The 176,842-nt window shown below is 62.5% G+C and carries 178 protein-coding genes, 1 tRNA gene, 1 other RNA gene and 1 pseudogene; 74 read left to right on the top strand and 107 right to left on the bottom strand.

All coding sequences use genetic code 11. The features are described 5' to 3' along the window. Nucleotides 1-65 precede the first annotated feature (65 nt). Entirely contained in the window at nt 66-833 is a 768-nt protein-coding gene (locus DCO48_RS07015; protein ID WP_116549873.1) for a GntR family transcriptional regulator, read from the bottom strand. A gap of 253 nt (nt 834-1,086) precedes the next feature. On the opposite strand from DCO48_RS07015, the gene DCO48_RS07010 reads away from it, so the two are divergent. The 10 genes from DCO48_RS07010 to DCO48_RS06965 all read left to right on the top strand — a co-directional run bounded on the left by DCO48_RS07010 (nt 1,087) and on the right by DCO48_RS06965 (nt 13,647). Beyond that, the gene (locus tag DCO48_RS07010; RefSeq protein ID WP_116549872.1) at nt 1,087-2,772 is read left to right on the top strand and encodes a lactate permease LctP family transporter; all 1,686 of its coding nucleotides are present in this window, start codon (nt 1,087-1,089) and stop codon (nt 2,770-2,772) included. Between the two features lie 152 nt (nt 2,773-2,924). Next, nucleotides 2,925-3,749, top strand: a complete 825-nt coding sequence (locus tag DCO48_RS07005) for a (Fe-S)-binding protein (RefSeq protein WP_116549871.1) — start codon at nt 2,925-2,927, stop codon at nt 3,747-3,749. After that, entirely contained in the window at nt 3,746-5,203 is a 1,458-nt protein-coding gene (locus DCO48_RS07000) for a LutB/LldF family L-lactate oxidation iron-sulfur protein (protein WP_116549870.1), read from the top strand. Before DCO48_RS07005 ends, DCO48_RS07000 begins: the two co-directional genes overlap by 4 nt. Further along, the gene (locus DCO48_RS06995; RefSeq protein ID WP_116549869.1) at nt 5,200-5,871 is read left to right on the top strand and encodes a lactate utilization protein; all 672 of its coding nucleotides are present in this window, start codon (nt 5,200-5,202) and stop codon (nt 5,869-5,871) included. The genes DCO48_RS07000 and DCO48_RS06995 overlap by 4 nt, the downstream gene beginning before the upstream one ends. Continuing rightward, the gene (locus DCO48_RS06990; RefSeq protein ID WP_116549868.1) at nt 5,868-8,678 is read left to right on the top strand and encodes an FAD-binding and (Fe-S)-binding domain-containing protein; all 2,811 of its coding nucleotides are present in this window, start codon (nt 5,868-5,870) and stop codon (nt 8,676-8,678) included. The genes DCO48_RS06995 and DCO48_RS06990 overlap by 4 nt, the downstream gene beginning before the upstream one ends. Nucleotides 8,679-8,728: 50 nt before the next feature. Then, complete coding sequence (locus DCO48_RS06985; RefSeq protein ID WP_116549876.1) at nt 8,729-8,962, top strand: hypothetical protein; 234 nt, start codon at nt 8,729-8,731, stop codon at nt 8,960-8,962. A gap of 102 nt (nt 8,963-9,064) precedes the next feature. Continuing rightward, nucleotides 9,065-9,456, top strand: a transfer-messenger RNA (tmRNA) gene (gene ssrA / locus DCO48_RS06980). A gap of 136 nt (nt 9,457-9,592) precedes the next feature. Next, nucleotides 9,593-10,105, top strand: a complete 513-nt coding sequence (locus DCO48_RS06975) for a sigma-70 family RNA polymerase sigma factor (protein WP_116549867.1) — start codon at nt 9,593-9,595, stop codon at nt 10,103-10,105. Next, complete coding sequence (locus DCO48_RS06970) at nt 10,081-11,049, top strand: FecR domain-containing protein (RefSeq protein WP_116549866.1); 969 nt, start codon at nt 10,081-10,083, stop codon at nt 11,047-11,049. The genes DCO48_RS06975 and DCO48_RS06970 overlap by 25 nt, the downstream gene beginning before the upstream one ends. A gap of 111 nt (nt 11,050-11,160) precedes the next feature. Continuing rightward, nucleotides 11,161-13,647, top strand: coding sequence for a TonB-dependent receptor (locus DCO48_RS06965; protein WP_116549865.1), 2,487 nt, complete (start codon nt 11,161-11,163; stop codon nt 13,645-13,647). Nucleotides 13,648-13,702: 55 nt separating this feature from the next. Here DCO48_RS06965 and DCO48_RS06960 read toward each other — a convergent pair whose 3' ends face one another. Next, nucleotides 13,703-16,723: an FAD-binding and (Fe-S)-binding domain-containing protein gene (locus tag DCO48_RS06960; RefSeq protein ID WP_116549864.1), complete on the bottom strand. Its 3,021-nt coding sequence runs from the start codon at nt 16,721-16,723 to the stop codon at nt 13,703-13,705. Between the two features lie 153 nt (nt 16,724-16,876). Between DCO48_RS06960 and DCO48_RS06955 the strand changes: the two genes are divergently transcribed. Then, nucleotides 16,877-17,761 (top strand): LysR substrate-binding domain-containing protein, encoded by an 885-nt coding sequence (locus DCO48_RS06955; RefSeq protein WP_116549863.1) that lies wholly within the window; start codon nt 16,877-16,879, stop codon nt 17,759-17,761. 22 nt (nt 17,762-17,783) lie between these two features. Here the strand turns inward: DCO48_RS06955 and DCO48_RS06950 are convergent, their stop codons facing one another. The 5 genes from DCO48_RS06950 to DCO48_RS06930 all read right to left on the bottom strand — a co-directional run bounded on the left by DCO48_RS06950 (nt 17,784) and on the right by DCO48_RS06930 (nt 23,230). Beyond that, nucleotides 17,784-18,794, bottom strand: a complete 1,011-nt coding sequence (locus tag DCO48_RS06950; RefSeq protein WP_116549862.1) for an NAD(P)-dependent alcohol dehydrogenase — start codon at nt 18,792-18,794, stop codon at nt 17,784-17,786. 80 nt (nt 18,795-18,874) lie between these two features. Beyond that, complete coding sequence (locus tag DCO48_RS06945; protein ID WP_116549861.1) at nt 18,875-19,468, bottom strand: HAD family hydrolase; 594 nt, start codon at nt 19,466-19,468, stop codon at nt 18,875-18,877. Further along, on the bottom strand, nt 19,465-20,334 hold the full coding sequence (gene tesB, locus DCO48_RS06940) for an acyl-CoA thioesterase II (RefSeq protein ID WP_116549860.1): 870 nt from the start codon (nt 20,332-20,334) through the stop codon (nt 19,465-19,467). The genes DCO48_RS06945 and tesB overlap by 4 nt, the downstream gene beginning before the upstream one ends. 75 nt (nt 20,335-20,409) lie before the next feature. Further along, nucleotides 20,410-20,979, bottom strand: a complete 570-nt coding sequence (locus DCO48_RS06935; protein ID WP_116549859.1) for a GNAT family N-acetyltransferase — start codon at nt 20,977-20,979, stop codon at nt 20,410-20,412. Nucleotides 20,980-21,046: 67 nt separating this feature from the next. Then, a complete protein-coding gene (locus tag DCO48_RS06930; RefSeq protein WP_116549858.1) occupies nt 21,047-23,230 on the bottom strand; it encodes a TonB-dependent siderophore receptor in 2,184 nt (727 codons plus the stop codon). Nucleotides 23,231-23,672: 442 nt separating this feature from the next. Between DCO48_RS06930 and DCO48_RS06925 the strand changes: the two genes are divergently transcribed. Beyond that, entirely contained in the window at nt 23,673-24,215 is a 543-nt protein-coding gene (locus tag DCO48_RS06925; RefSeq protein ID WP_371919485.1) for a histidine phosphatase family protein, read from the top strand. Beyond that, nucleotides 24,215-25,078, top strand: a complete 864-nt coding sequence (locus DCO48_RS06920; protein ID WP_116549856.1) for a phosphatase PAP2 family protein — start codon at nt 24,215-24,217, stop codon at nt 25,076-25,078. Before DCO48_RS06925 ends, DCO48_RS06920 begins: the two co-directional genes overlap by 1 nt. On the opposite strand, the gene DCO48_RS06915 is transcribed toward DCO48_RS06920, so the two are convergent. After that, nucleotides 24,998-25,423, bottom strand: a complete 426-nt coding sequence (locus DCO48_RS06915) for an EamA family transporter (protein WP_116549855.1) — start codon at nt 25,421-25,423, stop codon at nt 24,998-25,000. The genes DCO48_RS06920 and DCO48_RS06915 overlap by 81 nt on opposite strands. 98 nt (nt 25,424-25,521) lie before the next feature. On the opposite strand from DCO48_RS06915, the gene DCO48_RS06910 reads away from it, so the two are divergent. Both DCO48_RS06910 and DCO48_RS06905 read left to right on the top strand, forming a co-directional pair. Beyond that, entirely contained in the window at nt 25,522-26,436 is a 915-nt protein-coding gene (locus DCO48_RS06910; RefSeq protein ID WP_116549854.1) for a histone deacetylase, read from the top strand. Between the two features lie 150 nt (nt 26,437-26,586). Continuing rightward, entirely contained in the window at nt 26,587-27,822 is a 1,236-nt protein-coding gene (locus DCO48_RS06905) for a TIGR03862 family flavoprotein (RefSeq protein WP_116549853.1), read from the top strand. Between the two features lie 48 nt (nt 27,823-27,870). Here the strand turns inward: DCO48_RS06905 and DCO48_RS06900 are convergent, their stop codons facing one another. Beyond that, on the bottom strand, nt 27,871-29,202 hold the full coding sequence (locus tag DCO48_RS06900) for a DEAD/DEAH box helicase (protein ID WP_116549852.1): 1,332 nt from the start codon (nt 29,200-29,202) through the stop codon (nt 27,871-27,873). Nucleotides 29,203-29,277: 75 nt separating this feature from the next. Further along, a complete protein-coding gene (gene yedA, locus DCO48_RS06895; RefSeq protein WP_116549851.1) occupies nt 29,278-30,213 on the bottom strand; it encodes a drug/metabolite exporter YedA in 936 nt (311 codons plus the stop codon). A gap of 152 nt (nt 30,214-30,365) precedes the next feature. On the opposite strand from yedA, the gene DCO48_RS06890 reads away from it, so the two are divergent. Next, nucleotides 30,366-30,824 carry an Lrp/AsnC family transcriptional regulator gene (locus tag DCO48_RS06890; RefSeq protein ID WP_116549850.1) on the top strand — a complete coding sequence of 153 codons (459 nt, stop codon included), beginning with the start codon at nt 30,366-30,368 and terminating at the stop codon, nt 30,822-30,824. Here the strand turns inward: DCO48_RS06890 and DCO48_RS06885 are convergent. The 3 genes from DCO48_RS06885 to DCO48_RS06875 form a co-directional block, all read right to left on the bottom strand. Further along, nucleotides 30,821-31,426 (bottom strand): PolC-type DNA polymerase III, encoded by a 606-nt coding sequence (locus tag DCO48_RS06885; RefSeq protein WP_116549849.1) that lies wholly within the window; start codon nt 31,424-31,426, stop codon nt 30,821-30,823. The two genes, DCO48_RS06890 and DCO48_RS06885, sit on opposite strands and share 4 nt — an antisense overlap. 20 nt (nt 31,427-31,446) lie before the next feature. Further along, on the bottom strand, nt 31,447-31,926 hold the full coding sequence (locus DCO48_RS06880) for an NYN domain-containing protein (protein WP_116549848.1): 480 nt from the start codon (nt 31,924-31,926) through the stop codon (nt 31,447-31,449). Between the two features lie 107 nt (nt 31,927-32,033). After that, the gene (locus DCO48_RS06875) at nt 32,034-32,792 is read right to left on the bottom strand and encodes a DUF2076 domain-containing protein (protein WP_116549847.1); all 759 of its coding nucleotides are present in this window, start codon (nt 32,790-32,792) and stop codon (nt 32,034-32,036) included. 153 nt (nt 32,793-32,945) lie between these two features. Here DCO48_RS06875 and DCO48_RS06870 point away from each other — a divergent pair, with 153 nt between their 5' ends. Then, complete coding sequence (locus DCO48_RS06870; protein WP_116549846.1) at nt 32,946-33,617, top strand: YciC family protein; 672 nt, start codon at nt 32,946-32,948, stop codon at nt 33,615-33,617. A 205-nt stretch (nt 33,618-33,822) separates the two neighbouring features. After that, nucleotides 33,823-34,926 carry an endonuclease/exonuclease/phosphatase family protein gene (locus tag DCO48_RS06865; RefSeq protein WP_116549845.1) on the top strand — a complete coding sequence of 368 codons (1,104 nt, stop codon included), beginning with the start codon at nt 33,823-33,825 and terminating at the stop codon, nt 34,924-34,926. Between the two features lie 6 nt (nt 34,927-34,932). Here the strand turns inward: DCO48_RS06865 and hrpB are convergent, their stop codons facing one another. Beyond that, nucleotides 34,933-37,455 carry an ATP-dependent helicase HrpB gene (hrpB, locus tag DCO48_RS06860; protein ID WP_116549844.1) on the bottom strand — a complete coding sequence of 841 codons (2,523 nt, stop codon included), beginning with the start codon at nt 37,453-37,455 and terminating at the stop codon, nt 34,933-34,935. Nucleotides 37,456-37,574: 119 nt separating this feature from the next. On the opposite strand from hrpB, the gene DCO48_RS06855 reads away from it, so the two are divergent. After that, nucleotides 37,575-37,994 carry a polyribonucleotide nucleotidyltransferase gene (locus tag DCO48_RS06855; RefSeq protein WP_116549843.1) on the top strand — a complete coding sequence of 140 codons (420 nt, stop codon included), beginning with the start codon at nt 37,575-37,577 and terminating at the stop codon, nt 37,992-37,994. 27 nt (nt 37,995-38,021) lie between these two features. Beyond that, nucleotides 38,022-38,900, top strand: a complete 879-nt coding sequence (locus DCO48_RS06850; RefSeq protein WP_116549842.1) for a cation diffusion facilitator family transporter — start codon at nt 38,022-38,024, stop codon at nt 38,898-38,900. A gap of 29 nt (nt 38,901-38,929) precedes the next feature. Here the strand turns inward: DCO48_RS06850 and DCO48_RS06845 are convergent, their stop codons facing one another. Further along, the gene (locus tag DCO48_RS06845; protein ID WP_116549841.1) at nt 38,930-39,721 is read right to left on the bottom strand and encodes a DUF6515 family protein; all 792 of its coding nucleotides are present in this window, start codon (nt 39,719-39,721) and stop codon (nt 38,930-38,932) included. A gap of 414 nt (nt 39,722-40,135) precedes the next feature. Here DCO48_RS06845 and DCO48_RS06840 point away from each other — a divergent pair, with 414 nt between their 5' ends. Together DCO48_RS06840 and DCO48_RS06835 are read left to right on the top strand one after the other, a co-directional pair. Beyond that, complete coding sequence (locus DCO48_RS06840; protein ID WP_116549840.1) at nt 40,136-40,612, top strand: Lrp/AsnC family transcriptional regulator; 477 nt, start codon at nt 40,136-40,138, stop codon at nt 40,610-40,612. A 55-nt stretch (nt 40,613-40,667) separates the two neighbouring features. Further along, complete coding sequence (locus DCO48_RS06835; RefSeq protein WP_116549839.1) at nt 40,668-40,871, top strand: DUF2788 domain-containing protein; 204 nt, start codon at nt 40,668-40,670, stop codon at nt 40,869-40,871. Here DCO48_RS06835 and DCO48_RS06830 read toward each other — a convergent pair. From DCO48_RS06830 to DCO48_RS06815, 4 genes are all read right to left on the bottom strand, one after another. After that, nucleotides 40,868-41,497 (bottom strand): pseudouridine synthase, encoded by a 630-nt coding sequence (locus DCO48_RS06830; protein ID WP_116549838.1) that lies wholly within the window; start codon nt 41,495-41,497, stop codon nt 40,868-40,870. The two genes, DCO48_RS06835 and DCO48_RS06830, sit on opposite strands and share 4 nt — an antisense overlap. A 6-nt stretch (nt 41,498-41,503) precedes the next feature. Beyond that, nucleotides 41,504-43,009 carry an AMP nucleosidase gene (amn, locus tag DCO48_RS06825; RefSeq protein WP_116549837.1) on the bottom strand — a complete coding sequence of 502 codons (1,506 nt, stop codon included), beginning with the start codon at nt 43,007-43,009 and terminating at the stop codon, nt 41,504-41,506. A 32-nt stretch (nt 43,010-43,041) separates the two neighbouring features. Next, entirely contained in the window at nt 43,042-44,694 is a 1,653-nt protein-coding gene (locus DCO48_RS06820) for an acyl-CoA dehydrogenase family protein (RefSeq protein ID WP_116549836.1), read from the bottom strand. Nucleotides 44,695-44,779: 85 nt separating this feature from the next. After that, nucleotides 44,780-46,765, bottom strand: coding sequence for a sensor histidine kinase (locus tag DCO48_RS06815; protein WP_116549835.1), 1,986 nt, complete (start codon nt 46,763-46,765; stop codon nt 44,780-44,782). Between the two features lie 261 nt (nt 46,766-47,026). Here DCO48_RS06815 and DCO48_RS06810 point away from each other — a divergent pair, with 261 nt between their 5' ends. The 4 genes from DCO48_RS06810 (at nt 47,027) to DCO48_RS06795 (ending at nt 50,614) form a co-directional block, all read left to right on the top strand. Further along, nucleotides 47,027-47,824: a hydroxymethylpyrimidine/phosphomethylpyrimidine kinase gene (locus DCO48_RS06810; protein ID WP_116549834.1), complete on the top strand. Its 798-nt coding sequence runs from the start codon at nt 47,027-47,029 to the stop codon at nt 47,822-47,824. 22 nt (nt 47,825-47,846) lie between these two features. Beyond that, nucleotides 47,847-48,473 (top strand): thiamine phosphate synthase, encoded by a 627-nt coding sequence (gene thiE, locus DCO48_RS06805; RefSeq protein WP_116549833.1) that lies wholly within the window; start codon nt 47,847-47,849, stop codon nt 48,471-48,473. 15 nt (nt 48,474-48,488) lie between these two features. Next, the gene (gene hemL / locus DCO48_RS06800; RefSeq protein WP_116549832.1) at nt 48,489-49,769 is read left to right on the top strand and encodes a glutamate-1-semialdehyde 2,1-aminomutase; all 1,281 of its coding nucleotides are present in this window, start codon (nt 48,489-48,491) and stop codon (nt 49,767-49,769) included. Nucleotides 49,770-50,056: 287 nt separating this feature from the next. Next, the gene (locus DCO48_RS06795) at nt 50,057-50,614 is read left to right on the top strand and encodes a tetratricopeptide repeat protein (RefSeq protein ID WP_116549831.1); all 558 of its coding nucleotides are present in this window, start codon (nt 50,057-50,059) and stop codon (nt 50,612-50,614) included. A 9-nt stretch (nt 50,615-50,623) separates the two neighbouring features. Here DCO48_RS06795 and DCO48_RS06790 read toward each other — a convergent pair whose 3' ends face one another. After that, nucleotides 50,624-50,950 (bottom strand): DUF1820 family protein, encoded by a 327-nt coding sequence (locus tag DCO48_RS06790; protein WP_116549830.1) that lies wholly within the window; start codon nt 50,948-50,950, stop codon nt 50,624-50,626. A 208-nt stretch (nt 50,951-51,158) separates the two neighbouring features. On the opposite strand from DCO48_RS06790, the gene DCO48_RS06785 reads away from it, so the two are divergent. The 4 genes from DCO48_RS06785 to lnt are packed head-to-tail and all read left to right on the top strand — an operon-like array spanning nt 51,159 to nt 55,018. Next, nucleotides 51,159-52,160 carry a PhoH family protein gene (locus DCO48_RS06785; RefSeq protein ID WP_116549829.1) on the top strand — a complete coding sequence of 334 codons (1,002 nt, stop codon included), beginning with the start codon at nt 51,159-51,161 and terminating at the stop codon, nt 52,158-52,160. Then, nucleotides 52,153-52,644 (top strand): rRNA maturation RNase YbeY, encoded by a 492-nt coding sequence (gene ybeY, locus DCO48_RS06780; RefSeq protein ID WP_116549828.1) that lies wholly within the window; start codon nt 52,153-52,155, stop codon nt 52,642-52,644. Before DCO48_RS06785 ends, ybeY begins: the two co-directional genes overlap by 8 nt. 5 nt (nt 52,645-52,649) lie before the next feature. Continuing rightward, nucleotides 52,650-53,489 (top strand): HlyC/CorC family transporter, encoded by an 840-nt coding sequence (locus tag DCO48_RS06775; RefSeq protein WP_116549827.1) that lies wholly within the window; start codon nt 52,650-52,652, stop codon nt 53,487-53,489. An 8-nt stretch (nt 53,490-53,497) separates the two neighbouring features. Continuing rightward, the gene (gene lnt / locus DCO48_RS06770) at nt 53,498-55,018 is read left to right on the top strand and encodes an apolipoprotein N-acyltransferase (protein WP_116549826.1); all 1,521 of its coding nucleotides are present in this window, start codon (nt 53,498-53,500) and stop codon (nt 55,016-55,018) included. Nucleotides 55,019-55,025: 7 nt separating this feature from the next. On the opposite strand, the gene DCO48_RS06765 is transcribed toward lnt, so the two are convergent. Together DCO48_RS06765 and DCO48_RS06760 are read right to left on the bottom strand one after the other, a co-directional pair. After that, nucleotides 55,026-55,787, bottom strand: coding sequence for a YdcF family protein (locus DCO48_RS06765; protein WP_116549825.1), 762 nt, complete (start codon nt 55,785-55,787; stop codon nt 55,026-55,028). A gap of 128 nt (nt 55,788-55,915) precedes the next feature. Then, nucleotides 55,916-56,233: a hypothetical protein gene (locus DCO48_RS06760; RefSeq protein ID WP_116549824.1), complete on the bottom strand. Its 318-nt coding sequence runs from the start codon at nt 56,231-56,233 to the stop codon at nt 55,916-55,918. Nucleotides 56,234-56,472: 239 nt separating this feature from the next. Between DCO48_RS06760 and leuS the strand changes: the two genes are divergently transcribed. The 5 genes from leuS to DCO48_RS06735 all read left to right on the top strand — a co-directional run bounded on the left by leuS (nt 56,473) and on the right by DCO48_RS06735 (nt 62,469). Then, nucleotides 56,473-59,079, top strand: a complete 2,607-nt coding sequence (leuS, locus tag DCO48_RS06755) for a leucine--tRNA ligase (RefSeq protein WP_116549823.1) — start codon at nt 56,473-56,475, stop codon at nt 59,077-59,079. Nucleotides 59,080-59,152: 73 nt separating this feature from the next. After that, complete coding sequence (gene lptE / locus DCO48_RS06750; RefSeq protein ID WP_116549822.1) at nt 59,153-59,758, top strand: LPS assembly lipoprotein LptE; 606 nt, start codon at nt 59,153-59,155, stop codon at nt 59,756-59,758. A gap of 36 nt (nt 59,759-59,794) precedes the next feature. Continuing rightward, nucleotides 59,795-60,832, top strand: a complete 1,038-nt coding sequence (gene holA, locus DCO48_RS06745; RefSeq protein WP_116549821.1) for a DNA polymerase III subunit delta — start codon at nt 59,795-59,797, stop codon at nt 60,830-60,832. A gap of 94 nt (nt 60,833-60,926) precedes the next feature. After that, complete coding sequence (gene arfA, locus DCO48_RS06740; RefSeq protein WP_065760360.1) at nt 60,927-61,091, top strand: alternative ribosome rescue factor ArfA; 165 nt, start codon at nt 60,927-60,929, stop codon at nt 61,089-61,091. Between the two features lie 61 nt (nt 61,092-61,152). Beyond that, a complete protein-coding gene (locus tag DCO48_RS06735; RefSeq protein WP_116549820.1) occupies nt 61,153-62,469 on the top strand; it encodes a lytic murein transglycosylase in 1,317 nt (438 codons plus the stop codon). A 129-nt stretch (nt 62,470-62,598) separates the two neighbouring features. On the opposite strand, the gene lipA is transcribed toward DCO48_RS06735, so the two are convergent. The 12 genes from lipA to DCO48_RS06675 all read right to left on the bottom strand — a co-directional run bounded on the left by lipA (nt 62,599) and on the right by DCO48_RS06675 (nt 73,867). Next, nucleotides 62,599-63,603 (bottom strand): lipoyl synthase, encoded by a 1,005-nt coding sequence (gene lipA, locus DCO48_RS06730; protein WP_116549819.1) that lies wholly within the window; start codon nt 63,601-63,603, stop codon nt 62,599-62,601. A 2-nt stretch (nt 63,604-63,605) separates the two neighbouring features. Continuing rightward, nucleotides 63,606-64,253, bottom strand: coding sequence for a lipoyl(octanoyl) transferase LipB (gene lipB, locus DCO48_RS06725; RefSeq protein ID WP_116549818.1), 648 nt, complete (start codon nt 64,251-64,253; stop codon nt 63,606-63,608). Then, nucleotides 64,253-64,525, bottom strand: a complete 273-nt coding sequence (locus tag DCO48_RS06720; protein WP_165840738.1) for a DUF493 domain-containing protein — start codon at nt 64,523-64,525, stop codon at nt 64,253-64,255. Before DCO48_RS06720 ends, lipB begins: the two co-directional genes overlap by 1 nt. A 73-nt stretch (nt 64,526-64,598) precedes the next feature. Further along, nucleotides 64,599-65,759 carry a D-alanyl-D-alanine carboxypeptidase family protein gene (locus DCO48_RS06715; RefSeq protein ID WP_116549817.1) on the bottom strand — a complete coding sequence of 387 codons (1,161 nt, stop codon included), beginning with the start codon at nt 65,757-65,759 and terminating at the stop codon, nt 64,599-64,601. A 136-nt stretch (nt 65,760-65,895) separates the two neighbouring features. Next, entirely contained in the window at nt 65,896-66,894 is a 999-nt protein-coding gene (locus DCO48_RS06710; RefSeq protein ID WP_116549816.1) for a septal ring lytic transglycosylase RlpA family protein, read from the bottom strand. Beyond that, entirely contained in the window at nt 66,894-67,904 is a 1,011-nt protein-coding gene (gene mltB / locus DCO48_RS06705; protein ID WP_116549874.1) for a lytic murein transglycosylase B, read from the bottom strand. Before mltB ends, DCO48_RS06710 begins: the two co-directional genes overlap by 1 nt. Before the next feature lie 17 nt (nt 67,905-67,921). Then, entirely contained in the window at nt 67,922-69,025 is a 1,104-nt protein-coding gene (gene rodA, locus DCO48_RS06700) for a rod shape-determining protein RodA (RefSeq protein ID WP_165840740.1), read from the bottom strand. Nucleotides 69,026-69,063: 38 nt separating this feature from the next. Next, nucleotides 69,064-70,950: a penicillin-binding protein 2 gene (gene mrdA / locus DCO48_RS06695; RefSeq protein WP_116549814.1), complete on the bottom strand. Its 1,887-nt coding sequence runs from the start codon at nt 70,948-70,950 to the stop codon at nt 69,064-69,066. 15 nt (nt 70,951-70,965) lie between these two features. Beyond that, on the bottom strand, nt 70,966-71,433 hold the full coding sequence (gene rlmH, locus DCO48_RS06690) for a 23S rRNA (pseudouridine(1915)-N(3))-methyltransferase RlmH (RefSeq protein ID WP_116549813.1): 468 nt from the start codon (nt 71,431-71,433) through the stop codon (nt 70,966-70,968). Nucleotides 71,434-71,442: 9 nt separating this feature from the next. Continuing rightward, entirely contained in the window at nt 71,443-71,865 is a 423-nt protein-coding gene (gene rsfS / locus DCO48_RS06685) for a ribosome silencing factor (protein WP_116549812.1), read from the bottom strand. A gap of 42 nt (nt 71,866-71,907) precedes the next feature. Continuing rightward, nucleotides 71,908-72,594 (bottom strand): nicotinate-nucleotide adenylyltransferase, encoded by a 687-nt coding sequence (gene nadD, locus DCO48_RS06680; protein WP_116549811.1) that lies wholly within the window; start codon nt 72,592-72,594, stop codon nt 71,908-71,910. A gap of 1 nt (nt 72,595) precedes the next feature. Beyond that, the gene (locus tag DCO48_RS06675) at nt 72,596-73,867 is read right to left on the bottom strand and encodes a glutamate-5-semialdehyde dehydrogenase (protein WP_116549810.1); all 1,272 of its coding nucleotides are present in this window, start codon (nt 73,865-73,867) and stop codon (nt 72,596-72,598) included. Between the two features lie 265 nt (nt 73,868-74,132). On the opposite strand from DCO48_RS06675, the gene DCO48_RS06670 reads away from it, so the two are divergent. Together DCO48_RS06670 and DCO48_RS06665 are read left to right on the top strand one after the other, a co-directional pair. Continuing rightward, nucleotides 74,133-74,825, top strand: a complete 693-nt coding sequence (locus DCO48_RS06670) for a DNA-3-methyladenine glycosylase (RefSeq protein WP_116549809.1) — start codon at nt 74,133-74,135, stop codon at nt 74,823-74,825. A 4-nt stretch (nt 74,826-74,829) separates the two neighbouring features. Beyond that, on the top strand, nt 74,830-76,146 hold the full coding sequence (locus DCO48_RS06665; RefSeq protein ID WP_116549808.1) for a bifunctional DedA family/phosphatase PAP2 family protein: 1,317 nt from the start codon (nt 74,830-74,832) through the stop codon (nt 76,144-76,146). A gap of 4 nt (nt 76,147-76,150) precedes the next feature. On the opposite strand, the gene DCO48_RS06660 is transcribed toward DCO48_RS06665, so the two are convergent. Genes DCO48_RS06660 through DCO48_RS06650 form a run of 3 tightly spaced genes read right to left on the bottom strand, consistent with a single transcriptional unit; the run spans nt 76,151 to nt 77,826 of the window. After that, a complete protein-coding gene (locus DCO48_RS06660; RefSeq protein ID WP_116549807.1) occupies nt 76,151-76,741 on the bottom strand; it encodes an LON peptidase substrate-binding domain-containing protein in 591 nt (196 codons plus the stop codon). Nucleotides 76,742-76,750: 9 nt separating this feature from the next. Beyond that, entirely contained in the window at nt 76,751-77,467 is a 717-nt protein-coding gene (locus DCO48_RS06655; protein ID WP_116549806.1) for an LrgB family protein, read from the bottom strand. Next, nucleotides 77,464-77,826 carry a CidA/LrgA family protein gene (locus DCO48_RS06650; protein WP_116549805.1) on the bottom strand — a complete coding sequence of 121 codons (363 nt, stop codon included), beginning with the start codon at nt 77,824-77,826 and terminating at the stop codon, nt 77,464-77,466. Before DCO48_RS06650 ends, DCO48_RS06655 begins: the two co-directional genes overlap by 4 nt. A 169-nt stretch (nt 77,827-77,995) precedes the next feature. On the opposite strand from DCO48_RS06650, the gene DCO48_RS06645 reads away from it, so the two are divergent. The 3 genes from DCO48_RS06645 (at nt 77,996) to DCO48_RS06635 (ending at nt 80,932) form a co-directional block, all read left to right on the top strand. After that, nucleotides 77,996-78,451 carry a MaoC family dehydratase gene (locus DCO48_RS06645; RefSeq protein WP_116549804.1) on the top strand — a complete coding sequence of 152 codons (456 nt, stop codon included), beginning with the start codon at nt 77,996-77,998 and terminating at the stop codon, nt 78,449-78,451. Nucleotides 78,452-78,539: 88 nt separating this feature from the next. Continuing rightward, on the top strand, nt 78,540-80,264 hold the full coding sequence (locus DCO48_RS06640; RefSeq protein ID WP_116549803.1) for a C13 family peptidase: 1,725 nt from the start codon (nt 78,540-78,542) through the stop codon (nt 80,262-80,264). 26 nt (nt 80,265-80,290) lie between these two features. Beyond that, nucleotides 80,291-80,932, top strand: coding sequence for an oxidoreductase (locus DCO48_RS06635; RefSeq protein ID WP_116549802.1), 642 nt, complete (start codon nt 80,291-80,293; stop codon nt 80,930-80,932). A gap of 10 nt (nt 80,933-80,942) precedes the next feature. Here DCO48_RS06635 and DCO48_RS06630 read toward each other — a convergent pair whose 3' ends face one another. The 4 genes from DCO48_RS06630 to DCO48_RS06615 form a co-directional block, all read right to left on the bottom strand. Further along, a complete protein-coding gene (locus DCO48_RS06630) occupies nt 80,943-81,209 on the bottom strand; it encodes a YceK/YidQ family lipoprotein (RefSeq protein ID WP_116549801.1) in 267 nt (88 codons plus the stop codon). A gap of 20 nt (nt 81,210-81,229) precedes the next feature. Further along, a complete protein-coding gene (ubiX, locus tag DCO48_RS06625; RefSeq protein WP_116549800.1) occupies nt 81,230-81,859 on the bottom strand; it encodes a flavin prenyltransferase UbiX in 630 nt (209 codons plus the stop codon). Then, a complete protein-coding gene (gene mpl / locus DCO48_RS06620; protein WP_116549799.1) occupies nt 81,856-83,205 on the bottom strand; it encodes a UDP-N-acetylmuramate:L-alanyl-gamma-D-glutamyl-meso-diaminopimelate ligase in 1,350 nt (449 codons plus the stop codon). Before mpl ends, ubiX begins: the two co-directional genes overlap by 4 nt. A 66-nt stretch (nt 83,206-83,271) precedes the next feature. Continuing rightward, nucleotides 83,272-85,191 carry a sigma-54-dependent Fis family transcriptional regulator gene (locus DCO48_RS06615; protein ID WP_116549798.1) on the bottom strand — a complete coding sequence of 640 codons (1,920 nt, stop codon included), beginning with the start codon at nt 85,189-85,191 and terminating at the stop codon, nt 83,272-83,274. A 268-nt stretch (nt 85,192-85,459) separates the two neighbouring features. Between DCO48_RS06615 and DCO48_RS06610 the strand changes: the two genes are divergently transcribed. The 10 genes from DCO48_RS06610 (at nt 85,460) to DCO48_RS06565 (ending at nt 95,160) form a co-directional block, all read left to right on the top strand. Then, a complete protein-coding gene (locus DCO48_RS06610; protein WP_116549797.1) occupies nt 85,460-86,980 on the top strand; it encodes an aldehyde dehydrogenase family protein in 1,521 nt (506 codons plus the stop codon). A 150-nt stretch (nt 86,981-87,130) separates the two neighbouring features. Continuing rightward, nucleotides 87,131-88,579 carry an ethanolamine permease gene (gene eat / locus DCO48_RS06605; RefSeq protein ID WP_116549796.1) on the top strand — a complete coding sequence of 483 codons (1,449 nt, stop codon included), beginning with the start codon at nt 87,131-87,133 and terminating at the stop codon, nt 88,577-88,579. Between the two features lie 51 nt (nt 88,580-88,630). Further along, nucleotides 88,631-90,025: an ethanolamine ammonia-lyase subunit EutB gene (locus DCO48_RS06600; RefSeq protein ID WP_116549795.1), complete on the top strand. Its 1,395-nt coding sequence runs from the start codon at nt 88,631-88,633 to the stop codon at nt 90,023-90,025. A gap of 9 nt (nt 90,026-90,034) precedes the next feature. Continuing rightward, nucleotides 90,035-90,853, top strand: coding sequence for an ethanolamine ammonia-lyase subunit EutC (gene eutC, locus DCO48_RS06595; protein WP_116549794.1), 819 nt, complete (start codon nt 90,035-90,037; stop codon nt 90,851-90,853). A gap of 111 nt (nt 90,854-90,964) precedes the next feature. After that, nucleotides 90,965-91,423, top strand: a complete 459-nt coding sequence (locus tag DCO48_RS06590) for a GNAT family N-acetyltransferase (protein WP_116549793.1) — start codon at nt 90,965-90,967, stop codon at nt 91,421-91,423. A 222-nt stretch (nt 91,424-91,645) separates the two neighbouring features. Further along, on the top strand, nt 91,646-92,293 hold the full coding sequence (locus DCO48_RS06585) for a DedA family protein (RefSeq protein WP_116549792.1): 648 nt from the start codon (nt 91,646-91,648) through the stop codon (nt 92,291-92,293). A gap of 9 nt (nt 92,294-92,302) precedes the next feature. Beyond that, nucleotides 92,303-93,118, top strand: a complete 816-nt coding sequence (locus DCO48_RS06580) for a zinc-dependent peptidase (protein WP_116549791.1) — start codon at nt 92,303-92,305, stop codon at nt 93,116-93,118. 91 nt (nt 93,119-93,209) lie between these two features. Beyond that, nucleotides 93,210-93,737 carry an inorganic diphosphatase gene (gene ppa, locus DCO48_RS06575; protein WP_116549790.1) on the top strand — a complete coding sequence of 176 codons (528 nt, stop codon included), beginning with the start codon at nt 93,210-93,212 and terminating at the stop codon, nt 93,735-93,737. A 242-nt stretch (nt 93,738-93,979) separates the two neighbouring features. After that, complete coding sequence (locus DCO48_RS06570) at nt 93,980-94,690, top strand: XRE family transcriptional regulator (RefSeq protein WP_116549789.1); 711 nt, start codon at nt 93,980-93,982, stop codon at nt 94,688-94,690. A 224-nt stretch (nt 94,691-94,914) separates the two neighbouring features. Beyond that, the gene (locus DCO48_RS06565; RefSeq protein ID WP_116549788.1) at nt 94,915-95,160 is read left to right on the top strand and encodes a hypothetical protein; all 246 of its coding nucleotides are present in this window, start codon (nt 94,915-94,917) and stop codon (nt 95,158-95,160) included. 80 nt (nt 95,161-95,240) lie between these two features. Here DCO48_RS06565 and DCO48_RS06560 read toward each other — a convergent pair whose 3' ends face one another. After that, nucleotides 95,241-95,495 carry a hypothetical protein gene (locus DCO48_RS06560; RefSeq protein ID WP_116549787.1) on the bottom strand — a complete coding sequence of 85 codons (255 nt, stop codon included), beginning with the start codon at nt 95,493-95,495 and terminating at the stop codon, nt 95,241-95,243. A 120-nt stretch (nt 95,496-95,615) separates the two neighbouring features. On the opposite strand from DCO48_RS06560, the gene DCO48_RS06555 reads away from it, so the two are divergent. From DCO48_RS06555 to DCO48_RS23175, 7 genes and pseudogenes are all read left to right on the top strand, one after another. After that, complete coding sequence (locus DCO48_RS06555) at nt 95,616-96,488, top strand: YafY family protein (RefSeq protein ID WP_116549786.1); 873 nt, start codon at nt 95,616-95,618, stop codon at nt 96,486-96,488. Between the two features lie 463 nt (nt 96,489-96,951). Next, the gene (locus tag DCO48_RS06545; protein WP_116549784.1) at nt 96,952-98,658 is read left to right on the top strand and encodes a dynamin family protein; all 1,707 of its coding nucleotides are present in this window, start codon (nt 96,952-96,954) and stop codon (nt 98,656-98,658) included. Nucleotides 98,659-98,671: 13 nt separating this feature from the next. After that, nucleotides 98,672-100,915: a dynamin family protein gene (locus DCO48_RS06540; RefSeq protein ID WP_116549783.1), complete on the top strand. Its 2,244-nt coding sequence runs from the start codon at nt 98,672-98,674 to the stop codon at nt 100,913-100,915. Next, nucleotides 100,912-102,780, top strand: a complete 1,869-nt coding sequence (locus DCO48_RS06535; protein WP_116549782.1) for a dynamin family protein — start codon at nt 100,912-100,914, stop codon at nt 102,778-102,780. Before DCO48_RS06540 ends, DCO48_RS06535 begins: the two co-directional genes overlap by 4 nt. Nucleotides 102,781-103,038: 258 nt before the next feature. After that, a complete protein-coding gene (locus DCO48_RS06530) occupies nt 103,039-104,430 on the top strand; it encodes an APC family permease (protein ID WP_116549781.1) in 1,392 nt (463 codons plus the stop codon). Between the two features lie 73 nt (nt 104,431-104,503). After that, nucleotides 104,504-105,715 (top strand): annotated as a pseudogene (locus tag DCO48_RS23180) (HAMP domain-containing protein); the annotation flags it as partial. A gap of 102 nt (nt 105,716-105,817) precedes the next feature. After that, nucleotides 105,818-106,573 (top strand): methyl-accepting chemotaxis protein, encoded by a 756-nt coding sequence (locus tag DCO48_RS23175; RefSeq protein ID WP_371919486.1) that lies wholly within the window; start codon nt 105,818-105,820, stop codon nt 106,571-106,573. 21 nt (nt 106,574-106,594) lie between these two features. Here the strand turns inward: DCO48_RS23175 and DCO48_RS06520 are convergent, their stop codons facing one another. From DCO48_RS06520 to DCO48_RS06505, 4 genes are all read right to left on the bottom strand, one after another. Next, nucleotides 106,595-107,800: an RtcB family protein gene (locus DCO48_RS06520; protein ID WP_116549779.1), complete on the bottom strand. Its 1,206-nt coding sequence runs from the start codon at nt 107,798-107,800 to the stop codon at nt 106,595-106,597. Between the two features lie 300 nt (nt 107,801-108,100). Then, nucleotides 108,101-109,306, bottom strand: a complete 1,206-nt coding sequence (locus DCO48_RS06515) for an SGNH/GDSL hydrolase family protein (protein WP_116549778.1) — start codon at nt 109,304-109,306, stop codon at nt 108,101-108,103. Nucleotide 109,307: 1 nt separating this feature from the next. Then, nucleotides 109,308-110,417, bottom strand: a complete 1,110-nt coding sequence (locus tag DCO48_RS06510; protein ID WP_116549777.1) for an SGNH family hydrolase — start codon at nt 110,415-110,417, stop codon at nt 109,308-109,310. Then, nucleotides 110,404-111,807 carry an MBOAT family protein gene (locus tag DCO48_RS06505; RefSeq protein WP_256583984.1) on the bottom strand — a complete coding sequence of 468 codons (1,404 nt, stop codon included), beginning with the start codon at nt 111,805-111,807 and terminating at the stop codon, nt 110,404-110,406. Before DCO48_RS06505 ends, DCO48_RS06510 begins: the two co-directional genes overlap by 14 nt. 244 nt (nt 111,808-112,051) lie before the next feature. On the opposite strand from DCO48_RS06505, the gene DCO48_RS06500 reads away from it, so the two are divergent. The 3 genes from DCO48_RS06500 (at nt 112,052) to dxs (ending at nt 115,175) form a co-directional block, all read left to right on the top strand. Further along, nucleotides 112,052-112,294, top strand: a complete 243-nt coding sequence (locus DCO48_RS06500; protein ID WP_116549775.1) for an exodeoxyribonuclease VII small subunit — start codon at nt 112,052-112,054, stop codon at nt 112,292-112,294. After that, the gene (gene ispA / locus DCO48_RS06495; RefSeq protein WP_116549774.1) at nt 112,291-113,178 is read left to right on the top strand and encodes a (2E,6E)-farnesyl diphosphate synthase; all 888 of its coding nucleotides are present in this window, start codon (nt 112,291-112,293) and stop codon (nt 113,176-113,178) included. Before DCO48_RS06500 ends, ispA begins: the two co-directional genes overlap by 4 nt. Before the next feature lie 98 nt (nt 113,179-113,276). Beyond that, on the top strand, nt 113,277-115,175 hold the full coding sequence (gene dxs / locus DCO48_RS06490) for a 1-deoxy-D-xylulose-5-phosphate synthase (protein ID WP_116549773.1): 1,899 nt from the start codon (nt 113,277-113,279) through the stop codon (nt 115,173-115,175). Nucleotides 115,176-115,321: 146 nt separating this feature from the next. Here dxs and DCO48_RS06485 read toward each other — a convergent pair whose 3' ends face one another. From DCO48_RS06485 to nrdR, 11 genes are all read right to left on the bottom strand, one after another. Continuing rightward, a complete protein-coding gene (locus tag DCO48_RS06485; protein ID WP_116549772.1) occupies nt 115,322-115,741 on the bottom strand; it encodes an MFS transporter in 420 nt (139 codons plus the stop codon). After that, entirely contained in the window at nt 115,738-116,355 is a 618-nt protein-coding gene (ribA, locus tag DCO48_RS06480; RefSeq protein WP_116549771.1) for a GTP cyclohydrolase II, read from the bottom strand. The genes DCO48_RS06485 and ribA overlap by 4 nt, the downstream gene beginning before the upstream one ends. A gap of 113 nt (nt 116,356-116,468) precedes the next feature. Then, the gene (locus DCO48_RS06475) at nt 116,469-117,224 is read right to left on the bottom strand and encodes an ABC transporter substrate-binding protein (protein ID WP_116549770.1); all 756 of its coding nucleotides are present in this window, start codon (nt 117,222-117,224) and stop codon (nt 116,469-116,471) included. 12 nt (nt 117,225-117,236) lie between these two features. Then, a complete protein-coding gene (locus DCO48_RS06470; protein ID WP_116549769.1) occupies nt 117,237-117,740 on the bottom strand; it encodes a phosphatidylglycerophosphatase A in 504 nt (167 codons plus the stop codon). Next, nucleotides 117,737-118,702, bottom strand: a complete 966-nt coding sequence (gene thiL, locus DCO48_RS06465; RefSeq protein WP_116549768.1) for a thiamine-phosphate kinase — start codon at nt 118,700-118,702, stop codon at nt 117,737-117,739. The genes DCO48_RS06470 and thiL overlap by 4 nt, the downstream gene beginning before the upstream one ends. An 18-nt stretch (nt 118,703-118,720) precedes the next feature. After that, nucleotides 118,721-119,221, bottom strand: coding sequence for a transcription antitermination factor NusB (nusB, locus tag DCO48_RS06460; protein WP_116549767.1), 501 nt, complete (start codon nt 119,219-119,221; stop codon nt 118,721-118,723). Further along, entirely contained in the window at nt 119,218-119,694 is a 477-nt protein-coding gene (gene ribE, locus DCO48_RS06455) for a 6,7-dimethyl-8-ribityllumazine synthase (protein ID WP_028944446.1), read from the bottom strand. The genes nusB and ribE overlap by 4 nt, the downstream gene beginning before the upstream one ends. Before the next feature lie 89 nt (nt 119,695-119,783). Beyond that, complete coding sequence (gene ribBA / locus DCO48_RS06450) at nt 119,784-120,875, bottom strand: bifunctional 3,4-dihydroxy-2-butanone-4-phosphate synthase/GTP cyclohydrolase II (RefSeq protein WP_116549766.1); 1,092 nt, start codon at nt 120,873-120,875, stop codon at nt 119,784-119,786. Between the two features lie 18 nt (nt 120,876-120,893). Continuing rightward, nucleotides 120,894-121,556: a riboflavin synthase gene (locus tag DCO48_RS06445; protein WP_116549765.1), complete on the bottom strand. Its 663-nt coding sequence runs from the start codon at nt 121,554-121,556 to the stop codon at nt 120,894-120,896. A 46-nt stretch (nt 121,557-121,602) separates the two neighbouring features. Next, the gene (ribD, locus tag DCO48_RS06440) at nt 121,603-122,733 is read right to left on the bottom strand and encodes a bifunctional diaminohydroxyphosphoribosylaminopyrimidine deaminase/5-amino-6-(5-phosphoribosylamino)uracil reductase RibD (RefSeq protein WP_116549764.1); all 1,131 of its coding nucleotides are present in this window, start codon (nt 122,731-122,733) and stop codon (nt 121,603-121,605) included. 2 nt (nt 122,734-122,735) lie between these two features. After that, the gene (nrdR, locus tag DCO48_RS06435; RefSeq protein ID WP_165840737.1) at nt 122,736-123,200 is read right to left on the bottom strand and encodes a transcriptional regulator NrdR; all 465 of its coding nucleotides are present in this window, start codon (nt 123,198-123,200) and stop codon (nt 122,736-122,738) included. A gap of 108 nt (nt 123,201-123,308) precedes the next feature. On the opposite strand from nrdR, the gene DCO48_RS06430 reads away from it, so the two are divergent. The 3 genes from DCO48_RS06430 to trxA are packed head-to-tail and all read left to right on the top strand — an operon-like array spanning nt 123,309 to nt 125,318. Next, nucleotides 123,309-123,755 carry a YbaY family lipoprotein gene (locus DCO48_RS06430; RefSeq protein ID WP_116549762.1) on the top strand — a complete coding sequence of 149 codons (447 nt, stop codon included), beginning with the start codon at nt 123,309-123,311 and terminating at the stop codon, nt 123,753-123,755. After that, nucleotides 123,752-124,405 carry a methyltransferase gene (locus DCO48_RS06425; protein WP_116549761.1) on the top strand — a complete coding sequence of 218 codons (654 nt, stop codon included), beginning with the start codon at nt 123,752-123,754 and terminating at the stop codon, nt 124,403-124,405. Before DCO48_RS06430 ends, DCO48_RS06425 begins: the two co-directional genes overlap by 4 nt. Before the next feature lie 40 nt (nt 124,406-124,445). Then, nucleotides 124,446-125,318, top strand: a complete 873-nt coding sequence (gene trxA, locus DCO48_RS06420) for a thioredoxin (protein ID WP_116549760.1) — start codon at nt 124,446-124,448, stop codon at nt 125,316-125,318. 58 nt (nt 125,319-125,376) lie between these two features. Here the strand turns inward: trxA and DCO48_RS06415 are convergent, their stop codons facing one another. Continuing rightward, nucleotides 125,377-125,724, bottom strand: coding sequence for a hypothetical protein (locus DCO48_RS06415; protein ID WP_116549759.1), 348 nt, complete (start codon nt 125,722-125,724; stop codon nt 125,377-125,379). Nucleotides 125,725-125,855: 131 nt separating this feature from the next. Between DCO48_RS06415 and DCO48_RS06410 the strand changes: the two genes are divergently transcribed. From DCO48_RS06410 to DCO48_RS06390, 5 genes are all read left to right on the top strand, one after another. After that, complete coding sequence (locus DCO48_RS06410) at nt 125,856-126,428, top strand: DUF2796 domain-containing protein (protein ID WP_116549758.1); 573 nt, start codon at nt 125,856-125,858, stop codon at nt 126,426-126,428. Nucleotides 126,429-126,430: 2 nt separating this feature from the next. Beyond that, the gene (locus DCO48_RS06405; RefSeq protein ID WP_116549757.1) at nt 126,431-127,150 is read left to right on the top strand and encodes an ABC transporter ATP-binding protein; all 720 of its coding nucleotides are present in this window, start codon (nt 126,431-126,433) and stop codon (nt 127,148-127,150) included. Further along, the gene (locus DCO48_RS06400; protein ID WP_116549756.1) at nt 127,150-128,415 is read left to right on the top strand and encodes an ABC transporter permease; all 1,266 of its coding nucleotides are present in this window, start codon (nt 127,150-127,152) and stop codon (nt 128,413-128,415) included. The genes DCO48_RS06405 and DCO48_RS06400 overlap by 1 nt, the downstream gene beginning before the upstream one ends. Nucleotides 128,416-128,426: 11 nt before the next feature. Then, nucleotides 128,427-128,942 carry a DUF3299 domain-containing protein gene (locus DCO48_RS06395; RefSeq protein WP_116549755.1) on the top strand — a complete coding sequence of 172 codons (516 nt, stop codon included), beginning with the start codon at nt 128,427-128,429 and terminating at the stop codon, nt 128,940-128,942. Nucleotides 128,943-129,051: 109 nt separating this feature from the next. Further along, entirely contained in the window at nt 129,052-129,735 is a 684-nt protein-coding gene (locus DCO48_RS06390; RefSeq protein ID WP_116549754.1) for an OmpW family protein, read from the top strand. 84 nt (nt 129,736-129,819) lie between these two features. On the opposite strand, the gene DCO48_RS06385 is transcribed toward DCO48_RS06390, so the two are convergent. Together DCO48_RS06385 and DCO48_RS06380 are read right to left on the bottom strand one after the other, a co-directional pair. After that, nucleotides 129,820-130,749 carry an NAD-dependent epimerase/dehydratase family protein gene (locus tag DCO48_RS06385; protein ID WP_116549753.1) on the bottom strand — a complete coding sequence of 310 codons (930 nt, stop codon included), beginning with the start codon at nt 130,747-130,749 and terminating at the stop codon, nt 129,820-129,822. Then, the gene (locus DCO48_RS06380) at nt 130,742-131,626 is read right to left on the bottom strand and encodes a sugar nucleotide-binding protein (RefSeq protein WP_116549752.1); all 885 of its coding nucleotides are present in this window, start codon (nt 131,624-131,626) and stop codon (nt 130,742-130,744) included. The genes DCO48_RS06385 and DCO48_RS06380 overlap by 8 nt, the downstream gene beginning before the upstream one ends. A gap of 295 nt (nt 131,627-131,921) precedes the next feature. Here DCO48_RS06380 and DCO48_RS06375 point away from each other — a divergent pair, with 295 nt between their 5' ends. From DCO48_RS06375 to DCO48_RS06365, 3 genes are read left to right on the top strand one after another with little or no spacing between them, the layout of a single operon-like run. Then, nucleotides 131,922-132,965, top strand: a complete 1,044-nt coding sequence (locus DCO48_RS06375; RefSeq protein WP_116549751.1) for a TauD/TfdA family dioxygenase — start codon at nt 131,922-131,924, stop codon at nt 132,963-132,965. Between the two features lie 18 nt (nt 132,966-132,983). After that, complete coding sequence (locus DCO48_RS06370; RefSeq protein WP_116549750.1) at nt 132,984-133,778, top strand: TSUP family transporter; 795 nt, start codon at nt 132,984-132,986, stop codon at nt 133,776-133,778. A 9-nt stretch (nt 133,779-133,787) separates the two neighbouring features. Beyond that, nucleotides 133,788-134,627: an alpha/beta hydrolase gene (locus DCO48_RS06365; protein ID WP_116549749.1), complete on the top strand. Its 840-nt coding sequence runs from the start codon at nt 133,788-133,790 to the stop codon at nt 134,625-134,627. Nucleotides 134,628-134,633: 6 nt separating this feature from the next. Here DCO48_RS06365 and DCO48_RS06360 read toward each other — a convergent pair whose 3' ends face one another. After that, entirely contained in the window at nt 134,634-135,452 is an 819-nt protein-coding gene (locus DCO48_RS06360) for a helix-turn-helix transcriptional regulator (RefSeq protein WP_116549748.1), read from the bottom strand. Nucleotides 135,453-135,630: 178 nt separating this feature from the next. On the opposite strand from DCO48_RS06360, the gene DCO48_RS06355 reads away from it, so the two are divergent. Together DCO48_RS06355 and DCO48_RS06350 are read left to right on the top strand one after the other, a co-directional pair. Beyond that, nucleotides 135,631-137,073: a sodium:alanine symporter family protein gene (locus tag DCO48_RS06355; RefSeq protein WP_116549747.1), complete on the top strand. Its 1,443-nt coding sequence runs from the start codon at nt 135,631-135,633 to the stop codon at nt 137,071-137,073. A gap of 81 nt (nt 137,074-137,154) precedes the next feature. Next, nucleotides 137,155-138,147 (top strand): asparaginase, encoded by a 993-nt coding sequence (locus DCO48_RS06350; RefSeq protein ID WP_116549746.1) that lies wholly within the window; start codon nt 137,155-137,157, stop codon nt 138,145-138,147. A gap of 78 nt (nt 138,148-138,225) precedes the next feature. Here DCO48_RS06350 and DCO48_RS06345 read toward each other — a convergent pair whose 3' ends face one another. Next, nucleotides 138,226-138,738: a single-stranded DNA-binding protein gene (locus DCO48_RS06345; RefSeq protein WP_116549745.1), complete on the bottom strand. Its 513-nt coding sequence runs from the start codon at nt 138,736-138,738 to the stop codon at nt 138,226-138,228. Nucleotides 138,739-138,747: 9 nt separating this feature from the next. Beyond that, the gene (locus DCO48_RS06340; protein ID WP_116549744.1) at nt 138,748-140,142 is read right to left on the bottom strand and encodes an MFS transporter; all 1,395 of its coding nucleotides are present in this window, start codon (nt 140,140-140,142) and stop codon (nt 138,748-138,750) included. Between the two features lie 130 nt (nt 140,143-140,272). On the opposite strand from DCO48_RS06340, the gene uvrA reads away from it, so the two are divergent. Next, nucleotides 140,273-143,107 carry an excinuclease ABC subunit UvrA gene (gene uvrA, locus DCO48_RS06335; RefSeq protein ID WP_165840736.1) on the top strand — a complete coding sequence of 945 codons (2,835 nt, stop codon included), beginning with the start codon at nt 140,273-140,275 and terminating at the stop codon, nt 143,105-143,107. 59 nt (nt 143,108-143,166) lie between these two features. Here the strand turns inward: uvrA and bfr are convergent, their stop codons facing one another. The 44 genes from bfr to tuf (DCO48_RS06115) form a co-directional block, all read right to left on the bottom strand. After that, the gene (gene bfr, locus DCO48_RS06330; RefSeq protein WP_116549742.1) at nt 143,167-143,631 is read right to left on the bottom strand and encodes a bacterioferritin; all 465 of its coding nucleotides are present in this window, start codon (nt 143,629-143,631) and stop codon (nt 143,167-143,169) included. Nucleotides 143,632-143,796: 165 nt separating this feature from the next. After that, nucleotides 143,797-145,245 (bottom strand): catalase, encoded by a 1,449-nt coding sequence (locus DCO48_RS06325; RefSeq protein WP_116549741.1) that lies wholly within the window; start codon nt 145,243-145,245, stop codon nt 143,797-143,799. Nucleotides 145,246-145,419: 174 nt separating this feature from the next. Next, nucleotides 145,420-145,806, bottom strand: coding sequence for a 50S ribosomal protein L17 (rplQ, locus tag DCO48_RS06320; RefSeq protein WP_116549740.1), 387 nt, complete (start codon nt 145,804-145,806; stop codon nt 145,420-145,422). 43 nt (nt 145,807-145,849) lie between these two features. Further along, a complete protein-coding gene (gene rpoA, locus DCO48_RS06315; RefSeq protein WP_003186012.1) occupies nt 145,850-146,851 on the bottom strand; it encodes a DNA-directed RNA polymerase subunit alpha in 1,002 nt (333 codons plus the stop codon). A 22-nt stretch (nt 146,852-146,873) separates the two neighbouring features. Further along, the gene (rpsD, locus tag DCO48_RS06310) at nt 146,874-147,494 is read right to left on the bottom strand and encodes a 30S ribosomal protein S4 (protein ID WP_116549739.1); all 621 of its coding nucleotides are present in this window, start codon (nt 147,492-147,494) and stop codon (nt 146,874-146,876) included. 15 nt (nt 147,495-147,509) lie between these two features. After that, nucleotides 147,510-147,899: a 30S ribosomal protein S11 gene (gene rpsK, locus DCO48_RS06305; RefSeq protein WP_002555466.1), complete on the bottom strand. Its 390-nt coding sequence runs from the start codon at nt 147,897-147,899 to the stop codon at nt 147,510-147,512. Nucleotides 147,900-147,929: 30 nt separating this feature from the next. Further along, on the bottom strand, nt 147,930-148,286 hold the full coding sequence (gene rpsM / locus DCO48_RS06300) for a 30S ribosomal protein S13 (protein WP_116549738.1): 357 nt from the start codon (nt 148,284-148,286) through the stop codon (nt 147,930-147,932). A gap of 131 nt (nt 148,287-148,417) precedes the next feature. Then, nucleotides 148,418-148,534: a 50S ribosomal protein L36 gene (gene rpmJ / locus DCO48_RS06295; protein WP_002555468.1), complete on the bottom strand. Its 117-nt coding sequence runs from the start codon at nt 148,532-148,534 to the stop codon at nt 148,418-148,420. 28 nt (nt 148,535-148,562) lie between these two features. Beyond that, nucleotides 148,563-149,894, bottom strand: coding sequence for a preprotein translocase subunit SecY (secY, locus tag DCO48_RS06290; protein ID WP_010220319.1), 1,332 nt, complete (start codon nt 149,892-149,894; stop codon nt 148,563-148,565). Then, a complete protein-coding gene (rplO, locus tag DCO48_RS06285) occupies nt 149,895-150,329 on the bottom strand; it encodes a 50S ribosomal protein L15 (RefSeq protein ID WP_010220318.1) in 435 nt (144 codons plus the stop codon). A gap of 3 nt (nt 150,330-150,332) precedes the next feature. After that, nucleotides 150,333-150,509: a 50S ribosomal protein L30 gene (gene rpmD, locus DCO48_RS06280; RefSeq protein WP_116549737.1), complete on the bottom strand. Its 177-nt coding sequence runs from the start codon at nt 150,507-150,509 to the stop codon at nt 150,333-150,335. A gap of 2 nt (nt 150,510-150,511) precedes the next feature. Next, nucleotides 150,512-151,012: a 30S ribosomal protein S5 gene (gene rpsE / locus DCO48_RS06275; protein WP_010220316.1), complete on the bottom strand. Its 501-nt coding sequence runs from the start codon at nt 151,010-151,012 to the stop codon at nt 150,512-150,514. Between the two features lie 3 nt (nt 151,013-151,015). Next, on the bottom strand, nt 151,016-151,366 hold the full coding sequence (gene rplR, locus DCO48_RS06270) for a 50S ribosomal protein L18 (protein ID WP_009397496.1): 351 nt from the start codon (nt 151,364-151,366) through the stop codon (nt 151,016-151,018). A gap of 10 nt (nt 151,367-151,376) precedes the next feature. Next, nucleotides 151,377-151,910 (bottom strand): 50S ribosomal protein L6, encoded by a 534-nt coding sequence (rplF, locus tag DCO48_RS06265; protein WP_116549736.1) that lies wholly within the window; start codon nt 151,908-151,910, stop codon nt 151,377-151,379. Nucleotides 151,911-151,922: 12 nt separating this feature from the next. Next, entirely contained in the window at nt 151,923-152,315 is a 393-nt protein-coding gene (gene rpsH / locus DCO48_RS06260; protein ID WP_010220313.1) for a 30S ribosomal protein S8, read from the bottom strand. A 208-nt stretch (nt 152,316-152,523) separates the two neighbouring features. Next, nucleotides 152,524-152,829 (bottom strand): 30S ribosomal protein S14, encoded by a 306-nt coding sequence (gene rpsN, locus DCO48_RS06255; protein WP_116549735.1) that lies wholly within the window; start codon nt 152,827-152,829, stop codon nt 152,524-152,526. Nucleotides 152,830-152,842: 13 nt separating this feature from the next. Beyond that, nucleotides 152,843-153,382: a 50S ribosomal protein L5 gene (gene rplE / locus DCO48_RS06250; RefSeq protein WP_043861930.1), complete on the bottom strand. Its 540-nt coding sequence runs from the start codon at nt 153,380-153,382 to the stop codon at nt 152,843-152,845. Between the two features lie 20 nt (nt 153,383-153,402). Beyond that, a complete protein-coding gene (gene rplX / locus DCO48_RS06245; RefSeq protein ID WP_008374158.1) occupies nt 153,403-153,717 on the bottom strand; it encodes a 50S ribosomal protein L24 in 315 nt (104 codons plus the stop codon). Between the two features lie 11 nt (nt 153,718-153,728). After that, nucleotides 153,729-154,097 (bottom strand): 50S ribosomal protein L14, encoded by a 369-nt coding sequence (gene rplN / locus DCO48_RS06240; protein WP_002555479.1) that lies wholly within the window; start codon nt 154,095-154,097, stop codon nt 153,729-153,731. Nucleotides 154,098-154,120: 23 nt separating this feature from the next. Continuing rightward, the gene (rpsQ, locus tag DCO48_RS06235) at nt 154,121-154,387 is read right to left on the bottom strand and encodes a 30S ribosomal protein S17 (protein WP_028944481.1); all 267 of its coding nucleotides are present in this window, start codon (nt 154,385-154,387) and stop codon (nt 154,121-154,123) included. A 2-nt stretch (nt 154,388-154,389) separates the two neighbouring features. Continuing rightward, nucleotides 154,390-154,581: a 50S ribosomal protein L29 gene (gene rpmC / locus DCO48_RS06230; protein ID WP_002555481.1), complete on the bottom strand. Its 192-nt coding sequence runs from the start codon at nt 154,579-154,581 to the stop codon at nt 154,390-154,392. Further along, complete coding sequence (rplP, locus tag DCO48_RS06225) at nt 154,581-154,994, bottom strand: 50S ribosomal protein L16 (RefSeq protein WP_003255479.1); 414 nt, start codon at nt 154,992-154,994, stop codon at nt 154,581-154,583. The genes rpmC and rplP overlap by 1 nt, the downstream gene beginning before the upstream one ends. Nucleotides 154,995-155,006: 12 nt before the next feature. Beyond that, a complete protein-coding gene (gene rpsC / locus DCO48_RS06220) occupies nt 155,007-155,693 on the bottom strand; it encodes a 30S ribosomal protein S3 (protein ID WP_010220308.1) in 687 nt (228 codons plus the stop codon). A 13-nt stretch (nt 155,694-155,706) separates the two neighbouring features. Beyond that, nucleotides 155,707-156,039 carry a 50S ribosomal protein L22 gene (rplV, locus tag DCO48_RS06215; RefSeq protein WP_003103908.1) on the bottom strand — a complete coding sequence of 111 codons (333 nt, stop codon included), beginning with the start codon at nt 156,037-156,039 and terminating at the stop codon, nt 155,707-155,709. Between the two features lie 11 nt (nt 156,040-156,050). Further along, nucleotides 156,051-156,326: a 30S ribosomal protein S19 gene (rpsS, locus tag DCO48_RS06210; RefSeq protein WP_002555486.1), complete on the bottom strand. Its 276-nt coding sequence runs from the start codon at nt 156,324-156,326 to the stop codon at nt 156,051-156,053. A 16-nt stretch (nt 156,327-156,342) separates the two neighbouring features. Next, nucleotides 156,343-157,167, bottom strand: a complete 825-nt coding sequence (rplB, locus tag DCO48_RS06205) for a 50S ribosomal protein L2 (protein WP_116549734.1) — start codon at nt 157,165-157,167, stop codon at nt 156,343-156,345. 14 nt (nt 157,168-157,181) lie between these two features. Next, nucleotides 157,182-157,481, bottom strand: coding sequence for a 50S ribosomal protein L23 (gene rplW / locus DCO48_RS06200; RefSeq protein WP_010220306.1), 300 nt, complete (start codon nt 157,479-157,481; stop codon nt 157,182-157,184). Next, nucleotides 157,478-158,080 (bottom strand): 50S ribosomal protein L4, encoded by a 603-nt coding sequence (rplD, locus tag DCO48_RS06195; protein ID WP_010220305.1) that lies wholly within the window; start codon nt 158,078-158,080, stop codon nt 157,478-157,480. The genes rplW and rplD overlap by 4 nt, the downstream gene beginning before the upstream one ends. Before the next feature lie 12 nt (nt 158,081-158,092). Beyond that, nucleotides 158,093-158,728 (bottom strand): 50S ribosomal protein L3, encoded by a 636-nt coding sequence (gene rplC, locus DCO48_RS06190; protein WP_116549733.1) that lies wholly within the window; start codon nt 158,726-158,728, stop codon nt 158,093-158,095. 81 nt (nt 158,729-158,809) lie between these two features. Next, nucleotides 158,810-159,121 carry a 30S ribosomal protein S10 gene (rpsJ, locus tag DCO48_RS06185; protein ID WP_003186070.1) on the bottom strand — a complete coding sequence of 104 codons (312 nt, stop codon included), beginning with the start codon at nt 159,119-159,121 and terminating at the stop codon, nt 158,810-158,812. Between the two features lie 143 nt (nt 159,122-159,264). After that, entirely contained in the window at nt 159,265-160,458 is a 1,194-nt protein-coding gene (gene tuf / locus DCO48_RS06180; RefSeq protein WP_028614144.1) for an elongation factor Tu, read from the bottom strand. A gap of 30 nt (nt 160,459-160,488) precedes the next feature. Continuing rightward, on the bottom strand, nt 160,489-162,636 hold the full coding sequence (fusA, locus tag DCO48_RS06175; protein ID WP_116549732.1) for an elongation factor G: 2,148 nt from the start codon (nt 162,634-162,636) through the stop codon (nt 160,489-160,491). Between the two features lie 30 nt (nt 162,637-162,666). Next, complete coding sequence (gene rpsG, locus DCO48_RS06170) at nt 162,667-163,137, bottom strand: 30S ribosomal protein S7 (protein WP_007925959.1); 471 nt, start codon at nt 163,135-163,137, stop codon at nt 162,667-162,669. Between the two features lie 119 nt (nt 163,138-163,256). Continuing rightward, complete coding sequence (rpsL, locus tag DCO48_RS06165; protein WP_003186084.1) at nt 163,257-163,628, bottom strand: 30S ribosomal protein S12; 372 nt, start codon at nt 163,626-163,628, stop codon at nt 163,257-163,259. Nucleotides 163,629-163,832: 204 nt separating this feature from the next. After that, a complete protein-coding gene (gene rpoC / locus DCO48_RS06160; RefSeq protein ID WP_116549731.1) occupies nt 163,833-168,032 on the bottom strand; it encodes a DNA-directed RNA polymerase subunit beta' in 4,200 nt (1,399 codons plus the stop codon). 64 nt (nt 168,033-168,096) lie between these two features. Beyond that, nucleotides 168,097-172,170 carry a DNA-directed RNA polymerase subunit beta gene (gene rpoB / locus DCO48_RS06155; RefSeq protein WP_116549730.1) on the bottom strand — a complete coding sequence of 1,358 codons (4,074 nt, stop codon included), beginning with the start codon at nt 172,168-172,170 and terminating at the stop codon, nt 168,097-168,099. Nucleotides 172,171-172,389: 219 nt separating this feature from the next. Further along, nucleotides 172,390-172,755 (bottom strand): 50S ribosomal protein L7/L12, encoded by a 366-nt coding sequence (gene rplL / locus DCO48_RS06150; protein ID WP_003255496.1) that lies wholly within the window; start codon nt 172,753-172,755, stop codon nt 172,390-172,392. Between the two features lie 80 nt (nt 172,756-172,835). Further along, on the bottom strand, nt 172,836-173,336 hold the full coding sequence (gene rplJ, locus DCO48_RS06145) for a 50S ribosomal protein L10 (RefSeq protein WP_028944939.1): 501 nt from the start codon (nt 173,334-173,336) through the stop codon (nt 172,836-172,838). A gap of 198 nt (nt 173,337-173,534) precedes the next feature. Continuing rightward, a complete protein-coding gene (rplA, locus tag DCO48_RS06140; RefSeq protein ID WP_116549729.1) occupies nt 173,535-174,230 on the bottom strand; it encodes a 50S ribosomal protein L1 in 696 nt (231 codons plus the stop codon). Continuing rightward, nucleotides 174,230-174,661, bottom strand: coding sequence for a 50S ribosomal protein L11 (rplK, locus tag DCO48_RS06135; protein WP_010220295.1), 432 nt, complete (start codon nt 174,659-174,661; stop codon nt 174,230-174,232). Before rplK ends, rplA begins: the two co-directional genes overlap by 1 nt. Before the next feature lie 119 nt (nt 174,662-174,780). Next, complete coding sequence (gene nusG / locus DCO48_RS06130; RefSeq protein ID WP_116549728.1) at nt 174,781-175,314, bottom strand: transcription termination/antitermination protein NusG; 534 nt, start codon at nt 175,312-175,314, stop codon at nt 174,781-174,783. A gap of 9 nt (nt 175,315-175,323) precedes the next feature. Then, nucleotides 175,324-175,692, bottom strand: coding sequence for a preprotein translocase subunit SecE (gene secE / locus DCO48_RS06125; protein ID WP_116549727.1), 369 nt, complete (start codon nt 175,690-175,692; stop codon nt 175,324-175,326). Between the two features lie 45 nt (nt 175,693-175,737). Then, nucleotides 175,738-175,813 (bottom strand) — tRNA-Trp (locus DCO48_RS06120). A gap of 54 nt (nt 175,814-175,867) precedes the next feature. Continuing rightward, the coding region (gene tuf, locus DCO48_RS06115; protein WP_116549726.1) for an elongation factor Tu at nt 175,868-176,842 on the bottom strand (975 nt) is incomplete at its 5' end.

Raw genomic sequence — 176,842 nt, 5'->3', positions numbered from 1 at the left:
GCTCCCACAAAGAACAGCGCTGCTCTTGTGGGAGCGGGCTCGTCCCGCGATAGCAGCACCGCCGCCTAACGCCCTTTGCGCCGCTCTGCCCGCGCCACTCGCTGCACTTCCTGGCGCACTTCTTCGAGCACCTCCTGCACATACAGGATGTGCCGGCTGGACACCTCCCGGGCATCCTCCGCTCGCCCTTCGACAATCGCCAGGTACAACTCCCGGTGCTGGGTGATCAGCATGTCGCGGGTTTCGCTGCGCTGCTTGTACATCCCGCCGATGTTGGTCACCACGTTGCGCTTGAGCAGGTCGAACAAGCCACGGATGGTATGCAACAACACCGCGTTATGACTGGCTTCGGCAATCGCCAGATGAAAGCGTGCATCCGCCACGCCCTCCTCCGCCCGGCTGACGTCGTCAACCCGGCTGTAGCAATCCTGCAAAGCATCGAACGCGGCCTTGAGCCGCTCGCGATCGACCTCGGTTGCGCGGATCGCCGCGTAATAGGCGCACGAAGCCTCCAGGGTATGCCGGAACTCCAGCAGGTCGCGCTGCGCCTCGGGGTTTGATTCGAGCAGTTGCAACAGCGGATCGCTGAAAGTCGTGCCCAGTGATTCGGCCACATAGTTGCCGCCGCCCTGACGACTGACCAGCAACCCCTTGGCCACCAGTTTCTGGATCGCCTCGCGCAACGACGGCCGCGACACGCCGAACTGCTCGGCCAGCGCGCGCTCGGCAGGCAGGCGTTCGCCGGCGGTCAACGTGCCCTCAAGAATCATCCCCTCAAGCCGCTCGACGATATCGTCGGACAAACGGCGTTGGCGGACCTGATCGAAAACCATCACATGCTCTCCACAATCCCGGGTGCTTTCGGGGCCGTCTATTCTGGCCTATCCGCGCCTGCCCGACACCCTCCAGTTGGGAAATTTCCCTACCACTCAGACACCCCTGCCGGTGGCATCCGACGAAAGTTTCGCCGAGGCAAATTGACACACCCACAGCGAGGCTTTTAACCTAGCGCCTCGACATTGTAAATTGGTATTACCAATTATCCAATGCCAGTGCCTGACCAACAACAATTAGGGGCCACCCCATATGCAAACCTGGCAACAACTCTATAGCCCGCTCGGTAGTCTTGGCCTGTCCGCTCTGGCGGCAGTCATTCCCATTGTGTTCTTCTTCCTGGCGCTGGCCGTGTTCCGACTCAAGGGGCATGTCGCGGGCAGCATCACCTTGGGTCTGTCGATCCTGGTCGCCATCTTTGCGTTCCAGATGCCCGCCGACATGGCCTTCGCCGCGGCCGGCTACGGCTTTGCCTATGGCCTGTGGCCGATCGCCTGGATCATCGTCGCGGCGGTTTTCCTCTACAAACTCACGGTCAAGAGCGGCCAGTTCGAAGTCATCCGCAGCTCGGTACTGTCGATCACCGACGACCAGCGCCTACAGGTGCTGCTGATCGGCTTCTGTTTCGGCGCCTTCCTCGAAGGTGCGGCCGGTTTCGGCGCGCCGGTGGCGATCACCGCTGCCCTGCTGGTTGGCCTGGGCTTCAACCCGCTGTACGCCGCCGGCCTGTGCCTGATCGCCAACACCGCGCCGGTCGCCTTCGGCGCCCTGGGTATCCCGATCATCGTCGCCGGCCAGGTGACCGGCATCGACGCCTTCCACATCGGCGCCATGACCGGTCGTCAACTGCCGCTGCTGTCGCTGTTCGTGCCGTTCTGGCTGGTGTTCATGATGGATGGCCTGCGTGGCGTGAAGGAAACCTGGCCTGCGGCACTGGTTGCCGGCCTGAGCTTTGCGGTCACCCAGTACTTCACCTCGAACTTCATCGGCCCGGAACTGCCGGACATCACCTCGGCCCTGGCCAGCCTGATTTCCCTGACCCTGTTCCTCAAGGTCTGGCAGCCCAAGCGCGCCTTCAACGAGGCCGCCAGCGTTGGCGCCGCGGCCGTGAAGAGCACCGGTGGTTTCGGCCAGGTGCGCACCATGCAGCCTTCGCCGTACAGCTTTGGCGAAATCTTCAAAGCCTGGTCGCCGTTCCTGATCCTCACGGTGCTGGTCACCCTCTGGACCCTGAAACCGTTCAAGGCAATGTTCGCCGCCGGCGGTTCGATGTACAGCTGGGTGTTCAACTTCGCCATCCCGCACCTGGACCAGTTGGTGATCAAGACCGCGCCCATCGTGGCCGCACCCACTGCGATCCCAGCGGTGTTCAAGCTTGACCCGATTTCCGCCACCGGCACCGCGATCTTCTTCTCGGCACTGATCTCGATGCTGGTGCTGAAGATCAACTTCAAAACTGGTCTGACCACCTTTAAAGAGACCGTCTACGAGCTGCGCTGGCCGATCCTGTCGATTGGCATGGTGCTGGCTTTCGCCTTCGTCACCAACTACTCGGGCATGTCCTCGACCATGGCCCTGGTGCTCGCGGGTACTGGCGCAGCGTTCCCGTTCTTCTCGCCGTTCCTTGGCTGGCTGGGCGTGTTCCTGACCGGCTCGGACACCTCGTCGAACGCCCTGTTCAGCTCGCTGCAAGCCACCACCGCGCACCAGATCGGGGTCAACGACACCCTGCTGGTGGCGGCCAACACCAGCGGTGGCGTGACCGGCAAGATGATCTCGCCACAATCGATTGCCGTCGCCTGTGCCGCCACCGGCCTGGTTGGCAAAGAGTCCGATCTGTTCCGCTTCACCCTCAAGCACAGCCTGTTCTTCGCCACCATCGTCGGCCTGATTACCCTGGTTCAGGCGTACTGGCTGACCGGCATGCTGGTGCACTGATCGGCTACTAGGCTTTGCTGCAATAAACCCGGCGCCGGGCAACCGGCGCCCGTTGTTCCATAACCCGGTCTGCAAGCCTGGCGAAAGCTTCACCCGATACCTTTCGCCAGGCACGCTGGACGGATAACCGGGCCCACCCGGAGACACGCCTGATGAGCGAGCTGTTTTACAACGCTGTGCCCAACGCTACCCGCGTCGCACCGCCAGTGCCCCAACCGCGGAGTTATCCGCAAAGCAAACCGGCCAAGGTCTATCTGTTCGGCACTTGCGTGCTCGACCTGTTCTACCCCGAGGCGGGGATGGACGCGATCCGCCTGCTGGAACGCGAAGGCATTCGTGTCGAGTTTCCCCAGGGGCAGAGTTGCTGCGGCCAGCCGGCATACACCAGCGGCTACACCGAACAGGCCCGCGACGTGGCGCGGGCGCAACTGGCGCTGTTTGCCGGTGAGCATCCGGTGGTGGTGCCCTCGGGCTCCTGCGCCGGGATGATTCGCGAACACTATGCCGACTTGTTCAAGGACGAGCCGGCCACCTTGCAACAGGTCCGCCACCTGGCCGAGCGCACCTTCGAGCTGGCCGAGTTCCTGCTCAATGTGTGCAAGGTCCAGCTGAACGACTGCGGTACCCCGGTGAAAGTCGCCCTGCACACGTCGTGCTCGGCGCGCCGGGAAATGAACACCCATTTGCACGGGCGTGCCTTGCTGGCGCAACTGGGCAATGTGGAGCGGGTCGAACACGGCCATGAAAGCGAATGTTGTGGCTTTGGCGGGACCTTCAGCGTCCGTATGCCAGACATCAGCGGCGCGATGGTTGCAGACAAGACCCGGTCCCTGAAGGACTCCGGTGCGCAGCACGTGGTGAGCGCCGACTGTGGTTGCCTGATGAACATCAACGGCGCCCTGGAGAAACAGAACGAAGCCTTGCGCGGGCAACACCTGGCAAGCTTCCTCTGGCAGCGTACCGGGGGTGGCCAATGAGCGCGCCGACGCTGATTCCGACCGTCGCGGTCGAAGCCGATTTTCGTGCCCGGGCCCACAAGGCCCTGGGCGATCAACAACTGCGGAACAACTTCCGCAGTGCCATGGACTCGCTGATGACCAAGCGTGCTGTGGCGTTCAGCGATGCTCACGAACGCGAGCATCTGCGCGCGCTGGGTAACGCCATCCGCGCCCGCGCATTATCCAAGCTGCCCGACCTGCTCGAGCAGCTTGAACAGAACCTGACTCGCAACGGTGTGAAAGTGCACTGGGCGGAAACGGTGGACGAGGCCAATGGCATCGTCCTCTCGATCATCCGCGCTCACGAGGCGCGGCAAGTGATCAAGGGCAAATCGATGGTCAGCGAAGAGATGGAGATGAACCATGTCCTCGCTGAACAGGGCATTGAATGCCTGGAATCGGACATGGGCGAGTTCATCGTCCAGCTCGACCACGAGAAGCCTTCTCATATCATTATGCCGGCAATCCACAAGAACGCCGGTCAGGTCGCGTCCTTGTTCCACGACACACTTGGCGTGGAGTACACCAAGGACGTTGACCAACTTATCCAGATCGGTCGCCGCGTGCTGCGCGAGAAGTTCTTCGAGGCCGATGTCGGCGTCTCCGGGGTCAACTTCGCCGTGGCCGAAACCGGCACGTTGCTGCTGGTGGAAAACGAAGGCAACGGGCGCATGTCGACCACCGTACCGCCGGTGCATATCGCCGTTACCGGGATCGAGAAAGTCGTCGAGAACCTGCGCGATGTAGTGCCGCTGCTGTCGCTGCTGACCCGCTCGGCACTGGGCCAGCCGATCACCACCTACGTCAACATGATCTCCGGCCCGCGCACACCGGAAGAACTCGACGGCCCACAGGAAGTGCACCTGGTGCTGCTCGACAACGGTCGCAGCCAGGCCTTCGCCGACAGCGAACTGCGCCAGACCCTCAACTGCATCCGCTGCGGCGCCTGCATGAACCACTGCCCGGTGTATACCCGCGTCGGCGGGCATACCTACGGCGAGGTGTATCCCGGTCCGATCGGCAAGATCATCACCCCGCACATGGTCGGCCTGGCCAAGGTCCCGGACCATCCCAGCGCCTCGTCGCTGTGCGGCGCCTGTGGCGAAGTATGCCCGGTTAAGATTCCGATCCCGGCCTTGCTGCGGCGTCTGCGTGAAGAGAACGTCAAGGCCCCGGACAGCCCGCATCAAGTGATGCGCGGCCAGGGCAGCAAGTACTCGCGCAAGGAACGCCTGATCTGGAACTTCTGGGCCCGGCTCAACACCTCGCCGACGCTGTACCGGCTGTTCGGCTTCTTTGCCACACGCCTGCGCCAGCTGGTGCCGAACAACGTCGGCCCGTGGACGCAGAACCACAGCGCGCCGAAACCGGCTGCCCGCTCGCTGCATGAGCTGGCCCGCGACCACCTGGCCAAGCAGGATCAACGCCGATGAGTGCCAAACAGAACATCCTCGCCAAGCTGCGCAAAAGCCTGAGCGGCACCACGCCGCTGGCCGACACCTTCGACGAAGCGCTGGTCACCGAACCCTGGAGCTATCCGCCCGAGCAGCGCATCGCTCAGTTGCGCAAGCAGATGGAAGCGGTGCACACCGAGATCCACCTGACCCGTGGCGACGGCTGGACCGCCCTGCTCGCGCGCTTGCTGGCCGAGCGCCAGTTGCCGAGCCTGCTGGTGGCACCAGGCACGCCGCATGGTCAGCAGTTGGCCGCGTACTGGGCGGCCAACGACGGCCTGCCGACGCTCAAGGCCTATGATCGGCCGGTCGAGGCATGGAAGGCCGAGCTGTTCAACGACACCCCGGCCAGCCTCACCGGCACTCTCGGCGCCATCGCGTCCACCGGCAGCCTGATCGTCTGGCCGACACCACAGGAGCCGCGGCTGATGAGCCTGGTGCCGCCAGTGCATTTCGCCCTGCTCAAGGCCAGCGAAATCCACAACAACTTCTATGAGGTGCAGCAGAAGTTCGCCTGGGCGGCCGGCATGCCGACCAATGCCCTGCTGATCTCCGGCCCGTCGAAAACCGCCGATATCGAACAGGTACTGGCCTATGGCGCCCATGGCCCGAAAGACCTGGTGCTGTTGATCCTGGAGGACCAATGAGCCTGCCCACCCGCTTTGTGCAAGACGCTGCACGGCTGATCCCGCGCGAGCGCCGCTTCGACGATCCGACCTCGACCCTGGCCTTCGGCACCGACGCCAGTTTCTACCGGCTGATCCCCAAACTGGTGGTGCGCGTCGAGTCGGAAGATGAAGTGGTCGCACTGCTGCAACTGGCCCAGCGCGACCGGGTTTCGGTGACCTTCCGCGCGGCCGGCACCAGTCTGTCGGGCCAGGCCATCAGCGACTCGGTGCTGATCGTGCTGGGCGACAACTGGAACGCGCGGCAGATTCGCGACGACGGTCGGCAGATCCGCCTGCAGCCCGGCGTGATCGGCGCCCAGGCCAATGCCTGGCTCGCGCCGTTCGGGCGCAAGATCGGCCCGGACCCGGCCTCGATCAACGCCTGCAAGATCGGCGGCATCGTCGCCAACAATGCCAGCGGCATGTGCTGCGGCACCGCGCAGAATACCTATCACACCCTGGCCGGCATGCGCCTCGTGCTGGCCGACGGCACCCGTCTGGACAGCGAAGACCCGGCCAGCGTTGCAGCTTTCGAACAGAGCCACGCCGGGCTGCTCGCCGAATTGGCCCGGCTAGGCCGCGAGACCCGTGCAAACAGCGAGCTGGCCGCAAAGATTCGGCATAAATACCGGCTGAAGAACACCACCGGGCTGTCGCTCAACGCGCTGATCGACTACGACCAACCGCTGGATATCCTCAGCCATCTGCTGGTCGGCTCCGAGGGTACCCTGGGCTTTATCAGCGCGGTGACCTACGACACGGTGATCGATCACCCGAACAAGGCCTCGGCGCTGATTGTCTTCCCCGACGTGGAAACCTGCTGCAACGCGGTGACCGTGCTCAAGCAGCAGCCGGTGTCGGCGGTCGAGCTGCTCGACCGCCGTAGCCTGCGCTCGGTACAGGACAAGCCGGGTATGCCGGCGTTCGTCCAGGCGTTGTCCGATGGCGCCTGTGCGCTGCTGATCGAATCCCGCGCCGCCAGCCAGGCACTGCTGCACGAACAATTGGCGCAGATCATGGCCGCGTTGGCCGACTTCCCGGTGGAAAAGCAGATCGACTTCACCGAAGACGCCAAGGAGAACGCCAAGCTCTGGGCGATCCGCAAGGACACCTTCCCGGCCGTCGGCGCGGTGCGCAAGACCGGCACCACGGTAATCATCGAAGACGTGACCTTCCCGGTCGAGCAGTTGGCGATTGGCGTCAACCGGCTGATTGCGCTGTTCGACAAGCACCACTACGACGAGGCGATCCTCTTCGGCCATGCGCTGGAGGGCAACTTGCACTTCGTCTTCACCCAGGGCTTCAACAGCCCCGAGGAAGTGGCACGCTACCAGGCCTTCATGGACGACGTGGCACAACTGGTGGCAGTGGAGTTCGGCGGTTCGCTCAAGGCCGAACACGGCACCGGACGCAACATGGCGCCGTTTGTCGAACTGGAGTGGGGGCATGACGCCTACCAGTTGATGTGGACGCTGAAGCGCCTGCTCGACCCGAACGGCATACTCAACCCGGACGTGGTCCTCAGCGACGACCCACAGATCCACCTCAAACACCTCAAGCCACTGCCGGCGGCCGACGAGATCGTCGACAAGTGCATCGAATGCGGTTTCTGCGAGCCGGTCTGCCCATCGAAAGGGCTGACCCTGAGCCCGCGCCAGCGCATCGTGATGTGGCGGGATATCCAGGCGAAAAAACGTGCCGGCCTCGACACCGAGGCGCTGGAGCGCGATTACCAGTACCAGGGCATCGATACCTGCGCGGCCACCGGGTTGTGCGCCCAGCGCTGCCCGGTGGGGATCAACACCGGCGAGCTGGTGAAGAAGCTGCGCGCACAGGCTGCCGGGCATGCCAAGGCGGCCGACTGGCTGGCGGACAACTTCCATACCGCGCTGAGCGGCGCGCGGCTGACCTTGCGTGCCGCCAACGGCGCGCGCAAATTGCTCGGGGCACCGCGGCTGAGCAGGCTCAGTGCCGTCCTGAGCAAGGCCAGCCACGGCCGGCTGCCGCAGTGGACGGCGGCCATGCCGCAGCCGCTGGGCACCTTGCGCCTGAGCCCGGCGAGCAACGACGCACGGCCGCGCGTGGTGTATCTGGCGGCCTGTGTGTCGCGAGTGATGGGCCCGGCAGCGGGCGACCGCGAACAGATGTCGCTGCTCGACAAGACTCGCGGGCTGCTGGAGAAGGCCGGCTATAACGTGGTGTTTCCGGATAACCAGGACAGCCTCTGCTGTGGTCAGCCGTTTGCCTCCAAGGGCTATGCCGAACAGGCCGAGCACAAGCGCCAGGAACTGATTGCCGCGTTGCTGCAGGCCAGCCGCGGCGGGCTCGACCCGATCTATTGCGATACCAGCCCGTGTACCTTGCGCCTGGTGCAAGATCTGGCGGACACCCGACTCGACCTGTATGACCCGGTACGCTTCATCCGCACCCACTTGCTCGACAAGCTGGTGTTCACCCCGCAGGAGGCGCCGATTGCCGTGCATGTAACGTGCAGCACCCAGCACCTGGGCGAAAGCCAGGCGCTGATCGACCTGGCGCGGCGCTGCAGCACGCAGGTGGTGATTCCCGAGGGTATTCATTGCTGCGGGTTTGCCGGCGACAAGGGCTTCACCACGCCGGAGCTGAATGCGCATTCGCTGCGCAGCCTGAAGGATGCGGTGCAGTATTGCAGCGAAGGGATCTCCACCAGCCGCACCTGTGAAATCGGCCTGAGCAATCACGGCGGGATCGACTATCACGGGCTGGTCTATCTGGTAGACCGCGTCACTAGCGCCCGCGCCCAGTAGGACTCACTGTGCCCCCAAATCCTGAGGTCTTCCCAGCCAAGGAAATTCACATAAAGCGTACTGCGATTAGCGGACTGTTCATCACTGCGGCACTGCTCGCCTCCCCTGTGTTTGCGGAAGACGATCTGTGCGCGGCCAACCTGCAGAAGATCGACGGCAACATGACCAAGCAGATGCAGGACGCCGCCCAGGCGGTGGGCAATACCAAGGACTGCATTGCCATTACCAGCACGATCTTAGAGCGTCAGGAACAAGCCACCAACGGCGACAGCAGCGGTTCGTGATGCGGGTCGGCGGGCGCCCGGACCAGCAGTCGACGTCGCCCGACCGATGGCGTATACTCCGCCTCAGGCATTCGAAAGGATGCTAGCGCTAGAGCAGAAAATGGGGCCGATTAGGATTCGACGCCGGTCACGAAACTCTAGGTGCATGCCGAGTTGGTAACAGAACTCGTAAATCCACTGTTGCAACTTTCTATAGTTGCCAATGACGAAAACTACGAGGGTTACGCTCTCGCTGCGTAAGCAGCTGAGCCCGCTCTCCTGGTAGCTTCGGCTCCAGCAATCATCAGGGGATGCCTGTAAACCCAAAATGATTGTCATACAGAACAGGATCGCCGCGTAGTACGTTGTGGACGAAGTGGCTAAAACTTACACAACTCGCCCAATGCACCCTGCCAGTCGGGTCGCTGAGGGTTAACTTAATAGACCTGGCTAAGCATGTAGTACCGACAGCGGAGTACTGGCGGACGGGGGTTCAAATCCCCCCGGCTCCACCAAATTCGCAGAAGAAGACGTCCACGGACGTCTTTTTTTGTGCCTGAAATTCAGCCCATCCCAGCGCAGATCGCCGATTGTCATAACCCGCCGCATCGTCAATAATGAGATATATTATCATTTGCAGCGATTGATTTTATGGACGCAGGGATCAGCACGTCAGCGCCACCGAGTATCGAGCATCTGTACGGCGAGCATCACGGCTGGCTGAAAAGCTGGCTGCGCACCCGTACCGGCAACAGCGCCGATGCCGCGGACCTGGCCCAAGATACGTTCATGCGCATGCTGACCTTGCGCCAACTGCCCGTGCTGCGTGAGCCACGTCATTACCTGGCAACCATTGCCCGCGGCCTGATGATCGACAAGGCCCGCCGCCAAACCCTCGAACGCGCCTACCTAGAAGCGTTAGCGGCGCGCCCGGAGCCGTTGCAAATCTCCCCTGAAACGCATCACCTGATCATCGAATCGCTGATGGCCATCGATACCCTGCTCGACGGCCTCAGTGCGCGAACCCGACAGATCTTCCTGCTGGTGCAGCTCGAAGGCCTCAGCTACGTGCAGGTCGGCAAACAGCTGGGGCTGTCGGTGACCACGGTCAAAAATCACCTGGGCAAGGCGCTGATGCAATGCATCCTGTTGATGGACGATTGAACAGCCCGGCGCTCCGCCCCCCGCTCAAGGCCCATCTGCAAGCTGCTGTGCAGTGGTACCTGACACTCAACGACGCCGATGTCAGCGCCGAGCAACAGCTCGCCTGGCGCAACTGGCTGGCGGCCGACCCCGAACACAGCAACGCCTGGGCCCGAATCGAAAAGCTCCAGCAGCAACTTCGCGGCCTGCCCGGCGACGTGGCGTTGCCGGTATTGACCGCAGCCGGCGTACAGCGACGCCACGGCCTCAAGTTGCTGATGCTGCTAGCCACGGGCGCAACGCTGTTCGGCGGCTACCGGATCTCGCCGTACAACGCCGACTTCGCGACCCGCACCGGCGAACGCCGCCAGGTCACCCTGCCGGATGGCAGCAGCCTGCACTTGAACACCGACACCCGCGTCGATATCGCCTACAGCGCCGAGCAGCGGCTGATCCTGCTGCGCCGCGGTGAGGTGCTGATTACCACCGCAACCGAGCACCCTCCCGCGCGCCCATTGTCGGTGGAAACCCCACACGGTCGCGTACTTGCTCTCGGTACCCGATTCGACGTGCGCCTGCATTCCGGCTTCAGCAGCGTCGAGGTGCAGCGCCACACCGTGGAAGTCCGTCCGCACGACACACCACAGCGGGTGCAACGTGTCGATGAAGGCCAAGCCCTGACCTTCGGCGCCGCGCAACTGGGCAACGTGCGCCCACTGACCGTCGAGGGCAGCGCCTGGACGCAGGGACTGCTGGTGGCGATCGACTGGCGCCTGGGCGACTTTGTCGAGGAACTGGCCCGCTACCGGCCCGGTTACCTGGGGTGCGCCGACGCCGTCGCCGGCTTGCGTATTTCCGGGGCATTCCGCCTCGACGACAGCGACGGCATCCTCGCCAACCTGCAAGTCTCGTTGCCGGTGCAGGTGCGCCGTTTCTCACGGTATTGGGTGCGCATAGAAGCGTAATCGGCAGGGCAACAGCCCAGCAGGAAATCATCTTGCCGATTCCTTTTTTCGTTCGGCTCATCAGTAGAGCGGTCAATCAGCCGCCTTCACTGCCACGGCATAGGAAGTCACATGAGCCACCCACGCCCCCTTCACTGCGCCGCCCTGCGCTTGCAGCTCAATTCCACACTACTGCGCATCAGCCTCGGCGCCGTCCTCGGGGCCTGCGCCGTCACCTCGCCCGCCTGGGCCGCGCAAGCCAGCGAACGGGCCGAGTACAACATCGCCGCCGGGCCGCTGGATATCGCGCTCAGCCAGTTTGCCGCCGCCAACGGCGTGACCTTGTCGTTTGGCTCAACGCAAACCCAGGGCCTGCACACCGCCGGTATCAAAGGCTGGTTCTCGTTCGACGAAGGCGTCGCCCGGCTGCTGGCCAACAGCGGTTTGCAAGTGCGCCAGGAGGGTATCGGGCGCTACAGCCTGGTCAACGTTCAGAGCGGCGCGGCACTTGAACTGGGCGCAACCAACATTTCCGACACCAGCCTTGGCGCGATCAGCGAAGACACCGGCGCCTACACCAGTGGCCCGATGGACACGGCGACCAAACTGGCCTTGTCCAACCGCGAAACCCCACAAACGATCACGGTCATGACCCGCCAGCGCATGGACGACCAGAACATGCGGACCCTGGAAGATGTCCTGAAAAACACCCCCGGAATCGCCATCACCAAGGACGGTCCGCAACGCGCGACGTTCTACTCCCGCGGCTTTGCCGTGGAAAACCTGATGACCGACGGCCTGCCCAACGACCTGTCCCACTACCTGTCGCGGGACATGAATTCCAGCCCCGACATGGCAATCTTCGATCGGGTAGAAGTGGTACGCGGCGCCACCGGGTTGATGCAGGGCTCGGGCAACCCCGCCGCAGCGGTGAACATGATCCGCAAACGCCCTACCGCCACACCACGCGTCACCGTCACCGGCAGTGCCGGCAGTTGGGACAACTACCGCAGCGAGTTCGACGCGTCCAATGCCCTCAACGAATCCGGCACCCTGCGCGGGCGGGTGGTCGCGGCCTACCAGGCCAAGGACAGTTTTCAGGATTTCGTCAGTTCCGAGCGCTCGGTGTTCTACGCCATCACCGAGGCCGACCTGAATGAAGACGCTACCTTCACCTTTGGTGCCTCCAACCAGAACGCCAACAACAACAGCGCCTGGGGCGGCCTGCCGGTAGCCCGCGATGGCAGCGACCTGCACCTCAAGCGCTCGACCTACCTGGGCAGCGACTGGGAATACTGGGACCAGGACAACACCACCGCCTTCAGCCGCCTGGAATACCGCTTTGCCAATAGCTGGAAAATGCTGCTGTCGGCCAGCAAGAGCTGGTCGGACGTCGACATGCTCGGCTCGTTACCGATGCGCAGTTGGGAAACCGACTACGTCGACATCGACCAGAACATCGGCAGGTACCAGTACGAAGACCAGCAGAACAGCTACGACGCTTATCTCAGCGGCCCCTTCTCGCTGTTCGGGCGCAGCCATGAACTGGTGGTAGGGGCCAGCCGGCGCGACCTGACCTTCAAGGGCAAAGGCCTGCCGACTGACATCAAGACCAGCACCAACCTGTACCGCCCCACCGGCATCCCGAAACCGGATGTCAGCGCCACGCCCTGGACCCAACATCGCACCAGCCAGCAGGAAGGCACCTACATCACCACACGGCTGAACCTGCGCGACGACCTCAAGCTGATCCTCGGCGGGCGCCTGGACTGGTACGAATACGACGTGGACACGCGCTGGGAAGGCAAATCCTCTGCCAGTAGCCTGCCGAACAAGGTCACCCGCCACCTGACCCGTTACGCCGGCGCCGTCTACGACCTGGACCAGCATCACTCGGTGTATGTCAGCTACACCGATATTTTCCGCCCACAGACCGAGCTCGATACGCAGAACAATGCACTCAAGCCGATCGCAGGCAAAAACTACGAGATCGGCATCAAGGGCGAGTATTTCGATGGTGGCCTGAATGCCAGCGCGGCGATCTTCCGCATCGATCAGGAAAACCGCGCCAAGCTGCTCAACCCCAACCTGTGCACGCCGGCAGGCGCTACCTGCTATGAAGCGGCGGGCGCCGTGCGCAGCGAAGGCCTCGACCTGGAGATCAACGGTTCCCTGGCGCCCGGCTGGGAACTGGGTGCCGGCTACACCTACGCAGCGGCCAAGTACACCAAGGACGCCGACCCAAACAAGGTCGGTCGACTGTTCAGCACCAACATCCCCCGGCACATCTTCAAGCTGTTCACCAGCTATCGACTGCCCGGCGACTTCGAGCGCTGGACCATCGGTGGCGGCATCTATGGGCAGAACAGCGTCTTCAACAAGGGCAGCAACGACCTCGACGGCCCGCCGCCGTACGGCTACTACATCGAACAGAAGGCCTATGCCCTGGTCGACCTGATGACCAGCTACAAGGCCTCGGAACACGTCGATGTACGGCTGAACCTGAACAACATCTTCGACAAGACCTACTATCAGGACATCAGCTCCAACACCGACTACGGCAACAGCCTGTACGGCGAACCGCGCAACGCCATGGTCACCGTGCGCTGGTCGCTTTAAGGCATAAAAAAGGCACTGGGCGCTCGGCGCCAGTGCCTTTCTGCTCAACCCAGCGTCAGCCCTTGGTGTGCTGCAGCACCACCTCCAGCGGATGCCGCAACTGCCGCTCGGTCATGCGTTTGACCTGGCTGCGGCAGGAATAGCCGGTGGCCAGCGCCTCGCCGTCCTTGTCCAGTTTAGTGGCCCAGGATTGCTCGAAGATGGTCCGCGATGTCTCCTGATTGCGTGCCTCGTGACCATAGGTGCCGGACATCCCGCAGCAACCCGTGGCCTCAGTGCTCAGCTTCAGGCCCAGGCGGGCGAACACCTGCTCCCACTGCCGGGTACTCGCCGGCACGTTGGTCTTCTCGGTGCAATGCGCCATCAGGCGGTACACGCCTGTGGCCTGCGGTGCCTGCTCCGGCAGCACCTCCATCAGCCACTCCTGCGGCAACGCGACCTTCGGGCACTCACCGATGCCCGGCACCTTCTGGTACTCCTGGCGATAGACCAGGGTCATCGCCGGATCCAACCCCACCAGCGGCACACCGCAGTCGTCCAGCGCCTTCAGCTGAGCGGCATTGCGGATCGCCGCCTTGCCGAATGCGCCAAGGAAACCCTGCACATGCAGTGGCTTGCCGTTGGCGCTGTACGGCGCCAGGTAAACCCGGTGGCCAAGGCGGTAGGCCAGCTCGATGAACGAGGCCAGCAACGGCGTTTCGAAGTAGCGGGTGAAAGCATCCTGGACCAACACGATGCTGCGCTCGCGCTGTGCCGGGGTCAGCTTGCGCAGCAGCGCCACGCTGGCCGGTTTGACGTTGCAGCGAGTCAGTGTGGCCTGCAGGTTGAAGCGGCTGATCAGCGGGCTGTCAAGCATGCCGACATGCCGCTCGAGCAAGCCACTGACCCATTTCGAGCCCATCACCGCGTTGTACAGCCCTGGCGCGTGCGCCAGGTACGGCATGCTGAACTCCAGCGAACCGATCAGGTAATCGCGCAACGGGCGCTGGTAACGACCGTGGTACAGCTCAAGGAAGCGCGAGCGGAATTCCGGCACGTTGACCTTGATCGGGCACTGCCCCGCGCACGACTTGCAGGCCAGGCAGCCGGCCATGGCCTCGTACACCTCGTGGGAAAAGTCCGCCTCGCCACGCTGGCGCGCTTGATTGTTGCGCAGCCGCGCCGGCAAGCCCTTGAGCCAGGAGGTTTTGCTGCGCGCCACCTGCAACACGTCGATGCTGGCGGCGCCCTGCAAGCGCAGCCACTCGCGAATCAGCGAGGCCCGGCCCTTGGGCGAATGCTGACGCTCGCGGGTAGCCTTCCACGACGGACACATGGCGTCGTTCGGGTCGAAGTTGTAGCAGGCACCGTTGCCGTTGCAGTGTACGGCGCTGCCAAAGCTCTGCCAGACGCGCTCGTCGATCTGCCGGTCGAGGTCGCCGCGCAGGGTCACTTCGTTGACCTTGAGCAGGCCCTCACGGCTGTCCGGCGGCGTGCAGATCTTCCCCGGGTTGAGCTGGTTGTACGGGTCGAACGCGCCCTTGAGCGCCTGCAACGACGGGTACAGCGCGCCGAAGTAGGCCGGTACGTATTCCGAGCGCAGGCCCTTGCCATGCTCGCCCCAGAGCAGGCCACCATAGCGCTGGGTCAGCGCTGCCACGGCATCGGAAATCGGCTTGACCAGTGCCGCCTGAGCCGGGTCTTTCATGTCCAGCGCCGGGCGCACGTGAAGCACGCCGGCATCCACATGACCGAACATGCCGTAGGCCAGGCCATAGCTGTCGAGCAGCGCACGAAACTCGGCGATGTAGTCGGCCAGTCGCTCCGGCGGCACTGCGGTGTCTTCCACAAACGGCTGTGGGCGCACTTCGCCCTCGACGTTACCGAGCAAGCCCACCGAGCGCTTGCGCATGGTGTAGACGCGCGTCACCGCTTCGGCGCCTTCGGCCAGGGTGTGGCCAAGGCGCTCGATGCTGGTGTCGGCTTGCAGGTGCGCGACGAAGGCCTGCACGCGGGCGTTCACTTCGGCCACGGCCTCGCCGCTGAATTCGACCAGGTTGATGCCCAGGGTCGGCTGCTCGGGGTTGGCCGGGAAGTATTCGGCCACGCTGTGCCAGACGATGTCTTGCATCGCCAGCATCAGCACTTTCGAGTCCACGGTTTCGATCGACAGCGGCTTGTGCGCGAGCAGCGCATTGGCGTCGCGCAGGGCATCCATGAAGCTGCTGTAACGCACGTTGACCAGCACCGAGTATTTCGGAATCGGCAACACATTGAGCTTGGCTTCGACCACATAGCCCAGCGAGCCTTCGGCGCCGCAGAGCACGCTGTTGAGGTTGAAACGACCCTGCTCGTCGCGCAAGTGCGCCAGGTCGTAGCCAGTCAGGCAGCGATTGAGCTTGGGGAAGGTCGACTCAATCAGCTCGGCCTGGGTTTCCTGGATCTGCCGCGCCATGCGGTACACCGCGCCCACCCGGCCCTCCTGCGCGCAGGCGGCCTCCAGCGCGGCGGCGTCGAGCGGCAGGCTGTGCAGACGCTCGCCACCGAGCAGCACGCTGTGCAGCTCAAGCACATGGTCACGGGTTTTGCCGTAGGTGCAACTGCCCTGCCCGCTGGCATCGGTGTTGATCATGCCGCCAACCGTGGCGCGGTTGGAGGTGGACAGCTCCGGGGCAAAGAACAGCCCATGCGGCTTGAGCGCGGCATTGAGCTGGTCCTTGACCACACCGGCCTGTACGCGTACCCAGCGCTGCTCGACGTTGATTTCGAGAATCTTGTTCATGTGCCGCGACAAGTCGACGACGATCCCGTCGGTCAGCGACTGCCCGTTGGTGCCGGTGCCGCCACCACGCGGGGTCAGCTTGATCGAGGTAAAGCGCGGCTCGGCCATCAGCGTGGCGATGTGCTCGACATCCTCGACATCCAGCGGAAATACGGCCGCCTGCGGCAGACGTTGATAGATGGAGTTGTCGGTTGCCAGCACCGTACGGGTGGCGTAGTCGGCACTGAACTGGCCACGGAAGCCTCGGCCGCGCAAGGCGTCGAGGAACTCGGAATACTGGGCGGCAGGAACACTGGGTGGCAGTTGGGCAATCATCGACGGAGGGCTTCTTTAATTCTGGGTAATCACGGGAATACTTGCTGCCTGGGCATATTCAGGTCACCCTCGAGGCATTGGCAGTGCCAATGATCCCGGAGCCTGCCGCCATGGGCAAACGGATATTTCTGCCGCTATCGATGACTTTTACGAATGAATTATCGCCACCTTACCCCGTCGATGTCGCTGCTGCTGGCCTTCGAGGCTGCCGCACGGCATGAAAGCTATACCCGCGCGGCCGCCGAACTGTCGCTGACCCAGAGCGCGGTCAGCCGTCAGGTGCAGGCGCTGGAGCAACAACTGGGGCTCACCCTGTTCCGTCGCGAAGGCCGCCAGGTGCAGCTCACCGATGTCGGCCGGCTGTACCAGCGCGAGATGAGCGAGGCGCTCGGGCGTATCCGCAGCGCCACACTGCAGGCCATGGCCTACCAGTCCGGCAGCGGCACCCTGCGTCTGGCGACCCTGCCGACCTTCGGCTCGAAATGGCTGTTGCCGCGCCTGCACGCGTTCTACAAAACCCACCCGGGCATGCTGGTGCATATCAACTCGCGGATCGAAGCGATCGATTTTGAAACCAGCGGCATCGATGCCTCCATCGGCGTGGCGACGGGCGACCTGCCGGGGCTGATCTGTCATCGTCTGCATGCCGAACAGCTGGTGGTGATTGTGTCACCGGAGGTGGCGGCCAGCCGCAGTCAGTGGTCGGCGGCGGACCTGGGCGAGCAGATGCTGCTCAACGTCGCCAACAACCCCAACGCCTGGGGCGAGTGGTTCAGCCATCAGCGCTTGCCGCACAAGGCCATGCGCCTGGGGCCAAGCTTCGAGCTGACCTCGCACCTGATTCAGGCGGTGCGCGCCGGCATTGGCATCGGCCTGGTGCCACGCATCCTCGTCGAGGAGGAGCTGGCCAATGGCGAGCTGAGCAGCCCGGCCCAGCCGTTTGCCAGCCAACGCAGCTATTACCTGATCTACCCGCCGCGCAACGAGGCGCTGCCATCGTTGCGGGCATTTCGGGGCTGGTTGCTGGAGCAGATTTGAATCGGTGGGGCACAATCGCGGTCTAGAAGCTCAGACAAATCTTGCCAACGTGCTGGTTGCTCTCCTGGTACTTGAACGCCTCGACGATCTGCTCCAGCGCGAACGACTTGTCGATCACCGGCCGCAGGCCATTGGCATCGATTGCCCGGATCATCGCCTGTTGCTGTGCGCGGCTGCCGACCAGCACGCCTTGCAGGCGAATCTGCCGCACCAGCGCCTGCACCAGCGGCAACTGCCCGGCGACCCCGGTCAGGATCCCGATCAACGACACATGCCCGCCGATCCGCGCGGCGATCATCGACTGCTCGAGGGTGGCCGGGCCACCGACTTCGATCACATGGTCGACGCCGCGGTTGTCGGTGAGTGCACGGACTTTTTCGCCCCAGGCCGGCGTCGAGCGGTAGTTGATCAGGTGATCGGCGCCCAGCGCCTGCAAACGCTCCAGCTTCTCGTCGCTGGACGAGGTGGCAATCACCGTCGCGCCGGCCAGCTTGGCGAACTGCAAGGCGAAGATCGATACACCGCCAGTGCCCTGCACCAGCACGCTGTCGCCCGGTTTCAACGAGTCGTCGCTCATCAGCGCGCGCCAGGCAGTGAGGCCGGCAGTGGTGAGGGTTGCCGCTTCGGCGTGGCTGTAGCCTTGCGGGGCGCGGGTAAACGAGGTGGCGCGGGCGGTGACCTGCTCGCGGGCATAGCCGTCGATGCCGTCGCCCGGCACGCTGGCGAAGCCTTCGACCAGCGGCGTGCCGTCGAGCCAGTCGGGGAAGAAGGTGCTCACCACCGCGTCGCCCACGGCAAACTCGCTGACCCCGGCGCCCACCGCGATCACCTCACCGGCGCCATCGGCCATCGGGATACGCGGCGCGCTGGGCCCCCACATGCCGCTGACCACGGCGAAATCGTGATAGTTGAGCGAGTTGGCGTGCAACCGCACGGTGATCTCGCCAGCGCCCGGCGCAGCGGCTTCGCTGCTGCCCAGCGAAACCTTGTCGTAGCCGCCGCCGGTGTTTACGTAGATGGCCTTGCTGCTCATGGGAACCTCCTGATTCGAACCGTTCGAGACTGAGCGCTACAGTCTTTGCCCGAGCCAACCTGTGGTCAAGCGCCAGTCGCTCAATGCTCAAGCAAGGCGTGCAACGCCCGGCAGTCCGCCGCATGCCAGTCGGTCAGTTCCGGCCACGGGTTGTCCGGCAGGTTCACCAGCACCGTGCGCGCGCCCGCTGCGCGGCCGCAGTCCAGGTCGAAGCGGTAATCCCCGACCATCACCAGCTCCCCAGGCGTCACCGCCCAGGCCTGCGCCAGCTTCAGCAAACCACCCGGGTCCGGCTTCGGCGGCGCTTCGTCGCGACCGATGATCGTCGGCACCGGGAAATACTCCGCCAGGCCGATCGCCGCCAGCGTGACATGCGCCAGCTCGCGCGCATTGCGCGTCAGGATGCCCAGCGCACAGCCGCGCTCGGCCAGCTCGCGGACCAGCTCCAGCGCACCCGGTGCAGGCTGCGAGGCCATCGCCAGGTCCCGCTCATGCGCCAGCAACCAGGCATGCTTGGCCGCTGCTTCGGCTGCCGGCAACGCCGCCAGGTGGGTCAGGATGTCATCTTGCGGCGGAATCTCCAGCGCCTCGCGGATCGCCGCAAAGTCATGCACCGCCACCGTCAGGGTGCCGTCCATGTCGAACACCCAGTGGCGAATATCCTTCAGGTTCATGACCAGTCCTTGCGATGGCGAATCAAGCCTTCCTGGCACGACGACGCCACCAGCTGGCCCGCCCGGTTGAAGATATTGCCACGCGAGAAGCCACGCGCATTGCCCGCCCACGGGCTGTCCATGGCATACAGCAGCCAGTCGTCGGCGCGCAGGTTGCCGTGGAACCACAGCGCGTGGTCGAGGCTGGCGACCTGCATGTCCTTTTCCCACACCGACTTGCCATGCGGCAGCAGCGAGGTGGTCAGCAAGCCAAAGTCCGAGGCGTAGGCCAGCATGTACTTGTGCAACGCCTGGGAGTCCGGCAGGTTGCCGTCGGCGCGGAACCACACATACTTCAACGGCTCGCCCGGCTTGGGGTTGAACGGGTCTTCGGCGGTCACCGGGCGAATCTCGATGGGCTTGGCGCAGAGCAGCTTGTCGCGGATCGACTCGGGCAAGCGCTCGCCCATGCGCTTGGCCAGCTCCACTTCCGAAGGCAGGTTTTCCGGACCGACCACGGCCGGCATCTGCCCCTGGTGATCGAAACCTTCCTCGTCGTACTGGAACGACGCACTGCAGGTAAAGATGGTCTTGCCCTTCTGGATTGCAGTGACCCGGCGGGTGCTGAAGCTGCCGCCATCACGCACGCGGTCGACCGAGTAGACCACCGGCATGCTGGCATCGCCGGGGCGCAGGAAATAACCGTGCAGCGAGTGCACATGGCGGTCTTCTTCGACGGTCTGGCTGGCCGCCGACAACGACTGGCCGAGCACCTGGCCACCGTACAGCTGGCGGAAACCCAGGTCCTGGCTACGGCCGCGGAACAGGTTTTCCTCGATCGACTCCAGACTCAGCAGGTCGACCAGATCGTCCAACACGTGGCTCATTCGAGATTCTCCAAAGCAAGGCTCAGGGCGCAAATGATACAGGGTTTGTCATCGCCAGCCGTTATGTTCACTGATTCAGCCGCGCAGGGTCGCCTGCCACTGCGCGCGGTTGATCCGGTACAGCAAGTGCCGGCGCAAAGGGTGGCCCGCTTCAAGTTTGGGGTGCTCGAAGGCGCCGGCCGGGTCGGCCTGCATGCCGATCGACTGCATGACTTTTTGCGACGGCAGATTGGCCTCGGAGGTGAACGACACCACCTGGTCCAGGCCCAGTTGGGCGAAGGCGCAGCGCAGGCTGGTCCAGGCCGCCTCGCTGGCAAAACCCAGCCCCCAGTGACGGCGGGCCAGGCGCCAGCCGATTTCCACCGCAGGGGTGAAGTCGGCATCGAAACTCACGTTGAGCAAACCGGTCATGCCGATGAACGCGCCGCTGTCCTTGCGCTCCAGCGCCCACAGGCCGAAACCGTACTCGTTGAAGTGACCGCGAATACGGCCGATCAGCGCGGCGCTTTCCAGGCGGCTCAACGGCGCCGGAAAGTAGCGCATCACTTGCGGGTCGGCGCACATCGCGGCGAACTCGGCGAGGTCGTCGTCCTGCCACTGGCGCAGCAGCAGCCGCGCACTTTCCAGTTCCAGAATCGGGGTCATTGCCTGCTCCGTGTATCCACTGCCGTGCAGTTTATAGCGTAGGCAGGCAATGCCGCGACGTCAGATCCTAGAAGCGGAATTCGGCCGTCAGTTCCGCCGAACGGCCAGGGGCAACAGTGGCGAACAGGCCGACGTGGGAGGCGTCGTAGATGGTCTCGTCGGCCAGGTTGAGCACATTCAGCCGCAGGTCGAGGTTCTTGTTCACCTTGTAGGCGAGCATCGCGTCATAACGCCAGTAATCGTCGAGGCTGACGGTGTTGGCGTCGTTCATGTAGCGCTGGTCCATATAGTTGGCGCCCGCGCCGACCGTCCATTTTGCGTCCAGGTCGTAGGAGGTCCACAGGCTGAAGGTATTCGGCGCGATGAACTTGGAGCGGTTGCCGTCATTGGCACCGTCGCCGCCAGCTTTCAGCACTTTGGCATCCAGGTAGGTGTAGCCGGCACGGACCGCCCAGGCGTCGGTGATGTCGCCGGTGGCTTCCAGTTCCACCCCAGTGACCTGCTGGTCGCCATTGAGCGTCACCAGCCCGGAGATTGGGTCGGTCACCCGCGCGTTGGTTTTCTCGGTGCGGAAGATCGCTGCGGTCAACGCCAGCTTGTCGTTGAACACATCCCACTTGGTGCCCAATTCCAGGCTGCGGGATTTCTCCGGATCGAGGTTGGCCTTGTTGCCGTTCAGGTTGCCCGCACCGGCCCCGTCGGCGCCGCCGGACTGGGTATTTTCCCCGGACGGGTTGGACGAGGTGCCGTAGGACAGGTAGATGCTGCCATTGGGCAGCGGCTTGAAGACGATGCCGACCTGATAGTTCCACAGCTCGGCGTTCGACTCGGCACCGCCGGCCACGCGGTTCTTGATTGCATAGTCGTCGTAGCGCAAGCCCAGGTTCAAGTCCCACTGCTCGTGCAGGCCGAGAGTGTCGAACACGTACAGCGACTTCACCTCGGTCTGGTGCTTGCTGGTGACCGTGTTGCTGCCGGGGGTGAGGGTCCAGCCGTCGTCGTGCGGGTTGGGGTTCTGCAGGTCGCCGGGGCGGCCGTTGTTGCCCAGGTATTTTTCCTTGTCGGTGATGGTTTCGCGACTGACTTCCAGGCCGGCGGCATAGCTGTGCTTGATCGTGCCGGTGTGGAAGGTGCCAAACAAGTCGGTCTGGTTGATCAGCGAGGTGTTCACCACATTGCGCGGGCGGAAACCGCGCGGCACCTGACCGGCCAGCTCCTGGCCGACGTTGGCGAACACCGGCCGGCTCATCACGTAGTTCTGCATGCTGCGCCCGCCGCGCAGGGTGTTGCGCAGGCTGAACACCTCGTTGAAGTCATGCTCGACGATCAAGGTCGCGAGGTCGGCGGAGGTCTTGCGAAAATCGCGGTCGGCCAGGCCGTAGAAATTGTCGCGGTCGACCTTGACCGGCTTGTTGCTCACCAGAGAAATCGGGTGGCCCTGGTCCGGGGTGTCGTCCGATTCCAGGTGGTAGTAGCTGGCGGTGACCCGCGTCGGCCCGCTCAGGCCCCAAGTGATGGTCGGCGCGATACCCCAGCGGCTGACGTCGACATGATCGCGGCCCGGCGTGTCGGCTTCGTGCTTCATCGCATTCAAGCGCAGGGCCAGGTCCTGCTCGGGCAGGTACTGGTTGATGTCGATGGTTTCCCGGCGCAACTGGTCGGTGCCCAGCTTGAGGCTGCCGGAGATGAAATCTTCGGCCTGGGCCTTCTTGCTGACCTGGTTGATGGTGCCGCCGGTAGAACCCCGGCCGCTGTAGGCCGAGCTCGGGCCCTTGAGCACTTCGACCCGCTCGACGTTGAAGGTTTCGTGGGACATCCGCCCCAGGTCGCGCAGGCCATCGATCTGGATATCGGTACTGGCTTCGAAGCCACGAATGAACGGCCGGTCGCCCAGCGGCGTGCCGCCCTCGCCCGCGCCCAGGGTAATCCCCGGGGTGGTGCGCAACACGTCGACCAGCGAAGTTGCGCCGCGCTCCTTGATCAGTGCTTCATTGATGATGGTGATCGACTTCGGCGTGTCACGCAGTGGCGCGGTGAACTTCGGCGAGTCCATCGCATCAACTTTGAAGGTTTCATGATGTTTGCCGGTTACATCGGTCGCTTCCAGTTCTACCGACGTGTGCTGGGCGTTTTTAGTGGCACTGGAAGTGTCCGCCAAACTCGCCGAAGACCAGGACGCCACCGCCAGCCCCAGGGCCGTGCAGAGCTGGCCGGAGTCGCGAAGACGCAATACGTTGCTGGTGTTGTTCATTGTGAGTCGCCATCACCCGATAAAGTGAGGGCGGATACTATTTACGACTCATTCTCAACTGAAGCGTATTTACATTATTTACGCCGAGTTACAAGTTATGTCTACATGGTTAGTTACAGATTCACGCCTAAACAATAAGTAACAAGTTGTAATTAAACTAATAGCACCACTTAAAACGCCGGCTTCGCGCAGCCATGCCGACGCCAATCTATTTTTCACATCGCCTTCACCGCTTCCCGACAGCCATGCGTCTAGAGTGCCGCCATCCACCCGTGGCCGCTGGAGCGCCTGCATGTTGCACCCTGGACTCGCTGAACACCCGTTCCTGCCTGCTCACCCCAAGCGACGATGCCGACGCCGCGTTCAACTGCTGATGGCAAGCCTGTGCGCGATGCTGGTGCTGGCAGCCGTCACCCTGTGGTCAATCCGAGGGACACCGATCGTGAACCTGGTCACCGATAGTCAGATCCGCAGCAGCGGCGTATACGCCGACTGGGACAAGGGCGAAATTATCCTGCTGGTCCGCCATGCCGAACGCTGCGACCGTTCGAACAACCCTTGCCTTGACGAGCCCAGCGGCATCACCAGCGCGGGCAGCGAGGCTGCCGCGCAGGTTGGCGCCGGCATTTCGCGGCTGGGCCTGGAACACACCGACGTGCTCAGCAGCACCAGCACCCGCACCCAGCAAACCGCGCATTTCATGTTCGGCAAACTGGCCCCCGGCGAGGCCTGGGTAGAACAGTGCAACAAGGGCTTCGCTGCCCACGCCCTGGCGCACAAGAAGCCGGACCGCAACCTGGTGCTGGTTACCCACAGCGGCTGCATCGACCAACTTGAGCGCCAGCTCGGCGTGCCCGGCGGCGAGCGCTCCAGCGGCTATGCCGAGGCACTGTTCGTCTCGGTCGGCAGCAATGGCAAACCGCGCATTCTGGGCAAGATGAGCGCGCCGCAATGGCGCAAATTGCTGGCAACGGTGGACCAATAATGACGCCCACCCATTCGCGCAAGACGTTCTACCTGAGCAACCTAGGTATCCCGCTGCTGCTGGCAGCGGCAGTGTTCCTGCTGTTCGACCTGACCGAGCTGGACCGCTGGCTGAGTAACCTGCTGCTCGACCCGGCCAGTGGCCAGTTCCCGCTGCTGCACGACCAACTGTTCGAGAAGCTCACCCATAAATGGCCGCGTATCCTGCCGAACTGGACCGGTGAACTGGCACTGATCGGTGCCCTGGTGTCGTTCGTCTGGCCACGCTTCGCTGCCTACCCGAACAGCCGCCCGACCCGCCTGCTGCAACGTACACCGCTGGCCGCCCCACTGCAGTTCTGCAGCCGCTACCGGCGCGACCTGTTCTATGTGGTGGTGGCCTTCGCCCTGAGCACCACACTGATCCACTACCTGAAAAGCCATACCAGCGTGTACTGCCCGGTGGAAACCACGCTGTATGGCGGCACCCAGCACCAGCGCGAATGGTTCGAGAACTTCACCTGGTTTTCCGAGGCCGGCGCCGGGCGTTGCTGGCCCGGTGGGCATGCCTCCAGCGGCTTCACCCTGCTCGCCCTGTACTTCGTCGCCCGTCGCCAGCGCTGGGCCCATGCACGCAAGCTGCTGATCGGCGTCCTGCTGCTGGGCCTGGTCTACGGCAGCACGCGGGTGCTGCAAGGCTGGCACTACATGTCGCACACCTTCTGGGCCGGAATCGTCGTGTGGCTTGGCTGCCTGCTGCCAGCATTGTTTTTCTACGGGCGCACGGCGCTGGCTGCACCATTGCTAGCGCCACGCCAGCAGCACCACCCCCAGCGTGATCAGGCCAATACCGCCCCACTGCCGCAGATCGAGCCGTTCCCCTAGCAGCGTTACCCCGAGCACGGCGACCAGCACCACGCTCAGCTTGTCCACCGGCGCCACCTGCGAGGCCTGGCCCAGTTGCAGGGCACGGAAGTAGCAGATCCACGAGGCGCCGGTGGCCAGCCCCGAGAGCACCAGGAACAGGTAGCTGCGCGGCGAGATCGAATCCAGCGCCTGGTACTGCCCGGTGGCATAGAGCATCAGCGCCAGACTGACCAGCACCACCACCGTGCGCAACAACGTGGCGAAGTCGGCATTGATCCCGCTGACCCCGACTTTGGCAAAAATGGCCGTGAGTGCGGCGAACAGTGCCGAGAGAAGCGCCCAGAACGTCCAGGAAACCAGCATGCCCCGCCCCTTGTGGATAACTGAAAGCAGTGTAGGTCGGCTGGCGCCACCCTGGGCACAACTGGCAAGATCGGCTTCCGCCCCTCCGCGAAGCCGCCATGCACCTGCCGCTGATCTACCACGACGACTACAGCCCGGCGTTCCCCGCGGAACACCGTTTTCCGATGGACAAGTTCCGCTTGCTGCGCGACCACCTGGTCGCCAGCGGGCTGACCACCGACGCGGCGCTGCTGCGTCCGCCGATCTGCCCGGACGACGTGCTGGCGCTGGCCCATGACCGCGACTACATCGCGCGCTTTCGCAATGGCGAACTGGCCTACGCCGACCAGCGCCGGCTCGGCCTGCCGTGGAGCGAAGCGCTGGCCCGACGCACCGTGCGGGCGGTCGGTGGTTCGTTGCTGGCTGCCGAGCAGGCGCTGCAACATGGTATCGCCTGCCACCTGGCTGGCGGCACCCACCACGCGCATTTCGATCACCCGGCCGGGTTCTGCATCTTCAACGACCTGGCGGTGGTCAGCCGCTACCTGCTCGAAGCCGGCCGGGTCCACCGCGTGCTGATCTTCGACTGCGACGTGCACCAGGGCGACGGTACCGCGCGCATCCTCCACGATACCCCCGAGGCGATCACCGTATCGCTGCACTGCGAACAGAACTTCCCGGCGCGCAAGGCGCAAAGCGACTGGGATATTCCGCTGCCACGCGGCATGGGCGATGGCGCGTACCTGCAGGTGGTCGAGGACGCCCTGAACTACCTGTTGCCGCTGTATCAGCCGGACCTGGTGCTGTACGACGCCGGCGTCGATGTGCACAAGGACGATGCCCTCGGTTACCTGCAACTGACCGACGCCGGCGTCGCTGCCCGCGACGAATGCGTGCTGCGCCAGTGCCTGGCGCGGGACATTCCGGTGGTCGGGCTGATCGGTGGCGGCTACAGCAAGGACCGCCAGGCCCTGGCCCGTCGCCACGGGATCCTCCACCACAGCGCGCAACGGGTGCTGAATTACCCACAATGACTGTGGAACCGCCTGTGGATAACCTCTGTGAAAGCCACTCCGGGCCTTACCCGGCGTGGCCCACAGCGCTCTGTACGTTTTTTGTACAGTGCTTCCGCAGGCCTGCCTCGGGTAGAATGCCGGCTCATTTATCCCCAGCTTGCCGCCACCATGACCGATACCCGTCCGACTGACCGCCATCACGTAGCCATTATTGGAGGGGGCCCGGCTGGCCTGATGGCCGCCGAAGTACTCAGCCAGGCCGGGGTGGCGGTGGATCTGTACGACGCCATGCCGTCGGTGGGGCGCAAGTTCCTGCTGGCCGGGGTGGGCGGGATGAATATCACCCACTCCGAGGCCTACCCGGCATTCATCTCACGTTATGCACCGCGGGCCGACGATGTCGCGACGCTGCTCGACGGGTTCGATGCCGATGCGTTGCGCCAGTGGATTCACGGCCTGGGGATAGAAACCTTCGTCGGCACTTCGGGCCGGGTGTTCCCCCGCGACATGAAAGCCGCACCGCTGCTGCGTGCCTGGCTCAAGCGTCTGCGCGATGCCGGGGTCGTTATCCACACCCGGCACCGCTGGCTGGGCTGGAATACCGACGGCAGCGTGCGAATCGGTTATCCACAGGGCGAGCTGGCGTTGCAGGCCGATGCCGTGGTGTTGGCACTGGGCGGCGGCAGCTGGGCCCGGCTCGGTTCCGACGCTGCCTGGCTGCCGTGGCTGACCGCGCAGGGGGTGGATATCGCGCCGTTGCAGCCGGCCAATTGTGGTTTCGACGTGGCAGGCTGGAGCGACCTGCTCAAGCGCAAGTTCGCTGGCGCGCCGTTGAAGAACATTGCCTTGAGCCTGCCGGGGCTGGCGCCCCGGCTGGGTGAGTGTGTCCTGACCACGGGCGGTGTCGAAGGCAGCCTGGTGTATGCCTGGTCGGCGCAGGTTCGTGAAGCGATCAACCGTGAGGGGCGGGCGACGTTGTTGCTGGACCTGCTGCCGAACAAGCCTGTGGACAAGATTGCCGCGCTGCTGGCTAAACCGCGTGGATCGCGCTCGATGGCCAAGCATCTGCACGGGCAGTTGGGCCTGGATGGGGTGAAGGCGGCGCTGTTGCGCGAGCTGACCAGCCCGGCGCTATTCGCCGATCCGCGGCAGTTGGCGGCGGCGATCAAGGCGTTGCCGATCGAGCTGGTCCGCGCACGGCCGCTGGATGAAGCAATCAGCAGTGCCGGCGGGGTTCGCTTCGAGGCGCTGGATGAACGCCTGATGCTGACGCACGTGCCGGGGGTATTCTGTGCCGGGGAGATGCTCGACTGGGAAGCGCCAACGGGCGGCTACCTGCTGACGGCGTGCTTCGCCAGCGGGCGCAAGGCCGGGCTTGGGGTGTTGGCTTGGCTTAAGGGCTGAACCCAGGCGAGTTAGCCCCGCGAGGGGCCGCAAAGCGGCCCCGAAGCCTCAAGGCTTGCGCTTACGCGGCCCGGTATTGAACGTCGGCACCTTGCGCACCGGCTTCGCCGCAGGTGCCGCCGCCGGGGCATCGCCACTGTCCATCCAGCGCCCCAGCTTACCCTTGGCACTGCTCTCTTTCGGTTTTTTCGGTTTCTTCGGCTTCTTCAACACCTGCCCACTGGCATCCGTTACCGGCACCCGATGGTCGGGGATAAAGTCCGGCTCTTCATGCCGTGGCAAGGTCTTGCGGGTCAAGGTCTCGATCGCCGACAGCAACTGCACCTCATCGGCACACACCAGCGAAATCGCCTCACCCGTCGCCCCCGCCCGCCCAGTACGGCCGATGCGGTGGATATAATCCTCCGCCACAATCGGCAGGTCGAAGTTCACCACCAACGGCAAGTCGTCGATATCCAGCCCGCGCGCCGCCACATCGGTGGCCACCAGGATCTGGATTTCCCGCGCCTTGAAACTGTCCAGCGCCCGCTGCCGAGTCGCCTGTGGCTTGTCACCGTGAATGCCGTCGGCATTCACCCCCTGCCCACGCAAGCGCTCGACCAACTGATCGACACCATTACGGGTCTTGGCAAACACCAGCACCTGCTTCCAGCGCTGCTTGCGCAACAGATGACTGAACAGCTCCGGCTTGCGTTTCTTGTCCACCGGCACGATCCACTGCTTGACCGTGCTCGCGGTCACGTTGCGCGGGCTCACTTCGACGCTCAGCGGGTCGTTGAGCATCTGCCCGGCCATCAGGCGGATCTCGTCGGAGAAGGTGGCCGAGAACAACAGCGTCTGGCGCCGTACCGGCAACGCCGCATAGATCGAACGCAACTCTTCGGCAAAGCCCAGGTCGAGCATGCGGTCGGCTTCGTCGAGCACCAGCGCCTGCAACTGCGAGAACTTCACCGCGTTCTGCCGGAACAGATCGAGCAAACGCCCCGGCGTCGCCACCAGCAAATCGATGCCCTTGCGCAGATTCATCATCTGCGGGTTGATGCTCACCCCGCCATACACCGCGTACGTGCGCAGCGGCAGGTGCTCGGCGTATTCGCGAATGTTCTCGTGCACCTGCTCGGCCAGCTCGCGGGTCGGCACCAGCACCAGTGCACGCACCGAGTTGCTGGCGACCTTCTCGCCTTCCATGCTCAAACGCTGAAGTAGCGGCAAGGCAAAACCGGCCGTCTTGCCGGTGCCGGTCTGCGCGGCAGCCATCAGGTCGCGGCCGGCCAGCACGGCCGGAATGGCCTCGGCCTGCACCGGCGTCGGGGTGTTGTAGTTGAGGTGTTCGAGCGCCCGCAGCAGGGGTTCAATCAGGCCAAGTTTGGCGAATGTCATGGCAATACCATCAGGGGAATTCAGCAATGGCGAGAGTTTACCTGTTTCGGCCACGCTTCACCGCGCCTGAACGCCCTACTTGGACATTTCCCCCTGCACACGCGGCGCAGCCGGGGCCACCACCGGCAACGGCGGCTTGCGCCACTGCGGAATACCGATGAGCACGACCGCACCGATGATCACCGCCATCGCCAGGCACTCTTCGGCGCCGATCTGCTCGCCGGCAAAGACAATCCCGAGCATCACCGCCACCGCCGGGTTGACGTAGGCATAGCTGGTGGCGGCGGCCGGCCGCACATGCTTGAGCAGGTAGATATAGGCACTGAACGCAAGGATCGAGCCGAAGAACACCAGATAGGCCAGCGCGCCCCAGCCCGCCGCCGTCGGCATCTGGGTCATGCGCTCGCCGCTCAGCGCGCTGCCCAGCAGCAACACCGCACCGCCCACCAGCATTTGCGCAGCGCTGGCCATCGGCCCCTGTGGCAGCGGCAGGCTTTTGCTCCACACCGAACCGAAGGCCCAGGAGGCCGCCGCGAACAGGATCAACGCCGCCCCCAGCGGGCTGGCCTGCAAGTTCGAACCAAGGTTGAGTAAACCGATACCGGCCAGGCCCATGACGATCCCGGCCCACTCCAGGCGGGTAGTGCGCTGGCCGAAGAACAGTCCGAAGAGCAGGGTAAACAACGGCACCGTGGCCACCGCCAGGGCGGCCACGCCCGAGGCGACCCCGGCGTGCTCGGCCACCGTTACCCCGCCGTTTCCGCAACTGAGCAGCAGAATGCCGATGATGCCGGCAGCACGCCATTGCGGCCAGCTCGGCGCCGGCACCCCGCGCCAGCGCAGGAAGCCATAGAGCAAACTACCGGCAATCAGGAAGCGCACCCCGGCCATCAACAGCGGCGGCCACGACTCGACGCCGATGCGGATTACCAGGTAGGTCGAGCCCCACACCAGGTACAGGGCGAGGAACGCGCCGATCAGCAACAAGGGAAAGCGACGGGAGGCAGGCATGGGGGGCTCGAATTCGTGTCTTTGGAGCATTAGTTTAGAAAGGCGTCAGCGCAAACATAAGCGGCAAAACCTTTTTATCCGCAGCCCCGGCTTTCGAAAAAAAGGATATTTTGCGCATATGCCACTTTTTCGAAACCACTGAACAGGTCTCCATGGACAAGTACGATCGCATACTCCTCGCTGCCCTGCTGGACAACGGCCGCGCCTCCTTCGCCCAGCTGGCGCGCAAGGTCAACCTGTCTGCGCCGGCGGTTGCCGAGCGAGTCGCGAAGCTTGAGGCCAGCGGGGTGATCACCGGCTACCAGGCCAAGGTCGACATGAGCAAGATCGGCCTGCCAATCCAGTGCGTGATTGAACTGCGCCTGACCAGCCACGGCAATCAGCAGGCCTACGAAGAACTCACGCAGATTCCGCAACTCACCGAATGCCACCGGGTTACCGGCGACCCCTGTGTGATCATGCAGGCCGCCGTTGGCTCGATGCCGGAGCTGGAAGACCTGATCAACCGCGTCGCCCAATTCGGCTTCAGCAAGACCTCGATCATTCTCTCCAGCGCGGTCGAGCGGCGGGTGCCGCTCGATCACCTGAACGGCAACGGCAAGAAGCCCTAGCGGTAGCGCAGGAGGGTTTCGGCGAGCTTCGCCGCCGGGACCTTCTGCAAGCTGCAGAACAGCTGGTGCGACACCTCGCTCAGGCCGTGCTGCTGGCGCAGCTGGCCGGCCAGGTGCTGGGCCAGGTTGGCGGCCATCTCGGCATCGGCCATGGCCCGGTGCGCGGTGCCGGTGTCCGGCAGGCCGGCCCAGCGGGTCAGGGTGCCAAGCTTGTGGTTCGGCGCGCCGGGCAGCAGGCGTCGCGCCAGCAGCATCGAACAGGCGAACGACTGGCTGCGGCTACGGCCGATCTGCGCCAGCTCGTAATCCCAGAACTTCTGGTCGAACGAGGCATTGTGCGCCAGCAGCGGCGTGCTGCCGACAAACTCGGCCACCTCGTTCATCACCCGCTCGATCGGCGGTGCGCTACGCAGCATCGCCGTGGTGATGCCAGTGAGCCCGGCGACGAAGGCCGGTACCGGCAGGCCCGCGTTCATCAGGCTCTGGTAGCGTTCGACGATGCGCCCGCGTTCGAGCATCACCACCGCCACTTCCGTGGCCCGGCACTGGCGGCCAGGGGAAATGCCGGTGGTTTCAAAGTCGATGACTGCAATACGTTCCACAAAAAACCTCGGGGATACACTCAGTGCTTGAGCAGCAACGCGCCTTCGATGGGCACGTAGCGGCTGGCCGCGCGAATCAGGGAATTGGCCGTCAGGCCGGGGACGCCGTACGCCACGGCGGGGATACCGTGGCGGCTGATGACGCGCTCGAGCAACAGGTCGAAATCACCATCGCCGGAGGCCAGCACCACCTCGTCGACCCGCGGCGCGGCGTCGATCACATCCAGGGTGATGCCGACGTCCCAGTCGCCTTTGGCCGAGCCGTCGCTGCGCTGGATATAGGGTTTGAGTTTGACCGTGAAGCCCAGGTTACGCAGGATCTGCTGAAACTGCTGTTGCTTGCTGTCGCCACGGTCGATGGCATAGGCAACCGCTTCGACGATCTGCCCGTGCTGGCTGATATCGGCCCAGAACGCCGCGTAGTTGAAATGGCAGCCATACGCCTGGCGCACGGTGTAGTAGAGGTTCTGCACATCGGCGAACACCGCAATCTTCTTCACCGCACTTCCTCATGACACCCAGGGCCGGCCACGCTGTCCGCGCCGGTTCGGCGAACAGTATGCCAGCCCGAGGCCCGCGCGGGTATGCACGCGGGCGGATCGCGGGGTCAGACGTAGGAATCGTCGTCGGAGAAGAAGCCGCCGTCGTCGCTATAGTCGGTGTTGGCGAAACCGCCCTGGTCGTTGCCGTAGCCGCCGGTGTCGGCGCTCAGGCGCTGCTCGTCGTTGCTGCCCCAGCCGCCGGTGTCGCTGGCGGGCGCTGGCTCTTCCTTGATCACCTCGACCACCTCTTGCGGCTGCGCGTGGTGGTTGAACAGGCTGCTGATGCCTTGCGCCAGCATCACCCCACCGGCTACGCCGGCGGCGGTTTGCAGGGCGCCACCGAGGAAGCTGCTGCCAGCGCCACGGGCCGGCGCGGCAGCCGGTGCGGCATTGAAGCCTTGCTGCGGCGCGGCGGCCGGGTTGCCGAAGCCATTGCCGGCCGGCTCACGCCAACCGCCGACGCTGCTTGCGGCGGGCGCCGAGGCCGGGCGGGCGAAGCCCTGGCTTTGTGGCTCTGGCGGGCGGGTGCCGCTGCCGAAGATGCTCGACAGAAAGCCGCCACTGCTCTGTGGCGCGCTGGCGGCGGCCTGCGCCTTGGCCCGCTCCAGTTCGGCCTGCAACTGTTTGTTCTGTTCATTCAATTGCTTGATCGCGGCTTCCTGCACCAGGATCGCCTGCGCCATGTAGTACGGTGCCGCGCCTTGCTGGCGCAGGTGTTCGACGATCACCTGCTCAGCTTGGGCATCGCGTGGCGCGCCTTCGGTTTCGGCGTGTTTGAGACGGGCAAACAGCCCATCGATCAAGGATTGTTCTTCGTGGTTCATGGGCGACCTCGTGGGATTGCCGAAAAGAATTCGGGTGTACTGAAGATGGGGAACCCGCATCGACGATTCAATGCTTGTTCCGCATGAAACTTTGTTCAGGTTGGGGTGCTGGGCTAAAGTGACGGCCTGCTTTTTCCACTGCGATATCGACCGATGAATCCGCTTAGCGTTCTGCGAGACTCCCTGTACTTCTTCCGCCGCCACCTGCTCAGCATCGCCAAGCTGTGCCTGCCGCTGGTGTTCCTCGAAGCGTTGTCTTCGCAGCTGCTGTATGCACAGCTGGGCGAGGATGCCTCGCCGGCCTTCGGCATGCTGGTCAGCCTGCTGTTCTACCCGCTGTATACCGGCGCGCTGATTCTCTACCTCGACGCCCGCAGCGATGGCCACGAACCGCTCAAGCGCAACCTGCTGGCGGTGGCCATGCGCATGTGGCCGAGCTTTGCCCTGCTGGTGATGCTCAGTTCGTTGTTGATCATGGCCGGTGTGGCGTTGTTCATCCTTCCGGGCATCTGGGTGATGATCAACCTGGTGTTTGCCGAGTACCTGCTGTTCCTGCGCGGGCTGACGCCGATCGCGGCGATGCGTGAGAGCTTCCAGATGACTACCGGCAATTTCTGGCGGATTCTGGTGTGCATGCTGGGCGTGCTGGTGCCGCTGTGGCTGATCGATGGCGTGAGTTTGATGCTGCTGCCGGAACCGCGTAACCCGTTGCTGGAAGTGCTGGTGAACAGCGCTAACGGGCTCCTTCAGTTGTTCAGCAGCGTGGTGATGTTCCGCCTGTACATGCTGATCAGCGAGCCAGCGGTGGAGCGTTCCGGGTCCTGATCGGTGGGTTCCTCCGTCTCCGGTCTGCTAACCCGCGTCATGCTTCAGATCATCTCGACAGCGCGCTTGTGACTGCACTGCAAGCGATTGAATGCCTGCTGGATGCTGGGTAAATCCTGTACCCACGGACGTTCAGGTGAACCACCTAGGAGCAGACCAACGGTCTCGGTTATGCTCAGGCGTCACACGCGAACAAGCCGAGCCCATGACCCGATTCCTGCGCAACGCCCTGCTGACCCTGCTGTTGATCGTCGCCCTGCTCTGGCTGCTGGCCTGGCAGTCGAGCTGGCAAGCCGAACCGCGCGAGGTGCTGCCGGTGGCCTGCACCGGCCCGGCCAAACCGCTGGTGCCCGGCCAGGCGCTGAAGGTGATGACCTGGAACGTGCAGTACCTGGCCGGCAAACGCTACGTGTTCTGGTACGACGAAGGCGCCGGCAGCGACACCCGCCCCACCTCGCAAGACCTGGCCTTCAACCTCGACGAAGTGGCACGGGTAATCCGCGCCGAAGCGCCAGACCTGGTCCTGCTGCAAGAACTGGACAATAACGCCAAGGCCAGCGACTACCAGGACCAGCTCGCCCTGCTGCGCGAACGCCTCGCCGACCTCTACCCCTGCGCCGTCCAGACCTACGAATGGAAAGCCGATTTCGTTCCCGACAGGCACATCGCCGGCAGCGTCGGCCGGACCCTGGCCACCCTCAGCCGCTACCCGATCGAACAGGCCCGACGCATCTCGTTGCCAAGCAATAGCAGCCATGTCCTCAGCCGCCTGCTGCACCCGCAACACGCCATACTGGCCAGTTACCTGCCGCTCACCGACGGTAGCAAGCTGGCCGTGCTCAACACCCGCCTGGCGCGCTATGAACAGGGCAGCGACCTGCAACGCCAGCAGCTCGAACGGGTCGTCCGCCTGCTCGACAAGCTCGAAGGCCAGGGTACGTCGTGGCTGATCGGCGGCGACTTCAACCTGCTGCCGCTCGGCCAGTACCGCCGCCTCAGCCCGGAGCAGCGCCAGCACTACGCGCCGGACAGCGACCTGCACCTGCTCTGGGACAAATACCCAATGATCCCAAGCAACGCAGAAGCCAGCGGTGCCGAGCGCGCCGACTGGCTGACCCACTTCCCCAACGACACGCGCCTGCAAGGCCCGGATCGCACCCTCGACTACCTGTTCCACAGCCCGAAACTGAAGCGGGTCAAGGCTCAAGTGCTGCAACAGGACACCCTGGAAATCTCCGATCACCTGCCGGTGATGGCGCGCCTGCTGCTGCCGGAACCGCCGGAGCCCACGCTGGAGCCGGCGCAGTAAACAACGCTACTTGCGCGGTTTGGCCCGCGCGGTGGCCTCGGCCACCAGCGGATCATCCGGCCAGTAGTGCTTGGGGTAGCGCCCCTTCAAGTCCTTCTTCACCTCGCTGTAGGTGCTGCGCCAGAAGTTCGCCAGGTCCTGCGTCACCTGCACCGGTCGGCGCGCCGGTGACAACAGGTGCAGCAATACCTGCTGGCGACCCTGGGCAATGCGTGGGGTTTCGGCCAGGCCGAACAGCTCCTGCAGACGCACCGCCAGCACCGGCGGGTGCTCGCTGTAATCCAGGCGAATGTTCGAACCCGACGGCACGCTCAGGTGAGTCGGCGCACACTCGTCCAGACGCTGCGGCAGCGGCCACGGCAGCTGGTTACGCAGCATCGACGACAGGTCGAGCTGAGCGAAATGGCTTAGCCGAGTCACCTTGCCCAGGTACGGCTGCAACCATTCGGCCAAGTTCGCCAGCAGCGCGGCGTCGCTCAGGTCCGGCCATTCGCTCTGGCCACCCGCGCTCAGGTCCAGCGCCCTTAGCAAGGCAACCCGCGCCTGCCACTGGCGCAGTTCCGGGGTCCAGCTGAGCAGTTCCAGGCCTTTGCGCCGGACCAGCTCCAGCAAGGCCTTGGCCCGCGCGTCGTCGTCCAGGCCGGTCAGCGACTCGCGACTCAACACCAGCTCGCCCACCTTGCGCTGACGCTCAGCGCGCAGCACGTTCTCGCGCTCGTCCCACTCCAACTGATCGACGTTGCGTACCTGCTCGGCCAGTACGCCGTCGAACAACGTCGGGTCGAACTCGGCCGCCAGGTAGATGCGCTCTTCGCGCTGGCCCTGACGGCTGCCAAGGTCGGCCACTACCAGCCATGGATGTTTCATCAAGGCATCGGCCTCACCGAACAGCGCCGCACGGCCATTGGCCAGGCGGTACTCAGCGCCGCCGGCACGCCGCTGCTGGGCGACGCGGTCGGGATAGGCCAGCGCCAGCAAGGCGCCGAGCCAGCGCGGATGCTCCGGGTCGCTAAGCGCATTGGCGGGTTGGCCACGCAGGTAGCCGCGGTACTGCCGCGACAACTGCCGGGCCCGCTGCACGCCGCCCTGGCTGCCACGCACGCCACGGCTTTCGCCGCTGAGCAGGCTCAGCCGGGTATGCAGGTCGGCACCGCCGCCGCGCAGGATGTCGCGCTCGCCGAGCAAGGCAGCAACATCGCAAGCCATCGCGCTCAGGCCCAGATCCTGGCCGCGCAGCAGCAGGTGGGCGATGCGCGGGTGCGCCGGCAGTTCGGCCATCGCCTGACCGTGGCGGGTCAGGCTCAGCAACTGCTCGGGCGGCAGCGCGCCGAGACGCACCAGCAAGTCCTGGGCCTGGGCATAAGCGGCAGCCGGCGGCAGGTCGAGCCAGCGCAGTTGCGCCGGGGCCACGCCCCAGCGGCTCAGTTGCAGGGCCAGGCCGGCGAGGTCGGCCTGGAGGATTTCCGCACTGCCATAAGCGGCCAGCTGATCGTGCTGGGCCTCCGACCAGAGCCGGTAACACACCCCCGGCTCCAGTCGCCCGGCGCGGCCGGCACGCTGGGTGGCACTGGCGCGGGAGATCCGCTGGGTGTCGAGGCGGGTCATGCCGCTGCCCGGATCGAAGCGCGGCACTCGCGCCAGCCCGGCGTCGATCACCACGCGCACGCCATTGATGGTCAGGCTGGTCTCGGCAATGTTGGTGGCCAACACCACCTTGCGCAGGCCGGCCGGCGGCGTGTCGATGGCGGCGCGCTGAGCGGCGAGGTCGAGCTCGCCGTGCAGCGGACACAGGAGGAGGTCGGTGCGCTGGCCGAGGGCGTCCTGCAAGGCACCATGCACCCGGCGAATCTCCGCCTGCCCCGGCAGGAACACCAGCAGGCTGCCGCTTTCGTCGGCCAGAGCCTGCAACACGCTGTCGACCACCCGTGGCTCGATGAACTCGCCTGGCTGGAACGGTCGCCCCCAGCGTATCTGCACCGGGAACATACGCCCTTCGCTGCTGACCACGGGTGCATCGTCGAGCAGTGCCGACAGGCGCGCGCCTTCCAGCGTGGCCGACATCAACAGGATCTTCAGCGGCACATCGCGCAGCAGCTCGCGACCATTGAGGCTCAGCGCCAGGGCCAGGTCGGCGTCCAGGCTGCGCTCGTGGAACTCGTCGAAGATCAGCAGGCCCACGCCTTCCAACGCCGGGTCGTCCTGCAGGCGGCGGGTGAGAATCCCTTCGGTGACCACTTCGATGCGGGTACGCGGGCCGACCTTGCTGTCCAGGCGGATACGGTAACCGACTGTCTCGCCTACGGCCTCGCCCAACTCGCTGGCCAGCCGCTCGGCGGCGGCACGGGCCGCCAGCCGGCGCGGTTCGAGCATCAGGATGCGTTGCCCGGCCAGCCACGGCTCATCAAGCAAGGCCAACGGTACGCGAGTGGTCTTGCCGGCGCCGGGCGGCGCTTCGAGTACGGCCTCGTGCCGGCGCGACAGCGCTTCACGCAAGGCAGGCAGTGCGGCGTCGATCGGTAATGAAATCATGGTAGCCCTCAAACAATCGGCCGAGTATAACGGCGAACCTGGCCTGGCTTATCATGGTCTTACCTTCAGACACCGGCCATTTGCCGGTATTGATTGCGACCTTCTTTGCGGAGATTCACATGCGTATTCCCTTGCGTGTCACCGGTGGTGTACTGACCGTGGCCCTGCTGACCCAGCTGACGGCCTGCGGCACCCTGTTCTACCCGGACCGTCGCGGGCAGATCGAAGGCCGGGTCGACCCGGTGATCGTTGCCCTGGATGCCATCGGCATCCTGTTCTTTGTCATCCCCGGCCTGATCGCCATCGGCATCGACTTCGCCACCGGCGCCATCTACCTGCCGGGCGGCACCAGGGCGCAGGTGGCCCCGGAGAAACTCCAGGAAGCCATCGGCGCCGATGGCAACGTTGACAACGCCCGCCTGCAAGCCATTCTGCACCGCGAGCTGGGCCAACGCCTGCCGCTGAACGACCCACGCTTGATCCAGCACACGGGCAGCGTCGAACAACTGGCGATGTATGGCCTCAAACCTGCCGCCTGATCCCCCCACGCAAGGACGTCAAGGCCGATGAGCACGACTGCCCAACATGCGCGCCTGCTGCGCCTGGCCACCCGCGCCTCGCTGGCCGTGGCCAGTATCCTGATCGTTACCAAGGCCGTGGCCTGGTGGCTGAGCGGCTCGATCAGCCTATTGGCCGGATTGACCGATTCGCTACTCGACGGGGTGGCGTCGTTCCTCAATCTGCTGGCGGTGCATTACGCGTTGCGCCCGGCCGACGACGACCATCGCTTCGGCCACGGCAAGGCCGAAGCCCTGGCAGGGATGGCCCAGGCGTTGTTCATCGCGGTGAGTGCGGTGCTGATCGCGGTGCAGGCCTACGAACGCTTGCAGAACCCGCAGCCGCTGGGTGACGCCACGGTGGGGATCATGGTGATGATTCTCTCGCTGCTGCTCACGGTGGCGTTGTTGCTGCTGCAACAGCGGGTAATCCGGCTGACCGGCTCCACCGCGGTGCGTGCGGACTCGCTGCACTACCGCTCCGACCTGCTGCTCAACGGCAGCATCCTGATCGCGCTGGTGCTGGCCGGCTACGGCTGGCCGCAGCTGGATGCCTACTTCGGCCTGGGCATTGCGCTGTATATCTTCTGGAGCGCGCTGCAGATTGCCCGAGAAAGTACGGCGACGCTGATGGACAAGGAGCTGGGCAGTGAGGTCGGCAACGACATGCTTGCGCGGGTATTGGCAGTACCCGGCGTGCTCGGTGCGCATGACTTGCGCACGCGGGTGTCGGGCAGCCACTGGTTCGTGCAGGTGCACCTGGAACTGCCGGGCGAGTTGTCGCTGACTCGCGCGCATGCGCTGAGCGATGAAGCAGCGGCGGCGATCAAGGCCAGATATCCACAGGCCGAGGTGCTGGTGCATGCCGATCCGGTGAGCTCATCTTGAGGGCCTCGTCCCGCGATGGGTTCCACCCCCTACTGAACGCTATACCCCCGCCCACCCAAGCAGGCCCCTAACGCCCGCCGGTAGTTGTCCAGCACCTGTGGCGCTGGCGCATAGGTGGCGGCCGCCGGGTCGAACCCGGTCTGCTCCACCGCCCAGCGATAACACGCGTAACGGTCCTGCTCGACCTGCTGCGGCCCCTGCCCGTACGCTGGGTAGGCAATCACGTCATAGCCGCTATTCACCGGTGGCGGCACAGGTGCTACCGGCGGGTTGACCACCACATACTCGCGGCTGTCGTTCAGGTACTGGTAATAGGTGCCCGCGGCCAGAAAGAACAGCGCATTGCCAATCCACACCTCACGGGCATAGTTCGGCAGATACCCCACCCGCACGCCATACGGCGGCGTCACGACCACATAGCGCGAACCCTGCGGGCGGTACCAGTACCCGCCGGAATAGAAGTAGTCGTTGCCACGGTACGGTACCCGCCAGGACTGCTCCGGGAACCGATCGATCTGGTGCCCCGGCCGATACTGCGGCCCCGGCCCCCAGCCATTGCCATGCCCGTCGGGCCGGCCCTGCCAGTTCGAATCGCCCGGACGCTGGCCCGGCCCGCCGGCCTGCCAGTGCGGATTACGGCCATTGGGGTTGCCCCGCGGGATGTCCTGGTAATAGCCCTGGCGCGGTTCCTGGGTCTGGCGGACTTCGTCCGGCTTCGATTGCAGCGGCGACGCAGCAGCACCCTGCTCGCCCTGCGCCAGAACGCCCATGCTCATACAGAACAAACCAACACCGGCCAGATGCCAGATGCGCGACTTCATGCTATTCCTCTCATGGCCAAAACCACCCACGGTCTGCCGCACACTCTAGCAGCCCGCCTGCCACGCCGGATGTGCCGCCGGATGAAATATCGCCGGCAATAAAAAAGGGAGGCCTTGTGGCCCCCCTTCGAGAATTTTGTCCGTGCTCGGCGCTTGTGGCCCCGGCTCACCTCACGCCGTCTGGTAGACAGTGTGTAGCCCGGGGGCCGAACACAACCCGGTGGGGTTGCTGGCCGCCGTCGACCTGATTGGGTCGACCGCTGTGGACTGATGTCCGGGCAGTGATTCTGGTGCCCATGTTAGGGAAATACCTGCGGCAGAGGATTGCGAAAATTGCGCTTAAAAACATTACTTGCGCAATTTTTAGCTAAGGAATCATAATTCACAGCAATCCAAACAGAAAAGGCCTTAGCCATGAGCAAACTAGATCGCTATGACCTGAGCATTCTTGCCGAATTGCAGCGCGATGCGCGCATCTCGAATCAGGAACTGGCCGAACGCATCGGCCTCTCGCCCTCGCCGTGTTCGCGGCGGGTCAAACAGCTGGAAGACGACGGTTACATCAATCGCCAGGTCGCCCTGCTCGACCGCAAGAAGCTTGGCCTGAGCCTCACCGCCTATGTGCTGATCGGCATGGACCGGCACACCCCCGAGCGTTTCGAAACCTTCGAGGCCGCCATCCGCAGCCTGCCGCAGGTGCTCGAATGCAGCCTGGTCACCGGGATGGACGCCGACTACCAGCTCAAGGTGGTGGTGCCGGACATGGACCATTACCAGAAGCTGCTGCTCGGCCACCTGACCCGTATCGAAGGGGTCACCAGCGTGCGCTCCAGCTTCGTCCTCAACCAGGTGCTGGCCAGCACCGAACTGCCGCTGACACACCTGCGTTAGTCAGCCCGGCAGCAGCGGCGTATAATCGCGCGCCTCAACCTGCCGGAGAAAATCGATGGATCCTGCGTTGTTCGAAGAGTGGATGATGACCATCCTGGTCACCCTCCTGATTGGTTTCATGGGTTTCATCGTCTGGGACCTGGCGAAGAAATCCAAAGCCGGCAAGTTCGGCACCTTCATCCTGTTTTTCGTGTTGGGCCTGGGCATCCTCGCCTTCATCATCAAAAGCGTGGTGATCGGCTTCATCGAAGGCGTCTAGCGCCGCGCCGGTACCTCGCGCCACTGGCCGAGTTCCAGGCCCTCCAGGCTCCAGTCGCCGATCCGCACGCGCACCAGGCGCAGGGTCGGCAAGCCGACCGCCGCGGTCATGCGCCGCACCTGGCGGTTACGCCCCTCGCGAATAATCAGTTCCAGCCAGCTGGTCGGCACGCTTTTACGAAAGCGTACCGGCGGGTTGCGCGGCCAGAGCTCCGGTTCATCGAGCTGGCGCGCTTCGGCCGGCAAGGTCATGCCGTCGTTCAACTCTACGCCCTCGCGCAAGCGTTGCAGCTGTTCTGCGCTCGGCTCGCCCTCCACCTGTACCCAATAGGTTTTCGGCAACTTGTGCTTCGGGTCGGCAATGCGTGCCTGCAACTGGCCATCGTTGGTCAGCAGCAGCAAGCCCTCGCTGTCGCGGTCCAGGCGCCCGGCGGGGTACACGCCGGGGATGGCGATGTAGTCCTTGAGGGTGGCCCGGCCCTCGCCGTCGCTGAACTGAGTCAGCACGTCGAACGGCTTGTTGAACAGGATCAGCCGCGGCTCAGCCGGCGGCGCCTTGGCCTGGCGACGCGGGGCTGAAGGTTTCGCCGCGGGGCGACGCGGCGGTTTGCGAGGGGGTAACGACATGGGGCCTCAACGGAACGGCGGCTCATCAAAGCTGCGCAGTTTACGCGAGTGCAGCGAGTTGAGTTCGGTGCGCAGCAGGTCAAGTGCGGCAATACCGATCTTCAGGTGCTGGCTGACCGCCCGGTTATAGAAGGCGTTGGCCGCCCCCGGCAGCTTGATCTCGCTGTGCAGCGGCTTGTCGGAAACGCACAGCAAGGTGCCGTAGGGCACCCGCAAACGGTAACCCTGGGCGGCGATAGTGCCGCTTTCCATGTCCACCGCCACCGCCCGTGACAGGTTGATCAGCGGGCGTTCCTGGGCCCAGCGCAGCTCCCAGTTACGGTCGTCGTAGGTCAGCACGGTGCCGGTGCGCAGGCGCTTTTTCAACTCGTCGCCACGTTCGCCGGTCACCTGCGCGGCGGCTTCCTGCAACGCCAGTTGCACTTCGGCCAGGGCTGGAATCGGAATGTTCGGCGGGACCACGCGGTCAAGAATCCCGTCGCGGCGCATATAGGCGTGAGCCAGCACGTAGTCGCCGATGGTCTGCGATTGGCGCAGGCCACCGCAGTGGCCGATCATCAACCAGCAATGCGGACGCAGCACGGCGAGGTGGTCGGTGATGTTTTTCGCGTTGGACGGGCCGACGCCGATATTGACCAGGGTGATGCCATCGCCATCGGCAGCAATCAGGTGATAAGCCGGCATCTGGTAACGGTGCCAGACCACCCCGGCCACCAGCGCCTGGGCTTCGCCATTGTCCATGGCCTTTTCGATCACCACATTGCCTGGCAACACCATGCGCACGAAACGCGGGTCGTCGCGCAACTGCTCCAGCCCGTGGCTGATGAACTGGTCGACGTAGCGGTGGTAGTTGGTCAGCAGGATCCACGGCTGCACATGACGCCAGTCGCTGCCGGTGTAATGCACCAGGCGGCGCAGCGAGAAGTCCACCCGCGCCGCGTCGAACAGCGCCAGCGGCAGCGGGTCGACGTTGGCCCAGTCGTACAGGCCGTCGGCAATGCCGTCGGTAGCCGCCGACAGGTCGGTGCTGGGGAACACCCGCGCCAGCGCGGCGGCGGTGATGCCGGTGCCAGCCAGTTCATCGCCCTGCTCGACCACATACGGATACGGGATATTCTGCTGGCTGACGCCGACTTCGACCATCACGGTGAAATCGCGCATCAGTGGCCGCAGTTGCTCCAGCAGATAACCACGGAACGCCGCCGGCTGGGTCACGGTGACACTGTAGGTGCCCGGCAACTGCACCTTGGCGTAGGCGCGGGTGATTGCCGGCACTTCGCCGTGATACTGATAGGTCAGGCGCAGCTCGGGGTAGCGGAACTGTGCGCGCTCCTGCGCATTCGGCTCGGTGCGGTCCTTGAGGTAGCGCTTGAGCGCCTGGCTCAGGGCCGCAGTGGCGTGTTCGTGCAGCGCCGCCAGACGATCGACGGCTTGCTCGGCGGTTTCTACGACAACGAAGGCTTCATCGGTACGGCTCACAATGTACTTCCTGTCTGACATGCATGCGTCCATCTTGCCTACATCCGTCGGCAAAGGCACGCCCGTTAGAGCGGCCAGTTCGGCGTCGAGCGCTGCACCAGCGCCGCCACGTCGACGCCACGCGGCAATACCCCGTAAACCCGGCCATTGCCACCCAGCCGGCTGGCAATGAACGCATCGCTGACGGCCGCGTTGCCGGCCTCCAGCAGCAGCTTGGCCTGCAAGCCGACAGCGATGTCCTCGGTTAGCTGACGGGCGCGGTACTGGACGTCGCCGCTGTCGGCAAAGGCGCTTTTCAGGTTGCCGATATGCGCGGCCAGACGTGGATCGCCATGCCCATCGCCGAGTTCGGCGAACAGCGAGTCGAGCACGCCGGGCTCTTTCGACAGGGCGCGCAGCACGTCCAGGCACTGCACGTTGCCGGAGCCTTCCCAGGTCGAGTTGACCGGCGCCTCGCGGTATAGCCGCGGCAGAATGCTGTCTTCCACATAACCGGCGCCGCCCAGGCATTCGGCGGCCTCGTTGATCATCGCCGGCGCCCGTTTGCAGATCCAGTATTTGCCCACCGCCGTCACCAGCCGGGCAAAGCGCGCCTGATGCGGGTCATCGGGCTGGTCGAGGGCATGCCCCATGCGCAGGCTCAGGGCCAGCGCCGCTTCGCTTTCCAGGGCCAGGTCGGCGAGCACGTTCTGCATCAGTGGCTGCGCGGCCAGCAGCCGCCCACCGACCCGGCGGTGCGCGCAGTGATGCGCCGCCTGGGTCAGGGCCTGGCGCATCAGCGCGCTGGAGCCAACCATGCAATCGAAGCGGGTCATCGCCACCATCTCGATGATGGTCGGCACGCCGCGACCTTCCTCGCCGATCATCCAGGCCAGGGCACCGCGGAACTCCACCTCGCTGGAGGCATTGGAACAGTTGCCGAGCTTGTTCTTCAGGCGTTGGATATAGAACTCGTTGCGCGTGTCGTCCGGCCGGTGGCGCGGCAGCAGGAAACAGCTCAGGCCCTTGTCGGTTTGCGCCAGGGTGAGGAAGGCGTCGCACATCGGCGCCGAGCAGAACCACTTGTGCCCGACCAGCTCATACGCCTGCCCTGGCCCCGCCGCGCCGACCGGATAGGCACGGGTGGTGTTGGCGCGCACGTCGGTGCCGCCCTGCTTCTCGGTCATCGCCATGCCCAGGGTCACGCCGACTTTATGCCGGTCACCGAGATTGCGCGGGTCGTATTCGCTGGCCAGCACCTTGGGTAGCCAGTACTGCGCCAGCTCCGCTTGCAGCTTCAGCGCCGGCACGGCAGCGAAGGTCATGGTCAGCGGGCAGCCGCTGCCGGCCTCGGCCTGGCTGTGCAGGTAGGTCAGCGCGGCGCGGGCAACGTGGGCGCCGGCGCGCGGCTCGGCCCACGGCAGCGACGGCAGGCCATGCTCGATGGCCGTGCGCATCAGCTCGTGATAGGCCGGGTGAAACTCCACCAGGTCAATGCGGTGACCATAGCGGTCATGACTGAGGAAGCGCGGCTTGTTCTCGTTGGCCAGGAAGCCGGCGGCCATCAGCGGGCCTCCGGCCAGGGCGCCGTAGGCGTCGATCCGCGACTCGGCCCAGCCCGCGCCATAGCGCTTCGACCATTGTTGCAGCGGCAAGTCGAGGCGGTACAGGTTGGCGCCATCGAGCGATGGCGGCTGGTTGCTGACTTCGTGGGTTTCAGCGTACTGGTGCAGGTTCATCGGCGGCTCCCTGGCAAATCCGGACGTGACTGAAAACCCAGTGAAGCACTTCCCGTTCCCGCCTCAAAGCGGCAATTGCGCCGAATCAGCCGGGGAATGCCCCGCGCTCCAGGGCCGCGGCAAACCCGGCCGGCACCTGCGCCTGCAGGCTCAGTTCAAAGCAACTGCCCTCGCCCGGCCGCGACTCGTGCTGCAAACGACCGTCGATCAGCTCGGCCAGTTGCCAGCAGATCGCCAGGCCGATTCCGAGGCCACCGTATTCGCGGGTCATCGAGCCGTCCATCTGGAAGAAGCGCTGATAGAGCATGGCCTCGTCCAGACAGGTAAAGCCGATGCCGCTGTCACGCACGCTAAAGGTCAGGGTCAGGTGCTGCGGGCTCATGCAGCTGGCGCGTACCTGCACCAGCACGCCGCCGCGATGGGTGAACTTGATGCCGTTGTCGAGCAGGTAGCTCAGGCACAGCGACAGCTTGTGCCGATCGCCATAGACCGTGTCGGGCAGCTCTGCCGCGGCATCCAGATTGAGGAACAGGCCCTTCTCCAGCGCATGCGGGAGGAAGCGGATGCGCAGCTCATGGAGCAAGCCGCGCACGCTGAACAGTTCCGGCTGCGCGTGCAGGCGCCCGGCCTGCAACTCGGTAAGGATGAGGATGTCGTCGACCATGCGCATCATGTTCTGCGCGGCGGCGCTGGCGGTGTGCTGGTACTGGCTCAGTTCCTGGTCCATCGACACCGTCTGCATCAACTCCAGCGAGCCGATCACGCCGTTCATCGGCGTGCGCAGTTCGTGGGTCACGGTGGCCAGGAACTCGTCCTTGAGCCGGTTGCTGTGGGCCAGTTCCTGGTTCAGCCGCTCCAGGGTCTCGCCGGTCTGGCGCAGGGTGCGCGCCTGTTCTTCGCGCATGCTGTTGATGCGGTCGGCCAGCGCCAGCGACAACAGGCAGACTTCCAGCGCCGAGCCGATCTGGCTGGCGTACATGGTGAGGAACACATTCGGCAGGTAGCCGAGCACCATCAGTGTGTTGACCAGGCCGCCGAGCAGGAACGCCGTCCAGGCAATGATGAAGTAGCGCGCCACGCGCAGGCCGCGCCACCAGGCGAGCAAGCCAGCGCTGAAAATGCACACGGTGAACATCAGCGCCAGCGCCGTGGCCAGACGCAGGGCGATGCCATAACTGAAGGTCAGCGACATCAACATCACCAGTGCCGAGCAAGCCATCAAGCCTTTGAGCAGATGATCGAACGGCCGACTATGGCGGGCCATCTGCAGGAAGCTACGGGCGAACTGACAGCCGAACAGCCCGGATGCACCGATGAACAGTGGCGTCGCAGCGTTCGCCCACCAAGGGCTGTCGGGCCAGAAGAACTCCACACCGGCGCCGTTGACCGACACCTGGTACAGGCCGAACGAAGCGATATAGAGGATGTAATAGAGGTAGCTGGTGTCGCGCACGCTGACATAGATGAACAGGTTGTACAGCAGCATGGCCAGCAGCGCACCGTAGATCAGCCCGAACACATAGAAGCGCGTTGGCTGGGCTTGCAGGTAGGCATTGCTGGCCCAGAGGGTCAACGGCGCCTGCACCGAGCCTTCGCTGTGCAGGCGCAGGTAGACCGTGGTGGCCTGGCCGGGACCGAACGGCAATTCGAACAGGTAGTTGTTCTGCGCAATCTGCCGGCTGGAATACGGCAAGGCATCGCCGGTGCGTTGCGCCAGGCGGTAATGACCGGCCGCATCGGGCAGGTACAGTTCAAGGTGATCGAGGGGCGGATAGGCCAGTTCCAGCAGCCAGTTACGCACACCGCCAGACGCCGCGCCAGTGTAGTGCAGGTCGATGCGCAACCAGAACACCGAGGTCGAATAACCGGCATTCAGTACGTCGCTGTGGTGCGCCTGGAACTGCTCGGCAAAGTCGGCCGCACTGACCTGGGCGATGCTCGCCGAACCGTCGCGGTCCTCGAACACCTGCATGACCCGCCCCAGCGGCACGCTACGGGTGGAATCGTCGAATTCGACGGCACTGGCCAACAGCGGCAGCCAGCACAGCAAAACGGTCAGCAAATAGCGCATACAGCCCCAGCATGGCCTGTGCGGTCGCGTCGAGGTGCCTCCTATCCGTTTGAGACGACGAAATCCGGCAGTGCCTGTTATCGATTTCCGAGCACTCTAGCATAGCCTTATGTCACTTCCAGCGGCTATACGAAAAATTAACGCAGAGGCTCTAGCGCGCAGCTTTCAGAAACTCAAAAGAAATTTTCCTGACCATTTGATCAGAAAACTTCGCACGAGCGGCAGACGCGCGAAAAGCGTTTGGTGGTAAGCTCGCGCACCATGAATACCTACAGCTCCCGCCCCGTTGTCCTCTGTCTCTCCGGCCACGACCCCAGTGGCGGTGCCGGCTTGCAGGCAGATATCGAAGCCCTGCTCGCGCAAGGTTGCCACGCCGCCCCGGCCGTGACCGCCCTGACCGTGCAGGATACCGTCAATGTCAGCGACTTCCGCGTGCTCGACCGCGAGTGGGTCCTGGCCCAGGCCAATGCGGTGCTCGCCGACTCGCGCGTCGCCGCCGTCAAGCTGGGCATGCTCGGCTCGCTGGAGATGGTCGACACCGTCGTCGAACTGCTCAGCGCGCACCCGCACCTGCCGCTGGTCTGCGACCCGGTGTTGCGCGCCGGCGGCGGTGGCCGCCTGGGCAAGGATGAAGTCGGCTACGCCATGCGCGAACGCCTGCTGCCGCTGGCCACCATCGCCACGCCGAACCTGCCCGAAGCGCGGATCCTCGCCGAGCTGCCCGAGGGCACGGCCGACGAGTGCGCCGAGAAACTCCTGCCGTTCGTCAAGCACCTGCTGATTACTGGCGGCCACGGCGACGAGCACGAAATCCACAACCGTCTTTACAGCCGCGACGGCCAACGCGAAACCTGGACCTGCCAACGCCTGCCGGGCAGCTATCACGGCTCCGGCTGTACCCTGGCCAGCGCCCTCGCCGGCCGCCTGGCCCTCGGCGAGCAACTGCACAGCGCGGTGCGCTCGGCACTCGACTACACCTGGCGCACCCTGCGCGACGCCGAGCAACTGGGCCACGGCCAGTTCGTGCCGCGCCGGCTGCCGCTGGATTTCTGTTCCTGATCAATCGTTGCGAGGCCCCTTGATGAAGTTACGCGGTTTGTATGCCATCACCGACAGCCAACTGCTCGCCGGGCGCTTCCTGCCTTGGGTCGAGGCAGCCCTGGACGGCGGCGTGACCCTGCTGCAATACCGTGACAAGGGGCTGGACGAAGCCCGCCGGCTGCGCGAGGCCGAAGCCCTGGCAAGACTTTGCGAGCGCTACCCGACCCGCCTGATCATCAACGACGACGCCGAACTCGCCGCACGCCTGGGTGTCGGCGTACACCTCGGCCAGGGCGACGGCGCACTGCCGCCGGCCCGTGCCCTGCTCGGCCGCGAGGCCATCGTCGGTGCTACCTGCCACGGCCAGCTGGAACTGGCCGAACAGGCGGCAAAAGATGGCGCCAGCTATGTGGCCTTCGGCCGCTTCTTCAATTCCGTGACCAAACCCGGTGCGCCAGCGGCCAACCTCGAGCTGCTCGAGCAGGCCAAGGCCCGGATCACCTTGCCGATCACTGCCATTGGCGGTATCACCCTGGACAACGCCGCCCCGTTGGTCGCCCATGGCGCCGACCTGCTGGCGGTGATTCACGGGCTGTTCGGCGCCGACAGCGCGCAGGAAGTCACCCGCCGCGCCCGCGCCTTCAACGCCCTGTTCGCATCTGCCTGATTGAGAGAGCCCGACATGTCTCGTTCCGAAACGCTGTTTGCCAATGCCCAGAAACATATCCCCGGTGGCGTCAACTCGCCCGTGCGGGCGTTCAAGAGCGTCGGTGGCACCCCGCTATTCTTCAAGCATGCTGAAGGCGCCTACGTCACCGACGAGGACGACAAGCGCTATGTCGACTACGTGGGTTCCTGGGGCCCGATGATTCTCGGTCACAGCCACCCGGATGTACTGGAATCGGTACGCAAGCAACTGGCACATGGCCTGTCGTACGGCGCGCCGACCGCGATGGAAACCGAAATGGCCGACCTGGTCTGCTCGATCGTGCCATCGATGGAAATGGTCCGCATGGTCAGCTCGGGCACCGAGGCGACCATGAGCGCCATCCGCCTGGCCCGTGGCTTCACCGGCCGCGACAGCATCATCAAGTTCGAAGGCTGCTACCACGGTCACTCCGACAGCCTGCTGGTAAAAGCCGGCTCGGGCCTGCTGACCCAGGGCGTACCGAGCTCGGCCGGTGTGCCGGCGGCGTTCGCCAAACACACCCTGACCCTGCCGTTCAACGACATTGCCGCGGTCGAGCAGATGCTGGCCGAAGTCGGCCAGGAAGTGGCCTGCATCATTGTCGAGCCGGTGGCCGGCAACATGAACTGCGTACCGCCGGCGCCGGGCTTCCTCGAAGGCCTGCGCCGCCTCTGCGACCAGTATGGCGTGGTGCTGATCTTCGACGAAGTGATGACCGGTTTCCGTGTGGCCCTCGGTGGCGCCCAGGCGCACTACGGGGTGACCCCGGACCTGTCGACCTTCGGCAAGATCGTCGGCGGCGGCATGCCGGTCGGCTGCTTCGGGGGCAAACGCCACATCATGGAGCAGATCGCTCCGCTGGGCCCGGTGTACCAGGCCGGCACCCTGTCGGGTAACCCGCTGGCCATGGCGGCCGGCCTGACCACCCTGAAGCTGATCAGCCGGCCGGGCTTCCATGACGAACTGAGCGCCTTCACCGGCCGCCTGCTCGATGGCCTGCAGCAGCGCGCCGATGCGGCGGGCGTACCGTTCGTCACCACCCAGGCTGGCGGCATGTTCGGCCTGTACTTCAGCGGCGCCGACGACATCGTCACCTTCGACGACGTGATGGCCAGCGATGCCGAGCGCTTCAAGCGCTTCTTCCACCTGATGCTCGAAGGTGGCGTGTACCTGGCGCCGAGCGCATTCGAAGCCGGTTTCACCTCGATTGCGCACGGTGACAAAGAGCTGCAGATCACTCTGGATGCGGCCGAGCGCGCCTTCGCCCAGCTGTAGGAGCGGGCTTGCCTGCGACCTGGCCGGGCCGCGTTCGGACGAAGCGGCAGTAACCCCAGTAAACGCGGTGTTTCTGAAACACCGCACGTTCAGACTCTACGAGCGCTTCGCGCTCGATCGCAGACGGGCACGCGCCTACAGGGAGCGGGCCCGCCCAGCGACAACGTCATTCAATTCCCGCGCATCAGCAGAAAATCGAGTAAAGACTTTGTAAGGTTGGCGCTGCTTATCCCATAATGTGCCACCAGACACTTTGGCCGCAGCTTCGCAGAGGTAAGTCGATCACCATGAACCGCGCTGGCCGCGCCCTTGCCTTGGGCTGCCTGTTGCTACTTCAGCCCCTGCTGGCCATGGCAGGCGGTAACTCGTTGCTGATTCCGGCAACGGGACGCTGCACGCTCTCTGCGCCCGCCGAAGAGCTGCCGGCGGCCATCAGTGCCTGCCAGGCGCTGGCAAAGTCCGGTGACGCCCAGGCGCAATTCGAACTCGGCGAGTTCTACTACGACGGCAACAACACCCCGCGCGACCTCAAGCAAGCCCTCGACTACTTCGAACAAGCCTCGCTGCAAGGCCATGCCGAAGCGCAGTATCGCCTCGGCAGCATGTTCTTCAAGGGTGAAGGCGTCGCTGCCAACAACGTTCAGGCCTACATCGTGCTGAAAATGGCGGCCGTCAACGGCGCCGAAGATGCGCTGGACCTGGCCGACGAAGTGTCGGCCCAGATGCCCCGCGATGAGCTGGAAGTGGCTACCCAGGTACTCGGGCAGATCTTCCGCAAGTACCTGCTGGAGCTGCAATCCGCCGAGGGCCGTACGCCGTTCTCGCCGCTGCCGCAAACGCCCTGAGCCGAGCGCTTACTTCTCCGGCATCGGCATCGGGAATGGCATCACATTGCCCATACCCTTCGCTTCGCTGATTTTCGGCGTACCCAGACGCTCGACCTCGTCGATCCGCACGATCGAATGCATCGGCACAAAGCTGCGCACCACGCCTTCGAACTGCGCCTTGAGCTTCTCTTCGCTCGGATCTACCACCACCTGGGTGCGTTCGCCGAAGACGAACTCCTCGATCTCGAGAAAGCCCCACAGATCGCTCTGGTAGATCTGCTTGGCGTACATCTCGAACACCTGGCCCTGGTTGAGAAAGATCACTTTGTAGATAGGGGCTTCACGCTTGGTCATTTTTGACTGGAATAATCATGGGTAAAGAAGCCGCAAACTATACCATAGCGCCAGGCACCAGGCCGCCGCCGACACAGCGCCGCGCCAGCCGCTGAGCGTACATCGCCGCCGCCCCGGCGAGCCTTGAACGTTTCAGCGCTTTCGCAGGCTCGCCGGTGGGGTTATCCTTGAATCCAACTCCATTGCCGTCGGGCGGCTATAAACAACCTTGAACGCACCCATCGAACCTCATCGTTTTCTCCTCGAGCCCTTCGAGGCTCGCCGCTTCGCCAACCTGTGCGGGCAGTTCGACGAGCACCTGCGCCTCATCGAACAGCGCCTGGCCATCGAGATCCGCAATCGCGGCAATCAGTTCGAACTGATTGGCGAGCCGCAAAGCACCTCTGCCGCCGAGCAACTGCTGCGCCGCCTCTATCGCGAGACCAAGGCCACCGAGCTGTCGCCAGACATGGTGCACCTGTTCCTTCAGGAATCCGCCGTCGAGGCGCTGGCCAACCCGGCGGTCAACGAAGTGGCGGTTTCCCTGCGCACGCGCAAAGGCATGATCCGCCCACGCGGGATCAACCAGCAGCGCTACGTGAAGGAAATCCTCGGCAACGACATCAACTTCGGCATCGGTCCGGCCGGTACCGGCAAGACCTACCTGGCCGTGGCCTGTGCCGTCGATGCGCTGGAACGCGAGCAAGTACGGCGCATCCTGCTGGTGCGTCCGGCAGTCGAGGCCGGCGAGAAGCTCGGCTTCCTTCCGGGCGACCTCGCCCAGAAGATCGACCCCTACCTGCGCCCGCTCTACGACGCCCTGTACGAGATGCTCGGCTTCGAGCACGTGGCCAAACTGATCGAGCGCCAGGTGATCGAGATCGCCCCGCTGGCCTACATGCGCGGGCGCACGCTGAACAACAGCTTCATCATCCTCGACGAAAGCCAGAACACCACTGTCGAACAGATGAAGATGTTCCTTACCCGGATCGGCTTCGGCTCCACGGCGGTCATTACCGGCGACATCACCCAGGTCGACCTGCCGCGTGGCACCAAGTCCGGCCTGGCGCATGTCATCAGCGTGCTGGACGGTGTACCGGGCATCAGTTTCACCCACTTCCAACCCAAGGACGTGGTGCGCCACCCCCTGGTCCAGCGTATCGTCGAAGCCTACGAGCGCTTCGAGAACCGCCAGCAGGACAACACGGCAGGCACCCAACGCGATGCTTGAACTTGACCTGCAACGGGCCACGGATGCCGCCGCCCCCGATGACACACTGTTCCGCCGCTGGTGCGAGCTGGCCCTGCGCCAGCGCAGCGCCGACTCAGAGATGACCATCCGTCTGGTCGACGAAGCCGAAGGCCGTGAACTCAATCACACCTACCGGCACAAGGACTACGCCACCAACGTGCTGTCGTTCCCGGCCGACGTCCCCGATGACATGCTCGACATCCCGCTGCTGGGCGATCTGGTGATCTGCGTGGCGGTGGTCGAGCGCGAGGCGGCCGAACAGGGCAAGTCCCTGGAAGCGCACTGGGCGCACCTGGTCATCCACGGCTGCCTGCACCTGCTCGGCTACGACCACATCGACGATGAGGAAGCCGAGGAAATGGAAGCACTGGAACGAGAGTTGCTTGCCGAACTGGGTCATCCCGACCCGTACGCCGACGACGAAGACGATTCACCCCACGATACCTGCAAGGAACACGAGTAACCGCCATGAGCGAAGACCGATCGAGCAACGGGCAGAAGTCCTGGCTGGGTAAACTGACCCAGGCTTTTGCCCATGAGCCGAAAAACCGCCAGGAGCTCCTCGAGCTGCTGCGCGAAGCGCACCAGAACAAGCTGCTCGACAGCGAAGCGCTGACCATCGTCGAAGGCGCCATCCAGGTCGCCGACCTGCAGGTGCGCGACATCATGGTGCCGCGCTCGCAGATGATCAGCATCAAGGTGTCGCAATCGCCGCGGGAATTCCTCCCGGCGGTGATCGATGCCGCGCACTCGCGCTACCCGGTGGTGGGTGAAAGCCATGACGATGTGCTCGGCGTGCTCCTGGCCAAGGACCTGCTGCCGTTGATCCTCAAGGAGAACGGCGACAGCTTCAACATCAAGGACCTGCTGCGCCCGGCCACCTTCGTGCCCGAGTCCAAGCGCCTGAACGTGCTGCTGCGCGAGTTTCGCGCCAACCATAACCACATGGCCATCGTCATCGACGAATACGGCGGTGTGGCTGGCCTGGTGACCATCGAGGACGTGCTGGAACAGATCGTCGGCGACATCGAGGACGAGCATGACGTCGAGGAAGACAGCTACATCAAACCGCTGCCCAGTGGCGACTTCCTGATCAAGGCGCTGACCCCGATCGAGAACTTCAACGCGTTCTTCGACAGCAGCTTCTCCGACGACGAATTCGACACCGTCGGCGGCCTGGTCATGAGTGCATTCGGCCATCTGCCCAAGCGCAACGAGACCACCGAGATCGGCGCTTACCGGTTCCGCATTCTCAATGCCGACAGCCGGCGTATTCACCTGCTGCGCCTGACTCCCATCACTCGTTAAGGACAACCATGCGCTGGATCACCCGTCCCGGCTGGCCCGGTAACCTGCTGGCCGTGGCGGCCGGCGCCCTGACCACCCTGGCGCTGGCCCCGTTCGACATCTGGCCACTGGCCCTGGTCGCGCTGGGGCTGTTCTACCTCGGCTTGCGCGATGTCAGCCCGCGTCAGGCGCTATGGCGCGGCTGGTGCTATGGCTTCGGCCTGTTCGGCGCCGGCACCTGGTGGATCTACGTCAGCATCCACACCTACGGCGGCGCTTCGGCACTGCTCGCCGGCGGCCTGATGCTGCTGTTCTTCGCCGCCATTGCCTGGTTTTTCGCCTTGCCGGCGTGGCTCTGGGCGCGCTGGTTGCGCCGTAGCGAAGCGCCGTTGGCCGATGCCCTGGGCTTCGCCGCGCTGTGGCTGGCCCAGGAGGCCTTCCGCGGCTGGTTCCTCACCGGTTTCCCCTGGCTCTACGCCGGCTACAGCCAGCTCGACGGCCCCCTGACCGGGCTCGCGCCGCTGGGCGGCATGTGGCTGATCTCGTTCAGCCTGGCGCTGAGTGCTGCCTTGCGGTGCAACCTGTACCGGCTGCGCGCGCGCAAGTCATTCCTCGCCATCGGCGTGGTATTGCTGCTGGCGCCGTGGCTGATCGGCGTGGCGCTCAAAGGCCATGCCTGGACCAAACCCTCGGGTGAGCCACTGACAGTCGCGGCGATCCAGGGCAACATCGAACAGAGCCTGAAATGGGACCCGGCCCAGCTCAATGCCCAGCTGGCGCTGTACCGCGACATGAGCTTCAGCAGCAAGCCAGTGGACCTGATCGTCTGGCCGGAAACGGCGGTGCCGGTACTCAAGGAGTCGGCGCAAGGCTACCTGGACATGATGGGTAACTTCGCCAGCGACCGGCACTCGGCGCTGATCACCGGCGTACCGGTGCGCGAAGTGGTGCATCAACAACGGCGCTACTACAACGGCATCACCGTGGTCGGCGAAGGCGACGGCACCTACCTCAAGCAGAAACTGGTGCCGTTCGGCGAGTACGTGCCGCTGCAGGACATGCTGCGTGGGCTGATCGAGTTCTTCGACCTGCCGATGTCCGATTTCGCCCGCGGCCCGGAAGACCAGCCGTTGCTTCAGGCCAAGGGTTATCACTTCGCCCCGCTGATCTGCTACGAAGTGGTCTACCCGGAACTGTCCGCCAGCCTTGCCGCGCGCAGCGACGTGCTGCTGACCATCAGCAACGACACCTGGTTCGGCCGTTCGATCGGCCCGCTGCAGCACCTGCAAATGGCGCAGATGCGTGCCCTGGAAGCCGGGCGCTGGATGATCCGCGCGACCAACAATGGCGTCACCGGGCTGATCGACCCGTTCGGCAAGATCAGCGCACAAATCCCGCAATTCGAGCGCGGCATCCTCTACGGTGAAGTGGTGCCGATGCAGCAACTGACCCCGTACCTGCAATGGCGCTCGTGGCCACTGGCGATTCTCTGCGGGCTGTTGCTGGGTTGGGCCCTGCTGGCCAGCCGAGTGGCCCGCACGGTCTCGTAAGGGCGCTCTAGTAGAACAGCCGGTAGCCGATCAGGCCAACCAGCTCATTGAGCAGTTGGCCGCTTTGCCACAGCGCCTTGTTCTCCGGCATCCAGCCGCCGAACGGGCGCCCGTGGTCCTTGCCGAGAAAGCCCACTGGGGCCGCTACCACGCTGAGCCCGGCCTGTTCGAAACTCCACTGCGCACGCGGCATGTGCCAGGCCTGGGTAACCACGACCACCCGTTTGAGGCCTTGCGCCTTGAGAATTTCGGCGCTGAACAGGGCGTTTTCCCAGGTGGTGTGGCTCCGCTCTTCTTTCCAGCGCACGCTCACGCCAAAGTCGCGCTGTAACGAATCGGCCATCAACTGCGCCTCGCTGGGCGGTGAACCGTAATGCAGGCCGCCACTGGTCAATAGCGGCAGACCGGAGGCCTTGGCCAACTGCGCGGCATAACGCATGCGCTCCAAGGCCACTCCGGTCGGTTGATCGACCCCGTCCCAGGCTGGATCGCCGCGCTCACGACCGGCACCGAGCACCACAATCGCATCGGCCTGCGCGGCCAGCGCAGCCCACTGCGTCAGCTCAAGCGCCGGCACGTGTTCCAGCACGCGCGCCGAGCGCTCGACCACCACCGGCAGGCTCATCAAGCACAAACCGCCCAAGCCGAGGACAAAACACAGCCTCGCCGTGCGCGGCCAGGTGCGACGCAACCACCAGGCAGCAATCAGCAGCAGGAACAGAATGCCCGGGGGCATGATCATTTGTTTGATGAAATAGCGGAACGGCATCGGGCATCTCTCCATGAAGTGCGCGAAGCCTAAGAGGATCGGCACCGGGCAACAATAGCCGGGTGCCGATCAGTGAAAAATATTCGAACGTTGGCGCACTCCTGCCTGCGCCGTGGCATCCCGAACGTCTATTTGACGTGCAGCGTTCTGGATGCTGCAGTCGTCGTCGAGCGCCGTTTGTCCTTGAGCCAGACGACACTGGCCGACGCGGGCGGTTCCGTTGCTTGTAACGCGCTGGCGCATCCCTGCCCGCCTCCCGGCAACGCGGCCAGGTAAGCCTTGATCACTTCGAATTCAGCGCGGCTCAAGCCCCGCAGCTCCAGTTCAGCAGGCATTTCATCGCGTAATCGAACGGCTGTCTTGGCAACATCCAGGGCTAGACCGAGACGATCAATCAGGCGTTCGTACAACTCCGGTTTCAGTGCTTGTAGCTGCGACTCTCCCATCCGTTCACCTCATTGAAGATAAAATTTATCTCCCCCCACACATGAGCTTAGCGTTACTCGAAAAACCGGCCGAACGCCGCGACCAACGGCCCGCGCCGATACCCCCGATGCAATCAGGGTTTCCCACGACGCGCGGGGGTCATGTATGCTACGGCGTTCACTCTTGACACCGGATTGCCGGGCGCAACGGTTTTAAACCTGCCTGGATAAGGTCTCCCATTTCTCAGCGCAAAGTAGCCATGCACGAACTCTATCAGCCCCGCGAAATCGAAGCAGCCGCCCAGACCTACTGGGACGAGCACCAGTCTTTTGAAGTCAGTGAACAGCCAGGCAAGGACACGTACTACTGCCTGTCGATGTTCCCTTACCCAAGCGGCAAGCTACACATGGGGCACGTGCGTAACTACACCATCGGCGACGTGATCGCCCGCTATCAGCGCATGCAAGGCAAGAACGTCCTGCAGCCAATGGGCTGGGACGCCTTCGGCATGCCGGCCGAAAACGCTGCGATGAAGAACAACGTCGCACCGGCCAAGTGGACCTACGAAAACATCGACTACATGAAGACCCAGCTCAAGAGCCTGGGCCTGGCCATCGACTGGTCGCGTGAAGTCACCACCTGCAAACCGGACTACTACCGCTGGGAACAGTGGCTGTTCACCCGCCTGTTCGAAAAAGGCGTGATCTACCGTAAAAACGGTACCGTGAACTGGGACCCGGCCGACCAGACCGTATTGGCCAACGAGCAGGTCATCGACGGCCGTGGCTGGCGTTCGGGCGCGCTGATCGAGAAGCGCGAAATCCCGATGTACTACTTCAAGATCACCGACTACGCCGACGAGCTGCTGGAAAGCCTCGACGAACTGCCGGGCTGGCCTGAGCAGGTCAAGACCATGCAGCGCAACTGGATCGGTAAATCGCGCGGCATGGAAGTGCAGTTCCCATACGACCAGGCCAGCATCGGCCAGGCCGGCGCACTGAAAGTCTTCACCACCCGTCCCGACACCCTGATGGGCGCCACCTACGTCGCAGTTGCCGCCGAGCACCCGCTGGCGACCCTGGCCGCCCAGGGCAACCCGGCGCTGCAAGCGTTCATCGACGAATGCAAGAGCGGCAGCGTTGCCGAAGCCGACATCGCCACCCAGGAGAAGAAAGGCCTGGCCACGTCCCTGCTGGTCGAGCACCCGCTGACCGGCGAAAAACTGCCGGTGTGGGTCGCCAACTACGTACTCATGCACTACGGCGACGGCGCGGTAATGGCCGTACCGGCGCATGACGAGCGCGACTTCGAGTTCGCCAGCAAATACCAACTGCCGATCAAAGCCGTGGTGCGCACCAGTGCCGGCGACGAAGTCGGCAGCAGCTGGGACGCCGCCTATGGCGAGCACGGTACCCTGATCAACTCCGGCAGCTTCGACGGCCTGGACTTCGCCGGCGCCTTCGACGCCATCGAAGCCGCGCTGATCAGCAAGGCGCTGGGCAAATCGCGTACCCAGTTCCGTCTGCGCGACTGGGGCATCAGCCGCCAGCGCTACTGGGGCTGCCCGATCCCGATCATCCACTGCCCGACCTGCGGCGACGTGCCGGTGCCGGAAGACCAACTGCCGGTCACCCTGCCGGAGAACGTGGTGCCGGACGGCGCCGGTTCGCCCTTGGCGCGCATGCCCGAGTTCTACGAATGCAGCTGCCCGAAATGCGGCAGTGCGGCCAAGCGTGAAACCGACACCATGGACACCTTCGTCGAGTCGTCGTGGTACTTCGCCCGCTACGCCTCGCCAAACTACGAAGGCGGCATGGTCGACCCGAAAGCGGCCAACCACTGGCTGCCGGTCGACCAGTACATCGGCGGTATCGAACACGCGATCCTGCACCTGCTGTACGCGCGCTTCTTCCACAAGCTGATGCGCGACGAAGGCCTGGTCACCTCGAACGAGCCATTCAAAAACCTGCTGACCCAAGGCATGGTCGTTGCCGAAACCTACTACCGTGTGGCCAGCAATGGTGGCAAGGACTGGTTCAACCCGGCCGACGTCGAAATCGAACGCGATGCCAAGGCCAAGATCATCGGCGCACGCCTGAAGACCGACGGCCTGCCGGTGGAAATCGGCGGCACCGAGAAGATGTCCAAATCGAAGAACAACGGCGTCGACCCACAGTCGATGATCGACGCTTACGGCGCCGATACCTGCCGTCTGTTCATGATGTTCGCGTCGCCACCGGACATGAGCCTGGAATGGTCCGACTCCGGTGTCGAAGGGGCCAACCGCTTCCTACGTCGTGTCTGGCGCCTGGCCCAGGCCCATGTGGCCAAGGGTGTCGCCGGCAAGGTCGATGTCGCCAGCCTGGACGACGCGCAAAAAGTCGTGCGTCGTGCCATTCACGCGGCGATCAAGCAAGCCAGCATCGATGTCGGCCAGCACCACAAGTTCAACACCGCCATCGCCCAGGTGATGACCCTGATGAACGTGCTGGAAAAAGCCCCGCACGCCAGCGAACAGGATCGTGCCCTGCTGCAGGAAGGCCTGGAAACCGTCGCCCTGCTGTTGGCGCCGATCACCCCGCACATCAGCCATGAGCTGTGGCAGCAACTGGGTCACAGCGGCGCCGTGATCGACGCCAGCTGGCCTACCGTCGACGAAAGCGCCCTGGTCCAGGACAGCCTGGTGCTGGTGATTCAGGTCAACGGCAAGTTGCGCGGGCAGATCGAGATGCCGGCCAGCGCCAGCCGCGAGGAAGTCGAGGCCGCGGCGCGCAGCAACGAGAACGTGCTGCGCTTCACCGAAGGCCAGACCATCCGCAAGGTCATCGTGGTGCCGGGCAAGCTGGTCAACATCGTCGCCAACTGACAGGAACAGGCGCCCCGGTCCGCCGGGGCGCTCGAATAGAATCGTGCCCACAAGGTTTCAAGGGAGCAACAAGATGATCAAACGCAATCTGCTGGTGATGGGCCTGGCTGTCCTGCTCAGCGCCTGCGGTTTCCATCTGCGTGGTACCGACACCAACGCACTGACCGTCAAGGACATGAACCTTAGCGCGCGTGATGCCTACGGCCCTACCGTGACCCAGCTGCGCAATGTAATGAAGAACAGCGGCGTCAACGTCAGCGCCAGCGCGCCGTACGAGCTGGTCCTGACCAGCGAAAGCGAAACCCAGCGCGCGGCCAGCTATGCCGGTGCAGGCCGTTCGGTGGACTATGAACTGAGCACAGTCCTCAGCTACACCATCCAGGGCCGCAACAATGCGCCGCTGCTGTCCGACAAGCTGGAAGTACAGAAGATCTACAGCTACGATGGCAACAACATTACCGGCTCGGGTCAGGAAGCGGCGCAGATCCGCTCGGAAATGCGTCGCGAGCTGGTGCAGAAGATGATGTCCCGCCTGCAAATGCTGTCGCCGGCTCAGTTGGAACAACTGCAAGCCAAGGCCGACGAGCGTGAGCGGGCCGAAGCGCTGGAAGTCGAAGCGGCCCGCCGCGCCCAGGACGCCCAGCCCCAGCAATCGCCGCTGGAGTTCCCGGCCAAGTGAGCCTGAACGGGGCGCTCCGGTGCCCCGTCCCTCCCCATGAAACTGTCCCCAGCCCAACTCAACAAGCACCTGCAAGGCAACCTGACCCCGGTTTACGTGATCAGCGGCGACGACCCGCTGCTGTGCCAGGAAGCCGCCGACGCGATTCGCCAGGCGGCCCGCCAGCAGGGCTTCGACGAACGCCAGGTGTTCAGCGCCGATGCCAACTTCGACTGGGGCACCCTGCTCCAGGCCGGGGCCAGCCTTTCGCTGTTCGCCCAGCGCCGCCTGCTGGAGCTGCGCCTGCCTTCGGGCAAGCCTGGCGACAAGGGTGCGGCAGCGCTGATCGAGTATTGCTCGCGGCCTGCCGAAGACACCTTGCTGCTGATCAGCCTGCCCAAGCTTGACGGCAGCGCGCAAAAGACCAAGTGGGGTAAGGCGCTGGTCGAGGGTGCACAGGTGCAGTTCGTGCAAATCTGGCCGGTGGACAGCAACCAGTTGCCGCAGTGGATCAACCAGCGTCTGGCGCAGGCCGGGCTGTCGGCGCAACGTGACGCGGTGGAACTGATCGCGGCACGGGTCGAAGGCAACCTGCTGGCAGCGGCGCAGGAGATCGAAAAGCTCAAGCTGCTCGCCGACGGCAACCCGATCACCGTGGACACCGTGCAGGCGGCCGTGGCCGACAGCGCGCGCTTCGATGTCTTCGGCCTGGTCGACGCGATCCTCAATGGCGAAGCCACACATGCCTTGCGCATGCTTGAGGGCTTGCGTGGCGAAGGGGTCGAGCCGCCGGTGATCCTCTGGGCGCTGGCCCGCGAGTTGCGCGTGCTGGCCGGCCTGGCCCAGCAATTCAGCCAGGGCGTACCGCTGGACAAGGCCTTCAGCCAGGCCCGACCGCCAGTCTGGGACAAACGCAAGCCGCTGATGAGCAAAGCCCTGCAACGCCTTTCGGCGCAACGCTGGAGCCAACTGCTGCAGGATGCACAGCGCATCGACGCGCAGATCAAGGGCCAGGCGCCGGGCTCGCCGTGGACCAGCCTGGCGCGGCTTTCGCTGCTGATGGCCGGGCAACGGCTGCAACTCCCCGCCGAATAAGCCGCTCCCACATCAAGGCATTAAAGCCAGCATTGTCAGTGCGCAAAACCCGGCCTATAGTGCGCCCACCTCCCCCTCAACAGGACCTCCTGTCATGAGCAAAAAGCCTGCAAAACCAGGCCCCAACAAGGCCAAATCGATCATTGCCCAACCCCTGTTCCGCAGCCGCCAGGAACGCTCAGGTAAAGGCAAAGGCAGCTACCGCCGCGAAGCCTTCCAGTCGAGAGATTGGGAGGCTTCTTACTTTTTGGCCGCATGAAGGCACGAAAACCACAGGCATGGTATGGTCGGCACCTGACTTGAAATACCTGGACTTGTGCATGCCCCTCAGCCTTTCCCGTCGCTGGCCACTGCGTCAGTTGACCGCTGCCTCCAGCCTCATCCTGCTTGTCGCCTGTGCGCAGCACCCTACTGCCGCCGATGCGCTGCCCCTGGCTCCGGCCCAGCCCAACCCCGTCGTCACACTGCCGATTGCCCCAACCGAAGCCAGCGCGGAAATCCAGCCGCTGCAAACCTTTGCCCAATGGCAAGCGGGCTTTCGCGAGCAAGCCCTGCAAGCCGGCATCAGCCCGTCCACCTTCGACCGCGCCTTCCTCGGGGTAACCGTCGACGTGGACGTGATCAAGGCCGACCGCAGCCAACCCGAATTCAGCCGCCCGGTATGGGAATACCTGGAAGGCGCCCTGTCGCCAGTGCGCGTGCGCAACGGCAAAGCCCTGCTGGAAAAACATGCCGAGCTGCTGGCCCGCCTCGAACAACGCTACGGCGTCGACCGCAGCGTGCTGGTCTCGGTCTGGGGCATGGAGAGTAACTTCGGCCAGTTCCAGGGCAACAAATCGGTGATCCGCTCCCTCGCGACCCTGGCCTACGAAGGCCGCCGCCCGGCGTTCGCTCAGGCGCAACTGATTGCGGCATTGCAGATCCTGCAGAACGGCGACATCCAGCCCGACGCCATGCGCGGCAGCTGGGCCGGCGCCATGGGCCAGACCCAGTTCATCCCGACCACCTACAACACCCACGCCGTCGACTTCGACGGCGACGGTCGCCGCGACATCTGGAGCAGTTCGGCCGACGCCCTGGCCTCGACCGCGCACTACCTGCAAAGCTCAGGCTGGAAGCGTGGCGAGCCATGGGGCTTCGAGGTGCAGGTGCCGACCGGCTTCGACTTCTGGCTGGCCGATGGCAGCCAGCGTAAAACTGTCGCCGAATGGCTACAGCTGGGGGTGACGCTGCCACCTGGCAACCCGTTGCCTTCCGGCAGTCAGCAGCTATCAGCGGCTTTGCTGCTGCCGGCGGGTGCACGGGGCCCGGCGTTCCTGGTGCTGGACAATTTCCGCGCGATCCTCAAGTACAACAACTCGTCATCCTATGCACTGGCAGTCAGCCTGCTGGCTGAGCGCTTCTACAATTCGGGCTTCATCCGGGGCAACTGGCCGAAAGACGACCTGCCACTGAGCCGTAGCGAACGCATCGAGCTGCAGACCCTGCTCAGCGCCCGGCAGTTCGACGCCGGCACCGCCGACGGGATCATCGGCGCGAACACCCGCAAGGCGATCCGCAGCGCGCAGCAGTCGCTGGGTTGGCCGGCGGATGGCTACCCGACGCATCGTCTGCTTGAGAGCCTGCGTAGCCGCTAAACAGCATGGTGGGACGAGTCGGGGCGCCGCACCGCCGCTCCCACAAGAGCCCGCGATGCGGCCCTCAGGCCAACAAAAAGCCCCCGCACCTTCACAGGTGCGGGGGCTTTTTGGCATCTCAGACGGCAATCAGAGTTTGATCTTGGCCTCGTGCGCCTGCTGGTCGGCGTGGTACGAAGAGCGCACCAGTGGACCCGAGGCAACGTTCTTGAAGCCCATCTTGTAGCCTTCCTCGGCGAACCAGGCGAAGGTGTCCGGGTGCACGAACCGCTGCACCGGCAAGTGGCTGCGCGACGGTTGCAGGTACTGGCCAAGGGTCAGCATATCGATGTTGTGCTCGCGCATGCGATGCATCACCTCGATCACTTCTTCGTCGGTCTCGCCCAGCCCCAGCATCAGGCCGGACTTGGTCGGTACATGCGGTACCAACTCCTTGAACTTCTGCAGCAAGGTCAACGACCACTGGTAGTCCGACCCCGGACGCGCCGCCTTGTACAGGCGCGGCACGGTTTCCAGGTTGTGGTTGAACACATCCGGCGGGGTTTCGGCAGTGATCGCCAAGGCTACGTCCATCCGTCCGCGGTAGTCCGGAACCAGGGTTTCCAGCTGCACGCCCGGCGATAGCGCGCGGATCTCGCGGATGCAGTCGGCAAAGTGCTGGGCACCGCCGTCACGCAGGTCATCGCGGTCCACCGAGGTGATCACCACATACTTCAGGCGCAAGTCGGCAATGGCCACGGCCAGGTTCTTCGGCTCGTCGACGTCCAGTGGCTTCGGCCGGCCGTGGCCGACGTCGCAGAACGGACAACGACGGGTGCAGATGTCACCCATGATCATGAAGGTGGCAGTACCACCGGAGAAGCACTCGCCCAGGTTCGGGCACGAGGCTTCCTCGCAAACACTGTGCAGCTTGTGCTTGCGCAGCAGCTGCTTGATACGGTCGACTTCCGGCGAAACCGGGATGCGCACGCGAATCCAGTCAGGCTTTTTCGGCAGTTCGTCGGTAGGGATGATCTTTACCGGGATGCGCGCTACTTTTTCCGCGCCACGCAGTTTCACACCGGCTTCGACCTTCGGTCGCGGCGGGGTGACGTTTTGCACGGCGTTCAGCGCCGGCTCTTGCACGATAGTCATATTCAGTCGATTCCGCCCGTAAGGGTCGTCTGCTCAGCATAGTCGAGGTGCTTGACCAGCTGCCCGCGCAGCCTTGCCCTTACCTCATGGAGTTCGATCGGACCTGCCTGGTCGCGCAGCTGGGTCATAGCCAGCCCCGCATACCCACAGGGGTTAATCCGGCGGAATGGCGCAAGGTCCATGTCCACGTTCAGAGCAAGGCCATGGAACGAACAGCCATTGCGAATCCTCAGGCCGAGAGAGGCGATTTTCGCCCCGTCGACATACACGCCAGGCGCATCCGGCTTGGCCGCCGCCTCGACGTCATAACTTGCCAGCAACTCGATCAGGCAGCGTTCGATCCGCGACACCAGATCGCGCACGCCAAAGCCGAGTCGGCGAACATCCAACAACAGATACGCCACCAACTGGCCAGGACCGTGATAAGTCACCTGACCGCCCCGGTCGGTCTGCACCACCGGAATATCGCCGGGCACCAACAGGTGCTCGGCCTTGCCCGCCTGGCCCTGGGTGAACACCGCCGGGTGCTCGACCAGCCAGACTTCGTCGCCGCTGTGCGGGCCACGCTGGTCGGTGAACCGGCGCATGGCCTCGAGCACCGGCTCGTAAGGCAACAGTCCAAGATCGCGAAAGCCGAGGCTTGCGGGCATCAGAGCACCATTTTCACGAAACCGGTGGCCCGCAAGGCACTGTTGATGTCCTGCAACTGGTCTTCGCCGGTGGCGACGATATGCAGCTGCACGGTGGTGTACTTGCCTTCCTTGCTCTGGCGCTCGGCCAGGGTACTCATGTCGACTTCGGCGTGTTTCTTCAGGATCTCGACAATTTTGTCCTTGAACCCGACGCCGGTGTCACCGATTACCTTGATTGCGTAATCGGCGCATGGGAATTCGATTTTGTGCGATTTGACGTCTTCGCTCATCAGTAACGGCCTCGTAAGCCGTGGCAACAACAACGCCCCCGCGTGGTTGGCGGGGGCGTGGCAGGTCACGATATCAGTTGAACAACCCGTAGAAGAATAGACGAATGCTATCCCACACCCGACGGAAGAAACCACCTTCCTCGACGCCGTCCAGCGCGATCAGATCAGCGCTGTGGACAACGTTGTCGTCCAGTTTGACTTCCACTTTACCGATCACGTCACCTTTGGCGATTGGCGCGGTCAGTTGCGGGTTCATGGTCATGCTTGCTGCCAGTTTCTTCAATTGGCCTTTAGGCAAAGTCATGGTCAGGTCTTCGGCAAGACCGGCTTTGACCTGGCTTGCAGTGCCTTTCCAAACTGGCGCCTGGGCCAGCTCGGTGCCCTTCTGGTAGAAGGTCTGGGTTTCGAAGAAGCGGAAGCCGTACGTCAGCAGTTTTTGCGTCTCGGCAGCGCGTGATTGCTCGCTGTTGGTACCGAAGACCACGGCGATCAGGCGCATGCCGTCACGGACGGCCGACGACACCATGCAGTAGCCGGCTTCATCGGTGTGGCCGGTTTTCAGACCGTCGACGGTCTTGTCACGCCACAGCAGCAGGTTACGGTTAGGCTGCTTGATGTTGTTCCAGAAGAACTCCTTCTGCGAGTAGATCGCATAGTGGGCCGGGTCTTCGTTGATGATTGCGCGTGCCAGTACCGCCATGTCGTGCGCCGAGGAGTAGTGCTCGGGGTTCGGCAGGCCGGTCGGGTTCATGAAGTGGCTGTTGCTCATGCCCAGGTCGGCCGCGGTCTTGTTCATCATGTCGGCGAACGCATCTTCGCTGCCGGCAATGTGCTCGGCCAGAGCGACACTGGCGTCGTTACCGGACTGGATGATGATGCCGTGCAGCAGGTCGCTGACGGTGACCTGGCTGCCCACCTTGATGAACATCCGCGAACCACCGGTACGCCAGGCGTTTTCGCTGACGGTGACCGGGTCGCTCTCGCCGATCTGCCCGCGACGGATGTCGAGGGTCGCGATGTAGGCGGTCATCAACTTGGTCAGGCTCGCCGGCGGCAGGCGCTGGTCGCCATTGTTCTCGACCAGGATGTTGCCGCTGGAGGCCTCCATGAGCACGTAGGACTTGGCTGCCAGTTGCGGCGGCGACGGCATCATCTGCTCTGCCGCGAAAGCGGCAGGGGCGATCATCAGCGGTACAAGCAGGCAAAGGCGTTTGGCAAAGGTGGTGATGTTCATCCGTCTCTCGAAATGGCTAATGGGCTCATGCCCTGTTGGGCAAAACGTGTTTCCAGGGCCAGGCCCTGGTGAGCAAAACGGCCATTGTACATGGCTGTTCGGCCCGGCTACATGACAAACCGATCAGTCCCCCCGATCAGTCCGTCACGACTTTGGGTTGCCCCAGATTGGCCAGCCGCAGGCTGTCCTGCATCTGCTGGGCTTCACCCTGGCTGTTGATCGGCCCCAGGCGCACCCGGTGCAGGGTTTGCTGGTTACGCACGATGGAGCTGATGAACACCGGCGCGCTGACCATGCCACTGAGCTTGGAGCGTAGCAACTCGGCGGCATCCGGGTTGGCAAATGCGCCGACCTGCAGGAATACCCCGGAGCCGGCCGCGACATTGTTGCCGCTGGCGACCTGCACCGGCACGACCGAGGCAGCGTGCTGCTGTGGCGGCGGCGTCCACTGCTCGACGGTGCCGGTGCTGGCTGGCAGTGCCTGGGTCTGGGCGACCTGCGGCTGCTCGAGCACCATCGGTGCCGGGCGACCACGCTGCGCCCACCACTGTTGCGGGTCGATGCCTTCGACGCGCACGCGGGCGGTACCGGTCTCGGCGTAGCCGAGCTTCTTCGCCGCAGCGTAGGACAGGTCGATGATCCGGTCGGAATAGAACGGCCCGCGGTCGTTGACCCGCAGGATCACCGTGCGGTTGTTGTCCAGGTTGGTCACCTTGACGTAGCTGGGCAACGGCAGGGTCTTGTGCGCCGCGCTCATGCCGTAGAGGTCGTAGACCTCGCCGTTGGCAGTGTTCTGGCCGTGGAACTTGGTGCCGTACCAGGACGCGGTGCCCTGGGCAACGTAGTTGCGCGACTCGGGGATCGGGAAATAGGTCTTGCCCAGCACCGTGTAGGGGTTGGCCTTGTACGGGCCGGTGTGCACGGTGGGGGTGGCATCGGGGATCTTCGAGACATCGACGTCCCACCACGGCGCACCATCTTTGTGCGCCCGGTTGATATCCAGGCCCGGCTTGGCGCGAACGACCGCGCCGCCACCGGACGATGCCGGGCGGCTGGAGGAGCAACTGACCAGCAGTGCACCCAGGGCCACGCAGCCGATCAGTTTCAGGGAAGTGTCAGAGAACAGTACGCGCATTACCGGGCGCCTCGTGCTTGAACCAGCTGGTCCGAGAGTTGATGTACCGCCATGGCGTACATCACGCTGCGGTTGTAGCGAGTGATCGCGTAGAAGTTCTTCAGGCCCAGCCAGTATTCGGGGCCGTTGTCGCCTTCGAGCCGGAAAGCGGTGACCGGCAGATCATCGCGCAGCGCATCATGACTCGACCAACCCAGTGCCCGCAACTCTGCGACGGTCTTGACCGCCTCGATGCCCGGGCTCAGGCCCTCGTCGACACGCTCGCCGCGTACCTGCGCGCGGCTGACCACCGCTTGCCCGGCCACCCAGCCGTGGCGCTTGAAATAGCTGGCGACGCTGCCGATGGCATCGTCCGGGTTGTTCCAGATGTTGATATGGCCGTCGCCGTCGAAGTCCACGGCGTAGGCGCGGAAGCTGCTCGGCATGAACTGCGGCAGGCCCATGGCCCCGGCGTAAGACCCCTTCAGGGTGAGCGGGTCGACCTGCTCTTCACGGGCCAGCAAAAGGAACTCGCGCAGCTCCTTGCGGAAGAACTCGGCACGCGGCGGGTAATCGAAGCCCAGGGTCGACAGTGCGTCGATCACCCGATAGTTGCCGGTATTGCGGCCAAAGAAGGTTTCGACGCCAATGATCGCGACGATCACCTGGGCCGGCACCCCGTACTCCTGCTCGGCGCGCGCCAGGGTGGCCTCGTGCTGGCGCCAGAAGTCGACACCACGGGCGATGCGCGCGTCGGTGATGAACATCGGCCGGTACTCCTTCCACGGTTTTACCCGTTCGGCCGGGCGCGAGATGGCGTCGATGATCGACTGCTTGCGCTGCACCTCGCGAAACACGCCCATCAGCTGTTCACCGGCAAAACCGTAGTCGCGGGTCATTTCACCGACGAACTCGGCAACCTGGGGCGACCCGTCGTAGTCGCCGGCCCGGACGCCCTGCGCAGTAACGAGCAGCGCACAGAAACCGACCCAGGGCGCGCAACGAGCCGCCCAGCCACGCATTACTTGCATGTAGTTGTTCACCTTATTCAAACCTGAGCGATCCATTTGCGGTGTGTGTGGATCGACATCAAAACCCCAAACGCTGACAGCAGCGTCACCAGCGAAGTTCCGCCATAACTAATGAAGGGCAATGGCACGCCCACCACCGGCAGCAGCCCGCTGACCATGCCGATGTTGACGAATACGTAGACGAAGAAGGTCATCGTCAGGCTGCCGGCCAGCAATTTGCCGTACAGCGTCTGGGCCTGGGCCGTAATCACCAGGCCGCGGCCGATCAGCAGCAGATAGATCAGCAGTAGCGCACAGATACCGACCAGGCCGAATTCCTCGCCGAGCACGGCGATGATGAAGTCGGTGTGGCTTTCCGGGAGGAAGTCCAGGTGCGACTGGGTGCCGAGCAGCCAGCCCTTGCCAAACACCCCGCCGGAACCGATGGCGGCTTTCGACTGGATGATGTTCCAGCCGGTGCCCAGCGGATCGCTTTCCGGATCGAGGAAGGTCAGCACACGCTGTTTCTGGTAGTCGTGCATCACGAAGAACCACATTGCGATGGCCACCGGTACCGCCGCCGCCAGTACGCTGATGATCCAGCGCCAGCGCAGCCCACCCATGAACAGCACGAAGGCACCGGAGGCGAGAATCAGCAGGGCGGTGCCCAGGTCGGGCTGACGCACGATGAGGATGAACGGCACACCGATCAGGATCAGGCTGATCATCACGTGCTTGAGGTGCGGCGGCAGGGTGCGCTTGGCCAGGTACCAGGCGATGGTTGCCGGCATGATGATCTTCATGAATTCCGACGGCTGGAAGCGGATCACCCCGGGGATGTTGATCCAGCGGGTGGCGCCCATGGCGTTGTGGCCCATGATGTCCACCACCACCAGCAGGATCACCCCGAACACATACGCCAGTGGCACCCAACGCGCCATGAAGCGCGGTTCGAGCTGGGCAATGACGAACATCGACACCAAGCCGATGCCGAACGACGAGGCTTGCTTGAGCAGCAGGTCCCAGTTCTTGCCGCTGGCCGAATAGAGCACGAACAGGCTGCCGGCGGCGAGGGTCAGCAGCAGGATCAGCAAGGGGCCGTCGATGTGGATGCGCTGCAAAAAGCTCGCACGCCGGCGCATCACGTCCTCGCTGGAGAGCATGCGATCGAAATTACTCATCACGGCGTTGGCTCCTGAGCAACCGCAGGGGTGTTCGGGGTTTTAAGGCGGCCGTTTTCATCGAGCAACCAGGCGTCCATCACCTGGCGCATCACCGGGGCCGCGACACGGCCGCCGGCCTCACCGTTCTCGATCATCACCGCCACCACGATCTGCGGCGCTTCGGCCGGCGCGAAACCAACGAACAGAGCGTGGTCACGGTGGCGCTCCTGGACCTTGTTACGGTCATACTTTTCACCCTGCTTGATCGCCACCACCTGCGCGGTACCGCTCTTGCCGGCGATGCGATACTGCGCCCCGGCGGCGGCGGCGCGCGCAGTGCCGCGGGCATTGTGCATCACCTGCTCCATGCCGTGGGTCACCCGCGCCCAGTCGGCCTTGTCACGCAGAACGATATCTTCCATCGGGTTCTCATCCACCGGCGGCTGCCCCTCGATGGTCTTGGCCAGGTGCGGACGGTTCCACTTGCCCTTGCTGGCGATCAGCGCGGTGGCCTGAACCATCTGCAGCGGCGTGGTCTGCATGTAGCCCTGGCCGATACCGAGGATCAGGGTTTCCCCCGGGAACCAGGCCTGCCGGCGGGTGGCGCGCTTCCACTCACGGGTCGGCATCAGCCCCGGCGATTCCTCGAACATGTCCAGCGAGACCTTTTGCCCAAGGCCGAACTTGTTCATGAAGGCCGAAAGCCGGTCGATGCCCATCTTGTGGGCCAGGTCGTAAAAATAGGTGTCGTTGGAACGCATGATGGCCAGGTCGAGGTCGACCCAACCGTCCCCCGTGCGGTTCCAGTTACGGTACTTGTGGTCGTAGTTGGGCAGCATGTAATAGCCCGGGTCGAACACCCGCGACGAGGCCGTGACCACCCCGCTGTCGAGGCCGGCAATCGCCACTGCCGGTTTGATCGTCGAGCCGGGCGGGTACAGCCCGCGCAGGACGCGGTTGAACAGCGGCCGGTCGATCGAATCGCGCAGCTCGGCATAGGCCTTGAAGCTGATGCCGGTGACAAACAGGTTGGGGTCGAAACTCGGCTGACTGACCATCGCCAGCACTTCGCCAGTATTCGGATCGAGCGCCACGATCGCCCCACGCCGGCCGCCCAGCGCCTGCTCGGCAGCCTCCTGCAACTTGATATCCAGGCTCAGGACGATGTCCTTGCCGGGAATCGGGTCGGTGCGTTTGAGCACCCGCAGCACCCGGCCACGGGCGTTGGTTTCGACTTCCTCGTAGCCCACCCGACCGTGCAGCTCGGGCTCGTAGAAGCGCTCGATACCGGTTTTACCGATGTGGTGGGTGCCGCTGTAGTCGACCGGATCGAGGGTTTTCAGCTCTTTCTCGTTGATTCGCCCGACGTAACCCACCGAGTGCGCAAAATGCGCGCCCTGCGGGTAATGCCGGACCAGTTGGGCCACCACTTCGACGCCGGGCAGGCGGAACTGGTTAACCGCCACCCGGGCGATCTGCTCTTCGGTCAGCTCGAACAGGATCGGCACCGGCTCGAATGGCCGGCGCCCCTGTTTCATGCGCTTCTCGAAGAGCGTGCGATCGTCCGGGGTCAGTTGCAGCACCTCGACAATCACGTCGAGCACCTGCTGCCAATCGCCCGAGCGTTCGCGGGTCATGGTCAGGCTGAAGCTTGGCCGGTTGTCGGCGACGATCACCCCGTTACGGTCGAAAATCAGCCCGCGGGTCGGCGGAATCGGCTGCACATGCACCCGATTGTTCTCCGACAGCGTGGAGTGATACTCGTACTGGATCACTTGCAGGTAATACAGCCGCGCGATCAGCACGCAGATCAGTACGACGATCGCGACCGCACCGACCACGACGCGGTTACGCACCAGGCGGGCGTCTTTCTCGTGGTCCTTTAGGCGAATCGGTTGCGACATTGAAAGGGCTTAACGCTATTTGTGGTAGGGATGCCCGGACAGCACGGTCCAGGCGCGGTACAGCTGTTCGCCGATCAGTATCCTTACCAATGGGTGCGGCAGGGTCAGTGGCGACAGCGACCAGCGCTGCTCGGCACGCGCGCAGACTTCCGGCGCCAGCCCTTCCGGACCACCGACCATGAAGTTCACGGTACGCGAATCGAGCCGCCAGCGGTCCAGTTCGACCGCCAGTTGTTCGGTGCTCCAGGGCTTGCCATGGACCTCTAGGGTGACGATCCGTTCACCCGGCTGGACCTTGGCGAGCATGGCCTCGCCCTCCTGACGAATCAGACGGGCGACATCGGCGTTCTTGCCCCGGGTGTTCAGCGGAATTTCCACCAGTTCCAGGGACAGCTCCGCCGGCAGGCGCTTGGCATATTCATGCCAGCCTTCCTCGACCCATTTGGGCATGCGCGAGCCGACCGCGATCAGACGCAGACGCACGACGCTTCCTTATTCCTGGTCTTTGTTGAGCTTGGTGAAGAACTCGTGGGTGTTTTCCGGGCTGTGGTGCTTGCCATCGGCGGCACGGCTCTGCTCGGCACCTTTCCACAGGCGCTCCAGGTCGTAGAACTGACGGGCAGCGGCGGTCATCATATGCACGATGACGTCGTCCAGGTCCAGCAGCACCCAGTCGCTGTCGCCCTTGCCTTCTTCACCCAGCGGGCGCACGCCCTGGGCTTTGACCATCTCGCGAACCTTGTCCAGCATCGCGCCGATCTGGCGGTTGGAGGTACCGGTGGCGATGATCATGTAGTCGGTGATGCTCTGCTTGTCGCGCACGTCGATGACCAGAACGTCCTGGGCCTTGACGTCTTCCAGGGCAGCAACTGCTACCTTGACCAGCTCTTCACCCTTCATTACTTGCTTGCTCATATAAAACTCTTCAACTCGTAGGTATGAGGCGCGTCTGCGCGCTCAGTTCGACGCTCGGTACAGGCCGTGCGCCTCGATATAGGCCAGTACTGCGTCTGGCACCAGAAACCGCACCGACTTGCCATCGGCAAGCAACTGGCGGATCTGCGTGGCCGACACCGCCAGGGGTGTTTGCCAGACGAATGCAATGTGCCCCGCGGGGCCGACGAGGGCCTGCGGATCACTGACCGAACGTGCGGCCAGCAGGTTGCGCAGGGCATCCGGCGGTTCGACGTCGGCATCCGGGCGTTGCAGCACCAGGATGTGACAGTGTTGCAACAACTCTTCCCAACGGTGCCAGCCAGGCAGGCCGCAGAAAGCGTCCCAGCCCAACAGCAGAAACAGCTGCTCGTCCGCGGCCATTTCGGCGCGCATCAGTTCCAGCGTTTCGATGGTGTACGACGGTGTATCGCGGGCCAGCTCGCGGGCATCGACGCTCAGCACGGCAACGCCCTGCACCGCACGCTCGACCATTGCCAGGCGGTCCTGGGCCGACACCTGCGGCATGTCGCGGTGCGGCGGGCGCGCGTTGGGCATCAGCCGCAGCTCGTCCAGAGCCAACACTTCGGCCACTTCCAGCGCGCTGCGCAGGTGGCCGATATGGACCGGATCGAAGGTGCCGCCGAGCACACCAACGCGCCGACTGGCGGGCGGCGTTACGGCAACGGCGAGCGGGCTGTGCTCGGCCAACTCAGATCGACTCCTGACCGCGCAACTGACCGTCGCCGATCACCACGTACTTCTCGCAGGTCAGGCCTTCCAGGCCGACCGGGCCACGGGCGTGCAGCTTGTCGGTGGAAATACCGATCTCCGCCCCCAGGCCATATTCGAAACCGTCGGCAAAGCAGGTCGGGGTGTTGATCATGACCGAGGCCGAATCGACCTCGGCCAGGAACCGCCGGGCCAGGCCCTGGTGTTCGGTGACGATGGAATCGGTGTGGTGCGAGCCATAGTGATTGATGTGTTCGATGGCTTGATCCACACCGTCGACCACGCGGATCGACAGGATCGCCGCGAGGTATTCGGTGTGCCAGTCGTCTTCGCTGGCCGCAACGGCCTCGATGAACTGGCGGGTACGCTCGCAACCGCGCAGCTCGACGCCTTTTTCGCGGAACTGGCGCGCCATTTCCGGAAGGAACTCGGCGGCGACCGTTTGATCGACCAGCAGGGTTTCCATGGCGCCGCAGATGCCGTAGCGGTAGGTCTTGGCGTTGAAGGCGATGCGCCGGGCCTTGTCCAGCTCGGCGTGTTCGCCGACGTAGACGTGGCAAATGCCGTCCAGGTGTTTGATCACCGGTACGCGGGCATCGCGACTGATGCGTTCGATCAGGCCCTTGCCACCGCGCGGAACGATCACATCGACGAACTCGGGCATGCTGATCAGCGCGCCGACGGCCTCGCGGTCGGTGGTTTCCACCACTTGCACGACGGCAGCGGGCAGCCCGGCTTCGGCCAGACCGCGCTGGATGCAGGCAGCGATGGCACGGTTGGAGTGAATAGCTTCCGAGCCGCCGCGCAGGATGGTCGCATTACCCGACTTCAGGCACAGGCTGGCGGCGTCGATGGTCACGTTGGGGCGCGACTCGTAGATGATCCCGATCACGCCCAGCGGCACGCGCATCTTGCCAACCTGAATGCCCGACGGGCGGTAGCTCATGTCCCGGATAGCGCCGACCGGGTCGGGCAGACTGGCCACCTGGCGCAGGCCGACGATCATGCCGTCGATGCGTGCCGGGGTCAGTGCCAGGCGTTCGAGCATGGCCGCTTCCAGGCCGTTGGCGCGGCCGTTGGCCAGGTCTTTTTCGTTGGCCGCAGACAGTTCGTCGCGGGCAGCGTCCAGCGCGTTGGCGGCGGCATTCAGCGCGCGGTTCTTCTGCGCGGTGCTGGCGCGGCCGATCACGCGCGAAGCTTCGCGGGCAGCGCGACCCAGGCGGGTCATGTAGGCAAGAACGGACTCAGTCATGGGTTCGGTGTCTTGGCAAGGGGGAAAATCGGCTGATTATAACTGCCGCGCCGGTATACGCCCAGCGGTGACAGGCGGATGGTCGAAATGAGTTGTCCACAGCCATGTATTTCCCTGTGGGAGCCGGCCTTGCCGGCGATAGCGAACCCACTGGCCCATCGCTGGCAAGGCCCGCTGTCACAGCAGAGCAGCGCCCGCCTGTTCAGCTGCGATTAAGCGAGAAGTTGCTATCATCGCGCCCAGCACTCCCACGCGAACCCTGCGCATGCCCGATACCGCCCCCTGCCCGTCCAAGGCCCTGCCCGACAGTTTCTTCGACCGCGACGCCCAGACCCTGGCCAAAGCCCTGCTGGGCAAGATCATTCGCCATCGCCACGGCGACCTCTGGTTGTCGGCGCGGATCATCGAGACCGAAGCCTACTACTGCAGCGACAAAGGCAGCCACGCCTCGCTCGGCTATACCGAGAAGCGCAAGGCGCTGTTCCTCGACGGCGGGCACATCTACATGTACTACGCACGCGGCGGCGACTCGCTGAACTTCAGCGCCCACGGCCCCGGCAACGCCGTGCTGATCAAATCCGCCTACCCCTGGGTCGACGCCGTCTCCGACGCCAACAGCCTGGCCCAGATGCAACTGAACAACCCCGACGCCAGCGGCCGGCCACGCCCGACCGAACGTCTGTGCGCCGGACAAACCCTGCTGTGCAAGGCCCTCGGCCTGAAAGTGCCACACTGGGACGCGCAACGCTTCGACCCCGACCGGCTGTTCGTCGAAGACTGCGGAATCAACGTGAAACACATTATTCAGACGACCCGACTGGGCATTCCCCACGGCCGCGACGAACATCTGCCCTACCGCTTCGTCGACATCGACTACGCCCGCGTTTGCACGCGGAACCCGCTGCGTCGTGGCCAAGTCGAAGGGCTCGACTACTTTCTACTGACACAAGGAAACTGACACGATGGGCCCTTGGCTCGACAGCCTGACCGCCTGGCTGACCACCAATCCGCAATGGCTGGGCGCAGCGATCTTCATCGTTGCCTGCATCGAGTGCCTGGCCATCGCCGGCATCATCGTGCCCGGCACCGTGCTGCTGTTCGCCGTCGCCGTACTGGCCGGCAGCGGCGCCCTGTCGCTGGGCGAAACCCTGCTGCTGGGCTACCTCGGTGGCCTGCTCGGTGACGCGATCTCCTACACCCTCGGTCGACGCTTCCATCAGAACATCCGCCGCCTGCCGCTGCTGCGCACGCACCCCGAGTGGGTCGGCAGCGCCGAAGCCTACTTCCAGCGCTACGGCATCGCCAGCCTGCTGGTCGGCCGCTTCATCGGCCCATTGCGGCCGATGCTGCCGATGGTCGCCGGGATGTTCGACATGCCGCTGCCACGCTTTGTCGCCGTCAGCCTGCTGGCCGGCGCCGGCTGGTCGGTGGCCTACCTGTTGCCCGGCTGGGCCACTGGCGCGGCCATGCGCCTGCCACTACCCGAAGGTTTCTGGCTACAGGCCGGGATCATCGCCGGCACCCTCGCCGTGCTGCTCGGCCTGAGCGTCAACGCCAGCCTACGCAGCCAGCACCAGGGCAGCCGGCTGATGGCCATGCTGAGCCTGTTGGTGCTGGTTGCGCTGTTCCTCGGCTGGCCGTACCTGAACGCCTTCGACCAGGGCCTGATGACCCTGATCCAGCAAAACCGCAGCAGCGCCATCGACGGCACCCTGGTATTGATCACCCGCATGGGCGACTTCCGCACCCAGTTCATCCTCGGCGGCGTGCTCACCGGCCTGTTGCTGCTGGCCCGTCAATGGCGCCCGGCGATGTTCGCCGGTAGCACACTGATCGGCACCGCGCTGGCCAACGGCAGCCTGAAATGGCTGTTCGCCCGCGCCCGCCCGGAAGTGCTCGCCGACCCGCTCACCAGCTACAGCATGCCCAGTGGGCACAGCTCGGCGTCGTTCGCGTTCTTTCTGGTGCTGGCGGTGCTCGCCGGGCGTGGCCAACCCGCGCGCATGCGCTTGACCTGGGTGTTTCTGGGCTGCCTGCCAGCGCTGGCGATTGCCTTGTCGCGGGTGTACCTGGGGGTGCACTGGCCGACCGACATTCTGGCCGGCGCCATGCTCGCCTGCTGTGTCTGTGCCACCAGCCTGACCCTGATCCAGGATCGCCAGCCGCTCACCGCCTTGCCGCTACGGGTGTGGTGGCTGATCCTGCCGGCGTGCTTCGGTGTGCTGGCCTTCTTCACCCTGCACGCGCTGCCGCACGCCCTGCTGCGCTACCAGTACTGAACCGTCAGGCAAACAGTTCGCCCTGCAGGCGGTCGAGCAGATGCTGGATCGCCTCCAGGCGCAGGCGCGGCGAGTCGATCGCCAGCAGTTCAAGCTTGTCCTGCTCGTCGAACGGCAGCAGGTAGGCCAGCTGATTGCTCAGGGCCTGCTGGCCGAGACCGGCGCTGGGCATGTCCAGCGCCGCCACCATCGGGTGTTCGCCCAGCGCCTGCAGCAGCGCCTGCAGGTCGTGATGGTCGTCTTCCAGTGGCGCGTCGTCCTGCTCCGCTAGCCAGGACACGTCGGCCAGCAGCAACTGGTCTTTCTGCACTTCGTACGGGCCGACACGGAAGCGTCGCAGCCCTTGTACGCGAATCCCCAGCAGGCCGTTGTCCTGCTGCTTGAAATCGCGGACCAGCGCTTCGCAGCCGACCATGGCGAACGCCTGCGGCGCCGCGCCGACCTGCTCGCCATCGAGGATGCACACCACCCCGAAGCCGGCACCCTGCTTCAGGCAGCGGCCGATCATGTCCAGGTAGCGCGCCTCGAAAATCTGCAAATCCAGGTTGCAGCCAGGGAACAGCACCGTATTGAGCGGAAACAGGGGCAACGTCATCGAGAATCCTCAAGCAACCAGGCTTACCGCCAACGGCAGGAACACCGCCGTGGCAACCCCCATCAGGCTCATCGCCAGGGCCGCGAAGGCCCCGCACTCTTCACTTTCCTGCAAGGCCACCGAGGTCCCCACCGCATGGGCCGTGATCCCCAGCGCCATGCCGCGCGCTTCCGGGCTGTGCACGCCGCAGCGGGTCAACAGGCCCGGGCCGAAAATCGCCCCGATCACCCCGGTGATCAGCACGAACACCGCCGCCAGCGCCGCCACTCCGCCAATCTGCTCGGCCACCAGCATGGCAATCGGCGAGGTGACCGACTTCGGCGCCATGGTCATCAGGATCATGTGCTCGGCGCCGAACCACCAGCCCAGCAAGACACAGATGCAAGTGGCCACCAGGCCCCCGATTACCAGCGTAGTAAAGGTCGGCCAGAACAGTTGACGAATGCGCCGCAGGTTCAAGTACAGCGGCACCGCCAGGGCAACGGTGGCCGGGCCCAGGAGGATGTTCATGATCTCGGTGCTTTTGCGGTATTCGGCGTAGGACAGACCGCACGTCAGCAGTACGCCGATCACCACCAACATCGACACCAGTACCGGTTGCAGGAAGATCCAGCGGGTCTTTTCGTAAGTGGCCACCACCAGCTGGTAAGCGCCCAGGGTGATGCCGATGCCGAACAGCGGATGGTGGATGACGGCGTTCATGGCGCCGTGCCAGTCGAGGTTCATGGCTGCTCCTCGCGCTGGCTCTGGCGGGCAATCAACTTTTGCATCAGCACCCCGCAGAACACCAAGGCAATCAACACCGACAGCACCAGCGCCCCGGCGATGGCCCAGAAGTCGGCGGCAATGTCGGCGGCATACACCATCACCCCGACCGCCGGCGGCACCAGCAGCAGCGGCAGGTAACGCAACAGGCTGCTCGACGCCTCGTTGAGTGGCGCGCCAACCTCACCGCGCAGCATCAGGAAGATCAGCAGCAACACCAGCCCGATGATCGGGCCCGGCAGTATCGGCACCAGCAGGTGGTTGATCGCCGTTCCGACCAGCTGGAACAGCACGAGCCACGTCAATCCACGCAACAACATTGCACATCTCCCTCAAACCTGGCGGCCATTATAAGCACGCTAACGACTGGTCTATACCCTGATATTCGTTAAAACCATGGCGACTTGACCACATCCTGTCGACATGCTGATCTTAGGTTTTCGCATCTGCCGCACACATAAAACCAAGCGTTACTCAGGAGAGTTTCGAATGCCCTATGTACCCGTTGTAGAGCTTGCGCAGTACGTTGGTAAGGAACTGGGACGTTCCGAATGGCTTCAGATCGATCAAGAGCGTATCAACCTGTTCGCCGAGGCGACAGGTGACTTTCAGTTCATTCACGTCGACCCGGTGAAGGCGGCAAAAACGCCATTTGGCAGCACGATTGCCCATGGTTTTCTCACCCTGTCGCTGATCCCCAAGCTGATGGAAGGCATCCTGGTCCTGCCTGAAGGTCTGAAAATGGTCGTCAACTATGGCCTGGACAGTGTGCGATTTATCCAGCCGGTGAAAGTCGACTCCAGGGTTCGGCTCAAAGTCGAGCTGACCGACGTCACCGAGAAGAAGCCCGGCCAATGGCTGCTCAAGGCCACTGCCACGCTGGAAATCGAAGGCGAGGAAAAACCGGCTTACATCGCCGAGCCGCTGTCACTCTGCTTCGTCTGAGCTACCCGCAAGGTGAAACAGCCACCCTGGCTGTTTCACCCGAGACAATCTGCGGCATACTCGGGGCCTTACTTGCCCGGACCCCGTCATGCGCCCACTCGTTCCCCTCGCCCTTACCCTCCTGCTAGCCGCCTGTGGCGACGGTGAACCGTTGTCGCCGCCCGACGCACGCCTGCCCGATGGCGGCCGCTATCGTGGCGAGGTGGTCAACGGGCTGCTGCAGGGGCCAGGGCGGGTCGACTACCCCAACGGCAGCTGGTACGCCGGCAATTTCAGCAATGGCCAGTGGCATGGCCAGGGCGAATGGCACGGCAGCAACGGCGAGGTGTACCGGGGCCAGTTCGAGCAGGGCCTGTTCCATGGCCAGGGCGTGCTCAGCAGCGGCGCCGGCAGCAGTTACAGCGGCGGTTTCAAGCTCGGCCGCCGCGACGGCGAAGGCACCCTGAAGGAGCGTGGCCAACAGTACCGCGGCCAGTTCAAGGACGACCAGTACAGCGGCGCCGGCCACCTCACCCTGGCCGATGGTAGCCAGTATCAGGGCCTGTTCGCCAAGGGCAAACCGAACGGCGAAGGCATTCGCAGCGACGCCAGTGGCAACCAGTTCAGCGGGCATTTCGTCAACGGCCAGTTGCAAGGCAATGGCACCTTCAACAGCGCCGAGGGCGACCAGTATATCGGCGAGTTCAAGGACAGCCGCCTGGAAGGCCGCGGCCGCTACGAAAACGCCGATGGCGACGTCTGGATCGGCCAGTTCCGCGACGGCTCGCTGACCGGCAAGGGCGAACTGTTCGGCGTCGACGGCAGCCATTACAAGGGCAACTTCCGCGACTGGCGCTTTGCCGGCAGTGGCCGCCTGCAACTGGCCGATGGCAGCACGTATGTCGGCGGTTTCGAGAATGACACGTACCAGGGCGCCGGGCGCCTGACCCCGATCGATGGGCCAGTCGAAAGCGGCTTCTGGGTCAACGGCCTGCGCGTACGCGACGACAACGGCCACCTGCTGCCTGACCCGCTGGAACTGGCCCTGCTCAATCAGGGCCGCCTGCTCGACAAGGCACTCGACCAGGTGCCCGCGTCCAACGCCGAGATCGAGCTGTACAGCCTGACCCTGGCCGGCGACGGCAAGCAGAGCGTATTCATGCGCGAGGCCGATTACGTCGGCAACATGCTCAAGACGCGCTTTGGCGCAGTGACCAACCTGAGCCTGGTCAACCATCGCGATCACCTCGCCGACCGCCCGCTGGCCACCCGCGAGAACCTCACCCGCGCCGCCCGCACCCTGGCCGAACGCAGCGGCCCGGAAGACCTGATCTTCATCTACCTGACCAGCCATGGCAGCGAAGACCACCAACTGGTGCTCGACCTGCCACGCCTGCAACTGGCCGACCTGCCGGCCGACGAACTGGCCAGCGCCCTGGCGCCGCTCAAGGAGCGCAACAAGGTGATTGTCATCTCGGCCTGTTACTCCGGTGGCTACATTGCCCCGCTCAAGGACGAACGCACCCTGATCATGACCGCCGCGCGGGCCGACCGGGTGTCGTTCGGCTGCAGCGAGGAAGCCGACTTCACCTACTTCGGCGACGCCCTGTTCGCCCAGGCGCTGAACCGCACCGACGACTTGCAGCAGGCCTTCGAGCAGGCCAAGGCGATCGTTGCCGAGCGCGAGCAGGCGGAGGATTTCGAAGCTTCCGAACCGCAGATCTGGGCGCCGAAAGCCGTACTGGCGCATTGGCATAAATTGCGCCAGCAGCAAGCACGAAAGGCACTTCAAAGTACCGATGCGGTCCATGCAGAAAGTGCTGGGAACCACTAAGCTGACGGTATCAAGGGAGAGACATCATGTATCTGACGCCTCAGCACATCCTGCTTGCCGGAGCTACCGGACTTACGGGTGAACACCTGCTGGATCGGCTGCTTAACGAGCCGACCATCAGTCGTGTGCTAGCCCCTACCCGCCGCCCGTTGGCGGAGCACCCACACCTGGAGAATCCGGTGGGTGACCCGGCGGTGTTTCTGCCGCAATTGGCAGGGCAGGTCGATATCGCCTTCTGCTGCCTGGGCACTACCATCAAGCAAGCCGGTTCGGAGACCGCGTTCCGCAAGGTCGACCTGGACATGGTGGTGGCGTTCAGCAAGCGTGCCCGGGAAATGGGCGCGCGGCATTTGCTGGTGGTGAGTGCGTTGGGCGCCGATTCGAAATCGAAGATTTTCTACAACCGCGTCAAGGGCGAGATGGAGGAAGCGCTGAAGGCCCAGGACTGGCCACAGCTGACCATTGCGCGGCCGTCGCTGCTGCTTGGCGAGCGGGTTGAACCGCGCCTTGGCGAGCAGATTGCCGGGCCGCTGTCCAAGCTGATTCCGGGCAAGTATCGCGGGATCGAGGCGTGTCAGCTGGCCAGGGCGCTGTGGCGCCTGGCGCTGGAAGAACAGGATGGGATTCGCATCGTCGAGTCGGATGAGTTGCGCAAATTGGGTAAATGATCCGAAGGCGCTACAACCCACCGCTAGCCTGAAAGCCCACCCCCAGCACCGTCAGCACCGACAACGGCAGCAACAGCGTATCGAGCAGTGCACTGCCCGGCAGGTCCAACCCCGGATACGCCGGCGCCTTCGCGCCGAAACGGTCCTCGGGGCAACAACCGCCATGTAACGCATACCAATCCAGCCGCGTCCCGGCATACACCACCGGCGCCCCCGGCTTGGCCGCATCCAGCGTGCTCACGGTGGCGCAACCATTGAGCAGCACCAGCAGCGCCATGGCTGCACCCAGCCGCCCTTTCACGCCTCGTCGCCCAGGTGATGCTCACCCCAGCGTGGCAGCATGTCCTGGGGAATGTTCAGCAGGTTGAGAATCCGCGCCACCACGAAATCGACCAGGTCATCGATGGTCTGCGGCTGATGGTAGAACCCCGGCGCCGCCGGCAGGATCACTGCGCCCATCTGCGACAGCTTGAGCATGTTCTCCAGGTGAATGGTCGAGAACGGTGCCTCACGCGGCACCAAAATCAGTTGTCGACGCTCCTTCAAGGTCACGTCCGCGGCCCGCTCGATCAGGTTGTTACAAGCCCCCGTGGCAATCGCCGAGAGGGTTCCGGTGGAACAGGGCACCACCACCATCGCCGCCGGCGCGCCGGAGCCCGAGGCCACCGGCGACATCCAGTCTTCCTTGCCATACACCCGAATCTGCCCGGCGGCCGCGCCGGTGTACTCGGTGAGAAACGCCTGCATAGTTTGCGGCTTGGCCGGCAGGATCACATCGGTTTCGGTCGACATCACCAACTGCGCTGCCTTGGAAATCAGGAAGTGCACCTCGCGCTCCTCGCGCACCAGGCAGTCGAGCAGGCGCAAGCCATACTGGGCGCCCGAAGCACCGGTCATCGCCAGGGTGATGCGTTCCGGGCCAGTCATTTCAGCGCCTCGGCCAGTTTGCCGTGCAGGCCGCCAAAGCCGCCGTTGCTCATGATCACCACCTGGGTACCTGGCTTGGCCTGGCTTTTCACCCGCGCGATGATCGCCTCCAGGCTGTCGGCGACAATCGCCGGCACCGTGCACTCGGCGGCCGTTGCCGCCAGGTCCCAGCCCAGGTTCGGCGGTGCGTACCAGATCACCTGGTCGGCATCGCGGACGCTTGCCGGCAGACCGTCGCGGTGCGCGCCGAGCTTCATCGAGTTGGAACGGGGCTCGATCACCGCGATCAGCGGCGCGTCGCCGATGCGCTTGCGCAAGCCATCAAGGGTGGTGGCAATGGCCGTCGGGTGATGCGCAAAATCGTCGTAGATGGTCACGCCCTGAACTTCGGCAACTTTCTCCATACGCCGCTTGACGCTCTTGAATGCACTCAACGCCGCAATGCCCAGTGCTGGCACCACGCCCACATGCCGCGCCGCCGCCAGGGTGGCCAGGGCATTGGCGACGTTGTGCTGACCGGTCAGCGCCCAGTCGACCACGCCCTGGCGTTCGCCTTCGAAGCTCACTTCAAAGCGCGAACCGTCTTCACTGAGCAGCTTGACCTGCCACTGGCCACCCGCGCCGGTGGTTTGCACCGGGGTCCAGCAGCCCATCTGGATCACCCGCTGCAAGGCCGGCTCGGTGGTCGGGTGAATGACCAGGCCTTCGCTCGGGATGGTCCGCACCAGGTGGTGGAACTGCCGCTCGATGGCCGGCAGATCCGGGAAGATGTCTGCGTGATCGAATTCCAGGTTGTTGAGGATCGCGGTGCGCGGGCGGTAGTGGACGAATTTCGAGCGCTTGTCGAAGAACGCGCTGTCGTATTCATCGGCCTCGACCACGAAGAACGGCGTAGTGCCCAGCCGCGCCGACACCGAGAAGTTTTGCGGCACGCCACCGATCAGGAAGCCCGGGCTCATCCCGGCATGTTCCAGCACCCAGGCCAGCATGCTGCTGGTGGTGGTCTTGCCATGGGTACCGGCCACCGCCAGCACCCAGCGGCCTTGCAGCACATGGTCGGCCAGCCACTGCGGCCCGGAAACATACGGCAGGCCCTTGTTCAGCACATATTCGACGGCCGGATTGCCGCGCGACAGAGCATTGCCGATCACCACCAGATCCGGCGCCGGCTCCAGCTGGGCGGCGTCGTAGCCCTGGTGCAGCTCGATACCCTGAGCTTGCAGCTGGGTACTCATGGGCGGATAGACGTTGGCATCGGAGCCGGTGACGCGGTGGCCAAGTTCCTTGGCCAGCACTGCCAGCGAGCCCATGAAAGTACCGCAGATACCGAGAATATGAATGTGCATGGTCGACCTCACGAAACGTGGAGGCAGGGTAGCTTAGGGGGCGAAAAATCGCATCCTGAGTTTCGCTCAGGCGCCGCGCGCCAGACCATGTTTACGCAGTTTCCGATACAGGGTATTGCGACTCACCCCCAAGTGCGCCGCCACCTGGGTCATGTGCCAGCGTTTCTGCTCCAGGGTCGCCAGCAGCGCCACGCGTTCGGCGTCGTCCAGTGGGTTATCCACAGGCGTCGGCGGGGCTGCCGGCCGCAGCGCCGTTTGCCGGACGATGGCCGGCAGGTCGTCGTAGCCGATCTGCCCGTGTTCGCACAGCGCCACCAGCGTGCGCAGTACATTACGCAATTGCCGCACGTTGCCCGGCCAGGCGAAATCGAGCAGCGCCTGGCGCGCTGGCGGCATCAACTGCAGCGTTTGGCCAGCGGCTTCCTCGGCCAGGATGAAATCCAGTAGCTGGGGTTTGTCGCTTCGTTCGCGCAGCGCCGGCAAGGCGATCTCCAGGCCATTGAGGCGGTAATACAGGTCCTCGCGGAAGCTGCCGTCTTCCACCCGCCCGAGCAGGTTGCGGTGGGTGGCACTGATGATGCGCACATCGACCGCCTGCGGCTCGCCACCGATCGGTACCACCATGCGCTCTTCCAGCACCCGCAGCAGGCGGGTTTGCAGCGCCAGCGGCATGTCGCCGATCTCGTCCAGCAGCAAGGTGCCGCCATCGGCCTGTTGCAGCTTGCCGCGCATGCCTTCCTTGCGCGCGCCGGTAAAACTGCCGCCGCGATAGCCGAACAGCTCGCTCTCGATCAGGCTTTCCGGGATGGATGCGCAGTTCAGCGCCACGAACGCCTGGCTGGCACGCTGGCTGGCCTGGTGCACGGCCTTGGCGAACGCTTCCTTGCCACAGCCGGTTTCGCCGTTGAGCAACAACGGCACGTCGCGCTCGAACACCCGCACGGCGCGGCGGAAGTCGTTCTGCAAGGCCGGGTCGACGATGCAGATGCGCGGCTGTGCCGGCGCCGCTTTCGTCCGCGGTGCTGCCGGCAGCAGTGGCTGCGCCAGCGCGCGAGCCTGGCCACGGACGCTGGCGAACAGCGAACGTCCGTCGCGGCTGCGCAGCGGCCAGCTGGTACTGGCCAGGGCCGTGGCGCGACCGAGCAGCTCATCCAGCGAGCAGTCGAAGAACATCTCCACCGGCTTGCCCAGCAACCCGCCGCGAACGCTGCCGAGCAGGTTCAGCGCGCTCTGGTTGACCGCACAGATCCGCCCATCGCCATCGAAGGCCAGCAAACCCTCGCTGAACAGCCCGACCGACTCGGCCTGCAAGTGAAAGCGCAGCAACCATTGGTTGTCGAAGTAGCGCAGGAAATAGCAGCTCTCAATCATTTTCGCCGAGAGGTTGACCAGGGCCATGGTGTGGAACTGGCTCTGGCGCGAAACATCCGGCCGCGCCGAGGATACGTCGAGTACCGCCAGCAATTCGCCATGCGGGTCGAACACCGGGCTGGCCGAGCAGGTCAGGCCGGTGTGACGGCCACGGAAATGTTCGTCCTGGTGGATGGTCAGCGCCTGGCGCTCCACCAGGCAGGTGCCGATGCCGTTGGTGCCCTCGCGCGCCTCGCTCCAGTCAGCACCCAGCCACAGCCCGGCGCGCTCGAAGATACGCCGTTCGCTGGGCGCAGTGACACAGTTGAGGATCACCCCGCGGGCATCGGTCAGCAGCACCGCATGACCGGCGCCGGACAGTTGCTGGTGCAGGCTGTTCATCTCGTTGCCGGCAATCTGCAGCACCTGCTGCAGGCGCTCGCGGCTTTCCAGCACACGGCCGTGTTCAAGCACGGTCGGCGCCATGCTCTGCGACGGGTCGAGGTGGTAGTCCTCAAGGCAGCGCAGCCAGGAACGGGCGATCGACGGATCGCTGCCGGGCCCTTCCAGGTGGGCTTTGCCCTGAGTGACGGTCAACACTTGTCGGGCATGCCGACTGAGGTGAGTGCTCTGCATTTTATTGTTCTGCGCAGATGAGAGAAGCCAGCATCCTCCAGCCGCCGGCGCATTGCAATGCCGGCTTGACCGCTGGGTCACGGACTGTGCCGTGGCCGCTACAAAGTGTCACTCGCGCTGTACCGAGGCCGTCACAGCACCCTGCCCCAGCCCCCGCAGCAACTGCGCAAACCCTTGATTTGCCGAAGCTCGCCGGCAATGGCCCGCACTTTGCTCTACGCTTCATATCCTCCATCAACAAGCACAATAACTAGCCAGGAGACACACCATGCGTTATGCACATCCCGGTACCGAAGGCGCCAAAGTCAGCTTCAAGCGTCGTTACGGGAACTACATCGGTGGCGAGTTCGTTGCGCCGGTCAACGGCCTCTATTTTGAAAACACCTCGCCGGTCAACGGCCAACTGATCGCCGAATTCCCGCGTTCCACCGCCGAAGACATCGAAAAGGCCCTGGACGCTGCTCATGCCGCCGCCGATGCCTGGGGCAGTACCTCGGTGCAGGCGCGCTCGCTGATCCTGCTGAAGATCGCCGACCGCATCGAGCAGAACCTGGAAACCCTGGCCATCACCGAGACCTGGGACAACGGCAAGGCCATCCGCGAAACCCTGAACGCCGACATCCCGCTGGCCGCCGACCATTTCCGCTACTTCGCCGGCTGCCTGCGCGCACAGGAAGGCAGCGCTGCCGAGATCGACGGCAACACCGTGGCCTACCACCTGCATGAACCGCTGGGCGTGGTCGGGCAGATCATCCCGTGGAACTTCCCGATCCTGATGGCCGCCTGGAAACTCGCGCCAGCCCTGGCCGCCGGTAACTGCGTGGTGCTCAAGCCGGCCGAGCAGACGCCGCTGGGTATCACCGTACTGCTGGAGCTGATCGGCGACCTGCTGCCGCCAGGCGTCCTCAACGTGGTGCAAGGTTACGGCCGCGAAGCCGGTGAAGCCCTGGCCACCAGCAAGCGTATCGCCAAGATCGCCTTCACCGGCTCCACCCCGGTCGGCTCGCACATCATGAAATGCGCCGCCGAAAACATCATCCCGTCTACCGTGGAGCTGGGTGGCAAGTCGCCGAACATCTTCTTCGAAGACATCATGCAGGCCGAACCACAGTTCATCGAAAAGGCCGCCGAAGGCCTGGTGCTGGCGTTTTTCAACCAGGGCGAGGTGTGCACCTGCCCATCGCGAGCGCTGGTGCAGGAGTCGATCTACCCGTCCTTCATGGAAGCGGTGATGAAGAAGATCAAGCAGATCAAGCGCGGCGACCCGCTGGACACCGACACCATGGTCGGCGCCCAGGCCTCCGAGCAGCAGTTCGACAAGATCCTCTCGTACCTGGAAATTGCCGAGCAGGAAGGCGCCGAACTGCTTACCGGCGGCAAGGTGGAAAAACTCGAGGGCAGCCTGTCGACCGGCTATTACATCCAGCCGACCCTGCTCAAAGGCACCAACCAGATGCGCGTGTTCCAGGAAGAGATCTTTGGCCCGGTGGTGAGCATCACCACCTTCAAGGACGAGGCCGAGGCCCTGGCGATTGCCAACGACACCGAGTTCGGCCTCGGTGCCGGGGTGTGGACCCGCGACATCAACCGCGCCTATCGCATGGGCCGCGGAATCAAGGCCGGCCGCGTGTGGACCAACTGCTACCACCTGTACCCGGCGCATGCCGCGTTCGGTGGCTACAAGAAGTCCGGCGTCGGCCGTGAAACCCACAAGATGATGCTCGACCACTACCAGCAGACCAAAAACCTGCTGGTGAGCTACGACATCAACCCGCTGGGCTTCTTCTAACCGTCAGCCGTTCGCTGGCATGGCCGGCTCCCACCCAGGCGATTCCGTGTGGGAGCCGGCCATGCCGGCGATGCGCTGGCGCGCTTCATGCAAGACCATCACCACAAGCCGGCATCCCGCTGGCAACCATAAGAAAAACAGGTGAATCCTATGCCAAGCGATCACTCCGGCAACGCGCCGGCTGGTTCTTCTGTCGACTTCGAAAAGGTCGGCTCCGACTACTTCCAACAACGTGAACTGAAAAAGGGCGCCGCCGGCTGGGTATTGCTGGTAGGCCTGGGCGTGGCCTACGTGATTTCCGGCGACTATGCCGGCTGGAACTTCGGCCTGGCCCAGGGCGGCTGGGGCGGCATGTTCCTCGCCACCCTGCTGATGGCCACCATGTACCTGTGCATGTGCTTCTCGCTGGCCGAACTGTCCTCGATGATCCCCACCGCCGGGGGTGGCTACGGCTTTGCCCGCAGCGCATTCGGCCCCTGGGGCGGCTTTCTCACCGGCACCGCGATCCTGATCGAGTACGCCATCGCCCCCGCGGCCATCGCGGTGTTCATCGGCGCCTACTGCCAGTCGTTGTTCGGCATCGGCGGCTGGATCATCTACCTGGCCTTCTACATCATCTTTATCGGCATCCACATTTTTGGCGTGGGTGAAGCACTCAAGCTGATGTTCATCATCACCGCCATCGCCGCGATTGCCCTGGGCGTGTTCCTGGTCGCGATGGTGCCGCACTTCGATGCCAAGAACCTGTTCGATATCGCCCAGACCGACGCCGCCGGCGCCAGCAGCTTCCTGCCGTTCGGTTATGTGGGTGTGTGGGCAGCGATTCCTTACGCGATCTGGTTCTTCCTCGCCGTCGAAGGCGTGCCGCTGGCGGCCGAAGAAACCAAGAACCCACGGCGCGACCTGCCACGCGGCCTGATCGGCGCCATGCTGGTGCTGCTCAGCTTCGCCCTGCTGATTCTGGTGATCGGCCCCGGCGCTGCCGGCGCCGAAGCGCTGAAAAGCTCGGGCAACCCGCTGGTCGAGGCACTGGCCAAAGCCTATGGCGGCTCCACCTGGATGGGCGGTTTCGTCAATCTGGTCGGCCTGGCCGGCCTGATCGCCAGCTTCTTCTCGATCATCTACGCCTACTCGCGGCAGATCTTCGCCTTGTCGCGCGCCGGCTACCTGCCGCGCAAACTCTCGCAAACCAACCAGAGCAAGGCACCGGTGCTGGCGCTGGTGATCCCCGGGATCATCGGTTTCGCCCTGTCGCTGACCGGCCAGGGCGACCTGCTGATCCTCGTTGCGGTGTTCGGCGCTACGCTGTCTTATGTATTGATGATGGCCGCGCACATCACCCTACGGATCAAGCGCCCGAAAATGGAGCGTCCGTATCGCACGCCAGGCGGCATCTTTACCTCCGGCGTGGCGCTGGTGCTGGCCTGTATCGCTGTGGTTGCCGGCTTCCTGGTCGACCCACGGGTGGTGATTGGCGCGGCGATCATCTATGCCGTGTTGATCGCCTACTTCGCGTTCTATAGCCGCCATCACCTGGTGGCCGGGACGCCGGAAGAGGAATTCGCCGCGATCCAGAAGGCCGAAGAAGCCTTGCACTGACCGCCGCCACCCTGCGCCGCAGGCCAACCCTGCGGCGCTCTGGAGATTTCTATGGCAAGTTTCGTACACGCAGTAGGCACGCAGACCTACCGATTCGACAGCCTCAAAGAGGTGATGGCCAAGGCCAGCCCGGCGCGCTCCGGCGACTTCCTCGCCGGTGTCGCCGCCAGCAACGACGGCGAACGGGTCGCCGCGCAGATGGCCCTGGCGGATATCCCGCTCACGCACTTCCTCAGCGAAGCGCTGATCCCCTACGAAGCCGACGAAGTGACCCGGCTGATCATCGACAGCCACGACAAACAGGCCTTCGCCGCGGTCAGCCACCTGACCGTCGGCGGCCTGCGCGACTGGCTGCTCGGCGAACAGGCCGACGAACACAGCCTGCGCGCCCTGGCGCCGGGACTGACCCCGGAAATGGCCGCTGCGGTGTCGAAGATCATGCGCGTGCAGGACCTGGTGCTGGTCGCGCAGAAGATCCGTGTGGTCACCCGTTTCCGCGGCACCATGGGCCTGCGCGGGCGCCTCTCGACCCGCTTGCAACCGAACCACCCCACCGACGAACCGGCCGGCATTGCTGCGAGCATTCTCGATGGCCTGCTGTACGGCAACGGCGACGCCATGATCGGCATCAACCCGGCCACCGACAGCATCGCCTCGATCTGCGCCCTGCTGGACATGCTCGACGCGATCATCCAGCGCTACGACATTCCGACCCAGGCCTGCGTACTCACCCACGTCACCACCTCGATCGAAGCGATCAACCGCGGCGTACCGCTGGACCTGGTGTTCCAGTCGATTGCCGGCACCGAAGCGGCCAATGCCAGTTTCGGTATCAACCTGAACCTGCTGCAGGAAGGCTACGATGCCGGGCTGAGCCTCAAGCGCGGCACCCTCGGACAGAACCTGATGTACTTCGAAACCGGCCAGGGCAGCGCGCTATCGGCCAACGCCCACCACGGTGTCGACCAGCAGACCTGTGAAACCCGCGCCTACGCCGTGGCCCGGCATTTCAAACCGTTCCTGGTGAATACCGTGGTCGGTTTCATCGGCCCGGAATACCTCTACAACGGCAAGCAGATCATCCGCGCCGGCCTCGAAGACCACTTCTGCGGCAAGCTGCTCGGCGTCCCGATGGGTTGCGACATCTGCTACACCAACCATGCCGAAGCCGACCAGGACGACATGGACATGCTCCTGACCCTTCTGGGGGTAGCCGGGATCAACTTCATCATGGGCATCCCCGGCTCCGACGACATCATGCTCAACTACCAGACCACCTCGTTCCACGATGCCCTCTACGCTCGCCAGACCCTGGGCCTGAAACCGGCGCCGGAGTTCGAGAGCTGGCTGGCACGCATGGGTATCTTCACCCAGGCCGACGGGCGTGTGCGCTTCGGCGACAACCTGCCAGCCGCCTTCCGCCAGGCCCTGGCGCAGTTGGGATAAGGAGCATTCATGGACAAGCACACCCCGAGTCTGGACAACCCCTGGCTGGAGCTGCGCCGCCTGACCCCGGCGCGCATCGCCCTGGGCCGCACCGGCACCAGCCTGCCGACCAGCGCCCAGCTGGACTTCCAGTTCGCCCACGCGCAGGCCCGCGATGCCGTGCACCTGCCATTCGACCACGCCGGCCTGCGCGAACAGCTGAGCGCCCGCGGCCAACCCAGCCTGCTGCTGCACAGTGCCGCCAGCGACCGCCACAGCTACCTGCAACGCCCAGACCTGGGCCGACGCCTGCACGCGGATTCGGCGCAGGTCCTGCGCGAACACGCCCTGGCCAACCCCGGCGGGGTCGACCTGGCAATCGTCGTCGCCGACGGCCTCTCGGCGCTGGCCGTGCATCGGCATACCCTGCCGTTTCTGGCCCGGCTCGACGAACAGGTAGCCACCGAAGGCTGGTCGACCGCGCCGGTGGTGCTGGTGGAGCAAGGCCGGGTGGCGGTGGCCGATGAAGTCGGCGAACTGCTCGGCGCAAAGATGACCGTGATCCTCATCGGCGAACGCCCGGGGCTCAGTTCGCCGGACAGCCTGGGCCTGTATTTCACCTACAACCCCAAGGTCGGCCTGACCGACGCCTACCGCAACTGCATCTCCAACGTGCGTCTGGAAGGCCTCAGCTACGGCATGGCCGCGCATCGCCTGCTGTACCTGATGCGCGAGGCGTGCCGACGGCAGTTGTCCGGGGTCAACCTGAAGGATGAAGCCCAGGTACACCGTGTGGAAAGCGCTGCGGACGCCCCGAAAAGTGGCAACTTCCTGCTGAACAACCCGTAATAGAGCGGCCGGATTTGCCCCGATTGCGCTTTTTCGGCGGTTTAGGCAGCATCTGGGGCTACGGCTGCCCGCGATTCGCCGCCGAACTCCCATGGAACCCGAGGCCTGCTTATGCGAATCATCAAAGCAACCCTTGAGCATCTGGACATGCTCGCCCCGCTGTTCGTCAAATACCGTGAGTTCTATGGGCAACTGCCCTACCCGGACTCCACCCGCTCGTTCCTGCACAAGCGGCTGGAACGGGGCGAGTCGGTCATCTACCTGGCACTGCCGGACGATGACGACAGTAAATTGATGGGTTTTTGCCAGCTCTACCCGAGTTTCTCCTCGCTGTCGCTCAAGCGCGTGTGGATTCTCAACGACATCTACGTGGCCGAAGACTCGCGGCGCATGCTGGTCGCCGACCACCTGATGCGCGAGGCGAAGAAGCTGGCCAAGGAAACCAACGCCGTGCGCATGCGGGTTTCCACCAGCAGCGACAACGAAGTGGCAATGAAAACCTACGAGTCCATGGGCTTTCGCGAAGACACCGAGTTCAAGAGCTACATCCTGCCGATCAGCGCAGACTGATCGCTGGCCACCGGCGGTCGCCTAGGCGGCCGTCGGTGCGCTTTCCCCACCTGTCGACATCCGTCGCTACAAACTGCTCAGGCATAATCGAGCTCTGCCCGTATAATGCGCCGCTTCAATTTGTGTGAAATTTTACCCAGTACCTGGGTAGCGACCGAACGCATTCGCACTGCCAGCCCTCGTAATGCCCGTAGTTTCGGGTTCTGAACACAGGTGCCGTACATGGATTTCAACCCGCTGGACATTATTCTGCATCTCGACACCTACCTCGATCTGCTGGTGACCAACTACGGTGCATGGATCTACGCGATCCTGTTCCTGGTGATTTTCTGCGAGACAGGCCTGGTAGTAATGCCGTTCCTGCCGGGCGACTCCTTGCTGTTCATCGCCGGTGCCGTCGCGGCGGGCGGCGGCATGGACCCGGTGCTGCTCGGCGGCCTGCTGATGGCGGCGGCCATCATGGGCGACAGCACCAATTATGTGGTTGGGCGCACGGCCGGCGAGCGCTTGTTCGCCAACCCGAACTCGAAGATCTTCCGCCGCGACTACCTGCAGCAGACCCACGACTTCTATGAGCGCCATGGTGGCAAAACCGTGACCCTGGCGCGCTTCCTGCCGATCCTGCGGACCTTCGCGCCGTTCGTCGCCGGTATCGCCAAGATGGCCTACCCGCGCTTCCTGGCGTTCAGCGTGGCCGGCACCATCCTCTGGGTCGGCGGCCTGGTCACCCTCGGCTACTTCTTCGGCAACGTGCCGTTCATCAAGACCAACCTGTCGCTGATGATCGTCGCGATCATCCTGCTGTCGCTGGTACCGATGATCATCGGCATCGTCCGCAGCCGCCTGAACCGCCCGGCCAAGGCGCACTAGGTCGCGCCCATGTGGAGCCTGAGCGCCTGGCGCCGGCGGCGCACCCTGGCCCGCAACCCGCTCGACCCGCAGTTGTGGCAGCGGGTGCGTGAGCGGCTGCCGCTGCTCGATGGCATCAGCACGCAAGAAGACACCTGGCTGCGCGAAGCGTGCGTGCTGTTCCTCGCCGAAAAACACCTGAGCACCCTGCCCGGGGTCGAGCTGGATGCCGAGCAGCGCCTGTTTCTCGCCGCCCAGGCGCAGTTGCCGTTGCTGCACCTGGGGGCGTTGAACTGGTACCAGGGCTTCCACGAAATCATCCTCTACCCGGACGACTTCCTCAGCCCGCAGCGCCATCGCGACGCCAGCGGCGTGGAGCACGAGTGGGATGGCGAGCACAGCGGCGAGGCCTGGCTGCAGGGCCCGGTGATCCTGGCCTGGCCGGGGGTGCTGGCGAGTGGTGGCTGGGACGGCTACAACCTGGTGATCCACGAGCTGGCGCACAAACTGGACATGCTCAATGGCGATGCCAATGGCTTGCCGCCGCTGCACAGCGACATGCGCGTGAGCGACTGGGCCGAGGCGATGCAGCAGGCCTTCGACGACCTCGACCGCCAGTTGGCGCGCAACCCCGACGCCGAGACTGCCATCGACCCGTATGCGGCGGAAAACCCGGCGGAATTCTTCGCCGTGACCAGCGAATACTTCTTCAGCGCCCCGGACCTGCTGGTGCAGGCCTACCCCGCCGTTTACGCGCAACTGAGCCGTTTCTACCGGCAGGACCCACTGGCGCGGCTGCAGCAATTGCAGCACAGCCACCCGCATTACCGCGACGCCTTGGACTGAGCCGGCCGGGTGTCCGCTGGGGCATGGCAAGCGTTACGGAATGTGCCTATAATCGCGACCAATTTTTGGCCAAACATGGGGGCACTGCCCAATGAGCTACAGCAAGATTCCGGCTGGCAAAGACCTGCCGAACGACATCTACGTCGCCATCGAGATTCCAGCCAACCACGCGCCGATCAAGTACGAGATCGACAAGGACAGCGACTGCCTGTTCGTCGACCGTTTCATGGCCACCCCGATGTTCTACCCGGCCAACTACGGTTTCATCCCGAACACCCTGGCGGACGACGGTGATCCGCTGGACGTGTTGGTGGTAACCCCGTACCCGGTCGCCCCAGGTTCGGTGATCCGTGCACGTCCGGTCGGCATCCTGCACATGACCGACGACGGCGGCGGCGACGCCAAGGTCATCGCGGTACCGCACGACAAGCTGTCGCAGCTGTACGTCGACGTCAAAGAGTACACCGACCTGCCGGCGCTGCTGCTCGAGCAGATCAAGCACTTCTTCGAGAACTACAAGGATCTGGAGAAGGGCAAGTGGGTCAAGATCGACGGCTGGGGCAACGCTGACGCGGCCCGCGCCGAGATCACCAAATCGGTTGCCGCCTACAAGGGCTGAGTCGACCGGTTGTGAAAAAGCCCCGCCTAGGCGGGGTTTTTTTGTGCCGCCTATCCGGGCCCGGCGCCGCCAGCAGCTCCAGGTTTTGCCCAGGACCTGTGGGAATGGCTCGTCCCGCGATGAGGCCCACAACATCACTCAATAACCTTCCTACAGCATCCTAGGCAATCTCTGTCACCTCGCCAAAATTCTTCACTCCGCGTTTATTGAACCTCTCTTCCAGCGCTCTAAACTCGGTCCTCATGAATACATCTGGCGATCGTTTGAAAGCACTTCTTCGCGAGTGCAACCTCACCGCTTCGGACTTTGCCGCCCAGCGCAAGGTAACGCCGCAGCACGTCAACAACTGGTTCCATCGGGGTGTACCGCTGGCGCGTCTGGACGAAATAGCCGAGCTGCTGTGCGTGCGCAACAAGTGGTTGCGCACCGGCGAAGGTCCCAAGCATCACAACCCGCTACCCCGCCTGAGCCGCGCCCCGGACCAACCCTACCCCGAGCTGCCCGATCACAGCGTACTGGCCGCGCATGTCGAGGACGATATCGCGCTGCCCTTCTGCCGTGTGCATTCGCGCATGCTCGAACCCATCCGCGGGCGCCACTTGCGCTTGCCGCGGATCGCGCTGGACAGCCTTGGGGTGAATCCCGAACAGGCGGTGTGCCTGAGCATGCCGGACTACAACATGGCGCCGTTGATGCCGTATGGCAGTACCCTGGCGGTGGATCGCACCTTGCGTCAGGTGATTGAGGGCGAGGTGTATGCGCTGATGCACAATGGCCGCTTGCGTGTGCACACCTTGAGCAAGCGCCCGAATGGCGCGTTGCGCCTGCACAGTTACGACAGCGACGACTACCCGACCGAGACCTACAGCCCGAGCCAGGCGAAAACCCAGCGGCTGGAGATCCTGGGATGGGTGTTCTGGTGGTCGCAGTTGCGCGAGGAGCGACCGGTCTAAAGCAGCGCAACGTGATTTTTTGCTGGGCATTGCGAGCCATTCCCAGTATGCTACGCCGCACATTCAGCCCCGGGTGCAGCACGCACACCAGCGGGCCAGGCAAGGCCTCACACAGCCCTTGCCGATACCGACCCCAGTGTCGGATAACGATTTGAAGGCGGTTGCGGCTTACCAAAAGTCAGCCAAGACTGTCCCCGAGAAGCCGGCCACAAGCCGGCTTTTTAATGCCTGTCGAAAAAGACCGTTGCGTCTTTGCGGTGATGGCGCTGGTGACGCTGGTGACGCTGGGGCTCATGTCCTACGACGAAGCCAGCTACCAGATCACCCACCTGCGGTGCCTCGACCCTGGCAGCGAAACCCCGAAGATCACGCTGTGGAACTCGGTGATCAAGGTCTACAAGGACGATGGCAGTTCCACCGGCGTGGGCCCTTATCCTTCGCTGTACTGGGCTACGACGGGCAGCCGCTGAACTGCCGCATCGAAGACGCGCTGATCATCTGCCGCGACATCTAAAGCAACCTGCCGGGGCGCACAGCGCTCCCCAGCGTTTCAGCCCTCCTCTGCCTCCACCACCGCGCCCTGCAAACGCCTGCGCAACGCCGCCACCCGCACCTGTTCGGCACGCAGCGCTGCACGCAACTCGCGGTTCTCCATCTCCCAGATACGTGCCCACCTCGCCCCTTCGCGACAAGCCTGGGCCACCCGCCACAACTCGTTCAGCCGCACACACTGCAACAGCAACAGCAGCAGAATCCCACCCATCAACACCAGGGCTCCCGTCGCAATTACTTCCGGCATCGTCATTTCACCTGTCCTTGCATGAGTTCATTCGGTCGCGTTGTCAGCGGCAAGATATGTAGTGAAAAGCGACAGGTCTAGAATGTAGACTTATACAGGTAAAGTATTCGCACACATGGAGAGGGTATGAAACGCGCGCAATCCGTCGCACAGGTTCGCTGGGATCTGGCACTTCGCTATCGGCTGATCGAGACCGTCGCCTGGTGGGAAGGCCGGCTTACCACGGGACACCTGATGCAGAGCTTCGGCATCAGCCGTCAGCAGGCCTCGAAAGACATCAACACCTACATCAGCGAACATGCGCCCACAAACTTGACATATGACAAGCAGGTCAAGGGCTACATCCCCAGCAAAGACTTCACCCCACGCTTTATCGACGACAGCGCCAGCGCCTATCTGCACCTGCTTTACCAGAACAACGAACGCGCGCCGCATATCGATGGCCTGGCCCTGGCCTATGCCCATACCAAAGTGCTGGAAGTGCCCGACCGGCCTATCCGCCCGGAAGTCCTACGCCCCCTGCTAAAAGCCTGCCGCGACGGCTTGCGCCTGGAAATCGAGTACGTGTCGCTGAACACCCCGCAGCCGGAGGTACGCCTGATCGCGCCCCACACCCTGGTGTACACCGGTATGCGCTGGCATGTGCGCGCCTACTGCGAAAAGAACGGTCAATACCGCGATTTCGTGCTCAGCCGCCTGCGCGTTGAACCCGAGTTGCTCGATGTCTCGGCCAACAGCCGCGACCTCGATGAAGACTGGAACACCGAGGTACCGGTGATCATCGCCGCCGACGGGCGCCTCGACCCCGATCAGCGCGCCATCATCGAAGCCGACTTCGGCATGCAAAAAGGCCAGTTGATCGTGTCCTGCCGCCGCGCCTTGGTGAAGTACGTGCTGCAGCGTTACCAGATCGACCCGAAGAACTTGAACCCGAATCCGGAAGCGCAGCAGATCGTAGTCAATAACCTCAAAGAACTGAAACCCTGGTTATACGAGTAAACAACCCGATCTGGCTGGATATACAGGTAAAATTTTCGAACAGATAGTTGCGGGAAAGTCGTCGTAAATAGCCCAGCACAGCAGTTTAAGAACCTAGTCGTGCGCGTTTTATTGACAGTTTACGAGCAAGAACCAGAGTGCCATCATTCACCCCGAATCAGCCCGCCTATCTGCAAGAAAACAAGGACGCGTGCATGCCTGTACCGCCGCCAGCAATGACCTACAGTTGCCCCTCGTGCAGCTGGAGCAAGACCACCGCACCCGCCAGCGACGCGCTGGGGCCGGGCGACTGGTTCGCCGAGTGCCCGAAATGCGGCCACCCGGATCTTCAAGTTTCGCGGGCCAATCCGCTCGCCACACTGCTGGCGAAAGCCGGCAGATATTTGCACAGATAAATGCTCGCACTTTGCACACTCGATATTTGCACGCCACGCACAACTTCAGGACTTAAAGGATTAACAACATGCTCGACAGCCAGAAAGAATTCGCCAGTTACTTGAAGAAAATGCAGACACTGCTCGAAGGCCAGGAGTTTGCATTCGATAAAACCCTGCTGCCGAAAGTGATGGAAACCGAACTTGTAGTGCCCGTGATCGGTGCGTTCAGCGCCGGGAAAAGTTCGCTGCTGAATGCATTAATCGGCCAGGAAGTTCTGCCTGTTGGTATCGCCCCGGAAACCGAACTGGCCACCGAACTGCGCTATTCCAGCGAACCCTACCTGCTGGCGATCAAGCCTGACGGCGCGCAGGAACGCCTGCCGGTCGACGCCCTGAGCAGCATCAACCGCCGCTCTAGCGAGTTCTCCCACCTGCGTCTGTACCTTGACAGCGATGCGCTCAAATCCATCGCGCCGCTGGTGCTGGTGGACATGCCCGGCTTCGGCTCATCGCTGGAGAACCACAACAAGGCCATCGCCTACTACCTGCCGCGCGGCGTGCATTTCGTGGTACTGACCAGCATCGAGGACGGCAACATCACTCAGTCGATGCTGCGTAAACTGGATGAGCTGAAAACCTACAACACCGACTTCACCTTCCTGCTGAGCAAGTGCAACCTGCGCGCTGCCGATCAGGTCGAGGACGTCCAGGCCTATATCGATGACCAGTTGGGCGTGTATTTCGGCGAGCAGCATCGCAGCATCGCCCTGGGCAACCGCGGCGGCGAAGAGCTGACCCGTGCGCTCACTGCGCTGCAACCCGATGCGCTGTTTTCACGCCTGTTTATCGATGTACTCAAGGACCAGAACTTCGACGTACTGGCGCAGATCAATCTGGCCCTGAGCATGCTGAAAAAGGACAAGGCTGAAAGCGAACAGGCCGCGCGCTCCCTGGACCAGGCCCTGGCAAACCTGCTGGAGCAGCGCCGCGACGTCGAGTCCGACCTCAAGGAGCGCTACTCGGGGAAAATGCTCGACCGCTGTCTGCGCGGGCTGGACGCCGCCCTCAACGATTCCCTGGAGGAACTCACCACTCTGGGCACCGGGCGCAATCCAGGCGCGCTGTCGAACGCGCTGTCCGACATCATCCGCACCAGCCTGGGCAGCACGATCAAGTCGGAAGTGCAGGACATCTCCACCAGCATGGTCGACCGCATCGCCGGCAACCTCAGCGCCACCAACAGCCAGATGGCCGTGCTGGATATCAACGGCAACTGGAGCGAAGAGCTGTCGCACAAGGTGAAATTCTCGTTGGAGCGCACCACCGAGATGCTCAGCGACTGGTCGCAGCGCCTGAGCAACCGCAGCGACGACGACAAGGGTGGCGGTGCGATGCTCTACCGCAGCCTGTCCACCGTACTAGCGGTGACCACCACCGTGGTCAACCCGATCATCGAATTGGTGATCATCTTTCTGCCGGAGATCATCAAGATGTTCAGCGGCGGCGGTAACGAGCGTGAGAAGTTCCGCCAGAAGCTCACCGGCGAAGTGTTCCCCAACATCAAGGCGGAACTGCGCGGCAAGATCCCGGCGATCATCGACGAACAGCTCAACGCCATGCTGAAGAAAATCGGCGACGGTTTCGAAGAGCAGATAAACAAGCAGAAGCATGTGGTCGATACCATCGCCCAGGAAAACCAGTTGCGCGAAACCGAGATCGGCGAGAAAAGCGCCGCCTTGGAAGGGCTTGCCCAAGCAGTGAAAGCCGCTGCCAACGACCACCTGTACAAGTAAGGTGAACGACTCGATGAATCACCAGACACTCGTCGCTTTCAGCGAAAAACTGCACCAACTGGCCGAGAGCAACCAGGATCTGTTCGCCCGCGAGATCGAACAGTTCAAGCGCATGAACGGCATCGACCAGCCGGAGCAACTGGCCCAGGCCTGCCAGGCCCTGCAAGAGCAGAACCGGCTGATGAATATCGGCATTGTCGGGCGGGTAAAAGCCGGCAAGTCGTCCCTGCTCAATGCCCTCGTATTCGAAGGCGAACCGATCCTGCCCAAGGCGGCCACGCCAATGACCGCGGCGCTGACCACTATCACCTGGGGCGAGGTATTCAAGGCCCGCGTGGAGTTCTACAGCGAGGCGGACATCGCCAGCATCAGGTCCAAGGCCGACCAGTTCGAACAGCGGCTGGCCAAGCGTCAGGCCGACTGCCTGGAAGAACTGGTGCAGCGCCGTCGCGCCCAGCCCAATGGCGCGCCGCTGGACATGCAGCAGTTGACCACCATGGCCAACAAAAAGGCCATGAACGATCTGCAGCGTGAAGAAGGCCTGTTCGCCGCCCACGACCAGTACCAACGCATGAAAAGCGCCGGAGTCGATGCCGCCAGCCTGCACCTGCACAGCGAGATCGAGGCCGCCACGCCACAGCAACTGGCCGAGCGCCTGCACAACTATGTCGGCGCCAGCGGCACTTACATGCCGTTCACCAAGACCGTGCACGTGGCCATGCCGCTGGAGGCCCTGCGTGACATCTGCATCATCGATACGCCAGGGATGAACGACCCGGTTCAGTCGCGCGAAGAACGCACAGTCGAGCTGCTGAAGACCTGCGACGTGGTGTTCATCGTCACTCCGGCCGGGCAGTTCCTCAATGAGCAGGATCTTGAGGTGATGGGCCGCATCACCCAGAAGGAAGGCATCCAGGAACTGGTGCTGGTGGCCAGCCAAATCGACACGCAGCTGTATGGCAGCGAGAAGCGCGCACGCCTGGGCGACGCCATCGAAGCGATTCGCGGGCAGCTGTCGGTACGCGCGCAAAGCACACTTGCCGACCTCAAGCAGAGCAGCCCGGAAGTCGGTTCGGTATTCGACAGCCTGATCAGTTCGGTGCACCGCAACCTGCTGCACAGCTCCGGCCTGTGCTACAGCCTCAATCGGCGCTTCGACTCGCAAGAGGTCTGGGACTCCAACGAGCAGGTCACTTGGGACAACCTGAGCAGCAACTACCCGGACTATTTCAACCGCGACAACCGCGAACTGTCGCTGGGCAGCCTGGACAGCCTGGCCAACATCGAAGCGATCCGCGCGGTGCTGGCACAGGTGCGCGCGAAGAAGGCCGAAATTACCCGCGACAAGTTGGGCAACCTGCTGGCGCGCAAGCAGAAGAACCTGGAGGCATTCAAGGCACTGATCGTCAATTTGGCACGTAGCCAGATCGGTCAGATCCAGAACGCCAACGTCGACCAGCTCGACGAGCAACTGCGCTCGCTGGAGTCGAAGCGTCTGGACCTGTCGGTGGAGCTGGATGTGCACTTCAAGTACATCATGTCCGACTACCGGCAGAAGCTGCGCGACAAGATGCGCGAGGCGGCCGCCAGGCTGCTGCGCGAATCGAAGTCGGCGATCAGCGATGCGCAGGGCACCTACACCGCCACCTATACCGTCGAAAACGACGGTATCGGCAGCTGGTTCGCGCGCAAGCTTTGGGGTGGCGGCACCACCGAGAAAACCGAAGTGCGCGCCAAGATCATCAGCAGCCAGGTGATCTCGACCATCAGCGAGTTCATGAACGACATCCAGGATGAACTGGGCTACGAAGTCGAACAGTCGCATCGCTGGCTCAACGAAGAGCTGGCCAGGATCCTCACGCCGAAGATTCGCGAGGTACTGGACAAAGATGCCAACGGGCAGATGATCAAGCAGGCGATCATCGCCATCATCCAGTCAATCCCCGACGACGACTTCGACCTCAACCTGCCGTTGCCGGAGAGCCTGAAAAGCAGCGGCACACTCAAGGGCTATGAAGCCGAGCGTTTCAAGGACGCCGCCGACGACTTCATCGGCTCGCTGGGCAGCAAGGTCAAGAACAAGATCAGCTCGTTCGTCAACAGCGTGGAGCGCAAGGCGCCGGCAACTATCTCCGACTCATTCGTCGACGAGATCCAGCATCGCATCAACCTGCTCAAAGGTCAGGTCAACAACGCCGCGCAAACCATCGACCGACTGGAACGCCTGGTGCGCAAGACCGAAGAGGTCAGCCTGTGAGCAACCCTCCACGCATCAACGACCAGGCGCTGCCGACCCTCGAGGCGATGACGCGGTTCTGGCAGTTCAAGCGCAAGCAACTGGCCGCCGACCTGCAGGGCCACCTGCTCGACGCCCAGCAGCAGTTGGACAACCTGTTCAGTGCCAACCAGCAACTGACCGTGCGCTGCGCCGGGCAGGCCAGTGATCTCGGCTTCCTGCAGTCACGCAACGAATCGCTGCTGGATCAGTTGCAGGTCGAGAGCGCCAACCTGAGTACGGCCAACGAGACCCTGGAACAGGAAAAGACCAAGCTGCAGAAGGCCATGCTCGCCCTGTCGAAAGCCCAGGTGTACGCCCGCGACCTGGAAGAACGCCAGGCGCGTGCACTGGCGCAGCTTGCCGAGCTGGAACAGCGCCTGGCCGACCAAGCCAACGCCGCGCAAGTCGAACGCGAAGTGCTTGCCGAGCGACTGCAGGCGAAACAGGCCAAGGTGGCCGATCTGGAGCAGCGCAATGCCCAGGCGCGGGCGCAGATCACCGAGCTGGAGACCTTCCTCGAAGAGCACAAGAGCAAGCTGCTCGCCAAGGAAGAAAACGTCAGCCTGCTGGAAAACCTCACCGAGCAGTTGAAGGCTTCGCACCAGCATCTGGTCGACAATTACGAGGACATCAACACCCGCCACCTGTCACTGACCGAGAAATTCTCTCTGGTGAGCAAGGTACTGGCCCAGCAGCCACCGACCAATGCAGCACTGGACGAATTCGCGGCGCTGATCAATCACGACTACATGGAGTTCGCCAGCCGCGAGTCGTCGTTGGCCGGCGAGGCCCAGGCGGTACTGGAAATGCAGGCGATCCTCGCCGAGATGCAGATGCTGAACAACTTCCCGAGTATCGCCGGCAAGACCGTGCTGAGCGTCGCTGGCGGTTTCAGCAGCGGCAAATCGGCGTTCCTCAACAGCTTTATCCAGAACCCTGGCGTGCAACTGGCCACCGGCATCAACCCGGTCACCGTGGTCCCCAGCTATGTGGTCTGTTCCGAGGAAACCCGAATCAAGGGCTACTCCTACAACGGCGGCTCGCTGGACCTGGAGCCGAAGCTGTACGCCTCGATGTGTCACGAATACGTCAAGGCGTTCGGCTTCGACCTGCGGCGCATCCTGCCGTTCATCAGCGTCAAGGTGCCAATGGACCCGGAGCTGTTCGGCAACCTGTGCATCATCGACACCCCCGGCTACAACCCTGGCAACGCCGGTGGCGCGGCTGCCGCCGACCGCGGTACGGCCGCCTCGCTGGTGAACCAAGCCTCGGCAATGATCTGGGTAATCGGCCTCGACCCGGCCGGCACCATCGACCAGTCCGACATCGAGTTCATCCAGGCCACCCGCTTCCACGGCGAGTCGTTGTACATCGTGTTGAACAAAGCCGATGTGAAATCCAATGACGACATTGAGGAGATCATGGACCAGGTGGCGTTCGACCTGGAGTGCGCCGGCGTCGGCTACGCCGGCATGTGCGCCTACTCGTCAGTGCGCAGGAAGGACTACCCGTGCACCGGGCTGACCCTTGCCGAGTTCCTGCGCTCGATCAACCACAAGGTGGATGTGGTCGGCAAGATCGACAAGAAGCTCAACGCCGTGTTCGACGCCTACCAACGCGCCATCGAGGCGGACATCGCCCAGCTCGAAGGACGCAAGGGCGAGTTCAATGCGTTCAAGCTGGATGCACTGGAGGTCGGCGGCACCGCCTTGTTCGACCGAATCGACCAGGCGTTCCCGCTGACCGAGCAAATGTTCGACACCAGCACGCTGGAAAAACTGGTGGGCGAATGTCAAAACCTGCGCGGCAAGCTGAGAAAGGCGGCGGCCAAGGCACTGGCCTGAACACTGGCCAGCGGCGCAGGCCAGGAGGTCAGCGCCGCTTCACCTGTTTATTTTTTTCAACATTAACTGACTAAATCACTAGCCAGCCTCAACCTAAAAAGCATTCAAAAACAATAACTTAATCAAAAAAAAGATTGCAATACAGCAACATCCTGTAAAAAGTTAATTGACACCCCACCCTCCATCGTTTTTTATTTCACCCGCCTCACCCCCCAAGAAAAATAACGTCAACAAAAATACGGGCAAGCCGCTATCCCTATGCCAGTCTCTTCGCGTGCACCTCAGCAGAACACAGGACCCGTTCTCAGCGACACCACCAGCCCACCCACCCAACTGCGCAAAACCCTGAACCTCTGGCAGGTAGTCATCATCGGTTTGGCCTACCTCACGCCAATGACCGTGTTCGACACCTTCGGCATCGTCTCCGGGGTCACCGGTGGTCACGTGCCCAGTGCCTACGTGCTGGCGTTGCTCGGCATCCTGTTCACCGCCGTGAGCTACGGCATTCTGGTGCGACGCTTCCCCGAGTCCGGTTCGGCCTACACCTACACGCGCAAAGCCATCAACAGCCACGTCGGTTTCCTGGTCGGCTGGTCGTCGCTGCTCGACTACCTGTTCCTGCCCATGGTCAACGCCCTGCTCGCTAAGCTCTACCTGGCGGTGCTGTTCCCGGAAGTTCCTGCCTGGGCCTGGGTGGTCGGTTTCGTCGCGATCATGACCCTGATCAACGTGCGCAGCATCAACCTGGTCGCCAACTTCAACACGCTGTTCGTTGGCATCCAGGTGACCATCATCGCGGTGTTCATCTACCTGACCATCCGCGGCCTGCACAGCGGTGAAGGCCTGGGGACGACCTGGAGCCTGCTGCCGTTCGCCGGGGAAAACACCCAGCTGAACGCGCTGGTCGCCGGCGCGACCATCCTGTGTTTCTCGTTCCTCGGCTTCGACGCCGTCACCACCCTCAGTGAAGAAACCGAGAACGCCGAAAAGGTCATCCCGCGCGCGATCTTCCTGGTCGCGCTGGTCGGCGGCCTGATGTTCATCGTGGTGTCGTTCTTCATTCAGTCGTTCTTCCCCAGCATGGAGCGCTTCCACGATCAGGAAGCCGCCCTGCCGGAAATCGCCCTGTACGTCGGCGGCAAGCTGTTCCAGTCGATCTTCATCTGCGCCACCTTCGTCAACACCCTGGCCTCGGGCCTGGCCTCGCAGGCCAGTGTGTCGCGCCTGCTGTACGTGATGGGCCGCGACAACGTGATCCCGCGCAAGGTGTTCGGCAGCCTGCACGCGAAGTGGAAAACCCCGGCGCTGAACATCGCCATCGTCGGCCTGATATCGCTGTCGGCGATCTTCTTCGACCTGGCCACCGCGACCTCGGTGATCAACTTCGGCGCGCTGGTGGCGTTCAGCTTCGTCAACCTCTCGGTGATCGTGCACTGCTACCTGCGTGAAGGCCGCAGCCAAACCCTGGCCGACAAGCTCAAGTACCTGGTGACCCCCACCATCGGCTTCTGCATCATCGCCATCCTCTGGCTGGACCTGGACTCGCACTCGCTGCTGTTCGGCGGAGTCTGGGCCAGCCTTGGCGTGCTGTACCTGGCGTACCTGACCAAAGCCTTCAAGGTCGCACCGCCCAGCTTCGTTGCCGAGTAATCCTCAGCTGAGCAACAGCCCGTCGTCTCGACGGGCTGTTCACATCCACGCCCCCAAGAACAAGGACGTCCGCATGCTGTTCCGCCGCCTCCTCATCCAATGGAAGATCACCCTGCTGGCCGGCCTCTGCCTGCTCGCTGTCGTGGCCCTGCTGGTTGCCGCCGCACTGTTCCAGTCCGGGCGCAGCGCCGCGCTGGTGAACCGCGCCAACACGCAGATGCTGGACAAAAGCGCCCGCCTGCGCCTGCACACCCACGCCGAACTGCAGGCCTTGCGTATCCAGCGCTACTTCATGGATGCCTTCCAGTTCGGCAGCGGGCTGGCGCGCCAGGTGCTGCAACAGCAGGCGCAGAACCCGCTGAATCTGCGCCAGGCGCTGACCGCGCAGACCCGCGCAGCGCTGGCGGAAAAACCCGACCTGCTCGGCCTGTACCTGGTGTTCCTGCCCAATGCGCTGGACGCTAACGACGCCCGGTTCGTCGACCAGGCCGAGATTGCCAGCAACGAAACCGGACGTTACTCGCTGTACTGGTCTCAGCCGACGGCGGGCCAGCTGAATGCCGAAGCCATGCCCGAATCGATGCTGGCCGACACCAGCCTGTCGGCCAACGGCTCGCCCTACAACCGCTGGCTGACCTGCCCGCTGGAAACCGGCCAAGCCTGCGTGGTGGACCCGTACTACGACACCATCGGCGAACGCCAGGTGCTGATGACCAGCATCGCCTTGCCGCTGAAAAAGGACGGCAAGATCATCGGTGTGATGGGCCTCGACATCAGCCTCGACAACCTCCAGCAACTGAGCCTGGACGGTAGCCGCGAGCTGTTCGACGGCAGTGGTCAGATCAGCATCGTCAGCCCGGCCGGGCTGCTGGCCGGGCACAGCCTGGATGGCAAGCAACTGAGCCAGAAGATCGACCAACTGCCCGCCCGCCAGGGCCAGTTGCAAATCGCCTCGCGCTTCGCGCCAGTGCCCGGCGCACAGCCCTGGAAAGTCCTGCTGGAGGTGCCCGAAGCGGTGCTGCAAGCGCCCGCCATCGAACTGAACGCCCAGCTCGACGCGCAGAACAGCGCCGCCAACCTGAGCAGCCTGCTGATCGGCCTGGCTGCCGCCATCGTCGGCCTGCTGGTGATCTGGCTGACCGCGCGCGGGGTGACCCGGCCGATCCTCGACGTGGCAGCCATGCTGAAGAACATCGCCAGCGGCGAAGGCGACCTCACCCGCCGCCTCGACTACGCCCGCCAGGATGAATTGGGCGAGTTGGCCGGCTGGTTCAACCGTTTCCTCGACAAGCTGCAACCGGTGATCGCCGACGTCAAAGCCTCGGTGCGCGATGCCCGCAGTACCGCCGACCAGTCCGCCGCCATCGCCAGCCAGACCAGTGCCGGCATGCAGCAGCAATACCGCGAAGTGGATCAGGTGGCCACCGCCTCCCACGAAATGAGCGCCACCGCCCAGGATGTTGCGCGCAATGCCGCCCAGGCCGCAGAAGCCGCCCGCGGCGCCGACCTGGCGACCCGCGAAGGCATCGAGCTGATCCACAGCACCAGCCGCGCCATCGACCAACTGGCCCGCGAGATGACCGCCGGCATGGAAGAAGTACAGCAACTGGCCAGCCGCAGCGAGCAGATCGGTTCGGTGCTGGAGGTGATTCGCGCCATCGCCGAACAGACCAACCTGCTGGCGCTCAACGCCGCCATCGAGGCCGCCCGTGCTGGCGAAGCCGGGCGCGGTTTTGCGGTGGTCGCCGACGAGGTGCGCAATCTGGCCAAGCGCACCCAGGACTCGGTGGAGGAAATCCGCCAGGTGATCGAGGGCCTGCAACGGGGCACCCGTGAGGTGGTCGGGTCGATGCACAGCAGCCACCGCCAGGCCCAGGGCAGCGTAGCCCAGGCCGAGCAAGCCGTGCCGGCCTTGCAGCGCATCGGCGAAGCGGTGGCAGTAATCACCGACATGAACCTGCAGATCGCTTCCGCCGCCGAGGAACAAAGCGCGGTCGCCGAAGAAGTGAACCGCAACGTGGCGAGCATCCGCGACGTTACCGAGTCGCTTTCGGGGCAGGCCGAAGAGTCGGCGCAGATCAGCCAGGCGCTCAACCGCCTGGCCAATCATCAGCAGGGGCTGATGGCGCAGTTCCGCGTCTGAGGGTGACTGCTGCGGTGTGCGTCAGCCTTTGACGCACACCACCTGCCGCAGCGTATGCACCACCTCGACCAGCTCGCGCTGGGCGGCCATCACCGCATCGATGTCCTTGTAGGCCATGGGGATCTCGTCGATCACGTCCTTGTCCTTGCGGCACTCGACATGCGCGGTGGCACGCAGCTGATCGGCGACGGTAAACGCCTTCTTCGCCCGCGTGCGGCTCATCACCCGGCCGGCACCATGGCTGCACGAGCAGAACGCCTGTTCGTTGCCCAGGCCACGGACGATGAAACTCTTCGCCCCCATGGAACCGGGGATGATCCCCAGCTCGCCGTTCTGCGCCGACAGCGCGCCCTTGCGGGTGACCAGGATGTCCTCGCCAAAATGCCGCTCGCGCTGCACGTAGTTGTGATGGCAGTTCACCGCTTCGAGGTCGGCGGCGAACGATCTGCCGAGCACCTTGCGCGCGGCGTCGATCACTGCCTGCATCATCAACACGCGGTTCTGCCGGGCGTAGTCCTGGGCCCACTCGACGGCGTCTACATAGTCATTGAAATACCGGCTGCCTTCCTCGAAGTAGGCCAGGTCCTGATCGGGCAGGTTGGCGACATGCTGGCGCATGTCGGCCTTGGCCAGCTCGATGAACAGGTTGCCGATGGCATTGCCGACCCCGCGCGAGCCGCTGTGCAGCATGAACCAGACACGGTTGACTTCGTCGAGGCAAACCTCGATGAAATGGTTGCCGCCGCCGAGGGTGCCGAGGTGCTGGCGGTGGTTGGTTTTTTCCAGCGCCGGGTAGTTTTCGCTGATGCGCTTGAAGCGCCCGGCCAGGGCCCGCCAGGCGTGGTCGGCGTGTGCCGGGACGTGGTCCCAGGCGCCCTGGTCGCGGCGGCCGAAGGTTTTGCCATGGGGCACGGCTTGTTCGATGGCGCGGCGCAGGCCGTGCAGGTTGTCCGGCAGGTCGGCGGCGCCGAGCGAGGTGCGCGCGGCGATCATGCCGCAACCGATATCCACGCCGACCGCGGCCGGGATGATTGCGCCACGGGTGGGAATGACGCTGCCGATGGTCGAGCCCTTGCCCAGGTGCACGTCGGGCATCACGGCCAGGTGTTTGAAGATGAACGGCAGCTTGGCGGTGTTGATCAGTTGCTGGCGGGCTTCGTCCTCGACCGGGACGCCGTCGGTCCACAGCTTGATCGGTTTGCCGTTGGCCACTTCGAGAATGTTCATCGGCTTCTCCGTTAACGCGGTCCGTGTAGGCGCTGGCTTGCCTGCGTCTATAGATAAGCAGCAGCCTTCATTTTTGGAAGTCGGCTCCGACAGGGCTGCTGGGCAAAAACCTACACCCGTGCAAGGCAATTGGACGAAAGAACCCTCAGCAATAGCTGGCTGTTTTTTCAAACCCGCCTATGCTCCAACGTGAAGTCGATTGCTGAGAATCGACCGCTACATTAGAGGGGCTGCACTCCTCGGCCGGGCCGCCGCAAGCCAACCCGCCCGCTGGATCAGCCCCTCGGTTTTGCCGGCGATTCAGCGCAAGCCCAACTGCCCGCGCAAATACCCATACAACCCCGCTGCACTGCGCCGGTAACCCTCAGCCGTCAGGTGCACCAGGTCCGGTCGGGCCAAACCCTGCGCCTGCCAGCCAACAATCGAACACTCGCCGCCCATGAACGCCTGCCAGTCCCAGAACAGCACATTGGCCTGCTGCGCCACCTGCCGCTGAATCCTTACCACTTCCGGCAGCATCTGTGGCCGCCGCGCCGCGCATCCACGCGCGCCGCGCTGCTTGATCGAGTCCGACGGCCCGACCAGCACCAGCACCGCCCGCGGCAGCTCACGGCGCAGCCCGGCCAGGGTGTCGCTGAGCTGAGCTTGATACTGAGCCAGGTCCAGCGTGTTGTCGAACGCCTCGTTGGTGCCGTAGGCCAGAACCACCAGGTCCGGGCGCAACGCCTTGAGCGAATCCTGCCAGCCAGCCTGCCACTTGCTCTGCACCTCCAGCCGCGCGCCGTTGATGCCCAGCGCCGAGTAGGTCACGCCGGCGTTCTTCTGCGCCTGGATATACCAGCCGCCCAGCACCGTGCCGGGCTTGGCATTGAGGGTCAGCTCCAGCGGCAGCCCGATATTGTTCAACACCGGGCTGAAACGCCATTGCCCAGCACTGGCGGCAAGCATTAGCCGACGTGGTTGATTGAGGCTGTCGCGGGCGCTGAGGCTGGCGTTCTCTTGCGCCTGATACAGTGCCGAGACGCGATATTTCTGCGTGCTTGGCTCGCGCAGTTCGATGCGCACCGACGGGTTGGCCGCGAGCGGCACCGACAGATAGCCGCCCAGCGGAAACTGCTCGCTCTGTTGATTGCGCGCCGACACCAGTTGCCACTGCCGTGGTGTGGTCTTCAGCACCAGGTGGTCGTAGCGCGTCCCCGGCACCGGCGTCGCCGCCACAAAGCCCAACCCGCCGACGCCGTACTGCGCCTGGAACAAGCGCCGCAGCTCACCGCTGAACAGGTCGGCAGCGGTATGCGAGTCGCCAAACTGGACGATATTGACCGGCTGGCGGTTGGCCGCGCGCAGTTTGCCGGCCAGCACTTTCAGGTTGCCATCGGCCGCCGGGCCCGCTGGCTGCACCGCGGCCGCGCGGGCCTGCGGCGGGTTGACCGCCGCCACCGGGCTGCACCCGGGCAAGGCGCACACCAGCGCAGCCAGCCCGAGGAGGTTGTGCCATCGGCGCATATCAGTGTCCTGTGACGGTCAGGCCAGGGAAGGCGATCAGCGCCAGCACCTGCTCGGCGATCAGTTTCTGGCCTGTGATGGTGAAATGGACGCCGTCGTCGAAACGGGTCTTGACCCGTTTGCCCCGGCTGTCCTGCAAGGTATAGGAGAACTCGTCGGCCTTGTAACCGAGCACCGCGTTGGCCGACACGTAGTGCCCGCCATACAGCTGCGTCTGGCTCTGATACAGGCCGCTCAGGTACGCCATGGCCGAAGACAGCCGCGCTTGCTGCATGTTCGGCGGGCCGACCCAGATCACCTGCACGCCATGGTTGCGGGCCTGTTCGAGAATGCTGTCGATGCGCTGGCGGTACAGCGTTTCCCACTCCGGGCTCTTGAAGCGCAGGAACGGCTTGCCTTTGCCCTGGGGCATGTCCCACGGGTCGTTAGGCCCGAGGAACACCACCATCAGGCGGATGTTCGGCTGGCTTTTGAGGGTGTTGGCCACCGTCTGCGGCCAGTTGAAGAAGCCCGGGTACGCCAGGCCGGTACTCTGCTTGCTGAGGTTGACGCTACTGATGCGGTAACGCTTACGCAAGGTATTGGCCAGGTGCGGGGCGACGCCCTGCATCAGCGAGTCGCCGACCATGAACACCGCGTCGCCCTCGGCCAGGCTCACCACCTGCTGCGCCGCCGATGGTTTCGCGGCAACCGCGGCAGGCAGGCTCGCGGCGGCAACCTTGAGCGGCTTGGCTGGGGCAGGCGCAGGCGGTTTGGCCGGGGCCGGCTTCGGCGGCGCATCGATGTGCACCGACACCACCGGCATCGGCGGCGGCAACAGCACCGGCACCACCTCCGCGGCCTGGGCCAACTGGACTTGCCGCGCCAGGCTGTCGACGAAGGCACTGCGCGCATCGCCCAGCGCTTCGCTCAGGTTGCCGCCCAGCCGCCACCACGGGCTCTGCCCAAGCAGCGGCAGCTCGCAACTGTCGTGGTACTTCTGCTGGCAATACAGGCTGATCGAGTTCTGGTTGAGCCAGAACAACAGCACGCTGGTCACCAGCAGGGCATAGAACACCTTGGCCGCATCGATCTGCGTGCGCAGCAGCTGGCCCGAATCAGAAACTGGCATAGATGAACCCCGGCACGCCCGACTGCGAAGCAAAGATCACCAGGGTGATGAACACCCCCAGCGGAATGGGATAGAACTGCCAGGGCATTCGGCTGCTGGCGGCGAAGCCCTGACGCAGCAGTGCCAACATCTGTGGATAAACCGCCACGCCGACGATGCTGCCGAGGATCAGCCAGCCGGTGCTGCCGGACAGCCCGGCGAGGCTCAGGCCACCGATACCGGCGAGCATGTCGAGGGCGTCGTCCAGGGTCGCGCTGCGGAAGAAGATCCAGGCGAAGGCGACGTAGTGGAAAGTCAGCAAGCGCGCCAGAAGGTCGGCACCCGGCCAGCGCATCGGTTGCGGCAACACATAGGTCGACGCCTTGTACAGCGCCAGCCCGATACCGTGCAGCGCGCCCCAGATGATGAAGTTGACGCTGGCGCCGTGCCACAGGCCGGACACCAGCATTGCCAGCAGCATATTCAGGTTGCCGCGCCACACGCCGTGGCGGTTGCCGCCGAGCGGGATGTACACGTAGTCGCGGATGAAGGTCGACAGGCTGATGTGCCAGCGCCCCCAGAATTCTTTCAGGTTGCGCGCGGCATACGGCGCATTGAAGTTGTCCGGCAGGCGGAAGCCCAGCAACAGCGCCACCCCGGTCACCAGGTTGGTGTAGCCGCTGAAGTTGAAATAGATCAGGAAGCTGTAGCCATAGACGCTGAGCAAGAGCTGCTCGGCGGAGTACCCGGAGGGCGTCTCGAAGACCGGATCGACCCACTGGCTACCGAGCCAGCCACTGAAAAAGAACAGCTTGACCACCGCCAGGGCAATCAGCCCCAGCGCGCGCTGCGGCTCCAGCACCTGGCGCATGCCACTCGGGCGGATCTGCGGCAGCAGGTGCAGGGCGCGGTTGACCGGGCCGGCGATCAGGCTGGGGAAGAACGCCAGGTACAGGGCCAGGTCCTGCGGCGCAGCCGGCGCCAGCTCCTGGCGCTTGATCGACACCAGGTAGCTGACCGAGTGGAACGCGTAAAACGACAGGCCAATCGGCACCAGCACCTGCAACACCGGCAGCGACACGTCGAGACCGACGCCAGCCAGCGCCGTCTGCACGCCGCCGACGAAGAACTCCTGGTACTTGAACAGGTAGAAGCAGCCCAGCACCAGCAGCAGGATCAAGCCACTGATGAAGCCGCGCTGTGGATAACGGGCACAGAGCAGGCCCAGCAGGTAAACCAGCACGGTATAGCCGAGCAGGGTGTACAGCGAGGTCAGGCCGAAACTGGCGACCAGCGCATAACTGCCGGCCAGCAGCAGGGCGTTCTGCAAACGCACGCTCCAGCACAGGCTCCAGTAGACCGCGAAGAACAGGATGAAACAGAGGCCGAATTCGATCGAAAGAAAGCTCACAACGTAGTCCATTACGCAACATCGGGAAGGGACGCTGCATCCATACAAGAACCTTGACGCAGAGCGGGCGCGATTATGGCAGACAGCCAGGCGCGCTCACAATGCAAGGCGCTCAGAAACTACCGGTCGTCGTCCACCGGGTTAATGCAACAGAATGCGACGAAAGATCCCACCCGCTGATTTGCTCCCCCTGCCCTGCTCTGCTAGTGTCGCGCCGTTCAAACTGCCATCAGAGACAGCCGCCATGGCCCGGAAAAAAGCCGCCGTTGATTTCGAGCAATCCCTCGCCGACCTGCAAGCCCTGGTCGAGCGCCTGGAGAACGGCGAACTGTCGCTGGAAGACTCGCTGACCGCCTTCGAGCAAGGTATCCGCCTGACCCGCGATTGCCAGGGGGCCCTGACCCAGGCCGAGCAGAAAGTGCAGATCCTGCTGGAGCGCGACGGCGAGCTCGGCGCCGAGCCGTTCGACGCGGAACAAGCAGAATGATCGGCGCCTATCAGGCCAGCAGCCAGGCCCGCGTCGACGCTGCACTGGAACAGCTGTTCGTCGCCCCGTCGGCGGAGCTGGCGCGGCTCTACGAAGCCATGCGCTACAGTGTAATGAACGGTGGCAAGCGCGTGCGCCCGCTGCTCGCCTACGCCGCGTGCCAGGCCCTGGGCGTCGCGCCCGAGCAGGCCAATGGCGCGGCGTGCGCGGTGGAGCTGATCCACGCCTATTCGCTGGTGCATGACGACTTGCCGGCAATGGACGACGACGATCTGCGTCGCGGCCAGCCGACCACCCACAAGAAATTCGACGAAGCCTGCGCGATTCTCGCCGGCGACGGCCTGCAGAGCCTGGCCTTCGGTGCCCTGCTCGATACGCAACTGAGCCCGCAGAGCGATACCATTCGCCTGCAGATGGTGCAGGCCCTGGCGCTGGCGGCCGGGCCGGCGGGCATGGTTGGCGGCCAGGCCATCGACCTCGGTTCGGTTGGCCTGAAGCTGGACCAGAAAGCCCTGGAATACATGCACCGGCACAAAACCGGCGCGCTGATCGAAGCCAGCGTCAAGCTCGGCGCGCTGGCCAGTGCCCGCGCCACGGCCGCCGACCTGGCCGCGCTGCAGCAGTACGCCCAGGCGATAGGCCTGGCGTTCCAGGTACAGGACGACATTCTCGACGTCGAGAGCGATACCGAAACCCTGGGCAAACGCCAGGGCGCCGACATCGCCCGCGACAAACCGACCTACCCGGCATTGCTCGGGCTGGAGGCGGCCAAAGCCTATGCACTGGAGCTGCGCGACCAGGCGTTGACGGCTTTGCAGGGTTTCGGCGAAGCGGCCGAGCCGCTGCGGGCGTTGGCCCGGTACATCGTCGAACGCAAGAACTGATCGCTGGGTCCGCGATAGCAGCAGCACCGACCTCAAATGGGCAGCCCCTACCGCAATAAGGTAAACTGCCGCGTCTTCACACTATAACGATTCGCCTGATGCCAACGACGTTTCAAGAGATCCCCCGCGAACGCCCGGTCACGCCGCTGCTTGACCGTGCCGAAACGCCAGTCGGCCTGCGTCGTCTGGCCGAAGCCGACCTCGAGAGCCTGGCCGACGAACTGCGCCAGGAGCTGCTCTATACCGTTGGCCAGACCGGCGGGCACTTCGGTGCCGGCCTGGGCGTCATCGAGCTGACGATTGCCCTGCATTACGTCTTCGATACCCCGGACGACCGTCTGGTCTGGGACGTCGGGCACCAGGCCTATCCGCACAAGATCCTCACCGGTCGCCGCCAGCGCATGAACAGCCTGCGCCAGAAGGACGGCCTCGCCGCCTTCCCACGGCGCGCCGAGAGCGAATACGACACCTTCGGCGTCGGTCACTCGAGCACCTCGATCAGCGCTGCGCTGGGCATGGCCATTGCCGCCCGCCTGCACAACGAGGCACGCAAGTCGATCGCCGTGATCGGCGACGGCGCGCTCACCGCCGGCATGGCATTCGAGGCGTTGAACCACGCCCAGGAAGTCAACGCCGACATGCTGGTGATCCTCAACGACAACGACATGTCGATTTCGCGCAATGTCGGCGGCCTGTCCAACTACCTGGCCAAGATCCTCTCCAGCCGCACCTACGCAAGCATGCGCGAAGGCAGCAAGAAGGTCCTTTCGCGCCTGCCCGGTGCCTGGGAAATTGCCCGTCGCACCGAGGAATATGCCAAGGGCATGCTGGTCCCCGGCACCCTGTTCGAAGAGCTCGGCTGGAACTACATCGGTCCGATCGACGGCCACGACCTGCCGACCCTGATCGCCACCCTGCGCAACATGCGCGACCTCAAGGGCCCGCAGTTCCTCCACGTGGTGACCAAAAAGGGCAAGGGCTTCGCCCCGGCCGAAGCCGACCCGATTGGCTACCACGCGATCACCAAGCTTGAACCTGTGGATAAACCGGCCGCTGCGCCGAAAAAAGCCGGCGGGCCGAAGTATTCCGCCGTGTTCGGTCAATGGCTATGCGACATGGCGGCCGCCGATCAGCGGCTGGTCGGGATTACCCCGGCCATGAAGGAAGGTTCCGACCTGGTCGCCTTCAGCGAACGCTACCCGCAACGCTACTTTGACGTGGCGATTGCCGAGCAGCACGCGGTCACCCTGGCCGCCGGCATGGCCTGCGAGGGTTCCAAACCGGTGGTGGCGATCTATTCGACCTTCCTGCAACGCGCCTACGATCAACTGATCCACGACGTCGCGGTGCAGAACCTCGATGTGCTGTTCGCCATCGACCGCGCCGGCCTGGTCGGCGAAGACGGCCCGACCCATGCGGGCAGTTTCGACCTGTCGTTCCTGCGCTGCATCCCCGGCATGCTGGTGATGACCCCGAGCGACGAGAACGAGCTGCGCAAGATGCTCACCACCGGCCACCTGTTCAACGGCCCGGCAGCGGTGCGCTACCCGCGTGGTAGCGGGCCGAATGCACTGATCGAGAGCGCTCTCGAACCGCTGGAAATCGGCAAGGGCGTGGTCCGCCGCCAGGGCAGCAAGGTCGCCCTGCTGGTGTTCGGCGTGCAACTGGCCGAGGCGCTGAAAGTTGGCGAGACGCTGGATGCGACGGTGGTCGACATGCGTTTCGTCAAGCCGCTGGACGAAGCGCTGGTGCGCGAACTGGCTGCCCAGCACGCGCTGCTGGTGACGGTCGAAGAAAACGCCATCATGGGTGGCGCCGGTGCTGCGGTCGGCGAATTCCTGGCCCGTGAAGCCGTGCTCAAGCCGTTGCTGCACCTGGGCTTGCCGGACATCTACGTGGAGCACGCCAAGCCGGCGCAGATGCTCGCCGAATGCGGGCTCGACGAAGCCGGCATCGAGGCGGCGGTGCGCCAGCGCATGCAACTACTCGGCCTCTAAGGCCTCATCGCGGGATGAGCCCGCTCCCACAAGAGCTCTGAGATCGCCTGTGGGAGCGGGCTCGCCCCGCGATAGCAATGCGCGTCGGTGCTGAACAGCGGGATACCCCGCCGCTTGAGCGGGTCGCGCTGGCCCGGCGGCACGCATCAGCCCAGCTGGCGAGGGATGCGGTAAAGGTAGAGCACGACCACACTGGACAGCGCCATCAGCATCTGCGGCACCACTTCCAGGCCGACCAGCACCGACAGCGCGGCCACCCAGGCCGGGAAGCAGGCGAAGGTCATGCCGATACGCCGAACCCGCGCCAGTTCGATCCAGGCGGCCGGCTCCTGTTCAGTATCGAGCGCCTTATGGGTGGCGATCAGGGCGCGCTTGAACGCGCCGAAACGCGGCAGGCTGAGGAACATGGTGGCGATACCGGCGATGAACAGCGGCATGGCCAGGATCGGCACCAGCGGCTCACCACCGCCGAATGCCCAGGAAAACACCAGCAGCGGCGCCAGCGCCACGACCAGGTATTGCAGCCACGCCATGAACAGGCGGCGACGCACTTGTCCGCGGGTCACGCCCGACCAGCCTCGCCCTGGTGCTCGTTGCCCATCATGTGGCCGAGCTTGCCGGCCTTGGTGGCCAGGTAGTGCTTGTTGTGCGGGTTGTGCCCGGTGTGCAGCGGCACCCGCTCGGCAACCGGGATCCCCATGCCGGTCAGGGCTTTGACCTTGCGCGGGTTGTTGGTCATCAAGCGCAGCGATTTCACCCCGAGGTGTTCGAGCATCGGCTGGCACATGCCATAGTCACGCTGGTCGGCGGCAAAGCCCAGGCGCTCGTTGGCCTCGACGGTGTCGGCGCCACCATCCTGCAGCTCATAGGCCCGGATCTTGTTCAACAGGCCAATACCACGGCCTTCCTGACGCAGGTACAGCAGCACGCCACGACCTTCGCGGGCAATCGCCTGCAACGCCGCTTCGAGCTGCGAACCGCAGTCGCAGCGCTGGCTGAACAGCGCATCACCGGTCAGGCATTCGGAATGCAGGCGCCCCAGCACCGGCTCACCATCGGCCACGTCACCCAGGCTGAGCACAAGGTGCTCACGGCCTGTGGCTTCGTCGAGAAAACCATGCATGGTGAAAGTGGCAAAGGGTGTAGGCAGCTTTGAAGCGGCAACAAAGACGACGGGCACCGTGTGCTCCTGATAAATAACTTGGGTTTTCAGTGGAGCGGATTGTACCAGCGTCGTCGCACAGGTGCTTATGCCGAATTCTTGGACAAATAGATCGAGAAGTTCGATCACGGCTAAGGGTGCTTGCCAGCCTCGCCAAATGGATAAGGTTGTTGCCACTGGGCAAAGATGGCGCGTAGCTCGCCGCTGGCGACCAGGGCGGTCATGCGCTGATCGAATATGTCCTTCAGGGCACGGCCCTTGTCGGTTTTGCCAAAGGCCAGGTAGAGCGGCAGCTCGGCGATGTGCGTACGGCGGAATTTGCCGCGTTCGGCATCGCCTGCCTGGCCGAGGACATAGTCGACCTCGGTCTGGGCATCGATGTAGAAATCGACGCGGCCGCGCTCGAGCATCGGTAGGATGCCTTCGCGGCGCTGCACTTCGCGGTACTCGCCAACGTGCGGCAGATAGCGCTGATAGTCGTAGCCGCGAACCCAGGAAAGCTTGAACTGGCCAAGGTTGTCGCGGGTTAGCGGCGGCTTGCCGAGCAGCCCCAACGCATAGATGTGATCGGTATCGAAGTGCCAGCGCGGGTAGAGGTAGTCGCTGCTTTCCTCGTGGTACGAGCCGACCCAGGCGTCGGCCTCACCGCGCTTGACCAGGCCCACCGCACGGCTGTAAGGCACGCTGAGCACCTGTACGCGGACGCCGGCCGGTTCGAACACCTTGCGCAGAATGTCCCAGGCCATGCCGCTGCCGTCGGCATTGGTGTAATCCTCCCAGCGTTCGCTCGCCAGACGCACCTGCTTCGGCGCTTCGGCCGCCTCGGCAATACGCACAGCGCCGGCCACCAGCGCCAGCACCATCAGGACCACTCGCCATCCATGCATCGTGCGCCTCCGTTAAGTGAAGCTCCATACCAGCACTTGCATGCCCAGCCAGGCGAACACGCCGGCCAGCACATCGTCGAGCATGATGCCGACACCACCGTGCACATGGCGGTCGACCCAGCGGATTGGCCAGGGCTTGAGGATGTCGAAGAAGCGGAACATCAGGAACCCGGCCAACAACCATAGCCAACCTTCCGGCACCAGCCAGAGGGTTATCCACATGCCGACCATCTCGTCCCAGACGATGCCCTCGTGATCGTGCACGCGCAGATCGTCGGCGACCTTGCCACACAGCCAGAAGCCGAACAGCATGGTCAGCCCGAGCATTAGCCAGTAGCCCCAGTCCGGCAGCATCTGCCACAGCGGAATGAACGGCAAGGCCACCAGCGAACCCCAGGTCCCCGGCGCCTTGGGCAAGGTGCCCGAGCCGAAGCCGAAGGCCAGGAAATGCCAGGGGTTGCGCCAGACCGAAGGCGGAACGTTCTGCGCAGGCACCTGGTTGGGGTGGTCGGTCACGGTGTCTCCCTAAAATGTTGATAGCCCCGTGTACCCGGGGTGATGTCGTTGCCGTGGCGATCATGCAGGCTGACGCCGCTGCCGGCTTCGACCCGGCCGACCACACGCACCGGCCACCCGGCCTTGAGCAGCGCGTCGAGCGCAGCAGGTGGTAGGGTGAACGCGATCACGTAGTCATCGCCGCCGGTCAGTGCCGCCGTGCGCGCACCGTCCAGACCGAGCAACTGCTGCAACGCTTTGCCCAAGGGTAGCCGCTCTAGCTCAAGGCGCAGCGCGACCTGCGAGGCACTTGCGATGTGCCCACAGTCGGCCAGCAGACCGTCGGAAATATCCAGCGCCGCGGTGGCCTTGCCACGCAACGCCTGGCCCAGCGCCAGTTGTGGCGCCGGCGACCAGTACTGTGCCAGCAGCGGCGCAGCGATCTCTGCCGGCGCGTCACGCTCGCCGAGCACCAGCGGCAAGGCGCCGGCGGCATTGCCCAGCTCGCCACCGACACACAGCAGGTCGCCGACCTGTGCCCCGCGGCGGGTCAGCGCCTGGCCGCCGGGCACACGGCCAAACACGGTCATGGTCAGGCTCAACGGGCCACGGGTGGTGTCGCCACCGACCAGGCTCAAGCCGCACTGGCGAGCCATCTGGTTCAAACCGCGGGCATAGGCCTCCAGCCAGTCGGCACGAACCTCCGGCAGGGTCAGGGCAAGGGTAAAGGCAACCGGGGTGGCGCCCATGGCTGCCAGGTCGCTGGCGGCCACCGCCAGCGAGCGCTGGCCGAGCAAATAAGGATCGCTGACCGCCGGGAAATGCACCCCGGCCACCAGCGTATCGGTAGAAATGGCCAGCTGTTCTGCAGCCGGCACGGCCAGCAGGGCGCAATCGTCGCCGATCCCCAGAACAACGCCTTCGCCCGCCTGCGCACACTGCGCGGCGGCGAAGTACTGACGGATCAGCTCGAACTCACCCATGGGCCGCTAGCGCCGGAATCAGCGCTTGAACGCCTTCACTTCGGCTTCGCGAAGCCGTGGCGCCAGCTTGTCGAGCACGCCGTTGACGAACTTGTGGCCATCGGTAGCACCGAAGACCTTGGCCAGTTCGACGCCCTCGTTGATCACCACGCGGTACGGCACATCGACACGCATCATGAACTCCCAGGTGGACAGGCGCAGTACGGCCAGTTCAACCGGGTCGAGTTCTTCCAGTGCCAGGTCCAGGCACGGCTTGAGTGCTTCGTCGATTTCGACTTTCTTGGCTGGAACCCCGTGGAGGATTTCGCGGAAGTAAGCACCGTCGACATCGGTGAAATCGTTATCGACCCGGAACTGCGCTTCGATCTCGTTCAGCGATTGCTTGGCCATGTGCCACTGGTACAGGGCCTGAGTCGCGAGCTGACGGGCGTCGCGACGCTTGGCGCTTTTCGATGGCTTGCCAGCATCCGCAGGTTTTGGATCGCGCGGGTTGAAACGATCGCTTTCGTCGCTAATCACTTGGCCTCCAACTGCGCCAGCAGGCTGACCATTTCCAGAGCGGACAGGGCAGCTTCGGCGCCCTTGTTACCGGCTTTGGTGCCGGAACGCTCGATGGCCTGTTCGATCGAATCGACGGTCAGGACACCAAAGGCAACCGGTACGCCGAACTCCATGGACACCTGGGCCAGGCCCTTGGTGCATTCGCCCGCCACGTATTCGAAGTGCGGGGTACCGCCACGGATCACGGCGCCCAGGGCGATGATCGCGGCATATTCGCTTTGTTGGGCGACTTTCTGCGCAACCAGCGGAATCTCGAAGGCGCCAGGTGCGCGGATGATGGTGATGTCGCTTTCGCTGACGCCATGGCGAACCAGGGCATCAACGGCACCGCTTACCAGGCTTTCGACGACGAAGCTGTTGAAGCGGCCAACCACCAAAGCATAGCGACCTTTGGGGGCAATGAAGGTACCTTCGATGGTCTTCAGGGTCATTGCGGGGTTCTCATCTTAAAGAGCCAGGCCGCAAAGGCGCGGCATGTGGGAGTTTTGATCACGAATCAGCAGCGGGAAACGCCCCTGCTTTATTCGGAGGGCACGTATTCTACAACTTCCAGATCGAATCCGGATATCGCATTGAACTTCATCGGCGAACTCATCAGGCGCATCTTGCGCACACCGAGGTCGCGCAGGATCTGCGAACCGGCACCGACGGTGCTGTAGGTGGTCGGGGTCTTGATCTGGGCGTTGTCGCCGCTTTCGCGGATGTGTGCCAGCAAGACGTCGCCATCCAGTGGGTGACCGAGCAACAGCACAACGCCGCTGCCGGCCTCTGCCACGGCGCTCATAGCGGCGCGCAGGCTCCAGCGGCCCGGCTGCTTGACCATCAGCAGGTCACGCAGCGGGTCCATGTTGTGCACGCGCACCAGGGTCGGCTCCTCGGCGCAGATCTTGCCCAGAGTCAGTGCCATGTGCACGTCGCCTTCCACCGAATCGCGGTAGGTGACCAGGTTGAAATGACCCAGTTCGCTGTCCAGCGGCTGCTCGGAAATCCGCTGAATGGTACGTTCGTGGATCATCCGGTAGTGAATCAGGTCGGCGATGGTGCCGATCTTGATGCCATGCTCGGCGGCAAACGCTTCCAGCTCGGGGCGACGCGACATGGTGCCGTCGTCGTTCATCACTTCGCAGATCACTCCGCTCGGCTCGAACCCGGCCATGCGCGCCAGGTCGCAGGCGGCTTCGGTGTGACCGGCACGGGCCAGGGTGCCACCGGGCTGGGCCATCAGCGGGAAGATGTGCCCCGGGCTGACGATGTCTTCAGCCCGGGCGTCCTTGGCGGCGGCCGCTTGCACGGTGCGCGCCCGGTCGGCGGCGGAGATGCCGGTGGTAACGCCTTCGGCGGCTTCGATCGACACGGTGAACTTGGTGCCGAAGCCGGAGCCGTTACGCGGCGCCATCAGCGGCAGCTTGAGCAGCTCGCAGCGCTCGCGGCTCATCGGCATGCAGATCAGGCCACGGGCGTGCTTGGCCATGAAGTTGATGTGCTCGGCCTTGCAGCACTCCGAGGCCATGATGATGTCGCCTTCGTTCTCGCGGTCTTCGTCATCCATGAGGATGACCATTTTGCCCTGACGGATGTCTTCGACCAGTTCTTCGATGCTGTTGAGCGCCACGCGGCACCCCCTTTCAAATCAGGATTTCAGGTAGCCGTTGGCGGCCAGGAAGCTTTCAGTGATACCGCCCTTGCTCGGCTCGGCTGCCTTGTCGCCCAGCAGCAGGCGTTCCAGGTAGCGAGCCAGCAGATCGACCTCAAGGTTCACCCGACGTCCCGGACGGTAGTCGGCCATGATGGTTTCGGCCAGGGTGTGCGGCACGATGGTCAGCTCGAATTCGGCGCCATCGACCACGTTGACCGTCAGGCTGGTGCCGTCGACGGTGATCGAACCCTTGTGGGCGATGTATTTGGCCAGTTCCTTCGGTGCACGCACACGGAACTGGATGGCGCGGGCATTATCGGTGCGCGAGACGATCTCGCCGACACCGTCGACATGCCCGCTGACCAGGTGACCGCCCAGGCGGCTGCTGGGGGTCAGGGCTTTTTCCAGGTTGACCGGGCTGCCGCTCTTCAAGTCGTCGAAGGCAGTGCATTCCAGGGTTTCGCGGCTGACGTCGGCCCAGAAGCCGTCGCCTGGCAGTTCTACTGCGGTGAGGCAGACGCCGTTGACGGCAATGCTGTCGCCCAGTTTCACATCGCCCAGGTCGAGCTTGCCGGTGGCGACGTAAACCCGCACGTCGCCGCCTTTAGGGGTCAACGAGCGGATGCTGCCGATGGATTCGATAATGCCGGTAAACATGAGTCCTCCTCGAGAACAGCGGTGCGCTGATGGCGCCAGCCGCAAATTATACGCTGGGCGCTGGCACAGGAATGGCAGTGACTCGCCAGTCATCGCCAACCGCGCGCATTTCAGTGATTTTCAGTGCAGGCGCCTCGCTCATCCGGGCCAGTGGCCAGTCGAGCAGCGGGCGGGCACTGGAGCCGAGAAACTTGCCGGCAATGAACAGTTGGAACTCGTCGACCTGACCACGCTGGGCGAAGGCGCCAGCCAGGCCGGGGCCGGCCTCGACCAGCACTTCGTTGACGCCGCGGCGTGCCAGTTCGACGAGTAGCGCGTCCAGGTCGACCTGGCCGTCGGCGCCAGGCAGTTGCAACAATTCGTGGCCGGCAGCGACATAGCGCGGGTCGACGGCGGCAGCCGTGACCACCAGCGCCGGGCCGGCCTGGAAGAACGGCGCGTCCAGCGGCAGGCGCAAACGCCCGTCGATCAGTACGCGCAGCGGCGGGCGGGCCATGGCCAGCGCGGTGGTCTCGGCGTCGAGGCCGAGCGCTTCGCCGCGCACAGTCATCCGCGCATTGTCAGCCAGTACGCTGGCGGCGCTGCTCAGGACCACGCTGGAGCGCGCGCGCAGGCGCTGCACCGCCGAGCGCGCGGCCGGGCCAGTGATCCACTGGCTTTCACCGCTGGCCATGGCTGTACGCCCGTCGAGGCTCATCGCCAGTTTTACCCGCACATATGGCAGGCCGTGTTCCATGCGCTTGAGAAAGCCGGGGTTGAGCGCCCGCGCATCCTGTTCAAGCACACCGCTGGCCACTTCGATGCCGACCTCGGCCAACCGCGCCAGGCCCTTGCCGGCCACTTGCGGGTTGGGGTCCTGCATGGCAGCGACCACCCGGGCAACCCCAGCCTTGACCAGCGCCTCGGCGCACGGCGGCGTACGCCCATGGTGGCTACACGGCTCCAGGGTCACGTAGGCGCAGGCGCCACGGGCCAGCTCGCCGGCCTGGCGCAAGGCATGCACTTCGGCATGCGGTTCGCCGGCACGCACGTGCCAGCCTTCGCCGACGATCTGCCCATCGCGGACGATCACGCAGCCAACCCGCGGGTTGGGATGGGTGCTGTACAGACCCTTGCGCGCCAGTTCCAGCGCGCGGGCCATGTAGTGGGCGTCGAGTACCGCGCGTTCGCTGGGCATGCTCACTCTTTAGCCGGCTCGCGCGCCAGGCGATCGATTTCTTCGCGGAACTCGTCCAGGTCCTGGAACCGCCGGTAGACCGAGGCGAAGCGGATGTAGGCGACTTCGTCGAGCTTCTGCAGCTCGCTCATCACCAACTCGCCGACGACCAGCGACTTGACCTCGCGCTCGCCAGTGGCGCGCAGCTTGTGCTTGATATGCGCCAGCGCCGCTTCCAGCCGCTCGACGCTGACCGGGCGTTTTTCCAGCGCCCGCTGCATGCCGGCGCGCAGTTTGTCTTCGTCGAACGGTTGGCGGCTGCCGTCCTGCTTGATCAGGCGAGGCAGTACCAGCTCGGCGGTTTCGAAGGTGGTGAAACGCTCACCGCAGGCCACGCATTCGCGGCGACGGCGGACTTGCTCGCCCTCGGCGACCAGTCGCGAGTCGATGACCTTGGTGTCGTTGGCACCGCAGAAGGGACAGTGCATGGTGGCAGGCAACAAAAAAAGGGAGGGCCATGGTAGCGCATCCCACTGGCAAGACAAGCCAAAGGGGTTACCATCCAGTGAGGAAATATGCCCCTTAAGGATTTCACCATGTCGATTCGAGCGCTTGTTGTGCTCAGTTTTGCTGTCCTGCTGGCCGCCTGCGGCAGCGACACACCCAAATCCCAAGCCCCGCAAACCGCGCCCGTCGCCGTGAAAAAAACCGCCGGCGCCGGCCCACTGCCCGCCTATCAGCGCGAGCTGAGCGGCAGCCTGCTCGGCGTACCGACGGGCTCCGAAGTCGAGCTGGCACTGCTGGTGATCGATGAGCGCGGACGCCCACAACGCCTGCTGGCCAGCAGCACGCTGAACGGCAATGGCCAGGACCTGCCGTTCCAGCTGCGCTTCAACCCCGAGGCGTTCCCGGCGGGGGCACGGGTCGAATTGCGTGGCCGTGCCAGTCAGTCCGGGCAGTTGATCCTGCACCTCAAGCCGGTGCCGATTGCCCAGGCACACACCCAGGCCACTGGCCAACTGCGCTTCGAAAAAGCCCCATGACTGCACCAGTTCACCTGCAACAGGCGCTAAGCGGGCTACTGGGCGATGCGCAACTGGTGGTCAGCGAGCTGCCCGAGTGCGCGCTGAAGCTATGGCTGATCGATGCCGAGAACATGGACCGCGCCTTCAGTCCGGAAGAAACCCGGCGCATCCTGCACGAGCCGCCGTACTGGAGTTTCTGCTGGGCCAGCGGCCTGGCGCTGGCCCGTTACCTGGCAGCGCAACCGCACTGGGTGGCGGGCAAGCGCGTACTGGATTTCGGTGCCGGCTCCGGCATCGCCGGAATCGCGGCGGCGCGGGCCGGGGCGCGGGAGGTGGTAGCCTGCGACCTCGACCCGCTGGCGCTGGATGCCAGCCGGGCGAACGCTGCACTCAATGGCGTGGAGCTGAGTTATTCCAGCGATTTTTTCGCCGAAGCCGACCGTTTCGACCTGATCCTGGTGGCCGACGTGCTCTACGACCGCGCCAACCTGCCGCTGCTCGACGCCTTCCTCAGCCGCGGTCGCGAGGCGCTGGTGGCCGATTCACGGGTGCGCGATTTCCGTCACCCGCTGTACCGTCAGTTGGACACGCTGCACGCCCTCACCCTGCCCGATCTGGCCGAGCCCCACGCGTTCCGCCAGGTGAGCCTGTACCACGCCAGCCGCTGAGCCTTATAGTGCTGGCATTCAAGGATTTGCGAGAATCGCGATGAGCCAAGACACCCCGTACATTTTCGACGCCACCGACGCCGATTTCGATCAGTCGGTCATTCAGAATTCCTTCCACAAGCCGGTCCTCGTCGACTTTTGGGCCGAATGGTGTGCGCCGTGCAAAGCGCTGATGCCACTGCTGGCGAAGATTGCCGAGGACTATCAGGGCGAGTTGCTGCTGGCCAAGGTCAACTGCGACATTGAGCAGGATGTCGTTGCCCGCTTCGGCATTCGCAGCCTGCCGACCGTGGTGCTGTTCAAGGATGGTCAACCGGTCGACGGCTTTGCCGGGGCCCAGCCGGAATCGGCGATTCGGGCCTTGCTCGAACCGCATGTACAGATGCCGCCAGCGGCCGCAGCCGACCCGCTGGAGCTGGCGCAGGCGCTGTTCGCCGAAGGGCGTTTCAGTGAAGCCGAGGCCACGCTGAAGGCGCTGCTGAGCGAAGACAACAGCAATGCCGGGGCGCTGATCCTCTATGCACGCTGCCTGGCTGAACGGGGCGAGCTGAATGAAGCGCAAGCCGTGCTGGATGCGGTGAAGAGCGATGAGCACAAGGCCGCGCTGGCTGGCGCGAAGGCGCAACTGACCTTCCTGCGGCAGGCAGCGAGCTTGCCGGAAGTGGCCGAACTAAAATCGCGCCTGGCGCAGCATGCCGAGGATGACGAGGCGGCGTATCAGCTGAGCATTCAGCAGTTGTCGCGCCAGCAGTATGAGGCGGCGCTGGATGGGCTGTTGAAGCTGTTCATGCGTAATCGCGGCTATGAGGGCGGGTTGCCGCACAAGACGCTGCTGCAGGTGTTCGAGCTGCTGGGCAGCGATCATCCGCTGGTGGGGGTGTACCGGCGCAAGTTGTTTGCGGCGTTGTACTGACCTTCAGCGCCTCATCGCGGGACAAGCCCGCTCCCTGTAGGAGCTGGCTTGCCTGCGCCTACAGCCCCACCCAGTGATACTCCGGCGCGTCGGCCCCGCTCTCTACCTTCACCTCGGCGCTATGGCGCAAACGCACCAGCAGGCGCTTGCCACTCGCCGTATTCCCGGCCAACCCTTCCAGCTGTTCCAGCAACTGCGGCCCGCTCAAATGCCCGGCCTTGCGCAGCACCTCGCGCGCGGCCTGCCAGAGCGAATCGTCCGGCCGCGCCGACACCGCCGGCGCAGCACCCGTCACCACCGCCGGTGCCACCGCAGCCAAGTGCCCACCCAACTGGGCCCACTCCGCCGGGTCCAGCTCTACAGTCAAATCCACCGGCCAATCGCCGATGTGCCCTCGAATTCGCACGCTCGCACCCTCCTGTGTTCAGACGCCCATGCTCCCACGCACACACCCCGTCGCCAAGCAGTGCTAGCATCCATTACAAAACTTGTTATAACATTTCAAAACATGTCCAACGCCCTTGCGGAGTACTCTCCATGCGTCGTCTGCTGCTCGCCTTGCCGCTCGCCCTGCTGCCCCTCGCTGTAGCCCATGCACACGATGACCACGACGACCATGCCCATGGCAGCCTCGGTGCCCATGAGCACGGGGTGGCCCGGGTCAATGCGGTGCTCGACGGCACTACCCTGGAGCTGGAACTGGAAAGCCCGGCGATGAACCTGCTGGGCTTCGAACACGCTGCCGTCAGCGCCGCCGACAAGGCCACGGTCGCCACCGTGCGCAAGCAGCTGGAGCAACCACTGAGCCTGTTCGCCCTGGGCAACGCCGCTGGCTGCACAGAAACCGATCAGGACCTCGACAGCCCACTGTTCGACGATGCCCCGGCCAAGGACGACGATGCCGATGACGACGAGCACGACCACGCACACAGCGAGATCCACGCGCATTACCAATTCACCTGCAGCGAACCGGCAAACCTGACGCAGCTGGACCTGAGCCCGCTGTTCAAGGCGTTCCCCGCCACCCAAAAAATCCAGCTGCAACTGATCGGCCCGAGCGGCCAGCACGGTGTCACCGCCACGGCGGCCACCCCGACGACCAAATTCTGACCATGCGCCAGGCCCTGATCGAACTGACCGACCTGCGCTTTGCCTGGCCTGGCCAGGCGCCGCTGCTGGACATTCCGGCGCTGCGCCTGGAGGCCGGCGCGTCGCTGTTCCTCAAAGGCCCCAGCGGCAGCGGCAAAACCACCCTGCTCGGCCTGCTCGGCGGCGTGCAAAAGCCCGACAGCGGCAGTGTGCGTCTGCTCGGCCAGGAACTGGGCGAGCTGACGTTGTCGGCCCGTGACCGCTTTCGGGTCGACCACACCGGCTACATCTTCCAACAGTTCAACCTGCTGCCGTTTCTCTCGCTACGCGAGAACGTCGAGCTGCCCTGTCGCTTCTCGCGCAGCCGCGCCGAGCGCGCCGCGCAACGCCATGGCAGTGTCGATGCCGCTGCCGCCACCCTGCTCGCTCACCTCGGGCTGAGCGACCCGGCGCTGCTCAACCGCCGTGCCGACAGCCTGTCGATCGGCCAGCAGCAACGGGTAGCCGCCGCGCGGGCGCTGATCGGGCAACCCGAGCTGGTGATCGCCGACGAGCCCACTTCGGCGCTCGATGCCGATAGCCGCGAAGCCTTTATCCGCCTGCTGTTCGCCGAATGCCGCGAGGCCGGTTCGAGCCTGCTGTTCGTCAGCCACGACCAGAGCCTGGCGCCGCTGTTCGACCGTCAGTTGTCGCTCGCCGAACTCAACCGCGCCGCCCGCACCGCCAGCGATCTGGAGGCCTGATGTACCTGCTTCGTCTTGCCCTGGCGAGCCTCGCCAACCGTCGTTTCACCGCCTTCCTCACTGCCTTCGCGATTGCCCTGTCGGTGGGCCTGCTGCTGGCCGTCGAGCGGGTGCGCACCGAAGCCCGCGCCAGCTTCGCCAGTACTATCAGCGGCACCGACCTGATCGTCGGCGCGCGCTCAGGTTCGGTGAACCTGCTGCTGTACTCGGTGTTTCGCATCGGCAACGCCACCAACAACATCCGCTGGGACAGCTACGAGCATTACGCCAACAACCCCCGGGTGAAATGGGCGATCCCGATTTCCCTGGGCGACTCGCACCGCGGTTACCGAGTGATGGGCACTACCGAGGCGTACTTCGAGCACTACCAGTACGGCCGCAAACAGAACCTGCAACTGGGCCAGGGACGGGCCTTCGCCAGCGACCCGTTCGAAGTGGTGCTCGGCGCCGAAGTGGCCGAGGCGCTGCACTACCAGCTCGGCGACAAGCTGGTACTGGCCCACGGTGTGGCCGCTATCAGCCTGGTGAAACACGACGACAAGCCGTTCACCGTGGTCGGTGTGCTCAAGCGCACCGGCACCCCGGTCGACCGTACGCTGCACATCAGCCTGGGCGGCATGGAAGCGATTCACATCGACTGGCAGAACGGCGTACCGGCGCGCGGGGCCAGCAAGGTCAGCGCCACTCAGGCGCGCAACATGGACCTCACGCCCAAGGCCATCACCGCCTTCATGCTCGGCCTGAACAACAAGATCGCGACCTTCACCCTGCAACGGGAAATCAACGAATTTCGCGGCGAGCCGTTGCTGGCGATTCTGCCCGGGGTTGCCTTGCAGGAATTGTGGAGCCTGATGGGCACCGCCGAACAGGCACTGTTCGTGGTGTCGCTGTTCGTCGTGCTGACCGGCTTGATCGGCATGCTCACGGCAATCCTCACCAGCCTCAACGAGCGCCGGCGCGAGATGGCGATTCTGCGCTCGGTGGGCGCGCGACCGTGGCACATCGCCGGGCTGCTGGTACTGGAAGCGTTCTCGCTGGCGCTGGCAGGTATCGTCGTCGGCCTGGGTCTGCTTTACTTCGGCATCGCCGTGGCCCAAGGCTACGTGCAATCGAACTACGGTCTGTACCTGCCGCTGGCGCTGCCGAGCGCACATGAATGGAGGTTGCTGGCGGTCATCCTCGGGGCTGCCGTGCTGATGGGCAGTATTCCGGCCTGGCGTGCCTATCGGCAATCGCTGGCGGACGGCTTGTCCATCCACTTATGAGAACCCCAACGATGCCGCGCGTTCTGTTGATGCTGTTGTTGATGCTTGGGCAAAGCGCGTGGGCCGGCGAGCCGCGCACCCTGCAATGGCCGCAATTGATCCCCGAGGGGGCACCGCTGATCAAGCCACAGATGACCCCGCTGCATGACCTGTCGCAACTGAGCAGCGCGCTGGCCGGCGAGTCGGCCCCGGCCGCGCAGCAGCAGGCGCCGGATGCGCCGGTGGTGCAGGCGCTCGATGGCCAGCAGGTGAAACTTCCCGGCTATGTGGTGCCGCTGGAAGTCAGCGAAGAAGGACGCACCACCGAGTTTCTGCTGGTGCCGTATTACGGCGCGTGCATCCATGTGCCGCCGCCACCGTCGAACCAGATCGTCCATGTGTTCAGCGAAATCGGTATCAAGGTCGAGGACCTCTACCAGCCGTACTGGATCGAAGGGCCGATGCAGGTCAAGGCGTCGAGCAGCGAGCTGGCCGAGGCCGGCTACCGGATGGAGGCCGAGAAAATCTACGCCTATGAACTACAATGAACAGCCGCGCCATAGCGCTTGAGTTTTCATTGAGCTGCGTCAAGATCCCCCCTGCGCGGCCTCCCTACCATTGGACACATTAAATTCTAATCGTCCTTTGGGAGCTTCCATGAACAAGTCCTTGCTCAGCGCCTCGCTCATTGCCCTGGCGCTTGCAGCCCCTGTTGCCCACGCCCACCAGGCGGGTGACTTCATCCTGCGTGCCGGTGCGATCACCACGGCTCCCAACGAAGACAGCGGCGAGATCAAGCTCGACGGTGCCAAGGCTGCGGGCACCAAGGCGACCCTGACCAGCGACACCCAACTGGGCCTGGCCTTCGCCTACATGCTCACCGACCACATCGGCCTGGAGTTGCTGGCGGCAACCCCGTTCCAGCACGAAGTCGGGGTCAAGGGCCTGGGCGCCGGCCTGGACGGCAAGCTCGCCGATATCAAGCAACTGCCACCGACCCTGTCGCTGCAGTACTACCCGATGGAGCCAACCTCGAAGTTCCAGCCATACGCAGGTATCGGCCTGAACTACACCCTGTTCTTTGACGAAGACCTGAGCAGCAACCGCAAGGCCCAGGGCTTCAGCAACATGAAACTGAAAGACTCGGTCGGCCTGGCCGGTCAGTTGGGCATGGACTACATGCTCACCGACAACCTGCTGCTGAACGCCGCCGTCTGGTACGTGGACATCGACACCCAGGCCAGCATCGACGGCCCAAGCGCCCTGGGCGTTGGCAAGACCAAGGTGGATGTGGATGTCGACCCATGGGTGTACATGGTCGGTATCGGCTACAAGTTCTAAGCATCGGGTAACAGAAAGGCCGCGACGTGGTGGGCGTCGCGGCCTTTTTTTGTGCCCGGCTTTTCGGCCTTGCCGGTGATGCGCTTAACGGCCGAGCAATTTCGCTAGGCCCTGCGCCAGCGGTGTCGGCTCAGGGAACTGGAAACGCGCCAGCAAGCGCGCATTGTTCGCCCGCGAGTGGCGAATGTCGCCCGCGCGCGCCGGCCCATGGCTGACCGCCGGCAAGCTGCCAACCACAGTGCGCAATGCCTCCAGCAACTGGTTCAGCGACGTGGCCTGGTTCAGGCCGATATTCACCGCGCCCTCTTCCACCTGCGCCAGCTCCAACGCCTGCACCATCACCGTGACCAGATCGCCGACGTAGACAAAGTCGCGGGTCTGCTCGCCATCGCCGAACAGCACGATCGGTTGCCCGTTCAAGGCTCGCTCGCTGAAGATGCTGATCACCCCGGAATACGGCGACGACGGGTCCTGGCGCGGCCCAAAGATGTTGAAGAAGCGGAACACCACCGGCTCCAGAGCATGCTGACGACGGTAGAAATCCAGGTACTGCTCGCCCGCGAGCTTGTCCACCGCATAGGGTGTGAGTGGCGCCTTGGGCGTGTCTTCGACGATCGACTCGCCTTCGCCATTGTTGCCATACACCGCCGCACTGGAGGCAAACAGCACGCGCTTGATGCCATTGAGGCGCATCGCCTCGCAGACGTTCAGCGTGCCGATAAAGTTGCTCTGGTGGGTTTTCACCGGGTCTTCGACCGAGGCCTGCACCGAGGCCACCGCGGCCAGGTGCACCACCGCGCGACAGCCTTCGACCGCCTTGCCCAGCAGCACCGGGTCGGCGACATCGCCTTCGATCAGTTGCAGGCGCGGGTTGTCCAGTTGCAGGTTGCTGCGCTTGCCGGTGGACAGATCGTCCAGCACGCGGACTGCGTAACCCTTTTCCAGCAGCGCATCGCTCAGGTGCGAACCGATGAAGCCAGCGCCACCGGTGATCAGAATGGGAGCATCAGCCATGACGGTAGAATCGATCCAGTAAGGTCGGCAGGCCAGCACGCCAGGCGCGCGGCTTGATGCCGAAAGTGTGCAGAATTTTCTTGCAGGCCAGCACCGCGTGCTGCGGCTCCTCTGCCGCATCCGGGCGCGCGGCATGGGCCTGCGCGGTAGGCGTTTCAACCGCCAGTGTGTGCAACTGCGACGCCTCGCTGAGGATCGCCTGCCCCAGCGCCAGCGGCGTGGTCGCCTCGTTGCCGGCGTAGTGGTAGGTGCCCCACAGCGGCGCGGCGCAATCGAGCTGCTTGAGTACCGAGAGGATCACCCGCGCGGCATCGTCGACGGGCGTCGGGTTGCCACGACGATCGTCGGCCAGCAGCAGCTCCTGGGCTTTTTCGGCGCGGGTCAGGAAGCGCCCGAGCACGCCGTCGATGCTCTCGTCGAGGACCCAGCCAAACCGCAGCAGGACATGCTGCGGACAGGTCGCACGCACGCTCTGCTCCATCCGCCACAGGGCCTGGCCACGCTGACCGAGCGGCACCGGCTCGTCCTTCTCGCTGTAGGCGGTCGCCCGCGAGCCATCGAAGACCCGGTAACTGGAAGGTTGCAGCAGGATGATGTTGTGGTGCTGACAGAGCTCGGCCAGGCGCTCGACCGAGCGCTCCTGGACAGCCAGGCGCTGTTCGCTGACCGATTCGGCCTGGAACCAGTCGAAGTAGTAGGCCAGGTTGATCAGGGCATCCGGGCGGGTGTCGTCGAGCAGCTGGGTCAGGCTCGCCGCGTCCCAGCCCTGGTCGGGCGGGCGCGGTGCGAGAAAGCCGATATCTTCCTCGGCCCCGAGACGAATCAGCGCTTGCCCGAGGGCATTTCCACCACCCAACAGCATCAGGCGCATTCGCATAGAGTCAACAAGTCCGCTCAGGTCGATTGAGGAAAGGCTCATTTTGCGGTTTCCGGCCGGGGAAGTCCAACGCAGGGCCGGCAGAGCGCCAACGAAGGCCGACCTATCAAGCCTTTTTATTTCCGCTTACACAAAATAGGAAACTGCCTATACTGCGCGCGGAATGAGCTTACAGACGCGGACGGAATAACCGCGTTGAATAGTTAGCTCAGTCGATTGCCGGTTGCCAGACGCCCTGTCTGATATCCGGCCGGCACGGATTGCCCGACAAGACCAATAACAAGGAATGTTTCCCATGCAGGAATCGGAAGTCGCGTACCTGAGTTTCGACCAGGACCAGGCCCGCACGCTGGCGGCCGCCAGCCAGAACCTCGCCGAGCTCGGCGGCCCCCAGGCCCGCGGAGTCGCCGCCCTGGCCCGCCAGTGGGCACAGCGCATCCAGCCAACCCTCGATGCCAGCCAACAGGCCGCGTTGCAGCACTTCGCCGATGGCAGGCTGGCGGCACTGATGTGCACGCAGATGACCTGCCCCGGCAGCGATCCGGCCCCCGCACTGCTCCCCGACTTGCCCACCCTGACACAGAGCGAGCGCTGCCTGTACCTGGCCTCGCGCAACCAGTTGCTGCTGGAGCTGGTGCACTACCGCGCCTTCGCCTTCGACATCGATAACGAAGGCCAGGTGGTGCGTCTGGTCGGTAACTTCAAGGGCGGCGGCAGCGTACTGCGCCCTGGCGAAGACCCCACTAGCCGCATCGAGCTCAGCTCACATGCCGGCCTGCGCCTGGGGCCGCACACCGAGGCGCCCTACAACTGCTCGGTGCAAGCCCGCGAGGGCCGCTCGCCGGCACCGTCGGCACTGATCCTCAGTGCGCGCTGGAACCCGGCCAATGAGCCAACGCGAATCATCCCGCTGCGCCCGGTCATCGAAAAACTCGGCAGCCTGCATGCCCTGGCGCTGACCTCGGCGTCCTTCGACTTCACCCGCAGTGACTGCTTCGTCGCCGGCCAGGGTGAGGCCGGCAAGGCCACTTCGATGCTGCAGTTCGATCCCGACGGCGGCTTTGCCATGCGCTACAACGCCTACCGCTTCTCGCTCAACGATCACGCCAGCGAAGCCGCCGGGCGCGCTTTCGATGCGTTCCAGGCCTTGCTCGGCGAGAGCGAAGCGCTGCCCTTTGTGTTGCAGCCCGACAACGCGCTGCTGATCAACAACAGCCGCGCCCTGCATGGCCGCGACATTCTCCAGGACAACCGTCGCCTGCTGGTGCGCCTGTTCGGCTATTCACGCTTCGCCCAACCGGCGGTACTCAGCGAAGACCCGCTGCTGGTACGCGGCTGACCACAAGGACCCCTCCCGATGATGGAAATTGATATCACGTTGTTGCTGACCCTGGCGTCGGTGGCCCTGATGGCCGGTTTTTTCGACGCCATCGCTGGCGGCGGTGGGCTGATCACCCTGCCAGTGCTGTTCGTCGCCGGCATCGACCCGTTGGCCGCCATCGCCACCAACAAGTTCCAGGCCGCCTCGGCCACGGTCTCGGCCACCTATGCCTTCGCCCGCAAGGGCATGATCGACTGGCAGAACGGCTTGCCAATGGCCGCCATGGCGTTTGCCGGGGGCGCCCTCGGGGCGTTGTCGGTCAGCCTGATACCAAAGGAATTCCTGCAGGCCTGTGTGCCGGTGCTGCTGATCCTGGTGGCGGCCTACTTCGCCTTCAGCCCCAAGCCGGACGAGCACGCGCGCAAGGCGAAAATCTCGGTCAGCCTGTTCTGCCTGGCCGTGGCGCCGCTGATCGGCTTCTATGACGGCATCTTCGGCCCAGGCGTGGGCTCGTTCTTCATGGTCGCCTGCGTCATCCTGCTCGGACAGACACTGCTGCGTGCGGTGTGCAACGCCAAGCTGCTGAATGCCTCATGCAACCTTGGGGCGCTGTCGGTGTTCGCCCTGAGCGGCGCCATCGTCTGGCCGCTGGCGCTGGCGATGGCCGCAGCAGCGTTTGTCGGTGCACAACTCGGGGCTCGCTGCGCGGTGCATTTCGGCCCTAAACTGATCAAGCCGTTGCTGGTCTGCGTCTGCTGCATCATGGCGCTCAAGCTGCTGCTCAGCGCCGGCAATCCACTTGGCGAATGGCTGCATCATCAGTTCCTCTAGGCGGTGTTCATGCTCCCCGAAGCGACCTCGACCCAACGCGACACCTGGCAATACGACGAACCCGCTCCCGGCATGGAGCGCTTTGTCAGCGAAGACTTCGGCAGTTATCAACAGCAGGCACGCCTGCTGTTGCCCGACACGGAACGTGCGCCACCGCTGTTTGTGGTCGGCGGCGCACGCTCCGATTTCACTCGTTTGAGCCCCCTGCTCTATCGCCTGCAACAGCGCGGCATCGGCTCGCTGACCGGCAACCTGTCCGGGCACAGCCGCGCCAGCGAACCGGGCGCGCCAGCACCGTCGCTGAATACCAACCTGGCCGAAGCCAAGCGCTTTCACCGGCATATCGCCGCGCAGTGCAAAACGCTGGTCGGGCACAGCCTGGGCGCGGCCATCGCGCTGAAACTGGCAGCGCAGACCCCGGCCATCGACAAGCTGGTACTGATCTGCCCGGCGGTGTACCCGGACGACGCCCACGACGCACCGTTCGGCCCGGCCTTTACGGCGGCAATCAGCAAGCCCTACGGCTTTCTCGATTGCGACAGTTTTGAATTTTTGCGCCAGTTCTCCGGCCGGGTGTTGCTGGTGATGGGCGAGTACGACGGGCTCAACTCGCGGACTCACGGCCAGGGCGAAGGCCGCTCGGCCGGCACCTTGTGGCTGGCCGGTGCGCAACGCTACAGCCCGATCCCCGAGGAGGTCACACGCAGCCTGCTCGCTGCGGTGCCGCCGCCACACCTGGAGTGCCTGCTGCTCGCCGACTGCGACCATGGCATCGCCGCCCACCTGCGCAACACGCCAGCAGTCGCCGATCAGGTGGCGCAGACAGTGGCTGAATTCATCCTCGGCTGAGCCGGCCTATTCGATCTCGAACAGGCCGTTGCTGATCGGCCCGACATTCAGGCGCTCGCGCACGTCGTCGTCGATGCGCGGGTCATCGGGCCGGTAGAGCTTCACCTGGCGATAGGCATTGATGCGGTTGATCTCCGCACCGAGGTATTCCCAGACCACCCGGGTGCAGGCCGGGGTACGCCGGTCACCGCTGGAAACCCCGGTTTTCAGGCCGTTGAGGCGGGTGATCCGACTCTTGAAGCTGGGAATGAGGATGGTCTGGCTCATCTCATTGAGCGTCAGCGACTCGTAGTCCATCAGGAACAGGCGGTCCTGCAACTGGAACGCCGCGCCCAGATAGCGACAACGCACCCAGTCTTCAGCCTGCACGTCGGTACTGCTCGATCGCTCCTGGCGCTCCTGGCGCTCGAACAGGTAGGTGCCGCGCTCCTCGCGCAGGTGCACCAGCGAAAGCAGAATGGTGCCCGGCACCGACATGCAGTTGGAATACTCGAAGTAGTAACCGCAGTAGCGCGACAGGTTGCCGGCATGTTCGCGCAATGGCCGCAGCAAGTCGACCAGCGGATCGCCCTGTGCCGTATTGGCCTGGGCAGTACTGCGCGCGCCGATCAGCCGGGCGAACTGTTCCGGCGGCAATCCCAGCTCATATTCCTCCACACCGAAGAAATCACCGATGCGCTTGAGGTTGTAAGCCGTCGGACGGCTCTGCCCGCTGAGGTACTTGTTGAACTGCCCGCGATTGATCGACAGCTGCCGGCAAACCTCTGAAATAGAGCGGTAGTGGCTACAGGCCAATTTCAGGTTGGTCGCAAAAAACTCACTCATGAACGCAGGTCCGGCTGATGCGAAAGGCGCCAGTTTAGCATCAAGTCGCATCAATTCAGAGCAACCCGCGAAATTGTAACGACTGGTGTCATAGCCAACCATGCGCCCCCATGGACTACGGCATTTCTGCCTGTACCTACGTCTTTCATGCAAAGAATAAGAATCGAGGTCTTCACCCATGCTCGAAGTGCTCAATGATTTCCTTTCGGGGAAACTCCTCATCGTGCTGATCGTCGGACTGGGCAGCTACTTCACGCTGCGCTCCCGTTTCGTCCAGTTCCGTCATTTCGGCCATATGTTCGGCGTCTTCAAGGAATCCCTGCGGGGCCAGGCAGGCCAGCTGAGCTCGTTCCAGGCCCTGATGCTGAGCCTGGCCGGCCGCGTTGGTGCCGGTAACATCGCCGGGGTCGGCATCGCCGTGACCCTGGGTGGCCCAGGCGCCGTGTTCTGGATGTGGGTGACCGCACTGGTCGGCATGTCCAGCAGCTTCTTCGAATGCACCCTGGCCCAGGTCTACAAGCGCGCCGATGGCGATGGCCTGTACCGCGGCGGCCCGGCGTACTACATCCTGCACGGCCTGAAGCTGAAGAAAATGGCAGTGCTGTTCTCGCTGCTGTTGCTCGTCACCTACGGCTTCGCCTTCAATGGCCTGCAGTCGTACACCGTAACTCACTCACTGCAGAACGCCTTCGGCTTCGCCCCCGAGCACAGTGGCATTGCCCTGGCCGTGCTGCTGGCAATCGTCTTCCTCGGCGGCATCAAGCGCATCGCTTCGGTCTCCGACCTGCTGGTACCGGTGAAGACCCTGGCCTACATCGGCGTGACCCTGTACGTGATCGGCAGCCAGATCGAACATGTTCCGGCCATGCTGGAAACCATCTTCAAGAGCGCTTTCGGCCTTGATCCTGCGTTCGGCGGCCTGCTCGGCAGCGCCATCGTCATGGGCGTGAAGCGCGGCGTGTTCGCCAACGAAGCCGGCCTGGGCAGTGCGCCGAACGTCGCTGCCGTTGCCGCCGTGCGTCACCCTGGCGCACAGGGTGTGGTACAGGCCTTCAGCGTGTTCCTCGATACCTTCGTGATCTGCACCTGCACCGCGCTGCTGATCCTGCTCTCGGGCTTCTATACCCCGGGGTTCGAAGGTGACGGCATCGTCCTGACCCAGAACTCGCTGGCCGCCGTGGTCGGTGACTGGGGCCGCCTGTTCGTCAGCGTCGCGCTGTCGCTGTTCGTCTTCACCTGCATCCTCTACAACTACTACCTGGGCGAAACCAGCCTGCAGTTCCTCACCCGCAACCGTGTGGTGCTGATGAGCTACCGCGCACTGGTACTGGCGCTGATCGTCTGGGGCTCGGTGCAGAACCTGTCGACCGTATTCGCCTTCGCCGACATCACCATGACCTGCCTGGCGTTCGTCAACCTGATCGCCCTGGCCCTGCTGTTCAAGATCGGCCTGCGGGTGATGCGCGACTACGACGAACAACGCAAGGCCGGCATCAAGCAGCCGGTGTTCGACGCATCGAAGTTCAGCGACCTCGACCTCGACCCGCAAGCCTGGCCAACCGCGCCGCGCGCCGAGGCCAGCAGCACCGTCGTCGTAGGTGAGGCTCAAGCGCAACGCTGAGCCGCCTACGCAGAAGCCGCCCCACTCGCGGGCGGCTTTTTTCTTTCCGCCCTTTCCTTTCACCTGCCCGGAAGCCTGACCATGCGCGCAGTCAAGAACCTCCTCGTCCTCTATACCGGGGGCACCATCGGCATGCTGGAAACGCCGCAAGGCCTGGCGCCAGCGGGCGGCTTCGAGACGCGCATGCGGGCCTATCTGGAGACGGCGGTGGATGCACCGCAGATCGCTTGGCAGTTGCGCGAACTGTTGCCACTGCTCGACAGCGCAAACATGCAGCAAGCCAACTGGCTGGCGATGTGCGACGCGATTGTCGAGGCAGTGAAACGCGATGGCCACGACGGCATCCTGCTGCTGCACGGCACCGATACCCTGGCGTACAGCGCAGCGGCCTTGTCGTTCCTGCTGCTCGGGCTGGACGTGCCGGTGCTGCTGACCGGTTCGATGCTGCCGGCCGGCGCGCCGGACAGCGACGCCTGGGACAATCTATGCGGCGCGCTGCGGCAGTTCGAGACCGGTGTGCCGGCTGGCGTGCAGTTGTACTTCGCCGGTCAGTTGCTGCATGGCGCCCGCGCCAGCAAGCTGCGCAGCGAAGCCTTCGATGCCTTTGCCGCCTTGCCGCGCCATCGCGAAGGACAAAAGGCCCTGGAACTGCCGGCAGTGCTGACATACTGCCAGCCGCGGATCCCGGTGAACCTGGCGGTGCTGCCGGTATTCCCGGGCTTGCAGGCGGTGCATCTGCGGGCGCTGCTGGACACTGGCGTGAAGGGCTTGCTACTGGAGTGCTATGGCAGCGGCACCGGACCGTCCGACGACGAAGCCCTGCTCGCCGCCGTGCGCGAGGCGTGCCAACGCGGAGTACTGGTGGTAGCAATCAGTCAGTGCCCACAAGGCAGCGTGATGTTCGATACCTACGCCGCCGGCAGCCGTCTGCGCGATAGCGGGCTGGTATCGGCTGGCGGCATGACACGCGAAGCCGCCTTGGGCAAGTTGTTCGCCTTGCTGGGTGCCGGGCTCGATGCACTCACGGCGCAGCATTGGTTTGCCCTGGACCTGTGTGGCGAGCGCGTCGACTGACTACCCCAGCGTTCTCTACGCCATAAAAAAACCCATCCGAAGATGGGTTTTTTACATTCAGCTCAGCGCAAGGATGGCTTAGAACGGAATATCGTCGTCGAAGCTGTCGAAATCGGCCGCCGGCTGTGGCGCTGGCTGTTGCGGCGCAGGGCGCTGTGGCGCCTGTTGCGGACGCGGAGCCTGCTGACGTGGTGCCTGGTTGTAGTTGTTGCCACCGCCCTGCTGCTGAGAACCGTCCTGGTTCTGCGGACGACCGCCGAGCAGCTGCATGGTGCCTTGCATGTCGACGATAATTTCAGTGGTGTAACGCTTGATGCCGTCTTTTTCCCACTCGCGGGTTTGCAATTTGCCCTCGATGTAGACCTGGGAGCCCTTGCGCAGGTACTCGCCAGCGATCTCGGCGACCTTGCCGAACATCGAAACGCGGTGCCACTCGGTGCGCTCGACCTTCTGGCCGGTTTGCTTGTCGGTCCACTGCTCGCTGGTGGCCAGGCTCAGGTTGGTCACGGCGTTGCCATTTGGCAGGTAGCGAACTTCAGGGTCCTGGCCGCACGTGCCGACCAAAATGACTTTGTTAACCCCACGGGCCATAACGTTCTCCTAGGCTTCGCACGCCGCGGGCGTCGGGTTTACCAGACGCTCCAGGGCCGAACGATCCAAAATTTTCGTATCCAATTTGATATAGATGGCGGCTTCTTCTGCTACCACTACTGCGTCGGTCACACCCGGTACAGCCATGAGGCGTTCGGTCAGACCGGCTTCACGAACCGCTTCCGGCGACAGCGGCATGCGCAGGCTGGTCACGTACGGCGGCTCGCGCATGCTGAATGCAACGATCAACCACACCGCACACAACGCGGCACATCCGAGGAACACCGTGCTCAGGCCACCGTGCTGATACAACCAGCCGCCGATGATCCCGCCCAGCGCGGCACCCAGGAACTGGCTGGTGGAGTACACCCCCATCGCCGTGCCCTTGCCACCCGCCGGTGAAACCTTGCTCACCAGCGAAGGCAGCGATGCCTCCAGCAGGTTGAAGGCGGTGAAGAATATCACGGTGCCGATCACCAGTTCGCGCAAGTTGACCGCTGACACCCAGAAGAATAGCTCTGTGAGCATCAGAACAGCGACCGCCCCCAATAAAACGCGTTTCATCTTGCGCTTTTTTTCGCCATAGATGATGAACGGAATCATTGCGAAGAATGAAATCAGCAACGCGGTGAGGTAAACCCACCAGTGCTGTTCTTTCGGCAGGCCGCCACGCTCGACGAACGCCAGCGGCAAGGCGACGAAGCTGGCCATCAGGATGGCATGCAGGACGAAGATGCCCACGTCCAGGCGCAGCAGGTCCGGATGGCGCAGCGTCGGCCCAAGGGCTTGCCTGGCCACACCCGACTCGCGGTGCTGCAGCGCGCCGTGCGAACGCGGCACCACAAAGGCGATGATCATGATCCCTACCAGGGCCATCGCCGCCGTGGCCAGGAACAGCCCGGACAAGCCGAACGCGCGGGTCAGCAACGGGCCGACCACCATGGCCACGGCGAACGACAGGCCGATGCTCATGCCGATCATGGCCATGGCTTTGGTCCGGTGCTGTTCGCGGGTCAGGTCAGAGAGCAGCGCCATCACCGCCGCCGAGATGGCCCCGGCACCTTGCAGCACGCGGCCGGCAATCACCCCCCAGATCGAGTCGGCCTGAGAAGCGAGCACACTGCCGAGGGCGAAGATCACCAGGCCCAGGTAAATCACCGGCAGTCGACCGATGCGGTCGGAGATGACCCCGAACGGAATCTGCAATACCGCCTGGGTCAGGCCATAGGCACCAATGGCCAGGCCAATCAGGGCCGGCGTGGCACCAGCCAGGTCCATGCCATAGGTCGCAAGCACCGGCAGGACCATGAACATGCCCAGCATTCGGAACGCGAACACCAGGGCCAGGCCGCCTGCGGCGCGAGTCTCGCTGCCGCTCATGCGTTCGCTATGGGGATCGTGCATGGATAAACCTCGTGTGAACCGGCGGCGATTCTATCAGTCCCACCGCTTAACGGCATATACAGTGACGCTTTGCCGCGTAGTGGCGCCGCGCCGTATACTCCTTCGTTTATGCCCGCAGAGCGAGGCCGCAGTGGACAAGATCCTGATTCGTGGGGCACGGACCCACAACCTGAAGAACATCGACCTCACCCTGCCGCGCGACAAGTTGATCGTGATTACCGGCCTGTCCGGCTCCGGCAAGTCGTCCCTGGCCTTCGACACGCTGTATGCCGAAGGTCAGCGCCGCTATGTCGAGTCGCTGTCAGCCTACGCCCGGCAGTTCCTGTCGATGATGGAAAAACCCGACGTCGACACCATCGAAGGTCTGTCACCGGCGATTTCCATCGAGCAGAAATCAACCTCGCACAACCCGCGGTCGACCGTCGGCACCATCACCGAAATCTACGATTACCTGCGCCTGCTGTATGCCCGCGTGGGGACGCCGCGCTGCCCCGACCACGACATCCCGCTGGAAGCCCAGACCGTCAGCCAGATGGTCGACCTGGTACTGGCCCAACCCGAAGGCAGCAAGCTGATGCTGCTGGCGCCGGTGATCCGCGAGCGCAAGGGCGAGCATCTGGCGGTATTCGAAGAGTTGCGCGCGCAAGGGTTTGTTCGTGCGCGAGTAAACGGCAAGCTGTTCGAGCTGGACGAGCTGCCCAAGCTCGACAAACAGAAGAAGCACAGCATCGACGTGGTGGTGGATCGCTTCAAGGTTCGCGAAGACCTGCAACAGCGCCTGGCCGAGTCGTTCGAGACAGCACTGAAGCTGGCCGACGGTATTGCCCTGGTGGCACCGATGGACGACGAGCCAGGTGAAGAGATGATCTTCTCCGCGCGCTTCGCCTGCCCGATCTGCGGCCACGCGATCAGCGAGCTGGAGCCCAAGCTGTTCTCCTTCAACAACCCCGCGGGCGCTTGCCCGACCTGCGACGGTCTCGGGGTGAAGCAGTTCTTCGATACCAAGCGCCTGGTCAACGGTGAGTTGACCCTGGCCGAAGGAGCGATACGCGGCTGGGATCGCCGCAATATGTACTACTTCCAGATGCTCGGCTCGCTGGCCGCGCATTACGGCTTCAGCCTTGAGGTGCCCTTCAAGGAGCTGTCGGCCGAACACCAGAAAATCATCCTCAGCGGCAGCGGCAGCAAGAACGTCGACTTCAAGTACCTGAACGACCGTGGTGATATCGTCAAGCGCTCGCACCCGTTCGAAGGCATCGTGCCGAACCTGGAGCGACGCTACCGCGAAACCGAATCGGCCACCGTGCGCGAAGAGCTGGCCAAGTTCCTCAGCACCCAGCCCTGCCCGGATTGCCGTGGTACCCGTCTGCGCCGCGAAGCACGCCATGTGTGGGTCGGCGAGAAGACCCTGCCGGCGGTGACCGGGTTACCCATCGGCGACGCCAGCGACTACTTCGCCGGCCTGAAACTGAGCGGACGCCGCGGCGAGATCGCCGACAAGATCCTCAAGGAAATCTGCGAGCGCCTGCAGTTCCTGGTCAACGTCGGCCTCGACTACCTGACCCTGGACCGCAGCGCCGACACCCTCTCCGGGGGCGAAGCGCAGCGTATCCGCCTGGCCAGTCAGATCGGTGCGGGCCTGGTCGGGGTGATGTATATCCTCGATGAGCCATCGATCGGCCTGCATCAGCGCGACAACGACCGTCTGCTGGCCACCCTCAATCACCTGCGCGACATCGGCAACACGGTGATTGTGGTCGAACACGACGAGGACGCGATCCGTCTCGCCGACTATGTGGTGGACATCGGCCCTGGCGCCGGAGTGCATGGCGGACAGATCGTCGCCGAAGGGACGCCGCAACAGGTCATGGACCACCCTGACTCGCTGACCGGCAAATACCTTTCCGGACGCAAGAAGATCGCCGTGCCGGCCACGCGCACGCCGCGTAACAAGAAACTCTCGCTGAAGCTCAAAGGCGCACGCGGCAACAACCTGCAGAGCGTCGACCTGGAAATTCCAATCGGTCTGCTGACCTGCGTGACGGGCGTATCCGGCTCGGGCAAGTCGACGCTGATCAACAATACCTTGTTCCCCCTCGCCGCCACCGCGCTGAACGGTGCCAGTACCCTCGAAGCCGCCGCCCATGACAGCTGCGACGGCCTGCAGCATCTGGACAAGGTGGTCGACATCGACCAGAGCCCGATCGGCCGCACGCCGCGCTCCAACCCGGCGACGTATACCGGCCTGTTCACGCCGATCCGCGAGCTGTTCTCCGGTGTGCCGGAATCGCGCTCGCGTGGCTACGGCCCTGGGCGGTTCTCGTTCAACGTCAAGGGCGGCCGCTGCGAGGCCTGCCAGGGCGACGGCCTGATCAAGGTGGAAATGCACTTCCTGCCAGACATCTATGTGCCGTGCGACGTGTGCAAGAGCAAGCGCTACAACCGCGAGACCCTGGAGATCAAGTACAAGGGCAAGAACATCCACGAGGTGCTGGAAATGACCATCGAGGAAGCCCGCGAGTTCTTCGATGCGGTACCGGCGCTGGCGCGCAAGCTGCAAACGCTGATGGACGTGGGCCTGTCGTATATCAAGCTGGGGCAATCGGCAACCACCCTGTCCGGTGGCGAGGCGCAGCGGGTCAAGCTGTCCCGCGAGCTGTCCAAGCGCGATACCGGCAAAACCCTGTACATCCTCGACGAGCCGACCACCGGCCTGCACTTTGCCGATATTCAGCAATTGCTCGATGTGCTGCATCGCCTGCGCGACCACGGCAACACGGTGGTGGTGATCGAGCACAACCTGGACGTGATCAAGACTGCCGACTGGCTGGTCGATCTCGGCCCTGAGGGTGGCTCCAAAGGCGGCCAGATCATCGCCTTCGGTACCCCGGAGGAACTGGCCGAGATGAAGCAGTCGCATACCGGCTACTACCTCAAGCCGTTGCTGGAACGCGACCGGGCCTGAGCCCATGAAAAAGCCCCTGTCGCTCACGCGCCAGGGGCTTTTTTGTATCTGGGGGAAACTTACATCTGCGATTGCAGGTAGTTTTCCAGGCCGATGGCCTTGATCAGGCCCTGCTGCTTCTCCAGCCAATAGGTGTGATCTTCTTCGGTATCGGCCAGTTGCAGGCGGAGGATGTCGCGGCTGATGTAGTCCTTGTGCAGCTCGCACAGCTCGATGCCTTTGCACAGTGCAGCACGGACTTTGTATTCCAGGCGCAGGTCGGCGGCGATCATTTCGGGAACCGTGGTACCCACGTCCAGATCGTCCGGGCGCATGCGCGGGGTGCCTTCCAGCATCAGGATACGGCGCATCAGTGCGTCGGCGTGCTGCGCCTCTTCTTCCATTTCGTGGTTGATACGCTCGTAGAGCTTGCTCAAGCCCCAGTCTTCGTACATCCGCGAATGGATGAAATATTGGTCGCGTGCCGCCAGTTCGCCCGTCAGCAACGTGTTGAGGTAATCGATTACGTCCGGGTGACCTTGCATCGCCCTGCCTCTCCCTGTGTGAAAGCCATAGTTTGAACCAGGATGACCGGGAGGTCACCTGCAATTACGGTAAAAGTGGCAAAATCCGGTAAAAAAGCAGTTAAACAGTAGTCAATTGCATTGAAAAACCGCCCTAATGAGGGCGGTTCTTTTTATCATTTCGACTTAGGCCAAATTCGCCCCAAGCGCCTTGGCGACACCTTCGCCGTACGCCGGATCAGCCTTGTAGAAATACTGCAATTGGCGCTGCACCACCTCCTCGCTGACCCCGGCCATGGCACCGGCAATGTTGCTGATAAGCAGCGCTTTCTGCTCAGCACTCATCAGACGGAACAGCGCACCCGCATGGCTGAAGTAATCACTGTCTTCGCGGTGATCATAACGATCGGCCGCACCGCTCAATGCCAGCGCCGGCTCTGCGTACCGCGGTGCCTGTTTCGGCGCATTGCCGTAGCTGTTCGGCTCGTAGTTAGGCGCCGCACCACCATTGCTGCCAAAGGCCATCGAGCCGTCGCGCTGGTAGGTATTCACCGGGCTACGCGGCGCGTTCACTGGCAGTTGCTGGTGATTGGTGCCCACACGGTAACGGTGCGCATCGGCGTAGGCGAAAACACGCCCTTGCAGCATACGGTCTGGCGACAGGCCAACACCTGGAATCATATTGCTCGGGCCGAACGCCGCCTGCTCGACTTCGGCGAAATAGTTCTGCGGGTTGCGGTTGAGCTCCAGCACGCCAATCTCGATCAGCGGGTAGTCCTTCTGCGACCAGGTCTTGGTCACGTCGAACGGATTCTCGGCGCGGCCGGCGGCTTCAGCTTCGCTCATCACCTGAATGCATACGCTCCACTGCGGGAAGTCGCCACGCTCGATGGCTTCAAACAGGTCACGCTGAGCGTAATCCGGATCGGTACCCGCCAAGCGCGCGGCATCTGCCGGCGAGAGATTCTTGATACCTTGCTTGGTCTTGAAGTGCCATTTGACCCAGGTGCGCTCGCCCTGGGCATTGATCAGGCTGTAGGTATGACTGCCGAAACCGTGCATGTGGCGGTAGCCATCCGGGATACCCCGGTCGGAGAACAGAATGGTGACCTGGTGCAGCGCTTCCGGCGAATGCGACCAGAAGTCCCACATCATCTGCGCGCTTTTCAGGTTGCTCTGCGGTAGGCGTTTCTGGGTGTGGATAAAGTCTGGGAACTTCAGCGGGTCGCGGATGAAGAACACTGGGGTGTTGTTGCCGACGATGTCCCAGTTGCCTTCCTCAGTGTAAAACTTCAGGGCAAAGCCGCGTGGGTCACGCTCGGTATCGGCCGAACCGCGCTCGCCACCCACGGTGGAGAAGCGCAGGAAGGTCTCAGTTTGCTTGCCGAGCGTGTCAAACAGCTTGGCACTGGTGTATTGGGTGATATCCCGGGTCACGGTGAAGGTGCCATAGGCGCCCGAGCCCTTGGCGTGTACGCGACGCTCCGGGATATTCTCGCGGTTGAAGTGCGCGAGCTTTTCAAGCAAGTGGAAGTCATCCAGCAGCAGTGGCCCACGTGGACCAGCCGAACGCGAATTCTGGTTGTCGGCAACCGGGGCTCCGCTTGCGGTGGTCAACGTTGTGTTCTGGCTCATGGTTACTCTCCCTTATCAGACTCTGGCTGCCGGCTAATCGGCTGAGAGAGAGTATTGACCATGAACATGACACCATCAAATTCATTACATGACTTGAATCAATAGATTCCATCAATGTATGCAGACACAAAAAACCGGGCACTAGGCCCGGTTCCTTGTTTAAGACTGTTCGTCTTACTCAGCAGCTTCTACAGCGCCGCCAACTGGACGATCGACCAGTTCGACGTAAGCCATAGGTGCGTTATCGCCAGCGCGGAAACCGCACTTGAGGATACGCAGGTAGCCGCCCTGACGGGTGGCGTAACGCTTGCCCAGATCGTTGAACAGCTTGCCGACGATTTCTTTCGAACGAGTACGGTCGAAAGCCAGACGACGGTTTGCAACGCTATCTTCCTTGGCCAGGGTGATCAGCGGCTCGGCAACGCGGCGCAGTTCTTTGGCTTTTGGCAGAGTAGTTTTGATCAGCTCGTGCTCGAACAGCGACACCGCCATGTTCTGGAACATAGCCTTGCGGTGAGAGCTGGTACGGCTCAGGTGACGTCCACTTTTACGATGACGCATGGGTTCATTCCTTACCAAACACTACGTTCGGTGATTACGACGATCAGGCAGTCGCCTTGTCGTCCTTCTTAAGACTTGCAGGCGGCCAGTTGTCGAGGCGCATGCCGAGGGACAGACCACGGGAGGCCAGAACGTCCTTGATTTCGGTCAAGGATTTCTTGCCCAGGTTCGGAGTCTTCAACAGTTCTACTTCGGTACGCTGAATCAGGTCGCCGATGTAGTAAATGTTCTCCGCCTTAAGGCAGTTGGCCGAACGCACGGTCAATTCCAGATCGTCAACCGGACGAAGCAGGATCGGATCGATCTCGTCTTCCTGTTCGACTACCACAGGTTCGCTGTCACCTTTGAGGTCGACGAATGCAGCCAGCTGCTGTTGCAGGATGGTTGCAGCACGACGGATAGCCTCTTCAGGATCCAGAGTACCGTTGGTTTCCAGATCAATAACCAGCTTGTCCAGGTTGGTACGCTGCTCGACACGGGCGTTTTCCACCACATAGGCGATACGGCGAACCGGGCTGAACGAAGAGTCGAGCTGCAAGCGACCAATGCTGCGGCTTTCGTCTTCATCGCTCTGACGCGAGTCGGCTGGCTCGTAACCACGACCACGAGCTACGGTGAGCTTCATGTTCAGGGCGCCATTCGACGCCAGGTTAGCGATTACGTGATCGGGGTTAACGATCTCGACATCATGATCCAGCTGAATATCGGCAGCGGTAACCACCCCCGAACCCTTTTTCGACAAGGTCAGCGTAACTTCGTCACGACCGTGCAGTTTGATAGCCAGGCCTTTCAGGTTCAACAGGATTTCAATGACGTCTTCCTGTACACCTTCGATTGCCGAGTACTCGTGGAGTACACCGTCAATCTCGGCCTCGACTACTGCACAGCCAGGCATGGAGGACAACAGGATGCGGCGCAGCGCGTTGCCCAGGGTATGGCCGAAACCACGCTCGAGAGGCTCGAGCGTGATTTTAGCGCGGGTTGGACTGACGACCTGCACATCAATATGGCGGGGCGTCAGGAACTCATTTACCGAAATCTGCATGGATGCACCTATTTTCTAGCCCTTACTTGGAGTAGAGCTCGACAATCAGGCTTTCGTTGATGTCGGCAGACAGATCGCTACGAGCAGGAACGTTCTTGAAAACGCCCGACTTCTTAGCAGTATCTACGTCTACCCACTCAACGCGGCCACGCTGGGCGCACAGTTCAAGGGCTTGAACAATGCGCAGCTGGTTCAGCGACTTCTCGCGAACCGCGACCACGTCACCCGGACGAACTTGGTAGGACGGAACGTTTACAGTCTTGCCGTTGATGCTGATCGCTTTGTGCGAAACCAGCTGACGGGATTCAGCACGGGTAGCGCCGAAGCCCATACGATATACAACGTTATCCAGACGGCATTCGAGCAGTTGCAGCAGGTTCTCACCGGTAGCGCCTTTTTTGGCAGCCGCTTCCTTGTAGTAACCGCTGAACTGACGCTCGAGAACGCCGTAGATACGACGGACTTTTTGCTTCTCACGCAGCTGGGTGCCGTAGTCGGACTGACGACCACGACGCTGACCGTGAATACCTGGGGCTGCTTCGATGTTGCACTTCGATTCCAGAGCGCGAACGCCGCTCTTCAGGAACAGATCGGTGCCTTCACGACGAGACAGTTTGCATTTTGGACCAATGTAACGTGCCATTTATCTGTCTCCTGATTACACGCGGCGCTTCTTCGGCGGACGGCACCCGTTATGCGGGATTGGCGTCACGTCGGTGATGCTGGCGATCTTATAGCCACAGCCGTTCAGAGCACGAACAGCGGACTCACGACCTGGACCTGGACCCTTGACGTTAACGTCGAGGTTCTTCAGACCATATTCCAGCGCAGCTTGACCAGCACGCTCAGCAGCTACCTGAGCAGCGAACGGGGTGGACTTGCGAGAACCGCGGAAACCCGAACCGCCGGAGGTAGCCCAGGACAGAGCGTTACCTTGACGATCGGTGATGGTCACGATGGTGTTGTTAAAAGAGGCATGGATGTGGGCGATGCCATCAACCACTGTCTTTTTGACTTTTTTACGAGGACGAGCAGCAGGTTTTGCCATTTCTAAATTCCTGTCGATTCGCTGGTGCGATTACTTGCGGATCGGCTTACGCGGACCTTTACGGGTACGCGCGTTGGTCTTGGTACGCTGACCGCGTACTGGCAGACCCCGACGATGACGCAGGCCGCGGTAGCAACCCAGGTCCATCAACCGCTTGATTTTCATGTTGATGTCACGGCGCAGATCACCTTCGGTGATGTACTTCGCAACTTCAGTACGCAGCGATTCAACCTGCTCGTCGCTCAGATCCTTGATCTTTGCGGCTGGGTTGACCCCAGTCACTGCACAGATGCTCTGCGCAGTAGTGCGACCAACACCATAGATGTAGGTCAGCGAGATAACAGTGTGCTTGTTATCTGGAATGTTGACGCCTGCAATACGGGCCATTCAGTGGGACTCCAATTGACAGCTACCTACGCCCCGGAAGCCAAGAAATAGGGCGCGAGATAATATCGCTGTAGAAACAAATAATCAACCCAGCAGCGCACTAGCTGCTGGGTTTGAAGCACAGATCACACTCAGCCTTGGCGCTGCTTGTGACGTGGTTCCGCGCTGCAAATTACTCGAACAACACCTTCGCGGCGAATAATTTTGCAGTTACGGCACAGCTTTTTCACCGATGCACGAACTTTCATCACCAACTCCTCGAACCTTAAGGGTCAATCAGCGCAGCAGACCGCTGCCACCGTAGCCTTTCAGGTTGGCTTTCTTCATCAGGGATTCGTACTGGTGCGAAACGAGGTGCGATTGTACTTGGGACATGAAGTCCATCACAACCACTACCACAATCAGCAACGAGGTCCCGCCAAGGTAGAACGGAACGTTTGCCGCTACCACCAGGAACTGGGGGAGGAGACAGACGGCCGTCATATAAAGAGCACCGAACATGGTCAAACGGGTCAGAACGCCATCAATGTAGCGCGCCGACTGCTCACCAGGACGGATGCCCGGAATAAAGGCACCGGACTTCTTCAGGTTTTCCGCTACGTCTTTCGGATTGAACATCAACGCCGTATAGAAGAAGCAGAAGAAAATAATCCCTGCACTAAACAGCAGAATATTCAACGGCTGACCAGGAGCGATCGACTGCGAGATGTCCTGCAGCCAGCCCATACCTTCAGACTGACCGAACCAGGCACCCAGCGAAGCCGGGAACAGCAAAATGCTGCTTGCGAAAATAGCTGGGATTACACCAGCCATGTTCACTTTCAACGGCAAGTGGCTAGTCTGCGCAGCGAAGACCTTGCGACCCTGCTGACGCTTGGCATAGTGAACGGCGATTCGACGCTGACCACGCTCAATGAACACCACAAAACCGATAATCGCTACTGCCAGCAAACCGATAGCGACCAGAGCGAAAATGTTGATATCGCCCGTACGCGCAGACTCGAAAGACTGCCCGATTGCTCTCGGAAGACCGGCGACGATACCTGCGAAGATCAACATCGAGATACCGTTGCCTACACCGCGCTCCGTGATTTGCTCACCCAGCCACATCATGAACATCGCACCCGCCACAAAGGTGGAGACCGCAACGAAATGGAAGCCAAAGTCAGCAGAAAACGCTACACCCTGGCCGGCCAGACCAATGGACATGCCAATGGCTTGGACCAGCGCCAGGATGACGGTGCCGTAGCGGGTGTACTGGCTGATCTTGCGACGGCCAGCTTCACCTTCCTTCTTCAACTGCTCCAGCTGCGGGCTGACGGCGGTCATCAGTTGCATGATGATCGATGCCGAAATGTACGGCATGATCCCCAATGCAAAAATGCTCATCCGCTCCAGCGCGCCGCCGGAAAACATGTTGAACAAGCTAAGAATGGTCCCCTCATTCTGTCGAAACAGTTCCGCCAGCCGGTCCGGGTTGATGCCTGGAACTGGGATGTGTGCGCCTATCCGATAGACGATGATCGCCAGAAACAGAAAACGCAGACGAGCCCAAAGTTCAGACATCCCGCCTTTACCGAGCGAAGAGAGAGCACCTTGCTTAGCCATTTATTCCTCGAACTTGCCGCCAGCTGCTTCGATAGCCGCACGCGCACCTTTGGTGGCTGCGATACCCTTGATGGTGACCGCGCGAGTAACTTCGCCGGACAGCATGATTTTCACACGCTGTACGTTTTGGTTAATCACGTTGGCATCCTTCAGGGATTGCACGGTGACAACGTCGCCTTCCACTTTGGCCAGCTCGGACAGACGCACTTCTGCGCGGTCCATGGCTTTCAGGGAAACGAAGCCGAACTTCGGCAGACGACGGTGCAGCGGCTGTTGACCGCCTTCAAAGCCTGGAGCGATGGTGCCACCGGAACGGGAGGTTTGACCTTTGTGACCACGGCCACCAGTCTTACCCAAACCGCTACCGATACCACGACCCGGACGATGCTTCTCGCGACGGGAACCCGGCGCTGGACTCAGATCATTGAGTTTCATCGATTAACCCTCGACGCGCAGCATGTAGTAAGCCTTGTTGATCATCCCGCGATTCTCGGGAGTATCCTGGACTTCTACAGTGTGACCGATGCGGCGCAGACCCAGACCCTTAACGCACAGTTTGTGGTTAGGGATACGGCCGGCGGTGCTTTTGATCAGCGTTACTTTAACGGTAGCCATGATCAACGGATCTCCTCAACGCTCTTGCCGCGCTTGGCAGCAATGGACTCAGGAGATTGCATAGCCTTCAGACCCTTGAAGGTGGCGTGAACCACGTTCACTGGGTTAGTCGAGCCGTAGCACTTGGCCAGGACGTTCTGAACACCAGCAACTTCCAGGACAGCACGCATCGCGCCACCGGCGATGATACCGGTACCTTCCGAAGCAGGCTGCATGTACACCTTCGAGGCGCCATGAGCAGACTTGGTAGCGTACTGCAGAGTGGTGCCGTTCAGGTCGACTTGAATCATGTTGCGACGAGCAGCTTCCATGGCTTTCTGGATCGCAGCAGGTACTTCGCGCGACTTGCCACGGCCGAAGCCGACACGACCTTTACCATCACCAACCACGGTCAGCGCGGTGAAGGTGAAGATACGGCCGCCTTTAACGGTTTTCGCTACGCGGTTAACTTGAACCAGCTTCTCGATGTAGCCTTCGTCGCGCTTTTGATCGTTATTTGCCATAACTTAGAACTCCAGCCCGCCTTCACGAGCAGCATCAGCCAGCGCTTTGACGCGGCCATGGTACTTGAAGCCGGAACGGTCAAAGGCAACTTGAGATACACCGGCGGCTTTCGCACGCTCAGCTACCAGCTTGCCAACCTTAGTGGCCGCGTCGATGTTGCCAGTGGCGCCATCACGCAGTTCTTTGTCCAAGGTCGAGGCGCTGGCCAGAACCTTGCTGCCGTCGGCCGAAATGACCTGGGCATAGATGTGCTGCGAGGAGCGGAACACGCAGAGACGCACGACTTCGAGTTCGTGCATTTTCAGGCGTGCTTTGCGAGCGCGACGCAGTCGAGTAACTTTTTTGTCGGTCATTTGCTAGGCCCTACTTCTTCTTGGCTTCTTTACGACGGACGACTTCGTCCGCGTAACGCACACCCTTGCCTTTGTACGGCTCTGGTGGACGGAAGTCGCGGATTTCAGCGGCCACCTGACCTACCAGCTGCTTATCGATGCCCTTGATCAGGATATCGGTCTGGCTTGGGGTCTCAGCGGTGATGCCGGCTGGCAGCTCGTAGTCCACTGGGTGCGAGAAGCCGAGCGCCAGGTTCAGCACGGTGCCTTTGGCTTGTGCTTTGTAACCAACACCGACCAGCTGGAGCTTACGCTCGAAGCCTTGGCTTACGCCCTGGACCATGTTGTTTACCAGCGCACGGGTAGTACCGGCCATAGCGCGGGTTTGCTGGTCGCCATTGCGAGCAGCGAAACGCAGCTCACCGGCTTCTTCGGTAATTTCTACAGACGAGTGAACATTCAGTTCGAGAGTGCCCTTGGCACCCTTCACCGAAAGCTGCTGGCCGACGAATTTGATTTCGACACCGGCTGGCAGCTTAACGGGGTTCTTAGCGACGCGAGACATGCTTATCCCCCCTTAGAACACTGTGCAGAGAACTTCGCCGCCGACACCGGCAGCGCGCGCAGCACGATCAGTCATCACACCTTTGTTGGTGGAGACGATAGACACGCCCAGACCGCCACGTACTTTCGGCAGTTCTTCGACGGACTTGTACTGACGCAGGCCTGGACGACTTACGCGCTTGACTTCCTCGATGACCGGACGGCCTTCGAAGTATTTCAGCTCGATGGACAGCGAAGGCTTAACTTCGCTGCTGACCTGATAACCCGCGATGTAACCTTCGTCTTTCAGAACTTTGGCTACAGCCACCTTCAGGGTCGAGGACGGCATGCTTACGACGGACTTTTCAGCCATCTGGGCATTACGGATTCGAGTTAGCATGTCCGCTAACGGGTCCTGCATACTCATGGGCTAGACGCTCCTGATACAAGAAAAATTAGCCTTTCGGCTACTACAGTCCCCTGAACGCACAGGGCAAAAAACCCGGGCTCAGGAGAGCCGGTCATTCTAGACACATCCCAAAAACGAAACAAGCCCCAAAAGGGGCTTGTTTCGTTGCAAGATCACCGGTGGTCGGAAGATCACTCCCCCGCCACCAGGACGCTGCCGGTACGTCTTACCAGCTGGCTTTAACCAGACCTGGAACGTCACCGCGCATTGCTGCTTCACGCAGCTTGTTACGGCCGAGGCCGAACTTGCGGTAAACGCCGTGTGGACGACCGGTGATGCGGCAGCGGTTACGCAGGCGCGAAGCGCTGGCGTCACGTGGCTGCTTCTGCAGAGCTACAACAGCTGCAAAACGCTCTTCTGGAGTTACGTCCAGGTTCACGATGATAGCTTTGAGCTCAGCACGCTTCTTGGCGAACTTAGCAACCGTGAGCTGACGCTTCAGCTCGCGGTTTTTCATGCTCTTCTTGGCCATTTTCCTACTCCAATCAGTTGCGGAACGGGAATTTGAAAGCACGCAGCAAGGCGCGACCTTCGTCATCCGTACGAGCAGTGGTGGTCAGGGTAATGTCCAGACCGCGCAGAGCATCGATCTTGTCGTAGTCGATTTCCGGGAAGATGATCTGCTCTTTCACGCCCATGCTGTAGTTGCCACGACCGTCGAAGGACTTGGCATTCAGGCCGCGGAAGTCGCGAACCCGAGGCAGGGAGATCGCCAGCAGGCGGTCCAGGAACTCGTACATACGATCACGGCGCAGAGTGACTTTAACGCCGATCGGCCAGCCCTCACGGACTTTGAAGCCCGCGATGGATTTCCGAGCGAAAGTCACAACGGCTTTTTGACCGGTGATCTTTTCCAGGTCAGCTACAGCATGCTCGATGACTTTTTTGTCGCCGACAGCTTCGCCCAGACCCATGTTCAGGGTGATCTTGGTAACGCGCGGAACTTCCATCACGTTCGCCAGCTTAAGTTCTTCCTTAAGCTTGGGAGCGATTTCCTTCCGATAAATCTCTTTCAGTCGTGCCATGGTCTTCTACCTAGCAGTGTTCAAGCATCAACCGCTTTTTGGGTCGACTTGAAGACACGAATTTTTTTGCCTTCTTCTACTTTGAAACCAACGCGGTCAGCCTTGTTGGTTTCGCCGTTGAAAATGGCGACGTTGGAAGCGTGCAGTGGCGCTTCTTTCTCGACGATACCGCCTTGTACGCCCGACATCGGGTTAGGCTTGGTATGACGCTTCACCAGGTTGATCCCACCAACGACCAGACGGTCGTCAGCGAGTACCTTCAGCACCTTACCGCGCTTACCTTTGTCTTTGCCGGCGATCACGATGATCTCGTCGTCACGACGAATCTTTTGCATGTCGGATCTCCTTACAGCACTTCTGGGGCGAGCGAGACGATCTTCATGAACTTCTCAGTACGAAGTTCACGGGTCACTGGCCCAAAGATACGGGTGCCGATCGGCTCTTGCTTGTTGTTCAGAAGAACAGCAGCGTTGCCATCAAAGCGGATGATGGAGCCGTCTGCACGACGGACACCGTGGCGAGTGCGGACTACAACAGCAGTCATCACTTGGCCTTTCTTCACTTTACCGCGAGGAATTGCTTCCTTGACGGTTACCTTGATGATGTCACCGATACCGGCGTAACGGCGGTGAGAACCGCCGAGCACCTTGATGCACATGACGCGACGAGCGCCGCTGTTATCGGCCACATCGAGCATGGATTGAGTCTGAATCATAAAATTTCTCCGACCCTTAGCCCTTAGACTTCAACAGCGCGTTCGAGAACTTCAACCAGTGCCCAAGCCTTGGTCTTGGCCAGCGGACGGGTCTCACGAATGGAGACCTTGTCGCCGATGTGGCACTGATTGGTTTCGTCGTGCGCGTGCAGCTTAGTCGAACGCTTAACGTATTTACCGTAGATCGGGTGCTTAACGCGACGCTCGATCAGTACGGTGATGGTTTTGTCCATCTTGTCGCTGACAACACGGCCAGTCAGCGTACGGACGGTTTTTTCGGCTTCAGCCATGATTACTTACCTGCCTGCTGGTTGAGCACAGTTTTCACGCGAGCGATGTCACGCTTCACTTGCGAGAGCAGGTGAGACTGCCCCAACTGGCCAGTTGCTTTCTGCATACGCAGATTGAACTGGTCGCGCAGCAAGCCGAGCAGTTGCTCGTTCAGTTGCTGTGCTGATTTCTCACGAAGTTCATTCGCTTTCATCACATCACCGTCCGCTTAACAAAGGAGGTGGCGAGCGGCAGCTTCGCAGCTGCCAAGGCGAATGCCTCACGCGCCAGCTCTTCAGAAACACCCTCGATCTCGTACAGGACCTTGCCTGGCTGGATCTGGGCAACCCAGTACTCCACGGAACCTTTACCTTTACCCATCCGCACTTCGAGAGGCTTCTTGGAGATCGGCTTGTCCGGGAACACACGGATCCAGATCTTACCGCCACGTTTTACGTGACGAGTCAGGGCACGACGTGCCGATTCGATCTGGCGAGCGGTGAGACGACCGCGAGCAACAGCTTTCAAGGCGAATTCGCCGAAGCTTACTTTGCTACCGCGCAGTGCCAGACCACGGTTGTGGCCAGTCATCTGCTTGCGGAATTTTGTACGCTTAGGTTGCAACATTTGGCGTACCCCTTACTTAGCAGCTTTTTTACGAGGCGCTGGTGCTTGTGGTTTCAGCTCTTCTTGGCGACCACCAATTACTTCGCCTTTGAAGATCCAAACCTTGACACCGATCACACCGTAAGTGGTGTGAGCTTCGTAGGTGGCATAGTCGATATCGGCACGCAGGGTGTGCAGTGGCACACGACCTTCGCGATACCATTCAGTACGTGCGATTTCAGCACCGCCGAGACGACCGCTCACTTGGATTTTGATGCCTTTGGCACCAATGCGCATGGCGTTCTGTACGGCGCGCTTCATGGCGCGACGGAACATCACACGACGCTCCAGCTGCTGAGCTACGCTCTGAGCAACCAGCATACCGTCGAGTTCCGGCTTGCGGATCTCTTCGATATTGATGTGCACAGGCACACCCATTTGCTTGGTCAGGTCCTGACGCAGTTTCTCAACATCTTCACCCTTCTTCCCGATAACGATACCTGGACGAGCGGTGTGGATGGTGATGCGTGCAGTTTGTGCCGGACGATGGATATCGATACGGCTAACGGACGCGCTTTTTAGTTTGTCTTGGAGGTACTCACGCACATTCAGATCTGCGAGCAAATAGTCCGCATAAGTCCGACCGTCTGCGTACCAGACGGAGGTGTGCTCCTTGACGATTCCCAGGCGAATGCCAGTGGGATGTACTTTCTGACCCATCTGATCGACTCCGTTACTTGTCCGCAACCTTGACAGTGATATGGCAAGACCGCTTGACGATGCGATCAGCGCGGCCTTTGGCACGCGGCATGATGCGCTTCAGCGAACGCCCTTCGTTGACGAAAACGGTGGAGACCTTCAGGTCATCAACGTCTGCGCCTTCGTTATGCTCGGCGTTGGCTACGGCCGACTCGAGGACTTTCTTCATGATTTCAGCGGCTTTTTTGCTGCTGAAGGCCAACAGGTTGAGCGCTTCGCCCACCTTCTTCCCGCGGATCTGGTCGGCGACCAAGCGGGCTTTCTGGGCGGAGATGCGAGCGCCCGACAACTTAGCGGCTACTTCCATTTCCTAACCCCTTAACGCTTGGCTTTCTTGTCAGCCACGTGCCCGCGGTAGGTGCGGGTACCGGCAAACTCGCCCAGTTTGTGGCCGACCATGTCTTCGTTCACGAGAACTGGGACGTGTTGACGACCGTTATGTACCGCGATGGTCAGACCGACCATTTGTGGCAGGATCATGGAGCGACGCGACCAGGTCTTAACTGGTTTGCGATCGTTCTTTTCCGCCGCCACTTCGATCTTCTTCAGTAGGTGAAGATCAATAAAAGGACCTTTTTTCAGAGAACGTGGCACTGTCGTATCCCTCTATTTACTTGCGACGACGGACGATCATGTTGTCGGTACGCTTATTACCACGAGTCTTAGCACCCTTAGTCGGGAAGCCCCATGGCGATACCGGATGACGACCACCGGAGGTACGACCTTCACCACCACCGTGCGGGTGGTCAACCGGGTTCATGGCAACACCACGAACGGTTGGGCGAACGCCACGCCAGCGTTTGGCACCAGCTTTACCCAGCGAACGCAGGCTGTGCTCGGAGTTCGAGACTTCACCCAGGGTCGCACGGCATTCAGCCAGGACTTTACGCATTTCACCAGAGCGCAGACGCAGGGTCACGTAGACACCTTCGCGAGCGATCAGCTGAGCCGAAGCACCAGCGGAACGAGCGATTTGTGCACCTTTGCCCGGCTTCAGTTCGATGCCGTGAATGGTGCTACCCACTGGGATGTTACGCAGTTGCAGGGAGTTGCCTGGCTTGATTGGAGCCAGAGCACCTGCGATCAGCTGATCGCCAGCTACAACGCCTTTAGGGGCGATGATGTAGCGACGCTCGCCGTCTGCGTAGCAGAGCAGTGCGATGTGAGCAGTACGGTTTGGATCGTATTCGATACGCTCGACAGTGGCGGCGATGCCGTCCTTGTCATTGCGACGGAAGTCGACCAGACGATAATGCTGCTTATGACCACCACCTACGTGACGAGTAGTGATGCGGCCATTGTTGTTACGACCACCAGACTTCGATTTTTTCTCGAGCAGCGGTGCGTGAGGAGCGCCTTTGTGCAGCTCCTTGTTGACCACCTTGACCACAAAACGGCGGCCAGGGGAAGTCGGTTTGCATTTAACGATTGCCATGATGCACCCCTTCCTTACTCAGCACTGCTGCTGAAATCGAGATCTTGGCCTGGCTGAAGGGAGACGATCGCCTTCTTCCAGTCATTACGCTTGCCCAGACCACGTGCGGTACGCTTGGTTTTACCCAGAACGTTAACAGTCGACACGTTTTCGACTTTTACGCCGAACAGGCCTTCGACAGCTTTCTTGATTTCCAGCTTGGTTGCATCAGTAGCAACCTTGAATACGAACTGGCCTTTTTTCTCAGCCAGAACGGTAGCCTTCTCGGAAACATGCGGGCCAAGGAGGACTTTAAATACGCGTTCCTGGTTCATCCCAGCAGCTCCTCGAATTTCTTCACGGCCGACACAGTGATCAACACTTTGTCGTATGCGATCAGACTGACCGGATCGGAACCCTGTACGTCACGTACGTCGACGTGCGGCAGGTTACGAGCAGCCAGGTACAGATTCTGATCAACAGCGTCAGAAACGATCAGTACGTCGCTCAGACCCATGCCGTTCAGCTTGTTCAGCAGGTCTTTGGTTTTCGGCGCTTCAACAGCGAAGTCCTGAACCACGACCAGACGGTCGGTACGCACCAGCTCGGCGAGGATGGAACGCATTGCTGCGCGGTACATCTTCTTGTTGAGCTTTTGCGAGTGGTCTTGAGGACGAGCTGCGAAGGTGGTACCGCCGCCACGCCAGATTGGGCTACGGATAGTACCGGCACGAGCGCGACCAGTACCCTTCTGACGCCATGGGCGCTTACCGCCACCAGCAACGTCGGAACGGGTTTTCTGTTGCTTGGTGCCTTGACGGCCGCCGGCCATGTAGGCCACGACTGCTTGGTGAACCAGCGTCTCGTTGAATTCGCCACCGAAAGTCAGTTCGGAAACTTCGATCGCTTGAGCGTCATTTACATTTAGTTGCATGTCAGCTTCCCCTTAACCGCGAGCCTTGGCAGCCGGACGCACAACCAGATCGCCGCCAGTAGCGCCAGGAACGGCACCCTTGACCAGCAACAGATTGCGTTCAGCGTCGACGCGCACTACTTCCAGGGACTGAACGGTCACGCGCTCGGCGCCCATGTGACCGGACATTTTTTTGCCCTTGAATACACGACCAGGAGTCTGGCACTGGCCGATAGAGCCCGGGACGCGGTGGGAAACGGAGTTACCGTGGGTATTGTCTTGACCGCGGAAATTCCAACGCTTGATGGTACCGGCGAAGCCTTTACCTTTCGACTGACCGGTAACATCTACCATTTGGCCAGCTGCGAAGATTTCTGCATTGATCAAGTCGCCAGCCTGGTACTCGCCTTCTTCAAGACGGAATTCCCAGACACCGCGACCAGCGGCAACGTTCGCTTTAGCGAAGTGACCTGCCTGAGCAGCAGTCACACGCGAAGCACGACGCTCGCCGACAGTGACTTGCACTGCACGGTAGCCATCGGTTTCTTCGGTTTTGAACTGGGTGACGCGATTCGGCTCGATCTCAATGACCGTGACCGGAATGGAGACACCTTCTTCGGTGAAAATACGGGTCATACCGCATTTACGACCGACTACACCAATAGTCATGTTGTAAACCTCATGAGTGTACGGGGCTTTCACCCGCTATGGCCGCCCATTTCAGAGCGTTACACGACTAAGACCCAAGTCTTAGCCGAGGCTGATCTGCACTTCCACACCTGCTGCAAGATCAAGCTTCATAAGCGCATCAACGGTTTTATCCGTTGGCTGGACGATGTCCAGAACGCGCTTATGAGTACGGATCTCGTACTGGTCACGCGCGTCTTTGTTGACGTGCGGGGAGACCAGAACGGTGAACCGCTCTTTGCGAGTAGGCAGTGGAATTGGACCACGCACTTGAGCACCAGTACGTTTCGCGGTTTCCACGATTTCCTGGGTGGATTGGTCGATCAGGCGATGGTCAAAAGCCTTCAACCTGATACGGATTTGCTGATTTTGCATTGGATTTCAGACTCCAGGCTGCTATTCCCACCGGGCGCACTACGCCCGTTAAAAGGAGGCGTGATTCTATAGACGCCCCTATTGGGTGTCAACCCAATAAAAAAAGCCCCCGCTGAGCGGGGGCTTTTTCAACCTATCGAGAATTACTCGATGATTTTGGCTACGACGCCAGCGCCGACGGTACGACCGCCTTCACGGATAGCGAAACGCAGACCATCTTCCATTGCGATGGTTTTGATCAGGGTAACAGTCATCTGAATGTTATCGCCTGGCATTACCATTTCAACGCCTTCTGGCAGCTCGCAGTTACCGGTCACGTCAGTAGTACGGAAGTAGAACTGTGGACGGTAGCCTTTGAAGAACGGAGTGTGACGACCGCCTTCTTCCTTGCTCAGAACGTAAACTTCTGCAGTGAACTTGGTGTGCGGCTTAACCGAACCCGGCTTAACCAGAACCTGACCACGCTCAACGTCGTCACGCTTGGTGCCACGCAGCAGAACGCCGCAGTTCTCGCCAGCACGACCTTCGTCCAGCAGCTTGCGGAACATCTCAACACCGGTGCAGGTGGTGGTGGTGGTGTCACGCAGACCAACGATTTCCAGCGGATCCTGAACGCGGACGATACCACGCTCGATACGACCGGTAACAACGGTACCACGACCCGAGATCGAGAACACGTCTTCGATTGGCATCAGGAACGGCTTGTCGATAGCGCGCTCTGGCTCTGGGATGTAGCTGTCCAGAGTTTCAACCAGTTTCTTGACGGCAGTGGTGCCCATCTCGTTATCGTCTTTGCCTTCCAGCGCCATACGAGCCGAACCGATGATGATCGGGGTGTCGTCGCCTGGGAAGTCGTAGGTGCTCAGCAGGTCGCGAACTTCCATCTCGACCAGTTCCAGCAGCTCAGCGTCGTCTACCAGGTCAGCCTTGTTCAGGAAGACCACGATGTACGGAACGCCAACCTGACGGGACAGCAGGATGTGCTCACGGGTTTGTGGCATCGGACCATCAGCGGCCGAGCAAACCAGGATCGCGCCGTCCATCTGGGCAGCACCGGTGATCATGTTCTTCACGTAGTCAGCGTGACCTGGGCAGTCAACGTGAGCGTAGTGACGAATGTTCGAGTTGTACTCGACGTGCGCGGTGTTGATGGTGATACCACGAGCCTTTTCTTCTGGCGCGCTGTCGATCTTGTCGAATTCAACGACAGCCGAACCGAAAACTTCGGAGCAGACGCGAGTCAGAGCAGCAGTCAGAGTGGTTTTACCGTGGTCAACGTGACCGATGGTGCCAACGTTGACGTGCGGAAGGGAACGATCAAATTTTTCTTTAGCCACGACAGTGAACCTCTTGCCTAAAGGGCTGGATTAGCCTTGTTTTTTAACGAGTGCTTCGACGATATTCGACGGAGCTTCGGCGTATTTGGAGAATTCCATGGAGTAGCTCGCGCGACCCTGAGACATGGAACGGACGTCGGTCGCATAACCGAACATTTCTCCGAGCGGAACTTCAGCACGGACAACCTTGCCGGACACCGAATCTTCCATACCCTGGATCAGACCACGACGACGGTTCAGGTCACCCATCACGTCACCCATGTAGTCCTCAGGGGTCACAACTTCTACCTTCATGATCGGCTCAAGCACTTTACCGCCGCCTTTGGCTGCGAGTTGCTTGGTCGCCATGGAGGCCGCTACCTTGAACGCCATCTCGTTGGAGTCGACGTCGTGGTAGGAACCATCAAACACGGTTGCCTTCAGGCCGATCAGCGGATAGCCGGCAACGATGCCGTTCTTCATCTGCTCTTCGATACCCTTCTGGATAGCCGGGATGTATTCCTTCGGAACCACACCACCAACAACTTCGTTGGTGAACACCAGGCCTTCGGTGATGTTGCCGCTTGCATCCACTTCTGGCTGCGAGAAACGGATCCAGCAGTGACCGAACTGACCACGACCACCGGACTGACGAACGAACTTACCTTCGATCTCGACGTTGTCCTTGGTGATCTGCTCGCGGTACGAAACCTGCGGCTTACCGATGTTGGCTTCGACGTTGAATTCACGCTTCATGCGGTCAACGAGGATGTCCAGGTGAAGCTCGCCCATACCGGAAATGATGGTCTGGCCGGTTTCTTCGTCAGTTTTGACGCGGAACGACGGGTCTTCCTGAGCCAGCTTGCCCAGTGCGATACCCATCTTCTCCTGGTCCTGCTTGGTCTTCGGCTCAACAGCTACCGAGATCACCGGCTCAGGGAAGTCCATACGCTCAAGAATGATTGGCTTGTCGGCGTTGCAGAGGGTGTCACCAGTGGTGACGTCCTTCATACCGATCAGAGCGGCGATGTCGCCCGCCAATACTTCTTTGATCTCTTCACGCTGGTTGGCGTGCATCTGCACCATACGACCAACGCGCTCTTTCTTGCCCTTGACCGAGTTGATCACGGAGTCGCCGGATTGCAGCATACCCGAGTAAACACGGACGAAAGTCAGCGTACCAACGAACGGGTCGGTGGCAATCTTGAACGCCAGAGCCGAGAACGGCTCGTTGTCGTCGGCGTGACGCTCATCGTAATCAGCGTCGACCAGCTCGTCCTTCGGCTTCTCGATCAGGTCAGGATGGATACCCTTGATCGCAGGAATTTCGGTCGGAGCAGGCAGGAAGTCGATGACAGCATCGAGAACCAGAGGAACGCCCTTGTTCTTGAAGGAAGAACCACAGACAGCCGGAACGATCTCGCTGGCCAGGGTGCGCGCACGCAGACCGGCTTTGATTTCTTCGACGGTCAGCTCACCTTCTTCAAGGTACTTGTTCATCAGCTCTTCGGTGGCTTCTGCAGCGGCCTCAACCATATTGGCGCGCCATTCTTCAGCCAGCTCCAGCATATCGGCAGGAATGTCTTCCTCGCGATAGGTGGTGCCCTTGTCGTCTTCGTTCCAGTAGATAGCCTTCATCTTGATCAGGTCAACCTGACCCTGGAAGTTATCTTCCGAACCGATAGCCAGCTGGACAGGAACCGGGGTGTGACCCAGACGGTTCTTGATCTGACCAACTACGCGCAGGAAGTCAGCACCTGCACGGTCCATCTTGTTCACGTAAACAACACGTGGAACGCCGTACTTGTTGGCCTGACGCCATACGGTTTCGGACTGCGGCTCAACACCGGAGGTACCGCAGAACACAACGACCGCGCCGTCGAGCACGCGCAGCGAACGTTCTACTTCAATGGTGAAGTCAACGTGGCCGGGGGTATCGATGACGTTTACGCGATAGTTGTCGTACTGGCCACGGGAACCTTTCCAGAAGGTAGTAACAGCAGCGGAGGTAATGGTAATACCCCGCTCCTGCTCCTGCACCATCCAGTCGGTGGTCGCGGCGCCGTCATGCACCTCGCCCATTTTGTGGCTCAGACCTGTGTAGAACAGGATCCGCTCAGTAGTAGTGGTCTTGCCCGCATCAACGTGCGCGCAAATACCAATGTTACGGTAGCGGTTGATAGGAGTAGTACGAGCCATAGAGCCCTCGCAAAAATAGTGATGCCTGAATTAGAAGCGGTAGTGCGAGAACGCTTTGTTGGCTTCGGCCATACGGTGTACGTCTTCACGCTTCTTGACTGCAGCACCTTTGCCTTCAGCGGCATCCAGCAGTTCGCCAGCCAGGCGCAGAGCCATGGACTTCTCGCCGCGCTTACGGGCGAAGTCTACCAGCCAGCGCATTGCCAGGGCGTTACGACGGGATGGACGAACTTCGACAGGAACCTGGTAAGTAGCACCGCCAACACGGCGCGACTTCACTTCGACCAGCGGAGCGATGGCGTCGAGAGCTTTCTCGAAGATTTCCAGGGGATCGCTGTTCTTGCGTTCTTTGACCTTTTCCAGAGCACCGTAAACGATACGCTCTGCAACGGCCTTTTTGCCGCTTTCCATCACGTGGTTCATGAACTTGGCGAGAATCTGCGATCCGTATTTTGGATCGTCGAGAATCTCACGCTTGGCTGCTACACGACGTCTTGGCATTGATAAGCCCTCAAACGGTCTTCAGGTTAGCCCGGGACAGGAGACCCAACGGTCCGTGCCCGACCTTACTCTTATCGACTCAATAAAATGAATAACTGCAAACTGCTGCAAACGGCCGATTACTTCGGACGCTTGGTACCGTACTTCGAACGGCCTTGGTTACGACCTTTAACGCCGGAAGTATCCAGGGAACCGCGAACGGTGTGGTAACGAACACCCGGCAAGTCTTTTACACGACCGCCGCGGATCAGTACCACGCTGTGCTCTTGCAGGTTGTGGCCTTCACCGCCGATGTACGAGGAAACCTCGAAACCGTTGGTCAGACGCACACGGCATACTTTACGCAGTGCCGAGTTAGGTTTTTTCGGCGTGGTGGTGTACACACGGGTGCACACGCCACGACGTTGCGGGCAGTTCTGCAGCGCAGGAACGTCGGATTTCTCGACGATACGCTTACGCGGCTGACGTACCAGCTGGTTGATAGTTGCCATCTACTAGCTCCACTGTTGTCTTGCGACGCTATTGTCTTGCAAGAAAAGCAAAAATGGCAGGACAGAGTCCCACCAAATTTAGGGGTACAAGAGTCTAAAGAGGATCTTGCGCCCAGTCAAGGCGAGGCCCCAGCCTCCCCTTCCCGACCGTCGGCAACAAAATATGTCACCGACGACCGGATTGAGGTGGCCGGGGCCCTACCCTTAGTTGCCGCTGGAGTTCAGCGCTTCGGTCAGTGCAGCTTCCACTTCACTGGCGCTAACACGCAGCGGCTTGTCGGCATCACGGCGACGCTTACGCTCGCTGTGGTACGCCAGACCGGTACCGGCCGGGATCAGACGACCCACGACCACGTTTTCTTTCAGACCACGCAGGTAGTCGCGCTTGCCGGTTACCGCCGCTTCGGTCAGAACACGGGTGGTTTCCTGGAAGGAAGCCGCCGAGATGAACGATTCGGTCGACAGCGAGGCCTTGGTGATACCCAGCAGCACACGCGAGAACTTCGAGATGAACTTGTCTTCGGAGGCGAGACGCTCGTTCTCGACCAGCACCTGAGTCAGTTCCATCTGGTCGCCCTTGATGAAGCTGGAGTCACCCGATTCAGCGATCTCAACTTTACGCAGCATCTGACGCAAAATGGTCTCGATGTGCTTGTCGTTGATCTTCACGCCTTGCAGACGGTAAACGTCCTGGATCTCGTTGACGATGTACTTGGCCAGCGCGCTCACACCCAGCAGACGCAGGATGTCGTGCGGATCGCTCGGACCGTCGGAAATAACTTCACCGCGGTTCACTTGTTCGCCTTCGAAGACGTTCAGGTGACGCCACTTCGGAATCAGCTCCTCGTACGGATCGCTACCGTCGTTCGGGGTGATGACCAGACGGCGCTTGCCTTTGGTCTCTTTACCAAACGCGATGGTGCCGCTGACTTCAGCCAGAATCGAGGCTTCTTTCGGACGACGGGCTTCGAACAAGTCGGCAACCCGTGGCAGACCACCGGTGATGTCACGGGTCTTCGACGTTTCTTGCGGAATACGCGCAATAACGTCACCAACACCGATCTGTGCACCGTCGGCAACACCGACCAGGGCGTTCGCCGGCAGGAAGTACTGAGCCGGTACGTCGGTACCTGGCAGCAGCAGATCCTTGCCATTGGCGTCGACCATCTTGATTGCAGGACGGATTTCCTTGCCTGCAGCCGGACGGTCTTTGACGTCCAGAACTTCAATGTTGGTCAAACCAGTCAATTCGTCAGTCTGACGCTTGATGGTAATGCCTTCTTCCATGCCCACGAAGGTCACGGTACCTTTCATTTCGGTAACGATCGGGTGGGTGTGCGGGTCCCACTTGGCGACGATTGCGCCAGCGTCGACCTTGTCGCCTTCCTTCACGGAAATGACAGCACCATACGGCAGCTTGTAGCGCTCACGCTCACGACCGAACTCGTCGGCAATTGCCAACTCACCGGAACGCGAAACGGCTACCAGGTTACCGTCGGCACGCTCAACCTGCTTCAGGTTGTGCAGACGAACCATACCGCCGTTCTTCACCTGGACGCTGTCGGCAGCCGAGGTCCGGCTTGCAGCACCACCGATGTGGAACGTACGCATGGTCAGCTGGGTACCCGGCTCACCGATCGACTGGGCAGCGATAACGCCGACAGCCTCACCGATGTTCACCTGGTGACCGCGAGCCAGGTCACGACCGTAGCACTTGGCGCAAATACCGTAACGGGTTTCGCAGCTGATTGGCGAGCGCACGATTACTTCGTCGATGCTGTTCAGCTCGATGAACTCAACCCACTTCTCGTCGACCAGGGTGCCTGCAGGGACGATCACGTCGTCGGTGCCTGGCTTGAACACGTCACGGGCGATTACACGACCCAGTACACGCTCACCCAGCGGCTCTACAACGTCGCCGCCTTCAATGTGCGGCGTCATCAGCAGGCCTTGCTCGGTACCGCAGTCGATCTCGGTAACGACCAGATCCTGGGCAACGTCTACCAGACGGCGCGTGAGGTAACCGGAGTTCGCGGTTTTCAACGCGGTATCCGCCAGACCTTTACGAGCACCGTGAGTCGAGATGAAGTACTGGAGTACACTCAGACCTTCACGGAAGTTCGCGGTGATCGGCGTCTCGATGATCGAGCCGTCCGGCTTGGCCATCAGGCCACGCATACCGGCCAGCTGACGAATCTGAGCTGCCGAACCCCGGGCACCGGAGTCAGCCATCATGTACATCGAGTTGAAGGACTCTTGCTCGACTTCATTACCTTCGCGGTCGATGACCTTTTCTTTCGAAAGGTTGGCCATCATCGCCTTGGAAACTTCGTCGTTCGCCTTGGACCACAAGTCGATAACTTTGTTGTACTTCTCGCCCTGGGTTACCAGGCCGGAGGCGTACTGGCTTTCGATCTCTTTCACTTCGTCGGTAGCAGCACCGATGATGCGCGCCTTCTCGTCAGGGATAACGAAGTCGTTAACACCGATCGAAACGCCGGAAATGGTCGAATAAGCGAAACCGGTGTACATCAGCTGGTCAGCGAAGATAACGGTCTCTTTCAGACCCACCACGCGATAGCACTGGTTGATCAGCTTGGAGATCGCCTTCTTCTTCATCGGCTGGTTGACCACGTCGTACGACAGACCTGGTGGCACAACCTGGAACAGCAGCGCACGGCCGACGGTGGTGTCGACGATACGGGTGTTCTTGACGCTACCGCCATCACGGTCGTTCACGGTTTCGTTGATACGAACCTTGATCTTCGCGTGCAGGGCAGCTTCGCCGGCGCGGAATACGCGGTCGACTTCTTGCAGGTCGGCGAATACGCGACCTTCGCCCTTGGCGTTGATGGCTTCACGGGTCATGTAGTACAGACCCAGTACAACGTCCTGCGACGGAACGATGATTGGCTCACCGTTGGCTGGCGACAGAATGTTGTTGGTCGACATCATCAGCGCGCGCGCTTCGAGCTGGGCTTCCAGCGTCAGCGGCACGTGCACGGCCATTTGGTCACCGTCGAAGTCGGCGTTGTACGCGGCACAGACCAGCGGGTGCAGCTGGATAGCCTTACCTTCGATCAGTACTGGTTCAAAGGCCTGGATACCCAGACGGTGAAGGGTCGGTGCACGGTTGAGCAGTACGGGGTGTTCGCGAATCACTTCGGCGAGAACGTCCCACACCTCAGGCAGCTCGCGCTCGACCATCTTCTTGGCGGCCTTGATGGTGGTCGCCAGACCACGCATTTCCAGCTTGCCGAAAATGAACGGCTTGAACAGCTCAAGGGCCATCTTCTTCGGCAGACCGCACTGATGCAGACGCAGGGTCGGACCTACGGTAATTACCGAACGGCCCGAGTAGTCAACACGCTTACCGAGCAAGTTCTGACGGAAACGACCTTGCTTACCCTTGATCATGTCAGCCAGGGATTTCAGAGGACGCTTGTTCGAGCCAGTGATGGCACGGCCGCGACGACCGTTGTCGAGCAAGGCATCTACTGCTTCCTGCAGCATGCGCTTTTCGTTGCGCACGATGATGTCAGGCGCGGACAGGTCGAGCAGGCGCTTCAGACGGTTGTTACGGTTGATCACCCGACGGTACAGGTCGTTCAGGTCGGAAGTCGCGAAGCGACCACCATCCAGCGGAACCAGTGGACGCAGGTCTGGCGGCAGAACCGGCAGAACGGTCAGGACCATCCACTCAGGCAGGTTGCCCGAGCCCTGGAAGGCTTCCATCAGTTTCAGACGCTTGGACAGCTTCTTGATCTTGGTTTCCGAGTTGGTCTGCGGAATTTCTTCGCGCAGGCGGCCGATCTCGTGCTCCAGGTCGATAGCGTGCAGCAGCTCGCGGACAGCCTCGGCACCCATACGGGCGTCGAAGTCGTCGCCGAACTCTTCCAGCGCTTCGAAGTACTGCTCGTCGTTCAGCAACTGACCCTTTTCAAGGGTAGTCATGCCCGGATCGATAACGACGTAGCTCTCGAAGTAGAGAACGCGCTCGATATCACGCAGGGTCATGTCCATCAGCAGGCCGATACGGGACGGCAGGGACTTCAGGAACCAGATGTGGGCAACTGGGGAGGCCAGTTCGATGTGAGCCATGCGCTCACGACGGACCTTGGCCAGGGCGACTTCAACGCCGCACTTCTCACAGATGACACCACGGTGCTTCAGGCGCTTGTACTTACCGCACAGGCACTCGTAGTCCTTGACTGGGCCAAAGATCTTGGCGCAGAACAGACCGTCACGCTCAGGTTTGAACGTACGGTAGTTGATGGTTTCCGGCTTTTTAACTTCACCGAACGACCACGAACGGATCATCTCAGGCGATGCCAGTCCGATACGGATGGCGTCGAACTCTTCGACTTGACCCTGGTTTTTCAGCAAATTCAGTAGGTCTTTCAAGGCCTTTCCTCCTGGCGGAGCAGGGAGCGGGCTTTTCAGCCACGCTCCCGATTCGCGTCACGTGTTATTCGGTTTCCAGATCGATATCGATACCGAGCGAACGAATCTCTTTGATCAGCACGTTGAAGGACTCGGGCATGCCCGGCTCCATACGGTGATCGCCGTCCACGATGTTCTTGTACATCTTGGTCCGACCGTTCACGTCGTCCGACTTCACTGTGAGCATTTCTTGCAGGGTGTATGCCGCGCCGTATGCTTCCAGCGCCCACACTTCCATCTCCCCGAAACGCTGACCACCGAACTGCGCCTTACCACCCAGCGGCTGCTGGGTAACCAGGCTGTAAGAACCAGTGGAACGCGCGTGCATCTTGTCGTCCACCAAGTGGTTCAGCTTGAGCATGTACATGTAACCCACGGTCACATGGCGCTCGAACTTGTTACCGGTACGGCCATCGAACAGCTGCATCTGGCCGCTTTCTGGCATGTCTGCCAGTTTCAGCATGGCCTTGATCTCACGCTCCTTGGCACCGTCGAAGACTGGAGTGGCCATTGGCACACCGCCTTTGAGGTTCTTCGCCAAATCCAGGATTTCCTGGTCGGAGAAGTCTTCCAGGCTTTCCTGACGACCACCGATCTCGTTGTAGATCTCGGTGAGGAACTTGCGCAGCTCGATGACTTTGCGCTGCTCTTCAAGCATGCGGTTGATCTTCTCACCCAGACCTTTGGCTGCCAGGCCCAGGTGGGTTTCAAGGATCTGACCGACGTTCATACGCGATGGTACACCCAGTGGGTTGAGTACCACGTCAACCGGCGTACCGTTGGCGTCGTGCGGCATGTCTTCGACCGGCATGATCACGGAGACCACACCTTTGTTACCGTGACGACCGGCCATCTTGTCGCCCGGCTGGATGCGACGACGGATTGCCAGGTAGACCTTGACGATCTTCAGTACGCCCGGAGCCAGGTCATCGCCTTGCTGCAGCTTGCGCTTCTTGTCTTCGAACTTGTCGTCGAGCAGGCGGCGACGGTCAACGATGTAAGCCTGAGCTTTCTCGAGCTGCTCGTTGAGCGCGTCTTCTGCCATACGCAGCTTGAACCACTGACCGTGCTCCAGACCGTCCAGGACTTCATTGGTAATGACAGTGCCCTTCTTCAGGCCTGCACCACCATCGACTACCTGGCCGTTCAGGGCCGAGCGCAGACGCTCGAAGGTTGCGCCTTCGACGATGCGGAACTCTTCGTTCAGGTCCTTGCGGATTTCGTCCAGCTGCATCTTCTCGATGGACAGCGCACGGCTGTCGCGCTCGACGCCATCACGGGTGAAGACCTGTACGTCGATGACGGTACCTTTGGTGCCGGTAGGCACGCGCAGGGAGGTGTCTTTGACGTCGCTAGCCTTCTCACCAAAGATCGCGCGCAGCAGTTTTTCTTCCGGAGTCAGCTGGGTTTCGCCTTTTGGCGTTACCTTGCCGACCAGGATGTCGCCAGCGCCAACTTCAGCACCGACGTAAACGATACCGGCTTCATCCAGCTTGTTCAGCGCAGCTTCACCCACGTTCGGGATGTCCGCGGTGATTTCCTCTGGGCCAAGCTTGGTGTCACGGGCCACACAGGTCAGTTCCTGAATGTGGATCGTGGTGAAGCGGTCTTCCTGAACCACACGCTCGGACAGGCAGATGGAGTCTTCGAAGTTGAAGCCGTTCCATGCCATGAACGCGATGCGCATGTTCTGACCCAGTGCCAGTTCACCCATGTCGGTGGACGGGCCGTCGGCCATGATGTCGCCACGCTGAACCGAATCACCCTTGTTCACCAGCGGACGCTGGTTGATGCAGGTGTTCTGGTTCGAGCGGGTGTATTTGGTCAGGTTGTAGATGTCGACACCGGCTTCGCCAGTTTCAACTTCGTCATCAGCAACGCGAACCACGATACGACTGGCATCGACGGAATCGATCACACCGCCACGACGAGCCACGACGCAAACGCCGGAGTCACGTGCAACGTTGCGCTCCATGCCGGTACCTACCAGCGGCTTGTCGGCGCGCAGAGTCGGTACAGCCTGACGCTGCATGTTCGAACCCATCAACGCACGGTTGGCGTCGTCATGCTCGAGGAACGGAATCAGCGACGCTGCAACCGAAACTACCTGCTTCGGCGAAACGTCCATCAACGTGACGTCTTCTGGCGCCTTGACGGTGAATTCGTTCAGGTGACGAACAGCTACCAACTCGTCGATCAGCTGTTTCTTGTCGTTCATTGCGGCCGAAGCCTGAGCAATGACGTGATCCGCTTCTTCGATTGCCGACAGGAACACGATCTCGTCGGTAACCACACCCTCTTTCACCACACGGTACGGGCTTTCAAGGAAGCCGTACTGGTTGGTGCGGGCGTAGGCCGCCAGGGAGTTGATCAGACCGATGTTCGGACCTTCAGGCGTTTCGATCGGGCACACGCGGCCGTAGTGGGTCGGGTGTACGTCACGGACCTCAAAGCCTGCACGCTCACGGGTCAAACCACCAGGGCCGAGTGCAGAGACACGACGCTTGTGAGTGATCTCGGACAGCGGGTTGTTCTGGTCCATGAACTGCGACAGCTGGCTGGAACCGAAGAACTCTTTCACCGCCGCCGCAACGGGCTTGGCGTTGATCAGGTCTTGCGGCATCAGGCCTTCGCTTTCAGCCATCGACAGACGCTCTTTGACCGCGCGCTCTACACGCACCAGGCCAACGCGGAACTGGTTCTCGGCCATCTCGCCGACGCAGCGAACACGGCGGTTACCCAGGTGGTCGATGTCGTCGACGATGCCTTTGCCGTTACGGATGTCGACCAGGGTCTTCAGAACCTCGACGATATCTTCCTTGCTCAGCACGCCCGAACCTTCGATCTCGGTGCGACCGATACGACGGTTGAACTTCATGCGGCCAACAGCCGACAGGTCGTAACGCTCGGCGCTGAAGAACAGGTTGTTGAACAGGGTCTCGGCAGCATCCTTGGTTGGCGGCTCGCCAGGACGCATCATGCGATAGATCTCGACCAGCGCTTCCAGCTGGTTGCTGGTGGAGTCGATCTTCAGGGTGTCCGAGATGAACGGACCGCAGTCGATGTCGTTGGTGTACAGGGTCTCGATGCGAACAACCTGAGCCTTGGCAATTTTCACCAGGACGTCGGTGCTCAGCTCGGTGTTGCACTCAGCCAGGATCTCGCCAGTTGCAGGGTGCACGATTGCCTTGGCAGTAGTGCGGCCCAGGACGTATTCCAGAGGAACGTCCAGCTGCTTGACACCAGCTTTTTCGAGCTGGTTGATGTGGCGAGCGGTAATACGGCGACCCTGCTCGACAATGACCTTGCCGCTGTCGTCATGGATGTCCATGACCGCGATTTCACCACGCAGACGCTGCGGAACCAGTTCCAGGCTCAGTTTTTCGCCGGACACATGGAAAACGTTGGTGGTGTAGAAGGCGTCCAGCACTTCTTCAGTGCTGTAGCCCAGCGCACGCAGCAGCACCGAAGCAGGCAATTTGCGGCGACGGTCGATACGGACGAATACGCAGTCTTTCGGGTCGAACTCGAAGTCCAACCACGAACCGCGGTAAGGAATGATCCGCGCCGAGTAGAGCAGCTTGCCCGAGCTGTGAGTCTTGCCACGGTCGTGGTCGAAGAACACACCTGGCGAACGGTGCAGCTGGGAAACAATTACACGCTCGGTACCGTTGATAACGAAGGTACCGTTTTCAGTCATCAGGGGGATTTCACCCATGTAGACTTCTTGCTCTTTGATGTCCTTGATCGCTTTGTTCGACGATTCTTTGTCGAAAATGATCAGGCGCACTTTTACCCGCAGCGGTACGGCGTAGGTTACGCCACGCAGCACGCATTCTTTGACATCAAAAGCTGGTTCGCCCAGACGATAGCCAACGTACTCCAGGGCAGCATTGCCGGAGTAGCTGATGATCGGGAAAACCGATTTGAAGGCCGCATGCAGGCCCACGTCGCGGAACTGATCTTTGGTCGCTCCCGCTTGCAAGAATTCACGATACGAATCCAGCTGGATGGCCAGGAGGTAAGGCACATCCATGACGTCCGGCAACTTGCTAAAGTCCTTGCGGATACGTTTTTTCTCAGTGTATGAGTAAGCCATCAGCGTTCCCCAGCTTGGTCACCTGCTTGTTTGGCTTCTCCCGACGGGAGCAGCCAGAAAATCGTGCAAACCCCATGGTTTGCGCCACCGTCATCGGTGGTTGAAGCACGTTATTGGCGCCGACCTGATCAGCCGCCAATAACGGAAAAAGGCCGGTGGCAAGAGCCACCAGCCATCAGCCGTTTGCTTAGCGCTCGGGCTGGAGTCGCAAAGTCGAAATTACTTGAGTTCGACTTTAGCGCCTGCTTCTTCCAGCTTCTTCTTGGCGTCTTCAGCAGCTTCTTTCGAAACGCCTTCAGCGACAACCTGAGGAGCGCCGTCAACTTTCTCTTTGGCTTCTTTCAGGCCCAGACCGGTCAGTTCACGAACGGCCTTGATCACGTTGACTTTCTTATCGCCGGCTTCAACCAGAACAACGTTGAACTCGGTTTGCTCTTCAACAACGGCAGCAGCAGCAGCTGGGCCAGCAGCGGCAACAGCAGCGGTAACGCCGAAGGTTTCTTCCATTGCTTTGATCAGCTCAACAACTTCCAGAACGGTTTTCTGGCCGATTGCTTCGATGATTTGCTCGTTAGTCAGAGACATGACTATTAATTCCTGTATTGGGGTGACAGCCTACGCAGCCATCAAATTAAACATGTGATTTTGAAAGTGCTCTGCGTGCCTTAGGCAGCGGTAGCTTCTTTCTGGTCGCGAATAGCTGCCAAAGTACGAGCCAGCTTGCTGGTAGCGCCTTGGATCACGCTCATCAGTTTCGCGATAGCTTCGTCGCGGGTCGGCAGGGTAGCCAACACGTCGATTTCGTTAGCGGCAAGGAACTTGCCGTCGAACGCAGCTGCCTTGATCTCGAACTTGTCCTGACCCTTGGCGAACTCTTTGAACAGACGGGCGGCGGCGCCCGGGTGCTCGTTGGAGAATGCAATCAGGGTAGGGCCAGTGAAGGCGTCGTTGAGGACACTGAATTCAGTATCAGCAACAGCGCGCTTGAGCAGGGTGTTACGTACAACACGTACGTAAACGCCAGCTTCACGAGCCTCTTTACGGAGTCCGGTCATTGCGCCTACAGTCACACCACGGGCATCAGCCACGACAGCGGACAGAGCGACTTTGGCAGCCTCGTTGACTTCAGCGACGATGGCCTTCTTGTCTTCGAGTTTAATTGCCACGGGTAAAACTCCTGCTTGTTACCGTTTCATCTGGCCGAAGCCGGATGTCGTTTTGGTGTCTGATTCGGTAAGGAACCGGGAGCACCATCTGCGTAGGCTCAGGGTTTAAGGCTTGCGCCGCCTACGGTCTTGGATAGCCCCCGCCAGGCAGGGACCCCAATCTTGCAGCAGGCGTGATCACTCACGCCGGCGTTTGTCTTACGCGTTCAGCGAGCTCTGATCGATAACCAGACCTGGGCCCATAGTGGTGCTCAGGGTAACGCGCTTAACGTAGATACCTTTCGAGGAAGCTGGCTTGATACGCTTCAGATCAGCGATCAGGGCTTCAACGTTTTCCTTCAGCTTGCCAGCTTCAAAGCCGATTTTGCCAACGGAAGTGTGGATGATGCCGTTTTTGTCGGTGCGATAACGGACCTGACCAGCCTTGGCGTTCTTAACCGCGGTGGCTACGTCTGGAGTTACGGTGCCGACTTTCGGGTTAGGCATCAGGCCGCGAGGACCCAGAACCTGACCCAACTGACCTACAACACGCATTGCGTCCGGGGAAGCAATAACGACGTCATAGTTCAGGTCGCCGCCTTTCATTTCGGCAGCCAGGTCGTCCATACCTACACGGTCAGCGCCGGCAGCCAGAGCGGCCTCAGCAGCTGGACCCTGGGTGAAGACGGCAACACGTACGGTCTTGCCAGTGCCGTGTGGCAGCACAGTAGCGCTACGAACGACCTGGTCGGATTTACGTGGGTCAACGCCGAGGTTGACGGCAACATCGAAGGATTCGCTGAACTTCACGGTGGACAGTTCGGCCAGCAGGGTTGCTGCTTCTTCGAAGTTGTAGACTTTGCCCGCTTCGATTTTCGAAGCGATAGCCTTTTGGCGCTTGGTCAGCTTAGCCATTACACACCCTCCACGTTGAGGCCCATGCTGCGAGCAGAACCGGCGATGGTACGCACGGCTGCATCCATGTCAGCAGCGGTCAGATCAGCATTTTTGGTTTTTGCGATCTCTTCCAGCTGAGCACGGGTCACAGTACCGACTTTAACGGTGTTAGGACGTGCAGAACCGCTGGTCAGGCCAGCTGCCTTTTTCAGCAGGACCGAAGCAGGGGTGCTTTTGGTTTCGAAGGTGAAGCTACGGTCACTGTAAACAGTGATGATCACAGGAGTCGGCAGGCCGGCTTCTTGACCCTGAGTACGGGCGTTGAAGGCCTTGCAGAATTCCATGATGTTCACACCGTGTTGACCCAGTGCTGGACCAACGGGTGGGCTAGGGTTGGCCTGGCCGGCCTTTACTTGCAGCTTGATGTAAGCCTGAATCTTCTTAGCCATGAGCTACTCCAATATCGGGTACGAACGCCATGAGGCTCCCCGGGTTACTTACGTTTTATCCCAGTGACGACAAAACCCCGCAGCACATAGGGCTGCGGGGTATGGGATGCTTCGTTCTGTCAGACCTTTTCGACCTGGCTGAACTCGAGCTCCACCGGGGTAGAGCGACCGAAAATAAGCACAGCCACCTGGAGCCTGCTCTTCTCGTAGTTAACTTCTTCGACAGTGCCGTTGAAATCAGCAAACGGACCATCGGTAACACGAACCACTTCACCCGGCTCGAAGAGCGTCTTCGGCTTAGGCTTGTCACTGCCATCGGCAACGCGACGAAGAATGGCTTCAGCCTCTTTATCGGTGATTGGCGCAGGCTTATCTGCAGTACCACCAATGAAGCCCATGACACGCGGGGTATCCTTGACCAAGTGCCAAGTCCCTTCGTTCATGTCCATCTGCACCAGCACATAGCCAGGGAAGAACTTACGTTCGCTTTTGCGCTTCTGGCCATTGCGCATCTCAACCACTTCTTCAGTGGGGACCAGAATTTCGCCGAAGCCGTCTTCCATGCCTGCCAGCTTTACGCGCTCGATCAGCGAGCGCATCACATGCTTCTCGTAACCCGAGTATGCATGCACAACGTACCAACGCTTAGCCACAGGACACCCTTAGCCAACAATCAAGGAAATCAACCAGCCGAGCAGGGAGTCAAGACCCCACAACAGCAGCGCCATGACCAGAACGACAGCCACAACAATCAGCGTGGTCTGCATGGTCTCTTGGCGGGTCGGCCATACGACTTTACGAATCTCGGTGCGAGCTTCCTTTGCCAGCGCAAAGAACGACTTGCCTTTTGCAGTCTGAAGCGCGATAAACGCAGCAGCCGCAGCAAGGACAAGCAGCACAATAACGCGATACAGAATCGGAGAGGCGGAGTAGTACTGGTTACCGACTACACCGACGACCACCAAAGCGACAACAGCCAGCCACTTGAGCAGATCAAAACGAGAGTCTTGGGCTTCAGCCTTGGGAGTCATCTAGGAGGATCCTGTGAAAAGAAAGCCAGACACACGAGGTGAATCTGGCAGGTCAGGAGGGAATCGAACCCCCAACCTACGGTTTTGGAGACCGTCGCTCTGCCAATTGAGCTACTGACCTAAAAGCTTAATCAGGCCGACCATTATGTCGGCCCGATCGAGATAAATCAACTACTTATTCGATTACTTTGGCTACGACGCCAGCGCCGACGGTACGACCGCCTTCACGGATAGCGAAACGCAGACCATCTTCCATTGCGATGGTTTTGATCAGGGTAACAGTCATCTGAATGTTATCGCCTGGCATTACCATTTCAACGCCTTCTGGCAGCTCGCAGTTACCGGTCACGTCAGTAGTACGGAAGTAGAACTGCGGACGGTAGCCTTTGAAGAACGGAGTGTGACGACCGCCTTCTTCCTTGCTCAGAACGTAAACTTCTGCAGTGAACTTGGTGTGCGGCTTAACCGAACCCGGCTTAACCAGAACCTGACCACGCTCAACGTCGTCACGCTTGGTGCCACGCAGCAGAACGCCGCAGTTCTCGCCAGCACGACCTTCGTCCAGCAGCTTGCGGAACATCTCAACACCGGTGCAGGTGGTGGTGGTGGTGTCACGCAGACCAACGATTTCCAGCGGATCCTGAACGCGGACGATACCACGCTCGATACGACCGGTAACAACGGTACCACGACCCGAGATCGAGAACACGTCTTCGATTGGCATCAGGAACGGCTTGTCGATAGCGCGCTCTGGCTCCGGGATGTAGCTGTCCAGAGTTTCAACCAGTTTCTTGACGGCAGTGGTGCCCATCTCGTTATCGTCTTTGCCTTCCAGCGCCATACGAGCCGAACCGATGATGATCGGGGTGTCGTCGCCTGGGAAGTCGTAGGTGCTCAGCAGGTCGCGAACTTCCATCTCGACCAGTTCCAGCAGCTCAGCGTCGTCTACCAGGTCAGCCTTGTTCAGGAAGACCACGATGTACGGAACGCCAACCTGACGGGACAGCAGGATGTGCTCACGGGTTTGTGGCATCGGACCATCAGCGGCCGAGCAAACCAGGATCGCGCCGTCCATCTGGGCAGCACCGGTGATCATGTTCTTCACGTAGTCAGCGTGACCTGGGCAGTCAACGTGAGCGTAGTGACGAAT

Origin of the sequence: Pseudomonas sp. SDI (genome assembly GCF_003105155.1) — a bacterium.
Taxonomy (GTDB): Bacteria; Pseudomonadota; Gammaproteobacteria; order Pseudomonadales; family Pseudomonadaceae; genus Aquipseudomonas.
This window is presented reverse-complemented; position numbering and strand designations above follow the sequence as displayed.

What these genes read in the sequence shown, in the direction of transcription:
- DCO48_RS06735 (WP_116549820.1), top strand. Translation starts at nt 61,153, where the DNA reads ATGCCCCTCAGCCTTTCCCGTCGCTGGCCACTGCGTCAGTTGACCGCT.
- DCO48_RS06365 (WP_116549749.1), top strand. Translation starts at nt 133,788, where the DNA reads ATGCTCCCCGAAGCGACCTCGACCCAACGCGACACCTGGCAATACGAC.
- rplA (WP_116549729.1), bottom strand. Translation starts at nt 174,230, where the DNA reads ATGGCTAAGCTGACCAAGCGCCAAAAGGCTATCGCTTCGAAAATCGAA.
- rpoA (WP_003186012.1), bottom strand. Translation starts at nt 146,851, where the DNA reads ATGCAGATTTCGGTAAATGAGTTCCTGACGCCCCGCCATATTGATGTG.
- rpsD (WP_116549739.1), bottom strand. Translation starts at nt 147,494, where the DNA reads ATGGCACGTTACATTGGTCCAAAATGCAAACTGTCTCGTCGTGAAGGC.
- lptE (WP_116549822.1), top strand. Translation starts at nt 59,153, where the DNA reads ATGATCAAACGCAATCTGCTGGTGATGGGCCTGGCTGTCCTGCTCAGC.
- DCO48_RS06510 (WP_116549777.1), bottom strand. Translation starts at nt 110,417, where the DNA reads ATGCCAGTTTCTGATTCGGGCCAGCTGCTGCGCACGCAGATCGATGCG.
- DCO48_RS06360 (WP_116549748.1), bottom strand. Translation starts at nt 135,452, where the DNA reads ATGAGTGAGTTTTTTGCGACCAACCTGAAATTGGCCTGTAGCCACTAC.
- DCO48_RS06765 (WP_116549825.1), bottom strand. Translation starts at nt 55,787, where the DNA reads ATGCCGTTCCGCTATTTCATCAAACAAATGATCATGCCCCCGGGCATT.
- ribE (WP_028944446.1), bottom strand. Translation starts at nt 119,694, where the DNA reads ATGACCCTGAAGACCATCGAAGGTACCTTCATTGCCCCCAAAGGTCGC.
- DCO48_RS06845 (WP_116549841.1), bottom strand. Translation starts at nt 39,721, where the DNA reads ATGAAGTCGCGCATCTGGCATCTGGCCGGTGTTGGTTTGTTCTGTATG.
- DCO48_RS06815 (WP_116549835.1), bottom strand. Translation starts at nt 46,765, where the DNA reads ATGCGCTATTTGCTGACCGTTTTGCTGTGCTGGCTGCCGCTGTTGGCC.
- rpmJ (WP_002555468.1), bottom strand. Translation starts at nt 148,534, where the DNA reads ATGAAAGTTCGTGCATCGGTGAAAAAGCTGTGCCGTAACTGCAAAATT.
- holA (WP_116549821.1), top strand. Translation starts at nt 59,795, where the DNA reads ATGAAACTGTCCCCAGCCCAACTCAACAAGCACCTGCAAGGCAACCTG.
- DCO48_RS06775 (WP_116549827.1), top strand. Translation starts at nt 52,650, where the DNA reads ATGAGCGAAGACCGATCGAGCAACGGGCAGAAGTCCTGGCTGGGTAAA.
- amn (WP_116549837.1), bottom strand. Translation starts at nt 43,009, where the DNA reads ATGGACGCATGCATGTCAGACAGGAAGTACATTGTGAGCCGTACCGAT.
- rpsG (WP_007925959.1), bottom strand. Translation starts at nt 163,137, where the DNA reads ATGCCAAGACGTCGTGTAGCAGCCAAGCGTGAGATTCTCGACGATCCA.
- tesB (WP_116549860.1), bottom strand. Translation starts at nt 20,334, where the DNA reads ATGAGCCACGTGTTGGACGATCTGGTCGACCTGCTGAGTCTGGAGTCG.
- DCO48_RS06530 (WP_116549781.1), top strand. Translation starts at nt 103,039, where the DNA reads ATGCCAGTCTCTTCGCGTGCACCTCAGCAGAACACAGGACCCGTTCTC.
- DCO48_RS06555 (WP_116549786.1), top strand. Translation starts at nt 95,616, where the DNA reads ATGAAACGCGCGCAATCCGTCGCACAGGTTCGCTGGGATCTGGCACTT.
- DCO48_RS06395 (WP_116549755.1), top strand. Translation starts at nt 128,427, where the DNA reads ATGCCGCGCGTTCTGTTGATGCTGTTGTTGATGCTTGGGCAAAGCGCG.
- DCO48_RS06910 (WP_116549854.1), top strand. Translation starts at nt 25,522, where the DNA reads ATGCACCTGCCGCTGATCTACCACGACGACTACAGCCCGGCGTTCCCC.
- rpmC (WP_002555481.1), bottom strand. Translation starts at nt 154,581, where the DNA reads ATGAAAGCGAATGAACTTCGTGAGAAATCAGCACAGCAACTGAACGAG.
- rpsE (WP_010220316.1), bottom strand. Translation starts at nt 151,012, where the DNA reads ATGGCAAATAACGATCAAAAGCGCGACGAAGGCTACATCGAGAAGCTG.
- DCO48_RS06820 (WP_116549836.1), bottom strand. Translation starts at nt 44,694, where the DNA reads ATGAACCTGCACCAGTACGCTGAAACCCACGAAGTCAGCAACCAGCCG.
- DCO48_RS06445 (WP_116549765.1), bottom strand. Translation starts at nt 121,556, where the DNA reads ATGTTTACCGGCATTATCGAATCCATCGGCAGCATCCGCTCGTTGACC.
- rplR (WP_009397496.1), bottom strand. Translation starts at nt 151,366, where the DNA reads ATGACCGACAAAAAAGTTACTCGACTGCGTCGCGCTCGCAAAGCACGC.
- secY (WP_010220319.1), bottom strand. Translation starts at nt 149,894, where the DNA reads ATGGCTAAGCAAGGTGCTCTCTCTTCGCTCGGTAAAGGCGGGATGTCT.
- rplP (WP_003255479.1), bottom strand. Translation starts at nt 154,994, where the DNA reads ATGTTGCAACCTAAGCGTACAAAATTCCGCAAGCAGATGACTGGCCAC.
- rpoB (WP_116549730.1), bottom strand. Translation starts at nt 172,170, where the DNA reads ATGGCTTACTCATACACTGAGAAAAAACGTATCCGCAAGGACTTTAGC.
- DCO48_RS06715 (WP_116549817.1), bottom strand. Translation starts at nt 65,759, where the DNA reads ATGAACATCACCACCTTTGCCAAACGCCTTTGCCTGCTTGTACCGCTG.
- yedA (WP_116549851.1), bottom strand. Translation starts at nt 30,213, where the DNA reads ATGCCTGCCTCCCGTCGCTTTCCCTTGTTGCTGATCGGCGCGTTCCTC.
- eutC (WP_116549794.1), top strand. Translation starts at nt 90,035, where the DNA reads ATGGACAAGCACACCCCGAGTCTGGACAACCCCTGGCTGGAGCTGCGC.
- DCO48_RS06975 (WP_116549867.1), top strand. Translation starts at nt 9,593, where the DNA reads ATGGACGCAGGGATCAGCACGTCAGCGCCACCGAGTATCGAGCATCTG.
- DCO48_RS06850 (WP_116549842.1), top strand. Translation starts at nt 38,022, where the DNA reads ATGAGCACGACTGCCCAACATGCGCGCCTGCTGCGCCTGGCCACCCGC.
- ppa (WP_116549790.1), top strand. Translation starts at nt 93,210, where the DNA reads ATGAGCTACAGCAAGATTCCGGCTGGCAAAGACCTGCCGAACGACATC.
- mrdA (WP_116549814.1), bottom strand. Translation starts at nt 70,950, where the DNA reads ATGTCGCAACCGATTCGCCTAAAGGACCACGAGAAAGACGCCCGCCTG.
- rpsN (WP_116549735.1), bottom strand. Translation starts at nt 152,829, where the DNA reads ATGGCCAAGAAGAGCATGAAAAACCGCGAGCTGAAGCGTCAGCTCACG.
- DCO48_RS06665 (WP_116549808.1), top strand. Translation starts at nt 74,830, where the DNA reads ATGGGCCCTTGGCTCGACAGCCTGACCGCCTGGCTGACCACCAATCCG.
- hemL (WP_116549832.1), top strand. Translation starts at nt 48,489, where the DNA reads ATGTCTCGTTCCGAAACGCTGTTTGCCAATGCCCAGAAACATATCCCC.
- DCO48_RS06580 (WP_116549791.1), top strand. Translation starts at nt 92,303, where the DNA reads ATGTGGAGCCTGAGCGCCTGGCGCCGGCGGCGCACCCTGGCCCGCAAC.
- DCO48_RS06345 (WP_116549745.1), bottom strand. Translation starts at nt 138,738, where the DNA reads ATGGCCCGTGGGGTTAACAAAGTCATTTTGGTCGGCACGTGCGGCCAG.
- bfr (WP_116549742.1), bottom strand. Translation starts at nt 143,631, where the DNA reads ATGCAAGGTCACCCGGACGTAATCGATTACCTCAACACGTTGCTGACG.
- DCO48_RS06890 (WP_116549850.1), top strand. Translation starts at nt 30,366, where the DNA reads ATGGACAAGTACGATCGCATACTCCTCGCTGCCCTGCTGGACAACGGC.
- rplV (WP_003103908.1), bottom strand. Translation starts at nt 156,039, where the DNA reads ATGGAAGTAGCCGCTAAGTTGTCGGGCGCTCGCATCTCCGCCCAGAAA.
- DCO48_RS06865 (WP_116549845.1), top strand. Translation starts at nt 33,823, where the DNA reads ATGACCCGATTCCTGCGCAACGCCCTGCTGACCCTGCTGTTGATCGTC.
- DCO48_RS06945 (WP_116549861.1), bottom strand. Translation starts at nt 19,468, where the DNA reads ATGAACCTGAAGGATATTCGCCACTGGGTGTTCGACATGGACGGCACC.
- DCO48_RS06475 (WP_116549770.1), bottom strand. Translation starts at nt 117,224, where the DNA reads ATGCATGGATGGCGAGTGGTCCTGATGGTGCTGGCGCTGGTGGCCGGC.
- DCO48_RS06855 (WP_116549843.1), top strand. Translation starts at nt 37,575, where the DNA reads ATGCGTATTCCCTTGCGTGTCACCGGTGGTGTACTGACCGTGGCCCTG.
- DCO48_RS06655 (WP_116549806.1), bottom strand. Translation starts at nt 77,467, where the DNA reads ATGAACCTCGACTGGCACGGCGCCATGAACGCCGTCATCCACCATCCG.
- DCO48_RS06560 (WP_116549787.1), bottom strand. Translation starts at nt 95,495, where the DNA reads ATGACGATGCCGGAAGTAATTGCGACGGGAGCCCTGGTGTTGATGGGT.
- DCO48_RS06955 (WP_116549863.1), top strand. Translation starts at nt 16,877, where the DNA reads ATGAATTATCGCCACCTTACCCCGTCGATGTCGCTGCTGCTGGCCTTC.
- trxA (WP_116549760.1), top strand. Translation starts at nt 124,446, where the DNA reads ATGAGCCAAGACACCCCGTACATTTTCGACGCCACCGACGCCGATTTC.
- rpsH (WP_010220313.1), bottom strand. Translation starts at nt 152,315, where the DNA reads ATGAGTATGCAGGACCCGTTAGCGGACATGCTAACTCGAATCCGTAAT.
- rpsQ (WP_028944481.1), bottom strand. Translation starts at nt 154,387, where the DNA reads ATGGCTGAAGCCGAAAAAACCGTCCGTACGCTGACTGGCCGTGTTGTC.
- DCO48_RS06870 (WP_116549846.1), top strand. Translation starts at nt 32,946, where the DNA reads ATGAATCCGCTTAGCGTTCTGCGAGACTCCCTGTACTTCTTCCGCCGC.
- leuS (WP_116549823.1), top strand. Translation starts at nt 56,473, where the DNA reads ATGCACGAACTCTATCAGCCCCGCGAAATCGAAGCAGCCGCCCAGACC.
- DCO48_RS06515 (WP_116549778.1), bottom strand. Translation starts at nt 109,306, where the DNA reads ATGCGCCGATGGCACAACCTCCTCGGGCTGGCTGCGCTGGTGTGCGCC.
- DCO48_RS07015 (WP_116549873.1), bottom strand. Translation starts at nt 833, where the DNA reads ATGGTTTTCGATCAGGTCCGCCAACGCCGTTTGTCCGACGATATCGTC.
- DCO48_RS06390 (WP_116549754.1), top strand. Translation starts at nt 129,052, where the DNA reads ATGAACAAGTCCTTGCTCAGCGCCTCGCTCATTGCCCTGGCGCTTGCA.
- DCO48_RS06930 (WP_116549858.1), bottom strand. Translation starts at nt 23,230, where the DNA reads ATGAACAACACCAGCAACGTATTGCGTCTTCGCGACTCCGGCCAGCTC.
- rplE (WP_043861930.1), bottom strand. Translation starts at nt 153,382, where the DNA reads ATGGCACGACTGAAAGAGATTTATCGGAAGGAAATCGCTCCCAAGCTT.
- rpsC (WP_010220308.1), bottom strand. Translation starts at nt 155,693, where the DNA reads ATGGGTCAGAAAGTACATCCCACTGGCATTCGCCTGGGAATCGTCAAG.
- rpsM (WP_116549738.1), bottom strand. Translation starts at nt 148,286, where the DNA reads ATGGCCCGTATTGCAGGCGTCAACATTCCAGATAACAAGCACACTGTT.
- thiL (WP_116549768.1), bottom strand. Translation starts at nt 118,702, where the DNA reads ATGGGTGAGTTCGAGCTGATCCGTCAGTACTTCGCCGCCGCGCAGTGT.
- DCO48_RS06935 (WP_116549859.1), bottom strand. Translation starts at nt 20,979, where the DNA reads ATGACCCCGATTCTGGAACTGGAAAGTGCGCGGCTGCTGCTGCGCCAG.
- DCO48_RS06325 (WP_116549741.1), bottom strand. Translation starts at nt 145,245, where the DNA reads ATGAGCCAGAACACAACGTTGACCACCGCAAGCGGAGCCCCGGTTGCC.
- rpsK (WP_002555466.1), bottom strand. Translation starts at nt 147,899, where the DNA reads ATGGCAAAACCTGCTGCTCGTCCTCGTAAAAAAGTCAAAAAGACAGTG.
- DCO48_RS06835 (WP_116549839.1), top strand. Translation starts at nt 40,668, where the DNA reads ATGGATCCTGCGTTGTTCGAAGAGTGGATGATGACCATCCTGGTCACC.
- rplK (WP_010220295.1), bottom strand. Translation starts at nt 174,661, where the DNA reads ATGGCTAAGAAGATTCAGGCTTACATCAAGCTGCAAGTAAAGGCCGGC.
- DCO48_RS06840 (WP_116549840.1), top strand. Translation starts at nt 40,136, where the DNA reads ATGAGCAAACTAGATCGCTATGACCTGAGCATTCTTGCCGAATTGCAG.
- DCO48_RS23175 (WP_371919486.1), top strand. Translation starts at nt 105,818, where the DNA reads ATGCAGCAGCAATACCGCGAAGTGGATCAGGTGGCCACCGCCTCCCAC.
- DCO48_RS06995 (WP_116549869.1), top strand. Translation starts at nt 5,200, where the DNA reads ATGAGTGCCAAACAGAACATCCTCGCCAAGCTGCGCAAAAGCCTGAGC.
- DCO48_RS06720 (WP_165840738.1), bottom strand. Translation starts at nt 64,525, where the DNA reads ATGAGCGAAGACGTCAAATCGCACAAAATCGAATTCCCATGCGCCGAT.
- DCO48_RS06830 (WP_116549838.1), bottom strand. Translation starts at nt 41,497, where the DNA reads ATGTCGTTACCCCCTCGCAAACCGCCGCGTCGCCCCGCGGCGAAACCT.
- rpsL (WP_003186084.1), bottom strand. Translation starts at nt 163,628, where the DNA reads ATGGCAACTATCAACCAGCTGGTACGTCAGCCGCGTAAGCGTATCGTC.
- DCO48_RS06630 (WP_116549801.1), bottom strand. Translation starts at nt 81,209, where the DNA reads ATGGCGCTGCTGGTGCTGCTCAATGGTTGCGCCACCGTGAGCACGCTG.
- DCO48_RS06425 (WP_116549761.1), top strand. Translation starts at nt 123,752, where the DNA reads ATGACTGCACCAGTTCACCTGCAACAGGCGCTAAGCGGGCTACTGGGC.
- DCO48_RS06570 (WP_116549789.1), top strand. Translation starts at nt 93,980, where the DNA reads ATGAATACATCTGGCGATCGTTTGAAAGCACTTCTTCGCGAGTGCAAC.
- DCO48_RS06410 (WP_116549758.1), top strand. Translation starts at nt 125,856, where the DNA reads ATGCGTCGTCTGCTGCTCGCCTTGCCGCTCGCCCTGCTGCCCCTCGCT.
- rplQ (WP_116549740.1), bottom strand. Translation starts at nt 145,806, where the DNA reads ATGCGTCATCGTAAAAGTGGACGTCACCTGAGCCGTACCAGCTCTCAC.
- lipB (WP_116549818.1), bottom strand. Translation starts at nt 64,253, where the DNA reads ATGCCCGCAAGCCTCGGCTTTCGCGATCTTGGACTGTTGCCTTACGAG.
- DCO48_RS06650 (WP_116549805.1), bottom strand. Translation starts at nt 77,826, where the DNA reads ATGTTGTTGCGTGGATTGACGTGGCTCGTGCTGTTCCAGCTGGTCGGA.
- DCO48_RS06795 (WP_116549831.1), top strand. Translation starts at nt 50,057, where the DNA reads ATGAACCGCGCTGGCCGCGCCCTTGCCTTGGGCTGCCTGTTGCTACTT.
- DCO48_RS06405 (WP_116549757.1), top strand. Translation starts at nt 126,431, where the DNA reads ATGCGCCAGGCCCTGATCGAACTGACCGACCTGCGCTTTGCCTGGCCT.
- rplX (WP_008374158.1), bottom strand. Translation starts at nt 153,717, where the DNA reads ATGCAAAAGATTCGTCGTGACGACGAGATCATCGTGATCGCCGGCAAA.
- DCO48_RS06375 (WP_116549751.1), top strand. Translation starts at nt 131,922, where the DNA reads ATGCAGGAATCGGAAGTCGCGTACCTGAGTTTCGACCAGGACCAGGCC.
- DCO48_RS06600 (WP_116549795.1), top strand. Translation starts at nt 88,631, where the DNA reads ATGGCAAGTTTCGTACACGCAGTAGGCACGCAGACCTACCGATTCGAC.
- DCO48_RS06540 (WP_116549783.1), top strand. Translation starts at nt 98,672, where the DNA reads ATGAATCACCAGACACTCGTCGCTTTCAGCGAAAAACTGCACCAACTG.
- DCO48_RS06965 (WP_116549865.1), top strand. Translation starts at nt 11,161, where the DNA reads ATGAGCCACCCACGCCCCCTTCACTGCGCCGCCCTGCGCTTGCAGCTC.
- arfA (WP_065760360.1), top strand. Translation starts at nt 60,927, where the DNA reads ATGAGCAAAAAGCCTGCAAAACCAGGCCCCAACAAGGCCAAATCGATC.
- DCO48_RS06810 (WP_116549834.1), top strand. Translation starts at nt 47,027, where the DNA reads ATGAATACCTACAGCTCCCGCCCCGTTGTCCTCTGTCTCTCCGGCCAC.
- DCO48_RS06670 (WP_116549809.1), top strand. Translation starts at nt 74,133, where the DNA reads ATGCCCGATACCGCCCCCTGCCCGTCCAAGGCCCTGCCCGACAGTTTC.
- DCO48_RS06675 (WP_116549810.1), bottom strand. Translation starts at nt 73,867, where the DNA reads ATGACTGAGTCCGTTCTTGCCTACATGACCCGCCTGGGTCGCGCTGCC.
- DCO48_RS06585 (WP_116549792.1), top strand. Translation starts at nt 91,646, where the DNA reads ATGGATTTCAACCCGCTGGACATTATTCTGCATCTCGACACCTACCTC.
- DCO48_RS06970 (WP_116549866.1), top strand. Translation starts at nt 10,081, where the DNA reads ATGCATCCTGTTGATGGACGATTGAACAGCCCGGCGCTCCGCCCCCCG.
- DCO48_RS06920 (WP_116549856.1), top strand. Translation starts at nt 24,215, where the DNA reads ATGACGCCCACCCATTCGCGCAAGACGTTCTACCTGAGCAACCTAGGT.
- DCO48_RS06380 (WP_116549752.1), bottom strand. Translation starts at nt 131,626, where the DNA reads ATGCGAATGCGCCTGATGCTGTTGGGTGGTGGAAATGCCCTCGGGCAA.
- mltB (WP_116549874.1), bottom strand. Translation starts at nt 67,904, where the DNA reads ATGCAAGTAATGCGTGGCTGGGCGGCTCGTTGCGCGCCCTGGGTCGGT.
- DCO48_RS07005 (WP_116549871.1), top strand. Translation starts at nt 2,925, where the DNA reads ATGAGCGAGCTGTTTTACAACGCTGTGCCCAACGCTACCCGCGTCGCA.
- DCO48_RS06960 (WP_116549864.1), bottom strand. Translation starts at nt 16,723, where the DNA reads ATGATTGCCCAACTGCCACCCAGTGTTCCTGCCGCCCAGTATTCCGAG.
- rodA (WP_165840740.1), bottom strand. Translation starts at nt 69,025, where the DNA reads ATGCGCCGGCGTGCGAGCTTTTTGCAGCGCATCCACATCGACGGCCCC.
- DCO48_RS06385 (WP_116549753.1), bottom strand. Translation starts at nt 130,749, where the DNA reads ATGGCTGATGCTCCCATTCTGATCACCGGTGGCGCTGGCTTCATCGGT.
- hrpB (WP_116549844.1), bottom strand. Translation starts at nt 37,455, where the DNA reads ATGATTTCATTACCGATCGACGCCGCACTGCCTGCCTTGCGTGAAGCG.
- dxs (WP_116549773.1), top strand. Translation starts at nt 113,277, where the DNA reads ATGCCAACGACGTTTCAAGAGATCCCCCGCGAACGCCCGGTCACGCCG.
- fusA (WP_116549732.1), bottom strand. Translation starts at nt 162,636, where the DNA reads ATGGCTCGTACTACTCCTATCAACCGCTACCGTAACATTGGTATTTGC.
- ispA (WP_116549774.1), top strand. Translation starts at nt 112,291, where the DNA reads ATGATCGGCGCCTATCAGGCCAGCAGCCAGGCCCGCGTCGACGCTGCA.
- rpsJ (WP_003186070.1), bottom strand. Translation starts at nt 159,121, where the DNA reads ATGCAAAATCAGCAAATCCGTATCAGGTTGAAGGCTTTTGACCATCGC.
- DCO48_RS06990 (WP_116549868.1), top strand. Translation starts at nt 5,868, where the DNA reads ATGAGCCTGCCCACCCGCTTTGTGCAAGACGCTGCACGGCTGATCCCG.
- DCO48_RS06875 (WP_116549847.1), bottom strand. Translation starts at nt 32,792, where the DNA reads ATGAACCACGAAGAACAATCCTTGATCGATGGGCTGTTTGCCCGTCTC.
- DCO48_RS06565 (WP_116549788.1), top strand. Translation starts at nt 94,915, where the DNA reads ATGCCTGTCGAAAAAGACCGTTGCGTCTTTGCGGTGATGGCGCTGGTG.
- DCO48_RS07000 (WP_116549870.1), top strand. Translation starts at nt 3,746, where the DNA reads ATGAGCGCGCCGACGCTGATTCCGACCGTCGCGGTCGAAGCCGATTTT.
- rpmD (WP_116549737.1), bottom strand. Translation starts at nt 150,509, where the DNA reads ATGGCTACCGTTAAAGTAACGCTGATCAAAAGCACCGCCGGCCGTATC.
- DCO48_RS06355 (WP_116549747.1), top strand. Translation starts at nt 135,631, where the DNA reads ATGCTCGAAGTGCTCAATGATTTCCTTTCGGGGAAACTCCTCATCGTG.
- secE (WP_116549727.1), bottom strand. Translation starts at nt 175,692, where the DNA reads ATGACTCCCAAGGCTGAAGCCCAAGACTCTCGTTTTGATCTGCTCAAG.
- DCO48_RS06615 (WP_116549798.1), bottom strand. Translation starts at nt 85,191, where the DNA reads ATGCAGAGCACTCACCTCAGTCGGCATGCCCGACAAGTGTTGACCGTC.
- DCO48_RS06645 (WP_116549804.1), top strand. Translation starts at nt 77,996, where the DNA reads ATGCCCTATGTACCCGTTGTAGAGCTTGCGCAGTACGTTGGTAAGGAA.
- thiE (WP_116549833.1), top strand. Translation starts at nt 47,847, where the DNA reads ATGAAGTTACGCGGTTTGTATGCCATCACCGACAGCCAACTGCTCGCC.
- DCO48_RS06760 (WP_116549824.1), bottom strand. Translation starts at nt 56,233, where the DNA reads ATGGGAGAGTCGCAGCTACAAGCACTGAAACCGGAGTTGTACGAACGC.
- ybeY (WP_116549828.1), top strand. Translation starts at nt 52,153, where the DNA reads ATGCTTGAACTTGACCTGCAACGGGCCACGGATGCCGCCGCCCCCGAT.
- DCO48_RS06500 (WP_116549775.1), top strand. Translation starts at nt 112,052, where the DNA reads ATGGCCCGGAAAAAAGCCGCCGTTGATTTCGAGCAATCCCTCGCCGAC.
- lipA (WP_116549819.1), bottom strand. Translation starts at nt 63,603, where the DNA reads ATGACTATCGTGCAAGAGCCGGCGCTGAACGCCGTGCAAAACGTCACC.
- DCO48_RS07010 (WP_116549872.1), top strand. Translation starts at nt 1,087, where the DNA reads ATGCAAACCTGGCAACAACTCTATAGCCCGCTCGGTAGTCTTGGCCTG.
- DCO48_RS06790 (WP_116549830.1), bottom strand. Translation starts at nt 50,950, where the DNA reads ATGACCAAGCGTGAAGCCCCTATCTACAAAGTGATCTTTCTCAACCAG.
- lnt (WP_116549826.1), top strand. Translation starts at nt 53,498, where the DNA reads ATGCGCTGGATCACCCGTCCCGGCTGGCCCGGTAACCTGCTGGCCGTG.
- DCO48_RS06350 (WP_116549746.1), top strand. Translation starts at nt 137,155, where the DNA reads ATGCGCGCAGTCAAGAACCTCCTCGTCCTCTATACCGGGGGCACCATC.
- rplB (WP_116549734.1), bottom strand. Translation starts at nt 157,167, where the DNA reads ATGGCAATCGTTAAATGCAAACCGACTTCCCCTGGCCGCCGTTTTGTG.
- rplO (WP_010220318.1), bottom strand. Translation starts at nt 150,329, where the DNA reads ATGAAACTCAATGATCTGAGTCCAGCGCCGGGTTCCCGTCGCGAGAAG.
- nrdR (WP_165840737.1), bottom strand. Translation starts at nt 123,200, where the DNA reads ATGCACTGTCCCTTCTGCGGTGCCAACGACACCAAGGTCATCGACTCG.
- DCO48_RS06400 (WP_116549756.1), top strand. Translation starts at nt 127,150, where the DNA reads ATGTACCTGCTTCGTCTTGCCCTGGCGAGCCTCGCCAACCGTCGTTTC.
- rplN (WP_002555479.1), bottom strand. Translation starts at nt 154,097, where the DNA reads ATGATTCAGACTCAATCCATGCTCGATGTGGCCGATAACAGCGGCGCT.
- rplW (WP_010220306.1), bottom strand. Translation starts at nt 157,481, where the DNA reads ATGAACCAGGAACGCGTATTTAAAGTCCTCCTTGGCCCGCATGTTTCC.
- DCO48_RS06590 (WP_116549793.1), top strand. Translation starts at nt 90,965, where the DNA reads ATGCGAATCATCAAAGCAACCCTTGAGCATCTGGACATGCTCGCCCCG.
- DCO48_RS06520 (WP_116549779.1), bottom strand. Translation starts at nt 107,800, where the DNA reads ATGAACATTCTCGAAGTGGCCAACGGCAAACCGATCAAGCTGTGGACC.
- DCO48_RS06710 (WP_116549816.1), bottom strand. Translation starts at nt 66,894, where the DNA reads ATGCGCGTACTGTTCTCTGACACTTCCCTGAAACTGATCGGCTGCGTG.
- rplD (WP_010220305.1), bottom strand. Translation starts at nt 158,080, where the DNA reads ATGCAACTAAATGTAAATGACGCTCAAGCGATCGAAGTTTCCGAACTG.
- DCO48_RS06430 (WP_116549762.1), top strand. Translation starts at nt 123,309, where the DNA reads ATGTCGATTCGAGCGCTTGTTGTGCTCAGTTTTGCTGTCCTGCTGGCC.
- DCO48_RS06635 (WP_116549802.1), top strand. Translation starts at nt 80,291, where the DNA reads ATGTATCTGACGCCTCAGCACATCCTGCTTGCCGGAGCTACCGGACTT.
- DCO48_RS06915 (WP_116549855.1), bottom strand. Translation starts at nt 25,423, where the DNA reads ATGCTGGTTTCCTGGACGTTCTGGGCGCTTCTCTCGGCACTGTTCGCC.
- DCO48_RS06660 (WP_116549807.1), bottom strand. Translation starts at nt 76,741, where the DNA reads ATGACGTTGCCCCTGTTTCCGCTCAATACGGTGCTGTTCCCTGGCTGC.
- rsfS (WP_116549812.1), bottom strand. Translation starts at nt 71,865, where the DNA reads ATGAGCAAGCAAGTAATGAAGGGTGAAGAGCTGGTCAAGGTAGCAGTT.
- DCO48_RS06340 (WP_116549744.1), bottom strand. Translation starts at nt 140,142, where the DNA reads ATGCACGATCCCCATAGCGAACGCATGAGCGGCAGCGAGACTCGCGCC.
- DCO48_RS06640 (WP_116549803.1), top strand. Translation starts at nt 78,540, where the DNA reads ATGCGCCCACTCGTTCCCCTCGCCCTTACCCTCCTGCTAGCCGCCTGT.
- DCO48_RS06610 (WP_116549797.1), top strand. Translation starts at nt 85,460, where the DNA reads ATGCGTTATGCACATCCCGGTACCGAAGGCGCCAAAGTCAGCTTCAAG.
- rplL (WP_003255496.1), bottom strand. Translation starts at nt 172,755, where the DNA reads ATGTCTCTGACTAACGAGCAAATCATCGAAGCAATCGGCCAGAAAACC.
- DCO48_RS06900 (WP_116549852.1), bottom strand. Translation starts at nt 29,202, where the DNA reads ATGACATTCGCCAAACTTGGCCTGATTGAACCCCTGCTGCGGGCGCTC.
- DCO48_RS06370 (WP_116549750.1), top strand. Translation starts at nt 132,984, where the DNA reads ATGATGGAAATTGATATCACGTTGTTGCTGACCCTGGCGTCGGTGGCC.
- DCO48_RS06545 (WP_116549784.1), top strand. Translation starts at nt 96,952, where the DNA reads ATGCTCGACAGCCAGAAAGAATTCGCCAGTTACTTGAAGAAAATGCAG.
- ribD (WP_116549764.1), bottom strand. Translation starts at nt 122,733, where the DNA reads ATGCCCAGCGAACGCGCGGTACTCGACGCCCACTACATGGCCCGCGCG.
- DCO48_RS06950 (WP_116549862.1), bottom strand. Translation starts at nt 18,794, where the DNA reads ATGAGCAGCAAGGCCATCTACGTAAACACCGGCGGCGGCTACGACAAG.
- rplF (WP_116549736.1), bottom strand. Translation starts at nt 151,910, where the DNA reads ATGTCTCGCGTCGCTAAGAACCCCGTTAAGCTGCCAGCCGGTGTCGAA.
- ubiX (WP_116549800.1), bottom strand. Translation starts at nt 81,859, where the DNA reads ATGACTGGCCCGGAACGCATCACCCTGGCGATGACCGGTGCTTCGGGC.
- rplC (WP_116549733.1), bottom strand. Translation starts at nt 158,728, where the DNA reads ATGACTATTGGTGTAGTCGGTCGTAAATGCGGTATGACCCGTATTTTC.
- eat (WP_116549796.1), top strand. Translation starts at nt 87,131, where the DNA reads ATGCCAAGCGATCACTCCGGCAACGCGCCGGCTGGTTCTTCTGTCGAC.
- DCO48_RS06905 (WP_116549853.1), top strand. Translation starts at nt 26,587, where the DNA reads ATGACCGATACCCGTCCGACTGACCGCCATCACGTAGCCATTATTGGA.
- mpl (WP_116549799.1), bottom strand. Translation starts at nt 83,205, where the DNA reads ATGCACATTCATATTCTCGGTATCTGCGGTACTTTCATGGGCTCGCTG.